Genomic DNA, 228,812 nt, shown 5'->3' with positions numbered 1-228,812 from the left:
GCGGCCCACGCCGGTATCGGGCAATTCATGGTCCGGTGGCGGCGTGGTGTCCTGCAGGCAATCGATAAGATGCTGATGGAGGCCGCCGGTATGATTGGAATCGGCACTCCCAAGCAGGTTGACGACCGAGTTTCTCAGTCTCAGAAGCTTGGGCCAGGGGGTTTGCAGCAGATGATTGCTGAGGCCGTAGGTGCCCCGATGAACGTGGCGCCCTGGATGGGCATCCCGGTTGCTGAAATACCAGCCGTGTCGGGTATTCAGACTGACGAGGTTGAATCCCGAGTAGCGGTTCTTTTGTTCCCTCAGTTGCGGCTCCAGGGTGCTGGCGTCCTCGCCAAGGGCCATCAAAGGAAGCTCGCCGCGGGAGTTCGTGCCCGGTGCCTGGGAGCCTTCTCGCACATTGGTAACAGCGGAAACCTGGCCGTCGGTGTCGACTGAAAGCCAGGTGCCACCGGAAAGCAGGTCGCGACCGGCAAGAACTTCCCGCCCGGCGGTTTCGCTGTGCCACCAGTCCATGGCGGCAGTAGGGCGACGAAAGAATTCATCGCGGTTTGCAGCCACCACCAGAGGGAAGTCGGGGTGTTGCCGCAGTGAGAAAACGATCAGGCACATGAAGCAGGTTCATCCTTCGCGAGTGAATAAAGGCATATCGGTGTGTATCATACCAGCCTGTTTTATTCCCTGCGTGTGGCTGAGTATGACCCTGATTGCGGTAATTGGTCTCTATCTGTTGCTGGGTGCTCTTGCGGGCACCATGGCTGGCCTGTTTGGTATCGGTGGTGGGCTGGTTATTGTGCCGGTTCTGATTTTCAGTTTTGGTCTGCAGGGGGTCAGTAGTGAAATTGCCGCGCATCTGGCTGTGGGAACATCGCTGGCAACCATCGTTTTCACATCGATAAGCTCCATTCGTTCGCACCATCTTCATCAAGCGGTTCGCTGGGAAATTTTCCGTCCCATGACAGCCGGCATAGTTGTTGGGGCGATACTCGGTGCCTGGACGGCATCCATGCTCAGTGGTGACGCGCTGGAACTGATTATTGGTGTGTTTGTCATTCTGGTGGCGCTGAAAATGTTGCTGGAGGTCAATCCCAAACCCGGCCGCGGCGTACCTGGTTCTGCTGCCCTGACAGGCGCTGGCGCCGGAATCGGCTGGGCATCCGCCATTTTCGGTATCGGTGGAGGCACACTGACGGTTCCTTTCCTCAGTTGGTGTAACCTGCGGATGCAGCAGGCTGTAGGTACATCGGCAGCCTGTGGATTGCCCATTGCCGTCGCCGGAGCATTGGCCAACATCGGCACTGGCTGGGGGAATCCTCATCTGCCGGATCTCAGTGTGGGGTTCATCTACCTGCCGGCACTTCTGGGGATTGTCCTGACGAGCGTATTGTTCGCCCGGGTGGGCGCCAATCTGGCTCATCGCCTCGATGCGGCGTTACTTAAAAAAATCTTCGCCATGGTACTGATCGTGGTGGGTATCCGTTTTCTGCTATGACCTGAGGGGTTATTGATGCTCCAGCATCCGCAAATCGATCCGGTGGCCATCTCCATCGGACCATTGAAAGTACACTGGTATGGCCTGACCTACCTGGTCGGGTTTCTCGTGGGCTGGTGGCTGGGACGCATCCGCGCCCGCAAACCCTGGTCGCCGATCACCGAAGTCCAGATGGGTGACATGCTTTTCTACATTGCCCTGGGTGTCATACTCGGAGGCCGTTTTGGTTATGTGATCTTCTACAATTTTGGTGCCTTCATGGCTGACCCATTGATGTTGTTGCGGGTCTGGGAAGGCGGCATGTCCTTCCACGGCGGCCTGTTGGGTGTGATGTTCGCCATGTGGTGGTTTGGCCGCAAGGTGGACAGAACCTTCTGGCAAATCGCGGATTTCGTTGCACCCCTGGTGCCAGTTGGGCTCGGTGCGGGCCGCATCGGCAATTTCATTAACGGCGAACTCTGGGGCAAGCCCACGGACGTGCCCTGGGGCATGGTCTTCCGCACCGCCCCTGATGCACTGGCACGCCATCCGTCACAGCTTTATCAGTTCGCCCTTGAGGGCGTGGTGTTCTTCATTATCCTGTGGTGGTTTTCCTCCAGACCCCGGCCCCGTATGGCGGTGTCCGGCCTTTTCCTGGCGTGCTACGGCGTGTTTCGCTTCCTGGTGGAATTCGTTCGTCAGCCAGATTCCCAGCTGGGTTATCTTGCCTTCGACTGGCTCACCATGGGGCAGGTGTTATCATTCCCGATGATCCTCGCGGGCGCCGCACTGATTGTTTTTGCTTACCGGAGAAACGCTGAATGAAAGCCTATCTCGATTTGATGAAAGACGTGGTGAATAACGGCATGGACCGCGGAGACCGCACCGGGGTTGGCACCCGCTCCGTGTTCGGCCGCCAGATCCGCTTTGACCTGCAGGAAGGCTTCCCTCTGGTAACCACCAAAAAGGTTCACCTGCGCAGTATCATCCAGGAGCTTTTGTGGTTCCTGCAAGGTTCTACGGACAACAATTGGCTGAAAGATCGCAAAGTATCCATCTGGAATGAATGGGCGCTGGAAAATGGCGATCTCGGTCCGATCTACGGCAAACAGTGGCGCAGTTGGCAATGCCCGGATGGCAGTACCGTTGACCAGATCAGCGAGGTAATCGAGCAGATCCGCAACAAACCCAATTCCCGTCGTCTGATTGTCTCCGCCTGGAACCCGGCGGAACTCCCGGACGAATCCATCGGCCCTCAGGACAACGTCCGCCAAGGCCGCATGGCGCTGGCTCCGTGCCATTGCCTGTTCCAGTTCTACGTCGCCGATGGCAAACTTTCATGCCAGCTCTACCAGCGCAGTGCCGACCTGTTCCTGGGTGTTCCATTCAATATCGCGTCCTACGCCTTGCTGACTCACATGATCGCCCAGCAATGTGACCTGGGAGTCGGCGAGTTCGTTCACACCTTCGGTGACTGCCACCTGTACCAGAACCACCTGACCGACGATATTGTCTTCGTGCAATTAAAGCGGGAGCCCCGGCCGTTGCCCAAACTGGTCATCAAGCGGAAGCCTGATTCGATTTTCGAGTACGAGCTGGAGGATTTCGAGTTTGATGGCTATGACCCTTACCCTGGAATTAAGGCACCTATTGCGATTTGACCTCTCGCTTGGACCCGCCCGGGTGGTTTGGAGTCTGCAGGGCAGCGGGTGGGGCTTTCAGAAAAACGCCTCGAGACGTCCGTGTGCGGCTTGGGCTCCGCCATCCATGGCTCCGCACATTTTCTGAAAGCCCCACCCGCTACCCTGCGATCAAATAGTAGAGTTCGATTACCAAGAAGATTTGATCGGCTTGGGGGTATTCACCCTTATTAAAGTCCAGTCAGGAGTCCTGATTAACGGTAATCGTGGATCAGCTCACTGTATTGTCGAATCGCGAGAGGGCGGGAAGACGTGTCCAAAAATGTGCGGAGCCATGGATGGCGGAGCCCAAGCCGCGCATGGATGCCTTGAGGCGTTTTTTGGACACGTCTTCCCGCCCTCTTGCAGCCCCCAAGTCCCGAGGGCTCCGGATCCGGAGCTCCCAAGCAAGAGGATAATCAATCAATGAGAAAAGCCCTGATAGTGGCCATGTCCCTAAACCGGGTCATCGGCCGAAATAACAAGCTGCCGTGGTATCTGCCAGGCGATCTCAAGTACTTCAAGCAGGCCACCATGGGAAAGCCCATTATTATGGGGCGGAAAACCTGGGACTCCATTGGGCGGCCATTGCCCGGGCGTATGAACGTGGTGATTTCCCGGAATCCGGAATGGGAAGCGCCTGCTGGAACGGTGGCAGCACAGTCACTGCAACAAGCGTTGGTCAAAGCCGAAGCTCAGGCTGAAATAGAAGGCGGAGACGAAGTGATGATAATCGGGGGAGGGCAGATCTATTCAGAAGCCTTGCCGATGGTGGACCGGATTTATATCACTCAGGTGCACGCCGAGGTGGAGGGGGACGCATTCTTTCCGGAAGTGAACTGGGATGAGTGGGAAGAAATCGGACGGAAGGATTTCTCCGCGTCCGATAACAATCCCTATGACTACAGCTTCGTAGTCTATCAGCGCCGTGAACGGCCCTGAGAGTTTGAATCAGCCTTGAGCGACTGAATCAGCCCTGACGGGGCGGGCGCTTACCACCCTTGCCAGGGGGCTTTCCCTTCGGGCCGGGGCCGCCCTGGCCCCTGGGGCCTTTCTTGAAGCCAGGCTTATAACCTGGCTTGCCACCCGGGCGACCACCCTTGCGGTCGCGACGTGGCGGCGCGGTTGTTGAAATCTCTGGCAAGGCCTCCGGTTGCTCCAGCGGCAGTGAGCCCGGCTGGGAAGCCTCCAGCCAACAGGCCAGGGCACCGGCCACCATCGCTGTGTCCATCTCATTGCGCTCTGCTATCTCGTCCAGCAGCGCCATGGCCTTGGCCAGTTTCCCGTCTTCCGCAAAGCCCAGCAGCTGGGTTTCGAACTGCTGCTCGCGCATTTTCTTGAGATCGATGGGCGACGGCAGCTGGTAAGGCTGCATTGGCGAGTTGGTAGCACGTTCAAGGGTGCGCAACCAGCTGCGTTCCCTGGGCGTGACCAGCAGGATGGCCTTACCTTCACGACCGGCACGGCCGGTGCGGCCAACCCGGTGAATATAGGCTTCGGTATCGTACGGCACGTCGTAGTTGATGACGTGAGTGATTCGTGGCACGTCCAATCCGCGCGCGGCGACGTCGGTGGCCACGATCATGTCTTTCTTGCCGCGTTTGAGATCCTCGACCGTCTGCTCGCGCTGACGTTGATTGAGATCGCCATTCAGCGGGGCAACGGCGTGTCCGCGGGCGGACAGTTTCTCGGCCAGCAGTGTGGTTTCCGCCTTGGTGCGCACGAAAATGATCGCTGCATCAACCGGTTCCACTTCCAGAATGCGCGTCAGGGCATCCAGTTTGCGTTCGGCGTATACCGGCAGCACGAACTGGGAAATCCGCTCAACCGTGCGGGTTTCGCTCTCGATTTTTACTTCCGTGGCGTCGTTCAGGTAAGTCTTGGCAACCTTCTTTATCTGCGGTGGCATGGTGGCAGAGAACAGCGCACGCTGACAGTCTGCCGGTGTTTTCGCCAGAATGGCTTCGACGTCGTCGATGAAGCCCATACGGAGCATTTCGTCAGCTTCGTCCAGCACCAGTGCCTTCAGATTGTTAAGCTTGAGAGTACCTTTGCGGAGGTGGTCAAGCATACGCCCCGGTGTGCCGACAATGACTTGTGCGCCTCGCTTCAGCCCCTTGATCTGCGGGTGAAAGTCCTGGCCACCGTAAATCGGAAGAACGTGGAAGTTGCGAAACTTGCTGGCATAGGTGGTGAAAGCCTCTGCCACCTGAATCGCCAGTTCCCGCGTGGGTGCCAGCACCAGAATCTGTGGTTCTGTGGATGAGGCATCAATCCGGCTCAGCAGCGGCAGCGCGAAGGCGGCGGTTTTCCCCGTACCGGTCTGGGCAACACCCAGCAGGTGTTTACCGGCCAGCAAGGCCGGGATGGTCTGGGCCTGGATGGGGGTTGGTGTTTCGTAGCCGACGGCGGTCACCGCCTCAAGTACAGCGGGATCCAGGCCGAGTTCGGCAAAAGACAATTCAGACATTAAATTACTCGGAATTCGAAGGGTAAAGCATTGCATTGCAATGCATGTTGTGGCGGGGATTATAACTGGTTTCTTGAATCTTTAACACGTCAAATAAAGAGGGGGCTGTAGGTAGTTGCCGGAGCCAATTGTTGCGTTAGGGGCGCATATTGGGCAAGCTCCTGATTATTCTAGGTAGGATGCTAATGAGGCGGGTTGATGAATTTTGATGAAATGATAAACGAGGTGGTCAAAAACGGGGAAGTTACCATCCCGTCCAACTGGGCCCAGGGGCGCGCCTCCTTTGGAGGAGTGGTTGCCGCGCTGGTGTTTGACCGGATGGCTCATGTAGTTACTCCGGGGCGGCCTATGCGGTCCATGCAGGTGTCGTTCGTGGGTCCGGTAACACCGGATGAGCCTGCCACGGTCGAAGCTGAAATCCTGAGGGAAGGCAAGGCTGTCAGCCAGGTGATGGGCCGCATCGTCCAGAATGGTGAGCCAAAACTGGTCGCATTGGCCAGTTTTGGCGGTGACAGGGATTCCGAGGTGGAGGTGGATGCTTTGCCGGCTCCGGAGGCTAAACCTGTGAGCCAATGCAAAGGATTGGATTACGTCGAGGGAGTTACGCCGGAGTTCATTCAACAGATCGAAATGCGCTGGGCTTTTGGTAATCTGCCGTTCAGTGGCAAAGGTGGCCGGGAGCTGGGCGGCTGGATGCAATTCAGGAAGACTCCGGAAACCTTTTCAGACGCCCACATTATTGCTCTCGTTGATGCGTGGCCGCCCGCTGTTTTGCCCTATGTGAAGCAACGGGTGAAAACCAGTTCCCTGAGTTGGGCGCTTGATATCGTGCATCCCAGGCCATTTTTGGAGCCAGGAGACTGGCTGCTGTACAAGGCGAAGATTGATAAAGCCGGCACAGGATACGGCCACACCCAGGCCGGAATCTGGACCTCACGCGGGGAACTGGTAGCGCTGAGCCGGCAAACGGTAACGGTTTTCGGATAGAAAAATGAGAAATCGGGCTCCATTTCCCGCTATCTGGGGCAAAGGCAATTCCAACGACCAATCATGTCTTTGAAGTGAGGAATCCCTGTGAAGTCAATACAAACGATGAAAGTGCTGGTGGCCAGCGTGATCGCGGTTGTGGTCATGGTGGGGATTGCCCGGTTTTCCTACACGCCGATGATCCCGGAGATGGTTGCGGCACTGGGCCTGAGCAAATCCGTTGTCGGTATGCTGGCAACCGTGAACTACGCGGGCTACCTGGCTGGTGCAGTCCTCATTACCCGAATCAACGATATCGGTCTGAAAGTAAGACTTTACCAGCTTGGGCTGGTCGTCGCCGTGGTTTCAACAGTTCTTATGGGGTACACCACCAACGTGTGGTTGTGGTTCATTCTGCGCTTTATCTCCGGGCTGAGTACCTCAGCAGGTATGTTGCTGGGTGCCGGTCTGCTGATGAGCTGGCTGATCAGGAACAACCAGAAGTCCGAGCTTGGTGTGTTCTTTTCCGGTATCGGGCTCGGGATAGTTCTCACTGCTGTGGTGGCCGAGCTAATCAAGGGTTCGTTCACCTGGGATCAGCAATGGGTGATCTACGGGCTGGTGGCCCTGGTGCTGCTGGTTCCTGCGTGGCACTGGATGCCGGATTACCGGGCCTGTGCATTGCCCAGAACGGGGGCGGACAGAGGCGGCGCCGAGCGGAGCCAATTCATACGTATATTGCAACTGGCGTATTTCTGCGCGGGCGTCGGTTATGTTGTCACGGCCACCTTCCTGGTGGCGATCGCAGAATCCATGCCCGAGCTCCGTGGTCAGGGCTGGCTGGTGTGGCTGATTGCTGGCCTTGCTGCAACTCCTGCCTGCTGGCTGTGGGATGTGTTCTCCCGGCGTTGGGGGCAGTGGCTGGCACTCTACCTGGCCTACGCCCTTAACTCCGTGAGCATCCTCATGCTGATCGTGAATACCAGCCTGGCCAGTGTGATGCTCAGTTCCGTGATTTATGGCGCCAGCTTTATCGGTATTGTCAGTATGATGCTGGCGATGGTGGGGCGCGTTTTCCCTGAAAACCCCTCACGGCCGATGAGCCGTTTGACCTTCAGCTACGGCATAGCCCAGATGTTGGCGCCCGCCGTGGTGGGTTATCTGGCTGATGTAGAGGGTAACTATACCAACGGCCTCTGGCTGACGTTGGTGGTTATGGCGCTTGGTGTCGTGATCCTGCATCTGGCAAGGCGGGTTCAGCAGCAAAATGCACAAAGCCCCGCCTGAGCACTATTCTAGAGAGTTTCCGGTTCCATCGTCGGATCAGTCTGGATGTTGGTGTCCCTCAAACCACCAAAACGCTTGTAGAATTTCTCGCCAGGGCCGGGGAGGGGGCCCGAAGCATTCTCCAGAGTCTCGTCCAGCCACTGCTCAGCTCGCACATAGATTTGACGGTAAAGGTTGCGGCAAAGTTGCTTGGCGCTGCGACCTTCCCAGTCACCCGGTAACAGTTCATCGGGTAGTAAAGGGTCACGAAGCAGTATCTTGCGATACTCGTGGATCAGCAGGATGCGCAGAAGCAGGCATTCCTCCGGGCTGAGAGTGTCTTCAGACTGAAGTTCTCGCCACAGAGGGCGGAACTGCTTCAGAAAACGCCTGTAGCGACCCCCGAGTTCATCCAGGTTCCAGCTTTCGCGAACCTGGAGGCGAAGTGCTCTGGGGCTCTTTTGTTCCATGGGTATGGTCTGCATCACGATGGTGTCCTCCAGAGCGCCCCATTCCTGCAGCATGGGAATCAGTTCGCTGCGGGTAAATCTCGGGTGCTCCATCAGTCCCGGCGCCATGCTGCCAAAGCTGAGCCACTTCAGCTCTTCCCGGACTTTCTGGCGAAGTTCCGGTGCCAGCTGATTCAGGTAGACAAGGCACCAGCTGCCGCTCCACTCCGCCGTATCGAGATTGTAAACGTGTTGAAATGCCTGTTCGAACCGACGCAAACCAGGGCCGGTCAGGCTGTAATAACTGCAGCGCCCGACCTTTTCAGTTTGTAGCCAGGATTCCTGAACCAGGCGATACACCGAGGTACGCACCAGTCGCTGGCTGATACCCATGGGTTCAACGAGTTTCATCAGGCTGCCAAGCCAGACGTTGCCGCCACGGGGGACGATGGCGTCGCCATAGATGGTGATGATGAGAGAGCCGGCGCGGAGTGGCCGTTTCTTCTGGAAGTTGTTGACGAGCAGTTCGAGCTGGCTTTTTGCAGTCATGGCCCCAGGTTCGCAAATAAGAATCAATGAAACACGTCGCACGTATTATGCGGGTCTTGCGTGTCAGGTAAAGCCTTGTCTGTTTGATTGCCGGACTGGCGCGTTGTGTCAGCGTCAGCTTTACTTGAAAAAGCCGTGACCAGCGGCCCTGAAATCAGTTGACATGGAAGTTATGATACAATAACTTCGTTTGATATTCGTCAACGGTATCGAATTTTACCGAGAGCGAAGAACAAGGAATGCAGTAATTAGGGATAAAGGAATAAAAAATATACTCAAGCCCCTGCACAACCCGGGAGAACAAAAACAATGCTCAAAACAATGATACGTCGCGCAGGAAAATGCGCAGTTATAGCCGCTGCCGGCCTCATGATGATGAGTGCCCAGGCAGCTGAACCCATCAAGATCGGTTCTTTCCTGTCTGTCACAGGTCCAGCATCCTTCCTTGGTGATCCCGAGCTGAAAACGCTCGAGATGTATGTTGAAAAAATTAATGAAGAAGGTGGTGTCCTTGGTCGTCAGCTGGAGTTGATCCACTACGACGACGTTGGCAACGCCTCGTCTGCCCGAAACTTCGCCAGCCGACTGATCCGGTCCGATCGTGTTGATATCATCGTCGGTGGCAGCACCACCGGTGCGACCATGGCCGCGGTACCCCTGATTGAGCAGGCGCAGGTTCCCTTCATTTCTCTGGCGGGTGCTGTGGTTATTACCACCCCGGTGAAGAAATGGGTGTTCAAGACTCCGCAGTCTGACCGTATGGCCGCCGAGCGCATCCTTACCGACATGAAAGACCGCGGTATCACCAGGATTGGCCTGATCTCCGGCACCGGTGGTTTCGGTAGTTCCGGCCGCACCCAGACTCTGGAAGTGGCAGAGCAGATGGGTATGGAAATACTTGCTGATGTTACCTATAGCGGATCTGATACAGACATGACCGCTCAATTGACCAATATCCGTAACACAAAGGGTGTTGAAGCGGTTCTGAACTTCGGTTTTGGTCAGGGTCCGGCCATTGTGACCAGGAACTATGCCCAGCTGGGAATGGAGCTGCCATTCTACCAATCCCACGGTGTGGCATCCGATAGCTTCCTGGAGTTGGCTGGTTCCTCTGCCGAAGGTCTGCGTTTGCCTGCATCTCCGCTGCTTGTGCCGGATTCTCTGCCGGATGACGATCCCCAGAAAGAAGTCGTTCAGAACTACAAGGCAGAGTATGAGTCTCGCTGGGACTCCAAGGTATCTACCTTTGGTGCCTACGCCTACGACGGCCTGATGCTGGCGGTGCGCGCTATTGAAGAAGCTGGCTCCACGGACCCTGAAGCGGTGCGTAACGCACTGGAGAATATCAAGGGCTACGTCGGCGTTACCGGTGAATTCAACATGTCGCCGGAAGACCACAACGGTCTCGATGCAGATTCCTTCCGCATTCTGGAAGTACAGAACGGCGAATGGAAACTGATTAACTGATCTCCCTTTCACCTGTCTCGCGGCTGGCGGCTGCCCTTTCGGATTAGTCGCCAGCCGATGTTCGACCGGAACCACCGCTATGCTCGCAGAATTCTTACAGTACCTGTTCACCGGGGTTACGATCGGTGCGACCTACGCTCTGATCGCTCTCGGCTTTACCCTGATTTACAACGCCAGTCATGTCATCAACTTCGCCCAGGGCGAATTCCTGATGATTGGAGGTATGGCGACCGTTTCACTGACTGCCATGGGCGTACCCATGGTGATTGCGATCGTGCTGGCGATCACCCTCGCTGGCGTGCTTGGGATTGCTCTTCAGCGCTTCGCCATTGCACCGGCCAAGCAGGCTGACGTGGTTACCCTGATCATAATTACGATCGGTGCGTCCATTTTTATTCGTGGTATTGCCCAGCTAGTCTGGGGCAAGGAATACCATGTGATGCAGAATTTCAGTAGCGATGAGCCTATCCGGGTTTTTGGTGCCGTTCTGAATAGTCAGAGCCTCTGGGTTCTCGGTATTGGTGCCGTTGTGGTAGTGGCTCTCGTGCTGTTCTTCACCAAGACACTGATCGGAAAGGCGATTCTGGCCACCTCCATGAACAAGGAAGCGGCACGTCTGGTGGGTATACGCACTCAGATGGTGCTGATGTTGGCCTTTATGGTATCTGCGCTGCTAGGTTCGGTAGCCGGCATTGTCGTTGCGCCGATCACCTTCACCTCCTATGACATCGGTATCATTCTTGGCCTGAAAGGCTTTGTCGCTGCAGCAATTGGTGGACTTGGCAGCGGCGTGGGCGCTGTTGTCGGTGGCCTTGCCCTCGGTATCGTTGAAGCTATGGCAGCCGGTTACATCTCTTCCGACTACAAGGATGCAGTTGCGTTCTCCATGATACTGCTGGTGCTATTCTTCATGCCCCGAGGGCTCTTCGGTGCCAAAGTAGTGGAGCGTGTCTGATGTTGAATCGGTTTATGCAGTCGCGTCTCCAGGGGTTGGTGGTTCTCACACTCATCCTCATTATTCTGCCGGCCTTTCTGAGCAACCCTTTCCATTATGAGCTGGCTACCCAAATAGCCATTCTTGCCGCCACCGTGGTTGGACTGAACCTGCTGGTGGGCTTTGCCGGCCAGATCAGTCTCGGCCATGCTGGGTTCTTTGGCCTGGGTGCTTACTTCTCGGGTATCGCAACCGGAACTTATGGCTGGCCATCTGTGCCCGCACTGGTGGCCGGTGCCATCATTGTCGGCATAATTGCCTGGATAGTGGGCCGACCGATACTGCGTCTGAAAGGGCATTACCTGTCAATGGCAACCCTGGCCGTCGGCTTCATTATTGCCATTATCCTGAATAACGAACGGGCCATTACTGGTGGCCCCGACGGTATGCCGGTCCCGGCTTTCGAGGTATTCGGCTGGGAGCTCAGCCCCTTTGGTACCTATTCGCTGTTCGGGCTGGAGATTTCTGGTGTTCAGGCCTGGTATATGTTTTCCAGCGTGATACTTCTGCTGGCGGTCTGGTTCGCCCTGAACCTCATTCAATCTCCAATTGGTCGCGCATTGCGATCTGTAAAGGGCTCGGAAGTAGCCGCAAGCGTAGTGGGAGTCGACACAGCGAAGTACAAAAGCCTCGTGTTCGTGATATCGGCCATCTATGCAAGCTTGATGGGCGGTCTTTATGCGCATTTCCAGGGCTTTATCACGCCGGCAATTGCGAGCTTCGAGTTCTCCATTCTCTTTATCACCATGGTGGTGTTGGGTGGTATGGGGTCCACTTTCGGTGTGATTCTCGGCGCCGTGGTTCTGAAACTGTTGCCCCAGGTTCTGGCGGATTTTCAGGATTTGGAGCACGTCATGTTCGGCTTGATCCTCATGCTCACCATGATTTTCATGCCCAAGGGTCTGCTGCCAACGCTTACCGCTGCCGTTTCCAAAAGAATCCGCAAAAAGACGGGAGGTGAGGCATGACAGCACTGGTTGAGGTCAAAGGTCTGGATAAGGCTTTCGGTGGTGTCCATGCGGTTGAGGGGGTCAGTTTTTCCGTAGAGGCGGGGCAGGTCTACTCTGTTATCGGCCCCAACGGTGCTGGCAAGACGACGTTGTTCAACCTGATCACCGGTCTTTATACACCGACAAAGGGTGAAATCCGGCTCAATGGTGAGAGCACTGCAAAGCTGGAGCCGAACCAGCTCGCAGAGCGCGGCATGTGCCGGACTTTTCAGCAGATGCAGATCTGCATGAATATGACCGCCATTGAGAACGTCATGCTCGGCCGTCATCTGCAGCTGAAGAGTAACCTGTTCACCACGCTGTTCCGCTTGCCGTCTCTCCGTCATAACGAGGAAGCTGCCCGTAAGCGCGCAGCTGAGCTGATGGAGTATGTTGGCTGTGGTGACTATCTGGGCGCAGAGGCATCTGCCATGTCCTACGGTGCCCTCAAGCGGCTCGAGATTGCCCGGGCTCTGGCAGCGGAGCCCAAGGTGATCCTGCTGGATGAGCCGGCTGCGGGTCTGAATGCCGTCGAAACGGCGGCACTGGAAGAGTTAATCCGGAAAATCGCGCAGCAGGGCATAACCGTGATGCTGGTTGAGCACGACATGAAACTGGTGATGGGTATTTCTGACCGGTTGCTGGTGCTTAACTATGGTCGCGTTCTGGCCGAGGGTACGCCCGAGGAAATCCGTCAGAACCCGGACGTTATCGCCGCCTATCTGGGTGGCTGAGCAAGGAGACATTTCACATGAGCGAGCAACACACTGAAATGGCGCCTGCCCAGTCACGCAGTGAGCAGGCCGTACGAATTATCGTCCGTGAACATCAGGCGCTTTGGCGGATCCTTGATCTGCTGGATCAGCTTCTGAGCGATATGAACCTCAATGATCAGCGGCCGGATGAGCGGCTGTTCAAGACGATTTTTGATTATATTCAGCATTTCTCCCAGCGGGTGCATAGCACGCCCACGGACATTGAGCTGTACAAACGGCTCAGTGAGAAGTCTCCCGAGACAGCACCTCTGCTGGAGAAGCTGGCCAGGGGCTACGTGATAGGCCATGAAAAACTGGTGGAGTTGCGCCAATTACTGACGCAATGCGAAGAGAACTGGCCGGAAGGGCGTGAAGAATTCAGTCATGCCCTGGCTCGTTTTACAGAGGCCCTCCGTAAGCATATCCGCAAGGAAGAAGGTGTGGTTATTCCGCGGGCGAGAAAACTGCTCACTGAGGAAGACTGGCAGCAGATTATCGAAGCGCGGGATGTGGAAAACGACCCGTTGTTTGGTGAGAGGGTCCGCGAAGAGTTCCGGGAGCTGCGTCACCAGATTGTCAGCTACACCCCTGAAAGGTTTGGCGGGCTGGGTCTCAAGCACGTGGATCGGGTGACCGCGCCGCACGCCCAGCAGGAAATGCTGTCCATCAATGGGCTGGCAACATCTTACGGCCAGATTGAAGCGCTCCACGATATTGATATTCGAATCAACAGCGGTGAGATCGTATCGCTGGTGGGTGCCAATGGTGCTGGCAAATCAACCCTGCTGATGACCATCTCCGGATTACAACCCACTGACCGTGGCACGATTATGTTCGAGGGCAAGGATCTGGCGAAGATCTCGTCGGACCAGCGGGTGGCCGATGGTATCGTGCAGGTGCCCGAGGGCCGTCAGGTGTTCAAGGATCTCAGTGTCCACGACAATCTGCTGCTTGGTGCCTATACCCGTGGCAAGACTCCAGAAGTGATGGAGGATCTGGAGCGTATGTACACCAGGTTCCCCATTCTTCGACAGAAGCGCCATAACCTGGCCGGTGAGCTTTCCGGTGGCCAGCAGCAGATGCTGGCCATGGGCCGTGCGCTGATGGCCAAACCAAGGCTGCTGCTTATGGACGAGCCCAGTATGGGCCTTGCGCCGTTGATCATCGAAGAAATCTTTAACATCGTTAAGGAGCTGAAGGAGGAGGGCATCACCATCTTCCTGGTCGAACAGAACGCCTCCCAGGCGCTTGCGCTGGCAGACCGTGGTTATGTTCTTGAAACCGGAAGAGTGGTGATTGAAGGCACCGGCCGGGAACTGCTCAGTAATGAGAAAGTACGTGAGGCCTACCTGGGTATGTGATCGCCCGAAGCTTATAAAGCACAAATAAAAGGGGGACAGGTCTTGCGACCTGTCCCCCTTTTATTTGCCTGTGACTTTCTCCCTGGGGTCCAGGACAGGAAGAAAGTCTGGCAAGCCCGCTGTTACTCGGGCTTTTTGGCAACCAGTGTCAGGATGTCGTAGCTCGCAACCATTTCGTCGTTCTGGTTGTGAACCTGAACATCCCAGACCACGACACCTTGCGGGTGTCCATCTGGAGATGTCCGACCCTGATCAATCTTGCGCTTGCAGGTGAGGCGTGCCCGAATGGTGTCGCCCGGGGCAACTGGCTCGATAAAGCGCAGGGTGTCCAGACCGTAGTTCGCCAGCACCGGACCTTCACCCGGGTAAACAAACAGGCCGGCGGCAGCGGAAAGCACGAAGTAGCCATGGGCAATGCGCTTGCCGAACTGGGAGTCCCGCGCCGCAATTTCATCAAAGTGCATATAGAAGTGATCACCGGACAGACAGCCGAAGTTGACGATGTCGGCTTCGGTGACGGTGCGCCGGTGAGTCAGCAGGGATTCGTTGATCTGCAGGTCTTCGAAGTGGCGACGGAAAGGGTGCACATCGGTTTCGATCAGATCGGCACCGCGCACGTACTCTCGGGTGACCGCTGCCAGCATGCTCGGAGAGCCCTGGATAGCGGTTCTTTGCAAATAATGATGTACCGCGCGGATGCCGCCCAGCTCTTCACCACCACCGGCGCGGCCCGGGCCACCATGCTTGAGCATGGGCAGGGGGGAACCATGGCCGGTAGATTCCTTGGCAGCTTCAGCATCCAGCAGGTGAAGGCGCCCGTGGAAGGCCGCAAGCAGCGGGGCGATCCTGCCGGCAATGGCAGGGTCACGAGTGGTCAGAGTAGTAACCAGTGAGCCCCGGCCTTGCGCGCACAGAGCCACTGCATCTTCGACAGTGTCGTAGGGAATCACGGTTGCCACCGGGCCAAAGGCCTCGATGTCGTGTGCGCCGCAGCCATTTTCCGGGTTTCGGCACAGAAGAACATGGGGTTCAATGAACGCGCCTTTCTCGGTGCCTTCGCCTGTCGGCCTGAAGCTGCCGTCGCCCCCGATGACCAGTTCACTGGTTTTCAGCAGTTCCTGGATGTTGGCTTTGACGTCTTCAAGCTGATCGATGGAGGCCAGTGCACCCATGCGTACCCCTTCAACCGAAGGATCTCCCACGGTGACTTTCGACAACCGCTCTTTCAGCTTGTCGCAGACCGCGTCCACCTGATCTTTCGGCACCAGGATACGGCGGATAGCGGTACACTTCTGGCCGGCTTTTGCGGTCATCTCGCGGCCTACTTCTCTCACGAAAATATCGAACTCTTCGTGCTCGGGGGTCACGTCTGGTGCCAGAATTGCACTGTTCAGTGAGTCGGCCTCGGCATTGAACGGAATCGAACGGTTGATGATGTTCGGGTGATTCTTGAGTTTGCGAGCGGTTGCAGCCGAGCCGGTGAAGGTAACCACGTCCTGTTCTTCAAGATGCTCGAACAGATCGCCGGTGCTGCCGATGATCAGCTGCAGACTGCCATCGGGCAGAGCACCGGACTCCTGCATCAGGCGAACGGCGAGTTCGGTCACGTAGCAGGTTGAGGTTGCCGGCTTCACAATGGAGGGCATGCCCGCCAGGAAAGTAGGTGCGAATTTTTCCAGCATGCCCCATACCGGGAAGTTGTACGCATCAATATGAACAGCTACACCGCCCCGGGGAACCAGGATATGGGTGCCGGCGAAGTGGTTGTTCTTGCCCAGTGGCGTCACCGGGCCTTCGTGAACAACGTTGCCGGAAGGCAGCTCGCGGCGGCCCATACTGGCGTAAGAAAACAGGGTGCCGAAACCGCCATCAATATCGATTCCGTTGTCGCCTTTGCTGGAACCGGTATGCATCGACAGCGCGTACAGCTCTTTCTTGTATTCCTGGAGGTACATGGCCATGGCCTTCAGGGCCAGGGCGCGCTCCTGGAAATCCATCGCCATCAGATTCTTGCCGCCAACTTTGCGGCCATACTCAACGGCATTTTTGAAATCGAGGGTGTCGTCGTGGGTGTGTGCCACAATTTCGCCATTTATGGCGCTGGGCAGCGCCTTGGCGGGCTTTTCACCGACCCACTGGCCGGCAATTAAACTTTTCAGGACTGACATGGGAAACTCCATTCGTTTCTGAAACGCCAAGGCAAGTCCCGTTGTTGCGGAACTTGCCTTGTTCGTGTCTTGCTTTGGCTGAACTGGGACTACATCTCGTCGTAGTCCAGTACCACCTTGTCGCTGACCGGATAGGATTGGCATGACAGCACATAGCCCGCTTCTACCTCGTAATCCTCCAGGGCAAAGTTCTGGTCCATCTCCACTTCGCCCTCCACCACCTTGGCGCGGCAGGTGGAGCAGACGCCGGCCTTGCAGGAGTAAGGTAGGTCAGCGCCTTCTTCATTGCCGGCATCGAGGATGCTCCTGGTATCGCGCACCAGAGGGAATGTCAACGAACGACCATCGGCAATGACGGTCACTTCGCTGACGGACCTGGGATCCACGTGGGCGGGGTCCCGGTCCTTGCGGGCCTGGGGCGCACCGCCGACCGGTGTAAACAGTTCGTAATGTATCCGGCTTTTCTCCATACCGTGACGAAGCAGGGAATCCCTCACGTCTTCTGTCATCAACTGGGGGCCGCAGATGAAAGCGGCGGTAAGCTCCTTTGCGTTGATCCAGTGGTCGAACAGGGCATCACACTTGTCGTGATCCAGGCGTCCGTTGTACAGGTCGATGTCCTGCTCTTCGCGGGTGAAGATGTAAACCAGGTTCAAGCGCGCCATGTACTCGTTCTTCAGATCCTGAAGCTCGTCCCGGAACATGGTGCTGCTGGTGGCCTTGTTGCCATAGAACAGGGTGACTTCGCTCTTCGGCTCTGTCTCCAGCGTGGTCTTCACGATCGACAGGATCGGGGTAATCCCGCTGCCAGCGGCGACGGCCAGATAGTTGCCTTCGCGTTCTGGGTCCAGATCGATGGAGAAATGGCCCTGGGGCGGCATGACTTCCAAAGTCGCACCGGGCTTGAGCTGCTCGTTGGCGTAGGTTGAGAAGCGGCCACCGGGAAGTTGTTTGACGGCAATGCGCAGTTCCTGATCATTGACGCTTCGGCAGATCGAGTAGGAGCGGCGGACTTCTTCGCCATCCAGCTCGGTCCGGACAATCAGGTGTTGGCCTTGTTTGTAATGGAACTTGTCTGCCAGCTCTTCTGGCACGTCGAAAGCAAGTGATACGGCGTTTCTTGTTTCAGGTCTGACCTCTTTGAGGGTCAGTGAGTAGAATTTATTCATGATCGTATCGGCTCTAGATGCATTTGAAATAGTCGAAGGGTTCGAGGCATTCCCTGCAACGATAAAGTGCTTTGCACGCAGTGGAACCGAATTCGCTGACCCGCTCGGTATCCTTGCTGCCGCAGTGGGGGCAGGCAATGACTTCCGGTTCTCCAAGCAGGCTCATCTTGCTGGAGCTGCCCTCGGGTGGTGCGATTCCGAATGCCCGAAGCTTCTCTTTGCCTTCGTCTGTAATCCAGTCGGTGGTCCAGGCGGGGGTCAGCACCTGATTGATTTTCGGATCCCGGAAGCCCGCAGCGCGCATGGCTTCGGTAATCAGCTCTTCAATCAATTCGGTAGCCGGGCAGCCGGAGTATGTCGGGGTTACATCAATGCACAGTTCTTTGCCGTCCCAACGCACTGCACGGATAATACCGAGCTCCACAACACTTACCGCCGGCACTTCCGGGTCTTTGACCTCTTCCAGAAGTGCCCAGATGTCGTCCTCTGTCAGCAGATCGGGGCGGGCATTTGCCGGCACCCGATCACTGGCAATCAGAATATCGACGGCTGACCGGCTGTCTGTATCACCATGTTGTGGCATCGGGGTAGGCCCTCTGCAGGAACTGCATTTCTGCCAGAATGAAACCAAGGTGCTCGGTGTGCTCACCGTGCTTGCCGCCCATGTACATCCAGGCGTCTTCGGCGCCCGGTGTCAGCGTGGCCTGAGTGAGCACCTCGTTGACCATGCCGCGCCAGTCTTTGGCAAGCTGGTCGGGGTCCGGACCAATGCCCGCCTCGGCCATGACACGGTCGGTGTCGTCCGGGGTGATCAGTTCGCCGGTGAAGCGCCAGAGGATATCCACGGCATCCTGCATGTGTTGATGGCTCTCATCAGTGCCATCGCCCAGACGTTTGACCCACTCGGATGACCGACGCAGGTGATAGGTGGCTTCTTTAAGAGCTTTGGCGGCAATACCGGCAATCCGCTCGTCGCTGGATCCGGCCAGGCTCTTGAGTGTGAAGTAGTGCCACACGTCAAAGAAAAACTGCCGGCCCATCGTAACCGCATAACCTTCATTGGGCTGCTCGGTAAGCAGCAGGTTGCGGTAATTGTGGGCATCGCGGCGGAACGCCAGCTTGTCCGCATCACGGCCATCATCAATCAGCTCGGCAGCGTACTCATACCAGTTGCGTGCCTGACCAACGAGGTCGAGGGCAACGTTCATCAGCGCCATTTCTTCCTCGAGTGCCGGGGCCTTGCCGCATAGCTCGCACAGGCGCTGGCCCAGGATCATGTCGGAATCTGCCAGGCGCAGCAGGTATTCTTTTAATGCTTCTGCTTCTGTCATTGTTAACGCTCCTTACATGTGTCCGACTTCATCGGGCAGCTCGTAAAAAGAAGCGTGCCGGTAAATCTTGTCCTCCGACGGGTCGAACAGGACTTCCTTCTCGTCGGATGTGGAGGCTGTGATGGTGTCAGAGGGCACCACCCAGATGCTTACGCCTTCGCTACGGCGTGTATACAGATCACGGGCGTTTTCCATAGCCATCTCTGCGTCAGAGGCGTGCACGCTGCCCACGTGCTTGTGGTTCAAGCCATGCTTCGACCGTACAAAAACTTCGTAAAGGCGCCATTCAGACATGTTGTATTCCTCCGGTATCAAGCGGCTTCTTGCGCGCGCTGTTTTTGTTTTTTGGCATAGGCGACGGCCGCTTCGCGGACCCACGCACCCTCGTCAATTGCTTTCTTGCGCGTGTTGATGCGCTCGCGGTTACAAGGGCCGTTGCCGTTGAGAACGTCGTAGAATTCCTGCCAGTTGATTTCACCGAAATCGTAGTGGCCGGTTTCTTCGTTCCATTTCAGATCCGGATCCGGCGCGGTGCATCCCAGGAATTCGAGTTGCGGAATTGTCTGGTCGATGAACATCTGGCGCAGTTCGTCGTTACTCTTGCGCTTGATCTTCCAGGCCAGGGACTGCTGAGAGTTCGGGGACTCGTCATCGTGCGGGCCGAACATCATCAGTGCCGGCCACCACAGGCGGTTGATCGCGTCCTGTACCATGGCTTTCTGCTCTTCGGTACCTTCGCGCATCATATCCAGCAGGATCTGGTAACCCTGACGTTGGTGGAAGCTCTCTTCCTTGCAGATGCGCACCATGGCGCGTGAATAGGGGCCGTAGGAAGTACGTTGAAGCACCACCTGGTTAACGATTGCCGCGCCATCTACCAGCCAGCCCACGGCACCCATATCCGCCCAGTTCAGAGTGGGATAATTAAAGATGCTCGAGTACTTGGCTTTGCCCTGGTGCAGCTTCTCGATTTCTTCATCACGGTCAGCACCCAGGGTTTCCATGGCGCTGTACAGATACAGGCCGTGGCCTGCCTCGTCCTGTATCTTGGCCATCAGTTGAAGCTTGCGCTTCAGCGTAGGTGCACGGGTTACCCAGTTGCCTTCGGGCAGCATGCCGACCACTTCAGAGTGAGCGTGCTGGGAAATCTGACGAACCAGGGTCTTCCGGTAGCCTTCGGGCATCCAGTTCTTCGGTTCGATTTTGGTTTCTGCATCGACCTTTTCCTGAAACTCGCGCTCTTCAGGTGACATTTCTTCCAGGGTCTTCAGGCGCTTGGCGCCGGTTTCAACGAGCTGAGCGTACATAAAAAAATACCTCCTGACTGATCGGGCTGTTGTTCTGGTATTCCAGGAACAGCGGTGCCCTCAGTACAACTGAAGGCCATTAAATTCATATTATATGATACTGAATAAATATCAAGATCTTTCTTTGTGTGTCATGTTATATCTAATAGATTCATAAAAAGAGCTTATAGCACTGATTTTCATAATAAAAGAAACGATACGTGATTAAATGCTATTGAGATCGGCAAAAGGAAAGCAAATTTAAATTGGTGATTTTGGCGGTGGAGGGCAAAAAGTGAGAGAGCCAGGCGCAATGGTTGCAGGCTGACTCTCTGGTGGCCATGCAGGCTTACTTGTTTCGGCGGTCAAACACGCGTTTGGCCTTGCCTTCCGAACGGGCCAGACGGTTGCTTTCCACTACTTCCACACGGGTGCTGATACCGATGTAGGACTTGATATGGTGAGCCAGCTCTTTGGATGCTGCGGCACGGCTCTCCGAGTTGTCAGTCTCACCGGGTTTCAGCTCGGCCCGGATATCGACGCAGTCCAGGTTGCCTTCCTTATAAACCTCAATCTCGTAGTGTGGGGCCAGCGCCTCGCATTTCAGAACCTGCTCTTCAATCTGGCTTGGGAATACGTTCACACCACGGATAATCAGCATGTCGTCGCTGCGGCCGGTAATCTTGTCGATACGGCGCATGGGACGTGCGGTGCCCGGCAGCAGGCGGGTGAGATCCCGGGTGCGGTAACGCAGAATCGGCAGCGCCACCTTGGTCAGCGAGGTGAACACCAGCTCACCGTATTCACCGTCTGGCAGTACTTCGCCGGTGTCAGGATTGATGATTTCCGGATAGAAATGGTCTTCCCAGATGGTAGGGCCATCCTTGGTTTCAATGCATTCCATGCCCACGCCAGGGCCCATGACTTCTGACAGGCCATAGATGTCGAGGGCCTCGATGCCGAGTCGTTCCTCGATTTCTGCTCGCATGGCGTTGGTCCAGGGTTCGGCACCAAAAATGCCGAGGCGCAGCGGGAGCTTATGCGGATCAATACCCTGACGGTCCAGCTCGTCGGCGATGTTCAGCATGTAGGAGGGCGTGACCATGATGATGTCAGGCTCGAAATCCTTTATCAGCTGGACCTGTTTCTCGGTCTGGCCGCCGGACATGGGAATCACGGTACATCCAAGCCGCTCGGCACCGTAGTGGGCGCCAAGGCCACCGGTGAACAGGCCGTATCCGTAGGCCACGTGGACCTTGTCGCCACGGGAGCCACCTCCGGCGCGAATGGAGCGTGCCACGATGTCCGCCCATGTATTGATGTCACTCTGGGTGTAGCCGACCACGGTCGGTTTGCCGGTTGTGCCGCTGGAAGCATGAACCCGGACCACGTCGGACATGGGGGTGGCAAACATGCCGAACGGATAGTTGTCGCGAAGATCCGCCTTGGTGGTAAACGGCACTTTGGCCAGATCATCCAGGGAATTGATATCCATCGGCTTCAGGCCGATCTCGTCAAACGCTTTGCGGTAGAAGGGCACGTTGGTATAGGCATGGACCAAACTCCAGCGCAGGCGCTGAAGCTGCTCGTGGCGAAGCTCGTCAATGCTGGCCGTTTCCATACGGTCAAGTTTGCCCAGTTTTTGTAATGGTAAGGTCATGATTCTGTCCTGCGTTGTTCTTGTTGGCTAAAGGTCTTGGTTCTCTTTTGACCGGTGCCCTCAGGCCACCGTATCTGTCCGTTCGATGATCAGGGCAATGCCCTGGCCAACGCCGATGCACATGGTGCATAGGGCGTACCGGGCTTTCTGGCCCGCCGCGTGACGGCGTTCAAGTTCATTCAGGGCTGTAGTCACCAGCCTGGCACCGCTCATGCCAAGCGGATGCCCGAGGGCAATACCGCCACCATTCGGGTTCACGTGGTCCGCATCGTCCGGCAGGCCGAGATCCCGGGTCACTGCGAGAGCCTGTGCAGCAAATGCCTCATTGAGTTCGATCACGTCCATATCCGCCAGTTCAAGGCCAGCTGTCGCCAGAACTTTGCGAGTTGCCGGGGCCGGGCCGAAGCCCATGATTCTCGGCTCAACACCAACGGTGGCCATGGCAACGACCCGCGCTCGGGGCTTGAGGTTGTACTGTTTCAGAGCATCGGCACCAGCCAGCAGAAGGGCGCAGGCACCGTCGTTAACGCCTGAGGCGTTCCCTGCGGTTACGGTTCCGTTTTCGCGGAATGGCGTTGGCAACTTGGCCAACTGCTCAATGGTGGTTTCCCGCGGATGTTCGTCGGTGTCCACAACCAGTGGATCCTGCTTGCGGCGTGGAATGGTTACCGGGGTAATTTCGTCGGCGAAGCGTCCGGCTTTCTGGGCGGCGGCGGTCCGCTGCTGGCTGCGGAGGGCAAAGGCATCCTGGTCTTCACGGGAGATGCCGAAATCCGCTGCCACGTTTTCTGCCGTCTCCGGCATGGAATCAATGCCGTACTGTTTCTTCAGTAACGGATTGACGAAGCGCCAGCCGATGGTGGTATCGAAGATCTCCGCCTTGCGGCTGAATGCCGAGTCGGCCTTGCCCATCACGAAGGGGGCCCGGGACATGGATTCCACGCCACCAGCGATCATCAGGTTGGTCTCGCCGGTGCGGATGGCTCTTGCAGCGCTGCCGACAGCATCCATACCGGAACCACAGAGGCGGTTGATTGTGCTTCCAGGTATGCCAACCGGCAGGCCTGCCAGAAGCAACGACATGCGGGCGACATCGCGGTTATCTTCGCCGGCCTGGTTGGCACATCCATAAAGCACATCGTCAATTTTCGACCAGTCCAGATCCGGGTGTCGCTCGGTCAGGGCCTTGATGGGGATGGCGCCGAGATCGTCCGCACGCACGGCAGAGAGAGCGCCGCCATAGCGGCCAATAGGGGTGCGGATGGCATCGACGATGTAGGCGTCTTTAAGGGAATTGTCGGTGCTCATGCAGTTTCCTCCGAATTGCGTACGGTGCCACGAACCTCGTAGGAGCGGCCCCGGAACAGGGCAACCTTGCGGCCGTCCTGGTTGGTTAGTGTGATGTCATAGATACCGGTGCGGCCACCACGGGCCTGCTCTTCGGCGGTGGCGGTCAGCCGGTCGCCCTCTTTGGCGCCGTACATATAGTCAATGCTGCAGCCGGAGGCGACGGTGGCCCGGTCATAGCTGTTACAGGCAAAGGCAAACGCTGAATCGGCCAGTGTGAACAGGTAGCCGCCGTGGCAGGAACCATGGCCCTGGATCATGTCGCCGGTGACGGTCATGGTAAGCACTGCCTTACCGGGGGCAACCGACTCAATGTTCATGCCCAGCTTCTGGCTGGCCTGGTCCCGGGCGAACATGGCTTTTGCGCATTCTTCGGCGAGTGTCTGCGGGTCCATCTCGCTCATGAATAAAACCCCTTTTGTGCAAATGCGTTCTTCCGGAGCAGCAGGGCAGGGCGATAGCGGTCTTCTGCGTAGCTGTTCTGGATGTTGGTGAGCACGTTAAATACATGGCCCGCCCCGAGTCGGTCACTCCAGCTCAGGGGGCCGTCCGGATAATTCAGGCCGGCTTTCATGGCCAGATCGATATCCGCAACCGTTGCTACCCCGTGCAGGGCCGCGTCGGCGGCTTCGTTGGCCAGCATGGCAACGGTGCGCATGATGACCAGCCCGGGGCGATCAGCAATCAGGCTAACGGCAATACCCGCTTTTTGTAGTAAAGCACAGGCACAGGAAACCGCCGCATCGGAAGCCTGGTCGGCTGGCGCCAGGGCGAGCCTGGACGCTTTGTGGTAATCGAAAGCCAGGTCGAATAACACAAGATTCGAGGTGCCCTCGCTGGCAGCGCGCTCGGTGGCCATTCGCCCATCGGTGAGGGCCAATACGGCATCGCCGAAACGAATCTGTCCCGGGCCATCGCGCTCGATAATGGTGAGGCCGGCGGCTTTCAGTCGCTCCAGCAGCGGGGCAGCTGCACCGGGATTGCCTTCAGCGATGACGAAGGTCTCATCAGATTGGTGGACCTGCTCGGTTTGAGGCTGGGGCTTCTCGGCGTTCTCGCCATACGAGTAAAAACCCTGGTCGCTCTTGCGCCCGAGGCGGCCGGCCTCAACCAGTTCTTTCTGGATCAGCGAGGGCAGGAAGCGCGGATCCTGATAGTAGGAATTGAACACCGAGTTGGTCACCGCGTAGTTGACGTCGTGACCGATCAGATCGGTCAGTTCAAATGCGCCCATGCGGAACTGGCCGGCCTCACGGATAATGGCATCCAGCGTTGCCGCATCGGTGGCCTGTTCCTGAAGCAGGCGCAGGCTTTCAGCGTAAAACGGCCGGGCAACCCGGTTGACGATAAAGCCGGGCGTGGATGTGGCATACACAGGCTTCTTGCCCCAAGCGGTTGCCGTGGCGTGAACAGTGTCGGCAACGGCTTTGCTGGTGGCCAGGCCCTTCACCACTTCAACCAGTGCCATCAGCGGCGCGGGATTGAAGAAGTGCATACCCACCAGGCGCTCGGGCTTCTGCATTTCGGCGCCAAGGGCCGTCACCGAGATGGAGGAGGTGTTGGTGGCGAGGATCGCGTCCCCTGCACACAGATCTTCCAGGTTTGCGAGTAGCTGACGTTTGATCTGCAGATCTTCGATAATCGCTTCGATCACCAGCCCGGCATCTGCGACTTCCTCCAGGCTCGCGACTGGCTGGATCCGGCCAATGACGGCGTCCAGGTCCTGCTGCTGCATCTTGCCTTTGTCAACACGGCGTTGAAGCTGTTTGGCGATGCCATCACGGCCAGCTTCTGCGGCACCTTCCCTCTGGTCGTGCAGGTAAACCTGATGGCCTGCCTGGGCCGCGACCTGGGCAATGCCGGAGCCCATGGCCCCGGCGCCGATGACGGCAACGTTTATTCGGGTGTCCAATGCCGGCATGGCTTATTTCCCCTTGAAGTTCGGTGTGCGTTTTTCCATGAAGGCGGCAACGCCTTCGCGGTAGTCCTCGGTCTGCCCGGCTGTGCGCTGAAGGTCGCGCTCCAGATTGATCTGCTCTTCAAAGGTGTTGCTGGCACTGGCGTGCAGTGCGCGCTTGATCAGGGCCAGACCTTTGGTAGGTTGAGTTGCGAAATGGCGGGCCAGCTTCATGGTTTCTTCCATGAGCTGGTCGTTGTCGACACAGCGCCAGATCATGCCCCAGTTCTCGGCCTGTTCGGCGCTGATCTTATCTCCTAACAAGGCCATACCTTTGGCCCGCGCCATACCGGCTACGCGGGGCAGGATCCAGGTGCCGCCAGAGTCGGGAACCAGGCCAAGCTTGCAGAATGCCTGAACAAAATTGGCGGAGCGGGCCGCCAGTGTGATGTCGCAGGCAAGGGAAATGTTGGCGCCTGCGCCCGCCGCAACACCGTTAACGGCGCAGAGCACTGGCATCGGTAAATCACGCAGGCTGCGCAGCATCGGGTTGTAGTAGTTCTCGAGGGACGCGCCCAGGTCCGGCACTTCCTGGTCCGGGGAAACGCTGCGATCAGAAAGATCCTGCCCGGCGCAAAAGCCTCGGCCAGAGCCGGTAATGACCAGCACGCGAACAGACTCATCCTTGCGCACGGATTTAATGGCATCGCGCATGCGTTCGTGCATTTCGACGTTGAAACTGTTCAGGCTGTCCGGGCGGTTCAGGGTAAGCAGAGCCACTCCCTGATCGATTTCGAGAAGAATGCTCGGCTGAGTCATGGCGTTATCCTGTAAATAGAATGATGGATGGCTTTCCGATGTGGCTTTGTTTTTATCTGAAGAATATCTCAGCCGCCCGGAGTCAGACTTGCCGTCAGGCGGTGTTTCCGTTGTAAGTGGGCTGATTTGGAATCAGTATATCTATTAATTGATACTCGTCAAGGTTTCGGATCTACACATTTTGTATCACATTTGCCTGTTTGACCTAAAATTCATTTAGTCATTGAATAAAAAGGATTTTCCATACTATTGTTCGATTTTTAGGAGCCTATTTTCCTCGTGGGGAGGGTTTTGTGTCCCTTTGATCTGTAAAAATATCCCCAATTAGCGGTAAAGTTGTGGGGAAAATGAATCAGAAAGTATCGTCGCATTCTCGACTTGTTACTTAAGGAGATAAGCATGCCTGCTTACAGTATTGAAGGTGTTCAGCCTGTTGTACATCCGTCTGCCTATGTTCATCCATCCGCCATTCTGATCGGGGATGTGTGGATTGGCCCTGGCTGCTATGTTGGCCCGGCCGCCTCTTTGCGTGGCGATTTCGGACGCATCGTGTTGAAGGAAGGTGCCAATATTCAGGATACCTGCGTTGCACACGCTTTCCCGGGCAAGGATGTGGTGGTCGAGAAAGACGGGCACGTGGGGCATGGTGCCATTCTTCACGGATGCATTATCAGTGAAGGCGCAATGGTTGGAATGAACGCAGTAATCATGGACGACGCTGTTATAGCGCCACGCTCTATTGTTGGCGCCGGTGCCTTGGTAACAGCCGGATTTCAGTGCGATCCTGCATCTTTGATCGTCGGTACCCCGGCCAAGGTGTTGCGGGTATTGAGTGACAAAGAGGTGGCCTGGAAGGCGAAAGGGACCGAAGAGTATCAGAGGCTGACACTCCGCTGCTTCGCGAGCCTGGAAGAGTGCCAGCCACTGGAGGACGCAGATGCTGATCGGCCCAGAGTCGATGCGGGCGATTATCAGCCCAAGAATCGGACCTGATTCGGGGTAATCGGGTGTTGCACACCGATATCGAGTTCTTCAGGCGGCCAACTCTGATTTCAGTGCATCGATAATAATGCGCGCGAAATCGTCCGGAGAGTCTTCCTGCAGGAAATGACCACCCCGCAGGGTTATGTGGGGTTGCCCGTGGGCACCGGGAATGCGTCGCTGCATATAGCGGTCACCGCCCCGGGTGATCGGGTCGCCACTGCTGAAGCAGGTTATAAATGGCTTCTTCCATTTTTCCAGAACACGCCAGGCGGATTTGTTGGCCTCGCTTGACGGATCATCAGCCGATACCGGAACCAGTTTCGGAAAAGCTCTTGCGCCGGCTTTGAATTCGGCGCTTGGAAAAGGGGCCTCGTAGGCGGCGATTTCGGCCTTGCTCATGGCTCTCTCCGTGCCCAGCTGGACAATTCTGCCCACCGGAAACCACGGGCTGTGCGTGGCAAAGGCTTTCCAGAGGGAAAACACGGCGGGCACCGGCGTATCGCCCGTTGGTAGCATGCCGTTACCTACGATAATCCGGCGGAAAAGCTGTGGGTGCTCCGCCGCCAGGCGCAGTCCCAGCAGGGAGCCCCAGTTCTGGCAAACCAGGGTAATGTTCTTCAGGTCCAGTGCTTTCAGCCACTGGGAAAGCCAGTTTATATGCCGGTCGTAACTGTAGTCGGCTACCTCGGAGGGTTTGTCGGATTTCCCGAAACCCACCAGGTCAGGGGCCAGGACTCGGTGCCCGGCTTCTGCCACAAGTGGAATCATGTGTCGGTAAAGGTAAGACCAGGATGGTTCTCCATGTAACATCAGCACCGGTGCTGAATCGTTTGGTCCCTCGTCTACGTAGTGCATTCTCAGGCCTGGCTCGACGTCCAGGTAGTGAGGTGAAAAAGGATAATCCGGAAGGCCTGCGAAGCGGGCTTCATCGGTTCTCAGAATACGCATGCCATCGACTGTCCTGACTGAGTGGTTGCGTGGCTGGTTAATCTCAGCCTTCAACAATCAGGATAAAGCAGATGGAAATTTTGTGTGTTTGGTTTACGTAACAGTGCGTTGGCTGTTTGAATCAGCAGGCCTTGCTGATCAGGTCTGCGCTGCCCCCAAGTCCTGCCAGAGCTTATTCTCCGAGGTCGGCGGTTATTGATCGGAGTCAGCAGCGGGGCGACGGTTAGAGCGCTTGTCCTCCCAGTTCAGTGATTTCGGGTCGTACCAACCAATCTGATCGAGGACTTTTTCACGGGTTGCGGCAGACAGGGTTGGCCAAAGTTCATGGAATTCCTCGAGCCCTCGTTCCCGCTGCCGTAGCTGCTTGCCCTGGAGCTGCCTGATGATGCGGGGAAGGTGTAGGGCTTCTCCCAATTGCCCGGGCACAAGCACTTCCTGCCCCATCACCTTGCGACGATGGGTTCTGGCGGCCAGCACCCGATGGAGGGCAGCCGCCGCATTCTGTGCTGATTCGACATCAAACTCTTCGTTACCCAATGCCTGACCCGCTTAAAGAGTGACCAATAACCGTCAACTATAACCTGAAAGCCGCTAGACTGGCCATGACGCCGTGGTAGTCTGGTGTCCCGGTTGGCAATCTGAATCAGGATCAAGAATTATGATGTACGGAAAACTGGAGACACGGACTTTTCTGGCCATGCTCGTCGGCGTCTCCCTGGCTTTTGTGCTGCTGATGAAGCCGTTTTTTGGCCCGATATTCTGGGCTGTGGCCATTGCGCTGATTTTTCACCCGGTACGTGAACGTCTGGCAAAGCGACTCGGCAACCGTCCCAATGTGATTGCATTACTGACACTTATGATCTGCATGGTCATTGTGGTTATTCCGGTGTTGGCGCTGGTGACATCCCTGGTTGCCGAGGGGCTTTCCGTCTACCAGCAAATACAGGATGGGGAGCTCCGTCCGGGCGAGTATATCGACAGGGTGAACCAGTCTTTTCCTGCCATTGAGGCCTTCTTTGCCCAGTTCGGAATGGATTTCGCCGAAGTGAGGGACAGGGTGGTCAGTGCATTTGTGGGTGGTAGCCAGTTTCTCGCGAAACAGGCCCTGGGGATCGGGCAGAACACCTTTCAGTTTTTTCTGGGGCTGTCGTTGATGGTCTATCTGGCGTTCTTCCTGATCCGTGACGGCAACAAGCTGGTGGATCTGCTGATTCAGGCGCTGCCACTGGGTGACGCGCGGGAGCGCCTGCTGTTTGCCAAGTTTGCGGAGGTCACCCGGGCAACGGTCAAGGGCAACCTGCTGATTGCCATCATCCAGGGTGCTCTTGGTGGTCTGATTTTCTGGTTGCTGAATATCCAGGCTGCGCTGTTGTGGGGCGTGGTAATGGCGATAGTCTCGCTTATTCCGGCGGTGGGCGCGGCCCTTGTGTGGGTGCCGGCGGCCCTGTATCTGGCAGCGACCGGCGAGATTATTTCGGCGGTTATCCTTACGGCTTTCGGGTCGATTGTCATCGGACTTTCCGACAACTTGCTACGTCCGATTCTCGTTGGTCGGGATACCAAACTGCCGGACTATATTGTTCTGCTTTCAACCCTGGGCGGGATTGTGATGTTTGGCGTCAACGGTTTTGTGATGGGGCCGTTGGTCGCTGCCCTGTTTATGGCTTTCTGGGGAATTTTTATTCGCGAGTTCGGGGAAGTGCCGGGAACTGCAGTGCACAACATGCCTGGCACAGCTACAGAAATGCAACAATCTGAAAAGCCCCGGCAAGATTAACTATGTTAGTCTTTGGTATTAGTGTCCAACCTGTAGAGGCTGGCATCACAATAAAAAACAACAGGTAACCGGAGTAGATCATGATCAGCAGGTCAGTAATACGAAGCCAGCTGGCGGCGGCAGTAATGCTCGGAGCGGTGACGCTCGCAGCCCCCCATGCACTGGCAAACGATACTGTGGCGCTCAAGAATGCGCTCTACGGTGCGGGCTATGAGATCAATAATGTCAGCGCGCGAATGGACGAGCAAACACGCTCTGCGCTCACAGCATTCCAACGGGATCTGGGGCTGAATGCTTCGGGCGAACTCAATGATGCCACCAAAGAAGCGTTGGGTATGGTGTCAGTGCAGGTCGCGTCGTCTGGCTCTGCCGGCTCATCGCAGAACGCAGCAGCATCCTCCAGCACCGCATCCGAGCCTGAAGAGACTCCGGAAGCACAGGCCAAAGAGGATGATATTGAGGAAGATGATGACGGTGGCTGGTTCTTCTAGAGCTATATCCTGAGTCGGATTTCTGCAAGCTTTCGGGCCCGGTGGTACTCTGTGTACTCCGGGCCCGTTGCGTTCAGTCCAGCTTTTCCAGGTCTCTGACCGCGCCCTTGTCGGCACTGGTTGCCAGCAGAGCATAGGCTCTCAGTGCCGCTGACACCTTGCGAGGCCTTGCGAGTTCCGGTTTCCAGCCCTTTTGGTTCCTTTTTTCGCGGCGGCGATTCAGCTCGTTCTGGTCTATCTCCACGTTGATGGAGCGGTTGGGGATGTCGATGCGGATCAGGTCGCCATCTTCGATCAGGCCAATAGCGCCGCCCGCGGCCGCTTCGGGAGAGGCGTGGCCAATGGACAATCCTGAGGTGCCACCAGAAAAACGGCCGTCGGTGAGAAGCGCGCAGTCTTTACCCAACCCCCTGGACTTCAGATAGCTGGTGGGGTAGAGCATTTCCTGCATGCCGGGCCCGCCGCGGGGGCCTTCGTAGCGGATAATGACCACTTCGCCGGATTTCACTTCGTCATTGAGGATGCCTGTTACAGCCGTATCCTGGCTCTCGTAAACCCTTGCCTTACCCTCAAACACAAAGATGCTTTCGTCCACTCCGGCAGTTTTGACCACGCAGCCGTCCAGGGCAATGTTACCGAAGAGTACCGCGAGGCCGCCCTCAGAGGAGTAGGCATGCTCGACCGAGCGGATACAGCCGGTTTCCCGGTCGCCGTCAAGTGACGGCCAGCGGGTACTCTGGCTGAAGGCGGTCTGGGTTGGAATGCCGGCAGGGCCTGCCTTGTAGAACTCCACCACTTCGGGCGTCGGCTCCTGCATGATGTCCCAGGTTTTCAGGGCTTCGCGCATGGTTTTGCTGTGTACCGTGGGCAGGTCCGCGTTGATCAGTCCGCCCCGTTCCAGTTCGCCGAGTATACCCATGATGCCGCCGGCCCGGTGCACGTCCTCCATGTGGTATTTCGGGGAGTTGGGTGCAACCTTGCACAACTGCGGGACCCTGCGGGAAAGCTGGTCAATCTCGTTGAGGGTGAACGGTACGCCGCCTTCCTGGGCTGCTGCCAGCAAATGCAGAATAGTGTTGGTAGACCCGCCCATGGCGATGTCCATAACCATGGCGTTCTCAAAGGCTTCAATGGAGGCAATGCTCAACGGCAGCACGCTGGCGTCGTCTTCTTCGTAATAGCGCCGGGCATTCTCTACAATCTGTCTTCCTGCTTGCAGAAACAGCTGTTCGCGGTCCGCGTGGGTAGCCAGCAGTGAGCCGTTGCCCGGGAGTGCAAGACCGATAGCTTCAGTCAGACAGTTCATGGAGTTGGCCGTAAACATTCCAGAACAGGATCCGCAGGTGGGGCAGGCACTGCGCTCGTACTCGGCAACCGTTTCATCATCGGCATTGGGGTCGGCGGCAATGACCATCGCATCGACCAGGTCGAGCTTGTGCTCTGAAAGCTTGGTTTTTCCGGCTTCCATGGGGCCACCGGAGACAAAGATGGCGGGTATGTTCAGGCGCATTGCGGCCATCAACATGCCCGGCGTGATCTTGTCGCAGTTGGAAATGCACACCAGTGCGTCGGCACAGTGAGCATTAACCATGTATTCCACAGAATCGGCGATGATTTCCCGGGATGGCAGGGAATACAGCATGCCGTCGTGGCCCATGGCGATACCATCGTCCACGGCGATGGTGTTGAATTCCTTGGCAACACCGCCGGCTTGCTCGATTTCGCGGCACACCAACTGGCCCAGGTCCTTGAGGTGAACATGGCCGGGCACAAACTGGGTAAAGGAGTTGGCAACAGCAATAATGGGTTTGCCAAAATCTTCATTCTTCATGCCGGTGGCGCGCCAAAGAGCGCGGGCGCCCGCCATGTTGCGGCCTGCGGTGGATGTCCGCGAACGATACTGGGGCATGGGTTTCTGGTCTCTCTTCTGCAACTGGGTCAAAAAATGAAAGGCAAAAGGATACCAGATTACCCCTTGATCGCATGGTTGTTTTGATCATCCGTGCTTACAATGTGTAACAGAGTTAATGAACAACTGACCAAGGAGTAGTCCTATGGCTGGGCAGGAAAGCCTGCCGCTGCGTCGTCTCAAACAGTTTCAACCGTTGAACCGGTTAACTGACGACCAGTTGGTGTTGCTGGCAAGCCGGGCAGAACGAAGAGCCCATGGCCCGGGCCAGCGTGTAATGGAGCGGGGCCTACGTGATGGGCTGGATTTCTTCCTGGTATCAGGCAGTGTGGAGCTGGAGTCGGTTGACGGCCGCAAGTCCATCGTAGACGCGGAGAGTGAAAAAGCGGTCAATCCTGTCGCCAGGTTACAGCCTCGAATGTACGACGTGACCGCGATCAAGGCCAGTGAGTTTCTGGTGATCCCGCAGGATGTCCTGAACCAGCTGTTGCGCTCGGCGCCGGTGCCTCAGGTGGAGATGGATTCGGGTGATGGCTTGGGAGACGATGGCAGTGAAGAGCATCATCTGCTTATGGAGTTTTATGCCGAACTGCGGTCCAACCAGTTCAGCCTGCCCAGCGTTCCGGATGTGGCATGGAAGGTTCGCAGAACGGTCGATCGCGAGGATTCCACTGCCGACCAGGTTGCGAGCGCTATTTCCGCAGACCCGGCAATGGCAGCCAAGCTGGTCCGCGCCTGCAACAGCCCGTTGTACCGGGGGTTCAGCGATGTGCGCAACGTTCGTGAAGCCGTCGTCAGGCTGGGAATGCGCACAACTCGCCAGCTGATAACGGTGTTCTCCATGCGGGAAGTGTTCAAGACCAGGCAGGCATCGCTGCAGAAAGAGATGGACAAGCTCTGGCGCCACTCTCGCGAGGTTGCCGCGCTGTGCTGGGTACTGGCCGACAGCGCCACATCCATCAATCCGGAAGAGGCTCTGCTTGCCGGATTGTTGCACGATATCGGGGTGGTGCCGGTGCTGGTTCAGGCCGAACACCACGTTAATCTATTTGCCGATCAGGCAAATCTGGAGCACGCCATTAGTGAACTGCGGGCAGATGTGGGTACGGCGATTCTTGAAAGCTGGTCATTCCCGGCGAGCTTTATTGAGGCCACCCGCCATGCCGAAGACTGGGGCCATGAGTGCCGGGAAACGGCTCCCCAGCTGGTGGATATTGTGATTGTCGCCCAGTTGCATGCCATGATTGGTTCCAGCCAGAATGGCAACCTCCCGCCTTTTGACGAGGTGCCTGCTTACCGAAGGCTGGGCGAGCTTGAGCTGAATGCTTCCCGCAGCCTGCAACTTCTGACGCAAGCCCGTGCAAGGGTGGACGAGGTCCATCGCCTGCTTTCAATACACTGAGCATATGACAGGGCGGTCAGTCTTTCGGAGCTCCTTTTTTGGTGACAATTCCAACAATGAACGTACCTATTTTTCCGTTGAACTCTGTTGTGCTGCCCCGGGGAAGAATTCCCCTCCAGCTGTTCGAGCCAAGATACATCGATATGCTGACGCGTTGCCTCAAGGAAGATCGGGGTTTCGTTGTTGTCCTGCTCAGGGAGGGACTGGAAACCGGCACATCAGCGGCGTTTTATGACATTGGCACTTATGTGCGAATTATTGATTTCCAGCAGCTGGACAACGGCCTGCTGGGCATTACGGTTGAAGGCCAGGGCAAGGTCACTGTGGTTCGCACCTGGCAGCAGCCGGATGGACTCAACGTGGGCGACGTGGAATGCCTGCTGGCGGAGGAGGAGCTGACGGTTCCGGAACGCTTCACCGAGCTGCCTTCGGTATTGAAGGCGCTGTTTCGACACCCGGTCATTCGTGAGCTGGGTATGGATATAGACTATGACGATGCCCGGGATGTCGGTTGGCGGCTGACGGAACTGCTTCCTCTGGACAAGCAGGAAAAACAACGCCTGGTAGAACTCCAGGACCCGCTGGAACGTCTGGAGCGTCTACTGGGGTTGCTGGAAGCGCTGGAGCAGAACTGATCCCGCGCCTAGCTCGTCACCGGACCGTAGAGAAATACCGTTTCCGCCCATTTATCAGTGATATACCAGGCAATATAGAGCATCCATACAATACCCGCCGCCAGTAATGAACCGTCCGTGGTCAGCGGAATATTGTCGTAGCGGCTGTAGCTGGCCCTTGTCAGCCCGGAAATGGACAGCCCCAGAAGAATCCCCGCGACGATATCTGTAAACCAGTGAACCCCGAGGTAAAGACGACTCAGCGCCACCATAATGATGGGGAGACTGAACAGCAGATAATAGCGCGAACGCCAACGATGCCGGCTTTCCCGGGCAATGAAACTGGCAGCCAGTGAGGAAAAAACGGTAATGCCGGTGGTATGCCCGCTCGGAAAGGCGCCTGAGGCAGGCGGGCCAAGCACGATGTCTGGTCGTGGGACCGCAGAGAGGTATTTGAACACCCACACCAGCAGTGTTGTCAGCAAGGCGGCACCGACAATATGCAGGGCTGCCGCGTAAAAACCACGCATGCCCAGTGCCAGTGAGGCCAGTATGGCTGCAGCCAACAGTATCGGGGGATCTCCCAGCAGCGTTACCAGAATCATCACCGGGTCCAGTAACGGATTCCTGAGTTGTTCCAGCCATTCGAGCGTCAGGGTATTGAACGGCTCGAACAGCTGCGTTGCATTTACCAGTTGCCCCAGGATCAGAAACAGTGCTCCACCGCCCAGTGCCAGCGACAGTGAGGGCAGTGGGAACTCTCCAGCCTGTGCAGGCCTCTGGCTGGTGTAAAGCCGCCAGAAGCGGTGAGTGGAGTGGTAGCGGGCCATCAGGCCGGCAACCCAATGGTAAAGCTGGCTGCTATGACCGAGTCCCAGCTGGAAGCGGATCAGTAGCAGGTAGATCACCAGCAGAACTCCGGCGCTGATGCCGATGACCGGGTAAAAATGGGCCGGTGGTTCAAAATCGCTGGCCAGCGCGCTGCCGACCAGGTAGCCGGGTAAAACATAGGTGGGGGCCCAGGCTATGGCAGAGGAGAGATTAAATGCCAGAAATCGCCGCCAGGGCATCAGAAAGGCGCCGGCAATCAGGGGAATGATTGGGCGTATCGGGCCAACAAACCGCCCAATGATAACGCTTTTTCCGCCGTGAAGGTTGAAGAAGACCTCACCCTTGGCAATAAAACCCGGAAAACGATTCAGTGGCCAGAGCTTATCCAGCCGGCCCTGAAACAGTCTGCCGAGGGCGAAGCTGATACTGTCGCCAGCAACAGCGCCGGCCCCCGCCCAGAGCAGCACCTCCAGAATCGGTACAGAGACCTGGCCCGCAAGTGCAGCAACCGCAAAAATAATGGCCACACCCGGGATCAGGATACCGGCCAGCGCCAGTGATTCCAGAAATGCGGTCGTGAATAGGGCGACCGAGAGCCAGCCCGGATTGGCCCCGAGCCATGCAGTCAATGCCTGCAGCCACTCCGAACTCATGACTGACGAATTTCTCCCTGGCTGTACCAGACAGAGTCGGTCCCCCGTTTCCTGGCTTCCTTCAGCGCCTGTTGCACCCGTTTTCGCAGGTCGGCCGTGCGGGTATCCGAACTGGCTCGGGTGGTGCAGCCAAGGCTGACGGTAACCTTGCCAGTCAGCGGCCAGGTTTGCTCCGCAATTGTCCGTCGAATGCGTTCAGCGATAACCCTCACACCTTCCTCCGGTGTGAAAGGCAGAATCAGGAAGAATTCACCGTTCTCAAGGGTGTAGAGCGTGTCGCCGGCACGAATCACACCGAACAGGTGCTGTGTGAGATCGCGCAGCAGTCTCTGCATGCCTGCTTTGCCATGGAGGTCCTCGGCTTCATCTGCATAGTCTATCGTTAGGGATACGACGGACAGAGAGTGGGACATCTCGATCGCGCGGCTGATTTCTTTCTGCAGGGTTTCATCCAGGAAGCGCGCGTTATGGGCGCCGGTGACCGGGTCCGTGATGGCCAGGTCTTCCGCGGACTGCGCCATGTGGTCATAGTGCCAGATGTAGAGTGCCGCAACGGCTATCAGCGCGAATACCCCGGAGCCAATGGTAACGGCATGGGAAACAGTCTGTGTCAGCAACAGGAAAATCAGCAGTGCGGCCAGCAATAAAAGCGAGAGGATCATGCCCTGGCGCAGGGGCAGGATCAGTAAATTAAGAAGCACCAGGGGCATAACCCAGTGACTGATTCCGGGCGGTGCCAGTATGTACATTGCTGCGACCAGGCCACTGTTGAGGGCCGTAAGAATGATCAGGTGCCCGGGTGCTGATAGCTGATGACGGCGACATATAAATGTGTATCCGGCCCCGGCAATGGTCAGAAGCGCCATGCCGGACGCGAGGAAGAACAGTTCATAGAAGCCATAACGCAGATTCTGGAAGGCCAGGCTGGCAATGAACAGGCTTGCAAGCAGGTAGCCGGCCAGGTGGGTGAAGCTTCGAAGGCGTGTTTCGGTCATGACGCCGGGCCTCCGGTATCGTCCGTACGTGCCGTTTGTGCGGTGTGAGACCAGGTACTGTACGACTGGGCCCTGTTACCACCCTGTTGTTGGGCCCGACGGAGGGCATTGGCGGCGGATTGTTGCAGGCTGTCAGCATCATCGCCGATATTCAGCCCTGCAATTCCGGCACTGACAGTCAGATCAAGCTGGTGGGAAGCCAGCAGGGCACTCAGACCCCGGCGGATGGTCTCCGCCAGGGTGGCCGCGTCTGTGGTCGCAATGCCGGGCAGGATAATCAGAAACTGTAAATCAGCCACGCGGTAATAGGTGTCGAAATCCCGCAGTTGCGAGTGCAGATAGCGGCCGATTCGTGGCAATATGGAGCGGATATCGGCGTCAGCGTTATTGTCACTCAAGTGGGTGTCCAGACCAATCATGATCACCGACATGTCGATGCCTTCCCGTTCGCTGCGCTGGATCTCCTTGTGAAGATCGGCAGACAGGTATTCCCTGCTGGCGGCCTGAGTCAGTTCGTCAGTGCGTCGCAGGGGGGCCAGTTGCCGGGTCTTGTATTCACGGAGAAATACCAGTAAACCGGACAGCATTACGGTCAATAACAGCGCGCTGATCATCTGGTGACGTTCCGGGATACCGCCGGACCAGTGGGCGGCGAACATCGCCATAAAGGCGATCAGAACGGTGATGCAGGTTCCCCAGAAAACCGGCAGCAAAGCGAATCCGATCAGTGGCGCCATATAGAGCCAGTGAGTCAGGTTCAAGGGGCCGGTCCAAAGGCTGGTGACCAACAGGAATAGCAAGGCCACGAACAACAGGCGATGAATGGCCGGCCAGGGGCGCCGGAAACGTCCGGGGTGAAAAGCATTGCTGGTGAAAACCAGGCCAGCGCCGACAATCGCCGTAACAGCGGTCAGTAGCTCCCGCTGAATAACCGCGAATACAGCGATGGCGAGCAGGATCACGAATCCTGTTCTCGACAGTCGGCTTAGCAGGAATTTTTCGGCCATCTGGGCCATGGTATCCGTCCTCTCCCGGGCGTCCGTGTTTCAGAGCATACAGCAGGTACCGCTCAATCACCCGCGTAATAACGTGCGTCAGGGCGGTATAGTAATCGCTTGGGATGCGTACTTGAAACGGGAAAGGTACAGTTAGGCTCTGATTCGCACAATCGGTTTAAAACGAAAAGGTAATCGGATGGATATTGCAGCATACATGGCTGAGGTGGGACAGCAGGCACGGCAAGCCGCCACCGCGGTCGCCCGATCCACAACTGCGGTTCGCAATCAGGCGCTGATGGCGACGGCGGAAGTTCTGGATGCATCGAGGAGTGAGCTGGCCACGGCAAACGCAAAGGATCTGGAGAATGGCCGCAGTAGCGGCCTGGATGACGCCATGCTGGACCGGTTGGAACTGACACCGGCGCGCATTGACGCAATGATTGAGGGGCTTCGCCAGGTGGCGTCCCTGCCGGATCCGATCGGCGAAATCACCGATATGACTTACCGTCCGTCCGGTATACAGGTGGGCCGCATGCGAGTGCCTCTCGGAGTTATCGGTATTATTTACGAGTCGCGGCCCAACGTCACCGTAGAGGCAGCCAGCCTGTGCCTTAAATCCGGAAACGCCACCATTCTCCGGGGAGGCTCCGAGGCTATTCACTCCAATCAGGCCATTGCGGCGTGCCTCGCCCGTGGATTGTCCGAGGCAAGGCTGCCTGAGAACGCTGTCCAGGTTATCAAAACCACCGACCGGGCTGCCGTAGGCGAATTGATCACCATGCCCCGGTTTGTCGACGTGATTGTTCCCCGCGGCGGCAAGGGCCTGATCGAACGAATCAGCCGTGATGCCCGGGTTCCGGTAATCAAGCATCTTGACGGCATCTGCCATGTGTATATCGATAGCCATGCCGACCCCGAGAAGGCGCTGGCAGTGGCGATCAATTCGAAGACCCAGCGCTATGGCACCTGCAACACCATGGAGACGCTGCTTGTGGACCAGGAAGTTGCCAGTGACATGCTGCCATTGCTGGCGGATGCATTCCGCGAAAAGGGAGTGGAGCTCAGGGGCTGCGAACAGACCCTGCAAATCCTGCAGGATGTGACCGCTGCCACCGAGGAGGACTGGACAACCGAATATCTGGCCCCGATTCTTGCGATTAAAGTTGTGGACGGGCTCGATGGTGCCATCGCACATATCAACCGCTTCAGCTCTCAACACACCGACAGTATTATCACTGAGAATTACACTCGTGCTCGACGGTTCGTTACCGAAGTTGATTCGGCTTCTGTCATGGTCAATGCCTCTACCCGTTTTGCCGACGGATTCGAATACGGTCTGGGTGCCGAAATCGGTATTTCCACGGACAAAATCCACGCCCGGGGCCCTGTCGGTCTTGAAGGTCTGACATCGCAGAAATACGTGGTGTTCGGCGATGGCCACATCCGGACCTGATTCTGTATGCACGTTATCTACGGCGGTACTTTTGATCCGATCCATCATGGCCACCTGCGGCTGGCTGTGGAGCTCCGGGAGCGGCTGGGCGTGCCCGAGGTTTCGCTGATGCCCTGTCACGTGCCTCCTCACAGGGATGTTCCTGGCGCAACCAGCGAGCAACGGGTTGCATTGCTGGAGCTCGCCATTGCGGACGAGCCCGGGCTGACACTGGATACCCGGGAATTGGGCCGCGATGGAGCCTCGTATACAGCGGAAACCCTGCGCCAGGTCCGTGCGGAACTGGGGCCGGATCAGTCGCTGACCATGGTTTTGGGTACTGATTCCTTTGCCGGTTTCGACCGCTGGCAGGAATGGCAACGTATTCCCGAACTGGCGCACATTGTTGTGGTACGACGGCCGGGGCCCGGGCTGGTGCCGGGCAGCGCGCCGGCCCGCCTGCTCCAGGAGCGCTGTGTGGACAGCGTGGAGCCTCTCTATGGCGCACCCTGCGGTCATATTCTGGAGCTGGATCCGCCATTGCTCGATATCTCGGCAACAGGCATTCGCGACCGGATTCTTTCTGGTCGCTCACCCCGGTATCTGCTGCCTGACAGCGTATTGCATGAAATTCGTCGTCAGCGACTCTACGGTGCATGACCTGACGGGAACTTTTAGTGCTACAATCCTCTCTGAATATGACTTTTCGGGTGGCCGCCTTCGCTGCTGCCCGCCAACAGGGTGATTATGCAGGCAGAGCAACTGAAAGAACTGGTCGTGGGTGCGCTTGAGGGCGTCAAGGCGCAGGACGTGAGTGTTATTGATGTCAGGGGAAGAACCAGTGTAACGGATTATATGGTGCTGGCTTCCGGAACCTCCAATCGGCACGTGAAATCCCTGGCGGATTCAGTGTTGTCGGAAGCAAAGGATCAGGGGGTCAGGGCCAGCAACGTGGAAGGTGCCAGCGCCAGCGACTGGATTCTGGTCGACCTTGGTGATGTGGTAGTTCACGTCATGATGCCGGCAACCCGTGAATTCTATGATCTTGAGCGCCTTTGGCGCGATGCCCCTGATCTGGGTGTTGCAGGAAGCGAATAATCATGCGGTTGCGTCTGGTCTGTGTAGGGCAGAAGATGCCCGAGTGGGTCAGCCTGGGCTATAACGAGTACGCCCGCCGGATGCCGCCGGAGTTGCCCATTGAGCTGGTGGAAATACCGATGGCTCACCGTGGCAAAAATCCGGATATCCCCCGGTTGATGCAGAGAGAAGCAGATTCGATCCTTTCTGCTGTGGGCGCCCGCGACCACGTCATTGCGCTGGAGGTGGGCGGCCGCAACTGGTCCACTGAAAAGCTCGCCGACCAACTGGAAAACTGGCAACAGGACGGCAGGGACGTCAGCTTTCTTGTTGGCGGCCCTGACGGTCTTGCCGACGCTTGCCGGGCCAGGGCAGACCAGATGTGGTCGTTATCGTCGCTGACCCTGCCACATCCCCTGGTGCGTATTCTGCTGGCCGAGCAGTTATACCGGGCCTGGTCCGTCACCCGCAATCACCCATACCACCGGGCCTAGGAACTGAGTATGCCCTGGGGAGAATTCAAAGACATCGCAGCCGAACGGCGCCTGTTCCAGCGGCGTACCGTGGTGATGTTACTGCTGGTGTTCGGATTGTTGAGCCTGCTGATTGCCAGAATGTATCAGCTGCAGGTTGTTGAGCACGACATCTACACCACGCTTTCCGACAAGAACCGTGTCCAGGTGCAATCGGTAGCTCCGCCCCGGGGTCTGGTCTATGACCGTAATGATGTGCTGCTGGCTGAAAATCGCCCGGTTTTCAGCGTAACGCTGGTACCTGAGCGCGTTGGCCATATGGAGCAGACGCTCGCCAAACTCCAGGAAATGCTCAGCATTTCCGAAGAGGACATGGAGCGTTTCCACCGGAGGCTTCTGGAACCCCGCCGCCCCTTCCAGGAGTTGCCCCTTCGGTATGATCTAAACGAGCAGGAGATTGCCCGCCTGGCGGTTCACCGTCACGAATTGCCGGGTGTTGAGGTGTCGGCCGAACTGGTGCGTTACTACCCCCATAGCGAATTGACGGCCCATGCCCTTGGATATGTGGGGCGCATCAACCGGCAGGAGCTGCAGCGAATCGATTCGGTAAACTATGCAGGCACCAACTATATCGGCAAGTCAGGTGTCGAGCGATTCTATGAACAGCTGCTGCACGGACGTGTCGGCTATCAGCATGTGGAAACCAATGCACGGGGCAGGACGTTACGTGTACTCGAGCGTGAGAACCCGGTGCCCGGCGAAGATATCCGGCTTCACATGGATTTACGGCTACAGCGGCTGGCGCATGAACTGCTGGATGGCCGGCGTGGCGCTATCATTGCCATTGAACCTTCCACCGGGGGAATCCTGGCCCTGGCCAGTGTTCCCGGATTCGATGCCAACCAGTTTGTAACCGGCATAAGCGTCGAGGACTATCGCGAACTCAGCACCAGTGTCGACAAGCCACTGTTCAACCGCGCCTTGCGAGGGCAATATCCCCCCGGCTCAACGCTCAAGCCGATGCTCGCCGTTGCCGCTCTGGATAGTGGCGTTACTACCCGTGACAAAACAATCTGGGATCCAGGCTATTTCCAGTTGAAGGAAGGAGGCCGGCGTTATCGCAACTGGAAGCGTTCAGGTCACGGTTGGGTCGATCTCAAGGATGCGATGGCTCAATCCACTGACACCTACTTTTATCAAGTCGGCGTTGAAATGGGGATTGATACGATGCACAAGTACCTTTCCGCCTTTGGCTTTGGTGAAGATGCAACTCTGGATGTCTCGGGGGCCCTGAGTGGGCTAGCTCCATCGAGGGACTGGAAGCGTGCGGTTCATAATGAGCCCTGGTATCCGGGGGACTCGGTAAACCTCGGGATTGGGCAGGGTTATATGCTGGCAACGCCGCTTCAGTTGGCAACGGCGACTTCTGTACTCGCTAATCGCGGGAACTGGGCCGAGCCGAGATTACTGAAAGATATCAAGGGTGACCGGTCGATTGACGAAGTGCTGCCGATTGGTTCCCATCAGTCCATAGAGCTCAATAACCCGGACGACTGGGAATATGTGGTGGATACCATGGCTGCGGTCATGCACAGCTCCAAGGGCACGGCCCGCGGGGCTGCCAAGGGTGCGCCGTATCGTATGGCCGGTAAAACCGGGACCGCTCAGGTGTTCAGTCTTGCCGAAGACGAGGAATACGACGAAGAAGAGGTGCGCGAACGTTTGCGTGATCACGCACTGTTTGTCGGCTTTGCGCCGACAGATGACCCTGAGATAGCTGTCGCTGTTATCGTGGAGAATGGCGGGAGTGGCAGTGGTACCGCTGCACCGGTTGCGCGGGCACTGTTCGATGCCTGGCTGTTGGGCTTCCCGAAAGAAGGTGAGGCACTCATCGTAGGTGAGCCAGAGGGAGGCTCACACTGATGGCAGCCGGAGAAATGTTCAATCAATCTGCACGTCATCCGCTATCCGGATCCAGAGGGATCTGGTCTGCGCTGCATATCGACCCAATCCTGATGTTGCTTCTTCTGGCACTTATCGCTGGGGGCCTGGTGGTGTTGTTCAGCGGGGCAGACCAGAATATGGCGGTGGTGAAAGCCCAGGGCATTCGTATGGGCGTGGCTCTGGTAGTGATGCTGGTCTTTGCCCAGCTTGACCCTGCGGTGTTCAGGCGCTGGGCGCCCTGGTTATTTGCCGCGGGTCTTGTCGGCCTGGCGGCTGTGCTGCTGATAGGCGTTGGCGCCAAGGGTGCCCAGCGTTGGCTGGCAATTCCGGGACTGCCGCGTTTTCAACCCTCGGAGCTGATGAAGCTGGTGGTGCCGATGATGGTAGCCTGGTATCTGTCGCGTCATTACCTGCCACCCCGCCTGCGCCATGTAGCTGTGGCTCTTGTGATCGCGGTTGTGCCCATGGCGATGATTGTCCTGCAGCCGGACCTTGGCACTTCCTTGCTGGTTGGCGTCGCGGGTATCTTTGTGGTGTTCTTTGCGGGGATCAGCTGGCGGCTGATCGGGGCCTTCTTTGCCATGGTCTCCGTGGCGGCGCCCCTGATGTGGTTTTTCGTGATGCGGGACTATCAGAAGCAGCGGGTACTGACTCTGCTTGATCCTCAAAGCGACCCTCTCGGCGCAGGCTGGAATATCATTCAGTCGAAAACCGCTATCGGGTCCGGTGGAATGGATGGCAAGGGCTGGCTTCAGGGAACCCAGTCGCATCTGGAATTTCTTCCAGAAAGTCATACCGACTTCATTGTGGCGGTGCTGGCGGAGGAGTTCGGGTTCGTTGGCATGCTGGCTCTGTTGGTGCTCTACCTGTTGATTATCCTCCGCTGCCTGTATATTGCTGCCACTGCCCAGGATTCGTTCAGCCGCTTACTGGCGGGTGCACTGACCATGACATTTTTCATCTATGTGTTTGTCAATGTGGGGATGGTCAGCGGTCTGCTTCCCGTGGTGGGGATCCCATTGCCTCTTATCAGCTATGGCGGCACGTCCAGTGTTACGCTTATGGCGGCCTTTGGAGTGCTTATGTCCATACAGACTCACAGGCGGATGATCAGTGCCTGAGGGTATCAATGCCAGCATGGACGGGGGGTAATGGTCGCTTTACAAGTGGTCGTGATAATCTTGCCCGCCTCATTTTTGCAGGGAGTTCCATGAAAACAGTTATAAAAAGGGCATGTAACGGATTGGTTGTGGTCGTTCTCATGCTCGCGCCGGCTCTGGTCTCTGCCCAATACGATAAAACCTCCGAAGGTCAGGCCTTTGTTCGCGAAATGGCAGAGCGTTACGGTTTTGAGGCGAGCCGGGTTGAAGCTTTGCTGGCCGCTGCCGAGCGCAAGGATTCGATCCTGGACTCCATCAGCCGGCCGGCAGAAAAGACCCTGGAGTGGCACCAGTACCGCAAGATCTTTATCCGACCTGACAGGATCAGGCAGGGAGTCGAATTTCTCACGGAACACAGGGAGGCATTTGAGCGGGCAGAAGAGGAATACGGAGTTCCGGCACCGATCATTGCCGCGATTATTGGAGTTGAAACCTGGTATGGCACCTATAAGGGCAATCACAGGGTTCTGGACGCACTGGCCACGCTGGCATTTGATTATCCCCCGAGGAGCCGTTTTTTCCGCAGTGAGCTGGCACAGTACCTGCTGCTGACCCGTGAACAGGGCTTTGACCCGGAGCAGCTCACCGGCTCCTATGCCGGAGCGATGGGGTATGGTCAGTTCATCTCCAGTAGCTACCGCCATTACGCCATCGATTTCGACGACGACGGTGTTGTCGATATTCTCAATAACCCGGTGGACGCTATCGGCAGTGTGGCCAATTATTTCCGCGCCCACCATTGGAAGCAGGGCGAGCCGGTTGCCGAGCAGGTGCCGGACAGGCTGCAGGAGGGTTCGCCGTTGCTGACCAGGGAACTGAAGCCCAGCCTGGAGGTCAATGACTACCGGCAGGCCGGGCTGACGCCAGAAGCAAAGGTGGCCGGGGATGATAAGGCCCGGGCAATCCGTCTTGCTGGTTCCGATGGGCCCGAGCTATGGCTGACATACCATAACTTTTATGTGATAACCCGCTACAATCACAGTCATCTCTACGCCATGGCTGTATTCCAGCTGGCCAATGCACTGAGCGAACAGGCCAGTGAGCCAGAACACCAAAACGGGATGGGTAACAGCTCGTGATTACACGCAATTTCTTTCTGGTTATCGCGGGAGCATTGGTTCTGGCGGGATGTGCCTCATCACCGAAACCGGATCATTCCTCCAGATACACCCTGACCCAGGACAGGGCGCCGGCGGGCAGTTTTGATGCATCCGGCCTGCAGGATGCCAAGCCCCGTTATGAAGAGCCCCGTGGGGCAGGTAACAAGTCCCCCTACAAGGTCTGGGGAAAGGAATATTGGGTCCGCGAGAGCAACGACGGATACGTCCAGCGGGGCACGGCCAGCTGGTACGGCGAGAAATTTCATGGCCATAAGACTTCCAATGGTGAAGTTTTCGACATGTATGAAATGACTGCGGCTCACAAGAGCCTCAGAATTCCGGGATACGCCCGCGTTACAAATCTTGATAACGGCCGTTCCGTGATTGTGAGAGTGAATGACCGCGGCCCGTTCCACGGTGATCGCCTGATTGACCTTTCCTATGCTGCTGCCAAAAAGCTCGGTTACCAAGGCCAGGGCACGGCGAGAGTGGAAGTGGCCGCCATTACTGTCAACCGGGATGGCTCCATGACTCTGGCAGGCAAGCCATTTCCTGACCGGCAGGCACCGGTTCCGGCAGAGCGCCTGGCGAGTTCCGGTGGTGGCGGCAAGGCACTGTTCGTCCAGCTGGGCTCGTTCAGTCAACGTAGTCCAGCTGAGGTACTGTTGAAGCGCGCCCGTGGGGCAATCGGGGACCCGATGAGAGTGCGGGAGGTGGAAACGGCTTCGGGTCGTTTCCACCGCGTGCAGGCAGGGCCGTTCAGCGACGAAGAGGAAGCCCTGAGAGCCCAAAGCCGTCTTGAAAACCAGGGATTCGGTCAGTCAATATTGCTGACCGATACCCACTGAACCAGTCACCCACTAGATACTGAATGGACCCATGGCACTAAAAAACGTATTTCGCACCTGTACCGCTGTCCTCCTGTTGGCCCTGATCACGGCAATGCCTGCGGCGGCACAGTCTGTGCTGATCCCGTCACCGCCTCAGATCGGTGCGAGCTCCTATATTCTGATGGACCCGCTCTCCGGGCGGATCATTATGGAGGAAAACAGCCATGAGCGTCTGCCTCCGGCGAGCCTGACCAAGATGATGACGGCCTATATCGTTGAGCGGGAGCTGGACGAGGGGCGGATCGCCATGTCAGACATGGTGCCCATCAGTGTCAATGCCTGGCGAACCGAAGGTTCGCGCACCTTTGTGCAGGAGGGAACCCAGGTGTCTGTGGAGGATCTTCTGAAGGGGGTTATCATTCAGTCCGGTAACGATGCTTCGGTTGCCCTGGCCGAATTTATTGCCGGCAGCGAGGGTGCCTTCGTTGATATCATGAACCAACAGGCACAGATTCTGGGCATGAATGAGTCCAGTTTTGCAAACGCCACGGGATTGCCGTCACCGGATCATTTTTCCACCGCCTACGATCTTGCGCTGCTGGCAAAAGCCATCATTAACGATTACCCCGAAAACTATCCGCTGTATGCGCAAAAGCATTTTACCTTCAACAACATACGTCAGCCCAACCGAAACAGCCTGTTGTGGCGCGATGACAGTGTTGATGGTTTGAAGACCGGTCACACCCAGGAAGCGGGATATTGCCTGGTGGCGTCAGCCAAGCGTAATGATACCCGAATGATTGCGGTGGTTATGGGGGCAAGCAGCACCGCCTCCCGGGCCCAGGAAATCCAGAAAATGCTCAACTATGGCTTCCGCTACTATCAGACCGAGCGCCTGTTCCGGACCGGCCAGGAGCTACTCGAGGCCCAAGTCTGGGGTGGCGAGAGCGACAACCTGTCGGTCGGCCTGATGGAGGACATTCACGTCACTATTCCCAGAGGCTCCCGGAATTCTCTGAACTCTACGGTGGAACTGGATTCTGTTATCAAGGCTCCGGTATCCAAAGGCGATGAGTTGGGTCGGGTAACGGTGAAGCTGGACGACGAAGTCCTGGTTGACCAGCCGGTGCTTGCCCTCAGTGATGTCCCGGAAGGTGGCCTGTTCAAGCGTATCTGGGACGCTATCAAGCTATTCTTCATGCAGCTGTTCGAGTAAGGGCGGGTGCGCCCGAGAGAGATTTGTGATGAGTGAGCCAAAAGCACCTAAAATCGAGTTCCCCTGTGACTATGTCATCAAGGTCATCGGAGATTCCGCCCCGGACTTTGTAGAGTTCGTGGTGGAAGTGGTTGAACAGCATGCGCCAGGTCTTTCCGAAAAAGACGTGTTTGTCAGGGAAAGTAGCGGGGGGCGCTTCTCTTCGGTCAACCTGACGATCGTCGCCACTGGCGAGCCGCAACTTAAAGCCCTGTTTGAAGAGCTCAAGGCCAGCGGGCGGGTTCACATGGTGCTTTGACCAGATGGACGAATTGATTGTTCGTACTCTCGGGGAACAGCCCTACCTTGAAACCTGGGAGGCGATGAAATCCTTTACCGCCGGGCGGGATGCCTCAACGCCGGACGAGATCTGGCTGCTGGAACATCCCCGGGTCTATACCCAGGGGCAGGCGGGAAAGGCCGAGCATATTCTTGCGCCGGGCGACATTCCTGTTATTCAGGTAGACCGGGGTGGACAGGTGACGTATCACGGCCCCGGGCAACTGGTGGTTTACCTGATGATTGACTTGACCCGACACAAGCTCGGTGTCCGTACACTGGTTGATGTGATTGAGCGATCAATTGTCCAGACCCTTGCGGTCTTCGGGATTACCGCTTCACCCCGGCCCGACGCGCCGGGCGTGTATGTTGATGATGCCAAGATAGCCTCCCTGGGCCTTCGGGTGAAGCGGGGCTGTTCGTTTCACGGTCTGGCACTGAACGTGGCGATGGATATGGAACCGTTTCATCGCATCAACCCCTGTGGCTACGCCGGAATGCGCATGTGTCAGATCAGTGACTTTGCTCAGGGCGTCGACATCAGTAAGGTTACATCCGTTCTCTCCGGTGAGCTTGCAGCCAGTCTGGCCCACGGCAGTATTCGCCGGACTCCCTAGTATTCCCTGAGTAGTGGCCACTCCAATACTGTTGGTGGCGTTTACATTGGCCACGCGGTCATGGCTTTTGCGACGCTTCGGTTAGGTTTGAAGCCAGAGGTATCCGTATAATGATTGCACAGGCTGATAACGCCAACACTTACTGAACCGGGCAGGTTTTTGATGGCACCCAGACCCAAAAGCACATCCGTTGCACGTATCAAGACCGGAAGCTTTGAGCGCCGGCTTACCCTCACAAGAGCAGGCCTGTTTGCTGGTACCCGTATGGCTTCTCATATGGCGACCAACTGGTTTGGTAGCAAAGACAGACGGGAGGCCAGGCACCGCGCAATGCTATCCAGCCAGGCCGAATTCCTGGTGGAGGAGCTCGGCAAGCTTAAGGGCAGCGTAGTCAAAATCGGCCAAGTGATGGCGCTGTATGGTGAACATTTCCTGCCGGAGGAAGTGACGGAGGCGCTACATACCCTGGAGGATCAGACTACCTGGCTGGAGTGGTCGGCCATTGAGCGCGTACTCAAAGATGAGCTTGGAGCCGAGCGGTTGGCGGAGCTGGAGGTGGATCCTGATCCGATCGGCGCTGCGTCACTTGGGCAGGTCCACCGGGCACGGCGGCGTAGTGATGGGCTCGAGCTAGTGCTGAAAGTTCAGTACCCTGGCGTTGATCAGGCCGTTGACAGTGACCTGGACTCGGTAGCCCAGTTGCTCAAGGTCGCGCGGCTGGTTTCGTTTGGCCCGGAGTTTAACGACTGGCTGGAAGAAGTGCGGGATATGATGCACCGGGAGGTGGACTATCGCCTTGAGGCCCGCACTACGGAAAAGTTCCGGCAGATGTTGCTGGACGATCCCCGCTTTGTCGTACCCCGGGTTCTGGAAGAATATTGCACAGCTCACGTTATCGCTTCTACCTACGAACATGGCCATTCCGTCAGTTCGGTTGCGGTCAGGGAGCTGCCCCTGGAGCGCCGCAGCGAGCTCGGTCGGGCAGCGCTTGAACTGTTCTTCAGGGAGCTGTTCGTCTGGGGTGAAATCCAGACCGATCCCAATTTTGGCAACTATCGCATCCGTATTGCCGGAGAGAATGGAGCCGACGACCAGCACGACCATATCGTATTGCTGGATTTCGGTGCAGTTCAGTCCTATTCAGCAACGTTTCTCGACCCTGTTATCCAGATGATCCGGGCCTCCTATGAGGGTGATCTGGAGGCGGTTATTGATGGTGGTGTGAAGCTTCGCTTCATGAGCCAGGAGTGGCCAGCGGACGTGTTGGAAAAGTTCGGCTCGGTCTGCATGTCGGTGCTGGAGCCCTTGTCACGGGATCGCAGCAGCTGGCCGGATTATGCGGTAAACGACAGGGGCGAATATCGCTGGAAGCAGAGCGACCTTCCATCACGGGTAGCCCGCCAGGCGGCAAGGTCTGCCATCAGTCGTTATTTCAAGGTTCCGCCGAAAGAGTTTGTCTTTCTCAACCGTAAGCTGATTGGTGTCTACACCTTCATTGCAGTACTGAATGCCGAGTTTAATGGTGAAGAGCTGCTGCGGGCGTATCTCTACGGTGACCCGGGAACACCGGACGCCTCAAGCACCAGCCATATTACCAACGCATAGCGTATACCCTTGCCAATGCCCACCAGCACCACAAAGTTGAGCCAGGGTACGCGCATAATGCCTCCCACCAGGGTTAAAGCGTCGCCACCTATGGGCAGCCACCCCATAAGCAGAGACCACTGTCCGTAGCGGTTGAACCTTACGCGGGCTTTCTCCAACTGAATTTCGGTGATCGGAAACCAGCGTTTGTGCTTAAAGCGATCCACTTGCCTGCCGATAACCCCATTAATCACTGAGCCGGTAGTGTTGCCGGCAGTGGCCCAGAACCATATCCACCATAGTGAATAGCCTTGTGTGACCATGCCGCCGAGCAGAATTTCCGAGTACGCGGGCAACAGCGTTGCGGCAGCGAGGGCGGTCATGAAAAGGGTCAGATAGGCCAATGCTACTCCCCATCAAGACAGGTTGTTGTACCAATGAGAAAGCTGTCACTTCGCTTCAAACTTTATGCCCTTGTCATTACTCTTCTGCTGGTTATGGGCATCAGCATCGTCGTGACGGCGCAGCTGTCCCTCGGGCAAATGGAGCAGAGGATCACCTCCGAAACCCGTGAAACCGTCCAGAAAATGGCCGTTGATCGCCTGAATGCGACAGCCGGAAAGTATGGAGAACTGGTCAGCGGTATGTTTGCGACAGCCTACCGGACGCCGGAAGTGGTTCGCAACGTGATCAGTCGGAATATCCAGGCCGACAGCTCCGGGCGTATAAGCCGGATTGACATGCAGGAAACCATCGGAGCGATTCTGCAGGAGCAGAACAGCCTCAGCTCCATCTACGCCCAGTTCGAACCCGACGCTTACGATGGCCAGGACCGTTATTTTACCGGAGGTGTGGAAGACCATAGCAGTGACCAGGGCACTCTGGAGATTTACTACTATCGCACACCGGAAGGAGAAGTGGAGTTCAGTCGCACGGAAGACCCGGCGGTAAAGTACCTGGATGCCCGCAACGAATTCGGAATTCGTGAAGCGGAGTGGTACCTGTGCTCCAGGGATACCAGAAAGCCCTGCATCATGGAGCCCTACGAGTATGAAATCGAGGAGGGGTATTCCGAGCTGATGACCAGCCTGGTAATGCCTATTATCAAGGACAACGAGTTTGCCGGTGTGACGGGGGTTGATATCAACCTGTCTACGTTGCAGCAAACAATTCAGAATGTCAGCCGTGAGCTCTATGACGGCGAATCCCGGGTTACCCTGCTCAGCAACAAAGGCCTGATAGCCGCTTCCAGTCACTATAGTGATCACCTGGGCCGGCCACTGTCGGAGGCGCTGCCAGAGCAGGGCGATGAATACACCTCTCTGCACCTTGGCGACGGCACCTACGACGACGGACAAACGCTGGCGGTGTCCTATCCCATCGATATTGCCCTGTCGGATACCCAGTGGTCGCTGCTGATCGAGCTGCCTCGTGAAACGGCTCTGGCGGACGTCGCAGCGATTACCGGGCTTTTGTCCAGTGAGGTGAATACGACAGCCGGGCGACAGGCCATGGTTGGTGTGCTGGTATCGATTATCGCGATACTGGTTTTGGTTGTGCTGGTACGCTCGGTCACCAAGCCGCTCGATGAGATTCGTGATCGCATGAAAAACCTTGCCAGTGCTGAGGGAGATCTCACCCGCGAGCTGGATATTGATACCCATGCGGAGTTGATTGAGCTCGCTGGTGGGTTCAACAGATTCCTTGGCCGGCTACGGGAAATGATCAACGACTTGAAAAAGGTCAACGGAAAGGTCAGCCAGCAGGCGGCTGATGTGGGCGCGATTGCCGGGGAAACCGATGACCAGACGGAACGCCAGCATCAGGATATCGAGAGTGTCGTAACCGCAATGAATGAAATGTCTGCGGCTGCCGGCGAAGTTGCCGGGTTCGCCGGTGAAGCGGCGGAAAACGCTCAAATGGCACAGGATGGCGTTCGCTTTACCAAGGATACGCTGGCGTCAGCTCTTGATGGGGTCAGCGCGCTCGCCGGGGATATGGACGAAGCAAGCACCGCTATCAGCCATGTTGCCACCCGTAGTGAGGATATAAACCGAATTCTTGAGGTTATCCGGGGGATTGCGGAGCAGACCAACCTGTTAGCCCTGAATGCCGCCATTGAAGCGGCCCGGGCAGGGGAGCAGGGCCGCGGTTTTGCGGTTGTGGCGGATGAGGTAAGAACCCTCGCGTCCCGCACCCGTGAGTCCACCGACGAAATCAGTCAGATGATCGATGGCCTGCAAAACGATGTAAGCGGCGCCGTTACCGTCATTCAGAGTGGTGTTGACCGCGCCACACGGGCAGTCGACGGTACCCGTGAAGCAGACCATTCCCTGGCTTCGGTAGTGGAGCGAATCGCAACCATCGTTGAGCATGTGACTCACGTGGCGACAGCGGCAGAGGAGCAGAGTTCTGTCAGTGAGGAAATCAACCAGAACCTGACTCGTATTGGTGACGCCGCTAACGACCTGCGAGCTCTTGCGCAGAGAGTAAGTGGCAGTGGGCGCACTCTGGATGATCAGGTACGGGCGCTGGACTCCGAGCTGAGTCGCCTAAAAACCTGATTTGCATCGACGATTGCTATCGGTACCATTCAGCCCGTCAATTTTATTTTCAGCAGGCGGGCGATCATACTGCAAGTTGTTCGAGGCTGTGAAAGCCCGCCTATTTTCCGGACCTGGAGTGAAAGTATGGAGCAAGTCACTATTTTTGGCCGCGCTTCCTGTGGTTTCTGTATGCGTGCAAGGCAGCTTTGCGAAATCAATGATTTTCCCTATCGCTACGTTGACATTGTCGAGGAGGGGATCAGCAAAGAAGACCTGTCGAAAACCATTGGTAAGCCGGTTCATACCGTGCCGCAGATCTTCGTGGGCCAGGAGCATATTGGCGGGTTCGATCATTTTTCAGAGTACCTGGAGAGGGTCGGCACCACGGCCAACTGATTGAACGAGCACAAAAAAAGGCGCTCCCCTTCAACCAGGGGGCGCCTTTTTAGTTTGCAGGCCGATCAGATCTGGAAATCGGCCTTCAGCTTCTTCTCGACCAGCTGGTTTTTCAGTTTCGCTACCCGCGGCAACCCATCGTCAAACGGCGGGAAACTCTCACCGTAAATCAATGGTTCAAGGTAGTCGCGGCAATCCTGTGTGATGCCGTAACCATCGTCGGTAATGAAGTGGATCGGCATTTTCTTTTCCTGGTTGGCAACCTCTGAGAGAGGCGCTTCGCCAATATGCCAGCGATACGGGCGTGACTGCTCGCGAACAATGGTGGGCATCAGTGCCTGCTTTCCAGCTAGAGCCATTTCCACGGCCACTTTGCCTACTGCGTAAGCCTGCTCCACATCCGTAGCGGAGGCAATATGGCGGGCGCTGCGTTGAAGGTAATCCGCCACGGCCCAGTGGTATTTGTAGCCCAGGGCCTGGCGCACCATGTTGGCCAGGGCCGGGGCGACACCGCCAAGCTGGGTATGGCCGAAGGCATCCTTGGCACCGGCATCGGCCAGGAAGCGGCCGTCTTCATACTGGGCGCCTTCCGAGGCAACCACGACGCAGTAACCATACTCCTTGACGCAGAAGTCCACCCGCTCCAGGAACCTTTCCCGCTCGAACGGTACTTCCGGGAACAGAATGATGTGGGGCGGCTCGCCTTCCCCTTTGCCGGCAAGGCCACCCGATGCGGCAATCCAGCCCGCGTGTCGCCCCATTACCTCCAGGATGAACACCTTGGTGGAGGACTCGCACATGGAGCGGATGTCCAGGCTGGCTTCCAGGGTGGAGGTAGCAATGTATTTCGCTACTGAGCCAAAGCCGGGGCAGCAATCGGTAAAGGGCAGGTCATTGTCCACCGTCTTGGGAATGCCGATGCAGGTAATCGGGTAGCCCATTTTCTCGGCAAGCTGCGATACCTTGTAGGCGGTGTCCTGGGAATCCCCGCCGCCGTTGTAGAAGAAATAGCCAATGTCGTGGGCGCGGAATACTTCGATCAATCGCTCGTATTCCCGCTTGTTCTCGGAAAAGTTTTTCAGTTTGTGGCGACAGGACCCGAACGCACCGCCGGGAGTGTGAATCAGCGCATGGATGTCGTCATCCGTTTCCAGGCTGGTATCGATCAGCTCTTCTTTCAGCGCGCCGATGATACCGTTACGCCCGGCGTAGACCTTTCCGATCTGGTCCGGGTGTTTGCGAGCAGTCTGGATCAGCCCGCAGGCGGTGGCGTTAATGACGGCGGTTACACCGCCTGACTGGGCGTAGAATGCGTTTCTGGTGGCCATTTCCGGCTGTTGCCTCCTGCAGTTTCATCGAGTGCGGCAGATGATACGCCAATCGCTGGTTTTTTTCATGACATCAAACGTCGTAACGAAGGCTTGACGGCCTGCACTCTATACGGGACGCTTTGCAGGTTTCATTCAAGAGGTCGGCAACCGAATGCATATTCATATCCTGGGAATCTGTGGCACCTTCATGGGCAGCCTGGCTGTTTTGGCAAGAGAGCTGGGGCACACCGTGACTGGCTCCGACCAGGGGGTGTATCCGCCCATGAGCACCCAACTGGAAGCCCAGGGTATCGGCCTGATGGAGGGTTACCACTCTGACAACCTCAAGCCCCGGCCGGACCTGGTGCTGATTGGCAACGCCATGTCCCGTGGCAACCCGGAGGTGGAAGCCGTTCTTAACCAGAATATTGACTACATGTCGGGTCCGGAATGGCTGGCCCGGGAAGTGTTACGCCATCGCTGGGTACTGGCAGTGGCCGGCACCCACGGCAAAACCACGACAACCGCGATGCTGTTGTGGATCCTTGATCAGGCGGGGTTCGAGGCCGGTTACCTGGTAGGCGGTGTGCCCAACGATTTCCCGGTATCTGCCCGGCTGGGTAACAGTGACTTTTTTGTGATCGAGGCGGATGAATACGACAGCGCCTTTTTCGACAAGCGCTCCAAATTCGTTCACTACCGGCCCCATACTCTGATTCTCAATAATCTGGAGTTCGATCACGCCGACATCTTCGATAACGTGGAAGCCATCGAACGCCAGTTCCACCATCTTGTCAGAACCGTGCCCTCGCGCGGGCTGATCGTGCGTCCGGCGCTGGATACCCATCTCGACAGGGCGCTGGAATTGGGCTGCTGGACCAGTGTTCAGGCGACTTCTGTCGGCAGTGAGGTACCTTATATGGCCGACTGGCGGGCGGAGTTACTGGCGGAGGATGGCAGTCGCTTCATGGTGGTTCATCACGAACAGCCTGTAGCGGCTGTCAAATGGTATCAGACCGGGCTACACAACGTTCGCAACGCACTGGCCGCAATCGCTGCGGCCCGCCACGTCGGAGTGACCCCGGATCACGCGGTGGCGGCACTGTGCCGGTTCTCCGGAGTCAAACGGCGGATGGAGTTGCTGGCACAGATCGACGGAATCCACGTTTACGACGACTTCGCCCATCACCCCACGGCCATCACCACCACCCTTGAAGGTTTACGCAACAAAGTCGGCGACGAGACCATCCTTGCCCTGATCGAACCACGCTCCAATACCATGCAACAAGGGGTGCACCAGCAAACCCTGCTGCCCAGTGCAGCAGCAGCTGACAGGGTGATCTGGGCCAACCTGAACCAGATGGACTGGCTACCCGCGTTGATAGAAGGTCACAACGCCACGGCAGAAGCGCCGCATCACCACAGCGTGGAATCCACCGTGGAAGCGATGATTGGCCGGGTTCTGGAACAGGTGTCTGGCCCCTGCCATATTGTCATTATGAGCAATGGCGGTTTTGGTGGTATCCACCAGAAGCTGATCGCGGAACTTGAACGTAAAACCGGCTGACAGGGCGTTTGCCTCTAAAACGAATCAGGGAATTCCAGCATGACAGCAACACCAGAAAACCAGCGGGTCATCAACCTTGCCTTCACCGGCGCTTCCGGCGCCCAGTACGGCCTTCGCCTGCTGCAATGCCTGGTGGCGGCGGATTGCCGGGTACATGTGATGGTCAGCAAGGCTGCCCAGGTGGTGATTGCCACGGAAACCGACCTGAAATTACCCGGCAACACGCCTGCCATGCAGGAAGTTTTGACCAGCTATGCTGGCGCCCGGCCAGGACAGGTATTGGTGTTCGGGCGGGAAGACTGGTTTTCCCCGCCGGCCTCCGGCTCCGGTGAGAAGGCGCCGCTGGTGATTTGCCCCTGCAGCACCGGCACCCTCTCTGCACTGGCCACCGGTGCCAGCAATAACCTGATTGAGAGGGCTGGCGATGTGGCCCTGAAAGAGCGGCGGCAGTTGATCCTGGTGCCCCGGGAAGCGCCTTATTCCGAGGTACACCTGGACAACATGTTGCGCCTGACCCGCATGGGTGCGGTCATCATGCCGGCCAGCCCCGGCTTCTATCACCAACCGCAATCGGTGAACGATCTGGTGGACTTCATTGTTGCCCGCCTGCTTGATCACCTGGGCCTGCCCCAGGACCTGATGCCCCGCTGGGGTGAGGCGCGGCTCAAGGCGAAGCAACCCGTCTGAAGCGCCCGGCGATGGTTTTGGCCAGCCCGATTGATGCTTTTCATCATTGAGCGAAAACGCCGCTCCCCCGAGACTTGGTGAACGACAATCACAAGACAGTCATTCACCGAGGTTCACCATGATTCCACGCACGCTCTTCGATGCCGACCTTGAAGGTTTCCGGGATTCCGTCCGCAAGTTCCTGCAGCAGGAAGCGGCGCCCTACCACGAGCAATGGGAAAAAGACGGTCAGGTAAGCCGGGAGCTTTGGACCAAGGCCGGCGAGCTGGGTTTTCTCTGCCCCACGATGCCGGAAGAGTACGGTGGGGTAGGAGCTGATTTCCGCTACAGTGCGGTGATCATGGAAGAGGTGTCGAGGGCGGGCCTGTCCGGTATTGGCTGGACCCTACATTCCGACATTGTCGCCCCTTACATCCTCAATTACGGTTCCGAAGAACAAAAACAGTATTACCTGCCTAAACTGGCTTCTGGCGAAATGATCGGAGCCATTGCCATGACCGAGCCTGGGGCTGGCTCTGACCTTCAGGGAATAAAGTCCACGGCGGTGAAGAACGAGGCGGGCGATCACTACGTGCTTAACGGCTCGAAAACCTTCATCACCAACGGCCAGCTGGCCGACCTGGTGATTGTGGTGGCCAAGACCGACCCGAAGGAGGGTGCCAAGGGCACCAGCCTGCTACTGGTCGAAAGCGCCTGGGGAGGTTTCGAGAAAGGGCAGAACCTCAACAAAGTGGGGATGAAGGCCCAGGACACCTCCGAGCTGTTCTTTCAGGATGTGAAAGTGCCGGCGGACAAACTTCTCGGCTCTATGGAAGGCCAGGGCTTCTTCCAGTTGATGTCGGAGCTTCCCGCCGAACGTTTGCAGGTGGCTCTGACCGCTGTAGCGGCTGCAGAAGCTGCATGGCAGTGGACACTGGATTACGTCAAGGAGCGAAAGGCGTTCGGTAAGCCGGTCATCGCGTTCCAGAATACCCGCTTCAAAATGGCGGAAATGAAAGCGGAAATCACCGCAGCCCGGGTATTCACTGATCGCTGTCTGGAACTGCACCTGGACAAGAAGCTGGACATTCCCACCGCAGCCATGCTGAAGCAGCACACCACGGATCTGCAGTGCAAAGTCATGGATGAATGCGTTCAGCTTCACGGTGGCTACGGTTATATGTGGGAGTACCCCATTGCCCGAGCCTGGGCCGATTCCCGGGTACAGCGCATCTATGCCGGCACCAACGAGATCATGAAAGAGATCGTTGCACGCTCATTCTGAAGAAAAATAGGATAGTTCAACGCGCCGCCGGCTTCCCCGACGGCGCGTTTTGTTACCAAAGTTTACAAACTGCCAATCCTGTCAAGGTTCCCTCCGGCAACATCCCCTAAAGTAGCGGCACAACCTCTAACAAGGATAATGGTTGCCGCAATGAACCGCCTGCTCCCCATTACAATTGCCCTGTTCACACTTGCCCTGGCCGGATGTGGCGAGGATTCTGACGAGTCACCGGTTGATGGCCGCGATTTTGACGGCGAGGGCTTTAGCGAACCGGTGTCCTATATCGGTAGAGTTATTGACGGCTACCTGCGTAATGCACGGGTATGGCTGGATATGGATGGCGACAGCCAGTACACCGCCGGGCCTATCACCATTGAGAACAGTTCCGGCACGGAAATCACCTTACTCAATGGTGAGCCCACCGCCATGACCGGCGAAGATGGCAAGTTTGCCCTCGATATCTCAGAGCTGGTGCAGGACCCATCGATATCACCAGACATCGACCCCCGGGATTTTCCCCTGTTTGCGGTCATTATCCCGGGCCAGACGCTGGAGCAAACCCGTATCGGCGAGGTGGTGCTGGAAGACGCCTACATGCTCAGCGCACCTCCAGGAGTGCGGAACGTCACGCCTCTCAGCACACTGGTGCGCCAGCGCCGGGTGATCGGTGTGCAGGACTTGACGGCGACCACCAACGAGCTGGCGGACGCGCTCGGGAACGTCAATCTGGTCAGCGACTATGTGAAATCCGGCGATCACCGGGCCCATGCCTATGCCCGTGCTTTTGCCCGCTTCATGGCCAGCCAGTTCCCGGAAGAGTATGGCAGTCTTCTGCGTAATGGTAACGGGAAAGAGCGTTTCCTGAGCAAGGAGGCGGTGTACCTGTTGGGTGTATCGTTCGTCCGTAATGCGCTCGACGTCGTGAAGGTGGTTGACGAAGCTGCTTCCCAGGGTAACTACGAGAACGTCAATGTTGACGAACTGTCGCTGCCTGAAGTGCCGGTTGAATTGGACGACCCGGTTGTTCTGGAGCGTCAGACGATTCTGGCGCAGGGAGAGGGGAGTGAGTTGCCGGCTTCCATTTCCAACTTGAGCGTGTCTGCAGAACTGATGTTTGATTATTCTGAAGACGGGCGGGTAACGTCCATTACCGTCCACGGCTGCATGATGCCATCGTTGAGAGAAATGGCCCGCCTGATTAACGCCCGCGGCAAGATTGCGGATACCGGTACGCAGTGGATGCCGGGTATCTTGCTGTCGCAGCAAAGCGCCAGTTTTTACGAGAATGAAGGTCCGGATGAGCGGCTGGTGTTTGACTGGGAGAATCGCCGGGCGACATTTGAAACTACGACCACTTGCCATGGTGCTCTGGCGGATTCATCAGAACCGGGTGGCCCCGCGGCAATCGCTTATGAGTGGACTTTGGCGGATGCAAAGGTCCAGTCGCTGACCGTAATCTCAGACGATAAAACCGAAGTGCTGGAGCCTGATTACGGGTTCGGTAATGACGCTTTTTTCGGTGTCGCTCGCACGGTCGACGGGATTGAGGAAGAGAACATGACATTAACCAGCGGGGTCCAGAGCTGCGAGAACGACGTTGATCCGGATGATCGGGACGCTCTGCTGGTCGTTTCCGCCCGGCAATCCTACACCGTAACCGGAAATAGGCCGCAGCCGGTTGGTTTTGGCTCACTTGCGCTGGAGTATGATAATCGGAAAAGCCAGTTGCGCCCCCTTAGGTTTGGCTTCCTTGACGAAATGATGGCTTCTACCGAGGGTGTCAATAATAGCGAAGGTTTCGAGTGGGCATTTTACTACCTCTTTGAAGCTTCGAATGAATTTGTAGAAGATCAACCGAACCTGATCAGCTCCGCTTATCTGAACCGCTATGGCGGCAGCAGAGCCTGTGGTCGGGAATTTGAAAGGATGCCATCGGCGGCTTATGCTCGCGTGAACTACACGTATCAGCGGTTATCGGAATATCTGTCGGGACTGGTGGAATAAAAAGCAGGGCAGGCAGTTTTCAGAATTAAGCCTAGATGCAGCACAAAATTGTCAAATAATGAGTGTGACATGTGCTTATAAAGGTTTCGGATTCGTAACACTTCCTGAGGGAGGAAGTGGTGCCGAGGAGAGGACTTGAACCTCCACGGGGTTGCCCCCACTAGCACCTGAAGCTAGCGTGTCTACCAATTTCACCACCTCGGCAGGTGATTTGCAGTCTCTCCGGTGGGAACTCAAAAGCGTTAGCTTATTGAATTTCCGGTGTTTCTGCCGCGGCGACAGGCGCTGCTGTCAACCGATGGCGCGTACTTTAATCATTCGGAAAAACGCTGTCAAACATTTTTTGCTGGCTAATCTCGGTTTTTGTACCTATTTTTGCTGGGTGGTTAGGCAGGCGGCCGCTGGCGGCGTTATACTCTCCGGCAAACGCAATATAACGATTGATTTCCACCAGGAAATCGGAATTAAGGATACGAATGGTTTCCAGAAAAAAGACAGACAACGACCCACACGCACAGCGTGAGGCCAGCAATTACGACAATCCCATCCAGAGCCGGGAGTTTATTCTCGAGCATCTTAAGGAAAGGGGCGCGCCGGCCACCCATCCAACCCTGTGTGAAGAACTGGGCCAGCAGTCCGAGGAGGGCATCGAGGCCCTGCGCCGTCGGCTGATTGCCATGTGTCGCGATGGACAGCTGATCTGCAACCGCCGTGGCGCCTACCTGCCCATTGAAGAGGCGGATCTGGTGACAGGCCGGGTAACGGGGCACAAGGATGGATTCGGGTTCCTGATACCGGATGACGGTGGGTCAGACCTGTTCCTGACAGCGCGTCAGATGCGCCAGGTTTTTCACGGTGACCGGGTTGCCGCGCGAGTCGACCGGGTAGATGACCGGGGGCGCCGCGAAGGCGTGATTGTCGAGGTGCTGGAATACCGCACCCAACAGACAGTTGGCCGGCTTTTCCAGGAAAGCGGCATTTCCTTCGTGGTTCCCGAGAATGCCCGTATCAACCACGAAGTGCTTATTCCTGCCGAGCATATCAATGAAGCGCGTCATGGCCAGTACGTGGTTGTGGATATACTGCGCCAGCCGACGGTACGCACCCAGCCCACAGGTAAGGTGGTCGAAATATTGGGTGAACATATGGCGCCGGGCATGGAAATCGACGTTGCCATCCGCTCCTACGATATTCCCCACAGCTGGCCGCCAGCCGTGGGAGAGCAGGTTGCGGATATACCCGAGGAAGTTACTGAAAAAGACAAACAGAACCGGGTCGATATCCGTAATCTTCGGCTTGTTACCATCGATGATGAAAGTGCGCGGGATTTTGATGACGCGATTTATTGCGAGCCACGTCCCCGTGGTGGTTATCGTTTGCTGGTGGCGATAGCGGATGTATCTCACTACGTTCGCCCCGAATCACCCCTGGACGAAGAGGCGATTAACCGCGGCAATTCGGTGTATTTCCCGGATCACGTGGTGCCCATGCTCCCGGAAAAGCTGTCGAACGGCCTGTGTTCGCTGAACCCGGGTGTTGACCGGTTGTGCATGGTGGCGGATGTAACCATCAGCGCCGCTGGCGCCATCAGTGGCTATACGTTCTATCAGGCCGTAATGCACAGTCACGCGCGACTGACTTACAACAAGGTCAGCGACATGCTGGAGCGGCCGGATTCCGAGCCGGGCTACAGGCTTTCCGAGCAGTACGCTCACGTATTGCCGCACCTGCACAATCTCTACAATCTTTACAAGTTGCTGCGCAAGGCGAGAACCGAGCGGGGCGCCATCGATTTCGAAACCACCGAAACCAAAGTGGTGTTCGACGCAAACCGCAAGATCGAGGAAATTGTCCCGATCCAGCGTAACGACGCCCACAAGATTGTCGAGGAATGCATGTTGGCCGCCAACGTGGCAACTGCACGCTTCCTCAAGAAGCACAAGGTGCCTTCGCTGTACCGTGTTCACGATGGCCCTTCAGAGGAGCGTCTTAATGCGGTGCGCCTGTTCCTGGGTGAGCTGGGCCTCCAGTTGGGTGGCGGCGATAAACCAACCTCAGCTGATTATCGGGAGCTTTTGTCCAGCATTGCTGATCGTTCCGATGCAAATGTCATTCAGACGGTGATGCTGCGCTCTCTCAGTCAGGCGGTTTACAGTCCGGATGAGGGGGGGCACTTTGGCCTTGGCTTTACCAGCTATGCTCATTTCACTTCGCCCATTCGTCGGTATCCGGACCTGATTGTGCATCGTGGTATCAAGTCTGTCGTGCACAGCGAGGAAGGCAGCAAGGATATCGTAGCGCCGCCAAAGAAGGACCCGGAACTGGCGGACTACCCCTACGACCTGGCTCGTATGTACCAGTTGGGTGAACACTGCTCAATGACCGAGCGCCGGGCCGACGATGCCACCCGCGATGTCATGGCCTGGCTCAAGTGTGAGTACCTGAAGGATCATGTTGGCGAAGAGTATGATGGCGTGATCGCCGCCGTTGTGCCGTTCGGTTTCTTCGTGGAGCTGTCCGGGGTCTATATAGAAGGCCTGGTGCACGTTTCCACGCTGAGCGGTGATTATTTCCATCATGACTCCGCCAAGCATCGCCTGATTGGCGAGCGCACGGCCATGAGCTTCCGCCTGGGCGACGATGTACGGGTAAAAGTGGTGCGTGTTGGCATGGAAGACCGCAAGGTTGACCTTGAGTTGGTGAGTGAGCCTCAGCACCGCCAGGCAGACCGGGATGCGCTGGAAATAACCAAGCGTGAACCCAGAGATAAAGGCAAAGGTCGGGGCAAGGGCGGAAAATCTGCCGGTAGTCGCTCTTCGAAGGGCGACCGTGGGAAAGGCAGCCGCGAAAAAGCCGGGGATTCCGGTGACAAACCGCGTCGAAAGAAAGGATCCGCGCCAAAGTCCGCCGGCAAATCCGAAAAACCCGAGAAAGTTGCGCCAACTTACGAGGACAATGGTGAGTTGTCGGCCCGTGACAAGCTGGTAGCAGAAGCCGCCAAGCTGGCGTTGGGGAAAGGCGCGGGCAAGGGAAAGAAGCCGAAGCCACGCAAGTCAGGAAAATAAGCCGTGTCTGATGAGTTTATTTTTGGCTGGCATGCCGTTGAAGCGGTACTGAAGCGTGAGCCGGAGCGGTTGCAGCAGGTGTGGATCCAGACCGGTCGCGAAGATCGGCGGGTCAAGACTGTAACCGATGCCCTGAACGAGCTTGGGGTACGCTGGCAGGTGGTGCACCGCAAGGAACTGGATCAACGGGTTTCCGGGGTTCACCAGGGGGTTGTCGCAGCGGTGTCCGAAAGCCGCGAGTGGAGCGAAGACGATTTGCTCACCATGCTTGCCGGTTCCGACAAGCCGCCGTTTCTGCTCATTCTTGACGGCGTCACCGATCCTCACAACCTGGGTGCCTGTCTGCGCACCGCCGATGCCGTTGGTGTTCAAGCGGTCATAGTGCCGAAAGACAAGTCAGCGTCGCTGTCGCCCACGGTGCGCAAAGTCGCCTGCGGGGCGGCTGAAACCGTACCGTTGGTGCGGGTAACCAACCTTGCACGATTCATGCGAACCATACAGGACGACGGTGTCTGGCTTATCGGCACTGCAGGCGAGGCTGAGAATACCGTCTATCAGGCTGATTTTACCGGCCCGGTCGCGCTCGTGATGGGAGCCGAAGGCAAAGGTATGCGGCGGCTGACCCGGGAGCATTGTGACCTGTTGATCAATATCCCGATGCTCGGCCACGTGGACAGCCTGAACGTTTCCGTGGCCACCGGCGTTTGTCTTTACGAAGCATTGCGCCAGCGGCTTGCATAGTACCCCCCACACGCCTAGAATACGTGACCCCCTTTCTCAGGGGGCGATGCCTTATTGCCCGAAATCGGGGTAATTGGCATCAAGAAGCCGGCGGCTTTGGCTGCCACCTCCTTGCTTCTTGCATTTGCACGGTCTGATTCTGTGCGTTTGCTGGAGGCTGTTTAATCCGTAGGGAGAACTCATGCGTCACTACGAAATCGTATTTATGGTACACCCTGATCAGAGCGAGCAGGTGCCCGCAATGATCGAGCGTTATACCGGTGTCATCAATGAAGATGGCGGCAAGGTACATCGCCTGGAAGATTGGGGCCGTCGTCACCTGGCTTACCCGATTAACAAGATTCACAAGGCTCACTACGTACTGATGAACGTTGAATGTTCACAGGCAGCGATGGACGAGCTGACTCACAACTTCCGTTTCAACGATGCCATCATCCGCGACATGATTCTGCGCCGCGATGGTGCCGATACGGACCTGTCCCCGATGAAAGCTTCCGAGTCCCGTGAAGACCGTCGTGGCGGCGATGATCGTCCGCGTCGTTCAGCTGAATCTGACGAGCCACGTCAGCAGGCTGAAACCCAGGACGAAGAAGAGTAAAACCATCACCGGAGTTGAGGAGTTAAGTTATGGCTCGTTTTTTCAGACGTCGTAAGTTCTGCCGCTTCACGGCAGAAGGTGTCAAAGAGATTGATTACAAGGATCTGGACACCCTGAAAGGTTATGTTACTGAAACCGGCAAAATCGTGCCCAGCCGCATTACCGGCACCAAAGCACGTTATCAGCGTCAGCTGGCTACCGCTATCAAGCGTGCCCGCTACCTGGCACTGCTGCCGTATTCGGACAGCCACGATAACTAAGTAACAGAATTAACAGGACCCGGGACCATGCGTGCACTGGCACAGTTTGTAATGCGCGGTCCTCTGCAGGCAGGCGGGGTTGCGGCAGTTACCACTGCGATACCCCTGTTGTTCTGGATTGGTGCAGCGGTGATTGGCCTGGTCATTCTCAGGCTGGGTATCAGCCAGGGGCTTAATATCGGCCTCTGGGCATTGCTTCCGGCACTCGGCTGGAGCTGGTTTGGGCAGGACCCGACAGCATTGGCGGTACTGCTTCAGGTAATGCTGATTGCATCTATTCTGAGAACTACCCTGTCCTGGGAGAAAGCGCTCCTTGCAGGCAGTTTCCTGGGTATTGTGACAGGCATGATGCTGCCCGTGTTGTATCCGGATCTGTTAAACGATCTGGTGCAGACCGGGGTCAGGTTTTACCAAGAATACAACGCCGAAGTAGCCAGCAGTCTTGGCGACAGGCTGGAAACAGTCATTCGGCAGACCATGAACGCAAGCATGGCAGGCACTTACCTGGTTACCGGGGTGGGCATGACCATGCTGGCGAGATCCTGGCAGGCGGGGTTGTATAACCCCGGCGGATTCCGGACCGAGTTCCACTCGCTCCGGCTGTCACCGGCAATCGCGGTTATTTGTGTGATTACCATAGTGGCAGGGCCCGTTCTGGGGCTGAATTCCATGCTGCTGGGCTGGGCCGGAGGGTTGCCGCTGTTTCTGGCGGGGCTGGCCCTGGTTCATGGCGTTGTAGGTCGTAAAAATCTGAGCGGCCAGTGGCTGATCATGTTCTACCTGGCATTGGTGCTGCTTGGTCCAAGCCTGATGATTCTGTTAGTAGTTCTGGCATTTGTGGATAGCTGGCTGGATATCCGGAGACGAATAAAACCCTCCGGCCCGGCCGAATAAAGTACGAAGAGGTCAACGAGATGGAAGTTATTCTGCTCGAAAAAGTAGCAAACCTTGGTTCACTGGGTGACAAGGTCAAGGTAAAGTCTGGTTACGGTCGCAATTTTCTGCTGCCTTATGGCAAGGCTGTTGCGGCAACCGCCGATAACCTGAAGGCCTTCGAAGAGCGCCGTGCAGAGCTGGAAAGAGTGGCGGCTGAGAAGCTGTCTGCCGCTCAGGCTCGTGGCGAGGCTCTGGCAGGCGCTTCTGTCACCATCACCTCCAAGGCTGGTGAAGAAGGCAAGCTGTTCGGCTCAATTGGTGTGCGTGACATTGCTGATGCAATTACCGCTGCCGGTACCGAAGTCGAGAAAAGTGAAGTTCGTCTGCCGGAAGGCCCGCTGCGCTTGGTTGGCGAGTACGAGATTGAGCTTCAGCTGCACTCCGACGTGAGCGTTGTCATTAACCTGGCCGTTGTTGCCGAGTAAATTGCACCTCATGCGGTGACGCCGGCTTTCCAGCTGGCGGCAGTCATACAGGCCCGGAATTCGCTTTTGTGGATTCCGGGCCTGTTGCTTTCTGGTGTATGATTTGTCCCTATCGTAGTTCTCCCATCGCATCGACAATCCCAGTAACCTGTCCCGGATGTGATGCCCAGATGAAGATGTTTTCATGGCCAAACCCGATTTCAAACCGGTAAACAGTGACCCGGAAACCAGCCGGATAAAGGTTCCACCTCATTCGATTGAGGCCGAGCAGGCGGTGCTTGGTGGCCTTATGCTTGATAACCGCCGGTTCGATGAAGTGTCGGAGATTATTTCTGCCGCAGATTTTTATCGTCAGGACCACCGGCTGATTTTTGGCGCTGCCGAGCGACTTGCCAGTGAAAGCGAGCCGCTGGATGTCGTGACACTGACAGAATTCCTGGAGCGCGCCGGAGACATCGAAGACGCCGGCGGCCTTTCCTACCTGGCGGAACTCGCCGAGAAAACCCCGGGCGCCGCCAACATCCGCGCCTATGCTGAAATTGTCCGGGAGCGCTCCACCCTCCGCCAGTTGGTCCAGGTTTCAGGGCAGATTTCGGATTCCGCCTTCAATCCCCAGGGTCGAAACAGCGACGAAATCCTGGATGAAGCCGAACGCAACGTTTTCCAGATTGCAGAATCGCGGGTCAAAGAAGGCTCTGGCCCCAAGAAAATCAATCCGATCCTTACCGATGCGCTGAGTAAAATCGAGGAACTGTTTGAGTCTGGCGAAACCACAACAGGCCTGACGACCGGTTTCAAGGATCTGGATGAATGGACGTCGGGTATGCAGCCGGCAGACCTGTTGATTGTGGCCGGGCGCCCATCCATGGGTAAGACCACGTTCGCGATGAACATCGTAGAAAACGCGCTGATAAGCACCGGAACGCCGATTCTGGTATTCAGTATGGAGATGCCGGCAGACGCGCTGGTCATGCGTATGCTGTCCTCACTGGGGCGCATTGACCAGAGCCGCATTCGCAGCGGCAAGCTGGAAGAAGATGACTGGCCCCGGCTTACCTCGGCCGTCAGTCTGCTAAAGGACAAACCTCTCTATATTGACGATACGCCGGCTCTGAGTCCCACCGAGATGCGTTCAAGGGCCCGTCGTATAGCCCGCGAGAATGACGGACAGCTTGGCTTGATAATGGTGGATTACCTGCAGTTGATGCGTGTGCCGGGTAACACTGAAGGCCGTACCGCCGAGATTTCCGAGATTTCCCGCTCCCTGAAGGGTATCGCCAAGGAACTGAGCTGTCCCGTCATGGCACTTTCTCAGCTCAACCGAAGCCTTGAGCAGCGCCCCAACAAGCGGCCGGTGAACTCGGACCTGCGGGAATCCGGCGCCATCGAGCAGGACGCCGACGTGATCATGTTCGTCTACCGTGACGAGGTCTATAACGAAGATACCTCCGACAAGGGTATTGCCGAGATCATCATCGGCAAGCAGCGGAATGGTCCTATTGGTACGGTTCGTCTTGCCTTTATTGGCCATTACACCAAATTTGAGGATCTGGCCCACGGTGATTACGGCGGGGACTATTGATGCCACGTAAGACCGTCGCCCGTATTGATACCGGTGCGCTTCGCCATAACTATCGTCTTGCCTGCAAGTTAGCCAGTCCGGCGCGGGCCATGGCGGTAATCAAGGCTGATGGTTACGGCCATGGTATCCGTGAGGTGGCCAGGGCACTGGTGGATGAAGCTCCGAAATTTGCCGTTGCCTGTATCGAAGAGGCGCTTGCCATCCGGGCAGCCGGTATCAATCATCCGGTCGTGATGTTGCAGGGCCCGCATAGCTTTGATGATGTTGCCACCAGCGCCGGTAAAGGTTTCGAAATGGTGGTGCACAGCGATTACCAGCTGGACTGGCTGGAGCAGGCACCGGACAAGCCGAAGCTCTGGCTCAAAGTGAATACCGGAATGAACCGCCTCGGATTTGCGCCCGCTGTACTGGGGCAGGTGATGGCCCGGTTGCAAGCATGTGGGGCAAGGGAACAGGTTATTGGTTTCGTGACGCATTACGCTTGCGCCGATGACCCGTCCAGCGGATTCACTGAGAAACAGACCCGAACTTTTACCGAGGCCGTGGTCGACTGGCCAGCGCTTGCGAAAAGTGCTGGCAATTCTGCAGCTCACTTCCTACCTGGCCAGCCATTATTCGACTGGAGCCGCCCTGGCATCATGCTGTATGGCGCTTCTCCAACCCTGGGAAAAATCGGGCCGGAACTGGGTCTTGAGGCAGTGATGACACTGGAAGCCGAGTTGACAGCGGTTCGAACGCTCCAGCCGGGGGAATCTGTGGGCTATGGCTGCTCCTGGACAGCGGAGCAGGAAACTCGGATGGGGATTGTTGCGATCGGCTATGGTGACGGGTATCCGCGCCATGCAGGAACCGATACGCCGGCCTGGGTGGCAGGCAGCCGCATACGTCTGATCGGTCGGGTTTCGATGGATATGCTGGCGGTAGACCTGACACATGCGCCGGCCGCTGGCCCAGGTGATACCGTGGAGCTTTGGGGACGGCATGTGAGTGTCGACGAGGTGGCGCAACACGCCGGTACCATTGGCTATGAGCTACTCACGGGTATTACAGCCCGGGTACCCAGGCTGTATGACAGTTCCGGCGACGAAACGGCATAGGTCAGGAGGCCGCTTCCGGTTCATGGATGATTTCCTCGATGAAATCGAGAATGGCGGCAAGGCTGCGGTCATCCAGTTTTTTCAGTGCCTTGTGCACCACCATTTTGCTGCCCTTCAGCATGCTGCTGATGCCCATCCTGGCCATGCCCATCAGCATGCTGCTTGCATTCAGCCGGCGTAGAGGCTCCAGGAAGAAAAAGTCCAGGCCGTTATCGGTCATCTCGACAATCAGTTCAAACAGTTTGTCGATGGCTTCCTTGTCTGCCTTGCCCCGTTCACGGAGCTCGTTGACGGTATACAGCGCGCGCGTACGCAGTTCATCGGGTATGGGTGCAACGATATGGCTCTGTTGTTTCAGCATGTGGAGTCCTGTTGTTGTATGCTCGTAGGATCTGCTCAGTTTTCCGATATGCATTCTATGGGTTGACGCGCCGGTGCCATTGGCTTGAAAGGTATCAGGTGCCCGTCATGTCAGTGATATCCCGGGTATGCGTTCCAACCATCGGCCTGAACGATTACAGTATGAAGAAAGACAGTCGACCGAAACCGGAGGCAGTGAGCGCTCGTGCACGTTCTTGTTGTTCATGACTATGGCCCGTTGGGGCGGATATTGCTGGAGCGCCTGAGAAAAACCTCGCTCCATGTCAGCCCATTGCTGATCAGTGAACTGGAAACGGCCGATCTGTCGGCTTTGGAGGGCTGGATTCCAAAGGATACTGACCTGATTGTGAACGCGTTATGGCTTGCCAATCCGGAAGTTGCGGAGCAGGATCCTGAAGCCGCGCACAAGGTATCTTTCTCGCTGCCGGTTGCGCTGGCGGAGCACGCCCGTGACCGGAATATGGCACTGCTGCAGCTTTCTTCCTGTTATGTCTTCGATGGCCGTAAGCAAAGCGCCTACATCGCTTCCAATCCTGGCCAGCCGGGCAACGAGCTGGGAAACTGGCAGTGGGAATGTGAACAGGCGGTGCGGACGCTTTTGCCTCGCCATATTATCCTGCGAACAGGCTGGAGTCTGGGGCGCTTTATCCGCAAGGTACAGTCCGTGGCGGCGTCCTCTGATGTCATAAAGCTACCCGGCAAATGCCATGGCCAGCCGGTCACCGTGAGCGACCTGTCCCGGGTGATGACCGCCATTGTTCAGCAGATAGATTGTGGTGCCGAAGTATGGGGAACCTACCAGTACGCCGGGGCAGAGGATATCTCACTCTATGAACTCGGGCTCGCCATAACCGGGCTGAGAGGCATACCCGGTGGCATCCGGGTGGTGGATGAGATGCCGGCCTGGGCCACCCTTGAGCCCGCCAATACACAAATGATCTGCACCAAGATCCGCAACACCTTCGGTATCAAGCAGCTGCCCTGGCGTTCCGGGTTGGCTGAAGAGCTGGAATTGTTGTCGATGAACGGGGACAGGGAGCTGACTGACGAACCGGCCAGCTAACCGCTGCCGGCTCGTGATGCGTAATGGTAAGCGGTGCTATCAGCTATTCTGACGTGAAAACTCGCGGGTGACCGTCTGCAGTGCCTCCACATCCAGAAGTTCCACCTCGCGGCCCCGTGCGCTGATAATGCCCTGGTTCTGGAAGCGGGTGAACACCCGGCTTACGGTTTCCACGGCCAGGCCCAGGAAGTTGGCAATGTCATTTCGTGCCATGGGCAGGCTGAAGTTGGTACCGGACATGCGCCGACGCTGGAAGCGGCTGGACAATGACAGCAGCAGTGCGGCAATACGCTCCTCTGCTGTATTCTTGCTCAGTAACATGGCCAGCTGATGGCTGCCCTGGATCTCCTGACTCATCAGGTGGTACATATGGTGTTGGAGGTCCGGCAGCTTGCCGGTAAGCTCTTCCAACCGTTCGATCGGAAACTCGCAGACACTGGTGCGCTCCAGAGCCCGGGCAGTGCAGGCGTAGTTCTTGCTGCCCATGCTGTCCAGGCCCACCAGTTCCCCCGGCATAAAGAACCCTGTCACCTGTTCTTCGCCATTCTCACTGATGATGGACGTCTTGATGGCGCCACTCTTGACAGCGAAGCAAGAGCGGAACGGGGTGCTCTGGTCAAATATATGCTCGCCGCGATTGAAAATCCGGCCCTGCAGGACAATATCCTCTAGTCGGTCCAGGTCGTTTTCCTCTACCGCCAGCGGAAGACAAAGGTTACTGAGGCTGCACTGGTGACAGGATGCCTTCAAGGGGGAAACCTGGTGGAGTCTGATCGGTTGAGCCATGGTTGCAGAACCATCCATTTTTGATTCATGTCAAAACCCCACTCTATTACGAAAGCCGGGCTTTGCCAATGACTAATGTCCTTGACGTTGATAAGGATATATTGTCTGGCTATATGCACGGCCGGCTCAGAAACCACGGGGGTTGCTGAGCCGACTGGCAGGCTTCAAATCTTCTGAAATACCAGGGAAGCATTGGTGCCGCCGAACCCGAAGCTGTTGGACATTACAGTGTGAAGGTCTGCCTTGGTGGAATCCGGCCCCACAACCGGCATGCCGGCAATGGTATCGTCCAGGCTGGTCAGGTTTTTGGTGCCCGCGATAAAGCCATTCTGAAGCATAATCAGCGAGTAGATGGCTTCGTGCACTCCGGACGCACCCAGTGAGTGGCCAGACAGCGATTTGGTGGACGAGATCTGCGGCGTTTTGTCGCCGAAAACGTTACGTACGGCTTTCATCTCTGCCACATCCCCCACAGGCGTGCTGGTGCCATGGGCATTGATGTAGTCAACAGTTGCTTCCACTGTAGACAGTGCCTGCTGCATACAGCGCATGGCACCCTCCCCGGAGGGAGCGACCATATCGTGTCCGTCAGAGGTTGCGCCGTAACCAACCAGTTCGGCAATGATCGGCGCACCGCGCTTGCGGGCGTGCTCCAGTTCTTCTACCACCACCATGCCACCCCCACCGGCAATGACAAACCCGTCACGGCCAGTGTCGAAGGGCCTTGAGGCTGTTTCCGGGGCATTGTTGTATTTGGTGGACAGAGCGCCCATGGCGTCGAATAGCATGGTAAGGCTCCAATCCTCTTCCTCGCCGCCACCGGCAAAAACGATATCCTGCTTTCCGGACTGAATCTGTTCAGCAGCGTGGCCGATACAGTGGGCACTGGTGGCACAGGCCGACGACATGGAATAGTTTACACCCCGGATTCTGAAGGCTGTGGCCAGGCAGGCCGAAACCGTGCTGGTCATGATCCTCGGCACCATGTAGGGGCCGATACGCTTCACGCCTTTCTCCCGCATGATGTCCACGGCTTCCACCTGGCTGGCACTGGAGGCACCACCGGAGCCGGCAATCAGTCCGGTCCGGTTATTGGATATCATGTCGTCGGTAAGCCCGGACGAGGCAATGGCCTGTTCCATGGCAAGAAAGCTGTACATGGCGGACTGACCCATGAAGCGCCGGGTTTTACGGTCGATGACCGAGGTGTCCACGTCAACGGATCCCGCAACCTGGCTTCGAAAGCCCATGTCCCGATAAGTCTCGTTGAACCGTATCCCGGATTTCCCCGTCCTCAGGCTTTCCAGTACGGCGTCCACAGAGTTTCCCAGGCAGGAAACAATGCCCATGCCGGTGATGACCACCCGTCTCATATCTTCCTCCTTAACAAGGCCTGCACCGCAAACCGGGCAGATCCTTTCTGTCTCTGGCTATTAACACCAGTCTAGGCGCTTTGGCGCCCGGGTGATATTTGACCTTGGTAACGGAGCAGAAAATATCAGCAGGAGCGGTCAGCCTCTTCACGGGCTTCTTTTTCCACCATCTCGGGGGTTTCAAGAGAAATGCGTCCGAGCTTGCCGGAGCGGAATTCGTTGAGCAGTACTTCCGACACCTTATGCAGGTCTGGAACGCCGCCGCGGCCAAGGAATCGTCGCTTCTGGGCAATGCCATCCATCAGTGCCAGCCCGTCATGCGGCTGTTCCTCAAAGCCATAGCGTGCCATGACCAGTTGCGGATAGGCCTCCAGTAAGTAATCCGCTTCGAACATTGCGACATCCTCGAACTCAATCACTGCACTGCGGATTGCGCCACTGATGGCCAGGCGATAACCGCAGGCCTCCGGCGACAGCTTTGGCCAGAGAAACCCGGGGGTGTCGTAAAGCAATACATTATCCGGAAGCTTGATGGCTTGCTGCGCCCGGGTCACGGCCGGTTCGTTTCCGGTCTTGGCCGCCGGACGGCCAGCGAGGGTGTTGATCAGGGTGGACTTGCCGACATTGGGAATGCCCAGAATCATCACTCGTAGTGCCCGTTTCTGACGATCGTGATCCGGGGTCATCTCACTTGCCAGACGCAGAATGTCCAGTGCCTCTGCCCGCTGGTTGTGGGTCATGGTAATGGCCCGAACCCCGCGCTCCTTCTCCAGCCAGGAAAGCCATCGCTCGGTAATGTCCGGGTCGGCCAGATCGCGTTTGTTAAGTACCTTGATCACAGGGGTATCGCCCCGCAGAGCAGGGACCAGCGGATTTTCACTGCTGAACGGCAGACGCGCATCGACGACCTCAATAATGAGATCCATCTGGGGCATCACCTTTTTGATCTCCTTGCGGGCCTTGTGCATGTGCCCTGGAAACCAGTTAATGGCCATATTTGTTGCTCCGGAAATGGCTGAACGGCGCCATTATGGACGGGAATGACGAAATTTTCACATTTCTCTCAACCCGCCTGTGGCGGGAGTTGAGGGCTCCGGAGGGTGAAGTGTGTACAAAAAGAGGGGGGTTCGGGATGAAATTCCCGGTCGATTTGTTTTAGGGTGTAGGGCTTGAAGACCTAAAGCGACCAAAACTCGATTAGTGGAGATATCTATGAAGCTCGTGAAACTGTTCGGAACTGCCCTGATTGCACTTGGGTTGTCCTCTCCGGCGATGGCGCAGCAATCTGGCGGGCAGCCGGACCAGGTTGATCAGCTGGCACAGATGGTTGGCCTGAGCGATGACCAGCAAAAGGAAATCCGTGGCATCATCGAAGACATGCAGGCTGAGATTCAGGAGCTTCAGGGCGAAGCCCAGCAACTGCAGCAGCAGATTCAGGCGGAGATCAAGCCGGATTATGACGAAGATACGATCCGTGATAACGCCGAGAAGCTGGGTGACGTAACTGGCGAGATGACTGCGCTGTCTACCCTGATGCAAGCCAAGGTGGACGCTGTGTTCACTGAAGAGCAGCGCGATGAGCTGAACAAGCGCATGCAGCAGATGCAGCAGCAACAGCGCCAGATGCAGCAACAGCAAATGCAACAACAGCAGATGCAGTAAGCTCCGCTAGTATTTACTGCCTCCCGGGTTTCACTCCCGGGACCTCGCGAAAACCGCCTTGGCCCTCGGCTTTGGCGGTTTTTCTGTTTGTAGCCTGCCAGTTCCTGTGTAGCCGTTGCGCGGAGGGCGCCTTGAAAGATTAGCCACGATCACCAAACGGCTTAATCAGAACAATAAGTCGGGGCAATAACGTCAGGGCGCCAACCAGCGCCATAAACATGGCAAAGCCGGTGAACAAACCGAAGTAGATGGTGGGGATAAAGTTCGACAGCACCAGAATCGAAAACCCGGTAATGATCGTCAGCGAGGTAAAAAACATTGCCTGCCCGATGCTGCGGTGGCAGCGGTGCATAGTTGCGATGTAGTCGCCATCTTTGCTGAATTCCGTTTTGAAACGGTGGATGTAGTGGATGGTATCGTCCACTGCAATCCCCACGGTAATGGCCGCCACCGTAATCGTCATCATATCCAGCGGAATACCCAGCCAGCCCATCAGGCCCAGCACCGACCCTGCCGCGATCAGGTTTGGCGCCATGCCGATCAGCGCCAGCTTTATTGAGCGGAACAGGATCAGGAACATGACCATGATGGCCAGGAACACCACGCCCAACGTCTTGATCTGGGACTCGAACAGGCTTTGCAGCATGTTGTTGTACATTACCGTCATGCCCGTGAGCTTTACCTGGTCGTCTTCGAAGCCCATTTCTCCTGTCAGATGGGTGCGTATGCGGTCCAACAGTTCCTGGCGTCGCAGGTCTGGAGAGGTTTCCAGGATGCGGATGCTGAAGCGGGCCTGGTCGTGTTCCTCACTGATGTAGGGGGTCAACAGAATATCCCGCAAGTCCTCCGGCACCGCGGAGGGCACAAAGGCCAGCTCCAGGGCGTCCAGGGGCTCGCCACCGTTAACCTGCGCCAGTATGTCCAGTGTTGTGTTGATGGACTGAACCTTACCGGTTTCCGGCAGGCTGTCCAGGTAATCGTGAACGCTACTGAGGCGCTCCATCTTCTGATAGGTAAACCAGGTATCCCGGTACTCCTGTGCTTCGTCACAGTCTTCCACAAACGGATCGCAGTCGCTGGCGAAAGGGTCGCCTCCGCCCGCACTTTCGGGGGGCTTGTCGTCCGTGATTACTACATCCAGGGGCGTGGTGCCGCCCAGTCGGTCGTCGATGGTGATCATGCCCTGGTGGATTTCAGTGCTGGATTTGAAATAGTCGATGAAGCTGTTTTCCACGGTCAGTCGATTCAGGCCGATCACGCAGAGAACCGCGATGACGGCGGAGCCGACCAGTACCGTTTTGCCATAGTGTTCGGTAAACCGCGCGAACAGGTCGGTAAACGGAATTCGATCCGACTTTACCCGTTCGTCCACCGGCGGTGGCAAGAGAACAAGCAGAGTGGGGAAAATCAGGAAGGTGATGAGGAACGCCACCGCCAGCCCGATAGTCATCATCCAGCCGAAATCGATCACCGGGCGAATACCGCTGAAGGTCAGTGAACCGAAGGCGACGATGGTGGTGATGGCCATGTAGAAACAGGGCTTGATCATCGCCAGCAGAGTATTGCGAAGGGTGTCCCTGGGCGAGGCCTCCGGCTCATCGTGTTGGAACTCGCGGTATCGGACTATCAGGTGGATAGTCAGCGATAACGTCATGATCAGCAGCAGCGACACGAAGTTGGAGGAGATTACCGTTACTGGCCATTGTGCCCAGCTCAGGTAACCGATCATCAGCCAGACTGTGAAGCTGCAACACAGCAGCGGTACAAGAACCCAGCGCCACTGGCGGAAAATGATCGCCAGGGTCAGTAACAGGAACAGCAATACGCCGATGCCGAAAGTGGACAGGTCGTTCTCGATAAAGCGAATCATGTCGGCGACTATCATTGGCACGCCGCCCAGGTAAATCTCGGCCTGGTCGCGGTAGCTGTCGAGAATGGCGCGAACGTTGTCGATGGTGCGGTCCCGTTCTTCACCCTGGGCTTCGGTGAACTCGATAAATTCCTGGCTCACGGCTTCCAGCCGTTGCTGCTCTTGCTTGGTGGCTTCTCCGCCCTCGACCCTGTCCCGCAGGCTATTGCGCTCTCTAAGCAGTTCGAAATAGCGTTCGGGAGTGGGCAGGTTGACCTGTAACGCGGTAGTGCGTCCGTCCTCGCTGATCAGCAGGTTGGGGTAAAGCGGGTTGCTGAGCAGGGCTTTGCGGGCGGTTTCCGGTTCTACGCCATCCTCGTCGATGGTCTTTATCTCGGTGTCCACTGTGTCCAGGGTCAGGTCCGGACTGTGGAGCAGGGGAACGTTGAGAATGCTATTGGTGGAGCTGACATTGTCCAGTGCTGCCAATTCATCCCGCAGAGATGCAAGCAGTGCCAGACCATCGTCACTGAACAGCTCCTGGTCGGGTGTAAAGGTGATAACCAAGAAATCGTCCGAGGTGGTGAACCGGCGATTCACTTCCCGATACTGCTCCAGAGAACGGTCGTTTTCGAGAACCAGGGACTCGGCGGAAGCGTCCAGACGGAATTGATCCAGCCGCAGGCTGGCAATAACCAACAGTACACCAAACAGCAGAAGTATCAGAACGGGACGGGGGAAAATCAGCCGGTCATAAAACGATCGAAGCCAGGACATCGAAAAGAGCACCCTTCACAATGGAAACGAGTGCAGAGTGTGCCACAAAGTGTCAGTCGACGGTGACCCTGTTTGATGCATCTTCCAGGGAATCGATCAGTCGTTTCAGGCGTTTACTCATATCCGCACTTTCGGTGAGCTGGGTGACCATGCTTTCGGTGGTGTCGCGGATGCTCTGAACATTAGCCAGCACTTCGTCGGTGCAAGCGGTCTGGTCAGCTGAGACGTTGGCAATTTCCTGGTTGGTCTCGTCGATCCGGCTGACCACCGAATTGATGGCATCCAGGGATTTACGGGCCTCTTCCGACTCATCCACGCAACGGGAGGCGTCCCCGGAGCTGCCCGTCATCTGCGTGACTGCTGCGTCCATGGCCGTAAGCAGACGGTCAATAGTGCCCTGAATCTGGTCGGTGGAATCCTGTACCCGCTGGGCCAGGTTGCGCACTTCATCGGCCACTACGGCAAAGCCTCGCCCCTGTTCTCCCGCGCGGGCGGCCTCTATGGCAGCGTTCAGCGCCAGCAGGTTGGTTTGCTCTGCAATGCCCTTTATTTCAGCAACGGCGTGGCTGATCTCGTGACTGTTTTCCGCCAGCGCCTGCACACTGTTCGCAGAGCTCTGGATGGCAGTTGCCAGCTGACGAATGGAATCGGCGCTGCGGCTCACCCGTTCACTGCCGTCAATGGCGGCATTTCTCGCCTCGTGGGACAGGGTCTTGGCGATACCGGCCTGTTCAGCAATGCCGGTGAAGCTCTGGAGCATGTTCTCGACAACTTCGGCGCTGCGGTCAGCGCCGGACTGCTGGCGGCTCAGGTCGTCTCTGCGGGCCTCTGCGGCGGTCGTCAGTTCCCGCACTTCGCTGTGAAGGTGATCGGTCGCCTGCTTCATGCTTTTGACCACGCCCATAGTGCGGTCCTGCATGGCGTTGAATGCCTGGCCCATTTCGCCAATTTCATCCGTGGAATCAATATCGGCCCGCTCGCTCAGATTGCCGGAAGCCTGGACTGAAACCATGGTTTTCTTCAGGCGGTACACGTGCCGTTCGATGAAGGAAATCAGCAGTTGTGAGCCGGCCATCTCCAGTACCATTAACACGGCGACCACCAACGCGAAGCCTCCGGCAGTTTCGCTGAAAACGGCTGAGAATGACTGGTCTGTCAGCCCGGCAATGGTGTTCATGGCATAGAGCACCAGCAGACAGAGCACCACGAACACAACAATATTGAGCAGCCAGAACTTGTACTTAAGCCGGGCATTCCTGAGCAGTTGTAGCATGGAGGGTCTCAGTCAACGGCTTTGACAGGGATCTGCTGTGCTTTCGACGAGGCAGGAACCTCCGGCACGGCAAGGCCCAGGTTGTTTTTCTCGAACACCCGGTCGGCGCGATAGCTTGAGCGCACCATGGGCCCCGATGGCACTTCCATGAAGCCTTTTTCCAGGCCAATTTCACGGTAGCGGTTGAAGTCTTCCGGAGTGACGTACTTCTCGACCGGTAAGTGGTTCTGGGTTGGGCGCAGGTACTGGCCCAGGGTCAGGATGTCGACCCCGATGGCCAGCAGGTCATCCATGGTTTCCAGAATTTCTTCCTCGGTTTCACCCAGCCCCAGCATCAGGCTGGTTTTGGTGAGCACGTCCGGGCGGTATTGCTTGGCATGGGCCAGCACGCTGAGGGTTTTTTCATAGCCGGCACGCGGGTCCCGCACGCGGGTGGTCAGACGCTTCACGGTTTCCACATTCTGGGCAAAAACGTCCAGACCGGAGTCCACCACTTTCTCGACGTGTTCCATCACCGCATCGAAATCCGGAGTCAGGGCTTCCACAGCCACTTCCGGAGTGCGCTGTTTGATGGCGGATACGCAGGCTGCGTAATGAGCGGCACCACCGTCGTCGAGGTCATCCCGGTCGACCGACGTGAGCACAATGTAGCGCAGGCCCATGAGTTCAACAGATTTGGCTGTATTCTCGGGCTCTTCATGGTCCAGCCAGCCCTTGGGATTGCCAGTGTCCACGGCGCAAAAGCGGCAGGCGCGGGTGCAGACTGAACCCATCACCATGATAGTGGCAGTACCGTTGGTCCAGCATTCACCAATATTGGGGCAGTGGGATTCCTGGCAGACCGTGCTCAGGCGGTGTTCACTCACGTTTTTGCGGACGGCCTCGTACCTTTCCCCGCCGGGCATACGGGCCCGGAGCCAGGAAGGTTTGCGCTGGGTTTTGGTGTCGATAATGCCCGAGCCTGACCGCTTGATGCCGTCTTTGATAGCGGAAAAACCATGTTCATTGCGGAACTTGGAACCACTGGTGACGCGGGGTTTGGCATTGTCACTCATTACAACGGAACTCTCTTGTTGCCGCTTCTCGGCGGCTGAATCGTGGTTTGACCAGAGTTAAAGGGTAATCCGCACCAGGGGAGGATACAAGACAGGTACGGATAATCACGGGGGTTCCGGGCACAACTTTCGTCGTACCCGGATGCCGGCTCAGGCGGTTGCTTTATCCAGAGCCTGACTGATATCGGCAATGATGTCGTCCACGTGTTCAATGCCGATGGAAAGGCGTACCAGGTCTTCACTGACACCCGCGCTCGCCAGCTCTTCCGGGTTGAGCTGCCGGTGAGTGGTCGTTGCCGGATGACAAGCCAGGGATTTGGCATCACCAATATTCACCAGGCGGTAAATAAGCTGCAGGGCATCGATAAACTTTGCGCCATTCTCTTTGCCGCCAGTGATGCCGAAGCTGAGAATGCCGGATGCGCGACCGCCACAGATCTTGTCACAGGTGGCCTTGTAAGGGCTGTCCGCGAGAGTGGCGTAGTTCACCCATTCAACGGCCGGGTGTTTCTGCAGGAAATTGGCGACTTTTTCGGCGTTCTCGCAGTGACGTTCCATGCGCAGGCCAAGGGTTTCAAGGCCCTGCATGATCAGGAAGGCATTGAAGGGCGCCAGTGCGGCACCGGTGTTACGAAGCGGAACCACACGACAGCGGCCGATAAAAGCTGCTGCGCCCAGCGCTTCGGTATAAACCACCCCATGGTAGGACGGGTCCGGCTCATTGAGCATCCGGAATTTCGCCTTGTTGGCAACCCAGTCGAATTTGCCGGAATCCACAACCACACCTGCAACGGTGGTGCCGTGCCCACCGATGTATTTGGTGAGTGAATGAACCACGATATCTGCACCGTGCTCAATGGGGCGGCACAGGAAGGGTGTTGCTACGGTATTGTCGACGATCAGTGGAATGCCGTGTTTATGGGCAATTTCTGCCCAGCGCTGGATATCCACCACGTTGCCGGCCGGGTTACCGATGGATTCGCAGAAAAGGGCGCGGGTATCGTCATCAATGGCCTTATCCACCGCGTCGAAGTCATCGTGCCTCACCATGCGGCAGTCGATGCCCTGGTTCGGGAGCGAGTGGGCAAACAGATTATAGGTGCCGCCATAAAGCTGGCCGGTGCTGACAATGTTATTGCCCACCTTACATATAGTCTGCAGGGCATAAAGAATAGCCGCCATGCCTGACGCTACCGCAAGTGCCCCCACGCCGCCTTCAAGCTCTGCCATGCGCTGTTCCAGTACGGCATTGGTGGGGTTCATGATACGGGTGTAGATGTTGCCCTGTACCTTCAAGTCGAACAGGTCGGCGCCGTGTTGGGTATCATCGAAGGTATACGATGTGGTCTGGTAGATCGGGGTTGTGGCGGCGTTGGTGGTTGGGTCGCCGTCGAAGCCTGCGTGGAGGGCGATAGTTTCCGGTTTCATGATAATGCATCCCTTTTTATTGCATGCTGGGTTTGAGGTTGAACGTCCCGGACGAGTATGCCACAGCTAACGGAATGTGAGCAGAGTTTCATCTTCGTCCCATTGCCTTGTAGCTTTGTTGATTTCGCGCTAGGTTCGGTCAGATATGACTACCACCAGCCTGCCAGAAAATGCCATCAGAGAAACCCTGCCTGTTGACGCCGGTGTTTGTCGTTGTATTCCAGCGATCGTGATATTTCTGATGCTGATGGCATTGGCTGGCTGCAGTGAAACTGAGCAGGTGTCGGCCGGTGACGAAGCTCTGGCCTCAGCTGATATTGATGCGCCACAAACCCGGCTGAGCGAACATCCGGTAACCGGAGAGGAACTGGCTCGCAAGCAGGTACTGGTGCGGGGCAATGCCAGTGAGCCAGCGTCGCTGGATCCTCACCTGGTGCAGGATACCGTGGGCAGTGCCATTGTGGTTGACCTGTTCGAGGGGTTGTCCCGCAGTGGCCCCAATGGTGATACCGAGCCAGCCATGGCGAAGTCCTGGTCGTCGTCGGACAATAACCTGACCTGGACTTTCCACCTGAGGGAGGACGGCCGCTGGAGTGATGGCACTGCCGTAACCGCCCATGACTTTGTGTATGGCTGGCGCCGGGCAGTGGACCCGAAGGTGGGGTCCAACTATGCCTATTACATTGAATCCGCCGGTGTGGAAAATGCCGGTGATATCATTTCCGGTGAGAAAGCACCTGAAACATTGGGTGTGCGTGCTCTTGACGAATTCACGTTTGAAGTATCACTGGCCGAGCCGATCACCTATCTGCCGGACATGACGGTTCATTACACCATGTTTCCAGCCCCCAGGCAGGCCATTGAAGCTCATGGTTCGGATTGGACGAAACCGGGAAACATGGTCTCCAATGGTGCCTTTCAGCTGGATTCCTGGCATCTGGGTGAGAAACTGGTGGCAGCCCGCAATCCCCACTACCGCGAAGACGACAAGACCATTATCGATCGGGTGGTGTACCTTCCCATTGAGTCGTCTTCTGCGGAGCTCCAGCGCTATGCCAGCGGCGAACTGCATATGACCTCCACGGTGCCTGTGTCCCAGATGGCACGGCTCAAAAGGGAGCGTCCAGACGAATTGGTTATGGCACCCAGTATTGCCACCTACATGTATGCGTTCAACGTACATCGGCCGCCGTTTGACGATGTGCGGGTGCGCCGTGCCCTGACCTACGCCATCGACCGGAATGTTATCGTCAGCTACATCACCCGGGGCGAGCAGATGCCGGCGTTTACTCTTACCCCCGCCTACGTCAGCGGCTTTGATTTCCGGCAGCCGGAGTACGCCACCTGGAGCCAGACCCGGCGCGATGAGGAGGCACGCAAGGCCCTGAAAGAAGCCGGCTATGATGAAGACAATCCGCTGGAATTTGAATTGCTGTACAACACCGACGAAAGCCACAAGGCGCTGGCGATTGTGGTCAGCCAGATGTGGAAGGAAAAGCTGGGCGCGAGGGTGACCATCAGCAACCTGGAGTGGAAAACGTTTCTTTCCGAAAAACAGGCTGGCAATTACGGGATGGCCCGATTTGGCTGGAAAGGGGACTACAATGAGGCTTCCACCTTCCTGACCCTGCTCACCAGCGACAGCGGCAATAACGATGGCGGCTGGAGCAATCGTGAATACGACCAACTGCTGCTGGACGCACGCTCGAGCCAGGACCCGAACCGGTATTACGTCCTGGCGGAGGAAATCCTGTGGAAGGAATTCCCGGTGGCGCCGGTGTACTTCAACACCACGGTTGCGCTGGTGAGCCCCACGCTGAAGGGCTACCCGGAGAATAATCCCAGAAACATCATCTACAGCAAGGACATGTACGTCACTGCGGATTGAGGGAAACCATGTTCAGTTTCATTATCCGGCGCGTGCTGGTGGCGGTGCCCACAGTGCTGGCGTTGATTACGGTCTCGTTCGTGCTGATGCACGCAGCGCCAGGCGGCCCGTTCACCAACGAGCGCAACGTGCCGGAAGCGGTGATGGAAAATATCGAGGCCAAGTACAATCTCGACAAGCCCTTGTGGCAGCAATATTTTATCTATGTGGGCAATGTCGCCCAGGGTGATCTTGGGCCCTCGTTCCGCTACAAGGACTTCACCGTCAACGAGCTCATCGAATCCAGCTTTCCCCGGTCGGCTTACATCGGCGCCTGGTCCTTCCTGTTCGTGGTGGTGTTCGGGGTGGGGCTGGGCGTGATTGCTGCCCTCAAGCAGAACCGCTGGCCGGACTACACGGTGATGACCGCTGCCATGACCGGGGTGGTGTTTCCCAACTTCGTGATGGCGCCGCTGCTGGTATTGCTGTTTGCCGTCACCCTGCGCTGGCTGCCAGCTGGTGGCTGGGAAGGGGGCCAGGTGGAGTACATCGTGCTGCCCATCATCGCCATGGCCACCTCCTACATTGCGCAGGTGGCGCGGATCACCCGCAGCAGCATGATCGAGACCCTGCGCAGCCCGTTTATCCGCACTGCCCGGGCAAAGGGCATCCCCCGCCACAAAATCGTGCTGCGTCATGCCCTGAAACCGGCATTGATTCCGGTGGTGTCCTACCTGGGCCCGGCTTTCGTGGGGATCATTACCGGTTCGGTAATTATCGACCAGGTATTCTCTACCGGCGGTATCGGCCAGCACTTCGTGAATGGCGCCATTAACCGGGACTATTCGCTGATTCTCGGGGTCACCATTCTGGTCGGTATGCTGACCATTCTGTTTAACGCGGTGGTGGATATCCTCTACACCTGGCTGGACCCACGGGTGCGTTACTGATGTTTTTCTCCGACAAACACGCCGGGATGGGTGAGCTGGCGGATACCCTGGCGGAAGAAGCCTACACGGAAGGCCGCAGCCTCTGGCGGGATGCCCGCCGCCGGTTCATGCAACACCGTGCGGCGGTGGCGAGCCTGGTCGTACTGGCTCTGCTGTTGTTGTTCGCTGCTTTCGGCCAGTACCTGTCACCCTGGGACAACGAATCCATCGACTGGGCCAGCCTGCCCAACCTGGATGAAGACGGCGTGCCGAGCCTGGCCAGCCAGCACTACTTCGGCCTGGACCCTATTGGCCGTGATCTATACCAGCGCACGGTGCAGGGCAGCCGGATATCGCTGATGGTGGGTGTGCTGGGAGCCCTGACGGCGGTGGTAATCGGCACACTCTACGGGGCTATTTCCGGCTACGTGGGCGGGCGTACCGACGCCATCATGATGCGCACCCTGGAGGTGCTCAGCGCCTTCCCGTTCATGTTCCTGGTGATCGTGCTGATGGCAGTGTTCGGGCGCAACGTGCTGCTGATTTTTATCGCCATTGGCGCGGTGAGCTGGCTCAACATGGCCCGCATCGTGCGGGGCCAGACGCTGAGCCTGAAGCGCAAGGAATTCATCGAGGCGGCCATGGCCACCGGCGTGCATCCCTTTCTTATTGTTCTCCGTCACGTTGTACCCAATGTGCTGGGGGTGGTGATTGTCTACGCCACTCTGCTGGTTCCGGAGATGATTCTATTCGAGTCTTTTATCTCGTTTCTCGGGCTCGGGGTCTCGGAGCCATACACCTCCTGGGGTGCGCTGATTTCCGAGGGCGCGGACGCTATGTGGACGGCCCCCTGGACGCTGATTTTCCCCATGCTGATGCTGGTGCTCACACTTTTCTGTTTCAATTTTCTGGGCGACGGGCTGCGGGATGCCCTCGACCCCAAAGACCGCTGAGCCGGCAGGAACCCGATCTATGGCAATGCTGGAAGTGAACAACCTCAGAGTGGATTTCAACACGCCGGACGGCACCCTTCAGGCCGTGCGGGGGCTCAGCTACCATCTGGAAGCCGGGCAAACCCTGGGGGTAGTGGGGGAATCCGGCGCGGGCAAGAGTCAGAGCGTGTTTGCGCTGATGGGCCTGCTGCCCGACAACGCCCGCGTGAGCGGTGACGTGCGGTTTGAGGGTGAGCAATTGCTTGGCTTGCCAGAAAAACGCATGAACCGGATACGCGCTGCCCGCATCGGCATGATCTTCCAGGACCCGATGACCTCACTGAACCCCTTCATGAAGGTCAGCGACCAGTTAACCGAGGTGTTGGTGGAACACAAGGGCATCAGCCGCAAACAGGCGCTGCAGGAGTCTCTGCACATGCTGGATGCGGTGCGCATCCCCGAGGCCCGCAACCGCATCCACCGCTTTCCCCATGAATTTTCCGGTGGTATGCGCCAGCGGGTGATGATCGCCATGTCCCTGTTGTGCCGGCCGCAGCTGCTGATTGCCGACGAACCCACCACGGCTCTGGATGTGACGGTGCAGGCACAGGTGATGGGCTTGCTGCGGGAGCTGCAGCAGGAGTTCAATACCGCCATTATCCTGATCACCCACGATCTGGGCGTGGTGGCCGGAAGCTGCGACCAGACCCTGGTGATGTACGGCGGCCAGATGATGGAATTTGCCGCTACCCGGGACCTGTTCCGCGATCCCACTCACCCCTATACCCTCGGGCTGATGGGGGCTATTCCCCGGATTGATGAGCAGATCGACGAACTGGTTACCATCCCCGGCAATCCGCCCAACTTGATGAACCTGCCTCCTGGCTGTCCCTTTTGCGACCGTTGCCCGGTGGCCGAGCCCCGTTGTTATGACGAGCTGGACCCTCCGGAGACCTTTGAGCCGGGCCGGATCCGGGTATGCAACCTGCCACGGGAGTCTACCCAATGAGCGAGCAGCAACCCCTGCTAGCGGTGGAAAACCTGCAGGTGACCTTCGACATCATGCCCCGTAATGCCTGGCCCTGGACCCGGCCGCAGCCCCTGAAGGCGGTAAACAAGGTCAGCTTCACCCTGAACGAGGGGGAGACTCTGGGCATTGTGGGGGAATCCGGCTGCGGCAAGTCCACCCTGGCGAGGGCGATCATGGGCATGGTGCCCAGCCAGGCAGGGAAGGTGGTCTGGCTAGGTGAGGACCTTCGGGGCCTGAACCTGAAGCAACTGCGCAAACGTCGCCAGCGCCTGCAGATGGTCTTTCAGGATCCGCTCGCGTCTCTGTCGCCCCGCATGACCGTAGGCGACATCATTGCCGAGCCACTGCGAACCCACTACCCGGACATCAAGGGCGTTGAGTTGCGGGAGAAAGTGGACGTGATCATGGAGCGCGTCGGCCTGCACTCCCACCAGAAAAACCGCTACCCCCACGAATTCTCCGGCGGCCAGTGCCAGCGTGTGGGCATCGCGCGGGCGCTGATCCTTGAACCGAAGCTGATCATCTGCGATGAGCCGGTTTCCGCGCTGGACGTATCCGTGCAAGCCCAGGTCATCAACCTGCTCAAAAGCCTGCAGCGGGACATGGGCCTGTCATTGATTTTCATCGCCCACGACCTGAGTGTGGTAAAACACATCAGCGACCGGGTGATGGTGCTTTACCTGGGAAACGTGGTGGAGTCCGCCGACCGTGCTGACTTGTACGCCAAGCCTCTGCACCCCTACACACAGGCACTGATGGCTGCCGTGCCCATTCCCGATCCGGACCGGGAAAGGGCCAAACCATCGGTCGCCCTGGATGGCGACCTGCCATCGCCCCTTAACCCTCCGAACGGCTGCGTTTTCCGCACGCGATGCCCTCTGGCAGCCGAATATTGTGGTAAGGAAGTGCCGGTGCTGGAGGACAAGACCGGGGCAGGGCACCGGGTGGCCTGTCACTATGTGGACCGGGAAGAGGTCCAGAATTGAAAAAGGGCCCACGCTTGCGCGAGGACCCTTCCGTAATACTGGTAGCAAGGGGCGGAGTTGAACCGCCGACCCCGGCATTATGAGTGCCGTGCTCTAACCAACTGAGCTACCTTGCCATTTCGTTGCGGGCCAAGCCCAAACGAGGCGCGTATTTTCAGTATTTGGGCCCCTGCTGTCAAGGCTTGGGGCCCGCTTTTTCAGAAAATTACACGTTAAAGCGGAAGTGGATAACGTCGCCGTCCTGGACAATGTATTCCTTGCCCTCCAGGCGCCACTTGCCGGCATCCTTGGCGCCGGCTTCGCCGTTGTACTTGACGAAGTCTTCGTAACTCACGATTTCGGCACGAATGAATCCACGCTCGAAGTCGGTATGAATGACACCGGCCGCCTGTGGTGCCGTAGCGCCAACGCGAACGGTCCACGCACGCACTTCCTTGGGGCCGGCAGTGAAGTAGGTCTGCAGGTCCAGCAGGCGGTAACCGCCGCGGATGACGCGATCAAGGCCGGGTTCGTCCATGCCCATTTCTTCCAGGAAGATGGTTTTTTCGTCGTCTTCCAGTTCCGCGATTTCCGCTTCCATCTTGTTGCAGATGGGCACTACAACCGCGCTCTCGGCCTCTGCGATGTCCTTCACCTGGTCGAGGTAGGGGTTACCCTCAAAGCCGTTCTCATCCACGTTGGCGATGTACATGGTGGGCTTGACGGTGAGCAGGCACAATTCACGAATCAGAGCCATCTCATCCTTGTCCAGGCCCATGCCACGCACGGGCTTGCCTTCATTGAGTACTGGCAACAGGCGTTCGAAGATTTCCAGTTGGGCCTTGGCGGTCTTGTCGCCGCTCTTGGCAACGCGCTGGACTCGTTTGATGGCCTTGTCCACGGTATCCATATCCGCCAGCGCGAGTTCGGTGTTGATCACGTCGATGTCGGAAGCGGGGTCGATCTTGTTGGCTACGTGAATCACGTTGCTGTCGTCGAAACAGCGTACAACATGGGCGATGGCATCCGTCTGGCGGATGTTGGCCAGGAACTGGTTGCCCAGGCCTTCACCTTTTGAGGCGCCTGCCACGAGGCCCGCGATGTCCACGAATTCCATGGTGGTAGGTATTACGCGCTCGGGCTTGACGATCTCGGCCAGCTTGTTAAGGCGCGGGTCCGGCATGCCCACCACACCGGCGTTGGGCTCGATGGTGCAGAACGGAAAGTTTTCCGCGCCGATGCCAGCCTTGGTCAGTGCGTTGAACAGGGTGGATTTGCCGACGTTGGGAAGGCCGACGATGCCGCAGTTAAATCCCATGGAATGCCTCTGCTGGTGCTTGAAAATTTTGGTCGGATTATACCGGTTTGAAGCTGTGCAAGCGATTCATGGCAGCCGGGAGTTTACCGCCGGCCGCATCTGGCAGTACACGGATGATCTCGTCGATCACTGCGTTGAGCTCTTCGCTTTCGCGTTTACCCAGGCGGCCGAGCACATAACCGGTTACCTGGCGGCTGTCGCCGGGGTGGCCGATGCCGATGCGCAGTCTCTGGAAGTCATTGGTGCCCAGATGGGCAATGGTATCCCTCAGGCCGTTGTGGCCGCCATGTCCACCGCCTTTTTTGAGTTTGGCGGTGCCGGGGGGCAGATCGAGCTCGTCGTGGGCGACCAGAATCTGTTCGGGCTGAATCTTGAAGAAGTCCGCCAGTGCCTTGATGGCCAGGCCGCTGCGGTTCATGTAGGTGGAGGGATTCAACAGGTGCAGGTCGAGGCCTTGCATCTGGATACGGGTATAGAGCCCGTGATACTTCTTTTCGGGGCGGAGCGTCTGGCCCGCATCACGGGCCAGAGCTTCGACGAACAGGGCGCCGGCATTATGGCGGGTATTCGCATAGTCGGGGCCGGGGTTACCCAGTCCCACCACCATGAGGATGTCCTGTGCCATGTGCCGTTGCCCTCTTCACTGCAGGAGCGATTACTCCTTGTCTTCGCCTTCGTCTTCTTCGCCCTTCTCACCGTCTTCGGCTTCATCTTCAACCTTGGCGGCGCGAGGCTTGTGGATGGCAACAACCGGCAGGTCGTGATCCTCACCCTGAGTCAGGGCATAAAGCTTAACGCCCTTCGGCAGTTTGATGTCACTGAGGTGGATAACCTGATCCATTTCCACGTCAGCCATATCAACTTCAAGATATTCCGGCAGGTTCTGCGGCAGACAGATCACTTCCACTTCGTTGATCTGGTGATGTGCAACGCCGCCGTGAAGCTTGATGGCAGGTGCGGACTCTTCGTTCAGGAAGTGCACCGGTACGTTGACGTGGATCTCGTGATCCTTGTCAACGCGCAGGAAGTCGGCGTGGGTCAGCAGCGGCTTGTACGGGTGACGCTGCAGATCCTTCAGGATCACGCTTTCTTTCTTGCCTTCCAGTTCGATGGTCAGAACGTGTGAGAAAAAGGCTTCGTTCTCCAGAGCTTTCTTCAGCTCGTTGTGCCAGATGGAGATGGAAACGGCCTCTTTGTTACCGCCATAGACGATGGCCGGGATTTTACGCTCCTCGCGACGCAGGCGGCGGCTCGCACCTCTCCCCTGATCGCCACGAGGAAATGCTTCAATAAGAAATTCCTGAGACATGGTTATAACCTCAATTTTCACCCGAACGGCCCGCGACCAGGTCCTGGACAGGTGACATTTGCGAAATGCCGGAAGTGTTTCCGGCGGACTAAACAGACCGGGAGCCCAAAGGGCCCCCGGTCCGGATCTACTCTGTAAATCAGGCTGTTAGCTGATCAGACGTTCTCAAACATCGCGCTGATAGACTCTTCGTTACTGACGCGACGAATGGATTCCGCAAGCAGACCAGCCATACTGAGGACGCGGATCTTATCACAATTACGCGCTTTGTCACCCAGTGGAATGGTGTCACAGACAACCAGCTCGTCCAGTTCGGAGGCGTTGAGGTTGTCGACAGCCGGCCCGGAAAGGACGGGGTGCGTGATATAGGCGACCACCTTGGAGGCGCCGTGCTCTTTCAGCGCGTTGGCTGCTTTGCAAAGCGTGCCGGCGGTATCAATGATGTCGTCCACCAGGATGCAGGTTTTGTCTTTGACATCACCGATGATGTGCATGACCTGCGAGACGTTGGCTTTCGGGCGACGCTTGTCGATGATTGCCAGATCGGCATCGTCAAGACGCTTGGCCACGGCGCGGGCGCGAACAACGCCGCCAACATCAGGGGATACCACGATAAAGTTTTCAAAACGCTGCTTCTCGATATCCTCCAGCATAACCGGGGTGGCGTAGATGTTGTCCACCGGAATGTCGAAGAAGCCCTGGATCTGGTCGGCGTGCAGGTCCAGTGTCAGAACCCGGTCAACGCCGATACTGGAAATCATGTCTGCAACCACTTTCGCGCTGATGGCAACACGGGTGGAACGAACGCGGCGATCCTGGCGTGCATAGCCGTAATAGGGGATGACCGCGGTAACCCGGGTGGCGGATGCACGACGAAGCGCGTCGGCCATCACAATCAGTTCCATCAGGTTGTCGTTGGTGGGGTTGCAGGTGGGCTGGATAATAAAGACATCATGCCCGCGAACGTTTTCGTTGATCTCGACGGTGGTTTCACCATCGCTGAACGTTCCAACAGTGGCCTGACCCATGGGGATATGAAGTTTCTGGGCGATGGCCTTGGCAAGCTCGGGATTGGCATTGCCGGTAAAAATCATCAGTTTGGACACGACGGCATCCTTCTTGGTATCGGCGTTTGATTCAGAAGAAGCGGGAGAAAGGTGGCTGGGGTGGCAGGATTCGAACCTGCGCATGACGGGATCAAAACCCGTTGCCTTACCACTTGGCGACACCCCAGTATCGTGCTTTTTTGGCATCATTTCAGCTCTGTCAGCTTTTTGTGAAGTGGTGAAACGTTCACCCCTTGAGCTACGAACCCCGTGATGCCGGAGGGTTTGCTTTCCCAGATAATCCGGGCTGCGGATTCTGTCGGGAAACGTCCAAATATGCAAGCCCCGGTTCCGGTTAATCTTGCAGGTCCGAATTGTGCAAGCCACTCCAGGCTTTGATGAACCTCAGGATACAGTCTTCGAACTACATCCTCACAGTCGTTTCGGTACCTCGAGGCGTCTCCCTCAAAAGCGGGCGCTATTTTGATTCCGGGGGTATCCCTTGTCAACCCTTGCTCGGAAAAAATCTCTTTAGTGCTTATACCGCACGGTGGTTTTATAACCACAAACCAGTCCTGCGGGGGATTGGCATCGGTAAGCTGTTCACCCACGCCTTCTCCCCACGCCGCATGGCCGCGAACGAATACTGGCACATCGGCGCCCAGGGCAAGGCCAAGTTCCGCCAGCTCATCCAGGGAGCGCTCCAGTCCCCACAAATGGTTCAGCCCCAGCAGGGTGGTGGCGGCATTGGAGCTGCCGCCGCCCAGGCCGCCGCCCATGGGTAGTCTTTTTTCGATGGCGATGCTGACCCCGGCAACGTCGTTATTGGCCGTTGCAGCCAGTTGTCGGGCCGCGCGGACAACCAGGTTTTCTTCGTCGGGCACGCCGGGCACGGATTGCTCCAGCACGATGCGGTTGTCCGTGCGGGAAGTCAGGGTGATCGTGTCGCCATAATCCAGGAACTGAAACAGGGTTTGCAGCTCATGGTAGCCATCGGGCCTGCGACCGAGGATATGCAGGAACAGGTTCAGTTTTGCCGGAGAGGGTAGGATCAGGGTGGTCAATCGTCGTCTCCGTCCGTCTGACGCCAGTTGGTCACCACCAGCCTCACGCGCTTCTCACCCTTGACTGCGGTGATGCGGGCCGGCAAGGGTGGATAATCGGCGATGAACGTTTCCCAGCGATCGTAGCGGATCTCCCAGCCCAGTTGGCGGATGACGGCCAGCCGGTCCCGGTCATCAAAGAACAACCGGAAATCACCTTTCGGCCCGGGCAGGCCCCTTATCCACCAGGCCAAACTGTCGATTGGCAGCTGCCAGCCTGTGGCAGCATTCACCAACGACTCTGGATCGCCGGACTGGTAGCGTTCGCCGTCCGGAAGGGTGAGTTCGATAAAGCCGGGCACGCCCTCAAGGGTGGTGCGGCCCATGCCCAGAAAGGATGAAGACAATGCCAGTTCGTAGGCTTCCTGGTTCTGTTTCCAGTAATTGATAACGGCGGTACCGCTATCTGAAGGTTGGCGGACAGCCAGTTTGCCCGTAAGCTCCCAGTGCCGGAACTGGTCGCGCCGGGCGCTGCTTTCGCGCCAGTCTGCCGGTGGCTGTTCAGTCAGCCCCTCAGGCAGCGGATCAACCTTCAGGGAGGTGCAGCCACTCAGGATCAGAGCAGCGAGCGTCAGGGCAATAGCATTCAATCTCACGGGGATTGCTCCCCGGTCAGTCTCTCAACGGTTTCGATCAGTATCGGGTGGTCCGGGTCCTGTTCGAAGCCTTCTTCCCAGATGATGCGGGCCTGTTCCTGTTCACCGGTTTGCCAGAGTACTTCGCCAAAGTGGGCGGCTACTTCCGGGTCGGCATAGGCTTGCCAGGCGCGAGAAAGATAATCAAGAGCCCGTTCGGTTTCACCTTGCTGATAGAGCACCCAGCCCATGCTGTCGAGAATGGCCGGGTTTTCGGGATCGATTTCCAGGGCCCGCTCTATGTAAGCCCGGGCTTCGTCATAGCGATCCGAGCGGGTGGTGATGATGTAACCCAGAGCATTGAGTGCAACTGCATTTTGTGGCTGCTCGTCAATGATTTGTCTCAGGTCGGCTTCTGCCTGCTCCGGCTCGCCCATGGAGTCCAGTAGCATGGCGCGGGCGTAGCGGATGCGGATGTTGGCCGGATAGCCTTCAAGAGCTTTGTTGGCAGCCTCCAGTGCCTGCTCGTTTCTCTCCCTGTCCAGGAGCAGGTTGATTTCCAGCAGGTGAAAATTTTCTTCCTGTTCCGGGTTGTTGTTTTTCAGTTCCCGTATTGCGGCAAGTGCCTCATCAAGATCTCCCTGCTCCGCCATAAGCTCGCTGGCCCGTGCGAGAGCGGGAAAGTAGTAATTGCCTCTCTCCACGTTATTGTAAAAGCCAATAGCCTGCTCGGTGTTGTTCTCCTCGTCAGCAATACGGCCCAGGTAATAATGGGCTTCATCGGCATGGTGACCCTGTTCGATCAGTCGCGTCAGTTCTTCTTCAGCCAGGGCGTTCTGGCCGTTTTCAAGCGCCACAAGCGCGTGAGAAAGGCGTAGGCCGGGCACATTAGGGAAGCGCCTTACCAGCCTGTTGAATTCATCCTGGGCGGCCTGCAGCTCGCCTTCACCAATCAGCATGCGGCCATAAAGCGTGCCCATCTGGCGGTTGTCCGGGAAGCGGCGGGTGTGGCGCAACAGGTGGTCCAGTGCCTGGCGTTTATCGCCAATCGCGTAGAGCAGGTCTCCTTTGAGAACCAGGGCGGGCTGGAAGTTCGGCTTGTCATCCAGCAGGGGGGCCAGTTTATCCAGGGCCTGTTGAGGTTCGCCGGTAACTTTCATCAACAGCGCGATGCTGTACTGAAGTTCCGGGTTGTCCGGGTGCCGTTGCTCCATTTGCCGGTACAGCTGGAGCAGTTCCTGCTGTTGCTGGGGCGGCAGGTTGCCGGCCATGGCGGCGAGGCTGTCAAAGTCTGCATCACCGCCCAGGTCCATGATGCGCTCCATGTGGCCCAGGGCGGTTTCCAGATCATTGTTTTTCACTGCCTGGATTGCCGAGATCCGGTGCGCCTGCATGTTGTCGGGGTCGACATCCAGCCATAAAGCGGCCAGTTTTTTCTGCGCATTGTCCGCATTGAGCGACTGGGCGATGCGCATGGTTCTCTCGATTACTGTCTTGTCGCGGGAAAGCTGGGCCGCTTTCATGTAATTGACAAGCGTAACGTCGAAGCGACCCCGCTGGGCGGCTATCTCCCCGGAAAGGAGCAGATAGAGCTCTTCCGGCTCAAAATCGGCGTAGCGGATCTCCGGTTCCTGCTTTGTTGATGACGCAGTGTTTTCGGTCTCTTTCGGCGATGTGTCGGCTTGCTGTTCCTGATCGCCCTGTATAGCAGCACATCCGGACAGGGAAAGCCCGAACAGGCAAGTAACAAGCAGTAATGCAGACTTTTGCATGCAACATTCCATAATCTGTGTACGATGCACCTGATCGGCCGGAAGTGACTTTGGCGGCAGTCAGATGTGGCCAAATGCGACGAGCTTCTATGATGGCACAAGCACCTGATATTGCCCAACCTGTCAGCACTTGCCGATATCACGGTGGTTTTGGGTGGCGACGGAAGCCACTGACCGTTAAAATACCGGTGACACTCCGTCTTCAGGCATAAGGCAGTCTAACTCCGATATGGCATTGGTCACCCTGGGAATCAACCATCGTACCGCACCGGTGGAGTTGCGTGAGCGCGTCGCGTTCACTCCCGAGCGCATGGCTGAAGCCTTTGCCGAACTGCGCGCCACTTCAGGAGCCAGTGAGGCTGCCATCCTGTCTACCTGTAACCGCACCGAACTATATCTTGCCGGGGACGACGATTGTGCGCCCGCAGTACTGCGCTGGCTTGCGGGCTTTCATGACATGGAGGCCGGAGACCTCGAAGAGGTGCTGTACATTCACCGGGACTCGGACGCCGTGCGGCATATCATGCGGGTAGCGGCCGGCCTGGACTCCATGGTTCTCGGTGAGCCGCAGATCCTTGGTCAGCTCAAGGACGCCTACGCCCTGGCCCGTGAGCATGAGGCCAGCGGTGCTTTCCTGTCGCGACTGTTCGAGCAGACTTTCTCCGTTGCCAAACGGGTACGTACCCAGACTGCAATTGGCGAAAACCCGGTGTCAGTGGCCTACGCCGCTGTTAGTATGGCTCATCATATTTTTGCGGATATGTCCCGTAACAAGGCGCTGCTGATCGGCGCTGGTAAAACCATTGAGTTGGTCTCCCGGCACCTGGCAGATGCCGGAGTAAAGAATTTTCTTGTCGCCAATCGTACCCTGGAGCGTGCCCAGGCATTGGCGGAGTCCCGGGGCGGGAAGGGGATTCTGCTTTCCGAGATCCCCGAGCACCTGGCCGATGTGGATATCATTATTTCCTCCACTGCCAGCCCGCTGCCGATTCTGGGTAAGGGGGCTGTGGAGCGGGCACTTAAAAAGCGCAAGCACCGTCCCTACTTCATGGTTGATATTGCCGTGCCCAGGGACATCGAGCCGGAAGTCAGTTCTCTTGCGGATGTCTATCTGTATACCGTCGACGACCTGCGCCAGGTTATCGAGGAGAATGTGCGCTCCCGGGAAGGGGCAGCCAGGGAAGCCGAAAACCTCGTCACTGACGGCGTGCAACAGTTCCTGAGCCAGTTGCGGGCGCTGGACGCAGTGTCTACCCTCAAGCAGTTTCGCCAGCGTGCGGAGACTTTGCGGGATGTGGAAACCGAAAAGGCAATCCGCGCCCTTCGCAATGGCGCCGACCCGGAAACCGTGCTGCGGAGCATGGCCAGGGGGCTGACCAATAAATTGCTCCACGAGCCTTCCATCCAGGTCCGCAAGGCGACCACGGAGGGCAGAACCGAAGTCACCCAATGGCTCAGAGAATTGCATCAGCTTGATGCACTGGATGCCGACGCGCCCATTATCCCGGAAAAACTATGAAGTCATCGATCCAGTCCCGCCTTGAGCAGCTTGCCGACCGCTTCGAGGAAGTCAGCGCGTTGCTGAGCGATCAGGGCACTATCGCCAATCAGGACAAATTTCGGGACCTTTCCCGGGAGTTCGCTGAAATTGAGCCCATTGTTCATTGCTTCCAGGCCTGGCAGAAATCCCGTGAAGATGTTGAGGAAGCAACAGAGTTGGCTCGTGACGGTGATGCTGACATGCGTGCCATGGCCGAAGAGGAGTTAAGCCTCGCGGAACAGAAAAGCGAGGAGCTGGACGAAGAATTACAGCGCCTGATGCTGCCGAAGGATCCGAACGACACCAAGAACGTGTTCCTCGAGATTCGCGCGGGTGCGGGCGGCGACGAAGCTGCCATTTTTGCCGGCGACCTGTTCAAGATGTACCTGCGCTACGCTGAACGTCAGCGCTGGCAGGTGGAAGTGATCAATGAAAGCGAGGGCGAGCATGGTGGCTACAAGGAAATCATCGCCCGCATCGCAGGCAGCGCTGTCTACGGCACGCTGAAGTTTGAATCCGGGGCGCACCGGGTGCAGCGGGTTCCCGAAACCGAGTCCCAGGGCCGTATCCATACCTCTGCCTGCACGGTGGCGGTCATGCCGGAAGCAGACGAAACAGAGGCGGTGGAGCTCAACAAGGCGGACCTGAGAATCGACACCTTCCGCGCCTCCGGCGCCGGCGGCCAGCACGTGAACAAGACCGACTCTGCTATTCGTATTACCCATATCCCCACGGGTATTGTGGTGGAATGTCAGGAGGAGCGTTCCCAGCATAAGAACCGGGCCAAGGCCATGAGTTTTCTGGCCTCCAGACTGCAGAACGATGAGATCGAACGCCAGCAGAAAACCCGCGCCGAAACCCGCAAAAGCCTGGTCGGCAGCGGTGATCGCTCCGAGCGCATACGTACCTACAATTTCCCCCAGGGCCGGGTAACTGACCACCGCATCAACCTGACCCTGTACAAGCTGGACGAAGTAATTGCCGGTGATCTGGATGCGGTGATCGTGCCCCTGCAGCACGAACATCACGCCGATCTGCTGGCATCCCTGGCTGATGAGTAACGAGCCTTTATCGTGTGAGGGGTTGCTGAGGCAGGCTACTGAGGTTATCGGGGGCCACAGTCCGCGCCTGGATGCCGAGCTGCTGCTGGGTCACGTGACCGGCTGGTCCAGAACTTCTTTCCGGGCCTGGCCCGAGCGAACGTTGGATGCCGGTGAAGCGCAGCGGTTTCGGGCGCTGGTTGAACAACGAGCAGTCGGCCACCCGGTGGCGCACCTGTTGGGTGAACAGGAATTCTGGTCGCTGCCCCTGAAAGTAAACCCGTCTACGCTGATTCCAAGGCCGGACACCGAGTGCCTTGTTGAAGCGGCACTTTCGCTGCCGTTGCCCCGGGATGCCAGGGTGCTGGACCTTGGCACGGGCACCGGCGCGATTGCGCTGGCGCTTGCCAGCGAGCGGCCCGACTGGCGGGTAAGTGCCTGCGATGCCATTTCGGAAGCTGTTGAACTGGCAACCGGGAATGCAGAGCGCCTGGGGCTCCGGCTGGATGTTCGTCAAAGCAACTGGTTTGCCGGTCTGCCGTCCGGTTGTTTTGATCTGATCATTTCCAATCCCCCGTACATTGCAGATGACGACCATCATCTGATCGAAGGAGATGTGAGGTTTGAGCCCTCTTCCGCACTGATAGCCGGCAGCGACGGCCTAGACGATATCCGTCGTATTACCTCAGAAGCGCCATCATGGCTCAGGGCCGGCGGCTGGTTGATACTGGAACATGGCTACGAACAGGGAGCGGCGGTGCAGCAGCTATTCACGGAAGCCGGCTTCGCCAGTGTGGAAACCGGCCAGGACTACGGCCGGCGCGATCGCTTTACCCTTGGGAGAAAACACCATGCTGAACGATGAGGAACTGCTTCGCTACAGCCGCCAGATCCTGATGCCCCGGTTCGACATCGCCGGCCAGACCCGACTGAAGTCCGCGCGGGTATTGGTGGTAGGCGCCGGCGGCCTGGGTTGCCCCGTGGCACTATATCTCGGCGCGGCCGGCATTGGTCATCTCACCCTGGTCGACGACGATCGGGTAGAAGTAGCCAACCTCCAACGCCAGATAGCGTTCGAACAGACCGATATCGGTGAATCCAAAGCCGAGCGCCTGGCCGATCGTGTGCGCCGTATAAACCCGGAAGTTTCAGTAACGGCATTGACCGAGCGGCTTGAAGGGGACGAACTACAGCGCCAGGTCGAATCCGCAACTCTGGTGGTTGACTGCACTGACAACTTTAATACCCGGTTCGCCCTCAACCGTGCCTGTGTAACCGCTCGCGTTCCGCTGGTATCGGGTGCGGCTATCCGTGGAGAAGGGCAGTTAGCGGTCTATGACGTTCGCGATGAAAACAGCCCTTGTTACCACTGTTTATATCCTGAACAGGGCAATGAAGACCTCACTTGCTCCGAAGCAGGCGTTATCGGCCCGTTGGTCGGTATGATTGGCGCCTCCCAGGCCATGGAAGTTGTCAAAGTGATCACCGGGGTTGGCAAACCGTTGACTGGTCGTCTTTTGATTCTTGATGCCTGGCAAATGGAATGGCGAGAAATGAAACTCGCAAGGGATCCAGGCTGTCCTGTATGCAGTAGCAGAGAGTCAGCATAAGGCCATTCGGGGGGAAGGCTCTGCCAAAACCGTGCGGAGCCATGGATGGCGGAGCCGAGCGTACAAGGACGTATTCACAGCGTGTTTTGGCAGAGCCTTCCCCCCGAATGGCCGTCTACTCCTGTGCATCAAGCTGGCACTTCAGTTTTTCAGGGCCTGAAACTTCGCGATAGCCTCCTTTCTGCTTTCCTTCAGATCGACAATCGGTCTCGGATATCCTCCGGGGATAACCCCACCAACCCAAGGCTGGTGAGTCCGTTTATTATCGAGTTTTGCCAGCTCTGGCAGATACTTTCTGATGAACTCACCGTTCGGGTCGAAGCGTTCACTCTGGGTAGCTGGATTGAACACCCGGAAATAGGGCGCCGCATCGGTCCCGGTGGATGCGCTCCATTGCCAGCCGCCGTTGTTGGAGGCCAGAAAACCGTCCACCAGTTTCGACATGAAATAGGCTTCGCCGAGGCGCCAGTCGATGAACAGATTCTTGGTGAGGAACATGGCGGTGATCATGCGCAAGCGGTTATGCATCCAGCCGGTCTGGTTTAACTGGCGCATGGCGGCGTCAACGATGGGAATGCCAGTGTTGCCTGATTTCCAGGCTTCGAAATTTTCGCCCGGAGTGTTCCAGTGCAAGGCCTCGGTCTCTGGCTTGAAAGCCCGGTGCATGCTTACCCTTGGGTAGTGATAGAGAATGTTGATGTAGAAATCCCGCCAAGCGATTTCGTTGGTCCAGGTGGCCAGGCCTTCCTGATTTCCGCCCATGCCCTGATGCTGGCGGGCGGCGATCAGGCATTGTTTGCCTGAGAGAACGCCGTTGGCCAGATAAGGGGAAAGCAGGCTGGTGCCATCCACCGAAGGCAGGTCACGGAGGCTTTTATAGTCCCCGGCCCGGTTGTCGAGAAATTGTTCCAGCTGACGGTGGGCGGCGTCCTCGCCGGTCTCAACCAGCCGGGGCGGAGGATTGTCGAAGCCCTCGGGTATGTCGTCGTAATGTGAGGGCTCAACGGCATCAGCTACGGGCTCGGGTATCGGGAACAGGGTCGGCCTTGCTTCGTCAATCCAGCTCCGCCAACGGCGGGAAAACGGCGTAAACACGGAGTAGGGCTCTTCCTGCTGGGTCAGGATGCTGCCAACAGGCGCCACGGTCTGGTCCCGGTACTTGTTTGCAGCGATTCCGGCGGTGTCGAGGGTCTGTTTTAGCGCTTTATCCCTGCGCCTTTCGTTAACTCCGTATTCCTCGTTGAAGTGAACATGCCGGATACTCTCGCACTGGCAAAATTCTTTCAGTTTTTCAACGCTGTTCGCAAACGTTGTCGCAGTGATAAACGACAGTGGAATGCCCAGTTTTGCAAGTTCTTCTGACAGTGCGTTGGCGTGTTCCAGAACAAAACGGACCCGTGCCGGTGACCAGTCATGTTCGCGCCACTGTTCCGGTGTGATGACGAAGCATGCGAGTACCGGTTGCTGTTGTTTGCAGGCGGCAGTAAGTGCGGCGTTATCGGCTACGCGCAGGTCATTTCTGAACCATACGAGCTGAGTCATTGGGCATCCTGTGGTTGGTCGTGGTTTGGTGGCAACGGATAGATATTCGCCGGAACGTGCTGATTGGATTATAGTTAATGCCAGAATACATGGATAAAGGGTGAGGATGACAACGAGTCTGGATACGCAGCGCACGATGCAGGATGGCCAATGGGCGACACCCTATACACTGGAACCCGGACAGACCCAATACCATGAGCTCAGCAGCACCCGGGTCTGGACAACCCTGCTGGAGCAGGAGTGGCAGATTCGCTACCAGCGCATGTCGGAAGACGATGACCAGGAGCGCTGGTTGCAGCAGACTGTAAATACGTTACCTGATGCCGAGCTGAGTGTTCAGCGCTTCGTGCGTCCCGACGATGGCAACCAGGTTCAGTACCTGCCAGCTATGTCTAGCCTGGCAACGGTAATCCGCCCTTATCAGCCTCTAACGATCCCCGCTGACAGCGAATGTATGATTTACGTAGGGACCTTGTTGTGGATGCGAATCCAGGCCGGTAGCAAAGGTACGCACCTGATGGAGCTGCCGCTGGCGGACCCATCGCAGACCTGGGTGGGCCGGACAACCATGGAAGGTGAGCTCTGCTATGCTGCTGCCACCTTTGCGAGGCTGGTGCTGGAGGCGGTTCCCAAGCGCCCGTGGCGGGCAGTGACGCCGGTGCGGATTGTCAATCGGCGGCATGAACCTCTTCTGCTGGAGCGGTTTAATCTCCCCACTCCTTTACTGTCCTTGCACCGCAATAAACAGGGGCACCTCTGGACGCCGGCCGTGACGGTTACCTGTGAAACCGATATGAATTCTGCTCGCCTGAAAATCGATCAGGAACTCATTGGCGCTGCCGGACAGTGCGAGCTGGTTTCGCCGGCCCGGGAGCAATCCGGCCGGGGCGGACTGGTAAGAGCCTACGACCGAATTTTTGGCTAATGACACTGTGAATGGAGTTACTTTTTGATTGAGCAGCTTGATAGCAGTCTGACGCAGTTTATCGATGCCATCGCATGGGGCAAATGGATCAGTACCCTGTTCCTGCTGATTCTTGGCATTGTGCTGGCATCGTTTGCTGCCCGTGGCATCTCTCGTTTCATGGAGGACCGGGCTTCAAGACACCACACCGTTATGGTAAGGCGGCTGGTGTTCTACCTTATACTGGTCCTGTTCTTTGTCGCGGCTCTGCGCGAGGCCGGTTTTTCTCTGGATGTAGTTCTGGGGGCTGCTGGCATACTGACCGTTGCCATCGGTTTTGCATCCCAGACGTCCGCATCCAACATGATCAGCGGCCTGTTCCTGCTAGTGGAAAAGCCCTTTGAAATCGGTAATTTTATCGAGGTGGAAGGCACCATTGGTGAAGTCGTTTCCATAGATATGCTGAGTGTGAAACTGCGTACACCAGACAACCTCTACGTACGTATTCCCAACGAAACGTTGATCAAGACACGGGTGGTCAACCGCTCGCGATTTCCTATTCGCCGCATGGATCTGACGGTGGGCATTGCTTACGCTGAGGATGTGGAGCGGGTGGAAAGATTGCTTCTGGACCTGGCAAGGCAGAACAGTGCGAGCCTGGAGGAGCCCAGGGCGTTTGTATTGGTGACCGGGTTTGGTCCATCCTCGGTAGACCTTCAGTTTTCGTTCTGGGTGCCCGGCAACAAGGTACTGGAGGGCCGCAGCCAGATGATGGTTGCTATCAAGAAAGCGCTGGATGAGGAAGGAATCGAAATACCTTTCCCCCATACCAGTATCTATGCAGGAAGCCATTCCGAGCCTTTCCGGGTGGAACTGCTTCGGCCAGAAACCACAACCAACAAGGGAGATCCGGATGCCGATCAGAACGGATGAGTCCACCAAAGCGGGCCAGGTACCGGTTACAGACGGAAAGCTGGCCCTCGGTTGGCGTGAATGGGTTGCCTTACCAGAATTCGACATTTCCCGCATAAAGGCGAAAGTGGATACCGGAGCTCGCACCTCGTGCCTTCATACCTTTCGTACCGAGCCATACACTGACAACGGCGAACGCCGGGTCCGGTTCTGGGTGCACCCGGTGCAGAACGATCTGCATCATGTGGTGGAGTGCGATGCGTTGGTTCTGGACGAGCGCAACGTGTCGGATTCCGGCGGCCATAAAGAATTGAGGCTGGTGATTGAAACCCGCCTGGTGCTTGGCGACACCGAATGGTCGGTTGAAATGACCTTGACCAATCGTGACTCCATGCGTTTTCGTATGCTGATCGGCCGAACCGCCATGGCGGGGCGAGCCATTGTACTTCCTGAATATTCCTATCTTGCCGGTGAGCCGGCGCTGAGGACGAAATAATGAAAATAGCGATTCTGTCGCGTAACCGACATCTATACTCCACCCGCCGCCTGGTGGAGGAGGGCGTCAACCGGGGCCACGATGTAAAAGTCATCGACTGCCTTCATTGTTCGATGAACATCACTTCCGCGGACCCGAAAATTCACTATCACGAAGAAGTGCTGGAAGACTTCGACGTGGTGGTTCCCCGTATCGGTGCCTCGGTTACCTTTTACGGTACCGCTGTTTTACGTCAGTTCGAGATGATGGGGGTATTCCCCCTCAACGAATCCGTGGCCATCACCCGTTCACGGGATAAGCTGCGTTCCTTGCAACTGCTGGCCCGCAAGGGCGTGGGTATGCCGGTGACCGGTTTTGCCAACAAACCGGATAACGTGCCGGAGCTGCTGAAGATGGTGGGTGGCGCACCGGTTGTGATCAAGCTGCTGCAGGGCACCCAGGGTATCGGCGTGGTACTGGCAGAAACCCGCAAGGCGGCCGAAAGCGTGATCGAGGCCTTTATGGGCCTGAAAGCCGACATTCTGGTGCAGGAATTCATCAAGGAAGCCGGCGGTGCCGATATTCGCTGTTTCGTGATCGGTGACAAGGTGATTGCCGCCATGAAGCGCCAGGGCGGTGAGGGCGAGTTCCGCTCCAATCTGCACCGGGGTGGTACCGCTTCGCTGGTACGTATCACACCGGAAGAACGCCGAACCGCCATTACTGCCGCCAAATCCATGGGCCTGAATGTGGCCGGTGTGGATCTGTTACGGTCCAGCCGCGGGCCACTGGTAATGGAAGTGAACTCTTCCCCTGGCCTTGAAGGTATCGAAAATGCCACCGGTAAAAACGTCGCAGGTATGATCATCAACTGGACCGAGAAAAACCAGAAGCCCTGGAAAACCCGCACCAAGGGAGGTGGTTGAAATGGCCGCCCGGGCGCCTTTCGTCATTGCCGGCAACGAAATCAAAGCCGGAACCCGGCAAACCGTGGAAATACCGGTTGCCAAGCTGTACACCCATACGCCGCTTCACGTTCCAGTGGAAGTGGTGCATGGCCGTCGTAGCGGTCCTGTATTAATGGTGTGTGGCGCTATTCACGGGGATGAAATCAACGGCGTAGAGATTGTGCGCCGGGTGCTCACCAACTCCGCCCTGCGTCATCTGCGGGGCACCCTGGTTGCCGTGCCTATCGTCAATATTTTCGGCTTCGTGCAGCGCACCCGTTACCTGCCGGATCGCCGTGACCTGAATCGATGTTTCCCGGGCACGGAGTCAGGCTCGCTGGGTGGACGCATCGCGTACCTGTTGCGCACCCAGATCATGGAAAACGTGTCTCATATTATTGACCTGCACACGGGGGCCATTCACCGTTTCAACCTGCCGCAGATCCGTGCGGAGCTGAAGAACCCGGAAACCATTCGCATGGCCGAGGCCTTCGGTGCCCCGATCATCATCAATGCCAGCTTGCGGGAGGGCAGCCTTCGGGCTTACGCTGATTCCCAGGATATTCCCGTGGTCACTTTTGAGGGTGGTGAGGCCCTGCGGTTTGACGATGTGGTGATTGCCAGTGGCGTGAAAGGTGTCATCCGGGTGATGCGGGAACTGGAAATGATTCCCGCCAAGAAAGGCCCCAAGGCACCGAGAAAGCGCTCTGAAACGGCCGCCAATTCACAATGGGTACGAACCGATACGGATGGCATCATGCGCCCGGTGGCAAGCCTCGGCCAGAAGGTACGTAAGGGGCAAAAACTGGCCATGGTTGCCGACCCGTTTGGCGAGGCCGAAACCGCCGTGGTTTCACCCTGTTCCGGCATCGTTATTTGTGTGAATAACCTGCCACTGGTGAACGAGGGGGAGGCGATATACCACATTGCGCGATTCGATGAGCTCAGCGAGGCGGAAAAGGCCATGGATTATTTTCGAAGTAGTTACGAAGGCGATTTGGGCGACGACGTGGTCCCTGTTCATCCCTGGGATGACCGACAGAGATAACAACGAGGTGGGCTATGATCTGGGATCAGACTTTTATTGAACTGGCGCCCCTGCCGAGGGGCTTCCATCTGGTCACCAACGAAATACTGGCCCAGGCACCTGCGTTACAGAATTGCCAGGAGGGGTTGCTGCACCTGTTTATCCAGCACACCTCGGCTTCCCTGGCCATTAACGAAAATGCCGATCCGGATGTGCGTGGTGATCTGGAGCGGCATTTCAATGTGATGGTGCCGGAAAACGCACCTCACTATGAGCACACCACCGAAGGCCCGGACGATATGCCTGCCCACATCAAAAGTGTTCTGATAGGCCCTTCGCTCACCATTCCTGTCAACAATGGTCACCTGGCCCTGGGCACGTGGCAGGGCATCTACCTCTGCGAACACAGGGACAGTGCCGGTGGCCGCAAAATTGTGGCTACACTTCAAGGACGGTGGTGAGTCCCTGAAGCGTAGCCACATAACCGACGGTCAGAGATTCGCCTCCGCATACTCTGCCAGTACGGATCTCGGCACACCCTGCAGGTGGATATGCCCGCCATGGCGGAAGCTCTTGAAGCGCTCGGTCATGTAGGTCAGGCCCGAACTCAGGGCGCTGAGGTAAGGCGTATCAATCTGAGCCAGGTTGCCCAGGCAGATCACTTTGGAGCCGTTGCCAGCCCGTGTGATAATGGTCTTGATCTGGTGCGGCGTCAGATTCTGGGATTCGTCAATGATGATCAGACTGTGCTGGAAGCTGCGGCCGCGAATATAGTTCATTGATTTGAAGTGCAGGGGCACCTTACTGAGGATGTAATCCACGCTGGCGGTCATGTTCTCGTCGTCTTCGTGGAGGGCCTCCAGGTTGTCCACGATGGCGCCCAGCCAGGGCTCCATTTTCTCCGCTTCGGTACCGGGAAGGAAGCCGATGTCCTCATCCAGCCCCTGGGTGCTGCGGGTGGCGATTATGCGTTTGTAGATCTTGCTGGCTACGGTCATTTCAATACAGGCGGCAAGGGCCAGGATGGTTTTACCGGAACCGGCGGAGCCGGTCAGATTAACCAGGTGAATGTCCGGATCCAGCAGCAGGTTCAGGGCGATGGCCTGGTAGATATCCCTGGGAATCAGGCCCCAGACTTCTTCATTCATCAGGTCGTGCTGGTGCAGGTCACGGATTACCAGTTGGTCATCACTGACATCGGATACCTTGCCCACAAATCCCTGTTCGTCAATCACAAACTCGTTGATTGTCAGTTTGGCCAGGTCGCCCTCGCGGCGCAGGATGTGTTCAGTGATGCCTTCCCGTTGGATGGTCTCCACTTTTTCGATGGTATCCCAGAAAGAGTTGGGGAACTCCTTGTACCCCTTGGGCAGCAGGTCGATGTCGTCCAGCAACATGTCGTTGTGGTAGTCCTGGGCCTCCACACCGAAGCCACGTGCCTTCAGCCGCATGTTGATGTCTTTGCTGACAAGGATGATGTCCCGAGACTTGTGGCGGGTCTGCAGGGCCGCCAGGGTATTGATGATCTTGTTGTCGTTCAGGTGCTCCGGCAGGCCGTGATTGCCCTGGTGCTCCGTGCTCATCAGTATCGACAATGCTCCCAGGGGCTGGGCCTTCTTGCCCCGCACGATAGGAACGCCTTTCTCGATGTCTCCGGGGCTGGCATCACCCAGTAGTTTATCGATGTTGCGGATGGCCTGGCGGCAGTCGGCGGCGACGGCCTGTTTGCCGGACTTGAGGCTGTCGAGTTCTTCAAGGACCGTCATCGGAATGATGACGTCGTGTTCTTCAAAGTTCAGGAGGGCGTTCGGATCATGGATGAGGACATTGGTGTCGAGGACATACATCTTTCTGCGAGCCTGCGGTGCTCTTGGCATAGGGTGTGATACCTCTCTGGTCAGCCGTTCCCGGCACAACGGTTGGTGAGCTCCTGATCGGAGATCAGTTTGAGCATGTCGTACGTGGTAACAATACCTGTGATTTTTTCGTTTTTGGTGATGAAAATCCGGTGCAGGTGTTCGCGCATCATCATATCGGCAATGTCGCGCACCGGCGTCTGCTCGTCAACCGATAAAACGATGGGTGTCATGATGTCGCGAACTTCCACTGGTACCTTGCCCATTTCCTCGAAAATAGCCATGCGCAGGCGCCGAGCTTCCTGTTCTTCTTCGGGTGTCATGCGGGCGTCGGTCTCGGAGCGGTTGGCGTTCCAGCGGAATTCGGTAATGTCCTTGAGGGTGGCAATACCGACGATCTCACCGCTTTCATCGGTAACAGGGCTGCCGGTGATCTCGTTATCGGTGAGGAATCTTGCCAGCCGGTCCATCGTCCATGACTGGGGTACGGCCTTGATGCTCGGGGTCATGATTTCGTAAGCGAGAACGGTCATTTACGATGCGGCTCCGTTAACAGGTCCTATGTAAAAGAGCTTAGCTGTTACTTACTGACTAGTCATCCCCTGATTGGCTTTTGGGGGCGACATCCTTCAGCCTGCCACCGTCGTCGTAAACCAGTTCGTGGTTCTGATAGCGGTCCCACCGGGCCACACGTTCCAGTTGCTCGATTGAGCGGATGGGGATGTCCACCAGCAGCGTGTTTACCAGCCAGCCGGGTATCGCCCCGTTGGGGTTGGTGTGCTGCACCCAGATCATGCGGGTCTGGTCGCCCTCGGGGATAAACCGGTACAGGGTGTCGGACTTGTCGACGCGAACGTAATCCCCTTCCTCTTCACGCTGGTCGGGGATGGCGTTGAGGTCCATTACGATTTCGCCGTCGCTCTTGTTGCCGTGGGTACGAATGCGAATGACGTAATCCCGGTCTGTCACCGGCCAGGGCATGTCATTGACAGAGTAGGCATAGCGGTCCTGAAAACTGCCGTCACCAAAGGCGTAGGATTCCGAGCAGTTGTGCACCCACTCCATGCAGGACTGTGGGTTAACCATGACGGCCATGAGGTTTTCAATGGGTACATCGAGAACAGCTTCGGCCTTGAATGCCTGGAAGCTGGAGGCAGGCTGGTCGACGGTGAATACGCGGATGTTGTCGGTTTCTTTGCGAAGGCTCCAGCCATCGGCATTTTCATCCGGCAGTTGCGCCATTGTCATTGTTGATACCATGGCGGCTGCAAGTAGCATGGCCGGTGTGGAAACCCGACGGTAAATGCCCGGAGCCCTCAGTTTTTGCATGGTTTTCACATCCTTGAAAATGTCCGGGCGAGTCTATCATGGGGAAAGTCGTGCCAGGCTGATGTAATCGAGGGATTGTGAACTGGGTAACTGACTGAAATGGCGTCGGTAACTTTTGGCCTGATTTGATGGCCAGGATGGGCGGATCGACAGACCCCGGCAGGCGGCCTGCCGGGCGTCGGAGGAAAGAGGATGGGACCGGTCAGTGTTCCGGCAGGGTCACGTTCAGCTCCAGAACTGAACAGCTGTCGTTGCGGTCGACTTCCACCTGCACCATATCATCGCTGATCTGAACGTACTTGCGGATGACCTCAAGCAGTTCTCGCTGCAACTCTGGAAGGTAATCAGGCTGCTCCCGCTGGCCCCGCTCGTGGGCAACAATGATCTGCAGACGTTCCTTGGCAACACTGGCAGACCGGTTGTTCTTCTTGCTCTTGAAATAGTCGAAGAAACTCATCCGTCAGCCCCCCTTGAACATCCGCGAGAAGAAACCCTTTTTCTGGGACGACATAAACCGATGCTCGCGCTCCTCACCCAACAGACGGGCAACTGCATCATCATAGGCCTGCCCGGCGTCGCTGTCTTCCTCAAGAATCACGGGAAGCCCCTGGTTGGAAGCGTTCAGTACGATCTGCGATTCCGGAATCACGCCCAGCAGGGGGATGGCAAGGATTTCCTCCACGTCGGCCACTGACAGCATTTCGCCCCTGGCCACCCGGTCCGGGTTGTAGCGAGTCAGCAACAGGTGCTCCTTGACCGGATCCTGGCCCATTTCGGCGCGTCGGGACTTGCTCTGAAGAATGCCCAGAATACGGTCGGAATCCCGAACCGAAGACACTTCCGGGTTGGTGACCACCACGGCTTCGTCCGCATAGTAAAGCGCCATCAGGGCACCGTGCTCAATGCCGGCGGGCGAATCACAGACAATGTAGTCAAACCGTTCAGACAGTTCGTTGATTACTTTTTCAACGCCCTCTCTGGTCAGGGCTTCCTTCTCCCGGGTCTGTGACGCCGGCAGTATATAGAGGGTATCAACCCGTTTGTCCCGGATCAGGGCCTGGTTCAACGTGGCTTCGCCCTGGATCACGTTCACGAAGTCGTACACCACCCTGCGTTCGCAGTTCATGATGAGATCCAGGTTGCGCAGGCCCACGTCAAAATCAATGACCACGGTTTTGTGGCCACGCTTTGCCAGCCCGGTGCTGATAGAGGCGCTGGTTGTGGTTTTACCTACGCCACCTTTTCCTGAGGTAACGACAATGATTCTAGCCAAGGTTGCATTCCTGTTTTGCGGTGGATTCGTCGTTTTCCCCGCCTGCGCGGGTAGTTACGTTCTGATCAGGCCTTTTCCAGTGGCGTTACCACCAGCAGATCATCCCTGAGCTGGATCTGGACGGCGGTTTTCCAGCCGTTGTCCTGAAGATCTTCGGAGATTTTATAGTGTCCGGCGATGGACACAAGCTCTGCTTCAAGAGACTGGCAGAATATCCGCGCATGCTCGGCACCATGAATGCCTGCCAGGGCCCGGCCGCGTAGCGGTCCGTATACATGCACGTTGCCAGCTGCCAGCACTTCAGCACCAGCCTGCACCGGTGCCAGTATGATCAGGTCACCATCCGGGGCGTAAACCTGCTGCCCGGAGCGCACGGGCTGATTGATAATTTTTGCCGGGGCCGGCTCGCCGTGGGTTTCGACCTTTGCCAGTGCCGGACTGTCTGTGGTATCGGCCGCTTCAGTCTCTGGCCCGGTGTCAATCTCCCGGTCCCTCTGGTTGCCGCCGGGAAGCAGTGCCAGGGAGGCACCCCGCGCCAGCCGGCGCTGGTCGTCGTTACCGCCGCGCACACCGATAACGTGAATATTGTGGCGGCGGCAGGCACCGATGATTTTGAAAAAATCCAGTTCGCCGCTGAGACCCTCGTATTTCTCGAGGCTGACAATCAGCGGAATATCCTTGAAAAAGCCCGGGGCCTGACTGATTTTGTCTCGCAGAGTGCTTTCGAAATCTTCATCGTCGAAAAAATAAAGCTCCAGTGCCGTCATGGACACGCTGGCACTTTTGAGCTGGAAACATTGCTTTACCCCGGATACGGCGGTTTCGCTCATGGCTGGGTCTCTTCCGTGGTGTCGTCCTGGGTGGTAGCCGGGCGCTTGCGAAGCGCCGGGCCGTCAAAGCGGATTCCGGACCAGCCGGTGCCGATAAACTGGCGAATATTGCCATGGCTTTCGCCCGTCGGCTCATCCAGAACCTGCCGGTAATGCTGCGCAAACAGGCGCAAGGTATCAGACTCGGCCAGGTTGCAGTACTGAGCCAGCGAAAAAACCCGACAGGAGCCGGAATTCTCGCCAGCACCATTGTACAGAGGGCCGTTGTAGAAGCCGGTGGGCTGATACTCGAAAAAACGCTCAATCAGAGCCAGGGTGTCATCAAAATCGCCGTGGCCGGCGTCTACCGACGCCAGGTGTATGCGCACCGCGTCGTTGAGGTTCATTCGTGGTGGTCCTTTTTGGGACCTGTCTGATATCGGGCTTTCCACTGCTCGTAGGGCATCCCGTAAATGATTTCCCGGGCTTCCGGGTCTGACAGCTCAAAGCCTTTTTCGGCGGCTTCTGCGCGATACCACTTGGAAAGACAGTTGCGACAGAATCCTGCCAGATTCATCAGGTCAATATTCTGCACCTCAGTGTGTTCACGCAGGTGACTGACCAGTTTTCGAAATGCGGCCGCTTCGATTTCTGTCTGTGACTGTTCCGGGATAGTGTTTGTCATGATTGCTTGCACCGGTTGCTGGAGTTGACGTTGAGAACTCCTGACATTTTCGGCATGTTACCGTAAGATACAAGGCTGTACATATGTACAGATAATCTACCCGATTGAAGAGTCATGGCCCAGCGCAAGATTATCCATGTAGATTGTGACTGCTTCTACGCTGCCGTGGAGATGCGGGACGATCCCTCGTTGAGCGACGTTCCCCTGGCGGTGGGCGGCGAGGGCGGCCGGGGCGTTGTCACCACCTGCAACTATAAGGCGAGGGCCTTCGGGGTTCGGTCGGCCATGCCTGGTGGTGAGGCACGGCGTCTTTGCCCGGGGCTGGTTACAGTGCCACCTGACATGGCCCGCTATCGGGCGGTGTCGAAACAGGTGATGGCGATACTGCGGGAACTGACTGACCTGGTGGAGCCTTTATCCCTGGATGAAGCCTTTCTTGACGTCAGCGATGTGAGTGATCACAAGGGCAGCGCGACCCTGATGGCACAGCATCTCAGGCAGCGGGTGAAGGACGAAGTGGGCATTACCATCTCTGCGGGTGTGGCTCCCAACAAGTTTCTGGCAAAGATTGCCAGCGACTGGCAAAAGCCTGATGGCCTGTTTGTGATTCGTCCCGAGGACGTGGATGGTTTTGTGCAGGACCTCAAGGTCGAAAAGCTGTTCGGTGTCGGGCAGGTAACCGCCGGCAAACTGCATGGGTTGGGCGTCGCCACTTGCGGCGATCTCCAGAGTATTCCCACCGATGTCCTGCTGGAAAAGTTTGGCAAACAGGGGTATCGATTGCGGGAAATGGCCTATGGCCGGGACGATCGCGATGTCGTGGTGTCGCGCATCGCCAAGTCTGTCAGCGTGGAGCGTACCTTTTCCCAGGATTTGCCGGACAAGCGTGCCTGTGAATCGGTAATGGCATCACTGGTGGCAGACCTGAACCTGAGGCTGAACCGCAAGGCTGCCCACAAACCCATTCACAAGCTGTTTATAAAGATCCGTTACAGCGATTTCTCTACTCACACCCTGGAACGGGTGCGGGAACAGATTCGGGAGCCAGCAATGGAAGATTATCAGCCTTTACTTGATGAGCTGATCACTGATGCAGAGCGCCCCGTGCGTCTATTGGGGCTGGGAGTGCGGTTCCGCAGTGATGAATCGCCGGTTATGCAGTTGCGGCTATTTGACTGAACACACCAGAAAGACAGCTTACCGACAGCAGTCCCAGACAACCACCGATCAATGCGCCGGCGGCAACGTCACTGGGGTAATGCAGCCCCAGTACCACACGGGAAGCGGCAACACTCAGGGTGAATGGCAGGAGGATCCAGGCCAACTCTGGCATGGTCATCGCCAGCACAGTATTGAAACAGACAGCATGCAAAGTGTGGCCCGACGGGAAACTGTAGCGGTCCAGGGGCGGGGTACCGCAATTGATCGATGGAAAAGAGATGAACGGTCGCTCGCGGATCAGCCAGCGTTTTAACAGCTTGTAGCTTATGGTGCAGATCAGCCCGGTGGCCACCATCAGCAACGCAATGGCCAGTCCATCCTGCGGACTGATTAGCGGCATGGCCAGGATTACCAGATACCAAAACCAGCCGTCACCCAAACGGCTCACTACCTGAAAGTAACCCTGGACCGGGCGGAATCTCAAGCTGCTGTTGATGGACTGGCAGAGGGCGAACTCCCGCTGGTCTACCAGGCTAAAGAAGCGAGATGCCTTGCTGTTTGATGGCATTGTAGTGAGTCCTATGTGGTTGGGTCAGTATCACCTGCTCGAACTGATCGATTTGCGCTGCCCAGTCCAGTTCCAGTGCGTCCAGTCGCGCCTGGGCGCGAATCCTGCTCATCAGTGTTGGCTGGTCGGCCAGGCGCAGGGCATGGTCCACGAAGCTTTCGTCATCGAGCAGGTGTGCTTTCATGCCGTTGTCTCCGTGTCGAATGTGCTCGCTGGCGGCGGCATCATCGAAGGCAACAACTGCTAGGCCACTGGCCATTGCTTCTGTAACCACGTTGCCAAAGGTGTCGGTTTTACTGGGAAACAGAAAAATATCGCCGGACGCATAGTGGCGGGCCAGGTCTTCGCCCCGGCGGTTGCCGGCAAACACATAGTCGGGATGGCGTTCTGCCAGACGCTTGCGCATTGGCCCATCACCCACCAGGATAAATCTGGCGTTGGGATGCAGGCCGCGAATACGCTCGAAGCAGGACACGGCCATCCGCAGGTTCTTTTCAGGTGCCAGTCGGCCGACGTAGAGAATCGCGCGGTCGCTGGGTTGCAGCCCCCACTGCTGTCGCAATGCCTGGTCGCGCTTTTGGGGCGTAAAACGGCCACAGTCGACACCACGACTCCACACCGAAGTGGGGTGGATGCCCATATCAGCGGTGGTTCGGGCTATCTTCCGGGTGGGCACCAGGGTAAGGGCGGTTCGGTTGTGGAACCATCGACCATAGGCGCATATCAGCTTTTCCAGAAAACTGGCGCCGTAGTAGCGGCTGTAGGCGTGGAAGTTGGTGTGAAAACCGGAGCTGACCGGTACGCCAACACGCCGCGCTGCTGAAACCGCGGCAACACCAAGGGGCCCCTGGGTCGCTACATAGATAGCGTCCGGGCGCTGACGCTTCCAGATCGAAGCCAGGTAGCCCGGGCGGGCGACCCCGAATCTCAAGTCACTATACCCCGGAATTGGCAGACCGGTAACGACATATTCCTGTGAGAACAGGCATTCTCCTGTCTCGAGAAATTCGCCTTTTGACTCATCACCCTGGCGGGGGCGGATAATCGTAACCCGGTGCCCGCGTCGCATCAGCCCCAGGCATAAATACCTCAGCGTGTTGGCCACGCCATTGATTTCCGGAGGAAAGGTCTCCGAAACAATGGTAATGTGAAGCCTGTGCCCTGAAGCCTGGGTGATTCCGGTCACGTTGTTTCCTGCGTTGTTCTCTTTCATGCCCCTACTATGAAAATCCGGCGTGACAGTTCCGGGACATTTCCGTGACAATCCCTTTACCCTTTCAGCGGCCAGCTTTTTCAACTGCGAATTCGGGAGGAGATATGAAAACCCGCAAACTGGGCAGGACCGATATTGATGTCAGCGAGATCTGCCTGGGTACCATGACCTGGGGAGAGCAGAACAGCCAACAGCAGGCTTTTGAGCAGTTGGATCTGGCGACAGCCGAAGGTGTTAATTTTATTGATGCGGCGGAGATGTACCCGGTGCCGCCACGGCCCGAGACACAGGGTCTGACGGAAACGTATCTGGGTAACTGGCTTGCCAGGCGCGGTCGCCGGGATGACCTGGTAATTGCTTCCAAGGTGGCCGGGCCGGGTAATGGCCTGAAATATCTGCGTAACGGTCCCCGCCTGACGCGGGATCATATCCGCCAGGCCTGCGAAGACAGCCTGCGCCGGCTTCAGACAGATTATATTGACCTTTACCAGGTGCATTGGCCGGACCGTAATGCCAACTTTTTCGGCACGCTGGGTTACAGGCACAGTGCGGATGAACAGGCCACCGCCATTGAAGAGACGCTCGGCGCGTTGGCTGAACTGGTGGAAGAAGGAAAGGTCCGCCATATTGGCGTGTCCAATGAAACACCCTGGGGCACTAATGAATACTTGCGTCTTTCCCGCGAGCGCAACTGGCCCCGAATTGTCAGCATTCAGAACCCTTACAACCTGCTCAACCGTACCTTTGAAGTCGGAATGGCGGAAATCGCATGCCGTGAGCAGGTGGGTCTGCTGGCTTATTCGCCCCTGGCATTCGGTATGCTCTCCGGCAAATACCTGGATGGCAAACGCCCTGAGGGAGCACGGATGACCCTGTATGAGCGGTTCACCCGTTACACCAGCGGTCGCGGTGCCGAAGCTACCCGTGCCTATGTAGACCTCGCGGCCAGCTACGGGCTTTCCCCGGTGCAGATGGCGCTCGCGTATGTCACCAGCCGTGATTTTGTAACCAGCAATATCATCGGGGCCACCACTCTGGAGCAGCTTCGGGAAAATCTCGGGTCGGCGTCGGTTTCCCTGAATGAAAATGTGCTTGAGGCGATTGAGGACCTCAACCGGGAGCACACTTACCCTTGTCCCTGAGGAAATCGCGGTGACGTCTCTCGGCGGGGGAGGGCTGTTTACAACTTGCAATAAAAGTCGGTATTTTTTTGACAGAAATGCGGTGATCTGGTGACAAAAATGCAGCGCAAATGTGTGCAAAATCACATCTTTCTGGCCATTAATCATTAGACTTAAGCACTACATGACAGTAGACTTCCGTTTCGCTGACAGGTCACCAGAATCGATATGATTATCCGTATCTTCATCGCACTTCTTGCACTCAATATGATCGCGTTCGTGGTTCGTGCTGAAGCCAGTGAGCGCGTTTTCGCCGATGAAGTGCCTGCTGAGGATATCTACCAGCTTCAGGATCAGATGTCGGGTGATTTTGAGACTGATGAAGTAGACATGTACACAAACCTCGGCTCACGTCTGCTGAGCCTTGGGTTCAGTCGCTCAGAGTCCCGATCGAAAACCTATGCTTCTGACCGCGCCCAGGCGGATCATGGTATAGCGCTGCTTGAGGAAGGCGCCTGCCTCAACCTCAAGTGGAATTTCTGACCGGCGTCATTGCCTGACGCGTTTTCGCGTGTGATTATTCCCGTTAAATGCATTTTCGTGCACAGATACGGAGTATGGTCATGGCAAAGGAACAACCGGTAACACTGGGAAGTAGTGCTGAATGTGTGGATGAGTTGATCCGCCGGGTTGGAAAGACGATCACGCTTGGCTTGCCTCTTGGCCTCGGTAAACCAGTCCGACTTGTGAATGCCCTTTATCAACGCGCGAAGAATGACCCATCCGTTCAGTTGCACATCGTAACCGCGTTGTCCCTGACCGCCCCGGTTGGCAGTTCGTCGCTGGAGAAGCGCTTCATGGGGCCATTCGCCGAAAGGCTTTATGGCCAGATTCCCGAGCTTGAGTTCGCGCGGGATGTGATCCTGCAAAAGCTGCCGGATAATGTGAAAGTGTCGGAATTTTTCTTCAAGGCAGGGTCCTTTCTCCATAACGAAACCCAACAGAGAAATTATGTCTGCACCAATTACACCCACGCTGTCCGGGATTTGATGGCGCTTGGCGTCAATGTGGTGGGCCAGATGGTGGCGCCTCCCACGGAGCCCGAGCAGCAGGACACGTTCAGCCTGAGTTGTAATCCGGATCTTACCCTCGACCTGATTCCCCTGCTCAGGGAACGTGAGGAGACGGGGACGCCGGTCGCTATCGTGGCGGAAACCAATAGCCATCTTCCCTATATGGGCAACGATGCTGCGGTGGAGCAGGCTCGTTTTGACATTGTTCTTGAGCAGGCCTCGTCTGACTACCCCCTGTTCTCGGCGCCACAGATGTCGGTCAGCCCGGAAGATCACCTGATCGGATTTTATGCCAGCGCAATGCTGAAAGATGGCGGTACGCTCCAGGTGGGTATCGGATCGTTGGGAGCGGCGTTGGTTCACAGTGCAATCCTGAGGCATACAGACAACGACCACTGGAAAAAGGTGTTTGACCACCTTGAAATTGCCGAGCGCTTTCCTGTCGTAAACGAGTATGGGGGCACTGGTACGTTCACGGAGGGGCTGTACGGATGCAGCGAAATGATGGTGGACGGATTCATCTACCTGATGGAAGCCGGTGTACTGAACCGGGAAGTGTTTGATGATGCCGGCTTGCAGACACTGATTAACCGGGGAGAGCTGGCTCACCATGTTTCGCTGGACACCCTCGATGTGCTGCGCCGGGAAAAGCTGATCGTCTCGCCGCTGCGGGCCCGCGATGTAAAGTGGCTCTGTAGCTACGGCATCCTTCATTCAGGTGTGGAGTTCAAGGGAGGGCGTCTGAGAATCGGTGACCAGTCACTTGATCCGGACCTCGACAATGAGGCAGCGAGGCAGGCGATTGCCTCCCTGGCGCTGGGGGAGCGACTGACCGGGGGGATTGTTCTCCATGGCGGTTTCTATGTCGGGCCGGAACAGTTTTACCAGCGCCTGCGGGACTTGTCTCCGCAGGATCGGCAACGTATCTGCATGACCAGTGTGAACTACATCAACCATCTTTATGATCACGCGTTTGGCAATCAGCGCCTCAAGGTCGCGCAGAGGGTTCACAGCCGTTTCGTCAACTCGGCGATGATGTATACCCTTAACGGCGCGGCTGTCTCGGACGGCCTGGATGATGGTCGCGTGGTCAGCGGCGTGGGTGGTCAGTATAATTTTGTGGCCATGGCGCACGAGCTGCCGGAGGCCCGATCTATACTGACTTTGAGCAGCACCCGTAGTTCCGGGGGTAAAACCCTGTCCAACATCGTGTTCAGTTACGGCCACTGCACTATTCCTCGCCACCTGAGGGATATCGTGATCACTGAATACGGCATTGCGGATCTGCGTGGTCAATCGGATGAGCAAGTCTATCTGCGCCTGATCCGCATTGCCGATTCCCGGTTCCAGCAGGGATTGCTGAAGCAGGCGCAGAAGGCCGGAAAAGTGGATGCCTCGTTTCGCTTGCCGTCAGAATGGTGCAATAACACGCCGGAATCCGTTCAGGCCGCCATCCGTGCGGCGGGTGACAAGGAGGTATTTCCTCCCTTCCCGTTTGGCAGGGATTTCACGGATGAAGAACTGAGGTTGGGCAAGGCATTGCAGACACTGAAGGCCGCAACGGCAACCCGTCGTGGTAAACTGGCAACCTTGTGGCGTGCAGCGAAGGCAAAGGACGATCAGGGTAGGTACCGGTCGTTGCTGGAACGTATGAGCCTTGACCAGCCCAAAGGGCTGAAAGCAAAGCTGGATCAGCGCCTGGTAATCCATGCACTGAAGCTGACTGATACACCGGACACAGGAAACCGTACTACCTGATGCAAAAACCTTTTGTATTTACCGTTCATTATGTTCTCAAGAACAAAGTGGGAGAGCTGGTCGACACTTCCGAGGGCAGCGAGCCGCTGTATTTTCTGGAGGGTAGCCCGGAAATCATTGAAGGCATCCAGAAAGCGGTGAAAGACCGTAATATCGGAGACTGCCTGGAAGTAACCGTGCCGCCCGCTATGGCCTATGGTGAGCACAATCCGGAGCTGATTCGCAAGGTTCCCCGGTCAATGTTCGAAGGCGTGGAAAACCTGCATGTGGGGATGAAGTTCCAGACCAATACCGGTGATAGCGCACAGGTGGTTCAGGTGGTAGGTATTGACGGCAATCTGGTGCGGGTCGATGCCAATCATCCGCTGGCTGGCTTCACCCTCTACTTTGATCTGGAGATCATCGGCAAGCGTGAAGCCACGGAAGAGGAAATCAACGCCGGCCATCCCCTGAGCTGAAGTCACACCTTCGGGCTGGCAATAGCTGTCTGCCCGGTAGTTTCCGGCTTTGACAGTCTTCCGGCCTGGATTTCCCATAATCCGTCCTGAACAGTCTTCTGCAATCCCCTGGCTATCTCGGACAGGTCGCTGCCTTCCCGCAGGGATACCACAGGATGGGCAATAACACCCACCTCGACGGCCGGCTGGCGCAGCATGCGGACCAGGTGATGCTGGAACTCATCATCGCCGATGAATGGGGCCAGGTGGTCAGGGTGCCCATTCCGCAGGTAGCCAATACTGATGGGCTGGATGTCCACCCCGGCATCGGCTGCTGCCTGGAGCAGGCGGCTATGAAACGGTAAAACCGTGACACCTGCTGTTGTGGTGCCTTCCGGGAACACCAGCACCGACCGCCCCTGACCTAGCGTATTGGCAATTTCACGACGCGCAAGCCCCGCCTTACCGCTGCCACGCTGGATAAACAGGGTGCCGGCCTGATTCGCCAGCCAGCCGATTATTGGCCAGCGACCGACTTCGGCCTTGGATAGAAAATGAAGGGGAACCATGCCTCCGAGCACTGGAATGTCGGACCAGGAAATATGATTGCTCACATAAAGTACGGGCCCGTTGTCGGGAATGCCTTTTGCAGAGATACGAAAGCCGAGGCAGCGGCTTGCACCGCTGAAGCAGATGCGAGCGAAGGGCGCGCGGTTGATGTGGCACCGGAAAAGGGTTTCCAGCACTAGCAAAGTGGCTGCGAGGGTTGCCGTCAGCGCCAGAAATCCGGAAAAAAGTGCAAGTCTTGTGGTCAGGCGTATGAGTTCCATGGCCAATCCTCAGGTTACCGCGTTGATGTTGGTCGCTTACTGAGCCTGGTTACGCATAAAGTGTCGGCTGTAGCGGCTGGCCAGGTTGTTCACGTCCAGCACAACCAGCAGATCAGCACAGCGGAAGTCCGGATCCCAGCAGGGCTCTCCGCATACGCGGGCACCGAGTCGCATATAGGCTTTGATCAGCGCTGGTACATCTACCGGCCGCTCTTCGCTGACGGTGTGGGTGAGGTGCGGCAGTGCCCGCAGCGGTGTTACCCGATATTCCTCACCAGCGAGAAATTCACGCTGCAGGTAGCGGGCTATACGCCATGCTTTCAGGCCGCCGTCTGACATGCCAATGCTGGCACAACCTATGAGGTAGTCTACATCGCGAGACACCAGGTATTCCGCCAAAGAGGCCCACAACAGGCTGATGGTTGCGCCATTCCGGTAGTCCGGGTGTACGCAGGTTCGTCCAAGTTCAGCGACGGCTCCAGGCAGCCGGTACAGCGAGGATAATTCGAATTCTCCCTCGGAATAGAAGCCGCCGGCCTCCATGGCCTTGCTGTGGTGCAATACTCGCGTGGTTGCCACCAGCTCGCCGGTGTTCTGGTCGGTAACAATCAGGTGGTCGCAATACCGGTCGAATTCGTCGGCATCAATTCCGGGGACGGTTGCACCGAGGTCGGAGCCGTACTCTTCCGAAAATACCCGGTAACGTAATTTCTGTGCGGCTTCGATCAGATCCGGTTGCCGCGTGATGATGGTTTCAAGCCGGCGGGCCGGTCTTGATAGGCGGGCTGTCTGGGCGTTCATGGCAATGCCTCTTTGTGTCCTCTTTTGGACAAGGCTATGAATTCGGTGTGACATTGAAATGAACCGGGGATGACGACTTTGTGACAAGCATCGGGGGCGGATGTTGCACTGTGACGTTTGTCACGGGCTGTAACGAACGGGCGCTTCCATGTATATTTCTGAATAGCATGTATAATTGCTGTTACAGGAGGTAGCCTGTATTGTCAGTTACATGGCAGATCTTCTGGCAGACGACTCTTTTTCGGCCAGGTGGGGTGAACGTGGCCGGAAGCTTCAAAAAACCGGAATAACAAAATCAGAGATGGACGGCGTGGAACAGACGAACGAAAGTTGGCGGATTCTTATAGTCGAAGATGATGAGAGGCTGGCTGAGCTGACCAGGGAATATCTGGAAGGTAACGGGCTGACAGTTTCTCTCGAAACCCACGGTGGCAAAGCGGTCGAGCGTATTCGTCAGGAGCAGCCTGATCTGGTCGTGCTCGACCTGATGTTGCCCGGCGAGGACGGGTTGTCCATCTGCAGGCGGGCCCGGCCTTTCTATCCCGGGCCCATCATCATGCTGACTGCCCGCACCGATGACCTGGACCAGGTGCTCGGCCTGGAAATGGGCGCAGATGATTACATAGGAAAGCCGGTTCAGCCGAGAGTATTACTGGCAAGAATTCGTGCCTTGCTGCGGCGGGTAACCGAGAACGGCTCGGCGGATGCGGAAGAGGGCAGTGGCGAGGAGCCCGTCAGGTTGCAGTTCAACGACCTGGTGGTGGATCGCTCCATGCGCGAGGCGTGGCTGAACGATGACAGCATTGATCTGACCAGCGCGGAATTCGACCTGCTGTGGTTGCTGGCCAGTAACGCTGGCCGGGTTCTCAGCCGTGAGGAAATTTTTACCGCGCTGAGAGGCATCGAATACGATGGCCAGGATCGTTCGATCGACGTCCGGGTCTCGCGGATTCGACCCAAGATTGGTGATGATCCGATTCATCCGAGGCGCATTAAAACCGTACGCAGCAAGGGCTATCTGTTTGTAAAGGAAGCCTGACTGTTCAGTCTCTGGCGCTGGCCCATTCGGGCCGGCGTTCAATGCCAGGGTTATCGCAATGCCCCTCAAGTTTTTTCTCAAGCTCTACGCTCGCCTGATTGGCCTGACCTTTCTGATTCTTCTGCTTTGTGCTGCACTTTTTATGGGTGTGAATTCAGTACGGGAGCAGTTCTGGCAGGAACGGTTTTCGGGCCCACTTTTGCATTGGATCGCCGCGACGCCTCATCCCGAACAGCAATACCACTGGCTTGAGTCTTTCTACGATTTCCGGGTAACGCCCGCCGATGATCTGCCGTTCTCGGATGTCATTATGGAGCGATTGTCCTATGGCCAGGTGGTAGCGCTGCAAACCAGCATTGGCCAGCAGGTGATGATTCACGATGGTCACGGCCGTATTCTCGATCTGCGATTCCGGGATATCTACAGTGACGTTGCCGAGGCTACTGCTCTGATAGCCCGTCTCCACCTTGACGACATCCCGGCTGAAGCGCGAGAAGATGCCATGGGGCAGCTTTCTGAAGCCCTGGAGGTGAAAATGGCGCCTGTTCAGGACCAGTCAGCACTTCCGGATGTAGATGTTCTGGATCGCGTCTCTGAACGAGGTATCTCACTCTATCATCATCCGTCGCAGGACCGGGCCCATGTCCTGCTTCGCCTGGACGATGGCACCCTGGTGGATCTGGCAATGCCGTCGCCGTTTAATCCCTGGGCCTGGCCGGTAGTGCTTTTACTACTGGTGATCGCCGGGAGTGTACTGGCGTTGGCGCTCTATCTCGCTCTGCGGGATGTGGATAGTAACCTCCGTGCCGTGGAGTCTGTCGCCATCCGAATTGCCCGCGGTGAAATGGGGGCCCGAATCGATGCCGGCGATAGCCGTCTGGTATCGCGGTTGGCGGCCGCCTTCAACAGCATGGCGGAGCATATCCAGAGGTTGGTGGGCGTACAGCGCGAAATGATCCACGCGGTTTCCCATGAATTGAGAACGCCGGTTGCGCGTATACGTTTTGGCGTTCAGATGATCGAGAGCGCCAGTAGCCCGGAAGCGTTGCAGAAGCAGCTCGATGGCATCGACGGTGATATCCAGGAACTGGATGAGTTGATTGATGAGATACTGACATACGCGAGGCTGGAGCAGGGCGGGCCGGTCTTCGCCCTGCAGGAGACATCGGTGTCGGACATCGTCCGGCAGGTGGTCAGCGAACAGCAGATGACCCGCCCCGAGTACAGTATTGAAGCGGATATTGACGAAGAATCGGAACGCTGGTCGTTGTCGGATGTGGAGCCCCGGTACCTGCATCGGGCGGTCCAGAACCTGGTGGGGAATGCCGCGCGCTATGCCACCCGAAAAGTCAGGGTGCACTGCCAGTTCGATGAAGATAATTGCCGAATCGATGTCGAAGACGATGGTCCGGGCATTCCGGAGGAGGACTGGGAGAAGGTGTTTACGGCTTTTGCCCGGCTTGATGACAGCCGCACCCGGACTTCTGGTGGTTATGGCCTAGGCTTGTCGATTGTCAGAAGAATTCTTTATTGGCACGGAGGTCAGGCGTTTGTCAGCCGCAGTGATGAGCTTGGTGGCGCCCGGTTCAGCCTGGTATGGCCCCGAAAGAAGCCGACGGAACACAGCCTCTGAACAGTTTTTGTGACGGGCTTCTCGGCGCTCACCGGATGTAACAAACAAGCAACACAACCACAACTGAAGGCTTTGACGATCAGAGGGATACTAATGGTGTAAGGGATGACTTTTGAGGTTGCAGTTCTTACGAACTTTCCTTGTTTCATTCGTCATTTGAGGGCTGGTTTTCCAGCCCTCTTTTTTATTGTGTTTTCGCTAACATTCTCCCCGATCCTTTGAGAAGATTACAGCATCAACAAACAAAAATGATGCTGATCAAACTGAAAGGACGCCTGAAATGACCCGGTACCTGCTCGCTATCGATCAGGGGACGACCAGCTCCCGAGCTATTGTATTTGACGCATCCGGCACTTCTGTTGCTACCGCGCAACAGGAATTTCACCAGTATTTCCCCAAAGACGGTCAGGTCGAACATGATGCCCGGGAAATCTGGGACAGTACCCTGTCGGTCTGCAGGGAAGCATTGAGAAAGTCGGGCGTAGGTGCTTCAGAGTTGGCGGGTATCGGCATTACCAACCAGCGTGAAACCACGGTTATCTGGGACCGGGCAACCGGCGAACCCATTCATCACGCCATTGTCTGGCAGGATCGTCGCACTGCATCGGTTTGTACGAAACTCAAATCCGATGGCCACGAAAGCACTGTGGTTGAGCGCACCGGCCTGCTGATTGATCCCTATTTTTCAGCCACCAAGATTGCCTGGATTCTGGATCATGTTGACGGCGCCAGGGCCAGAGCCGAAGCCGGGGAGCTCGCTTTCGGCACCGTTGACAGCTGGCTGCTGTGGAACCTTACCAACGGCCGCTCACACCTTACGGATGCCACCAACGCCTCCCGTACCGCGCTGTTTAATATCCACGACCAACAGTGGGACGACGACCTGCTGGCCCTGTTTCGGGTTCCTTCGGCGATACTGCCGGAAGTATTTGATTCGGCGGCCGACTTTGGCGTCACCGACGATCACTGGCTGGGTGCTCCCGTGCAAGTGGCGGGTATCGCCGGTGACCAGCATGCAGCCCTGGTTGGTCAGGCCTGTTTTGAGCCCGGCATGGCGAAGAGTACCTACGGAACCGGCTGTTTTTTGATGCTGAATACCGGCGAGAAAGCGCTGCGCTCGGAGAACCGGTTGCTGACAACCATGGCCTATCGCCTGAACGGCAAACCCTGCTATGCAATGGAAGGCAGCATATTTGTCGCCGGCGCGGCCATGCAGTGGTTGCGGGACGGGCTCCGGCTGATCAGTCACGCCAGTGAGTCGTCCGCCTATGCCGCCGAGGTTGGGGTGGACAATCCGGTTTACCTGGTGCCGGCATTTACCGGCCTTGGCGCCCCTCATTGGGACCCCCATGCGCGCGGTGCAATTATGGGATTGACCCGGGATACGGGCATCGGCGAAATCGTCACCGCTGGCCTGCAGTCCGTGTGCTACCAGACCAAGGACCTGATACGGGCAATTCTGAATGATGGTGCATCCCTGCAGGCATTGCGGGTGGACGGTGGCATGGTGGTGAATGACTGGGTAATGCAGTTTCTTGCAGACATTCTCAACGTGTCTGTGGATCGTCCCAGGGTAACGGAAACGACAGCCCTGGGTGCGGCCTACCTGGCCGGTCTGCAGACTGGTGTTTATCAAAGCCTGGAGGAAATAGCGCAATTGTGGGAGCGCGAACGCCGGTTTGACCCCGTGATGGGGCCGGCTCTCAGGGAAAAGCTGTACGCCGGATGGCTGGACTCGGTTGAACGGGTCTGTAATAACTGAGCCGGCGTAGCTTTGCCGGCTCAGACCCGCTCGAATGCGATCAGATGATCGGCTTCAACCCGTACCGGCACATGTTCGCCCAGATAGAAGTCCAGATGGCTTCGGAACAGCGCCTCGAACTCGGTATCTTCCGAGCACCGGAAACGATACAGGGTTGAGGTGCCAGCAAACGTCTTCTCCACAACCCGGGGTTTCAGGTCCGAATCCGCGTCGTAAACGATGTCATCCGGCCGAATCAGTACATCCACCAGTGTGCCGGGCTTCCACTTGTAGGCCCGGTTGCCATGGATAACTCCCAGCTCGGACTCGATAGTATCCGGCCCCAATGTCTTGCCCGGGATGAATCCACCCTGGCCAACGAAGCTCGCCACGAAGCGATTGGCCGGCTCATGGTAGAGGTTATAGGGCACGTCCCACTGCTGGATGCCGCCATCCTTCAGAACGGCTACCTGATCGCACATGGCAAACGCTTCCTGCTGGTCATGGGTAACCAGAATGGCACTGATGCCGAGGGTCTTCAGGATTTCGCGGACGTCCAGGCTGAGTCGTCTGCGAAGATCCGCGTCCAGATTCGAGAACGGCTCGTCCAGAAGGATCAGAGTAGGCTCTGGTGCCAGCGCACGAGCCAGCGCGACACGCTGCTGCTGGCCACCGGACAGTTCATGGGGATAGTTCCCGGCAAGATCCTGAAGATGAACAAGTTTCAGCAGTTCCTGGACCTTCTGGTGCTTTTCGTTGCGGTCTTCGTTGCGCAGACCAAATCCGACGTTTTCGGCAATTGTCAGGTGCGGAAAAAGTGCATAGTCCTGAAATACCATACCGATTCGGCGCTTTTCCGGGGCCAGCGTTCGGCCGGGAAGGCTGATGGAACTGGACTGCAGGCGGATCTCTCCGGTGTTAATCGGCAGAAACCCCGCCAGGGCCCGCAGAATGGTGCTTTTGCCGCAACCGCTGGGGCCCAGAAGACAGCCGATGTCGCCGTGGCTGAGGGCAAAGCTGACGTCCTTCACCACGGAACCGTCGCCATAGCCGCAGGACAGGTTGTTTACTTCCAGCAGCCATTCGGTGGGCTGTGCCAGGCTTTCAGTCATCCAGTCAGTCCAGTCTATTGAGAATCAGGAACTCGAGCAGTGCTTTTTGCGCATGCAGGCGGTTTTCGGCTTCGTCCCAGACCACGGAGCGGGGATGCTCCATCATGTCTGCAGAGATTTCCTCACCTCGGTGGGCTGGCAGGCAGTGCATGAACAGGGCATCCTTGTCTGCCAGCCTCATCAGGTCAGGATTAATTTGGTAATTGCGGAAGGCTTTTTCCCGCGCCTTTTGCTCATTTTCCTGGCCCATTGAAGCCCAGACGTCAGTAACCAGAAGGTCCGCCTCCCTGGCCGCTTCGGCCGGGTCGCGAACAATGGAGACATGCTGCCTCTGCTCTTCAATCAGCCTGCTGTCCGGCTCGTAACCTTCCGGACAGGCCACGCGAAGAGTGAACCCGAATTGTGCGGCTGCATTGATATAGGACTGGCACATGTTATTGCCATCACCGATCCATGCCACAGTGCCTCCGCGGATGCTACCGCGATGTTCGCGGTAAGTCTGCATGTCAGCCAGCAACTGGCAGGGGTGGAAGTCGTCCGTAAGCGCGTTGATGACGGGAGCTCTTGACGCTGCTGCAAACTTCTCGACAGTGCTGTGGGCAAAGGTTCGGATCATCACCGCGTCCACCATGCTGGAAATCACAATGGCAGAATCTTCAATGGGCTCTCCCCGGCCAAGCTGGGTGTCGCGGGGAGACAGGAACAGGGCAGCGCCACCGAGTTGTGTCATGCCGGCTTCGAAGGAAACCCGGGTACGGGTCGAGGATTTCTCGAAGATCATGGCCAGAACGCGGTTCTTTAGGGTTTCCCGTACAGTTCCATGGTGCCACTCGTTGCGCAGTAGGGTGCCGTGATCCAGCAGTTGCTCGAGCTCGTCGGAGCTCAGGTCATTGAGCGTGAGAAAATGTCTTGCTGCCATGCTATGGCCCTTTGTTAATCGATAACCCTGTCAGTGAGATCCGGGGTGTTCGTAGTTGCAACCGACCGGTAATGGTCATCGTCCTGAAACGACAACACGCCAGCTCGCGGCGAAAGCCGCACTGGCGGTATACGAAGACGGGGGTTGCCTGACTGCCTGAGAAATACAAGAGCTTAAGTCTAGCCCGTCAGGGTTCTTAAGACAACGCCACCGACCGGGTGGTTGCGCTGGGTCAATGCCGATGTTTGGTGCCAATGCAGGTACGTGTACAATGGAGGTAGTCAAAGGGCCGCAAGGCGATCCCGTTTTCAATGAGAGGTAAGTGTCCATGGATATCAACGAAACCATCAAGAGCCAGCTTGAGGAAAACCCCATTATCCTTTACATGAAGGGTACCCCGCAGGCGCCACAGTGTGGCTTCTCCGCCAAGACCGTTCAGGCCCTGATGGCCTGTGGAGAGCGGTTTGCTTTCGTAAACATTCTTGATAATCAGGAGTTGCGTGAAGGCCTGAAGGTCTATTCAAGCTGGCCGACCTACCCGCAGCTATATATCAACGGTGAGCTTGTTGGTGGCTGCGATATCATTCTGGAAATGTCCGAGAGTGGTGAATTGACCGAACAGGTAAAGGCCGCTGCGAAACAGGCTGAAGCCTGAGCTAGCCGCGTTTAAAGGCGCTCCGGGGTGAAGATCAGTTCAACCCGGAAGCGCGCACTTCCTGAGTATTCCTCCGGCGGTTCGGGGTAGGGACTGGCAAACAGTGCCGCCTGATAGACAGCCTTGTCGATCTCCTGAAAGCCTGTTGACCGAGTTACCTTTGCGTTGGTCAGTGCGCCACTGCCCATCAGCTTTAATTCCAGTTCCATGTTTACTGGCTTCGCAACGCGATGACTGGAGGGGACAGGACGTTTGTTCAGCTCATCGCCAACCCGGGCTGCCAGACTGGCCAGGTAGGGGTCAGTATCCTGTGGTGATCGGCTGATCTGCGTAACCGGCTCCGGATCTGTCTGGACGGTCGCCACCGGGCTGCCAGCGACTGAAGCAGTGGATGTGCGAGACTGGCTGGATTGGTCCGAAGGTTGATCGTTAGGCTGAGAGCCGGTCCTTTCCGCGGCTGCCAAGTGAGGAAACTCTTCCTGGTTTTGCGTTGCTGTACTCGTTACGGTTTTCGGTGAAGGTTCGCTACCGGCGCTGACCAGCTCCACCCGCATGGTTTGCCGATGGTTCTCCGTCTCGGGAGGCGTGAAAGACAGCACTGACATCACCAGTGTGTGGAGCAGGAAGGCAATCGACATTGCGAGCGTAATCCGGTACTTGCCCGGGAGGCCGGTAACACTGCCAGACTCCAGCATTGACTCCCGCTTACCCCGCCTTACTCCGCAAGCTACCCACCACGGCGTCCAGTGCCCGGTCAATCAGCGCACCCTGTTCAAGAACGGTCAGGCGTCCGCGTCGCATCTCATGGGCAAGGTCGGTGCGGGATTTTTCAATAACCTTGAGTCCCATGCGGTTAACGAAGACAAAACTATCGGCTTCCTCGATAATCGCAGACAGCTTGCAGCGGAAGCTGGCACCGTTAACCAGATTGAACTCTACCCAGTTGCCGATTTCAATGGCGTCGATCTGTGCCACAAATTCGGCGATTGCTGCGTCTTCCAGCTCCTGTTGCCGCTGTATGGCAGTTGGGTGGCCAATAGAGTCTTCATCCTCTGGTTCCGGCGCTGGAGCGTCTTCCATGGCTTCTGCCAGTGCATTGGCACGGAAGGCTTCGGTTAACTCATGCTTGAGGTCCGACATCATTTCATCCAGCTTGGATGAGTTGTAGGAGACTTCCTCAAGGCCGGCTCTGAGTGATTTCAGCAGCCCGGGCACCACTCTTACCCACTGGTCCCGCTCTTCATCATCCTGATGGGGATGCAGGCACCATATCAGGTCGTCCACAACCCGCACGGTCTGCGGCCAGCGATGTTCCACGTCATCCCGCAGATAAGCCAGAAACATGACCCGACTCCAACCATTCAGCAGAATGTTGCGCACCGGTTCCTGGAGTTTGTAGCGCGCCAGCTTTTTTTGCAGCAGCTGATCTACAGTCTCCTGGGCTTTCTGTGATTTGATGCGACCACGTTCGGATTCCCTGGTGCGCTGCTCAACCAGGGAGGACTTGCGGTTCTCCCGGGCCAGGAACTGCTCAAACTCTTCACCCAGGGTTTCGAACAGGGTTACATCGCCGTCAAATTCATTGAGGATTCGGGCGACTACTGCATGAATCTGCTCATACAGTTTGTCCCGCGCTTTTTCGTCACTCTCACTCCAGCCAATGCCGGCCCGTGCAAGTGAGTTTAGCAGGCGGCGGGCTGGATGGGTGGCCTTGCTGAAGAACGTCTTGTCCTTGATAACCACCTTGAGAATCGGAATCTGCAGACGGCTGATCAGAACCTGTACTGGCGCCGACAGGTTGTAATCGTCCAGAATAAATTCGAACAGCATGGACACCAGGTTGATGAGATCCTCGTCCATTTCGTTCAGTGCCGGCTTTTTGCCATCGCTGGTGTTCCCGGCCTGGGCGAGCAACTGCTGAACAACCTGGTACAGATCGACCATCACTGGTTCGCCCGCACTCAGGTTGCCTCTGACCTGCTCGCCCGGGGGTTGCTGTGGGAGCGATCCGAGCAGGCTGGCGAGCTCTGCGCCGCCGATAACATGAACGTTCGGGTCAGACGCCCGCGGCGGGATGCCGGCATTGGCTCGCTGATGGGCGAGCATCTGCCGGATCTGCTCGAACATTGCGCCTTCGTGATGCCCTTGCTGATCGCTTGCGGCCGGTCCGGCTTCTCCGGTTGTTTCGCCGGCAGTGGCGCCCTGGGGCGAGGTGCCACCCTGTTGCTTGCCGGCCTTGCCGTGATAGCGGAAGTTCGGGATGACACCGGCCTGGATCAGTATCCGGTTTGCCTCGTCCAGCAACATACCCAGATTGGATACCACGTACCGATCAAATTGCTTGAGCAGGATGAGGCGCTCGCGAATCTGGATTTCGAGCGCCTGGATGGCTTCCACAAAGGCGCTGCACAGGTGTTCGGGAGCCATGGGGTTGACGGGAGATTCTTCGCTGGCGCCCGGGTAGACAACACTGAACCGGGTTTGCAGCTGAAGCAGCGGGCCCTGAAAGTGAACCTTGGATTTGGTGATCATGGCGTTGAGGGCGACCTGTTCTTCCAGGTCTTCATCACCCACTAACGACAGGCTGTCAGAGTTGGTCTGGCTGGCCAGGCTTTCATCCGCAGCTACGCTGCCGCTTCGGGGTGGATTTGCAAACAGCTGACCGACCGCATTCTGAAAATGGCGTTCCACACCCTTCCGCTTGATGCGGATTTCGCGCATGGCTTCGAAATAACGGTTCTGCTCATTGTTGCTTCTGGCATTGTTGGCCAGCTCGAACAGTGAGTCATCAACTGCGTCAAACGCACCCTGCAACAAATCTCCCAGTCCGGCAACGACAGTGTCACGGATGCGGACCACCTGTGCAGGTACGGGATTTGAACTCCCAGCCTCCCGGTGCTCGCGGAGATAATGTATGCCGGACTGCTTATTCATGGCCGACTCCTGTGTACGCCTCAACCGGATACATGACCGAGCTTACAACTGTGTTTATTGTTTATACGTTAAATCTACCTCATTTTAACACTCGGTAACATGACCAAATGCTAACTGAGCCTATAAATAAAAAATCCCGGGATGCCACAAGGCACCCCGGTTTTCAGAGAATCGTGTTGGCTGGTGTCAGCTTACATACACCGGGCCAATACCCACACTCCATATCACTACGGTAATGGCAAGCAGGCCAACAAACATGACCAGGCCAACAGTCAGCACGGCAGAAGCGAACATGAATCCGCGATCTTCCGGTATTTTCATCAGTATTGGCAGCCCCTCATAAAGCAGATAGACCGCATAGGTAACGGCGATCAGACCCACTATCATATTCACCCAGATATTAGGGTATACCGCAGTTATGCCCAACAAAAACACCGGTGTTGCGGTGTAGGCTGCCAGCGTAATACCTCTGGGGGTGCTGTCTTTTACTTCATAGGTCGCGGCAAAAAAGTCAATGAAACGCCCGATGATATAAATGCCCGCCAGCATGGCTCCATAAAAGAGGACGGAGAGCTGTAGCGCACTGGTTGATGTCAGCCTGATAACCTGGCCGTCACCAATCTGCCAGCCAACCTGGGTGCTGCCGTAGAAGCCCGCCAGGGCAGGGATCAGTGCCAGCAATAAAACGTGGCCGAGATAAAGCTTACCAATGGATTCAGGTTCGTTGCGAATGGCTTCCCACTCACGATCCGGATGGGTAAGCAGACCCACAGTATGGGTTAAACTCATGGACGTACTCCTGTTCATTATTGTTGTGTTGTACGCCCTCAGTCTTGGCGGGAACGGCTGTCCGGTCAAGAGAAAGATTAAATTATGATGTTTCTAAGGAAATTTTTTTTATAACTTTACGGTCTAATTGGCTGTACGCTTTTTCCGTTTCCGGGGGTGAACGATAGCAGCCTTGACCACGTTATCCTTGATCTGCAGTACTTCAACACGGTGTCCACCAACTTTCAGGCAGACGTTCGTTTCGGGAATGTTTTCCAGGGCTTCGGTGATCAGGCCGTTGAGAGTCTTGGGACCATCAATGGGAAGCTTCCAGCCCAGAGTCTTGTTAATGGTTCTGACAGCAGAGGTGCCGTCGATAATAAAGGTGCCATCTTCCTGGGGGATGATGTCCGGGCTGGTGGCGGCGTAATCAGTCGTGAACTCGCCAACGATTTCTTCCAGGATGTCTTCGAGAGTGGCCAGGCCAAGAACTTCTCCGTACTCGTCAACCACGATGCCGAAGCGCCGCTTTGCTTTCTGGAAGTTAATCAGCTGAGTGTTCAGTGGTGTGCTTTCCGGAATAAAGTAAGGCTCCCGGCAAAGCTGCATCAGCATTGCCTTGTTGATTTCATCCTGCAGAAGCAGTCTGGAAACGTTACGGAGATGAAGCACGCCCTGTATGTTGTTGATGTCGCCCTTGAATACCGGCAGCCGGGTATGCTGGCTGCTTCTAAGCTGGCGCAGAATAGTGTCCAGATCGTCATCCAGGTCGATGCCGACCACTTCATTGCGGGGCACCATGATGTCATTAACCGTGACTTTCTCCAGGTCCAGAATGCTGACCAGCATGTCCTTGTGTTTCGCGGGGATCAGCGCACCGGCTTCGTTGACGAGGGTTCTGAGTTCTTCACGACTGAGGTGCTCGTTTGCGGCGTCATTGGCGGACACACCGATGATTTTCAATATGGCGCCGGTGAACAGGTTCACCGCCCAGACAACCGGGTAAAGTATCTTCAGTAGTGGGCCCAGCACGTGGCTGGCGGGAAAAGCAATTTTCTCGGGAAACAGGGCTGCAAGGGTTTTTGGTGTTACTTCTGCAAATATCAGAATGACAATGGTCAGCAGCACGGTGGCAATGGCTATGCCGGCATCGCCCCAGATGCGAATAGCGATAACTGTCGCAATCGCTGAAGCAAAAATGTTGACGAAATTGTTGCCGATCAGGATGACGCCAATCAGCTGGTCTGTGCGATTCAGTAATGACTGTGCACGTTTCGCGCCCCTGTGGCCGGTTTTGGCCATGTGCTTCAACCGGTAACGATTGAGCGACATCATGCCGGTTTCGGAGCTGGAGAAGAAGGCGGACAGTAGGATAAGTCCTGCCAGGATGATGAACAGCGCGGTTAGCGATGTTTCGTTCAAGACTGAATGTCCTTATGTTGCTGACAAGAAAAGAAAGTAGGTGGTTGGCGATCGCGGTGTCAAGTTCGCACCGGATCGGGGGCTGTTGTGACCGCCATCAGCCGCCCCGGTGGAAGACCAGTTCGAGCACAAACTTGCTACCGTAGAAGGCGAGCATCAGCAGGGCACAACCCGCAAGCGTCCAGCGGCTGGCGGTTATACCGCGCCATCCACGGGTATAGCGCCCGATGAGTAGTGCCAGGAAGACCGTCAGGGACAGAAGCGAAAATACTGTTTTGTGAGCCAGGTCCTGGGCAAAGATATCGTCGATGAACAGTGCACCGGTAACAATGGCCAGCACCAGCATCACCACGCCTGCCCAGACCATTTCAAACAGCAGGGACTCCATGGTCTGCAGGGGTGGAAGGTTTCTGATCAGTATGCTGTTGTAATTGTGCTTGAGCTGGCGGTTCTGGAGGTACAGCAGAGCTGCCTGTATAGCCGCCAGGGTAAACAGGCTGTACGCTGTAATCGACAGCGCGATGTGGGAGAGCATACCGTAGCTGTATTCCGGGACCAGCCGGGATGAAGAATGGGTGATCAGCGCCATGATGATGGTCAGCGCCGCGATGGGGTAGACGCCAAGGAAAAGGCTCTGGACAGGCTTGCGAAGGTTGAGCCCGAGTAGCAGGAATACAATCAGCCAGGAAATAAGCACCGAGCTCTGGAAGAGGCCGAAATCGAATCCGCCTTCCCGGTGAACCGTCTGGGCGATCAACAGGCCGTGAGCGGTCAGCGCCAGCATGCCGATGAGAGTGGTTACTGCAATATTGGCGTGCACCCGGCCCCGGAAGCTGAGCGCCTGCAGGGCAGTACCGATGCTGTACAGTAATAATGAAGTGACCGCGAGGATCAGCGTTCCCATGACTTCCTTTTAACCACTCTCTGACTGGGGGGCGGCGGGGTTTCACACCGATTTGACCGGGCTGGTCGTTTCAGGGCGATAGTCTGGTTATAATGTCGCGATTATGCAACAGGAATCAAGGAGCCTGATCAGGTTCCGGTGTTTCATGCACTCAATTAATCCGGGTACGGAAGAGCAACATGTTTGAAAACCTCCAGGATCGACTTTCCGGCAGTCTGCGCAAGATATCAGGTCAGGCGCGGCTGACCGACGACAATATAAAGGAAACGCTGCGTGAAGTTCGCATGGCGCTTTTGGAGGCGGACGTTGCCCTGCCAGTGGTCAAGGCATTTGTAGAGGGCGTACGCCAGAGAGCCATTGGCCAGGAGGTTCAGCGCAGTCTTAGCCCGGGGCAGGTGTTTGTAAAAGTGGTCCAGCAGGAGCTGGAGCGCGTGATGGGGGATGGCAACGAGTCCCTTAACCTTGCAGTGGCGCCACCGGCTGTGATCATGATGGCCGGTTTGCAGGGCGCGGGTAAAACCACCACTGTTGCCAAACTGTCCCGATTTTTGAAAGAGCGTCACAAAAAGTCCGTGATGGTGGTGAGCGCAGACGTTTATCGTCCTGCGGCGATTCGCCAGTTGGAAACCCTGGCCGGGGAAGTGGGTGTTGAGTTCTTCCCCAGTTCCGCCGATCAGGATCCGGTAGACATTGCCAACGGCGCAATGGATGCCGCCCGCAAGAAACATATAGATGTCGTCATTCTGGATACTGCCGGCCGCCTCCATGTCGACGAGCAGATGATGGGGGAGATAGGTCGCCTGCACAAAGCGGTAAACCCGGTCGAGACGCTGTTCGTGGTGGATGCCATGACCGGTCAGGATGCCGTCAACACCGCCAAGGCCTTCAATGATGCGCTGCCGCTGACCGGTGTGGTTCTCACCAAGACCGATGGCGATGCCCGTGGCGGTGCCGCGCTTTCTGTTCGCCACATCACCGGCAAACCGATCAAGTTCCTGGGTGTGGGCGAAAAGTCTGATGCCCTGGAACCGTTCCATCCGGACCGGGTTGCATCGCGGATTCTGGGAATGGGCGATGTGCTTTCTCTTATAGAGGAGGCCGAGCGCAAGATTGACCAGAAGAAAGCCCAGAAGCTGACCAAGAAGATCAAGAAGGGTAAAAGCTTCGATCTCGAGGATTTCCGCGACCAGCTCCAACAGATGAAAAGCATGGGTGGTATCGGCGGCCTGATGGACAAGCTGCCGGGGATGGGCCAGATGGCGCAAATGGCCCAGCAGCAGGTGAATGACAAGTCCATGGGGCAGATGGAAGCTATCATCTGCTCAATGACCGCAAAGGAGCGCCGCTACCCTGACGTGATCAACAACTCCCGCAAGCGCCGCATTGCGACAGGGTCCGGTACCCAGATTCAGGACGTGAATCGCCTGCTCAAGCAGCACAAGCAAATGCAAAAAATGATGAAGAAATTCGGCAAAAAAGGCGGAATGGCTAACATGATGCGTGGTCTTGGCGGTATGATGCCGCCGGGCGGTGGAGCTGGTGGCATGCCCCCGCGTGGGCGTATGTAGAAACCGGGATGTATTCCCTGTTTTCTTTGGCGTTGATTTAGCATAGAATAGCGCCCCTTTCGAGTATGGGTCTTCGCGCCAGCCATGGTTTGGCCGGTGTGAATCGTACAAAGTTCGCAAAACAGAACAGGATATTGGTCGAAATGGTAATAATCCGTTTGGCTCGTGGTGGCTCCAAGAAGCGCCCGTTCTACCATCTGACAGTGACAGATAGCCGCAAATCCCGCGACGGTCGTTTTATCGAGCGCGTTGGTTTCTTTAACCCGGTCGCCCGCGGCCAGGAAGAGCGTCTGCGTATTGATCGTGATCGCATTGATCATTGGTTGGGTCTGGGCGCGCAGACCAGCGAGCGTGTGGCACAGCTGCTAAAAGGCGCTGCCGCAGAGCAGCAGGCGTAAACAGTAATAACGTTTCACCACCGGGGTTCGGGTATGGCTCAGCATTCGCAGGAAACTGTGATTGGTCAGATTACCTCGGTGTTTGGGGTCAAAGGGTGGCTGAAAGTCCACTCGTTCACGGACCCCAGAGAAGGGATACTGAACTATCGGGACTGGACGCTGGTCCACGACGGCAAGCGTATCCCAGCAAGGCTTGAGGAAGGTCGTCGGCAGGGCCAGGGGATCGTTGTCAGGCTGAAAGGTATTAGCGATCGTGAAGTGGCGCGCGGTTATTGCGGCGCGGACGTTATTGTGCCCACCGAGGAGTTGCCAGAGTTACCCGAAGGGGAATACTACTGGTACCAGTTGGAAGGGCTGGGCGTGTTCACGACGGAGAATGAGTGCCTCGGCAGGGTGCATCATCTGATAGAGACCGGCTCCAACGATGTCCTGGTGGTGAGGGCAACCGATGCCTCCATTGACCAGCGCGAGCGGCTGATTCCCTACCTTCCGGACCAGGTGGTCCGGAGCGTGGAACTGGGCGAATCGCGCATTGTGGTTGACTGGGATCCGGAGTTCTGACGGGTGTGGATTGGCGCAGTCAGTCTGTTCCCGGAAATGTTTGCCGCGGTGACAGATTACGGTATTACCAGCAGGGCGGTCAGAGATGGTTTGCTGACTTTCAGTGCATGGAATCCGCGGGAATATACCCACGATCGTCACCGCACCGTTGACGACCGGCCTTATGGAGGCGGCCCGGGCATGCTGATGAAGATTCAGCCGCTCAGGGATGCCATTCATGCGGCCAGAGCGTCGGCACCTGGCAAGGCTTGCGTGGTTTATCTGTCTCCCCAGGGGGAGCCGATGAGCCAGAAGGTGGTTGAGTCACTGGCAGCAGCACAGAACCTCATTCTGGTAGCCGGGCGGTACGAAGGCGTCGATGAACGTCTGATATCGGCCGAGGTTGACCGGGAGGTGTCGCTGGGAGATTTCGTGCTCTCAGGTGGTGAGCTGGCAGCCATGGCCGTTATCGATGCGGTTACACGCCTCATCCCCGGAGCGCTGGGTCATGCGCAGTCGGCAGAGCAGGATTCCTTTGCTGACGGTTTGCTGGATTGTCCGCACTACACCCGGCCCGAGGTATACGAAGGTCAGGCGGTGCCGGATGTTTTATTGGGCGGTCACCATGATCAGATCCGGCGTTGGCGGCTCAAACAGTCGCTGAGGCGAACCCGGGAGCGACGCCCCGACCTGCTGGAAAAGCGGGTGTTTACGGACGAAGAGCGTGAGCTGCTGGAAGAGATTTTGAACGAACCGGGTGCCTCTGAATTGTCAGGGCATTAAAAGATTGGGTATCAGGAGCACTAACGATGAGCGGCAAGAACAACATCATCAGTCAGATTGAATCAGAGCAGATGACCAAGGAAGTCCCAGCCTTTGCGCCGGGTGATACCGTGGTTATCCAGGTGCGTGTAACTGAAGGCAACCGTGAGCGTCTGCAGGCGTTCGAGGGCGTTGTTATCGGCAAGCGCAACCGCGGCATGAACTCTTCCTTCACCGTACGGAAAATTTCCTACGGCGTGGGCGTAGAGCGTACTTTCCAGACCTTCTCCAAGCTGATCGATAGCATCAGCGTGAAGCGTCGTGGCGACGTTCGCCAGGCCAAGCTTTATTACCTGCGCGATCTGTCTGGTAAGGCAGCTCGCATCAAGGAAAAGCTGGGCTGATCGGCACGGGTTGCTGATTACAGTTCGTCAGGAAAAGGCAGCCACTGGCTGCCTTTTTCGTATCCGCTCCCCGGGCCGCAAATTCGTGCGTTCTGTTTCGAGTAATCTGGCATGAACCGGAAACCCAACACCAGGGCTGAACTGCGGTCACAGGACGAAGCGATTATCCTTCGCTTTACCGATGCTGTATGGCTTGAGGACGGATTGGGTGAGAAAACCCGTCAGGCGTATCGCAGTGATCTTGAGCGGTTGGCGGCCTGGCTTCGGGATCAACCGGGCAAGCCGTTGCTGACGGAGGTGCGCCGTACCGATCTGCTGGCGTGGATTTCCCGGGGACTGGCGGATGGCTTCAAGACGTCGACGGCCGCTCGTCGCCTGTCGGGATTGCGGCGGTTCTATCGCTATCTTCTGCGTGAGGGCGTTATATCCGAGGATCCGACGTTGCGCATCGACAGCCCAAAGCTGCCCCGGAGGCTGCCTGACTCCCTGTCAGAGGAGGATGTGGACAATCTGCTGTCCGAACCAGATGCCGAGGTGGCCATCGAACTCCGCGACAAGGCGATGATGGAAATTCTTTACGGCTGCGGTTTGCGGGTGTCGGAACTGGTAGAGCTGACTGTCGATGAGGTCAACCTGCGCCAGGGTGTGATCAGGATTGTTGGCAAGGGGGGCAAGGAGCGCCTCATTCCTCTCGGAGAAGAGGCTATTGACTGGCTGGTGCGTTACATGAAAGAAGGGCGTGGTGAGCTTCTCAAGGGTCGGTCCTGCGATGCGCTGTTTCCCGGAAACCGCCCGGCTGCGATGACGCGGCAGACGTTCTGGCACCGCATAAAGCATTATGCGGCGCGGGCGGGTATCCACAAGCACTTGTCACCCCACACCCTGCGGCATGCTTTTGCCACTCATTTGCTGAATAACGGGGCCGATCTGCGGGTAGTGCAGATGCTGCTGGGCCATTCGGACCTGTCTACCACGCAGATATACACTCACGTAGCGCGCCAGAGGCTGCAGTCGCTGCACCAGTCACATCATCCCCGGGGCTAGCTGGTTATGCGGCGGTGATGCGCCCTGATAGACTGAACTTTTTAGGGCAGGCGGTGTCGCAACAACGCGGCGAGGCCTCGTCGCCCTGATGTTTGACTACCCAGTGAGCCTTTTAGATTGGAATCCAATATGCTGATCAACAACCTGTTCAAATCCTGTCTGCTGTTCGTTGCTGCTGCCGTCGCAGGTGCGACAGCAGTTCATGCGGGCGAAGTCGAGGATACGATTGCCGAGAAACTGACTGCCGCGGTTCCGGGACTGAAAATTTCTGAGGTACGAGAGTCCGAGGCCACCGGTCTCTACGAGGTATACAGCAATAACGGTGATACCATTTTCACCACCGCCGACGGTCAGTACATTCTGACCGGAGATCTCCTTAAGGTCACCAGCAATGGCATCGCCAATGTCTCAGAGCAGGGAAGGGCGTCACAACGGGCCCGAGCGATGGATGAGTTTGGTGATCGGGGTCTTATCAGCTACGCCGCCAAGGGTGAGGAAAAGGCCTCCGTGGCAGTGTTTACCGATATCGACTGCCCCTATTGCCGCAAACTGCATGACGAAGTACCGCAGCTCAATGAAATGGGCATTACCGTTCATTATTATGGCTTCCCACGGTCCGGGCCTAATACTCGCTCGTTCCGCAAGTACATTTCAGTCTGGTGTGCGGATGATCAGCAGGCAGCGATGGATGCTGCCAAACAGGGGCGCGAGGTCGAAGACCAGAGCTGTGAAAATCCGGTTGCCGATCAGTTCCGGCTTGGTGGTCGTGTTGGTGTAACAGGTACCCCGGCTATTGTCCTGGAAGACGGTAATATGGTGCGTGGTTACGTCCCGGCGGAAAAACTGGCTGAAGGCCTCGGGCTGCTCTGATACGCTACCGTCTTGCAGTTCCGCCTGTTCGTCGGGTGGGGCTTATTCGAGCGCGCGTTAACCGTTATACTGTCGCTCCCCACAGCAACCCATCGGGAACAGAGGTGAAAGCTTGAAAGACGTCAATGTCGGAATCTGCGGACTGGGAACAGTCGGTGGTGGCACGTTCAACGTGTTGACCCGGAATGCCAGCCTGATAACAGGCCGAACAGGTTTCAATATCCGAATTGCCCGGGTTGCGACGCGCACCCCCCGCAAAGATATTGATCTGGGGGATATTCCGTTCAGTACTGACGTTTTTGATGTGGTGAATGACCCTTCGGTCGACATCGTGGTCGAGCTGATTGGCGGTTATGAAACTGCGCGTGAGCTGGTGCTGGCAGCCATCAAGAATGGCAAGCACGTGGTAACAGCCAACAAGGCCCTGATTGCGGTTCATGGCAATGAGATTTTCGAGGCCGCTGCCAAGAAGAACGTAATCGTCTCCTACGAAGCGGGTGTTGCTGGCGGGATTCCCGTTATCAAGGCGGTTCGTGAAGGTATGGCGGCCAACCGGGTCGACTGGATTGCCGGCATCATCAACGGCACCGGTAACTACATCCTGACTGAAATGCGTGCCGGCCGTGAATTCGCCGAGGTGCTCAAAGAGGCGCAGGATCTGGGCTATGCTGAAGCTGATCCCACTTTTGACGTTGAAGGTATCGACGCAGCCCACAAGCTGACCATTCTGGCCTCGGCGGGTTTTGGGGTGCCGCTTCAGTTCGAGAAAGCCTACACCGAGGGTATCTCCGAAATTACCCCCTACGACATTGCCCACGCCGAGGTTCTTGGCTATCGCATCAAGCATCTGGGTATCGCCCGTCGCCGCGATGAGGGCATTGAGCTTAGGGTTCATCCTACCCTGGTTCCCCGCAGTCACCTGATCGCTCAGGTCGATGGCGTGCTGAACGCCGTACTGGTGGATGGCGACGCCGTCGGCCAGACCATGTATTACGGCCCCGGTGCGGGCGACGAAGCCACAGCATCTGCCGTTATTGCCGACATCATCGATGCGGCCCGTTCCGTTGCTGCTGAAAGCAACCAGCGTGTGCCTTATCTGGGCTTTGAACCTTCGGCAATGGAAGACCTTCCGGTACTGCCCATGGAGGATATCCAGTCTGCCTATTACCTGCGTATCCAGGCGCTGGACCGCCCCGGTGTGCTGGCAAAAGTAGCGTCTATCCTGAGCGAGCACGGCATCAATATCGAGTCCATCATGCAGAAGGAATCGGAGCTGAAGGATGGTCGCATTCCGGTTATTATCCTGACCCACACGGTCCAGGAGCGCCAGATCAACCGCGCCATTGAAGAACTGGAAGCCCTCAGTGACATCGACGGAAAAGTCATTCGCATCCGTGCCGAAAACTTTAACTGACAGGAACGCGCAAGGTGAGATACATCAGTACACGGGGCGAAGCTCCCGCCCTGGGTTTTGAAGATGTCCTGCTGACTGGCCTGGCCACCGATGGTGGCCTGTATGTCCCGGAATCACTGCCCCATTTCAGCCTCGAGGAAATCCGCAGCTGGCGCGGCCTCTCATACAGTGAGCTGGCCTTCAAGGTGATGTATCCGTTTGTGGACGATGCCATTCCGGCGGAGGATTTCCGCAGGATGCTGGACGACACCTACGGCGACGTGTTTGCCCACAAAGCGGTGGCACCACTGGTTCAGCTGGACACCAATGAGTGGGTTATGGAACTGTTCCGTGGCCCTACGCTGGCGTTCAAGGATTTCGCTCTGCAATTACTGGGACGTCTGTTGGACTACGTGTTGGAGAAGCGTCAACAGCACGTGGTGATCATGGGTGCGACGTCCGGCGATACCGGTTCCGCCGCCATTGAGGGGTGCCGCCGCTGCAAGCATGTGGACATATTCATCCTGCATCCCCATGAGCGTGTTTCCGAAGTGCAGCGTCGCCAGATGACCACCGTGAAGGGCGACAATATCCACAACATCGCCGTGCGCGGCAATTTTGACGACTGCCAGCGCATGGTCAAGGCAAGCTTTGGTGACCAGTCTTTCCTGGGTGGGAAAACACAGCTGGCCGCAGTGAATTCCATCAACTGGGCCCGCATCATGGCCCAGATTGTCTATTATTTTCACGCGTCCCTGGCCCTTGGTGGCCCGGATCGAAGCATGGCGTTTTCCGTGCCAACCGGTAACTTCGGCGATATCTTTGCCGGTTACCTGGCCAAGAAAATGGGGTTGCCGATCTCCCAGTTGGTGATTGCCACCAATCGGAACGACATCCTGCATCGCTTCATGAGCGGTAATCGGTACGAGCAGCTCAAGCTGGAGCATACCCTGTCGCCGAGCATGGATATCATGGTATCCAGCAACTTCGAGCGCCTGTTATTTGATCTCCATGGGCGGGATGGAATCGCTGTCAAAGAGCTGTTGGAGAATGCTTCCAAGGGGCCGGTCAGTATTGAAGATTACCGCTGGAAGCATGCACGTAAGTTGTTCGATAGCGATGCGGTCGGTGATGAAGGAACCACGGACACCATTCGTGAAATCTTCGAGCAGAACGAATATCTGCTGGACCCGCATACCGCCATCGGGGTGCGCGCTGCCCGCAACTGTCGCCGCGACCCGGCCATACCCATGATTACCCTGGGCACGGCTCACCCGGCCAAGTTTCCGGACGCCGTGTTGCGCTCCGGTGTCAAGGCAGCTCCGTCGCTGCCGGTACACATGTCTGATCTGTTCGAGCGCGAAGAGCAATACACCGTGCTGGATAACGACCTGCCAGCCGTGCAGGACTTTATCGCCAAACACTGGAAGAATACCTGATCGGTATGACACCGAAAAAAATCCTGCGTCGCCCCAGCCTGGAAACCAGCCCGGACTGGGGTAACAACCTGCCCCCACTGCTGCGTCGCCTTTACGCAGCCCGTGGCGTCACCTCCGATGACCAGCTCAGCTATTCATTGAAGCACCTGGCCTCTCCCATGGAACTCCGGGGAATTGACCGCGCGGTATCTCTGCTGACTGAGGCGATTACCAGTCAGCAGCGGGTGCTGGTTCTGGGTGACTTTGATGCCGACGGCGCCACCAGCACCGCTGTGGCCATGCTGGGCCTGGGCATGTTGGGGCTGAACGACATCGATTTCCGCGTGCCCAGCCGTTTTTCCGATGGCTACGGACTGACGCCCGGTATCATTCATCGGCTGCAGGAAGAAGATTCCCTTCCAGACCTGATGATTACCGTGGACAACGGTATTTCCGCGGTTGAAGGGGTCAGCGCTGCGCGGGAGTTGGGTATCAAAGTGGTTGTCACCGACCATCACCTGGCCGGGGAAATCTTGCCTGACGCTGATGCGATTGTGAATCCGAACCAGCCTGGTTGCCCGTTCCTGAGCAAGAACGCGGCGGGTGTGGGTGTGATGTTCTATGTGCTGACGGCCTTGCGTAAACATCTCCGGGAGCAGGGTTTGCTGCCAGATCCGCAGCCGAACCTGGGCAACCTTCTGGATCTGGTCGCACTCGGCACGGTGGCCGACGTAGTACCACTGGACCACAACAACCGCATTTTCGTGGAACAGGGCCTGCGCCGCATCCGTCAGGGCGAAGCCCGGCCGGGTATCCTGGCGCTGCTGGAAGTGGCTGGGCGCGATCATAGCGAAATCAGCTCCACTGATCTGGGTTTTGTGGTCGGCCCCCGCCTTAACGCCGCCGGCCGCCTGGACGACATGAGCGTGGGTATCGCCTGCTTGGTGGCGGACAGCCGTGAGGAAGCCCAGCGACTGGCTCGCGAGCTGGACACCTTCAACCGCGAACGGCGCACCATCGAAAAAGACATGAAAACCCAGGCACAGGATCTGCTGGCCTCCATGTCACTGGATATCGAAGGTTTGCCCTGGGGGCTGGCGCTGTTTGATACCGACTGGCACCAGGGTGTGATCGGAATACTGGCCGCCCGCATCCGCGAACAGACGCACCGCCCGACCATCGCTTTTGCCCCGGATGATAATGGCGAGGATATCAAGGGCTCCGCCCGTTCCATCCCCGGGCTGCATATCCGTGATGTGCTTGCTGTGGTCGATGCCCGCCACCCTGGCATGATGAAAAAGTACGGCGGCCACGCCATGGCTGCCGGCATGAGCCTGGCCCGCAGCGATCTGGACGTCTTCAGCGAGGCCTTCGACAGAGCCGTACGCGATACCCTCCGGGCGGAAGACCTTGAAGCCGCCATCACCACCGACGGCCCCTTGAGCCCGGACGAACTACACCTGGAAACCGCGACCCTGCTGAAACGCGCCGGCCCCTGGGGGCAGCATTTCCCGGAGCCGCTGTTCGACGGCAACTTCCGTGTGGTCAGCCAGCGAATCGTTGGTGAGAACCATCTGAAACTGGTTCTCCAGCTGGAAGAGGGCGGTGCCATCATCGACGGCATTGCCTTCAACACCGGGCCGGAAGTGCCCGACTACACCAGAACCGGGGCGCGGGTGGTGTACAAGCCTGATGTCAATACTTTTCGCGGGCGTACTAACCTGCAGCTTCTGGTGGATTATCTGGAGCCTTTGGCCTGAGGCTTTGAGTCTGGCGCCCAGGGCTTCGGCCTTGGCGGGCCGGGCCCGGGGTGGGGGTATCTTTTCTTTGGAAAAAGAACTCGCTTCGCTCAGACACCTTTTTCTGGCAGAAAAGATACCCCCACCCCAGGCCCGATCAAACCTGAGAGTTAACGCCGTAGGACCGGACATTGTTGGATTACGAGGCGGTGCCTCTAATCCAACGGTTCTGACGTTAACTGTGGGCTCTGGGCATTGGTCGGTGAGGCCCTTTCAGGATCGTCAAAAACATGGATGTTTTTGTCGAGCGTACAGGGACGTATTCACCGCGTATCCTGGAAGGGCCTCACCGACCAATGCATGCACCCACTCAAAGAAACCACCGGCTGATTTAGGAACAGATTTCCGGTAGAATCTCGCGTCTGATTTTGTTCGCATCCATTTTCTGAGAGCGAGTAAGGATTTCATGGAAATCAATCCCATTGTTACGAAGATAAAAGACCTTCGGGAGCGCACTGAAGCGCTCAGGGGGTATCTTTGACTACGATCAGCGTAGTGAAAGACTGACCGAAGTAGAGCGCGAACTGGAAGTACCCTCGGTATGGGAAGACCCCGACCGGGCCCAGGCGCTGGGCAAGGAGCGGTCCGATCTTGAACTGGTTGTCCGCACGATTGACAACCTTACCTCCGGCCTGGACGACGCTGATGGCCTGTTGGAAATTGCGGCCGAGGAAGAGGACGAGGGCACGGTCGCCGAGATTGAAGCCGACCTGGCAAGTCTCGACAAGGAACTCGAGAAACTCGAGTTCCGTCGTATGTTCTCAGGCGAGATGGACAGCAACAACGCTTACCTGGACATCCAGGCCGGTTCCGGCGGCACCGAAGCCCAGGACTGGGCCAACATGCTGCTGCGCATGTATTTGCGCTGGGCTGAGAATCGTGGGTTCAAGGCCGAGATCGTCGAATTGCAGGAAGGCGATGTGGCAGGCATCAAGAGTGCCACTGTTCACGTTCAGGGTGAGTATGCCTTCGGGTGGTTGCGCACGGAAACCGGTGTGCATCGGCTGGTGCGCAAATCGCCGTTTGACTCCGGCAACCGTCGCCATACGTCTTTCTCGTCCGTGTTTGTATCACCGGAAGTGGATGACAGCTTCGAAATCGAGATCGACCCGTCTGATCTGCGGGTCGATGTTTACCGCGCCTCAGGTGCTGGTGGTCAGCACGTTAACCGGACGGAGTCCGCGGTGCGTCTGACCCACAACCCCACCGGCATTGTCGTCGCCTGTCAGGCTGGCCGAAGCCAGCATCAGAACAGGGACAAGGCCATGCAACAGCTCAAGGCAAAGCTGTACGAACGCGAGATGCAGGAGCGTACCGCCGAGAAACAGAGGGCCGAGGATGCCAAGGCGGATATTGGCTGGGGTAGCCAGATCCGTTCCTACGTGCTGGATGACGGCCGTATCAAGGACTTGCGCACCAAGGTGGAAACCAGCAACACCCAGGCGGTGCTGGATGGTGACATCGACAAGTTTATCGAAGCCAGCCTGAAGATGGCGCTGTAACCAGCGCCATCGCCATGCTGAACCGGACAATTCCCGAATTTTGTGAGCCAACATGACTGACCACACCCAGAATGCACAGCCAGAGGATAACAAGCTGATTGCCGAGCGTCGCGCCAAACTGTCTGATATGCGTGAGCAGGGCAATGCCTTTCCCAACGACTTCCGTCGCGACGCCACCGCTGCCGAGCTGCAGGCCAAATACGGCGACAAGAGCAAGGAAGAGTTGGCAGAGATGGGTGTCCAGGTGGCCATTGCCGGCCGCATGATGCTGGACCGCAAAGCCTTCAAGGTAGTTCAGGACATGACCGGCCGTATCCAGATCTACGCCCCCAAAGACGTCCAGAAAGACACCAAGGACTGGGATCTCGGGGATATCGTTGGTGTGCGTGGCATCCTGTGCAAATCGGGCAAGGGCGATCTGTATGTAAGCATGGACGAGTACACACTGCTCACCAAGTCACTGCGCCCGCTGCCGGAGAAGCACAAGGGTCTGACTGACACCGAGGCCCGCTACCGCCATCGCTACGTTGACCTGATGGTGAACGAGGACAGTCGTCGGGTGTTCTACGCCCGTTCGAAGATCATCAGTATCATGCGCCAGTACTTCACCGACCGGGACTTCATGGAAGTGGAAACCCCGATGTTGCAGGTGATCCCGGGCGGAGCTACGGCAAGGCCGTTCGTGACTCATCACAACGCTCTGGGCATCGACATGTACCTGCGCATCGCGCCTGAGCTATTCCTCAAGCGCCTTGTGGTGGGTGGTTTCGAGCGGGTGTTCGAGATCAACCGTAACTTCCGTAACGAGGGGCTCTCCACCCGTCACAACCCGGAATTCACCATGGTGGAATTCTATCAGGCCTATGCAGACCACAACGACCTGATGGACCTGACCGAAGATATGCTGCGCACCATCACTCAGAAGGTACTGGGAACCACCACTGTAGTGAACACCCGCACCCTGGCGGATGGTGAGGAAGAAACCATCGAATACGACTTCGGCAAGCCGTTTGAGCGACTGACTGTGGTGGATGCCATCCTGCGCCATAATCCAGACATCAAGGCCGAACAGTTGGCCGATGAAACCAGTGCCCGCAAGGTGGCCAAGGATCTTGGCATTCACGTCAAGAATGGCTGGGGGCTTGGCAAGGTCCAGATCGAAATCTTCGAGGCAACTGCCGAGCATCGCCTGATGCAGCCGACGTTTATCACCGATTACCCGAAAGAAGTGTCCCCGCTGGCACGCTGTAAGGACAGCGACCCGTTCGTCACCGAGCGTTTCGAGTTCTTCGTGGGTGGCCGCGAGATCGCCAACGGCTTCTCCGAGCTTAACGATGCAGAAGACCAGGCAGAACGCTTCCAGGACCAGGTGGCGGAAAAAGACGCTGGTGACGACGAAGCCATGTTCTACGACGATGACTACATCATGGCACTGGAATACGGCCTGCCACCAACCGCTGGCGAGGGTATCGGCATCGACCGTCTGGCCATGCTGCTGACCAATTCGGCCTCCATTCGGGACGTCATCCTGTTCCCCGCCATGCGCCCGGAACACAAGGCGGAAACCAGGAAAGACGAGGGCTGACCATGCAGCCGGTGGAAGTACTGGCAAACCAGCTAAAGTCCAACCGGGGCTGGTCCGAGCACCTTGGCAACGAATTCAGTCAGCCATACATGAAACAGCTGGCTGACTTTCTCGCGGCGGAAGAACAGGCCGGAAAAACCCTGTTCCCCGCCAGCCACCTCTGCTTCAACGCCCTGAACAGCACCCCGCTTGACCAGGTGCGCGTGGTCATCCTCGGCCAGGACCCCTACCATGGTCCCGGCCAGGCCCACGGCCTGTGCTTCTCCGTCCGCCCCCACGTGGCCACACCGCCATCGCTGGTCAACATCTTCAAGGAAATCCAGGATGATATGGGCATCCAGCCCCCGGACCACGGCTGCCTCCAGCCCTGGGCCGAACAGGGCGTACTGCTGCTCAACAGCGTCCTCACTGTCGTCCAGGGCCAGGCCGGCGCCCACCAGGGCAAAGGCTGGGAAACGTTCACAGACCGCGTCATCGAAACCATCAACCGGGAGCGGCAAAGCGTGGTGTTCCTACTCTGGGGAAGTTACGCGAAAAAGAAAGGTCAGCACATCGACCGGACCAAACACCTCGTGCTGGACGGTCCACACCCCTCGCCACTGAGTGCCTACCGCGGCTTCTTCGGCTGCAAGCACTTTTCCCAGGCGAATGAGTGGTTACAGCAAAACGGTCTAACCACCGTCGATTGGTCTTTACCAAGCAAATCCGAGCTGCTGGAACAATACGGTAAGAATCAGTCGAGATAACACAGCGGGTGGCGAAGGGAAGCCCGAAAAAAGTTCGATCGGACAGGGGGGCTGGGGTATTTTTTCTGCCAGGAAAAGGTGTCTGAGCGCAGCGAGTTCTTTTCCCAAAGAAAAAATACCCCAGCCCCCCTGGCCAGCCCCCAAAACCTACTGAAGCAGGGCCATCGCCGCTTCCATCTGCGCGTTCAGATCCTCTTCTTCGTTCATATCCACTTCAGGATCCAGCCCAAGCCGATCAAACGCCGAAATGGTCTTCCAGTCCACCTCCGTCCAGGGATGATCCGTACCCGCAATCAACTGCAGATTGGCAATCAACACCAGATCCGCATAATCCGCCGCCGGCACCTCCCGGTGCAGATTCGCATATTCCAGCGGCACATTCTGAAGCTCCTTCGGAAAATCCCACTTCTGCAGAATTGTGGCGCCAATGCGCGGATGAATCTCATCGATCACATTATCCAGCATGATACTGCTGATCTGGATGTCCTGGTCTTCCACATAGCGCAGAATCGGCAATACCCCTATCAGGTGGACCAGCCCCGCCAGAGTCGCCTGATCCGGCTTCAGCGTGGTGTAATGCTGTGCAAGTACATGGCAGACACCCGCCACCTCGGTACTCTTCTGCCAGGTGGCCCGCAGACGCTTGTCGATCATATCCGACGTGGCCTGGAACATCTGCTCCATTGCCAGGCCCATGGCCAGGTTACTGGTGTATGCCATACCAAGGCGGCTGACCGCCATGTTCAGGTTTTCAATGGCGCGGCTGCCACGGAAAAGAGGGCTGTTGCAGACGCGTATGATGCGGGCAGAAAGAGCCGTGTCATTGCTGATGACCTTGACCAGATCTAGTATCGCCGAATCCTCATTTTCCGTGATTTCCCGCACCTGCAACGCAACTTCCGGAAGTGTCGGCAATACAAGTTTGTCGTTTTCGATGGCATCGGTCAGATCGGTTTTTATGGTTTCGACAATGTTCGACATGATCAGCTGTGGTCCGCCTGTTGAATGTTGCATGGCCGGCGGAAAAATCCGGAACGGCCAAAATTTTCAGGTATATGAAGTACTTTATAGCAAATTATCAGGACTCTTCCTGTCAACTTATGTATCAGACGGCTCCGATTGTTCACGTTCGGAAACGGAATAGGGCAGCGGGCGCAGTGAAAGAGTGGCATTTTGCGCACTCTCAGGTGCGAGGCTCAGCTTCACTGCATCGTGCCGCACCACGGCAAGTAGTTCTGCAGTGCCATCGGCAAAACCGACAGAATTGATCACGGTGCCCACCGGCCGGTCGCCATCCAGAATGGCCTCGCCGGGGGCAGGCGGCGTTGCGGCTTGCACGGTCTTGAAGCGAAACAGGCTTTTCTTGAGTTGTCCCAGAAAATGCATGCGGGCAATGACCTCCTGCCCGGTATAGCATCCTTTTTTGAAGTGAACTCCACCCACATGCTGCCAGTTCAGCATTTGCGGTACAAAACCTTCTTTGGTAGCAGGGGTAAGCGCCGCTACACCGGCTGCAATCTCGGAAGCGTGCCAGTCGGCCAGGCTCGCTAGCGGAATATCTTCAAGCACTTTCTGCAGAGACTCATCCGGATCTCCGGTCTGCCAGAGCTCGTAGCGGGTCACATCTTCGGCGGTGCTCATTGTGCGTATCAGGTGGCCCCCGTGAATGATCGCTGAGTCCCCGGCAGCCGACAATTTATCGGAGGTATCCGGCAGCAGTCCATGTACCGAGGTCTCGCCCATCAGACCGACTATCCGGGCGCTGGCTTCCACTTCCATGGTGGTGCCCCGGAAAAGCATCAGGTATTTGCGCAGATGGGCGACGGTTTCGTCAGCCAGTTCAGCAGGCATTTCCATCAATACGTCATCACCATCCCTTACCATTCTGGTCAGGCAATAGGCCCGTCCTTTGGGAGTGCAGGCGGCAGCTCTCGGGGAGTGGCGTTGGGTGACATCGTCAATCTGCTGGCTGAATTGCCCCTGCAGAAACTTATCGGTTCCTGGGCCGGCTATTCGCACAATAACCCGGTCGGTAATGGTAATGCGGGCGGGATCAGGCAGTGGATGGCTGGCAGTCGTATTTTCAATATCTGACATGGGGCGCTCCGGAATCATTGGGTTTCCTGAACATCGAGGGGTTGCTTGCCCAGGCGAAGCCATACCCGCAACTGACGGAATGCTTCTGGTGGGGTATTGCAGAGCCAGGGGGTGAGCGCAACCAGAACAACAGGATACGTAGTGGATATGGAGCCGGCAGGTTGCAGTTTCAAGATGGCAAATCCGGCGCTCATTCGGCTTTCAGCGGCGGGCACCACGGCAACTTCTTCACCGGAGCCAAGGCGAGCGTAAAAATGCTGGCTTTCAATCCGCAAACCGGTTACGGAATTCGCGTCTGACAGCAAGCCGTTTCGGCGATACTGAAAGATGGCGCCGACGAGCGTGAGTGTGGTCAGTAGCAGCAGAACCAAGCCATGATCGCTGGCTATGAGCGTCACCAGGGCCGTGAGCAGCAACCATGGCAGGGCGCAGAGAATAGCCACCGGGTGTGACGGCGAAATCGTTAGATCAATCCGGCTGGACACGTTTCAGAATGATATCGACGATACGTTGAAGGTCCGGGTCGTCCGGCCGGCTGCGCTGCATGAACCACTCAAACATGTCGGAATCTTCGCAGGTGATCAGTTTGTGGTACCGGGCCTGGTCCTCTGCCTGCAAATCCCGGTAGGCCTCTTCCAGGAAAGGAATCAGTAGTACGTCCAGCTCCAGCATGCCGCGACGGCTGTGCCACCAAAGGCGGTTGAACTCGGTGTTATCAGACATGAATACTCTCAGTTGGCTTATAGAATCACTAGGGTTCGCCCCGATCAGGGGGATGGTCTTCTGTAGGTTGTAGGAACCAGTACGGTATCTTTTGCTTCGTGGAGCAGTCCCGGGAAATCCAGCGTGTAATGCAGCCCGCGACTTTCCCTGCGCTGCAGGGCTGAGCAGATAATCAGGTCGGCAACGGTGACCAGGTTCCGCAGTTCCAGCAGGTCATTGGATACCCGGTAGTTGCTGTAAAACTCGCCGATTTCGCGCTCAAGCAGGTCAATACGGTGTTTGGCCCGCTGCAGACGTTTCGTGGTGCGGACGATGCCCACGTAGTCCCACATGAAATGTCGGAGTTCGTCCCAGTTGTGGGAGATTACCACGTCCTCATCGGAATCCCTCACCTGGCTTTCGTCCCAGTCAGGAGCTACCGGTGGTGGCGGGATATCGGATTCCCGCCGCGCGATGTCGGCGGCAGCGGCACGGCCGTATACCAGGCACTCCAGCAGGGAGTTGCTGGCCATGCGGTTGGCACCGTGCAGTCCGGTGAACGCGGCCTCACCAACCACATAGAGTTGGTTGATATCGGTCCGGGCCCGCTCATCACTGAGAACGCCGCCGCAGGTATAGTGAGCGGCAGGTACCACTGGAATCGGTTGTTTGGTTATATCAATACCAAAGGTCAGGCACTTTTCGTAGATGGTCGGGAAATGGTGTCTGACAAAATCAGCCGGTTTGTGGCTGATATCCAGGTACAGATGATCGGCACCCAAACGTTTCATCTCATGGTCAATGGCTCGGGCAACAATGTCCCTGGGAGCCAGTTCACCCCGTTCGTCAAACCGGTCCATGAATCGGGTGCCGTCCGGAAGCAGAAGGAGGCCTCCTTCACCACGGACCGCCTCCGTAATCAGGAACGACTTGGCGTGGGGGTGGTACAGGCAGGTGGGGTGGAACTGGTTGAACTCCATGTTGCCGACCCGGCAGCCTGCCCGCCAGGCCATGGCAATGCCGTCTCCGGATGCGCCATCGGGATTGGTGGTGTAGCGATAGGCTTTACTGGCACCACCGGTAGCAATAATCGTGAAGCGCGCCCGGAACAATTCAACGTGGTTGTCTTCCAGGTTCAGGATATAGGCTCCTACGCAGGCGTTACCTGGTAGGGAAAGCTTACGGTGGGTAATAAGATCAACAGCAACCCTGCCGGACATCAGCGAAATATTGGAGCGCGCCTGAGCCTGAGATGTCAGTGTGGTGGAAACTGCGTGGCCGGTGGCATCGGCAGCATGGATGATACGCCGGTGGCTATGCCCGCCCTCCCGTGTAAGATGGTAGTGTGATTCGTCATCGCGGGTGAAGGTGACTCCGCTGTCAATCAGCCAGTCTATGCTTTCACGGCCATGCTCCACGGTGAACCGGACGGCATCTTCGTGGCAAAGACCGCCCCCGGCGCTGAGCGTGTCGCTGATGTGGTTTTCCAGGGAGTCGTCGTCATCCAGTACCGCGGCAATACCTCCCTGGGCCCAAAGTGTTGCGCCGCTGCTGATGTCAGCCTTGCTGACGACGGCAACCTGAAGGTGTTCGGGCAAGTTGAGAGCGACGGTCAGCCCGGCCGCGCCGCTGCCGATTATCAAAACATCGAATTCGTAGGATTGTGGCATCGGGTCGTTATCGCAGGCCATAATATGGAAGTGTATTGAACTAAACTTTGTGCCCGCTGTCTATTTGGCCTGACGGGGTGCACCCATCGAACCGGGCGCGCCATAGCCTAATTGGACACCGGGTAGCGGTATGAATCCACCGAAGTACAGGCAAGCAGAACAAGTTGTTGCTCACTATGGAAACCCCGGCACTCCGTCCATGACTTTGGATACCGAACGACACAAGGAAGAAAACAGCGAGAGCCAGACCGATCTTCAGTTAGTACGGAAGGTTCGTCATGGCGATCGGCCTGCCTTTGACCTTCTGGTGGTCAAATACCAGTCTCGGGTAGCGTCGATCATCAGTCGTTATGTTTACGACAGCCAGGAAGTGATGGATTTGACCCAGGAAACCTTCGTCAAAGCCTATCGTGCGATAGACCGCTTCCGGGGTGACAGTGCCTTTTATACGTGGCTGTACCGGATTGCGGTGAACACGGCAAAGAATTTCCTGGAATCCCGCGGTCGTCGTCCGCAGGGGAGTGCAGACGCCGTTGAAGCCGAGAACTTCGACGATGGCTCGAGGCTGAGAGACAACGCGTCACCGGAAAAGCTGTTGCAGCGTGACGAGTTGCAGGAAGCTCTTGGGGTGGCCATCGGTAATCTGCCGGAGGAACTCCGGTCGGCGTTTCTACTCAGGGAGTATGACGGGCTGAGTTATGAAGACATCGCCGGTATTCTCGAGTGCCCGATTGGTACAGTCAGATCGCGGATTTTCAGGGCACGGGATGCGGTGGATCGGCATCTTGGCCCCATGTTAAATGATTCCCGGACAGAATGAGGTTGCGTCCTATGGATGATCGTCTCAAAGAAACCCTGTCGGCAATGATGGATGACGAGGCAGACGAGCTGTCTGTCCGCCGGCTGCTGTCCCATGCCCGGCAGGATGAGGTCCGTGCCCAATGGCAACGTTGGCAGCAGGTACGCGACCTGATGCATCAGGGAAACCTTTCTGATGATCGGGTAGATGTCAGTGCCGGTGTCAGAGAGGCGCTGGACGGAGGGGCGCCGCCATTGTCGGGCCCGGTTGCCCGGCATCAGGTTGGTGCGGAGCGAAAGTGGCATTGGCCCGCGGTCGCAATGGTAACCCTTGCGTTGGCAGTGGGTTTTGGCGCCGGCGCGGGGTGGGAGTCCGCAGACAGCTCTGACTCAATGGCCAACGCCGGCATTACTGCCGAACAGTCCGAGGGGCGGAATGCCGGTACGGTGGTTGAGCCAATGCAGGAGGTTGCCCTGCAGGGCCTGGATGAAGAGCAATGGGAGCATGTCAGCCGCTACCTTCTTGAGCATGCCCAGCACAACAGTGTCGGGGCCGGGCGTGGTTCGGTTGGTTACGCAAGGCTGGTTAGCGCATCCGGGTCGGGCTACTAGGCCCATGATTTCACCGTGAATAATAGCCGGAGTTGAATAGTTGATTCGCAGAACAGTAACTGGAATCCGGGGGCGGTATTTGAAGCGTGGCAGACAGCTGCTGACGCTGGTGGTTCTTATGGCCGCTTCCCTTATGGGGCAGGCCGTTGCTGATACCGATTCCGAGAATGCAGAGTACTGGCTGGATCGCCTGGGCCCCGCCTTGAATATGACGTCTTACCGCGGTGTGTTTGTTTACGCGCGGGGCGACCAGGTCAGCTCTATGCAGATCGCCCATCGCTATCAGGACGGCGTTGTTGAAGAACGCCTGGTTCCCCAGGACGGTGCCAGCGGTGAAATTGTCCGCAAGGGAATGCGAGTTGTTTGTGTGCTTCCGGATCACGGGCGTATCCAGCTGGATCAGGTCATTCCTTCCGGTCCTTTTGCAGAAGCATTTTCAAGTCAGTTCATGCCGGTCAGTCGCTGGTATCAGCCCCAGCTGGCCGGCGATGATCGCATTGCCGGTTATGATGTGGTGAAGCTTGCCCTGAAGGCCAAAGACGACCTGCGTTACAGTCATCAGCTATGGCTGGAAAAGTCCACTGGCCTGCTGGTTAAAAGCCATGTGCGTTCATCAGATGGCGAGGTTCTAGAACACTTCCAGTTCACCAGTCTGGAAATTACCGACAGTCTTTCAGACAGCGAATTTGTGATCCGTACCAAGGGAGAAGAGGTTGCCAGGAATCTGTCGCCGGAACAGACGGCTTCTCCGGCGCCGCGAATGGACGGCTGGACACTTGAGTGGCAACCTGATGGTTTTATCCCCGCGGCTGCGCCACGTTCCGGAAAAGGGCGGGCTGTGGCTTTTTCAGACGGTTTGGCAGCATTTTCCGTATTTGTTGAGCCTGCCCGCAAAATTGCAATGCCTACGGGGGCGTCGCGCATTGGCGCCACCACCGTATATATGAAACAGCTCGACATTGATGGCGCGGGTTTTTTTGTGACGGTCGTCGGGGAAATTCCTCCCACTACGGCCCGTAAGGTTGCGGAGTCCGTCCGGGTAGACGACACCCTGGCATTCGGAGCAATCGGGCAATGATTACGGAAACAGGCAAAGTGGTGGCGGTCAGTGGTGGCAGAGTCTGGGTGCAGACAGTCCGGACCAGTGCCTGCCAAAGCTGCTCTGCGCGCCATGGCTGTGGTCAGCGGGCATTGGCCAGTGTGTCTGGCGGGCGTGCCAACCAGGTGCTGGTCACCAACAGTCTTGGCGCGAGGGTTGGTGATGAGGTGACAGTCGCCATTGAGGAGTCGGCTCTGCTGGGTGCGTCTCTGCTGGTGTATGCACTGCCTCTGGTTTTGATGGTGATTGGAGCAGTATCGGGACATCAGCTTTCAGGGGGCCACGACGCTGCCGCCATGTTTGGTGCCGCCGCGGGGATGGCAGCGGGTTTTTTGGTGGCCAGACGAGTTGGCTCGGACCCTGCGCGGGACTATGAGCCAAGATTGGTTAACGTCAGGCAGATGCAGACACATTGAAAATACCACTTTTGACCACACAATAATTTGCAAACAATCGCTCATCAGGGGGTCCTGAATGCTCAAAGTAAAGAATGACCGTGAAAAGTCGTTCCCGCTCGGGGGCCGGACTATGTCAACGCTCGGCTTGTATCTGCTTTGCCTGCTGGTGCCTTTGTCGCTGGCGCAATCTGTGTCAGCCAGAAGCTTGCCTGATTTCACCGAACTGGTAGAAGACAACTCTTCTGCGGTGGTCAACATCAGTACCACGACCGAGCCCAGGTCAGGGCGCAATCGCTCCCATGGTCTTCCGTTTGATGAACGCCAACTCGAGCAATTGCCAGACTTTTTTCAGGACTTCTTTCGTGGTCCCCAGTCGCCGTTCGGTGGAAGCCCGGGCGGTTCTGCCCCTCGCCAGTCCATGGGGTCTGGTTTTATTGTCTCCACTGACGGCTATGTATTGACCAACAACCACGTTGTGGAAGGTGCGGATGAGATCATTGTGCGCCTGAACGATCGTCGCGAGTTGCAGGCAAAACTGGTGGGCACTGATCCTCGCTCGGACATGGCGGTGCTGAAGATAGAAAATGGAGACGATTTGCCTGTGGTCCGGGTGGGTAGCTCCCGGGATCTTAAAGTGGGCGAGTGGGTACTGGCCATCGGCTCCCCCTTCGGATTTGATTATACCGTGACAGCCGGTATCGTCAGCGCCCTTGGTCGCTCTCTCCCGTCAGAAAACTACGTTCCGTTTATTCAGACTGATGTTGCTATCAACCCGGGAAATTCCGGTGGGCCGCTGTTTAACCTCGACGGCGAGGTCGTTGGCATCAACTCGCAGATATACACCCGCTCTGGCGGTTTCATGGGGGTCTCGTTCGCCATACCCATTGATGATGCCATGAATGTATTTCGGCAGATCAGGGACAAGGGTTCGGTTTCCAGGGGATGGCTTGGCGTCCTGATTCAGGAAGTGAATCGTGATCTGGCGGAATCTTTCGGACTGAAACGTCCACGTGGCGCTCTGGTTGCGGAGGTCATGTCCGGTTCGCCTGCTGAAAAGGCTGGCCTTAGAGCTGGCGATATCGTACTTGAGTATGAAGGTGAGGACGTGACCCTGTCTTCCGATCTGCCACCCATGGTGGGGCGCACCCCTATCGGTGAAACGGCCTCTTTGAAAGTTATGCGGGAAGGTAAACAGATCAGCCTGGACGTAGAAATCGGTAAGCTGCCGGAAGAAGGTGATGAAAGGGCATCCGCGCCATCCACCAACAATAATGGCCCCTCATCCGCACCACTGGGCATGACGGTTGAGCCATTGCCGGATGACCTCAGGAACTCCCTGGGTATTCCCGGTGGTGTGCTGGTTTCCGACCTGGCACAGGGGCCCGCCCTGAATGCCGGTATCCGGCCCAGGGATGTGATAACCGAGCTCAATCGACGTCCGATCAGCTCCGTTGACGACTTCCGGGAAGCGGTAGCGTCGTTGCCGGAAGGTAGCGCGGTATCGGTTCGCGTCGTGCGCGAGGGAAGGGCGATTTATCTGGTCATGAAACCCTGACAGGAGGGAACAGAGTCCTGCTGGTTGTTGGTTAAACGACAGTCAGCAGGGCTTTTGTTATACTGGGCAAATATTCTGATAACTGGCCACGGATCGGACCTGCCCGAATGATGAATAAAAAGGATCTTCCTCTCCGGAAACTGCTCCAGCCGCGTTACTCGTGGGTGGCATGGCTTTTGTTGGCCGCGTGCCTGGCCGTGACTGTACTGCTTTGGCAGGTGTCTATTCGCCTGGTTGATGATCGCACTGAAGCCCGTTTTAAAACCCAGTCCCTGCAGCTTAAAACCGCTATCGAAGAGCGGCTGTTGAACTATGAACAGGTGTTGGCCGGCAGCGCTGGCCTGTTTGCTGTCGCAGGTGAAGTCACCAGGAGTGACTGGCGGGAATACGTCGACAACGTGGATATCAACCGTTATTACCCGGGGATCCAGGGCATCGGATATGTCCAGAAGATTGGTGTTCGACAGATGGCTGATCATATAGCATCTGTCAGGCGGGACGGGGTTCTCAATTATCTGGTCACCCCACTGGGCACTGGCCCGGACTACTATCCGATGGTGTACCTGGAACCTGGCACCGAGCGAAACCGCAAGGCTCTCGGGTACGATGCGTTCAGTGATCCGGTACACCGACGCGCCATGGTTAGTGCCAGAGACGACGCCGAACCCACGGTAACCGGCAAGGTGGTGCTGGTGCAGGAAGAAGTCGCCGAAGATCAGGCCGGCTTTTTGATGTATTACCCCGTCTATCAGGGTGGCGACGTGCCCGAAAGTCGGGGTGAGCGTCAGATGATGCTGGCGGGCTATGTCTTCAGTGCGTTCAGAATGAATCACCTGCTGGACGGTATCGTTGGCCTGATATCCCCGTTCCTGGATGTGAAGATCTACGATGCCGGTGACATCTCCCGGGACTCGCTGATGTACGGCTCCAATCTTGGCTCCCTGGATGAAGACTTCAGCTTTGAAATGAGCCAGACGATCACCCATGGTGGTCGGGACTGGCTGCTGCAGACCCGTTCCACGCCAGCCTTTGATTTTCTGGCGTCTGACCCGCGTCCCCCTATTGTTCTCAGTTCCGGAATTGTCATCAGTCTGCTGATGTTCCTGTTTGTGCTTACCATGATTCGTGGCCGGATTATGGCGCAGATAAGCGCTGGCCGTTACCGGGCCATCACCGAGGGGGCTGCGAACGTAACCCTGGTACTGGATCGCAAAGGCAACCCCCGATACGCAAGCCCGTCCAGTCGTGACATCCTCGGCTTTGATCCGGAACAGGTTTACCGCCTGGATCTCGACACCCTGGTTCACGGAGAAGACCGGCCTCAATTGAAGGCCGGTTTTGATGAGGCAGTGAACTCGCCGGGCAAACAGATTCCGGTGATCCATGCCCGCATTCGGGATTCGGATGGGCAGTGGCGAGACATGGAGGGCACCTACACGGCCATGCTCAATGTGCCCGGGGTAGATGGTGTAGTGCTCAGTCTGCGGGATCTGACCCAGCTCAAGGCGGCTCAGTCGGAGCTTCACCGCCTGGCGTTCTATGATCCGCTGACGGGTCTGGCCAATCGACAACTGTTCAAGGACCGCCTGAACCATGTTGTTCGCAGAAGCCGCCGCAGCGAGGAACCGGCCGCTCTGATGTTCCTGGATCTGGATGGCTTCAAGCGAATCAACGACACCCTGGGACACGATTGTGGTGATGAGTTACTCAAGCAGGTATCCCAGTGGCTGACCGGCTGTGTGAGGGAAGACGATTCGGTTGCCAGGCTCGGTGGTGACGAGTTTGTTGTGCTGCTGTCACGTATCAGTGGCCCGGACGCCGCTGGAAAGGTGGCCGAGACCATCCTCCGGCGCCTGTGCCAGCGTATTCGCCTGAACGATCATGAAGTGGGCATTACCGTCAGTATCGGTATTACCATGATTCCCCACGACAGCGAGGACCCGGGCACCCTGATGAAATACGCGGACCTGGCGATGTATCGGGCCAAGGAGATGGGGCGGAACACCTATCAGTTCTTCACTCCCGCGATGAACATCAAGGCAGCGCGTCGCCTGTTGCAGCAGGAGGAGCTGGCGACGGCCCTCGATGGCGACCGCTTTGTACTGCATTACCAACCCAAGATTGATCTTGAGAGCGAGCGGGTGATCGGGGTTGAAGCCTTCCTGCGTTGGCATCACCCGGAGAAGGGGCTGGTCAGCGCCCAACAGTTTATTTCCCTCGCCGAGGAAACCGGGCTGATCGTCCGGCTTGGTGAAATGGCATTGCGCCAGGCCTGTATCCAGGTCCAGGCCCTCGAACGTGCCGGATTCGAGTCGTTGAAAATGGCGGTTAATCTGTCTGTGCGTCAGCTCACCGACTCCGGATTTCTGGACATGATGCGCCAGGTGATCACTGAGACAGGCGTGTCTCCGGAGCGCCTGGAGCTGGAGATGCCGGCGGAGCTGCTGAACGAAGATCCGAGGATGCTCAGGGAGCTTCTGGTATCCCTTCACGATATGGGGGTTTGTCTGATCCTGGATGATTTCGGAACGGGTTCATGCTCCCTCGTGGCTCTGCAACAGTTGCCATTGGACGTGATCAAGATTGATCATCGCTTTATCCGGGACATCCCGTACAACGTCAGCGCGACGGACGTGGCTTCGGCCGTTATTGCGCTGGCGCGGAAATTACACCTCACCGTAGTGGCCGAGGGAGTGGAAACGCCGCAGCAGCTCAGCTTTCTTAAAAGCGCTGGATGCGCCCAGTGTCAGGGCAACCTGTTCAGCTACCCGCTGGATGAGGATGCACTCATTGGCTTCCTGATTCAGCAATATGAGCGGCCGCTAACCTCCTGATCATGGCAATGGGGGCCGGTAACCGGTAAAATCACGCCGTTGCCGGACACCGGTGGCGGCCCATCCGGGCTCAATCCTTCGTATTTTTATGAGTATTCATTGTCTGTGACTGAACTGAGCCGAATCCGAAATTTTTCGATCATCGCCCACATTGACCACGGTAAATCCACTCTGGCAGACCGCTTTATTCAGATCTGTGGCGGCCTCACGGAACGTGAAATGGCCGAGCAAGTACTTGATTCCATGGATCTTGAGCGAGAACGCGGCATCACCATCAAGGCCCAGAGTGTGACACTGAATTATCGGGCCCGGGATGGCGAAGAATACAAACTGAACTTTATCGATACACCCGGCCACGTGGACTTTTCCTACGAAGTGTCGCGATCACTGTATGCCTGTGAAGGCGCTCTTCTGGTCGTAGACGCCGGCCAGGGTGTTGAAGCCCAGTCCGTGGCCAACTGTTACACCGCGATCGAACAGGGTCTGGAAGTGGTGCCCGTGCTGAACAAGATGGACCTTCCACAGGCCGAGCCCGAGCGGGTGGCCCAGGAAATCGAGGATATCATCGGTATCGCCGCCACTGAGGCGGTCCGCTGTAGTGCCAAGAGCGGGCTTGGTGTGGAAGACGTTCTGGAAGACCTGATCGCCAAGATTCCGCCACCGAAGGGCGACCGCAGTGCCCCCTTGCAGGCACTGATTATTGATTCGTGGTTCGATAATTACCTGGGCGTTGTTTCCCTTGTGCGAGTGACCGAAGGCACTCTGAAGAAGGGCGACAAGATTGTTATCAAGTCCACCGGCAAGGCCTGGAATGCCGACAAGGTAGGTATTTTCAATCCCAAGCCCAAAGATACAGATATCCTGGAAGCCGGCGATGTCGGCTTTGTCGTAGCCGGCATCAAGGACATCCATGGTGCGCCGGTGGGCGATACCATTGTGCAGCAGAAAGGATCGGAAGATATTCCGATGCTGCCCGGGTTCAAGAAAGTGAAGCCCCAGGTCTATGCCGGCCTGTTCCCGGTCAGCGCGGACGACTACAACGATTTTCGTGACGCGCTGGAAAAGCTGACCCTGAACGATGCCTCGCTGTTTTTCGAGCCGGAAAGTTCGGACGCACTCGGATTTGGTTTCCGTTGTGGCTTTCTGGGTATGCTCCACATGGAAATTATCCAGGAGCGCCTGGAGCGTGAATACGACATTGACCTGATTACCACCGCGCCCACCGTAATTTATGAAGTCGTTACCAAGCAGGGTGAGACGCTGTCGGTAGACAATCCGTCCAGCCTTCCGGATATTGGTTCCATTGAGGAGATGCGGGAGCCAATCGTTGAAGCCAGCATTCTGGTGCCTCAGGAACATCTGGGTAATGTCATCAAGCTCTGTGAAGAAAAGCGCGGCATCCAGAAAAACTTGCACTTCCTGTCAACCCAGGTGCAGGTGACCTATGAGCTGCCGATGGCGGAGGTGGTTCTGGACTTTTTTGACCGGATCAAGTCCGCCAGCCGGGGATTTGCCTCACTTGACTACCATTTTGTGCGCTTTCAGACCGCCAACCTGGTGAGGCTGGACGTACTGATCAACGCTGAGCGTGTGGATGCTCTGGCGCTGATCGTTCACAAGGACCAGGCTCACTACAAGGGCCGTGCCCTGGTCGAAAAAATGAAAGAGCTTATACCGCGGCAGATGTTTGATATTGCCATCCAGGCCGCGATAGGCAACCAGGTGGTGTCCAGAGTAACCGTCAAGGCGCTTCGCAAGAATGTAACCGCAAAGTGCTACGGTGGCGACGTCAGCCGGAAGAAAAAACTGCTGCAGAAGCAGAAAGAAGGTAAAAAACGCATGAAGCAGCTGGGTAATGTTGAGGTGCCTCAGGAAGCGTTCCTTGCCGTACTGAAAGTGGATAACTAAAAGGCACCTGAATGGATATTGATTTTCCCCTGGTTCTGGTAATTCTGACGTTTGCAACGGGGCTGATCTGGCTGTTGGACATACTCTTTCTTCGCAAGCGCCGGCTGACTGGGGCAGAGAAGGCTGACGGCGGAGCGGAGGAAGAGACAAAAGAGCCCTATCTGGTAGATCTCAGCCGCTCTTTCTTCCCGGTGCTGGCGGTTGTGCTCGTTCTGCGCTCGTTTCTGGTAGAGCCGTTCCAGATTCCTTCTGGTTCCATGTTGCCCACCCTGGAGGTAGGGGACTTTATTCTGGTGAACAAATTCGCTTATGGGCTACGGTTGCCTGTGGCAGGTACCAAGATACTGGAAGTGGATGATCCCGAGCGCGGTGACGTCATTGTATTCCGTTATCCGGAAGATGGCAGCACCAATTACATCAAGCGGGTTGTCGGTATGCCCGGTGATCGCGTCCGATATCAGGACCGGGAGCTGTTTATCAACGGTGAAAAAGTGGATAGCCGTTTTGTGGCCAGGCTTCCGCCGGTTGAATTAAAGCGTGAACAACTGGGCGATGTCGAACACGATATTTTCCTGACTCTGGGGCGCACGGGCCGTTCTGGTGAAGGAGAATGGCTGGTGCCTGAAGGCGAGTATTTCGTGATGGGCGACAATCGCGACAACAGTAATGACAGTCGCTACTGGGGCACGGTTCCGGACGAACTGGTTGTGGGCAAGGCGTTTGCGATCTGGATGCACTGGCAATCGCTGACCAGCCTGCCATCCTTTGGTCGTGTGGGCGGCATAGAATAAGTGGGTTGTAATTCAGGGGTGTCTCTATAATGAAGAAAAACAGTCTTTCCTCCATGCACAAGCAGTCTGGTGCCTCGGCACTGGTTATCATGATCATGGTGCTCTTTTTCGGTGGCTTGCTGACCCTGGTCATCAAACTGGGGCCTGCCTATCTTGACGACATCACTATTCAGGAAGCGCTGGAAAGCCTTGAGGGAACCGAGGACCTCTCCACTATGGGACCCGCTCAGGTAAGAAGTCTTATTAACAAGCGGTTGAGCGTTAACAACGTAAGAGGCTTTGACGCCAAAAACATCACCGTTGAGAAAAACGGGGAATTTGTGGTGATCAATGTGGATTATGAAGTTCGCAACAACCTCTTCCGTAACGTGGATACGATTATCCACTTCCAACACGAGTACGAGATGAAGGGCAAGTGAGTTCGCAACCGGATCTGGAACAGCTGCAGCGGCGTATCGGTTATCATTTTAAAGTACCGGAGCGCCTGATGCTGGCGCTTACTCATCGCAGTTATGGCAACCAGAATAATGAGCGCCTGGAGTTTCTGGGCGACTCTATTGTCAACATGGTCATAGCCGAGCATCTTTACCTGCATTTCGAGAAAGCCCGGGAAGGCCAGCTGAGCCGTCTGCGGGCGCGAATGGTCAAAGGTGTGACCCTGGCGGAGATCGGCCGTGAATTCGAACTGGGGAAATACCTTCGCCTGGGCTCGGGGGAGTTGAAAAGCGGTGGGTTCCGCCGCGAATCCATCCTTGCCGATGCGGTGGAATCCATCATTGGCGCTATTTATCTGGACAGCGACTTCCATACCTGCCGCGAGCAGGTTTTACGCTGGTTCGAGCTGCGTCTCAAACAGCTTGATCTACAGGACACCCAGAAAGACCCCAAAACCCGGCTGCAGGAATATCTGCAGTCACGACAGTTTCCGCTGCCGCGCTACGATGTCATATCCGTTGATGGTGAAGCCCACGCCCAGACGTTCCATGTTTCCTGTGCTATGCCATCATTGGACCGGAGAACGACCGGTACCGGTAATAGCCGACGAATTGCCGAGCAGCAGGCCGCCCGTAATGCCCTCAAGCAGCTGGGCGTGGAGAATGATTGATGAATGATGTTACCCGTCCGGAGAATCCGGAAAGCCGTTGTGGTTTCGTAGCGATAGTTGGCCGCCCCAATGTGGGCAAGTCCACACTGCTGAACCATATTCTTGGCCAGAAACTGAGCATTACCTCCCGCAAGCCCCAGACCACGCGCCACCAGGTTCTGGGGATCAAGACCGAAGGCCCGGTACAGGCAATTTACGTGGATACACCGGGTATGCACGAAGAAGAGCCCCGCGCAATCAACCGGTATATGAACAAGGCCGCCACGTCGGCGTTGAAAGATGTTGATGTGGTGGTGTTTGTGGTCGACCAGATGGCCTGGACCACAGCCGACGAAATGGTGCTGGAAAAACTCAGCAGCCTGAAATGCCCGGTGATTCTGGCGGTGAACAAGGTGGACCGGATTGAGAATCGTGAGGCATTGCTGCCCCATCTGGACATGCTGTCACGGAAGCGGGACTTCGCCGAACTGATCCCGCTGTCCGCTCTGAAGGGTATGAACCTGGAGCCACTGGAGGAAGCGGTGGGGCGTTTCCTGCCGCAAAGCGTTCACTTCTATCCCGATGATCAGATTACCGATCGCAGTGAGCGCTTCATGGCCTCGGAGATGGTGCGTGAGAAAATCACCCGCCAACTGGGCGCCGAACTGCCGTATTCCGTGGCGGTTGAGATCGAGGAATTCCGCAAGGATGGCAAGACGCTGCACATTTCCGCGTTGATTCTGGTGGAGCGTGAAGGTCAGAAAAAGATCATGATCGGCGACAAGGGTGAGCGGTTGCGCCGTATTGGCCAGGAAGCCCGGGCCGACATGGAGCGCCTGTTTGACAGCAAAGTCATGCTGAGGCTCTGGGTCAAGGTCAAGCGTGGCTGGGCCGACAGTGAACGGGCACTGAAAAGTCTTGGTATGAACGACTTCTGAGGCGTTTATGACGGGGCCAACACAGCAGGAGCCCGCTTACGTCCTCCACCGCCGGCCGTGGCGAGAAACCAGCCTGATGGTAGATATTTTTTCCCTTAACGCGGGCCGGATTACTGTTATCGCCCGTGGTGGCAACAGTGCCAAAAGTCCTCTGAAAGCACAGCTTCAACCCTTCCAGCCGCTGCTGCTGGATTGGACTGGACGCAGTGACCTGAAGACCCTCACACAGGCGGAAGTGCGTGCCGGGCCAGCGCTCAAGCGCACACTGTCACTTTACAGCGGGCTCTACGTGAACGAGTTGCTGCAACGACTGTTGCCGCTGGCCGATCCCCACCCTCATCTCTTCGCATCCTATATCGACGTGATTGCCAAGCTATCGGAAGCCAGTGATGTGGAGCCGGTTCTCCGGCGGTTTGAGCAGTCCTTTGCTGCAGAGCTGGGTTACGACTTTGCCTGGGATCTGGCAACCGACACCGGGCACGCCGTCGAGGCCAGTGAGTATTATTGTTATGATCCGGCGCAAGGGATTGTGGCCATGCCTTCGGCAGATGTCAGGCTTCAGAATCTTTCCGGCGCCACATTGCTGGCACTTGCCTCCGGAGATCTGGAGTCTACTGAATGCCGGCGTACTGCCAAGCGTGTTACCCGCGTGTTGGTGGATTATCTTCTGCAGGGCCGGCCACTCAACAGCCGCAGCCTGTTCAGTCATCATCGAGGAGATCGCAATGAACCCTAGCCCAACGAATCCCAGAGTGCTGCTGGGCGTCAATATTGACCATGTTGCAACGCTGCGGCAGGCCAGGGGTACTCGCTACCCTGATCCGGTTCAGGCGGCGATCCTGGCGGAGGAGGCCGGGGCTGATGGTATTACTATTCATCCGCGGGAAGACCGCCGACACATTCAGGACCGTGATGTACTTTTACTGAAGGAAATCCTGACCACCAAAATGAACCTGGAAATGGCGGTTACTGACGCCATGTTGGCATTCGCAGAACAGGTGCGCCCCGAGTGCGTGTGTCTGGTGCCGGAAAAGCGGGAAGAGCTGACAACAGAAGGCGGTCTCGATGTAGACGGTCAGGAAGCCCGTGTTGCCAAGGCTTGTGAACGGTTGGGCAGGCTCGGAATTGAAGTCTCCCTTTTTATCGATCCTGATATTGCCCAGATAGATGCGGCTGTCAGGTGCGGCGCGCCGGTGGTAGAACTCCACACCGGTGAATATGCAGAAGCCGGTACACCGGATGCTGAAAATGCCGCTTTTGATACTCTGGTGACCGCCGTTGAACATGCCCGGAAAAAGGGCCTTGTTGTGAATGCAGGGCATGGTCTGCACTATCACAATACCGAGCGGGTGGCGGCCATTGGTGGAATCAATGAACTCAATATTGGTCATGCGATCATCGCGAGGGCCGTCTTCACCGGCCTTAAAGAGGCGGTCAGGGATATGAAGGCCATCCTGGCAAGCGCCCGGGGCTGAGCTAGCAAAGGTAAAGGCGTCAGTCTGCAGTAGCCTGCTGATCCTGCTGCCTGAACAGATGCTGCCAGTCGGTCTGCTCACTCCAGATTTGCAGGCGCTCCATGGCCACAAGCAACTGGTCTTTCTGGTATTCGGTATCTGGCGAGGCGCATTTCAATGCCGTTTCCAACTGATTGGCGGCGCCTCGCAGTTCCGGGACACCGCAGTAACGGGTTGCGCCATGCAGCTTGTGTACGCACTCCAGTAACTCCTCCCGTTCATCGTTATCCCAGAGGCTGTTCACGCGGTCCAGGTCAGTACGGATCTGTTCAACCAGCATGCTGAACAATTCCTCCGCCAGGTCTGCTTTGCCAGCGGCTAACTGGATGCTTTCAGTGATGCTGACGCAATCCGGTTGTTTCTTGCGGGTAGACGGCCGCAGTGCCTGGCGGGTATCGCGAACCTCTGGTACGGGAAGATAATGATTCTCGGATCCTGCGTCACAGCTGTAACCGGTGTAATCGTAGATAATGTCGATCAGCTGGTTGTTGCTGATAGGCTTGGCAAGGTAGCCGTCGAAACCCTGCCGAATCAGCCGGTCCTGCTCTTCGGCCAGTGCATGCGCAGTGAGTGCAATGATGCCGGTGCGATGGCTGTTGCCATCCAGGCTCCTCAGCCTTACCGTGGTCTCGACACCATCCATACCCGGCATCTGCAAATCCATGAAAACCAGGTCAAATGGTTTCTGCCTTGCCTTGCTGAGGGCCTCGAAGCCACTACTGGCGCCCTCGGCTTCAATCTGGCAGTCGTTTAACAGCGTCAGCACCAGTTTCAGATTGGCATCGTTATCGTCCACGGCCAGCACCCGAGGTACCCGGCCAGATGTTTGCGCGGTCTTCCTTGCGTCCGGCGGCACCGGAAGTTGTCGCTGTCCGCTGCTTATGCCGTGAACCAGTAACAACAGCTCATCATAGAGAGAGTCACGGCAAACCGGCTTAGTAAGGTGGCCGCTGGCCAGGCCCGAGAGCGGTGTGTCGTGGGTTTCCAGCGTTGGCGTCAGTAAAAGGGTGCGGCAGTCCCTTTCCAGTTCCAGGGTCCGTACCAGCGAGCAGTACTGGCTGGAATTAAGCAGATGGCGGGTGATACCCAGAAGGGCAGCTGCGTAACCGGATTGCGCTTTCTGGGCCTCTTCGATCTGCTCCTGCATGGCGCCCGGTGAGGAAACCCTGTCTACGGTCATGCCCCATTCGCGCAGCATGTGCTCTACCGCCAGACCGGTGGTCTTCTGTTGCTCCAGATAGATGACCCGTTCGCCGCGCAGGGCGTCTTTCGGAGCGATGGCCTCTCCGGTGGAGGACAACTCCGATGTGAGGGTGAACCAGAAGGTAGAGCCCTTGCCGAGCTCGCTTTCAAGGCCGATCTTGCCACCCATTTCCTCTACCAGACGCTTGGAAATGGCAAGGCCGAGGCCGGTGCCACCATACTGCCGTGCGGTGGAGGCGTCCGCCTGGCTAAAGGCATTGAACAGGGATTGTTGCTGGGCCCGGGAAAGACCAACGCCGGAGTCGGAAATGCTCAAGCGCAGGGTAATACGGTTACCTTCCTTGTCTTCTTCCTCCAGGCTGGCCCGCAATACCACTTCACCGGTCTGGGTGAACTTGATGGCGTTGTTGACCAGGTTGGTGATCACCTGCTTCACCCGCAGCGGGTCACCCATGACGTTGTCCGGCACATCATTGTAAACCAGCGGTACCAGGTCCAGGTTCTTGCTGTGCGCGGCCGGGGCCAGCATGACCATGACTTCCTCGACAATGTCCCGAAGCTGGAACGGAATCCTGTCGAGAATCAGTTTTCCTGCCTCGATTTTGGAGAAATCGAGGATATCGTTGATGATGGTCAGCAGTATTTCCGACGACTTGCGGATGGTGCTCAGGTGGTCCCGCTGCTGGCGGGGCAGTGGGCTTTTCAGCAGCAGTTCGGTGAAACCGATGATGCCGTTCAGAGGTGTGCGGATTTCGTGGGACATATTGGCCAGAAATTCCGACTTGATGCGGCTGGCTTCCAGTGCTTCCTTGCGCGCAAAATCCAGTTCGATGTTCTGGATCTCGATCGTTTCCAGGGTTTCCCGCAGGTCTTCCGTTGCCTGGTCAATGTTTTGCTGCATCTCGGCCTGGGCCTTGCTCAGCTCCTCGGCCATGGCGTTAAGGCCAGATTCCAGTTGCTCGAATTCCGGGCCTGCCCCGGTGTAGACACGGGTGTCCAGCTTGCCCTCCTTGAGCCTGGCAACCGCTTCGTTGAGTTCAAATACCGGGTCTGTAAAGGCGCGGCTCAGGCGCAGTGCGATCACCAGGCTGAGAACAACGCCTCCCAGCACTAACAGCAGAGAAATCAGCAGCGCCTTGTAGGTTTCCTTCTCGGTGCGAACATGTGACATCTCCACAGTGACCCAACCAATCGGCTCCTTGACGCTGCCCGTATTCTGGCGGGAGTCCGGGGCCAGCATGCTTTCGATCATCAGGTCCTGCAGGTAAACGGGAGTCACGAATACGGTGCTGTCCGGCCTGCTGATCTGTTTGGCATCCTCACCGGTAAGTACTTCTTTATCGACGTCATCGGAGCTTCCGGGGCCGGTGTGAAGCAGCCGGTTATGCTCACTGCCAAAGAAGGTAATGGAACGAACGTCCTGCTCTTCCAGCAAGGCGTTGGAAAGGCTGCTAAGAAGGCTGCGATTGGCGGTGAAGAGGCCGTACTCCGACCCTGCGGACAGTTGCCGCGAGAGCGATTCGCCACGGTCCTTGAGCAGGTTTTCAATATTGTTGACCCAGCTGTAGGTGAAGAAGAGCCCCAGCATCAGGGTGGTCAGAAGGGTGGGGACGAGTGTCACCACAAGTACTTTTTTACGTATGCCCCAGCGCCGCATAGTGTATTCCCGATTGACTTCGCCGGCCGGATATCCGGCATTCTTCCCTGTCAGAATAGATGATTCCATCCAGTCTGGCCGTGTTGACGCTCCCGGATATAGCCCGCAGTCATGGATATAGCGAGAAGCTGTATTGGGAGGCAGCGGGTATTCCGCGTATCATGCGAATCCGGAGTGTAACACAGGCTTGTGTTGTCGGCGGTAATGGCTGGCTGCGGGTTGCGGAAGATTTGAGGAAGGTAAAAACATGCATTTCCCGACCATAGAAGATTATGTAGGACATACGCCCCTTGTAAGGTTGCAACGGCTTCCGGGCGACACCAGCAACGTGATTCTGGCAAAGCTGGAGGGCAACAACCCGGCTGGTTCGGTGAAAGACCGCCCTGCGATCAGCATGATTCAGGAGGCGGAACGGCGAGGTGAAATAAAGCCCGGTGATACGCTGATCGAGGCCACCAGTGGGAACACCGGTATCGCCCTGGCAATGGCGGCAGCGATAAAGGGCTATCGAATGGTTCTGATCATGCCCGAGAATGCCAGCGAAGAGCGCCGCGCCTCCATGCGGGCCTACGGCGCCGAGATCGTCAATGTGAGTAAAGAGGGAGGTATGGAAACTGCCCGGGACCTGGCCCAACAGATGGAAGCCGAGGGGAAAGGTAAGGTGCTGGACCAGTTTGCCAATCCGGACAACCCTTTGGCGCATTACCGCACCACCGGCCCGGAAATCTGGGAGCAGACCGAAGGCCGGGTTACTCATTTTGTCAGCTCCATGGGTACCACCGGAACCATCATGGGCGTTTCCCGGTATCTCAAGGAACGCAATCCGGATATCCGGATTGTGGGTTTGCAGCCGAAAGAAGGTGCCTCCATACCGGGTATACGTCGTTGGCCGGAACCCTACCTGCCGAAAATCTACGATGCTTCCCGTGTAGACACCGTTCTGGATATCGGCCAGCAGGAAGCCGAAGACACCATGCGCGCTCTGGCCAGCGAGGAAGGTATCTTCTGCGGTGTTTCCTCCGGTGGTTCCATTACCGCTGCGCTGAAACTTTCAGCCCAGGTTGAAAACGCGGTGATAGTGGCCATTATCTGTGACCGGGGCGACCGTTACCTGTCCACCGGTGTGTTTCCCGGTGCCTGAATTTACCAAGACCAGATCCCATCAAGAGACCTCCTATGAGCAGAAGACGCAGGAAAGTCCTGCCCACCGAGCCGGTACGTTGTGTAGTTGAGACCCTGAGCCACGATGGCCGCGGAATCGCCCGCGATAATGGCAAGGCGCAATTTGTTGATGGTGCGTTGCCGGGCGAGACAGTGATGGCAAAAGTGATCAGCTCACGCAGCAAGTTTGACGAATTGCGAACGGTCGAGGTGCTGGAAGCCGGCGATGCCCGGATTACCCCGCCTTGCGAGTTTGCAGACCTGTGCGGAGGATGCAGCCTGCAGCATATGGGTAGTGATGCCCAGATCCGGTTCAAGGAAGAAACCCTGAGGGAACACTTCGCCCACTTCGGGGGCATCGAGCCGGAGGAATGGGTGCCTCCCATGCGCTCCCCGGCACTGGGTTACCGTCGCAAAGCCAGGTTGGGAGTGAAGTATGTGCCGGCACGGGAGTCGGTACTGGTCGGATTCCGTGAAAAACGCAACAGCTTCCTGACCGACATTGACCGCTGCGTGGTTCTGGATCCCCGTATTGGTGATCGCATTGCCCCGCTGCGGGAAATGCTTCATGGCATGGATGCCTATCGGCGCATTCCCCAAGTGGAGGTGGCCTGCGGGGACGAGGATGCAGCGATGGTGTTTCGTAACATGGATCCGTTAAGCGAGGCAGACACCGCAGCACTGATTCGCTTTGGGCAGGCCCATGATTTGCATATCTACCTGCAGCCTAAAGGGCCGGATACGGTTCACAGGATCTGGCCCGATTCGGGTGAGGAGCGCCTGGCCTATCGCATGGATGAATTCGATCTGACGATGAAATTTCATCCCATGGACTTTACCCAGGTCAATGCAGGGATCAATCGCACCATGGTACACAGGGCTGTGGAGTGGCTGGACGTGCAGCCTGGCGAGCGGGTACTCGATCTATTCTGCGGGCTGGGGAATTTTACCCTGCCTTTGGCGCGTCGTGCCGGGCAGGTGGTCGGCGTTGAAGGCGATGATGCCATGGTGGTTCGTGGCCGGGAAAATGCGGAACTCAATGGGCTTTCGAATGTCGCATTCCACGGCGCCGACTTGCAGGCTGATTTTACTGCACAGCCCTGGGCGGCGGAGGGCTTTGACAAGATTCTGATTGATCCGCCGCGTTCTGGTGCCAAAGAGGTCTGTGAATATCTCACAGCCTTTGGAGCGCGGCGAATCGTGTATGTGTCGTGCAACCCGGCCACGCTGGCCAGGGATGCGGGAGTTATCGTGCGTAATGGTTACCGGCTGGTACAGGCGGGTGTTATGGATATGTTCCCCCACACCACTCACGTTGAGTCCATGGCGATGTTCGAGCGCGTGGATAACTGATGAACCTCGGTGCCGGACACGATGGCCGGGTAAGCGACCAGGAATAACAAGAGTCATATGGTAAAAGTTCGCGAAGACTATGCAGTGACGGGTGACGGCCAGGTTGATATTGAACGCTGGGTTCGCCAGATCGAGTCGCAAACACATCTGGAAAACGCAGAACAGTTTCGACAGGCGTGCGAAAAAGCGGCGGCCATCGACTTCCAGGCAGTGCGCGAGGACAGGGTATGGGCACCCGGCGCCAGCAGTTTCCGTACCGGTATTGAAATGGCTCAGGTACTGGTGGAGTTGCACCTTGACCAGGCGAGCCTGGTGGCAGCCATTCTTTACCGCGCCGTGCGGGAAGAACGCATCCCCCTTGAGGAAATCCGCAAAGAGTTCGGTGATGAAGTGGCCGGGCTGATCGACGGCGTTCAGCAGATGGCCGCCATATCGTCCATTCATCACCCACTCAAGGGTAATGTGCTGGGTCAGACCGAAGGCCAGCTCGACAATGTCCGCAAGATGCTGGTGACCATGATCGACGACGTCCGGGTTGCGTTGATCAAGCTTGCTGAGCGAACCTGCGCCATTCGTGCGGTGAAAAATGCGCCCGAAGAAAAGCGCATGCGTGTGGCCCGCGAGGTGTTCGACATCTACGCACCTCTGGCGCACCGCCTGGGTATCGGTCATATCAAGTGGGAACTGGAAGACCTTTCTTTCCGCTACCTGCACGAATCGGCCTACAAAAAAATTGCCAAGTTGCTGGACGAGAAACGGCTGGACCGTGAAAGTTACATCAAACGTGTGATCACCTCCCTGAGAGACGAGCTGTGCGCCTCCGGTATAGAGGGAGAGCTGTCCGGCCGCGCCAAGCACATATACAGCATCTGGAGAAAGATGCGCCGCAAGGGGATCGATTTCTCTCAGGTCTATGATGTGCGTGCGGTGCGGATACTGGTGCCGGCCGTGCGCGACTGCTATGCCGCACTCGGGATTGTGCATACGCTCTGGCGGCACATTCCCAACGAATTTGATGACTACATCGCCAATCCCAAGGAAAACGGCTACCAGTCCCTTCATACCGCGGTGATCGGCCCGGAAGGAAAGGTGATGGAGGTTCAGATCCGCACCCATGCCATGCATGATGAAGCGGAGCTGGGAGTTTGTGCCCACTGGCTGTACAAGGGCATGGACAAGGGCAACCGTTCCGTGGGCTACGATGCCAAGATCAACTGGCTGCGACAGGTTCTGGAGTGGCAGGAAGAGCTGGGCGATCTGTCGGGTCTGGCCGACCATCTGAAGTCGGATGTCGCATCAGACCGGGTGTATGTTTTTACTCCGGAGGGCCACGTGGTGGACCTGCCCCAAGGTGCCACACCGGTGGATTTTGCCTATCGGGTGCATACCGAGATTGGCCATGCCTGCCGCGGTGCCAAGGTCAACAACCGCATCGTGCCGCTGACCTATCCCCTGAGAACCGGAGACCAGATTTCGATCCTGACCTCCAACAACCAGGCCCCCAGCCGGGACTGGCTGAACCCCAGCCTTGGGTATATTCAGACTTCCCGGGCCCGGGCCAAGGTTACTCACTGGTTCAAACAGCAGGACCGCGGCCGCAATATCATTGATGGCCGGGCGATCCTGGAGGACGAATTCAGGCGCCTGTCGCTTTATGACGTGGATCTGAACGACCTGGCCCGCAAGGTGAATTACCAGGGGGCAGAGGACATGTTTGCGGCGGTTGGTGCCGGTGACCTGCGCCCAACTCATGTGGCCAATATCGCCCAGCAGATGCTGGAGCCGAAATCGGAACAGCTGAACCTCAAGCTCAGTACACTGAGGCGCAAGCCCTACGACACCGAGTCGGACATTCAGATCCGTGGTGTCGGTAAGCTCAAGACTCAGGTGGCAAAATGCTGCAAGCCGTTGCCGGGAGATCCGATCGGTGGCTACATTACTGTTGGTCGTGGCGTGACGGTGCATCGACAGGACTGCATTACCTTTCTGAACCTCAAGGAATTCGAACCCAACCGGATTATCGAGGTAAGCTGGGGTGGACAACCCGTGGCTGTGTATCCAGTGGATGTGGAGATTGAGGCATACGACCGTTCCGGATTGTTGCGGGATATCACCCAGGTACTGTCGTCGTCCAAAAGTGACGTGCTGTCGCTGAACACCATGTCCAACAAGGATGAGAACACCGCAACCATGACAGTGACAGTGGAGATTTCCAGCCTCGACCAGTTGGCGAAGCTGCTCGCTCAGATCCGTAATCTGCCCAACATTATCGACGTCAGGCGAAAGCGCTCATGAACTATTCCATCGACGACCTGAAAACCCTGATGGCGAGGCTTCGGGATCCTGATACCGGTTGCCCATGGGATACCAGGCAGACTTTCCGAACCATCGTGCCGCACACCCTGGAGGAAGCCTATGAGGTTGCCGATGCCATCGACCGGGAGGATTACCCTCACCTGGAGGATGAGCTGGGCGACCTGTTGTTTCAGGTGATCTTCTACAGTCAGCTGGGAAAGGAGCAGAGCCATTTCGATTTTGACTCGGTGGTGGACAACCTGGTGCGCAAGCTGGTCCGGCGCCATCCTCATGTATTTCCGGATGGCACCCTGGAAAGCCGGATTGACCCGGATAATCGCCCTGGAGAGGCGGAAATCAAAGCCAGTTGGGAGCGTATCAAGGCGGAAGAGCGGGCCGCCAAACCGGAAAAGCCGTCAGAGTTAGGGCCTGACAGTCGGCTGGATGGCATTGCCCGTACCCTACCCGCAATGGTGCGTGCTGAAAAACTTCAGCGCAGGGCTGCCAATCACGGTTTTGACTGGCCGGATGTTGAGCCGGTCTTCGAAAAACTCCATGAAGAGATCGATGAGCTGAAGGAAGCCTGGTATGACGCGCGCTCCGGTGCTGGCCCGGTGGAAGCGGTCGAGGATGAGCTGGGGGACTTGCTGTTTGTTTGCGTCAACCTGGCACGGTTCATGAAAGTAAATCCGGAGCAGGCCCTCAACAGCACCAATCACAAATTTGAGGCACGGTTCCGTGCTATTGAGGATCACCTGGAAGGCGAAGGCCGCGATATGGACGGTGAGTCACTGGAGGCGCTGGATGCGGTCTGGCAGGCCGTGAAAGGGATTGAAAAGCAGCGGGAAAAGTAACGGATAAGTACAATCCGTTACCATTATTTCTGCCCCCGGTGCTGCCGCTTCGTCTACACTTCCGGTTACGGATGCACAACTTTTGTGCGTCTGGTGGGCCACCAAGAAGATGCAGGAGTGAAGGCACCATGAAAATCAAAGATCTGGTCAATTACTGGGACAAGCATGCGCGTGGTCGTCTGACCCGGGATGCGTATTTTGCCAACCTGGCCGACCAGCATCACCAGCGGTTGGAAAAACTGGCCGCGCTGTATCCGATGAAGTCGTCCCAGGATCTGATGCGAGACCTGATATCCGCTGCCCTTGATGAACTGGAAACCGGCTTTCCGTACGTTCAGGGCTCCAAGGTTGTTGCATTCGATGAGGATGGTTTCGAGATCTATGAAGACGAGGGTATGACTCCGCGCTTCATCAGCCTGAGCCAGAAACACATTCAAAAGCTCAAGGCTCGCCAGCTCGAATCGGTTGCCTGATCAGACCAGCTGTCTGATTTCGAAAGACCTGCAATAACCACGGGGTGGTCCAGCCACCCCACGGTATACCTCCCTCTGCTATTTGTCCCTGCCTTCCAGTTTATCCTTCAACGGGCTAAGCCGGACGAGATCGTCCAGTGCCGCGCCAATCATATCGTTCAGAATATCGCTTTCCGAACGGTCCGGATACAGTTCAGCCAGCGCAGCTATACGCGCTGCATCTTCCAGGGGGAGTCGGAGATTGTAATCATGGCTCCGCTCGACAGGTTCTTTTGCGCCTTCCCAGTGTTTGGGCAGATCGGTTACTTTCATGAATACTCCTTGCAGCCACAGGCTTTAATCGTTAGACAGGCTTTAAGAGTAAATAGTATCGTAAGTTTACTTCGCCTCCGTCAATTTAAAAGGACGTCAATGTGACCGAGCTACACCCTGAACTCCGAGAAAACGTTCGCATGCTGGGTGAGTTACTGGGACAAAGTATTCAGCGCCACCCGGGCCAGGACTGTTACGAACTCATTGAAGAAGTGCGTGCGGCGGCCAAGGCTGATCGCTTCCAGGAGAGTGGTTCCGGACAGCGTCTGGTCAGTCTGTTGGGGAAACTGAGTGATGACGAGTTGCTGCCAGTAACCCGTGCGTTTAACCAGTTTCTGAACCTTGCAAACCTTGCTGAACAGTTTCATGGCATCCGTCGCAAACGTGGCCACCAGTCGGACCTGATGGTGGAATCCCTTGGCGACGTATTCACCCGCCTGAAGAGCGGCGGTGTCAGTGCGGAGGAGTTGCATCGGCGAGTGGCCGACCTGCGTATCGAATATGTGCTGACAGCGCATCCTACCGAGGTAGCGCGCAGGACACTCATCATGAAATACGACGAGATGTCGGACTGTCTTGCGCGTCTGGATCATGATGACCTGTTCCCCGCAGAGCGCGAAGAAATTATCGACCGGCTGGGGCAGTTGGTTACCGAAGCCTGGCATACGGATGAAATCCGTCACCAACGCCCCACGGCAGTGGACGAAGCCAAGTGGGGCTTTGCGGTTATTGAGAACAGCCTGTGGGAGGCTCTGCCACGCTTCCTTCGAAGCCTCGACCTGTCGCTTTCCGAGGCCACCGGCAAGGGCTTGCCCCTGAACGCATCACCTATCCGCATTGCTTCCTGGATGGGGGGTGATCGCGATGGCAACCCCAACGTCACTCATAAAGTGACTCGGAAAGTGTTCCTGCTGAGCCGCTGGATGGCCGCCGATCTGTACCTGCGGGATATTCAGACGCTGCGTGCCGAGCTTTCCATGTGGCAGGCGAGTGACGAGTTGCGTGCGGTCACCGGGGGCTCCCGTGAGCCCTATCGCATGGTGCTGGCGGAACTGCGGGAAAAGCTGATCAAAACCCGGGACTGGGCCGAGGCCAGCCTGGCCGGGGAGCCTGTGGACACCTCACACATTCTGTTTGCCAACGAGGATTTCACTGACCCACTGGAACTGTGTTACCGCTCCCTGGTTGAGAGCGGGCTTGAAACCATTGCCAATGGCCCGCTACTGGACACCATTCGGCGGGCCCACACCTTTGGCTTGCCGCTGATCCGGCTGGATATCCGCCAGGAAGCCTCCCGTCACGCGGCGGCGGTTGCCGAAATGGTCGACTATCTGGGGATGGGCGACTACCTGTCCTGGTCAGAGCAGGAACGGCAGGACTTTCTTGTGCGTGAGCTCAAGGGCAGGCGGCCTCTGGTGCCCCGGAACTGGCAGCCATCGGCCGAGGTTGCCGAAGTGCTTGCCACCTGTGAGGTAGTGGCGCAGCAGACTCCGGAAGCCCTGGGTTCCTACGTTATTTCCATGGCCAGCAAGCCGTCGGACGTGCTGAATGTGATTCTGCTGCTGCGGGAATCGGGAATGGCAAACCCGATGAGAGTCGTGCCGCTGTTCGAGACTCTCGATGACCTGCGTGGCGCGCCGGACAGTATGGCCGCCCTGTACAATGTGGATTGGTACCGGGATTACTGCCAAGGGCGCCAGGAAGTCATGATCGGGTACTCTGACTCCTCCAAGGACGCAGGCCAGATGATGGCCGCCTGGGCACAGTACCAGGCGCAGGAAAAACTGACGGAAGTCGCCAATGAATACAATGTCCACCTGACGCTTTTTCACGGCCGCGGCGGTACCGTTGGCCGTGGTGGTGGCCCCGCCAACCGGGCAATCCTGTCCCAGCCTCCAGGGTCCGTCAACGGTAGCTTCCGGATTACGGAACAGGGTGAAATGATCCGCTTCAAGTTCGGCCTTCCCCGGCTGGCGGAACAGAGCCTTACCCTGTACACCACCGCTGTGGTGGAAGCGACCCTGGCGCCACCCCGTGGGCCTGAGCCAGAGTGGCGGGAGGTCATGGACTGGCTGACGGAACGGTCGCTGAAAGCCTATCGAGACGTGGTGAGAGACAACCCGGATTTTGTGCCCTATTTCCGCCAGGTCACCCCGGAACAGGCGCTGGGCAAACTCGCCCTCGGCAGTCGCCCGGCAAGACGCAAACCTGGCGGTGGCGTGGAAAGCCTGCGAGCTATTCCGTGGATCTTCGCCTGGACCCAGATGCGTCTGATGCTTCCCAGCTGGCTGGGCAGCGACGTCGCCCTGGAAGAAGCCTTCCGTAATGACAAGGTGCCGGTGCTGCGGGAAATGATGCAACAATGGCCGTTCTTCAAAACCTATGTGGATATGCTGGAGATGGTACTGGCAAAATCGGACCTGCGAATTGCCAGTTACTACGAGCAAACCCTGGTGGACGATCCCGAATTGCTGGCGCTGGGTAAAAGCCTACGGCAGCGCCTTGAGGGCTGTATCCAGCGATTGCTGGAACTGAAAGAACAGGACACACTACTGGAGCAGGAACCGGTCTTCGCCCATTCCATGCGTGTCCGTAATCCGTATACTGACCCGCTGCACTACCTGCAGGCCGAGTTATTGAAGCGTGACCGTGAAAGCGAAGGCAAGGGTGAAGTCCCCGAGATGGTAGAGCGCGCGTTGAAAGTAACCATGGCGGGCATTTCTGCCGGCATGCGGAATACCGGATAGCGGTGGAAGCAAACAAAAAAAAACAGGAGTAACGCCGTGGCGTTAGCGGCAAGGCTGGAACGTTTTCTGATCCGTCAGGGGATTGCATACAAGGCAGTGCCCATTGACCAGGTGCTCAACTTTGATGCGGCGGTGATGGCATCAGGACGCTCTCAGGACGAGTTTATCCGCGCAACACCATTGATCGATATAAATGGTGTTGTCATGGCGGTTCATGGTTACAACACCAGTCTGGATATGGATCTTGTCCACAAGCTGACAGGTCGTCGCTTGCAACCACTGACCGCTCGCCAGTCCGCGCGGTTGTTTGCGGATTGTGATCCGGGTTTTCAGCCTCCGGTCGGAGCCGCCTATGAGGTTCCTGTGCTGGTCGATCAGGATGTTCTGGGTTATCCGCGCACACTTATGTGCTGTGGTACCGATAACACCCTGCTGGAACTTGATCGGACCTCGCTGGCGCGGGCACTGGCCGACGCTACTCAGGGGCATCTGGTGATTCGCGGAGAGAATAACGGCCAACGGGACGCGCTGACGCTGGAAGAAGTGGCGGATAAACTCCAGAAGCTGTATCGCCTGCCGCCCATGCCGGCACTGGCGCTGCGAATCCTCAGGCTGACTGCCAACACCGAAGCCACTGCCCGGGAACTGGCGGAGCTTATTGAGTTTGATCCCAGCCTGACGGCGCAAATCATGCGTTATGCGCGTTCAGCGCTTTTCAACTACCCTGGCCAGATCAACTCCGTTCAGGAAGGGGTAACCCGTGTTCTGGGTTTCGATCGTGTTGCACATATAGCACTGGGGATTGCCTCGGTTCGTGCTTTCGAAGTGCCGCGTCAGGGCATGTTGGGGATGGACCAGTTCTGGCGACATTCACTGTACTGCGCTTTCCTGTGTCAGCGCATGGCGCCCAAGTGCAATGCAGACAAAGGGCTGGCCTATCTTTGTGGTTTGCTGCATAACTTCGGCCTGCTACTCATCGGCCACCTGTTTCCACAGGAATTCAACGAGCTCAATACCCTTCGCGAAGCCAACCCGGAAGCCAGTATGCATGCACTGGAGCAGCAGGTATTCGGTGCCGACGACAGTCAGCAGATGCTGGCCGTCGGTCATGGTGCCATTGGCGGTATTCTGCATCGGCTTTGGGAGTTACCGGATCCGGTGGTCAAGGCTGCCGGCATGCATCAGCAGCAGGGCTACCACGGTGAGCATGAAAGCTATGTGCTCATGGTCCAGCTTGCTAACGGGTTACTCAAAGAGAAGGGAATTGGTGACGAGTTCAACCCGGACGAACTGCCTGCTCTTGCGACATCCCTGGGGCTAACTGAGGGCGATGTGACCATTCTCGGTGAGGAGATTGACAAGGTTTCCGGAGATCTGGACGCACTGGCACTTTCCCTGTCATCCTGATCTTCTGACAATTACAACCCGATGTTACCTTTTGGTGCATGCTACGGAGGTCCACTTTCTCTGGAGTGGCTGAGTTCGTATAATGCGCTTTCTTCGGCATGGTACATCGGGTTGTGGCCGGCGAGAGGCTGTCGCAAAGCCGCAGGGTTTTGCCACAGCTTTTCAAATGATAATGACTACAATGGGAGCACAGCGTTATGAGAATCATCATGTTAGGCGCACCAGGCGCAGGTAAGGGGACTCAGGCCCAGTTTATTACCGAGCGGTTTGATATTCCCCAGGTTTCCACCGGAGACATGCTGCGTGCAGCGGTCAAGGCCGAGTCTGAGCTTGGTAAGCAGGTCAAGGAAGTGATGGCTTCTGGTGCGCTGGTGTCCGATGACATCATCATTGCGCTGATTGAGGAACGCGTAAAGCAGCCCGACTGCAAGAATGGCTTTCTGCTTGACGGTTTTCCCCGCACCATTCCCCAGGCTGAGGCCCTGAAAGACCAGGGTATCGATATCGATTACGTGGTCGAGATTGCCGTTGATGACGAGGAAATCGTGAATCGTTTGTCCGGTCGCCGGGTACACGAGGGCAGTGGCCGCATCTACCATGTCAAGTACGACCCACCCAAAGTGGAAGGCAAGGATGATGAAACCGGTGAAGCTCTTGTTCAGCGTGCCGATGATCAGGAAGAAACGGTTCGCAAGCGCCTGAAAATTTACCATGAGCAGACGGCACCGCTGGTCAACTATTACCAGGATTGGGCCAGCAAAGACCAGGCCGCCGCCCCGAAATACGTACGTGTTGAAGGTGTAGGTAGCATGGACGATATTCGCGAACAGATCCTTACCCAACTGAAGTAACGGCGTGAAACTACTGGCACTGGACACGTCATCTGAGGGCTGCTCGGCAGCCCTGCTGGTGGATGGCAGCGTAACGGAGCGGTTTGAGCTTGCTCCCCGGGGTCATACCCGGCTGCTGATGCCGATGGTCCGCGAGCTTCTTGCGGAACAGCGACTGGTGCCTGCTGAGCTTGATGCCCTGGCGTTCGCCTGTGGTCCCGGGTCTTTTACCGGTCTTCGAATTGCCACAGGGGTTGTTCAGGGCCTGGCCTATGGCCTTGAAGTGCCCGTTGTTCCAGTGTCATCACTGGCTGCGGTTGCAGCAGATGCCATTGCCCATATGGCGTTGTCTGAAGGTGACGGCATCGCTGTGGCGTTTGACGCCCGCATGGGCGAGATCTACTGGGCGTGCTTTGTTTGCCGCGATGGGCAGCCAGAGCTGGTAGGACATGAGCAGGTGTGCACACCAGAATCCGCTACTCTGACGCCCGGTGTGTCCCGCTGGTTTGGCGTCGGCCAGGGCTGGGGATTGCGTGACGCCTTTCCTGCCGACGTTACCGGTGCTATGAAGGAAATCGATGAGTCGCTGGTTCCCAGAGCCTCCAGAGTGGCTGATTTGGCCGCCCGAGCCTTTCATGAGGGTGCCGGTGTTCCCGCCGCCCAGGCTCAGCCCGTCTACATTCGTGACGAAGTGGCCTGGAAGAAACTTCCCGGCCGCTAATAACCTCCCCGCTACCATCCGGAAATACTGCCCATGGAACTGTGGCATATTATTGTATTGGCTGTGATTCAGGGGCTGACGGAATTTCTTCCGATCAGCAGCTCTGCCCACCTGATTCTGCCGTCACAGATTCTGGGCTGGCCAGACCAGGGCCTGGCTTTCGATGTAGCAGTGCACGTGGGTACACTCGCCGCGGTGGTCTGGTATTTTCGCAAGGATGTTTTCAGGCTCTCGGTTGCCTGGGCCGGAGATACAGCACGCGGTCGGGTGGGGCAGGACAGTGGGCTTGCCTGGGCGGTTATTGCCGGCACCATTCCCGCCGGTCTGACAGGGCTTCTGCTCAATGATTTTATCGAGTCGTCCCTGCGCTCTGGCCTGGTTATTGCGATTTCTACCATCGGTTTTGGCCTGGTGCTCTGGTGGTCGGATGCGGTGGGGCGCAGGGCTCGCGACTTGCCATCCCTGACCATGAAAGATGCGGTGATCATCGGGGTGGCCCAGGCACTGGCGTTGATTCCTGGTACGTCCCGTTCAGGTATAACCATAACGGCAGCCCTGTTCCTGGGTTTTGGCCGGGAAGCCGCGGCACGTTTTTCGTTCCTGCTCTCCATTCCGCTGATTCTTGCTGCCGGCCTGTTGAAGACACTGGAACTGATCGATCAGGGTGGTGCAACAGACTGGGCGGCAATAGCATTGGGTGCTGCGTTGTCGTTTGTAAGCGCGGTGATCTGTATACATCTGTTCCTGAAGTTTCTTGAACGGCTCGGTTTGATGCCGTTTGTCATTTACCGCCTGGTGCTTGGCTTGTTGCTGATTTTCATGCTGTGGTAGCTCCATGCTGTGGCAGAGGGTAGAGCACAAAATGAACAGCCTGCTTTCAAAACCCTGGTAAATCTTCCATAATTCAAGTTCAGTTGTAACCATAACCGGTGTGCCTGAAATGATTGGTGGTGTTAATCCAAACAGCGGTCTTGCTTTCCAGTCCGGCAATAACAGCCCGGTCAGGGAACGAAGTGATGTGGCCCGGGCTCCTGCGACAGCGCCGGACAGCAACATCAATGCAGTCCGGCGGGACCTGACTGATGCCCGCTCCCGCAATGCTGAGGAACGGCCCGTACCATCGGCCGAGTCCCTTGAGCGGCGAATTGAAGCGCGCCAGGCAGCGGAAGATGTCAGGCTGGAGCGTTTTCGCGCCGATGAAGTACCCCTGAATACCTCAAGAGCCTTATCCACGTTTGCCGATGTGGCAGCGCGGGGCGATACTCCCGATAATGGCTTGTCCGGCATCGACATTCTGGTTTGATGCTTCCCCCTGAAAGCCCCCCTGACCTGGCCGTAGCCTGCAGCGCCCTTGGTGATAGCCTTGCAGCAAAGTTGTTGGCTGAAAAGCTGGAGCTGCCTTTTCTGGGCACGTTGCGTCCCCGCGATGTCCGGGATTATGACGTGCTGCTGTTTTCCGATGATAGCGGTCTTTGCCTGCAGGTGACTGGCAAGGGTGCTCCTGGTCCTGTCAGGGCCGAGTTTGTAACGGGAAAGGCGGGATATCGCCGGGAGCATGGTGGTGGCACAGGTCAGTTGATCGCAAAGGCGGTGGGGTTGCAGAAAACGCGGCAATCACTGCATGTTGTGGATGCTACTGCGGGCCTCGGCCAGGACGCTTTCGTCCTTGCATCGCTTGGCTGCCGGGTTAAGCTTTTTGAACGCTCACCGGTGATACACGCGTTACTCGAGGATGGCCTTGCCAGGGCGGCTCTGAATGAACAGAGTGCGCCGATCTCTGCCCGCATGGCGTTGCAGCCGGGGAACAGTATTGACTGGCTGAGGCAGGCTGACAAAGGGGCTGCTGATGTGATCTACCTCGACCCGATGTTTCCCCATCGGGATAAGGCGGCTTTGGTCAAAAAAGAGATGCAGGTATTTCGCACAGTGGTCGGTGATGACGACGATTCACCCGCGCTGCTGGCAGCGGCACTGGCGATAGCAACCTATCGGGTGGTGGTCAAACGCCCGCGCAAGGCCGAGCCCGTGAGCGGGCCGGTGCCTACCACGCGCATCGAGGGGAAAAGTAGCCGTTACGACGTCTATTCCATCAAGGCGCTGCCCAGCGGTTGATACAACGAATAAGGCCTGAGCAATCAGGCCCCGAGCATGGTTACCTGCTGGATGGCCTGGCGCTTTTCCACGCTCAGGACCAGCCGGGCATCTTCGGCAACTTCATCAAGACCATCGCTGTAGCACAATAGCCCGTTTTCGTCGGTGGTGATAACGCCATTGTGCTGCATGTTGGCAATAAAATTGCGGAACAGGGTCTTGTCGAAGAATTCCGGGGCATTGAGGCCAAACAGGATGGACATACGCTCGGCCAGCAGGGTGCTCTGTTCTTCCAGCTCGGTAGCCGTGATCGTGCCAGAACCATATTTGCGCAGTATGCCAATGGCAATATGATAGCGCTCCAGGGTCTGAATGATGAACCGTGAAAGAATCCGTAAACGAAGCATGGCGTCGGTACCTTCTTCAGGTCGGCGGATCCTGTCATCCCCCTCTTCGAACAGCAGGCCCCTGGACACCAGCACGTCGATCCATTGATTGACAACATTGGCGATGTCGTCGGGATGATACTTCAGGAACAGTTCCGACTTCAGATAAGGGTAGGCAACGCTGGCAAGGAACTCGACCTTGTCCCTGCGCAGTGACTGCTTGTTCTCAAACAGACTTGCGATCAGCGATGGCAGGGCGAACAGATGCTGTATGTTATTGCGATAATAGGTCATTAATATGGCGTTACTGCCCTCCAGAGCAATGATATCGCCAAGTTTCTGAGGCTGGCGGGTGACCAGACCCATATTTTCACAATAGGCCACCCAATCCCTGCCACTGCCTTCCGGCAGCGTGACAGTGTCCGCGTAGGGAAAGGCTTGCAACAGGTCTGCGTACTGATCCATCAGACGGATCAACTGGCCCTCATCCATGGCGAGGCGCTCGGTACCCAGCAACGCAGTGGCGGTAATGCCAATGGGATTAACGGCGACTGAAGCATTAATATTGGCCGCAACACGGCTCGCCAGTTCAGAGACGGCCTGGTTCAGCCACTTCGGCCGGTATTCAGAGCTGTAGGCTTCGTCCCGCCAGCTGGGCTCGATTTCGTCCAGCACGTCGGCAAGTGGGATTGCCTCCCCGAAATTCACGGCCACCCTGCCGAAAGAATTGGTCAGCTTACGGGCAGTCTTGGCCAGGGCAAACACGCTTTCTTTCTGTTTTTTCTTGCCCCGCAGCTCACCCAGATACGAACGGCCCTCCATGACCTTTTCGTAGCCGATGTAGACTGGCACAAACACGATGGGTTTGCGGTGGTCCCGCAAGAAGCTGCGTACAGTCATCGACAGCATGCCAGGCCGCGGTTGCAGCATTCGTCCGGTGCGGCTGCGCCCGCCCTCGACAAAGTACTCGACGGAATAGCCCCGTGAGAACATAACGTGCATGTATTCGTTGAACACCGTGGCGTAAAGCGGATTGTCGCGGAAGCTCCTGCGCATGAAAAAAGCCCCGCCACGGCGCAGGATGGGCCCGACAAGAGGCATGTTGAGGTTGATGCCCGCGGCAATGTGCGGGGGCATCAGCCCGTTTTTATAGAGCACATAAGACAGCAGCAGGTAGTCAATGTGCGAGCGGTGGCAGGGTACATAGACCACGGCATGGTCCTGGGCCACTTCCTTTGCTACCTGGATGTTGTTGATGGAGATGCCGTTGTAAATGCGGTTCCACAGCCAGGCCAGTAACACTTCCATAACGCGGATGGTGACAACGGACATGTTTGCAGCGATTTCGTCTGCGTATTTGTAGGCCTTGGCGCGAACCTTTTCCGGGGGAATGTCGTCCTTGCGGGCGGTTTCCCGGATGGCTTCCTTGACCGCTTGGGTTCGTACCAGGCCGCCGACCAGCGTGCGGCGATGGGATAGATCGGGTCCCAGAACGGCCTGGCGTACACGGCGGAAATGGGTGCGGAGAATACGTGCCAGTTTGCGGTTGGCGCGATCCTCACTGTGACGGTACTCGTCAATAACCTGTTTCAGGGACAGGGGTTGGTTGAACTGCACATAGGTGCTGCGACCGTGCACCAGGATGATAAGGAACTTCTGCAGCCGACCGGCTACCGACCAGGTGTCCGACAGCAACAGCTTGACCAGTGATCTCTCCTTGTCCGGCGAGCGGCCCCAGAACAGCGATACTGGCACGATCTGCACGTCCTGCTCCGGGTGTTCCAGCCCGTGGCGAACCAGTGCCCGGAACTCGCTGGTGGGAACGGGGGTCTGGCGTCGCCGGAACAGGCCGCCTATTCTGCGGTACAGAAAGAAGAACGAATGGTTTGGCCCGTTCTTCACCGGCAGGGAGGAGGTTGCACCTGGCAGACCGGCGCTCAGCACTTCCTGTTCCAGAACCAGGCGACTGGAGAGCGAGCTGTACTGCAACACGTAACAAACCGGCTTTTCCGGATCCAGTCCCAGGTCTTCAACGCTGTTACCGCTAACATCTGTCCGGACCCACAAAAACAAAATCTTGCGGAAAAGGGTCAGGATCAGGCTGCGAAGGCCCAGGAAAAAACGCATAAATGATCGCTCCGGTTCACGTAAACAGGCGCTAAGTTTACTTGGTTGCGCACGGTGCCGAAAGACATCATGTCGTTCAGTTGCATTGCGCCGGTGTGGTACATTTCAAGTTCTTACATGATGGTAGCTGCTGGATTCTAATTATGGCGATATGGACACCCGGTTGGTCAACGAAAGACCCTGGCGACGATGACCTTGTGTTGGCTATTACTGGCGACGCGGTTCTGAAGCCGGATTCCGGGTGGCTGAATCCATGGCAGACAATATTGCCAACTGCCAGGGCTGAGACCAGTACGGTGTACGTTGGCCAGTGGGATGGCCAGTCTGTCTACGTTGCCGAAACCAATGCCGATGCCCTTCCAGGTAACCCTGAGCCGGTGCCTTTGAGGGATGCGCTGCTGATGATGGAAGATGCGCCGGCAGACATGCTGGGTACGGCTTTCCAGGTACACCAGTGGTGGCGGGACCACCGGTTTTGCGGCCGCTGTGGTGGAACGACCAGCCTGCATCCCCTGGAGCGGGCAAAGTGGTGCGAGGATTGTGGCATTCCCTGGTATCCGCGGCTCGCGCCTTGCGTGATTGTGGTAATTCGCCGTGGCGATCATATGCTCCTGGCTCGATCATCTCGGGTAAAACGTCGTTTCTTCAGTCTGATTGCCGGGTTTGTGGAGCCAGGCGAGAATATTGAAGAAGCCGTGGCCCGGGAGGTGAAAGAGGAAACCGGCCTGGACGTCTGTGGTGTCCGTTACCAGGCTTCCCAACCCTGGCCATTTCCTCACCAGCTGATGCTGGGTTTTTTTGCGGATTATGCCGGTGGGGATCTGGTGCTGCAGGAAGATGAAATTGCCGAGGCTGACTGGTACCGACCGGGTGAGTTACCGCCGGTTCCGCCTTCGACCACCATTGCTGGCCGTTTGATTCACGCTATGGCACGGGAGATCAGTGGAGCGGAGGCGCAACCGTGACAAGCCCGAGAGTGCTGGTCTTTGACTCCGGTGTCGGTGGCCTGAGCATTGCCGCCTGTATCCACAGGCAGCTACCGGCTGTCAGGTTGCTGTACCTCGCCGACAACGCAGGCTTCCCTTACGGTAATCAACCGGAATCGGTGGTTATTGAACGCAGCCGGGACCTGATCACCGCGGCGATAAGCGAATATCCCTGTGATGTAATTGTCGTAGCCTGCAATACCGCCAGTACTGTCGTGCTTCCGCATTTGCGTGCTATTACATCCATCCCGGTAATCGGTGTTGTTCCCGCCATCAAGCCGGCAGTGGCATTGTCTGTCAGTCGCCGCATTGGCGTGCTGGCAACGCCGGCAACGGTGCGACGCCCGTACCTGGTTGACCTGATCAGTGAATTTGCCGATGGTTGTAGCGTTGAGCGCCTCGGGAATCCTGATCTGGTTCACTGGATTGAGCGTTTTGTCACTGGTGTTCCAGTGCCTGAGGCCGAATTGTCCTCAGCGTTGCAACCATTTCGCGATACAGGTGTTGATACGGTGGTGCTGGGCTGCACTCATTACCCTCTAATCGGTGAATTGTTAAAAGCGCAATTGCCCGAGGTAAAACACTGGGTGGATTCCGGTGATGCCATTGCCCGACGCGCAGCCTGGTTGTTGGAGCAGCAAGGACATGACGCTGGCAGGTTGAAACGACCGGTTGATCATCTGCCGGTTGACGCCGCCCTGTTTACGGGCGAAGCACCACCTGGGCTCGGAACGTTCCTGGACCAACTCGATCTGGGGTGCGCGGATATACGGGCGTGGTGGCCAGCAACTCTGGAGACGGCTACAGAAGCCGGGTCAGCTTGAACATGGCCAGAAATTCCAGTGCCGGTAAAGAACGGCGATGGCAACAGTAGGTCTTGAAGTTGTCACCGCGGAAGCGTGATTTGGTAAACTCCAGCCCCTTGAAGTTGTAAAGGAAATTACCCCGCTCATACAGGCCGTGCATGATTCGTTTCAGTAGCCTGCTTTCCTGGTGCTCGGTGGTCTGGTCCAGGGACAGCGGGATCAGTCCCAGGTCCAGGAAGGGCACGCCTTCGGCCTTGAAAACGTCCATGGCGTGAGCCATGAGGGTGTAGAAAATGCCCTGGCGGAAATCGGCATTGGCCCTGGATATATTGGGCACGTAACTGATGATTTCGTTGTTGCGGTATATGGGGTCAAAGTAAATAAAGCCCACTGCCTTGCCATTCTGGTAAGCGTAGAAGTGACGCTCGTTTTCCCGGTAATCCATCTCCATGGGGCGAATCAGGAAGCGGATTTCCTTGCTCTTGCACTTTCGCGTGCGAATCCAGGCGTCGGAGATTTCCCGGGTATGGTCGTCGCTGAAGCGCTCTCTTACTGTAATGCCATTCTTCTCAGCCTGGTTCAGCGCGGTGCGCAGGATCTGCTTCTTCTTGCCGGTCAGGGACCAGCTTTTCAGGTTGATGCGGGATTCGCTGCCAAACTGGGTGCCAAAAAGGCCAAACCTGCGATAGAGACAGTCCACAACGGGTTTTGACACCTGGATGTAGCAGGCGTTGGGAAAGCGCTGATGGAAGTTTTCCAGAATGACACCGAAGTGCTCTGGGGCTGTGACCGGGTCTGAAAGCACAAACGTCCCGCCCCATTTACGCATGTAGGCCAGGTAACCGATGCCGGGTACGTCGAAATACTGCATGCCCGGCTGCAATGTAGAAAATGACTGGGAGTGGGTTCCGTATTTTTTCAGATAACCGACGCGCTCCGGAAAGGTAAAGGTGCCTGCGTCCAGTGACTGGATGCTGTCGAGAGAAAGAATCTGGTCTGACATGGTGTTACTCCCCCGATTGACTATGCCTGTTTCTGACCCAGAATCGACCAGTAACAGTTCATGTTCAGCAGTTTGAAGTGCTTCTTCTCGGTAACCTGCAGGCCCAGGCGTTGCATGTGCTCGGGGTAGTTGTAGATTTTATGGAAAGCGTTATTGGCGAACAGCCAGAAGATGAAAACCGCCATGTACCAATACATTTTCTTGAACAGTCTCGCGATAATGTTGCCTGTGGGGTAACAGAAGTCGCCTACCACAACCTTGGCGTCGGCTTTTCCCAGGCGGATCAGGTGCTCCAGAACCCGAACCATCATGTCCTCGTCGAACACGTTGAGGAAAAAGTTGGCCACCACCATGTCGTATTGCTCGAATTCCTCCACGTTCATGATGTCGCTGTGGATGCGGCGGATGTTCAGGTCTGGAGCCTCTTTTCCCTGGGCCTCGCCGAACTTCCGCAACATGGTTTCGGACAGGTCCACCACTGTGACATCGGCACCCAGTTCTGCTGCACGAATGGCATCACGACCATGGCCAACGCCGGCAAACAGGATACGCGCGCCAGGTTTTACCGTTTCTACATCGAGCATGGCGGTCTTGCAGCGATGGATATTCCTGCCGCTATAAAGGTTGCTCAGAAAATCGTAAACCGGACCAATGTATTTGTATTTATCGTGCATGGAGACTTCTGCCTGTCCATATCCATTGGAGGCTTCCATCGTTGTTGTAATGGTTGTTTCACCGTATGGTGAATTCGATGGAAGCGTCTGATGGATTTGAGCTTAGAGAAGCCGATGGGGGAATTATGTGCAGCAATGCGCATTTCCGGATACATAAAGTAACGAACAGCAACACTTTGCAAACCAGGTCAACATTCTGAATCCGAGTGTCGGACAATGGAATGTCGATTTAAGCGGCTATCAGAATGCCACAGCGTGCGCAGGCACGTGGCCGAGGGTTTTCTCGATGACATCGGCGGGCCGGGCGGGGCCGTAGAAGAAGCCCTGAACCTGGTGGCAGCCAAGGCTTTTGAGGTAGGCCAGTTGTTCGTCAGTTTCAACGCCTTCAGCGATGATTTCCAGCTTCAGGCCATGAGCCATGGCAACGATGGCATTTACGATACAGGCACCGTCCTCGCCACTGCGAATGGCCTTCACGAAAGACTGGTCGACCTTCAGGGTATGGATGGGTAGCCGATGGAGGTAATTCAGAGATGAGTAGCCAGTGCCAAAATCATCAATGGCAATCCTGACCCCTAACGCTGCCAATTCACGGAGTTTTTGGCTGATCTGCTCAAGATCGTTCATGATCACGTTCTCGGTGATCTCGATTTCCAGATTTTCCGGAGGGAACCCATGGGCGTGGATCTGCTCCATCAGGGTCTCTACAAAACGCGGATGTTCCACCTGAACCGGTGACAGGTTGACGGCCAGCCGCAGATCCTCGTGACCATTGCGTATCCATTGGCCGACATCACGGCAGGCACGGTCCAGCACGCATTCGCTGAGCTTGGCAATCAGTTTGGTTTCTTCCGCGAGGGGCAGGAAGTCGCGGGGGTACAGCAAACCCCGTTCAGGGTGCTGCCAGCGAACAAGCGCCTCCAGGCCCACTATCCGGTTGCTGGTGGAGCAGACCTGGGGTTGGTAGAACACCCGTAGCTCATCCCTCTCCAGTGCCAGTCGCAGATCCCGTTCCAGGTTCAGACGGTTGGCAGTGTCGATGCTCATGCTCTCGGAGTAGAAGCGATATCCGTCCTTGCCACGGGCTTTGACATGGTACATGGCAATATCCGCGTTCTGGATCAGATTATCCATCGACTCGCCGGCTTCGGGATAAATGGCAATCCCGATACTGACACCGACAAATACTTCGTGATCCCCCAGCTGAAATGGCGCGCGCAGGGTCTTGATCAGCTTCTTGGAAATCTGCCTCGCGTCCTCATGGCTGTGGATTGAGGGTAGCAGCAGGGTAAATTCGTCACCGCCAAAGCGTGACAGGGTGTCGCCCTTGCGCAGGCAACGTTCCAGCCTCTGGGTGACCGCCTGCAGCAAACGATCGCCCATGGCATGGCCAAGGGTGTCGTTGATGACCTTGAAACGGTCCAGGTCGAGAAACATAACCGCCAGTTTCTGTTCACTGCGGCGGGCGTGGGTAATGGCCAGGTCGAGCCGATCTTTGAACAGGGCGCGGTTAGGTAGTCGTGTCAGTAAATCGTGGTAGGCCTGGAAGTTGATAAAGGCTTCCGCTTCCTTGCGCTCGGTAACGTCGCGGGCCGTGCCGTAATAACGAGCTTCCCGGCTGGCATGCCTGCCGTCTTCGTCGTTGGCGTGGGGCCAGGTTTCCGGATCGATAGGAAATGCCGTGATTTCAAAATGTCGGGTTGCCTTGCGGCTGCCCCGGGTTTTCAGCCGTACTTCCAGGGTGCGGGGGTTATCCGCGGAAATATTCGGGCCATTGAGGGCATAAGTGCCTTTGGCAATGTCCCGGTCGTCCAGTATGTGACGAAAATGCCGGCCAAAAAGTTCAGCGGGCTGATAGCCCAGCAGGCTTTCGATTTTGCTGTTCACAAAGCAGAAATGGCCGTCGCTATCGAGCATGAAAACGATATCGGGGGAGCTGTTGACGATGTAACGATGCAGTTCTTCCGACTTCTCCAGGCGCATGCGTATGTGCTCGTGGGCGCGAATCAGAGAGCGTTTGCCGAGCACGCTGTTTACAGTTGCGAGCAGTTCTTCCGGGTCGAAAGGCTTGCGGATATAGTCCAGTGCACCTCTGCGAAGGGCCCGGCTGACAGAGTTGAATGAGCTTTCCCCGCTGACGACGATAACACCACATTCCGGCTGTTCTGATGAAAGCCGTTCCATGACGTCGAATCCGTCCACATCGGGCATGCGCAGATCCAGCATCGCCAGATCAAAGAGTTCAGTTTCGATAACTCGGAGCGCCATACGGCCACCTTCCGCCTGGGTGACATCGTACCCTTTGCCTTTGAGCAGGGATGCCAGGCCGGATAGCAGTCTCGGGTCGTCATCGACGACAAGAATCCGTGCCTTTGCGCCGTTGCAGGAGGTCCACTCGGTGCTCGAAGGTTTCATTGTTTACGCCCGTCGCTTTTCGTCATTAATCATCGTTTTTGTTATTTGCCGCCGAAGGAAACAGTATTCGGAATGCTGTTCCTCCAGTTCCTGTGCGGCAATTAATGATGCCCTCCATGTCATCAATGAGTTGTTTTACCACGCTCAGGCCCAGGCCGCTGTGGCCCTTGCCTTTGGTGGATCTTACCGGAGAAAACAGATTCTTGCGGATGTCGGCAGGAATCCCTGTGCCGGTATCTGTTATTTCCAGTTCAATCCAGGTTTTCCCGTTCTGCCAGACCGGAGCCAGCGTGTGGATAGAAACGTTGCCACCGTCAGGCAGGCTTTCGGCCGCGTTGCGGGCCAGGTTGATAACCACCTGTCGGATCACTGCGCGCGGAACCGAGACTTCGGTCGGTTCTTCGCAAAGATCCAGTGTCAGTGTTTTTTCGTCACCGCTGAAAAGGCTGTCTTCCAGAAGGTCTCTTAATGTTCGCAGTTCATCATTAAGGTTGCAGCCCCCTGGCGATTCTGACGAGTCATAGCCTGGCGTGCGGCTGATCTGCAACAGGAGATCTCCCGCCCGGTCGAGTTCCTCCCGAATAACATCCAGCTCTTCCTGAACTTCGTCGTCATCGAGACGATTTCTGAGCTGATAGATATACTGCCGGATGATGGTCAGCGGATTGCTTACCTCATGAACCTGACGCCGGATAGCATCGTGGGCCAGTTCGGCGTCCATGTCTGCCTGGCTGTCACCACTGTCAGCCAGCATGATAGCAATCGCTTGCGACAGTTTCTCGCTGAACAGCTGTCCCAGCTCTTCGGCCTGCCCGGAATTGTCGTTATCGGTGCCTATCGCAAATACCCCGGCGCACTGCTCGTCACCCTTGACCGGAATGGCGACCAGAGAAGGGGTCTTCAGAAGAGACAGTAATTGCCGGTCCAGCACCGTCGGCGGACGGTCGCCCAGGCAAAGGGCGACACCACTGTTGAAAGCTGCAGTCAGGACGCTGGTGGCTGGCCCGCTGGCAACTGTCAGATCGGGGGTTTCGCCATTGCTGGCGGACAGAAGGGTCAAACCATCACCGGCGTGGCCGAAGTACAGAGCTGGCAGGCCGGTAATCAGCGTCAGGCTATTGACGGTTGCTGCCAGATACTCCTGGGCGCTGCCGCGTATCGGAGACAGGTCCAGCGCCTGGTTGGCCATGGCCTGCTTCAGTATCGTCTGCTTGAGTTTATGGTTGGAGTGGCTGGCGTCGTATTCATCGGACAAAGGTATACCCAGGGATTCAGCCACCCCACTGACTTCCTGATCAATCCGCCGGTTGATTTCCCGCGTCAGTTCTTCGTTCAGTCCGAATATGGTGCCGGCAGCGGCAATACCTGCAGCATCAGACAGCGCCAACCTTGTGGCAAGGCTGATCAGTTTGACCAGATGACCGGCATCGCGAATTTCCGTTGGCATGGCCTGCTGATAACGCATGGCGTCAGCGGCCATGGGGCCCAGCCCCCAGGAACTGACCAGCTCCGCTGCGATGTCGGCCTGATGGTCAAAATAATACTGCTGGGTATCTCCTGGCGGCGTCTTCAGGGCAATCAGTTCACCGACGTTGTGAAGCATGCCCAGCATGAAAGCCTGGTCCGGTTCGGGGTAGCGGGTCAGCGTTGCCAGTGCGCGGGCAGTCAGGGCTGTTGTGAGGGAGTGTCGCCAGAAATCTCTGAGTTGCTGCCATTGGTCTGCCCCCAGTTCATAAAGAATCTGTCTCAGGGCAGCGGTCAGTACCAGCGTGTGAAAACGTCGGGTTCCGAGCCTTAAAAGTGCCTGGTCTATGGAGCGGATTTCGGCGACGGGGCCGTACAGTGCAGAATTGGCGAGCGCCAGCACCCGTGAAACCAGCGCTGTATCGGCAGAAACAATGTCACTGATCCTGCGGTAACTCTCATCCTGATGACAGGCTTCCAGCGCCCTGAGGGTGACCTCGGGGAGACTTGGTAATTGTATGTCAGGGGCAATCTGCATAAGCCTGCCTGTGTGCAATACCTGATGAGTCTTTAGTTTCTGACGATTTGTTCATAAAAAAACATTGAACCCGAGCTTAGACAATAAGCTGTGTTTATTAAACACTTATTGTTCCTTTTTTAGGCAGAGTATTACCCGCCCTTCGATGTGTGTAAACTTTTTACACATAAAATGTAGCAGATTCGTGCATTTTGTTGTCAGCTGAATAGCACGTTTTTGGCTACAGTCAGGGCGCTGTCCGGGTTACAATTTGATTCAGCGCACAAATTTACCCGAAATTGTGCCAGTCAATGGATCAGACGGCGCCAAATAAGAACTCATGACGGAATCCCTTGCAAATAAGCAACATCAGAGCCAACCCAGAACGCTGGCGATTACCGGTGGCAAGGGAGGTGTGGGTAAAACATCCGTTGCACTGAACCTTTCCCTCACCCTCGCACGTGAGGGCCACAAGGTTCTGTTGCTGGACGGTGATACCGACCTGGCCAATGTCAGCATTATGCTGGGACGCTATCCGACGCGAACCCTCGCCAATGTGATGGCAGGGGAGTGCGGTCTTCGCGATGTCATTATGAAAGCGGAGTGGGGGCTTCATATTATCCCCGGTGCGTCTGGTGTGGAGCAGTGTGTAGAGATGGCAGCGGAGGAAAGCCTGCGTGTGCTCAAGGCGCTCTCCAGGCTGGAAAAGGATTACAATTACGTCATCATCGATACGGCGTCAGGGTTACAGAAAACCGGAATGCACATGATTGCGGCAGCGGAACTGGCCTGTGTCGTGGTTACGCCCGATCCGGCTTCGCTGACGGATGCCTTTTCGCTGATCAAGTTGCTGATTCGCCGTGGTTACCGCAGGACACCCAGTGTGTTGGTCAATATGGCTCAGGGGGCCAGTCAGGCGAGGTCTGTCTTTCAACGCCTGGAATCGGCCGCCCAACGACACCTTGGGGTGCATCTGCATTACCTGGGGGCTATCTGGCGTGACGAAACGCTGCGCCAGTCTGTACTGAATCAGCGCCCGGTTGCGCTGATGCCCTCGTCGGACCCGTCCTGTCGTCAGTTCCGTTCCCTGTCCGACATGCTGAATGTGCGATTACGCCAGCTTCCGCCGCGAAAGGCTGGAATTGCGGCGTACTGGCACCGGGTGTCCTCGACGCCAGCGAAGTCTGCCCCCGTCCCCACGAAAAGTGAGCCAAGACAGCCACCAGACCCAACAGCGGAATGTAAGCGGCTGATTGCTGATATCGGAAAAGTTCTGACCGACAGCAACGACACTCCCTTGCTGCGTTATGAAGCGTTTAACGGTCTATTTGCACTGTTGGGGCGCACCATGGATGCAGACACGATTGAGATCATCCAGACGGGCCTGGCCTCTCTTGACTGGGAGCGGTTGAGCAAGGAACAGCGAGCGCATCTGGCCACTCACCTTCACCACATAGCCAGCCAGGTTGACCCGGGCGCAGATCAGAACGATGCGGATGAGCATGGTTCAGGCCGGCACAGCGGAAAGCGGGAAACGCCCCAAAGGCAACGTGAACCCTACTATGATCGCATCAGTTTTGGCGACCAGAGCAGGCTGGTGAGAGCGCTCAGGGAGCAGCCCTCCGACATTTCCCTGGACCAGCTTTTGCGGTCCCTGGCAGACACGGACAGGAACGGTTCCTGACTGGTTTTCCGATCGAATTTTTTCTCGGAATTCACCTTATTTTATCGTCATTTTATTTACGTTTTTTGTAGCGTAAGTTTGCAGTGTGTCACCGCACTGTAATGCCGTCTGTGCAAATATTGACCTTATTTCCCGAATCGTGGCCCGCAAAATGCAGTGGTCAGGAAACCGTTATTTTAAACCTGAAATCAACTGCACTTAGTGGCAGCACAGTGACGACGACAAGGAATTTACGCCATGGAAAAACAGCACCTACAAACCGGCGCGCCAGCGTCTGATGTTCTGGAACAGCTTCGCGGCAAACACGTTCTTATCACCGGCACTACCGGTTTTCTCGGTAAAGTAGTGCTGGAAAAGCTGATCCGTACGGTGCCGGATATCGGCGGCATACACCTGCTAATTCGGGGCAACAAACGTTACCCGGGTGCCCGAGAGCGTTTTGACAACGAGATTGCCAGTTCGTCGGTATTCGAGCGTCTCCGGCATGATGATAATGAAGCCTTTGAAAATTTTCTTGAGCAGCGCGTGCATTGTATTACTGGTGAGGTCACGGAGCCCCGTTTTGGCCTGACACCGGACCGCTTCCAGGGACTTGCCGGCCAGGTGGACGCATTTATCAATTCCGCGGCCAGCGTTAATTTCCGCGAAGAGCTCGACAAGGCTCTGAAAATTAACACGCTGTGTCTGGAAAATGTGGCCGCCCTGGCGCGACTCAACAGCAAAATGGCGGTTATCCAGGTATCCACCTGCTACGTTAATGGCAAGAACTCCGGGCAGGTTACCGAGTCTGTTATCAAACCCGCTGGCGAGACCATTCCCCGCAGCACGGATGGTTACTATGAAATTGACGAGCTTGTACATCTGCTGCAAGACAAGATTGCGGATGTTCGCGCCCGTTATTCCGGCAAAATGCTGGAGAAGAAGCTGGTAGACCTGGGTATTCGCGAAGCGAATATTTACGGCTGGAGTGATACCTATACCTTCACCAAGTGGCTCGGTGAGCAATTATTGATGAAGGCGCTGTCAGGCAGGTCGCTGACCATCGTACGACCATCCATTATCGAAAGCGCTCTGGAAGAACCGTCGCCCGGCTGGATTGAGGGCGTAAAAGTTGCCGACGCCATTATTCTGGCCTATGCCCGCGGAAAGGTGTCTCTTTTCCCCGGCAAACGCAGTGGCATCATTGATGTGATTCCAGTGGATCTGGTTGCCAGCAGCATCATTCTGTCCCTGGCTGAAGCGGTTTTCGAGCCGGCTCAGCGAAGGATTTACCAGTGTTGCAGCGGCAGTTCCAACCCGATTTCACTGGGCAGCTTTATTGACCACCTGATGGCTGAGGCGAAGTCCAACTTCGCTGATTATGACCAGCTGTTCTATCGCCAGCCCACCAGGCCCTTTATTGCCGTAAACCGCAAGCTGTTCGATGTTGTTGTGGGTGGTATGCGGTTGCCCCTGTCTATTGCAGGAAAGGCCATGAGGCTGGCAGGTCAGAACAGGGAACTGAAAGTGTTGAGGAACCTCGATACCACCCGTTCGTTGGCAACAATTTTCGGGTTCTATACAGCACCGGACTACATTTTCCGCAATGACGGCCTGCTGGCGTTGGCTTCCCGGATGGGTGAGCTGGATCGGGTGCTGTTCCCGGTGGATGCACGCCAGATAGACTGGCAGCTTTACCTTCGCAAGATTCACCTTGGCGGCCTTAACCGCTACGCCCTCAATGAGCGCAAGCTGTATAGCCTTCGCGCTGCGCAGCCCCGAAAGAAGGCTGCTTAAAACCTGCAAAATGTCGGATCCCTGCCTCCCGGGGGTCCGCTTTTCACTTGTTGTTTCTGCCGTTGGGTCTATCCTTTATGGCAGGCTCCAAATACCAGCGTCATCCCGTGTGAAGTCGTCATCTTGGCTAAAAGTGCTGGCACATTAGGACGTTAGTCTAATTCATTGTTCACTGGCACGCATGTTGAACTATGGGTATCTGTCTTCAGGGCTTTTTTGCCCGCGCTCTAAATTACAAAACCGATAATGACAACAGACTCTGACTAAAGGGGGAGCACAATGACTCATCAAGAGGTTTATCCGGTAAGCCCGGACGTGGCCAAACGGGCCCTGCTGAACCGGGACCAATACGAGAAGATGTACCAGCAGTCGGTGGACGATCCGGAGACATTCTGGGGCGAACACGGCAAACGCCTTGACTGGATCAAACCCTTCTCCAAGGTCAAGAACACCACTTACGATTACGATAATCTCTCTATCAAGTGGTTTGAAGACGGCCAGCTGAACGCTGCCGCCAACTGCCTCGACCGTCACCTGGAAAAACGTGGCGACCAGACGGCGATTATTTTCGAAGGTGACGACCCCGCCGATTCCCGTAACGTGACCTATCGCGAACTGTACGAAGAAACCTGCAAGTTCGCCAACGTCCTGAAAGATCAGGGCGTGAAAAAAGGTGATGTGGTCACTATCTACATGCCTATGATCGTTGAAACCGGTGTGGCCATGCTGGCCTGTGCCCGCATCGGTGCTATCCATTCCGTTGTGTTCGGTGGCTTCTCTCCGGAAGCACTCGGTGCCCGTATTGCCAATGGCAAGTCCCGCTTTGTGGTAACCGCAGATGAAGGCGTACGTGGCGGCCGCAAGATCCCGCTGAAGAAAAACGTGGATGCGGCACTGAACAATGAAGCCGGCGCCAACGTCGACAAGGTCATCGTCGTCAAGCGCACAGGCGGCGATGTGTCCTGGAAAGACGGCCGCGACCAGAGCTATGAAGAACTGATGAAGGGCGCTTCCACGGACTGCCCGGCAGAGCCGATGAACGCAGAAGATCCGTTGTTCATGCTCTATACCTCCGGTTCTACCGGCGCCCCAAAAGGCGTGCTGCACACCACCGGTGGTTACATGGTTTATACCTCCATGACCCACGAGTACGTGTTCGATTATCACGATGGTGACGTGTACTGGTGTACAGCGGACTTTGGCTGGGTTACCGGCCACAGCTATATTCTCTATGGCCCGCTGGCCAACGGCGCTGTAACCGTACTGTTCGAGGGTGTGCCCAACTACCCGGATACCTCACGGATGGGGCAGGTGGTCGATAAGCACAAGGTCAATATCCTTTACACCGCCCCCACCGCTATCCGTGCCCTGATGGCGGAAGGCGAATCCTGCATGAACGGTACTACCCGCGAAAGTCTGCGCCTGCTGGGCTCTGTAGGCGAGCCTATCAATCCGGAAGCCTGGGAGTGGTATCACCGCGTTATTGGTAACAGCAAGTGCCCGATCGTGGATACCTGGTGGCAGACCGAGACCGGTGGCATCCTGATTTCGCCGCTGCCTGGCGCCATTGACCTGAAACCAGGTTCGGCCACAGTGCCCTTCTTCGGCGTTAAACCGGCGTTGGTGGACAATGATGGCAATATCCTGGAAGGCAAGAGCGAGGGTAATCTGGTTATCCTGGACAGCTGGCCGGGCCAGATGCGTACCATTTTCGGGGATCATGAGCGCTTCAAGCAGACCTATTTCAGCACTTACAAAGGCATGTACTTTACCGGTGACGGTGCCCGCCGTGATGAAGACGGCTATTACTGGATTACCGGCCGTGTGGACGACGTATTGAACGTGTCTGGCCACCGCCTGGGTACCGCCGAGGTGGAAAGTGCCCTGGTAGCGCACGACAAAGTTGCGGAAGCAGCTGTGGTAGGCTACCCCCACGAGATCAAGGGGCAAGGCATCTATGTCTATGTAACCCTGGTTCACGGTGAGGATCCGTCGGACGAGTTGAAGAAGGAGCTGGTCCAGTGGGTTCGTAAAGAAATTGGCCCCATTGCCTCTCCGGATGTGATCCAATGGGCGCCCGGGTTGCCGAAGACGCGCTCTGGCAAGATTATGCGCCGGATTTTGCGTAAGATTGCATCAAACGAGCACGACCAGCTGGGTGATACCTCCACTCTCGCGGATCCGGGTGTGGTGGACGATCTCATCAGCGGTCGCGCGGATAACTGAGGCCTTTCTGTGGTCAGGCCGTTTACCTGTGAGGAAACTGTTGAATGACACAAACCATTATCGTCGCCGATGATCACCCGCTGTTTCGCGCAGCTCTGAAACAGGCGGTCAGTCAGGCGGTACCTGATGCGAAAACAGTGGAAGTGGACAGCATCAAGGCGCTGCAGGCGGCGGTAGAGTCGCACCCGGATGCGGATCTGGTACTGCTGGATCTGAACATGCCGGGTGCCCACGGTTTCTCCGGGCTCGTGTTCATGCGCGGGCAGTATCCGGGGTTGCCGGTGGTAGTGGTGTCAGGATCGGAAGAAATGCAGGTGATGCGCCGCTCGATCGACTATGGGGCGTCGGGCTTCATTCCGAAGTCAGCGCCTCTGCCGACCATCACCGAAGCCATTCAGGCCGTCCTGGAAGGGGATGTCTGGTTGCCGGAAGGTGTGGCGGACAAGATTGAGCGAATGCATTCGGATATGACGGATTTTTCCGAAAAGCTGGCGTCACTCACCCCGCAGCAGTTTCGGGTGCTGGGTATGCTGGCCGAAGGCCTCCTGAATAAGCAGATCGCCTACGATCTTGACGTGTCGGAGGCCACCATCAAGGCGCACATCACCGCGGTTTTCCGCAAGCTTGGGGTTCGCAACCGGACCCAGGCAGTGATTGCTATCCAGCAGATGGAAATTGATCCCTCGGATACGTCGTTGTCTGGTAGTTGAATAGCCTGAAAGATTCTTGGAAGGAGTGGGCCAGCCAGCAATACAATTACTTACTGGCGTACCCCAACTTCTTATCCACCAGGTTAAATAGCTCATCCCCCCGGTGCCACCGGTCCAGATTTTCCAGGAACTGATCCGTCAGTGCCCGCTTCCAGCCGATAAAGTCCCCGGACATGTGGGCTGTCATTATTACATTCTCCATGTCCCACAGTGGGTGGTTTTCCGGCAACGGCTCTTCCTCGAAGACATCAAGAGCAGCGCCCGCGATATCGCCATTATTCAGGGCGGCAATCAGGTCATCGGTCTTGACCACTGGCCCGCGGCCGATGTTGATCAGGCGCGCGGATTTGCGCATGGCCTTGAAGGCTTTTTCGTCAAACAGGCCCTCGGTTTGCGGTGTGAGGGGGGCGGCGATAACTACAAAGTCCGCCAATCCCAGTTGCTCGGTCAGATCGTCATTGCCATGTACTGCAATAAAGTCCGGGTCATCGTGGCGTGGTTTGCGGGCAATGCCGTGAGGCTTGAGGCCGGCGCCCTTGCACAGCCTGGCGATCTGGCCACCAATAGAGCCGGCGCCAACAATCAGCACCTGCTTGCCTTCGGCCCGTTCTGTGTCCCGGTGTTTCCACTCGTGCGCAATCTGCAGTCGCAACGAGCGCGGAAAATCCTTGGCAAACATCAGAATTGTACAGAGCACGTATTCGGCAATGGTGCGGTCGAAGATTCCCCTGGCGTTGGTTACCGTCACATTACCTTCAATGAGGTCCGGGAACATAAGTGCATCGACGCCGGCACTGGTCGCGTGAATCCACTCCAGCCTGTCGGCCGATGGCCAGGCAGCGGCAAGAGCTTCGGTGCGGAAGTCGGTTACCATCATTACGTTGGTGCCCGGCAGGGTATCTCGCAGGGTGGGTTCATCAGAGGCAAAGCGAACCTCTGCCCGCGCGCGCAACGCATCCATGCCTGGGGGTTCTTTTTCTCCGGGTGCTGTCAGAACGGTTACAACCGGCTTGCTGTGTTGGGTCATCTGTCCTCCGCCAATGCAGTTTGTCCGCGTCCGGTCGCGGGAATCGACAGTCCGGATGTCAGAATGACAGTCTGGTATCTGAGCGTTAACCGGTCAACCTGAGCCATTATAGGATAAAGGTCGTAGAGCCTGTCATGGCCGGGATTGCACGGTTTCAGTCCAGCCTTTGAATCTTTCTGTTTTAGGTCTTGTACGCCCCCTGTTTACTGACTAACCTGCAGGGGTAGCTACTATTTTGCCCCGTCCCCAGGAGGTGTTTATGGCAGAAGCCGCCAATAAAGAAACCGGCCAGACCAAACCGCGTAAAGTGAAATACCGGAAGAACAAGGCCAGTTGGAACCCGGCAATGCAGGCAGTTCCAGTGCCGGGTATTCGTCGCATGGTGAATATGGCGGCCACCATGAAGGATGTTATTCATCTGTCCATTGGTCAGCCGGATTTGCCAACACCCAAGCATGTGATTGATGCCTACATTGATGCGCTCAATGCCGGGCAGACGGGCTACACCATGGATGCGGGCCTGCCGGAGTTGCTGGTGGCGTTGCGGGATTATTACGGAGCGCGCTACGACCGCAAGCTGACGCGGGACAACATCCTGATTACCAGCGGCGCCACTGAGGCGATGTACCTGGCAATTTCGGCGACGTCTGCACCGGGCCGACAGTTTATTGTGACTGACCCGTCTTTCCTGCTATACGCACCTCTGATCCGCATGAACGGGGGCGAGGTCAAATTTGTGCCCACCCGGGCAGAAAACGATCATCAGCTGGACCCGGACGAAGTGATCCGCGCCATGGGCCCGCGGACCTTCGCGCTGATCCTGAACAACCCCAATAATCCGACAGGGGCGGTGTATCCACGCAGTACGGTCGAGACCATTCTTGAGGAGTGCGCCTACCGGGGTATCCAGGTCTACGCGGATGAGGTTTATGATCACCTGATTTTCGACGATGACGACTTCGCCAGCGTGCTGAACTGCTCGATGGACCTGGATAACATCATGTGCATCAGCAGCTTCTCCAAGACCTACAGCATGGCCGGTTTACGGGTAGGCTGGGTGATCGCCAGCCAGGCAGCGATCAAGTCGCTTCGCCGTTTTCACATGTTCACCACCTCTGTGGCCAACACGCCCTCCCAGTTCGCGGGTGTCGCAGCGCTGACCGGTGATCAGCAGTGTGTGCGGGATATGGTGGACATCTACCGTGAACGCCGTGACAAGGTAGTGGAGCTGATCGACCAGACTCCCTACCTGACCGGATATAAGCCCGGTGGTGCTTTCTTTGCCTTCCCGGATCTCCCGCGCCACGTGGATGGTTCCGACCTGGCGCTGCGGATGCTCAAGGAGACGGGTGTGTGTATGGTGCCGGGTGATGCCTTCGGTGAAGAGTGTACCAATGCTGTGCGTATCAGTTTCTCGACGACCTGTGAGAAACTGGAAGAGGCGTTCGACAGGGTCATCCCCTGGATGGCCAAGCAGCAGTTCTGACGACCATGTCAGCCCTGGACTCGGTACTTGTACAATGCCCCTACTGCTGGGAGACGCTGGAAATAAGCGTCGACCCCTCAGTGGAGGAGCAAGAGTATGTGGAGGATTGCCAGGTATGCTGCCAGCCCATTGTCGTGCATGTGGTCCTGGACGAGAACCTGACTCCTACGGTGGATGTCCGGGCCGAAAACGAATAAGGCGAGAACGAATAAGGAGTCTGCCTTGATGTCCACGATACCGTTCCGTCTGTCCTCAATGTTTGTCCTCTTTTCCCTGATGTTGCTGGGGGGCTGTGCCAGCATGTCTCCCTATTCCATCTCCGAAGCAACACTGGAGCGACACCTACAGGACACCGTCAGCGAATTTGATCGCCAGCAGTTGCAGAGCGGTTCACCTCTGAGCCTCAGCCTGAGCAATGCGGATATCACCCTGGGGCCGGATGGCCGGGACGTGGCGGTGATAGATCTGCGGGGGCAGGTGTCCCTTAATGCGCTGATGGCAAAGCTACCGGTGGATCTGGCCCTGAAAGTGGAAGGGGCGCCGGTGTATGATAGTGAGGAGAAGGCGATCTATATCCGCCGCCTGCAGTTGCTTGAGAGCAGTATTGATTCGCCGTTTTTCAAAGGGGACCTCAAGCCGGTAACGGACACTGTGATGCGAGCCGTCGCCCAGATGCTGGAGACCATGCCGGTGTACCGGCTGGATGAAACGGATTTCACCCAGCGAATGTTCGGAATGGTGCCCATGGGCATTCGTGTAGCGCCCGGACGGCTCGAATTTGTTATGGCTGAATAGGGCCTAGTTCAGGCGCTCGCGAATGGCCTTGCCAATTTCCTGGGTGCCTCGTCTGGCACCGGCATTCTCTGCCAGGTCCGCAGCGACTGCGTCGAATAGCTCCCTTCCTGCAGTGGCTAATGCTGGTTCGCTCCGTCCCAGCCATTCAAGCATGCGTGCCGTGGTGAAAAGCATGGCTGTCGGGTCGGCCAGGCCCTGCCCGGCAATGTCCGGGGCGCTGCCGTGGGTTGGTTCGAACATGGACGGCATGTTCGGATCGTCCGGGTTCAGGTTGCAGGAGGGCGCCACGCCCATACCGCCGGACAAAACGGCTGCCAGATCGGTGAGGATATCGCCCTGGAGATTGCTGGCAACGACTACATCAAAGGCCCAGGGAGCCTGAACAAACTTCATGCAGGCCGCATCCACCAATTCATGGTGCGTTGCTACATCCGGATATTGCTTTGCCATTTCTTCGAAGGCTTCGGTGTACATATCTCCCCAGTAACGCAACGCATTGCGCTTGGTAACGATACATACCTGGCTTTCGCAGGTTTTGCCATCCAGCGTCTGAAAATGTCGGGTTCTGCCTTCTTCGGCACGGGCGGCGGCACGAAGCCGGGCCTGCTCAAATCCATACCGGATAATGCGGTCCGTCGCCCTGCGTGTGAACACTTCCATCTGGGTGGCCACTTCGTCCGGTGAACCCTTGCGGAGTCGGCCTCCCTGGCTCACGTATTCACCTTCGCTGTTTTCCCGTATCACCAGCATGTCGATATCTTTGGCGCGCTCGTCGGCCAGGTATTGACGGGCGCCGGGAAGCAGTCTTGCAGGGCGTTCGCAGACCCACTGGTCAAATCCCTTACGCATGTCCAGCAATGGTGCCAACGAGATGCTGTCTGGCAACAGGTAGCGGTCAGGGTCGTCGACAGGGCCGGGATCGCCTAGCGCACCCAGAAGAATGGCATCGTATTTTTTCAACTGGTCCAGGGCATCCGCCGGCATGGATTCCCTATTTTCCTCATGCCATGCATGTGATGGCCAGGGGAAGCGGGTCCACTCCAGGGGAAGATTGTGACGAGATCTCAGTGCTTCCAGGCAGTGCACTGCCTCGGCAACCACTTCAGGGCCGATTCCGTCACCCGGGGTGACGGCAATACGGATTTTCTGGGCCATTCCGGATACTCCTTAGGGTCGTTTTGTATGTATCGAGAGTTGTGTGCTTCAGTGTAGTCATGTGACACAAGGAATCCACACGATTTAACATTACTTGGTTTTACCAGCAATGGTGGAATGGCTATAGTTCAATTTATCGCTTTCAGATGTCGGATTCTGTTTGCTCAGTTGTTACGTCGTTCAGGAGTTTGAGTGAATAAGCCTATCGAATTGTTTGATGAGTCTCATTGTGAGCAATGCGCCTGCGGAGAAGGTCTCGATTTTACATTTACCTTCGCATTCCAACCGATCGTTGATATTACCAACGAAAGCGTCTACGCGTACGAAGCCCTGGTTCGTGGGCCGGAAGGTGAGGGGGCATACAGTGTTCTCTCCAAGGTAAACGAGAAAAATCGCTATTCCTTTGACCAGATATGCCGGGTAAAAGCCGTGAAGTTGGCCGCCCGTTTGGGTATGGAAACGATGCTCAGCATCAATTTCATGCCCAATGCGGTCTATAACCCCGAGTATTGCATCAGGACCACGCTCGCTGCTGCACAGACGTACAAATTTGATACCCGAAAAATTATATTCGAACTGATTGAAACTGAAGATCTGGATTCGCTGGATCATCTTGTGGATATCATCAGCTCCTACAAGGAAATGGGGTTCCATACAGCCCTGGATGACTTTGGTGCCGGCTATTCGCGCTACAACATCCTGATCGCCAGCCCGCCCAATCTGCTGAAGCTTGATATGGCGCTGGTGCGGGATGTTCATAAAGAGCCAAACAAGCAGGCAGTCGTTGCTGGTATCATCACAATGATGAAACAGCTCGGAGGACACATCGTGGCTGAAGGCGTTGAGGAAAAAGAGGAGTACTTCTGGCTGCGGTCACAGGGTATTACGCTTTTTCAGGGCTATCTCTTTGCCAAGCCGGGGTTTGAGTCCCTGCCGGAGCCTTACTTTCCCTGTTAAAAAAGCGTTTGAGGATACATCTTGTTCTATCGCCTGATTACCGTCGTTGGTGGCCTGCTTTTTGTCATCATCCTTTTCGCCCTGATCTGGTTCTTCTGCAAACAGTTCCTGCTGCGCCATGGCGTAAAGGAACAGGTATCAGACCACGCTACGGTACTGGCCACCTGGACCTTTGCCGGTGTTAGCGTGGGTCTGGTATTCGCGGTTCTGGGCGCTTTCATCCTCGGCCCCTGGGCCTTTTACCGCACACTACGCGGGCATGATGTGCCGGTGTCCGACGCTGCTGCCATCTGGTGGGGTTTTGGTATTGTTTTGGCCTCACTGGGGATCACTGCTGCCGGTTTCCTCGGGTTCCTGAAGCTGGTCGGGGCCTATTAGTCACGCAATGCTGTTCAGCTGGTCCCGGAACCAGATCAGCGCGGGCTCCCGTTCATAGGCCTTGTGCCAGTATAAATGCACATCGATAGCCGGCAGATCTGCTGGTGCGGTGTGAATGTCGATGTCGGCTCGCTCGGCAATGATGCGGGCGTAGTTCTCCGGCATGGTCAATAGTAGGTCGGTTCCCTCCGTCACCCGACAGGCAGCGTAATAATGCTGGCACCTCAGCCGGATGTTTCGTTGCACTCCAAACCGCGACAATTCGAAGTCTTCAATACCCGGTCCTTCGGAGCGGGACGATACCAGCACGTGCTTCGCTTCCAGATATTTGTCCATGGTCAGACCTTTGCTTAACAGAGGATGCCCCTTTCTTGCCAGAACAACCAGTCGGTCCCGTCTTAACAGTTCATGGGCCGTCTGGTTGCTGACAGGCAACAGTACATCCACCGCGAAATCCAGCTTGCCGGCTGCCAGTAGGGTCTCCATATCTCTACGGGGCACTCTCTGGCTGATGATTTCAAGCTCCGGGTAGCTTTCCAGTCGGCCCATCAGTTTGGGCAAAAAAGTGGACTCCAGAATGTCTCGCAAAGCCAGCGAGTAGGTTTTGCGCTGATTGGCAGGGTCAAAGGCGTGGAACTGGTTCACGGCACTCTGTATCTGGGTCAGGCCGGGCCGCATGGACTCCAGAAAGCGTCGGGCCAGGGGCGTCGGCACCATCTGGTTACCCTGACGGCTGAACAGTGGGTCATCAAAATGCTCCCGCAACCGTGACAGAGAGTGGCTAACCGCAGGCTGGGTGAGGTGCAAAGCCCTGGCCGCGCGAGTCAGGCTGCCTTCCCGATAAATTGTGTCGAATACGTGCAGCAGGTTCAGATCCAGCCGATTGAGTGCCATGGGCGTCCCCGTTCGCGAATAAATAAATCTTATGATAAAGGATAAGAATAATTCAGTCGCGTAATAGTTGGGAGAAATCTAGACTGGTGCCATATCGGTCAAACCACGAGGACACGGCGATGGATTTCAATATTTCCGAGAAAGGCCAGGACTATCTCGAACGCGTCAAAACCTTCATGAAGGAAGAAATCTTCCCCATCGAAGAGCAGTACCATAAAGACCTGATGGCACAGGAAAACCGCTGGGTGGTGCTGCCCATCATCAAGGAGCTGAAGGAAAAGGCCAAGGCCCGGGGGCTGTGGAACATGTTCTTCCCGGACGAGAAGAACGGCTGTGGACTGCTTAACTCTGACTATGCCCTGATTGCCGAAGAAACCGGTCGCAGCTTTATTGCCCCGGAAATCTTCAACTGCAACGCGCCGGACACCGGCAACATGGAAGTGCTGATCCATTACGGCTCCGAAGAACAGAAAGCCGAATGGCTGCCACGCCTGCAAAGCGGCGAGGTGCGCTCCGCGTTCTGCATGACAGAACCGGCCGTCGCGTCCTCGGATGCCACCAACATGGAAGCCACAGCCATCGTTGAAGGCGACGAAGTCGTCCTCAACGGCCGCAAGTGGTGGAGCACCGGTGTTGGTCACCCCGACTGTAAGGTTGCCATCTTCATGGGCCTGACCGATCCGGAAGCCCACAAACACCGCCGCCATTCCATGGTACTGGTGCCCCTGGACACGCCGGGCGTCAAAATCGAACGCATGCTGCCAGTATTCGGCGCCTACGATGAGCCCTACGGCCACGGCGTTGTTGCTTTCGAAAACGTACGCCTGCCCAAGAGCGCCTTCATCGCCGGCCCCGGCCGTGGCTTTGAAATCGCCCAGGGCCGCCTGGGCCCGGGCCGCGTCCACCACTGCATGCGCGCCATTGGCGCTGCGGAACGTACCCTGGAGCTGCTGATCAAACGCGCCACCAGCCGCGAAGCCTTCGGCCGTCCGATTGCCAAACTCGGCGGTAACCCGGACATCATCGCCAATGCCCGGATGAACATCGAACAGGCACGTCTGCTGACGCTGAAATGCGCGTGGGCGCTGGATACCAAGGGTATTGCCGGTGCGTTGCAGGAAGTCTCGATGATCAAGGCGGTGATTCCGAAGATGCTTCAGCAAATCGTGGATGATGCGATTCAGGTTCATGGTGGCGCCGGTGTCAGCGATGATGATTTCCCTTTGACCGAACTGTTCGCCTATGCTCGGGTTCTGCGTCTGGCCGATGGACCGGATGAGGTTCACCGTGCGATGGTGGCTCGTCTGGAACTGGCTAAATACCGGAACTGAAGCCTGGGTGCCTGGGATCTTTAGAGCGAGGCCTCTTGGTTTGGTGTCTGGAGCCAGCGGGAGGGTGTGTAAGAAACACGCTCCTTCGGCACATCCCTGTGACGCTTGGACTCCGCCATCCATGGCTCCGTACAGTTTCTGACACACCCTCCCGCCGGCTCCTGCTAACCACGGAGTCGGCCTGCGAGGGGAAGCAACGTAATACAAAGAGTTTCCTGTAAGAGTGGAGCGGCTAACTGAATTGTTCGGGAGCTGGTGCCGGGAGACCCTTCCAAAACCCTGCGGAGCCATGGATGGCGGAGCGGAGCGTACATGGATGTATTTACAGCGTGTTTTGGAAGGGTCTCCCGGCATCAGCTCTTGCACGGACTCACAAAAACTCAACGAACCAAGACAACGGTGAAAACACAGATGACACAGCGAGTATTTATAACCGGCGGGGCCAGTGGTCTGGGCCGGTCGATTGCGTTGAAGTATGCCAAACAGGGCGCGAAGGTCTGCATTGGTGACATTAATCCGGAGCAGGGCGTTGCCGTAGAGCGGGAGATCAACAACGCCGGGGGCGAGGGTTACTTCGTTGAGTGCGATGTACGCCGGCTGACGGACCTGGAAAAAATCTGCGAGGATCTTACCGGCAAATGGGGTGGGGTAGACGTTGTGGTGAACAACGCCGGCGTTGCCTCCGCAGGGTCTATTGAAGACACCACCATGGCCGACTGGGAATGGATCCTGGATATTAACGTGCTGGGTGTGGTCCGCGGTTGCAAGGCCTTTACCCCGCAGTTCAAGAAACAGGGCACAGGCGCGTTTGTGAATATCGCCTCCATGGCCGGGCTTATGCTTGCGCCGCTGATGGACAGCTACAATGTATCCAAGGCCGGTGTGATTGCGCTCTCGGAAACCCTGAGCCAGGAACTGAGAGACTCCGGTATACACGTCAGCTGCGTATGCCCGGCGTTTTTCCAGACCAACCTGACCAGCAGCATGCGGTCCGATATTCCCGGCATCCAGCAGAACGTCAACAAACTGATGAAGCGCTCCACCATCACCGCCGAAGATGTGGCCGACGACATTATCCGCGCGGTGGAGAAGGGTGATTTCTGGGTGCTGCCCCACGCCAAGGAACGCCGCATGTGGATGGTCAAGCGCCATGCACCCAAGGCATTTGACTGGCTGATGCATCAGGAGAGCAAGCGCTGGATGAAAAAAATGGGTGGCAAAGCTTAGTTGCCCCCTTGCTGACGTCTTTATAGTAGAGGAGAGCCGAATGACCCAGATCGACCAGGCTGTGGATATCCGCGAAGGCGAAGAGCTGGATGTCGCGGCTGTTGACCGATTCATGAAGCAGGCCATTCCGGACCTGGAAGGCGCGCCTGCGATCAGGCAGTACCCCGGTGGCGCTTCCAATCTGACCTACCAGGTGGATTACGGCAACCGCTCCTACGTGCTGCGCCGCCCACCGTTCGGTAAGATCGCCAAGTCCGCCCACGACATGCTTCGGGAAGCAAAGGTGATGCGGGCGCTCAAGCCCGAGTTTCCCTACGTTCCCAATATCGTTGCCATCTGCGACGACCACGACGTGTTGGGCTGTGATTTCTACGTGATGGAGCGCTTGAAGGGCATAATATTGCGCGAGGATTTCCCCAAGGATTTCGAGCTTAGCGAGGCGGATACCCGCAAGCTGTGCCTGAACGTGATCGACAAGCTGGTGGACCTGCACAATGTGGATGCCAAGGCCACAGGCCTGGACAAGCTGGGCAAGGGCGCCGGTTACGTACAGCGCCAGATCGGCGGATGGAGTGACCGTTTCCGCAAGGCCAGAACCGACGATGTGGGCGACTTTGAAACCGTCATGGGCTGGCTTAATGACAAGATGCCGGATGATATTGCCCAGGTGGTCATTCATAACGACTACCGCTTCGACAACGTAGTGCTGAACCCGGACAACCCGTTTGAGGTTGTGGGTGTACTGGACTGGGAAATGGCCACCATCGGCGACCCGCTGATGGACCTGGGAAACAGCCTGGCGTACTGGATCGAAGCCGACGATGAAGGCCCGTTCCAGATGCTGCGCCGGCAACCCACTCACCGCCCCGGCATGCTCACCCGCAAGGAAGTGGTCGCTTACTACGCCGAGAAGTCCGGCCTGAAAATCGACAACTTCGACTTCTATGAAATCTACGGTCTTTTCCGCCTGGCGGTGATTGTGCAGCAGATCTATTACCGCTATTACCACGGCCAGACCAAAGACAAGCGCTTTGCCGCCTTTGGCCATGCTGCCAACTACCTTGAGAAGCGCTGTGAGCGACTGATCGAAGCGAGTGAGCTGTAATGGCAACGATCTATCTGATTCGTCACGGGCAGGCCAGTTTTGGCAAGGAAAATTACGATCAACTGTCCACCCGTGGCTGGGAACAGGGGCGTGTTCTTGGCCGCTGGCTTGCGGGCAAGGTAACCCCCAGCGCGGTGTTTGGCGGCAATATGGAGCGCCACAGGGAAACCGTCGAAGCCCTGGCCAGTGGGTACGGTGACACTCTGCCAGACATGCAGGCAGTCGAGGGGTTCAACGAGTTTGACCATACCCAGGTTGTCGAACGCCTGCGACCGGAATGGGCCGACCGTGAGCGTATGGCGCGGGACCTGGCTTCGTTCCCGAAACCTGCGAGAGCATTCCAGCAGGTCTTCGAGGAAGCCATGGTCCGTTGGGTCAGTGGTGAGCATGATGACGAATACGCCGAGAGCTGGGGCGATTTCCGCGAACGGGTCACCACATCCCTGGAACAACTGATTGAATACGCAGATGGCGGCGATACTCTGGTCTCCACCTCGGGCGGTCCAATTGCCGTTATCGCCCAACACCTGCTGCAACTGAGTGATCGCAAGGCTCTGGAGATGAACTCGGTCATTGCAAATACCAGCGTGACCCGCATTCTGCATTCAGGGGCCCGACGCAGCCTTGCGGTGTTCAACAATTACAGTCATCTGGAAGCGGAAGACGCCTCCCTGGTGACCTTCCGATAACGAATTGAGGTGAAGAATGAGTAAGCAAGACCTGTTTGATCTGAGCGGAAAAGTGGCCCTGATTACCGGCGCCAGCCGTGGTATCGGCGAGAGCATCGCACGCACACTGGCCAATTATGGCGCCCACGTGATTGTCAGCAGCCGCAAAATCGATGGTTGCGAAGCCGTGGCCAGCAGCATCCGCGAAGACGGTGGCAGTGCCGAAGCCTATGCCTGCCACATCGGGGAAATGGACCAGATTGAAGACATCTGGCAGCACATCGAATCGAAGCACGGCAAGCTGGATGTGCTGGTGAACAACGCCGCAGCCAATCCCTATTTCGGCCCCATTGAAGACACTGACCTGGGCGCCTACCACAAGACCGTGGACGTGAATATTCGCGGCTACTTCTTCATGTGCGCCCGTGGCGCGCAGATCATGAAGAACAACGGTGGCGGTTCCATTATCAACGTGGCATCGGTTAATGGCGTGAACCCTGGCCACTTCCAGGGTATCTACTCGGTGACCAAGGCGGCGGTTATCTCCATGACCAAATCCTTTGCCATGGAACTGGGCCAACAGAAGGTGCGGGTGAATGCTCTGTTGCCGGGGCTGACCGATACCAAGTTTGCCAGTGCACTGACCAGCAACGAGGCTATCAAGAAGCAGGCTATGGCCCACATCCCCATGAAACGGGTAGCCGATCCCGACGAAATGGCGGGAACGGTTCTGTACCTGGCGTCCGGGGCTTCAAGCTATACCACAGGCACCTGCATCAACGTGGATGGTGGCTACCTGACCATCTGATGTCAGCTGTTCCGGCTTTCGGTATCCTCGCTAACGCAGGCGAGGGTATCGAAATCACCTGCCAGTTCTTCCGCGCGACCCAGCAGATGATCAAGGTGGCGCTGGTCGGCCTGCTGTAACAGTGATGTCATCAGCTCCGCCATGGCCGTCCGGCTCTCGGACATCATTTGCTGATACCTCTCCCCGCGCACTGCTTCATTGTTGTCGATCAGATAACTGATGCGGCCGGCAAATCCGTCGCTGTCTCTTTGCTCGAGTGCATCCAGCAACGCCTGTTGCCAGTTGCGCCGGCCTTCCAGCCAGATTTCCGTTTGTTCGCCCCGGGCTTCGGACCAGGCGCTGACAGTTTCCCGCTGACGATCATTCAGGGAGCCTAACCAGCGTTCAACCCGTTCTGTGGTGCGCTCTGCCCGGGCCGTACGGGTTTTTTCAGCATCGTCTGCCAGAAACTCCTCCTCCAGTTCCTCCTGGCTGTCCTTCATGTTGGTTGCCAGTTGCCGTACCTGTTCGTCACTGAGGCTTGCCAGTAATTCTGTCGCTGCGGGCTTGGCGCGATCCATCAATGGCGGGAAGAAAGAAAACAATGTGTCCTGATGCCCGGCAACCGTCGACGCATCGAGATCACCATTGCGAACGTCGCGTTTCAGCCGGGTAAGCCATTCGGAATATCGCGGCAATTCGGTGCTGCAATGCCACTGGCGAAGATCGCGAATGTCCTGTTCAAGCCGGGACTCCTGTTCCGACGTCATGGGAACGTAATCGTCTACCCACCATACAATTCCCCAGTCTGCATATCGATAAGCCAGCTTGGTTGAGCTGCACCCCGCCAATATCAGAACGCTGAAAAACGTAAAAAGAAAAGTGCGAACCATAAATGCCTACCTTGGTGGCTTTGGTGTTTCATACGAAGGCCGATGGCATTCAGATGGAGTTCACGGGCGGCCGAACGAATTGTCAAATTTTGTGGATCCGATTTCAGCATACACCCGTAAGTTGCTTTTACGTACAGGTCAGGGACGGAACCTGTGCAGGTTCGAACCACTTTTATCAGGTAAACGATCAATCTGCATAGAAGGAGCAGAACAATGACAAGCAAATATGCATTACCGTTAGTGGTTGCGAGCTCGATTATGCTCGCAGGATGTTTTGATGGTTCCAGTAGTTCCTCTGGCCCTGCGTCGATTACAGCGCAGGTTCGCGTAATTCATGCCTCACCGGATGCACCTCCGGTCAATATCCTCGTAAATGGAGAGGCCGCAGTCGAGGGTGCAGATTATAAGCAGGCAGTCCTGCTGACACCTGAACCGGGCGATTATGAAATCGCAGTTGAAGGCATAGTTCCTGGTGGCAATTCAATTGTCATAGGACCAGCAGACTTCAGTTTCGAGGCAGAAAACCGTTATAACGTTGTGGCAATTGGTCCAGTCAGTAGCATCAGCCCGCTTGTGTTCGTCGAAGATGAGCCTGACTTCAGTTCAACCAGTGAAGTTCGGCTAATGATTGGTCATCTCGCACCTAACGCGCCGAATGTTGATATCTATGTAACCGCTGCGGGCGAAGGTAATGACCTGTCCGCGGAGGATGGGCCATTGCTGGCGGACGTGCCTTATGAAACCGTCACCGAGGAACCATTGATTGTTCCGGCTGGGGAGTATCGAATTCAAATTACTGCCGCAGGCGCGTTTGATCCGGTTTTCGATAGTGGTGATGTGACACTGCCGGCCGGTGGCGACCTGTTCATCGGTGCAGTGCAGAACACCGGCGCGAACTTTTCCAAAGACGGAGCGAGTCCGATCAGCCTCATTGTTGTCGATGGTGCGGATGTATCGGAAATTTATGACGCTAATCAGGGAGCGGGCGTTCGGGTCGTCCACGCTTCGTCCGATGCGCCCGATGTTGATGTTCTTGTCGACGGTGGTGTGACACCTCTCACGAACATCGCGTTTGGTGACGTCTCTCCAAGCGGCATCTTGGACGGATATGCAGTTTTACCTGGCGGCGAGACAACGCTCGGGGTGGCCGCTACGGGCACTACCGATCCAGTCATAGAAACTGTTGAAGATCTGGCAAATGGTAAAGGATATACAGTTCTTGCTGTGGGTCAGTTGGAGAACATTGAAGGGCTGGTGGAAGAGGATGAAGTCCGTCGCATCTCAACGCAAGCGTCTTTGAGAATTATTCACGCTTCTGCGCTGGCCGGCAACGTCGATGTTTATCTGGTACCTGGAAGCCAGGATGGAATTGGAAACTCCGAGCCAACACTGGCAGATGTGCCGTTCAAGGCTGTTACTGACTACCTTCCGGTGGCAGGTGGCACCTACAACGTGTATATCGCAACAGCTGGTACAGGTACTCCGGCGATCACTGCAGAGAACATTGAGTTGAATGACGGGCAGATTTACACGGCAGTCGCTCGTGATGCCGACCCTGATGCCATGCCCCCTCTGGATACGCTTGGCCTTATTCTGTTCGATGATTTTATAGCGGCAGAACCGAACTGATCCAAGTTATGCAGTGGTAACGTACAACACTGTGTAATTTGTAAAAGCGTTGACATATTGCATTGTTTATAAAGTACGCCCCGGATTTTCCGGGGCTTTTTATAACCAACCTTCCAAAATTGGCAGTTACCGAGTCTCGATATTGCCTTCCTCGTCTGAAATAACAATCTCCACCCGACGATTCTGCTGTCGGCCGCCGGAGCTGTCATTGCTGGCCACGGGGTACTGCTCACCAAATCCCTTTGTTTCTACCCGGTCACGGCTGATACCCATGTCGACCAGAGCATCGCGTACTGCTTCCGCTCGGCGCTCAGACAGCCCCTGGTTGTAGGAAGCCTCACCGGTGCTGTCGGTATATCCTTCAACGCGTACCCTGCGCTCTTCATATTCCCGCATGAACTCTGCCAGCCGTTCAACAGTCGCTTCACCGGAAGATTTCAGTTCAGCGCGGTTGAGATCGAACAGTACATCACCAAGGGTCAGCACCATTCCACGGTCCGTTTGCTCGGCCTGCATCTCTTCCATTTGCCGGCGAAGTTCTGCGGCTTCCTGTCTGGCCTGTTCTGCCTCACTGGAACTCATCTGCAACTCCAGCTCCTTGCGGCGCTCTTCGGCAGAATTGATCTGTTCCTGCAGTTCCGCACGCTCACCCTGTTCGGCGGCAATTTGTGCATGTCGGTTGGCAAGATAGGCCGCATGCTCAATCTCGACAATGTCTTCGCCGTCGGCCAGCAAAGATTCCGCACGAGACAGCTGGTCTCTGGCGTTCCTCAGCTGACGATCGCCACTGCGAGCCACGTTCGGATCGTTCCTTATTTCGTCGTAAGAGGCCCTGGCCTCATCGACTTTCTGGTTGTCCTGAGGTGTGCTGGCACATCCGGCCATCAGGACAGAGAAGCTTACAGCCATGCCCAAAGTCATGTTGCGCTTGTTCATAATAATCTCCTGTTTCCGCTGAGGCCTTACTGGCGATCTTCAATTCGTTGGCGAAGAGACTCAATGTTGCTGTTAATCTCTTCAACTGCCTGCTGTGCCTTTGCGGTGTCAGAGCGGGCACCCGCCAGTTGCGCATCCACGGTTGCCTGCTCAAGAAGGCGGTTGGCTTCCCTGTATTTCTCTGCTTCGATCATCTCTTCGGCATCGGCCACCTTGTTCTGCGCTTGGTTCAGGAGCACTGGCTCGAAGTTTCTGGCGTCAGATGACACCGCCTGTTGGATGGCGGACTCGGCAGTTCGCAACTGGCCATCTGGCCGTTCGCCAGAACTGGCACAGCCACCCACAACGACAGCGATGCCAAGAATGCTTGCAGCGCCTAACATCGAAGTATGCTTGTTCATGCACTATCTCCTTCCAGTGAAGGGCGGGGACCATTTGCCTCGCCCGAACTCAAGTAGACATCTCTGTACACGGAACACCCTTTTGCAGGGACGACGTTCTCTGATCAAAGTGCCTGCTTCCGCTACGCATAAGGTTAGCAGGCAGTTCAGAACCCGGCATGAAGGTTTGGAAAGAAACTTCGGTACCGATCGTTTCCTCGGCTCTTGCGGTGGTCGTCAAACTTGACATGTGTCGCTTGAAAATTCCGGGGTGTTGACTAGCTTTTTGTTATACACATCTGAAAGGCGGGTTTATGGATGACCAACCAGCTTCGTCACAGGAGCATAGACAGAAGTACGAACTGCGGCTGTTTGTTTTTCTGATCGTTTTTCTTTTCCCCATTCTCTCGGTTGCTGTTGTTGGCGGCTACGGCTTCATTGTCTGGATGTCCCAGATTCTGATGGGGCCGCCTGGGCCACCCGGTTGAGGAGCACTCATGGCAGTCTCTCTGGCCCGCCGTGCTTTTCTTCGGAGCGGCAAACCACTGGCATCAGAGCACCGGCCACCCTGGACTGGTGAAGACTTTGTCGACGCATGCGTGCGTTGCGGCGACTGTATAAACGCCTGTCCTGAGGGCATTCTTCAGAAAGGAGACGGCGGCTTCCCACAAATTCATTTCAATCATGATGGCTGCACGTTTTGTCAGGAATGCGTGCATGCCTGTGACGAACCGGTCTTCGACCTCGCACGGGATGCTTTCCAGTGGCGTGCGGGCATTCGTGATAATTGCCTGGCAAAAGCCGGAATTCATTGCCAGAGCTGCCAGGATGCCTGTGACACAGAGGCGATATCATTTCGCTACAGCGTAGGCCAAGTGCCGCGACCGGAGGTTGATGCGGGCAGTTGCACGGGATGTGGTGCATGCGTCGCTGTCTGTCCGCAGGATGCCATTGATCTGGTTGTTCCAGAGCACGAGCGAGTGAATGAACAAACCGTAATCACGGACAAGGGGTAATCCATGCCGGAACCGTCCGCGGACGAACTGCATATTGCCAGTTTTATCGTTCATTGCTGGCCGGATCACCTTGAGGCCATCAAGGTACAGGTCAATCGAACAGAGGGCCTTGAAACCGGGGCTGAATCGCCGGAAGGCAAGCTGGTGGTCATTGCCGAAGGTCCTCACCAGGGGCGCCTTCTGGAAACTGTGGAACTGCTGGAAAGCCAGCCAGGCGTTCTGGAGTGCATCCTGGTCTACCACGAACTGATGTCGGCGGCCGAAGCCAATCACGAAATGATTGATCTGAACAAAACACAATAAACCTGATGACAGGGATATAGCCATGAACCTGACACGACGTGAATTCGCCAAGGCCAATGCGCTGGCCCTCGGTGCCTCGGCTGCGGGGCTGTCAATTCCAGCCGCGGCCAGTAACCTGATCACCAACGCAGAGCTCACGGAACTGAAGTGGAGCAAAGCACCGTGTCGCTTCTGTGGAACCGGATGCAGCGTTATGGTTGCCACCAAGGACAATCAGATTGTCGCCACCCACGGCGACACCCAGTCTGAGGTGAACCGTGGCCTGAACTGTGTCAAAGGGTACTTTCTCTCCAAGATCCTCTACGGGCGGGACCGACTCACCAAACCCCTGTTGCGCAAGCGAGATGGCAAGTTTCACAAGGAAGGTGAATTTCAGGAAGTCAGCTGGGACGAAGCCCTTGATGTGATGGCTGAGAAATTCACCTCGTCCATAAGAGAACATGGCCCGGACAGTGTCGGTATGTTCGGCTCGGGCCAGTGGACAATCTGGGAGGGCTACGCAGCAAGTAAGCTGTTCAAGGCGGGGTTCCGCACCAATAACATTGACCCGAACGCACGGCATTGCATGGCGTCCGCGGTGGCCGGCTTTATGCGCACCTTCGGCTCGGACGAACCCATGGGTGTGTATGACGATATCGAGAACGCCGATGCATTCGTGCTCTGGGGTTCAAACATGGCGGAAATGCACCCGATCCTGTGGACGCGGGTCACTGACCGTCGGTTATCTCATCCTTCCACGGAAGTGGCGGTGCTCTCCACCTACAAACATCGCTCATTTGATCTCGCCGACCTCCCCATGGTGATGACGCCTAATGCGGACATTGCCATCCTCAACTATATCGCCAATTACATTATCCAGAACGACGCGGTGAATACGGACTTCGTCAATAAGCACACCAAGTTTGTGAAGGGCGCGGACGATATCGGTTATGGCCTGCGCCCGGAAGATCCCCGCGAGCAGAAGGCAAAAAATGCCAACAACGCCAATAGCTTCGACGACATGAGCTTTGAAGCCTTTGCTGAGTATGTAAGCGAGTACGATCTGGAGCGTGCGGTCAGGGAGTCTGGTGTTCAGGCCGATCGGCTTGAGCGGTTGGCCAAGCTCTATGCCGACCCGGACAAGCGCGTAACCACCTTCTGGACCATGGGTGTTAACCAGCATACCCGTGGCGTCTGGGTTAACAACCTGATCTATAACGTGCACCTGCTGACTGGCAAAATTGCCACCCCGGGCAATAGCCCGTTCTCCCTGACCGGTCAGCCTTCCGCCTGCGGTACCGCCCGGGAGGTGGGCACATTTGCGCACCGGTTGCCGGCGGACATGGTGGTGGCTAACCCGGAGCACCGGGCAAAGGCAGAAAAAATCTGGAAACTGCCGGAAGGCACTATTCCCGGGAAAGTCGGTTATCACGCCGTACTGCAGAGCAGAATGCTGAAAGACAGCAAGCTGCGGGTGTACTGGACACAGGTCACCAACAACATCCAGGCCGGCCCCAATACCATGCAGGAAACGCTGCCAGGCTGGCGTAATCCGGATACCTTCATCATCGTTTCCGATATTTACCCCACGGTGTCTGCCCAGGCGGCAGATCTGATCCTGCCCTCTGCAGGCTGGGTTGAGAAAGAGGGTGCCTATGGCAACGCGGAACGTCGCACCCAATTCTGGCAGCAACTGGTGAAGGCTCCGGGCGAGGCCAGGTCCGACCTCTGGCAAACAGTGGCCCTGGCCAAGCGCATCAAGGTTGCTGATGTGTGGCCGGAGGATCTGTTGTCCAAGGCTCCCGAGATGCGGGACAAGACCCTGTTTGATGTGCTCTATCGCAACGGCAACGTGGATGCCTACCCGCCGGAGGACCTGAATCCGGAGTATGGCAACCACGAGGCAGATGATTTTGGTTTCTATATCCAGAAAGGCCTGTTCGAGGAGTATCGGCAGTTTGGTAAAGGCAAGGGTAAGGACCTGGCCGATTTCGACACTTACCACAATACCCGCGGCCTGCGTTGGCCGGTGGTGGATGGCAAGGAAACCCTCTGGCGTTACCGCGAAGGGTCTGACCCTTACGTGGCAGAAGGCAGTGGTTTCCAGTTCTACGGCAATGCTGATAACCGGGCACGGATATTTGCGGTACCTCACGAGGCACCACCCGAGTCGCCGGACGAGGAGTACCCCTTCTGGCTTTGTACTGGCCGGGTGCTTGAGCATTGGCATACCGGCTCCATGACGCGGCGTGTCAGTGAATTGCACAAGGCGGTACCAGATGCTCTGCTGTATATGAATGCCGAAGATGCCCGGGATAAAGGCTTCCGCCGGGGCAGCGAGGTACTGGTGGCCAGTCGAAGGGGCGAAGTGCGACTGCGGGTGGAAACCCGGGGCCGTGTCAGCGTGCCAAAAGGCATGGTGTATGTGCCTTTCTTTGATGCCGGAAAGATCATCAACAAGGTCACGCTGGACGCGACCGACCCGATTTCCAAGCAGACGGATTTCAAGAAGTGTGCCGTTCGTCTGGAACTGGTCAATCTGGCTTGAGGAGACACATCATGAAAAAGCTGATCGCTATCCTGCTGACGGCCTCCCTTGCCATGGTTGCTATGGCAGAGTCGCCCTCCATGTCGCCATCTTCGCCGGATGGTCTCCGCCAAGGCGGAACCTTGGGTGAAGTGACGGACGCACCTCCGATTGCCGGAGACCCGAGAACCGTCAAACGGGAGGTACGCAACTATCCCGAACAACCACCGGTAATACCCCACAGCATCCGGGATTACCAGGTGGACAAGCGCTTCAATCGTTGCCTGGACTGTCACAGCCGCGAGGCAGCACCATCGGCCGGTGCACCTATGGTGAGCGTGACCCATTTTATGGATCGTCACTTTCAGGTCAGGGCGGAAGTGACGCCTGGCCGGTTTTTCTGTACCCAGTGTCACGTGCCTCAAACGGACGCAGAGGCTCTGGTGGAGTCGGACTTCAAGCCCATCGATCAGGTTATCCGTGAGGGTGATCGGGGGGAAACCCAATGATGGATCGGCTGAAGTATTACTGGCGCCTGCTACGAAAGCCCAGCGTTCATTACAGTCTGGGTTTCCTGACGCTGGGGGGATTTCTGGCGGGCATCATATTCTGGGGCGGCTTTAATACAGCCCTGGAAGTCACCAACACCGAGCAGTTCTGTACCGGGTGTCATGAGATGTACAGCAATCCGTATGAAGAACTGAAAGGAACCATTCACTACAGCAACCGCTCCGGGGTCCGTGCGGAATGCTCCGACTGCCACGTGCCTCACGACTGGACCCACAAGATTGGGCGTAAGATGGAAGCATCCAAGGAAGTCTGGGGCTGGTTGTTCGGCTCGATCAATACCCCAGAAAAGTTCGAGGCCAAGCGCCTTGAACTGGCCCAGCGGGAATGGCACCGGCTGAAAGCCAATGACTCACTGGAATGCCGCAACTGCCATGAGTTCGAGTCCATGGACTTTACGCTGCAGGATCCGCGCGCGGCGGAAGCCCACTCCACGGCTCTGACTGACGAAGGAGGCGAAACCTGTATCGACTGCCACAAAGGCATTGCCCACGAGCTGCCGGATATGGCAGGTGTGAACCGCTAAAGGGAAGTGGCTGCGCCAGGCCTTTTACGGCAATGGCTCAACGAATCTCGGTGCCGCTGGATGGCGCCTGTGAAAGCGTTGTTCCGGTGGGCGGGCGGTGATGAAGAGAGTAGATAATCCGGTCCAGCACCGCCTGACCGTTCCAGGCCGGATCATTGTTGACCATGCCGACAACAGCCCAGGTGGTGTCTGTATCATCGCGGGTAAAGCCGGCAATAGAGCGAACGTTTTCCAGATAACCGGTCTTGATCCGGCCTTTGCCGTCAAGGCCCGCATTCCTGAGTCTTCTGGCCATGGTGCCATCCATCGCAATCAGCGGCATGGAAGCCATCAGATCTGCTGAATAATCGCTGTTCCAGGCGTGTTGAAGAATCTGTGCACCCTGGCGGGCAGTTATTCGGCCGTGGCGGGTCAGGCCAGCGCCATTATCGATAACCATTCCCGCCGTGTTGATGCCCTTGTCCTGAAGCCACTGGTAAATCACGCGGATGCCGGCAACCCGGTCATCTTCATCGTCATCCAGCCGGTACTTGGCACCAATGGTCAGCAATAGCTGTCGGGCCATGACATTGCTGCTCCACTTATTGATGTCGCGCACCATTGTTACCAGGTCGGGCGAGGTAGTTTTCAGTATCAGTCGGGCGTCTTCGGGTGTGTTCGCCAGCAGGCTCTTACCGCTGATCTCGATGCCCATATCCGTCAGCAGTGAACGTATCAGGGAAGCAGTGTATTGCTCGTGGGGCAACACGGACAGATAGGCGGTGGTGCGACAACCCTGGGGCAGCTCACCGGTTACCCTGACGGTTACCCTGTGGTCTTCGTGAAAGATGGGCTCCCAGTCAAAGCTTCTGCGAGCAGGGCAGGGCCCTTCAGCCGCTGCGGTCACCCGGTTGTCGATGATAACGTCGTTCAGTGAGGGGGCACTCCATGCCTGGGTGCCGCGCTCGTCGGCCCGCACCTGGAAATGCACCAGGTTGAGATTGGTGAGGTAGGGCGAGGGCTGAACCAGGAACGGCGCATGGGGATTGTCGCCGTTGTCGTCGAAAACAGGCAGCCCGTCGGCCAGTTTGAACACGTCACCGTCCAGCACCAGGTTGCCATTGATGGTGCTGATGCCCATGCCGCGAAGCTCGCTCAGGGTGCTCCAAAGGCGTTCGATGGTCAGTTTCGGGTCACCGCCCAAATCAACATAGAAGTTGCCGTTGAGCGTGTCGCCAACGAGTTCGCCGTCGGTATAGAAGTTGGTATCCCAATGATAGGTCGGCCCCAGGGTTTCCAGTGCTGCATAGGTGGTGATCAGCTTGATAATGGAACCGGGGCTCATCAGCGCATCGGCGTTGATATATTGCTCAATGCCCGGGCCGTTCAGGGGAATGGCTGCCATGCTCAGTGCCTGCTCGTCATTCAGGGACTGAAATGCGTAATCGCGTACCTGGCTGCTCCAGGTTTTCTTGGTGGCGCTGGCTTCCGCCGGGTCCGCTGCGTGGGCGGTGCCAAACGAAAGTGCGGCTGCCATGGCAGAAACGAGCAGATGCATTACCACTCGACCATGCTGTGGGGCAGTTCCATTGGGTGACTTGTCAGGGTGGCTTCGTGCCTTCAGCAACATGGTGCAGCGCTCGTTAATTCTTGATTTACTAACGATAGCCTAAAAATTGCACTCATACTATGTGGAAAGGCTCTACATGACGTTAAAAAATGCCAGTAGTGTCGTTGTTTCTACTGCATTTTTGTAAATGGATGTAAGTGGTCTAGTTTATCAATAGGTTAGACCCCGGACAAATCCGGGCGTTATGGCCCTAACGGGAACAGAACCCGAATCTGCGCGGGTGCGTAACAAAAGCATGTGTGCAATGAACACCGGAGGATGACCCATGGCTCTACCATTGTCACGACGACAGTTCCTGGCCGTACTGGCGGCCACTGGCCTTTCACTTCGGATGCCGGCTCTGATCGCTGCACCCGGCGGTAAGGCTATCACCCGTCCGATTCCGTCTTCCGGAGAACAACTGCCAGTCATTGGCATGGGTACCTGGCGTACCTTCAACGTAGGTGGAGACCGGAAGCTTGTGAGTGAGCGAACGGACGTGTTGAAGGTGTTCTTCGAATCGGGCGGCACGCTGGTGGATTCGTCGCCCATGTACGGCTCGGCCGACGATGTGATGGGAGAGGCCTTGGAAAGTCTGAATGCCCACGACAGGGTCTTCTCTGCGAACAAAATCTGGACCCGGGACGGTGATGCCACACGAGAGCAGGACAGGGAGACCCGGCAGAAATGGGGTATCGACCGCTTTGACCTGCAGCAGGTACACAACCTGTTGGCGTGGGAGTCACATCTGGAGACCCTGAAGCAGATGAAGGCGGATGGGGATATTCGATACCTGGGTATCACCACCTCCCACGGCCGCCGCCATCGGGATCTCGCGCGGATCATGGAGCAGGAGCCTCTGGATTTCGTGCAACTGACCTACAATGTGCTGGACCGGGAAGCCGAGCAACGCCTGTTGCCACTGGCCAGGGAGCGGGGCATTGCAGTCATCGTGAATCGTCCCTTCCAGGGTGGCAGCCTGTTCCGTCGTTACCAGTCCGAGCCGCTGCCCGGGTGGGCGGAAGAGGCTGGCTGCAGCAACTGGGCGGAGTTTTTCCTCAAGTTTATTATTGCTCACCCGGCGGTCACCTGTGCCATTCCCGCGACAACCCGTGTGGAGCACATGGAGGAGAATATGGGGGCTTTGTACGGGAAACTTCCGGATGAACAACAGCGCCGGCAGATGGCAGATTATGTGGCGGGGTTATGACGGATGTGAATTGGCTGAACTATTCCCTGTCGGATTTTCTGATGTTCGGGCCGGAGGTGTTTCTCCGGCTGTTTGTTCGTATCAATCAGGATTTCTGGCCCTGGCAGGGCATCGCGGTGGCCATGATGGTGCTCATCGCCGGGTTGCTGGTACGTGGTGACACGCTGGCTAAACGAGGCATTCTGCTGCTGTTGGCGGCAGCGTGGGTTTGGAGTGGTGCCGGCTTTCTGATGGAGTATTACGGGCCTGTCAACACGCCCGCTGTCTGGTTCGGCTGGGCCTTTATTCTGCAAGCTGCACTATTGACCGTGGCGGCGCTGGTATGGCCCTGGGATGGGCGTTCTGCCGTGGTTGCGCGCCGCAGGCAGGCTGGCATCGGATGGTTGGTGGCAGCAATTTTGCTGCCGCTGCTGCCGGCGGCCCAGACCGGCAACTGGCAGGCTGTTGCGCTGTTCGGCATTGCGCCCGATGTTACGGTTGCCGCAACAGTACCTTGCCTGCTGCTGTTGCCCAGACGGATACGCTGGCTGTTTCTGGTGCTGCCCATTCTCTGGTGCCTGTTCAGTGCAGCGACCCTGTGGACTTTGGGTACACGGCTGATGTTTCTCCTTCCCGGTGCCGCACTGGTACTGGCAATTGTTGGCTTCTGGATCAGTCCCAGGCAGGTGCAAAACCGGGGTTAGCAATTCGCTCGCCGCGGTCCAGTTTGTCTATTTCGGCAATTTCTTCTGCGCTGAGTGTGATGTCGAGCGCGTCCAGATTGGCTTTCTGGTGCTGGGGGCGCGTTGATGACGGAATCGGAACCACACCGCGTGACGCTACCCAGGCAAGGGCGATCTGCGCCGGCGACATATTGTGCTCGCGGCCAATGCGGATCAGGGTTTCATCTTCCATTACCTTGCCTACGGCGAGCGGCATGTAGCCGGTCACGGTGATGCCCAGTTTCCGGGCATGGTCTACCACCTTGCGGTTGGCCAGGAAGGGGTGGACTTCGACCTGGTTGGTAAAAATGGGTGTCTCCCCAAGGATCGCTTTTGCCTGGTCCATCTGGGCGCAGGTAAAGTTGGAGATGCCGATGTGAGTGGTCAGCCCCTCCCGCTGTGCGTCCCGAAGGGCACCAAGATACTCGTCCATGGGCACTTCGTCGTCCGGTGAGGGCCAGTGGATCAGGGTAAGATCTACATGATCTGTCTTCAGCCGCGCCAGGCTGCCATGCAGACTGTTGATCAGGTCGCTCCGGCGAAGCTGGTCATGCCAGATTTTGGTGGTCAGGAAAATCTCGCGACGAGGGATGCCGCTGGAGGTAATGCCATCGCCCACTTCAGACTCATTGTCATACATCTGGGCGGTATCGATATGCCGGTAACCGAGCGAAAGGGCGCTTTTCACCGCCTCACGCGCGTCATTGCCTTTCAGGCGAAAGGTGCCCATACCGATGTTCGGAAGTGTGCTGAATGCCATAGTGTCCTCCTTTGCGAACGCTCTGACTTGTATGTGGTGCTCGCGCGCTGGTTCTTCAAGTGGCAGGTGGTTATCATACCGGCCGCGGAACGTGGCAAGCGTAATAATTATCGAGGATAAACCATGCTGACCGGGCAGTGCCTTTGTGGCGACATTAAACTGGAATACGACGGTCGACTGGGGCCGATAGCCCTGTGCCACTGCAGCCAGTGCCGGCGCGCCCACGGTAGTGCGTTTTCCGCCAGCGCACCGATACAGAAAATCCGTACCCGTTTCACGGCGGGTGAGGAACTGGTCCGTGAATACGAATCCCGCCCCGGCAAGTATCGCGGCTTCTGCCCTCGTTGCGGCAGCCAGCTTTACAGCCGCGTTGATGCCATTCCCGGTATCCTGCGCCTGCGGGTTGGCATGATCAACGAACCTCTCGGTAAGGGGCCGGCATCACACGTCTACGTTGGCTCCAAGTCCGACTGGTTTACCATTACCGATGATATTCCACAGTACGATAAAACCGAGAGAACCTACGACCCCAACTGACGGCATCGGATCAGTCCGCGGGAACGACGCGGTAAACCTTGCCACTGGACTGATCAGTCAGCAGCCATAGAGCACCGTCCGGCCCCATCCTCACGTCCCGGATACGTTCGCCGAGATTTTCCAGCAGGTCCTCTTCCTCTTTGACCTCTTCGTTCTCGATGCTCAGACGCACCAGCTTTCGCATCTTCAGCGCTCCCACAAACAGGTCGCCCCGCCATTCAGGAAACAGATCGCCGGTGTAGAACGCCATGCCCGAGGGCGCGATGGACGGATCCCAGTAATGCAGCGGTTCTGTCACGCCTTCCATGGTGGTCTTGTCGGTAATGGGTATCCCTGAATAATCGATGCCATAAGTAACGTCTGGCCAGCCGTAATTGTTGCCAGCACGGATGATATTGATTTCGTCGCCACCTCTTGGCCCGTGCTCGTGGCTCCAGATTTCACCGGTTTCCGGATGAATGGTCATGCCCTGGATATTGCGGTTGCCATAGGTAAAGAAAGTGTCGTTTACGGATGAGTCATCGGTGAACGGGTTGCCTGTGGCCGGCTCGCCCTCAATGGTGAGGCGGTGAACGCCGCCAGCATCGTCATCCGTTGCCTGGGCCCGGTCCATTTCGCCTCTGTCACCCACGGCGACGTACAGGTTGCCAACGCGGTCAAATTCCATACGACCGGCGAAGTGGCGGCCTGTGGTGCCACGGGGCAGGGCTTCGAAAATCACTTCAACATCTGAAAGCCGGTTGCCTTCCATTTTTGCCCGTGCCACCCGTGTTGTCATGCCATCGCGGCTTATTTTGTGGGCATAACTGAGAAACAGGATCCGGTTGTCTTCGAATTCCGGATGCAGGATTACGTCGAGTAAGCCGCCCTGGCCTGAAACCACCAGGTCGGGGAGGCCGGTGATCGCTTGCTCCTGGAGTTTTCCGTCCTTTATGTGGCGTAACCGGCCCTCGCGTTCGGTTACCAGTTGGGAGCCATCCGGGAGGAAAGCCAGGCTCCAGGGGTGTTCCAGATTCTGTGCCACGGTTTCCAGCCGAAATTTCGCCTTATCGGAAGAGAAGATCTGTTCCGACAGGGCCGTTGCTGAAACCAGCACCAGGCTGAGGCCAATGATCAGGCGTGAGCAAGCTCGCATGGTAACCTCCGTTTCGGTTGGCATTGTTCAACAGGTGGCTAATGTTTGAGGATAGCAGTAGGAGTGCGCTGCAACTAGAAGTCCTACCGCAACACAAATATAGAGTGATAAAAGCTAAGTGGATCACTGATTTGGTATTTAAAATGATAACGATTCGTATTATTATATGCAGGCAATATGCAACCCTCTTCTACATCCTGAAACGGAGAAAACGATGTCCCGAGTTCCGGAACGCGTGTTCCGCCGCAAGGCGCTGTTCACTGCAATTGTTTGCGCAACCCTGCCGGCATTCGCTTCGGCCCAGGAAGATCAGCCTGTAACACTCGAAGAACTGGATGTGACTGCTGAGCGTGGCCAGGTTTCGTCGGAGTCCACTGGCAGTTACACCAGCGGCGCAACCACAACCTCCATGAAGATGGAGCTCGGCCACCGGGAAACACCGCAGGCAATTACTGTTGTGACGCGGGAGCAGATGGACGATTTTGCCCAGAACGATATCAATGATGTTCTGGAGGGAACCACCGGCGTAACCGTGGAGTCCGTTGAGACAGATCGTACCTACTACACATCTCGTGGTTTCGATATCAACAACTTTCAGTACGATGGCGTCGGCCTGCCGGCGGTATACGACAATGTACAGGGCGAACTGGATACGGCTTTCTTTGACCGGGTGGAGGTGGTGCGCGGTGCGAACGGCCTGATGGCCGGTTCCGGTAACCCGGCGGCAACCGTCAACTTCATCCGCAAACGCCCGACAGCAGCGACCAATGCCTCTGTTGCAGTTACCGGGGGATCCTGGGACAGGAAGCGCATCGTCGGAGATGTATCCGGCACGGTTTCTGAATCTGGCGGCGTACGTGGACGTGTGGTAGCTGGTTACGAGGACAGGAATTCATACCTGGACCGTTACAGTAACGAAAAGCAGATGTTCTACGGCGTGCTTGAGGCAGACTTGACAGATACCACGCTGCTGACGCTCGGCCACTCAATCCAGACCTCGGATACTGATAGCCCGCTCTGGGGTGCCTTGCCCCTTTTCTATACTGATGGCACTGCAACAGACTTCGCCCGATCAACCAGCACCGCCTCGGACTGGTCTTACTGGGATAATACCCAGCACAACAGTTTTGTTGAGTTGCAGCAGGAACTGGCTGGCGGCTGGCGGGCCAAGGGCACTGTATTCCGGTTGGAAAATGACAGCGAATCAGAGTTGTTTTATCAATACGGCACGCCGGATTCGCAAACCGGGGACGGATTGCTGGCCTACCCGAGCCAATACGATCTCAACGTAGAGCAGTGGGTGATAGACGCCTACGCGACCGGCCCCTTTGAGCTGGCGAACCGGACCCATGAGATGGTGTTGGGGGCCACCTGGTCTCGCTCTGAAACCTTAGATGAATCGCGTTACGGCCAGGGTATAGGTGATCCACTGCCACCACTGAACGAGTGGGATGGCAATTACCCTCGCCCCGCATTCGATAATGGTGTTGGCGGGTCAGACTGGACGGATCGAGAGACCTCAACCTACGCTGCCGCCCGCTGGACTCTGACCGACAGCCTGACCGCCATTACTGGTGTTCGCCTGACCTGGCTTGACAGTAAAGGAACCAGCTACGGTGCCGAGAAAACAACCAGTTACGATGCAGTTGAAACACCTTACGCGGGTTTGATCTACGACCTGAACGACGATCACTCTGTTTACGCCAGTTACACCGAAATCTTCACACCGCAAACCGAGCTGGACATCAACCGGGACCGCCTGGACCCGATTGATGGTGTCAATTACGAACTGGGCCTCAAGAGTGAGTTCCTGAATGACCGGGTGAATACGACTGTTGCCCTTTTCCAGACAGAGCAACAGAATCTGGCGGAGTCTGCAGGAACCTTCCCGGGCACTCAGGACGCTTACTACCGGGGCGTGGACGGAGTTCAGAGTGAAGGTATTGAACTTGAGTTCGTGGGTGATGTAACCGAGCGTATCCAGCTATTTGCCGGCTACACCTATGTGAACATTGATGACGCTGATGGCAACTCCGCCAAACCCTTTGTCCCGGAGCATCTGGCGCAGCTGCGGGGAACCTGGAAAGTGCCGGGCGTCGAAGGCCTTGAGGTGGGCAGCAAGGTACGCTGGCAGTCGTCCATCAGCCAGGATCAGGGCCAGGCTTCAGCCGGGCCGAACGCTGGCGCAGATATCACTACCGAGCAGGAGAGCTACGCAGTGGTTGATGTAATGGCCAGCTACGACTTCGCCCGTGACTGGAATGCCACGCTGAACGTGAACAATGTGACCGACGAGAAATACATCGAAAGTCTTAAAAAGTTTGGTGCCTCAGCCCAGGGTTTTTACGGAGAGCCGGCAAACGCCAGCCTGACGGTTTCCTGGGTCTACTGATCTGGCGGAAGTAGAGTGAGGGCGGGAAATACTCCCGCCCCTTATTCATTGCAAAAGGGAGGAAAAGGAATGACACCCGAACAGGAAATGATTGAAGGATTAAAGCTGGCCGCGGGCGCTGGCGCGCTTATAGGCCTGGTTGCCATTGGCCTGGCCGTGGGCTCAGGTCTTGGCGTTTGAGAGCTGACAGTCGCTCCTTGCGATAGACCCCACAGGTGCCGCAATAGCCACCCCCTGGTAACAGATATTTCAGGCAGCACCCCTTACGCTGCGGGATCGCTGTGGCCTGTTCGCCGAATACCGCTGGAATCCAGTCGATGAAGTGGTTGGCGTCATTGCGAAACTCCTTTAGCCAACGCTGGGCGAGGCCACATGTTTCAGCAGGTTCTGCCAGATTCCACACCGCCGAGAATGGCGCCCCCAACCCCAGCCCGATGCTGCTCCAGTAGGCTCCGGGGCTTACCCCCAGTTGTTGCCTGAAAACGGGATACCAATTTTCTGTCTGTTTCCCGACCGAGCGCACAAAGTTTGCTTCATTGGTGGCAGCTCCGCCCGGGGCCTGAAACCAGCGCGATGCTGGCACTTCTTCACACTCAGCGACAGCGAGAAAGATGCGATCGGGATCGGGCAGGGGAGCCTGGCCGTCGTGGAAAAGCTGCAAGGTAAGCGGGGCAATAACGCTTAGCGCCAGATCCTGCTGAAGCACAGAAATCTGGGCCCGGACTGATCGAGAATCGGAGGCGTGCGGGTAATCCCTGCAGACTTGATCAATCAACAGTGTCGGCTGTTCCAGGCACTGTGCCAGCGAAAAGAGACCGCGGCGCTCTCTGGAAGAAGGTGGCAGTGCCTGGGCGAGCACGGTTTTTTGGTCCAGTCCGGCGGATGCCAGCAGCAGCGCGTAACATTTGGTCCATGAGCCTGTTGATCCTGCGTTTTCACTACCGAACTTTTCACTACCGACCATGGCGGCTCAACCCCCAGAGGAAATAGACGCCGCCCACCAACGCAGCCAGCAAGCCGGCCGGTAGCTGGTTGGGGAAGACCACAATCCGGGACAGGTAATCCGCCACGGCAAGCAGAAGGCCGCCTGCCAATGCTGCCACGATCATCTGCCGGCCGACGGTCTGCTGCCCCAGTACCCTTGCCAGGTGCGGAGCGATCAGCCCGACAAAACTCAGGGGGCCAATGACCACCGTCGCTGAGGCCGTCAATACCGCTGCGAGAAAAAGAAGCAGCAGGCGTGCACGAGACACGGAAAGCCCAAGGGACGCCGCGGCGGTGTCACCGAGGGGCAGAATCGTCAGGGGGCGCACAATTAACAGCAACAGGCTGCTGATCAGCACGATGAAACCCAACAGCCCGAATGCCTCGCTCTCGGAAATCAGCCAGGTGGAGCCGTACATCCAGTTCAGCAGCTGCGAGGCGACAGTACCGCCAGAGGCCATCACCAAACGTAGCCCCGCATCCATAAAGACGTAAAGTGCCAGGCCGCCAAGCAGCAATTGATTACCTGCAAACCGGTGTTTGCGGGCAAGCAGAATCAGCAGCCCCAGAGCGCCAGCGGCACCCAGGGTGGCTGCGCCAAGCTGGCCAATCCGGCTGATTTCGGCGCCGGAGAGAACAATTAATACCATTACCAGTGCAGCACCACCGCTGATGCCCAGCATTTCGGGGCTGCCCATGGGGTTGCCTGTCATCCGCTGAATCAGGGTGCCGGCCAGTCCCAGGGCCACCCCGGCAAGCATGGCCGCCAATAGTCGGGGGCCACGCCAGGCCCAGGCATCGTCCCATTGCGTTATCGCCATCCAGTTCCAGCCCTCCAGCCCCGGAGCCCAGCCCATGGATACAATCACTGTGATCAAAAGCAATGCGGAAATAACACCTGTAATGAGAACAGGTGATCGGCGTTTGGGCAGGAAGCCGGCAGGGCTGGATTCCTGCCCCGGCATGTGATGGGTGTTCCTGAAGCTCTGGAGAGCCAGCAGGATAACCGGGCCACCAATCAAGGCCGTGGTGGTTCCCGTGGGTACCAGCGAGCCATCGCCCCAGGTGGAGGCCCAGTGCGCCAGGGTATCGGCCAGAAGCAGCAACCCACCCCCCATGAGGGTGCTCCAAAGCAGCTTATTGCCCAGCGTTCGGGCGCCCAGCAATTTGGCCAGTACCGGTGCTGCCAGACCCACAAACGCCACCACACCAACCCGGCTGACGACAGTCGCCGTCATCAGTACAACCAGTAACAGGGCCAGTGCCCGAATCAGCCCGACCCTGGCGCCCAGGGCACTGGCGGAGGTCTGCCCCAGCTGCAGTAACTGCAGCGGCCGCATCAGCAGCAACATCAGGAGGGCGAGGACCAACACACGGGGCCATAGCTCCATGAAAGGCTCCCAGTTGTTCTGTACCAGCGACCCCGCGCCCCAGATAAACAAGTTGCCCAGCCATTCACCCTTGAGCAGCAGGAAGGCCATGTTCATGGCGCCCAGGAAGAAAGTAATCACCAGCCCCGCCAGAATAACGGTGACAGGAGAGAACCCGAGCCGCCAGGTGAGCGCGATTACCATCCCGATGGCCAGCAGACCGCCGCCAATGGCGGCCAGATCAGGGCTGAACGCCAACAGACCGGGCGCAAACAAGGTGGCCACGGTAATCCCGAACTGGCCGCCGGCCTCGACACCAAGCGTCGTAGGGGAGGCCAGTGGGTTGCCCAGTATCTGTTGAGTGACGGCCCCGGCCAGGCCGAGCCCGCAGCCAATCAGGATGGCGATGGACACCCGGGGTGCCCAGCTATAGTGGGCGAGTACCGACGAATAATTCTCCGGATCAAAGGTCCAGAAGGCTGAAACCAGTGCGCCGGCATCCAGTTCACCAAGCCAGGGGGCGGAGCTGGCAATCAGGGCGCCAAACCATAGAACGATCGCCGCCACCGGCAGTTTTGCGGGAATGGCAGGCCGGGCAGCCGGCAGGCTGGCTGACTCAGCGTACATTGTCGGAGCCTCCTTCCAGCAGGGCATCCGTCAGCATGGTGGCCAGCCGTTTCACCGGATAAACGCCACCGAATGGCCAGACGGCATCTATCTGATATATCTGGTTCCGCCTGACCGGGGGCAGGTAGGTCCAGAAGGGGCTGTTTGCCAACGTATCGGCCAGCCCTGGCAGAATCGGGTCGATGACTACAATGCGGCTGTTCCGGTAAGAGGCGATAGCTTCCAGTCCGACAACCGAAAACCCCCAGAAGTTGCCTTGCATAGGCCAGGCATTTGCAAGCCCGAGGGCATCCAGGGTGCGCTGGTACAGGCTGTTGGGTGCATAAATACGCACATGGCGGTCATCCAGGAAGTTCACCAGGGCCACCGGCCTGTCTGTCATGCCGGCCTCTTCCAGGCGTTGACGCTGAGTGTTCAGAGTCTGTTCGAGGTCTGCCAGAATGGTGTTGGCGCGGGCTTCCCGTCCGAGCATCTCTGCGAGTGTGGTCAGCATTTCACTGGCTTTCTCAAAAGGCCGGTGGCCTTCCTTGTACACGCTGATCACATAGGTAGGTGCAATCCGTTCAAGCTGGCGGGAGGC

Annotated in this window: 214 protein-coding genes, 3 tRNA genes and 1 pseudogene (2 of these 218 running past the window's edge); 134 read left to right on the top strand and 84 right to left on the bottom strand. The window is 56.9% G+C overall.

What is annotated here, in order from left to right:
- On the bottom strand, positions 1-612 hold the 5' portion of the coding sequence (locus M8010_RS10680; RefSeq protein WP_250091066.1) for an NRDE family protein. 174 nt of this gene lie to the left of the window's left edge; 612 of the gene's 786 nt are visible here — the first part of the coding sequence; it begins with the start codon at positions 610-612; its stop codon lies off the left edge, out of view.
- Between the two features lie 85 nt (positions 613-697).
- Here M8010_RS10680 and M8010_RS10675 point away from each other — a divergent pair, with 85 nt between their 5' ends.
- The 4 genes from M8010_RS10675 (at position 698) to M8010_RS10660 (ending at position 4,092) form a co-directional block, all read left to right on the top strand.
- A complete protein-coding gene (locus M8010_RS10675; RefSeq protein WP_250091065.1) occupies positions 698-1,492 on the top strand; it encodes a sulfite exporter TauE/SafE family protein in 795 nt (264 codons plus the stop codon).
- Between the two features lie 15 nt (positions 1,493-1,507).
- Positions 1,508-2,296, top strand: coding sequence for a prolipoprotein diacylglyceryl transferase (lgt, locus tag M8010_RS10670; RefSeq protein WP_250091064.1), 789 nt, complete (start codon positions 1,508-1,510; stop codon positions 2,294-2,296).
- A complete protein-coding gene (locus tag M8010_RS10665; protein ID WP_250091062.1) occupies positions 2,293-3,132 on the top strand; it encodes a thymidylate synthase in 840 nt (279 codons plus the stop codon). Before lgt ends, M8010_RS10665 begins: the two co-directional genes overlap by 4 nt.
- 444 nt (positions 3,133-3,576) lie before the next feature.
- Complete coding sequence (locus tag M8010_RS10660; protein ID WP_250091061.1) at positions 3,577-4,092, top strand: dihydrofolate reductase; 516 nt, start codon at positions 3,577-3,579, stop codon at positions 4,090-4,092.
- Between the two features lie 28 nt (positions 4,093-4,120).
- On the opposite strand, the gene M8010_RS10655 is transcribed toward M8010_RS10660, so the two are convergent.
- On the bottom strand, positions 4,121-5,620 hold the full coding sequence (locus M8010_RS10655; RefSeq protein WP_250091060.1) for a DEAD/DEAH box helicase: 1,500 nt from the start codon (positions 5,618-5,620) through the stop codon (positions 4,121-4,123).
- Positions 5,621-5,818: 198 nt separating this feature from the next.
- On the opposite strand from M8010_RS10655, the gene M8010_RS10650 reads away from it, so the two are divergent.
- Positions 5,819-6,607 (top strand): acyl-CoA thioesterase, encoded by a 789-nt coding sequence (locus tag M8010_RS10650; RefSeq protein WP_250091058.1) that lies wholly within the window; start codon positions 5,819-5,821, stop codon positions 6,605-6,607.
- An 87-nt stretch (positions 6,608-6,694) separates the two neighbouring features.
- A complete protein-coding gene (locus M8010_RS10645) occupies positions 6,695-7,873 on the top strand; it encodes a YbfB/YjiJ family MFS transporter (RefSeq protein WP_250091057.1) in 1,179 nt (392 codons plus the stop codon).
- A gap of 8 nt (positions 7,874-7,881) precedes the next feature.
- Here M8010_RS10645 and paaX read toward each other — a convergent pair whose 3' ends face one another.
- Positions 7,882-8,850 carry a phenylacetic acid degradation operon negative regulatory protein PaaX gene (paaX, locus tag M8010_RS10640; RefSeq protein WP_250091055.1) on the bottom strand — a complete coding sequence of 323 codons (969 nt, stop codon included), beginning with the start codon at positions 8,848-8,850 and terminating at the stop codon, positions 7,882-7,884.
- A 309-nt stretch (positions 8,851-9,159) separates the two neighbouring features.
- Between paaX and M8010_RS10635 the strand changes: the two genes are divergently transcribed.
- The 6 genes and pseudogenes from M8010_RS10635 to M8010_RS10610 all read left to right on the top strand — a co-directional run bounded on the left by M8010_RS10635 (position 9,160) and on the right by M8010_RS10610 (position 14,416).
- Entirely contained in the window at positions 9,160-10,317 is a 1,158-nt protein-coding gene (locus M8010_RS10635) for an ABC transporter substrate-binding protein (protein WP_250091054.1), read from the top strand.
- A 79-nt stretch (positions 10,318-10,396) separates the two neighbouring features.
- Complete coding sequence (locus tag M8010_RS10630) at positions 10,397-11,272, top strand: branched-chain amino acid ABC transporter permease (RefSeq protein ID WP_250091052.1); 876 nt, start codon at positions 10,397-10,399, stop codon at positions 11,270-11,272.
- Positions 11,272-12,279: a branched-chain amino acid ABC transporter permease gene (locus tag M8010_RS10625; protein WP_250091051.1), complete on the top strand. Its 1,008-nt coding sequence runs from the start codon at positions 11,272-11,274 to the stop codon at positions 12,277-12,279. The genes M8010_RS10630 and M8010_RS10625 overlap by 1 nt, the downstream gene beginning before the upstream one ends.
- Positions 12,276-13,034 (top strand): ABC transporter ATP-binding protein, encoded by a 759-nt coding sequence (locus M8010_RS10620; protein ID WP_250091049.1) that lies wholly within the window; start codon positions 12,276-12,278, stop codon positions 13,032-13,034. Before M8010_RS10625 ends, M8010_RS10620 begins: the two co-directional genes overlap by 4 nt.
- A gap of 17 nt (positions 13,035-13,051) precedes the next feature.
- Positions 13,052-13,501 (top strand): annotated as a pseudogene (locus tag M8010_RS10615) (hemerythrin domain-containing protein); the annotation flags it as partial.
- Positions 13,502-13,711: 210 nt separating this feature from the next.
- Positions 13,712-14,416, top strand: coding sequence for an ABC transporter ATP-binding protein (locus M8010_RS10610; RefSeq protein WP_250091167.1), 705 nt, complete (start codon positions 13,712-13,714; stop codon positions 14,414-14,416).
- A 122-nt stretch (positions 14,417-14,538) separates the two neighbouring features.
- On the opposite strand, the gene paaZ is transcribed toward M8010_RS10610, so the two are convergent.
- From paaZ to paaG, 11 genes are all read right to left on the bottom strand, one after another.
- Positions 14,539-16,584 (bottom strand): phenylacetic acid degradation bifunctional protein PaaZ, encoded by a 2,046-nt coding sequence (paaZ, locus tag M8010_RS10605; RefSeq protein WP_250091047.1) that lies wholly within the window; start codon positions 16,582-16,584, stop codon positions 14,539-14,541.
- Positions 16,585-16,673: 89 nt separating this feature from the next.
- Positions 16,674-17,753 (bottom strand): 1,2-phenylacetyl-CoA epoxidase subunit PaaE, encoded by a 1,080-nt coding sequence (gene paaE / locus M8010_RS10600; protein WP_250091044.1) that lies wholly within the window; start codon positions 17,751-17,753, stop codon positions 16,674-16,676.
- A 13-nt stretch (positions 17,754-17,766) separates the two neighbouring features.
- Positions 17,767-18,336, bottom strand: coding sequence for a 1,2-phenylacetyl-CoA epoxidase subunit PaaD (paaD, locus tag M8010_RS10595; RefSeq protein WP_250091042.1), 570 nt, complete (start codon positions 18,334-18,336; stop codon positions 17,767-17,769).
- Positions 18,320-19,084, bottom strand: coding sequence for a 1,2-phenylacetyl-CoA epoxidase subunit PaaC (paaC, locus tag M8010_RS10590; RefSeq protein WP_250091040.1), 765 nt, complete (start codon positions 19,082-19,084; stop codon positions 18,320-18,322). Before paaC ends, paaD begins: the two co-directional genes overlap by 17 nt.
- Before the next feature lie 12 nt (positions 19,085-19,096).
- Complete coding sequence (gene paaB, locus M8010_RS10585) at positions 19,097-19,378, bottom strand: 1,2-phenylacetyl-CoA epoxidase subunit PaaB (RefSeq protein WP_250091038.1); 282 nt, start codon at positions 19,376-19,378, stop codon at positions 19,097-19,099.
- A gap of 17 nt (positions 19,379-19,395) precedes the next feature.
- The gene (paaA, locus tag M8010_RS10580) at positions 19,396-20,391 is read right to left on the bottom strand and encodes a 1,2-phenylacetyl-CoA epoxidase subunit PaaA (RefSeq protein ID WP_250091036.1); all 996 of its coding nucleotides are present in this window, start codon (positions 20,389-20,391) and stop codon (positions 19,396-19,398) included.
- Between the two features lie 328 nt (positions 20,392-20,719).
- A complete protein-coding gene (gene paaK / locus M8010_RS10575) occupies positions 20,720-22,030 on the bottom strand; it encodes a phenylacetate--CoA ligase PaaK (RefSeq protein ID WP_250091034.1) in 1,311 nt (436 codons plus the stop codon).
- 60 nt (positions 22,031-22,090) lie between these two features.
- The gene (pcaF, locus tag M8010_RS10570) at positions 22,091-23,338 is read right to left on the bottom strand and encodes a 3-oxoadipyl-CoA thiolase (protein WP_250091032.1); all 1,248 of its coding nucleotides are present in this window, start codon (positions 23,336-23,338) and stop codon (positions 22,091-22,093) included.
- Positions 23,335-23,781: a hydroxyphenylacetyl-CoA thioesterase PaaI gene (gene paaI / locus M8010_RS10565; RefSeq protein ID WP_250091030.1), complete on the bottom strand. Its 447-nt coding sequence runs from the start codon at positions 23,779-23,781 to the stop codon at positions 23,335-23,337. Before paaI ends, pcaF begins: the two co-directional genes overlap by 4 nt.
- Positions 23,778-25,298, bottom strand: coding sequence for a 3-hydroxyacyl-CoA dehydrogenase PaaH (gene paaH, locus M8010_RS10560; RefSeq protein ID WP_250091028.1), 1,521 nt, complete (start codon positions 25,296-25,298; stop codon positions 23,778-23,780). Before paaH ends, paaI begins: the two co-directional genes overlap by 4 nt.
- A gap of 3 nt (positions 25,299-25,301) precedes the next feature.
- Entirely contained in the window at positions 25,302-26,093 is a 792-nt protein-coding gene (gene paaG / locus M8010_RS10555; protein ID WP_250091026.1) for a 2-(1,2-epoxy-1,2-dihydrophenyl)acetyl-CoA isomerase PaaG, read from the bottom strand.
- A 399-nt stretch (positions 26,094-26,492) separates the two neighbouring features.
- Here paaG and M8010_RS10550 point away from each other — a divergent pair, with 399 nt between their 5' ends.
- Positions 26,493-27,086 (top strand): phenylacetic acid degradation protein PaaY, encoded by a 594-nt coding sequence (locus tag M8010_RS10550; protein WP_250091024.1) that lies wholly within the window; start codon positions 26,493-26,495, stop codon positions 27,084-27,086.
- Positions 27,087-27,125: 39 nt separating this feature from the next.
- On the opposite strand, the gene M8010_RS10545 is transcribed toward M8010_RS10550, so the two are convergent.
- The gene (locus M8010_RS10545) at positions 27,126-28,025 is read right to left on the bottom strand and encodes a haloalkane dehalogenase (RefSeq protein ID WP_250091022.1); all 900 of its coding nucleotides are present in this window, start codon (positions 28,023-28,025) and stop codon (positions 27,126-27,128) included.
- 192 nt (positions 28,026-28,217) lie between these two features.
- Complete coding sequence (locus M8010_RS10540; RefSeq protein ID WP_250091020.1) at positions 28,218-28,562, bottom strand: hypothetical protein; 345 nt, start codon at positions 28,560-28,562, stop codon at positions 28,218-28,220.
- 124 nt (positions 28,563-28,686) lie between these two features.
- On the opposite strand from M8010_RS10540, the gene M8010_RS10535 reads away from it, so the two are divergent.
- Together M8010_RS10535 and M8010_RS10530 are read left to right on the top strand one after the other, a co-directional pair.
- The gene (locus M8010_RS10535; RefSeq protein WP_250091166.1) at positions 28,687-29,802 is read left to right on the top strand and encodes an AI-2E family transporter; all 1,116 of its coding nucleotides are present in this window, start codon (positions 28,687-28,689) and stop codon (positions 29,800-29,802) included.
- An 80-nt stretch (positions 29,803-29,882) separates the two neighbouring features.
- Positions 29,883-30,293, top strand: coding sequence for a peptidoglycan-binding domain-containing protein (locus tag M8010_RS10530; RefSeq protein WP_250091018.1), 411 nt, complete (start codon positions 29,883-29,885; stop codon positions 30,291-30,293).
- Positions 30,294-30,366: 73 nt separating this feature from the next.
- Here the strand turns inward: M8010_RS10530 and ilvD are convergent, their stop codons facing one another.
- Complete coding sequence (ilvD, locus tag M8010_RS10525) at positions 30,367-32,202, bottom strand: dihydroxy-acid dehydratase (RefSeq protein ID WP_250091017.1); 1,836 nt, start codon at positions 32,200-32,202, stop codon at positions 30,367-30,369.
- A gap of 145 nt (positions 32,203-32,347) precedes the next feature.
- Between ilvD and M8010_RS10520 the strand changes: the two genes are divergently transcribed.
- Together M8010_RS10520 and M8010_RS10515 are read left to right on the top strand one after the other, a co-directional pair.
- Positions 32,348-33,604 (top strand): HDOD domain-containing protein, encoded by a 1,257-nt coding sequence (locus tag M8010_RS10520; RefSeq protein WP_250091015.1) that lies wholly within the window; start codon positions 32,348-32,350, stop codon positions 33,602-33,604.
- A 56-nt stretch (positions 33,605-33,660) separates the two neighbouring features.
- The gene (locus M8010_RS10515; RefSeq protein WP_250091014.1) at positions 33,661-34,239 is read left to right on the top strand and encodes an LON peptidase substrate-binding domain-containing protein; all 579 of its coding nucleotides are present in this window, start codon (positions 33,661-33,663) and stop codon (positions 34,237-34,239) included.
- A gap of 8 nt (positions 34,240-34,247) precedes the next feature.
- On the opposite strand, the gene M8010_RS10510 is transcribed toward M8010_RS10515, so the two are convergent.
- Genes M8010_RS10510 through M8010_RS10500 form a run of 3 tightly spaced genes read right to left on the bottom strand, consistent with a single transcriptional unit; the run spans position 34,248 to position 37,713 of the window.
- On the bottom strand, positions 34,248-35,702 hold the full coding sequence (locus M8010_RS10510) for a bifunctional DedA family/phosphatase PAP2 family protein (protein WP_250091012.1): 1,455 nt from the start codon (positions 35,700-35,702) through the stop codon (positions 34,248-34,250).
- Positions 35,699-36,697: a GGDEF domain-containing protein gene (locus M8010_RS10505; RefSeq protein ID WP_250091011.1), complete on the bottom strand. Its 999-nt coding sequence runs from the start codon at positions 36,695-36,697 to the stop codon at positions 35,699-35,701. The genes M8010_RS10510 and M8010_RS10505 overlap by 4 nt, the downstream gene beginning before the upstream one ends.
- Positions 36,694-37,713 (bottom strand): GGDEF domain-containing protein, encoded by a 1,020-nt coding sequence (locus tag M8010_RS10500; RefSeq protein ID WP_250091009.1) that lies wholly within the window; start codon positions 37,711-37,713, stop codon positions 36,694-36,696. Before M8010_RS10500 ends, M8010_RS10505 begins: the two co-directional genes overlap by 4 nt.
- A 178-nt stretch (positions 37,714-37,891) precedes the next feature.
- Between M8010_RS10500 and M8010_RS10495 the strand changes: the two genes are divergently transcribed.
- The 12 genes from M8010_RS10495 to M8010_RS10440 all read left to right on the top strand — a co-directional run bounded on the left by M8010_RS10495 (position 37,892) and on the right by M8010_RS10440 (position 49,467).
- Positions 37,892-39,148 carry a glutamate-5-semialdehyde dehydrogenase gene (locus M8010_RS10495; RefSeq protein ID WP_250091008.1) on the top strand — a complete coding sequence of 419 codons (1,257 nt, stop codon included), beginning with the start codon at positions 37,892-37,894 and terminating at the stop codon, positions 39,146-39,148.
- A gap of 6 nt (positions 39,149-39,154) precedes the next feature.
- Complete coding sequence (gene nadD / locus M8010_RS10490; protein ID WP_250091005.1) at positions 39,155-39,787, top strand: nicotinate-nucleotide adenylyltransferase; 633 nt, start codon at positions 39,155-39,157, stop codon at positions 39,785-39,787.
- 87 nt (positions 39,788-39,874) lie between these two features.
- A complete protein-coding gene (gene rsfS / locus M8010_RS10485; RefSeq protein WP_250091004.1) occupies positions 39,875-40,225 on the top strand; it encodes a ribosome silencing factor in 351 nt (116 codons plus the stop codon).
- A 2-nt stretch (positions 40,226-40,227) separates the two neighbouring features.
- On the top strand, positions 40,228-40,698 hold the full coding sequence (gene rlmH, locus M8010_RS10480; protein WP_250091001.1) for a 23S rRNA (pseudouridine(1915)-N(3))-methyltransferase RlmH: 471 nt from the start codon (positions 40,228-40,230) through the stop codon (positions 40,696-40,698).
- Between the two features lie 9 nt (positions 40,699-40,707).
- Positions 40,708-42,600, top strand: a complete 1,893-nt coding sequence (gene mrdA / locus M8010_RS10475; protein WP_250091000.1) for a penicillin-binding protein 2 — start codon at positions 40,708-40,710, stop codon at positions 42,598-42,600.
- A complete protein-coding gene (rodA, locus tag M8010_RS10470) occupies positions 42,600-43,742 on the top strand; it encodes a rod shape-determining protein RodA (protein WP_250090997.1) in 1,143 nt (380 codons plus the stop codon). Before mrdA ends, rodA begins: the two co-directional genes overlap by 1 nt.
- 89 nt (positions 43,743-43,831) lie before the next feature.
- Positions 43,832-44,860: a lytic murein transglycosylase B gene (mltB, locus tag M8010_RS10465; protein ID WP_250090995.1), complete on the top strand. Its 1,029-nt coding sequence runs from the start codon at positions 43,832-43,834 to the stop codon at positions 44,858-44,860.
- Positions 44,857-45,729 (top strand): septal ring lytic transglycosylase RlpA family protein, encoded by an 873-nt coding sequence (locus tag M8010_RS10460; RefSeq protein WP_502846213.1) that lies wholly within the window; start codon positions 44,857-44,859, stop codon positions 45,727-45,729. The genes mltB and M8010_RS10460 overlap by 4 nt, the downstream gene beginning before the upstream one ends.
- 31 nt (positions 45,730-45,760) lie before the next feature.
- Complete coding sequence (locus tag M8010_RS10455) at positions 45,761-46,927, top strand: D-alanyl-D-alanine carboxypeptidase family protein (RefSeq protein ID WP_250090993.1); 1,167 nt, start codon at positions 45,761-45,763, stop codon at positions 46,925-46,927.
- Between the two features lie 28 nt (positions 46,928-46,955).
- Positions 46,956-47,225 (top strand): HP0495 family protein, encoded by a 270-nt coding sequence (locus M8010_RS10450; RefSeq protein WP_250090992.1) that lies wholly within the window; start codon positions 46,956-46,958, stop codon positions 47,223-47,225.
- A 4-nt stretch (positions 47,226-47,229) separates the two neighbouring features.
- The gene (gene lipB, locus M8010_RS10445; protein WP_250090990.1) at positions 47,230-47,862 is read left to right on the top strand and encodes a lipoyl(octanoyl) transferase LipB; all 633 of its coding nucleotides are present in this window, start codon (positions 47,230-47,232) and stop codon (positions 47,860-47,862) included.
- Positions 47,863-48,024: 162 nt separating this feature from the next.
- Entirely contained in the window at positions 48,025-49,467 is a 1,443-nt protein-coding gene (locus M8010_RS10440) for an ABC1 kinase family protein (protein WP_250090988.1), read from the top strand.
- On the opposite strand, the gene M8010_RS10435 is transcribed toward M8010_RS10440, so the two are convergent.
- Positions 49,410-49,850: a YqaA family protein gene (locus M8010_RS10435; protein ID WP_250090986.1), complete on the bottom strand. Its 441-nt coding sequence runs from the start codon at positions 49,848-49,850 to the stop codon at positions 49,410-49,412. The two genes, M8010_RS10440 and M8010_RS10435, sit on opposite strands and share 58 nt — an antisense overlap.
- Positions 49,851-49,883: 33 nt before the next feature.
- Between M8010_RS10435 and M8010_RS10430 the strand changes: the two genes are divergently transcribed.
- Entirely contained in the window at positions 49,884-52,010 is a 2,127-nt protein-coding gene (locus M8010_RS10430; RefSeq protein WP_250090983.1) for a methyl-accepting chemotaxis protein, read from the top strand.
- A gap of 126 nt (positions 52,011-52,136) precedes the next feature.
- Entirely contained in the window at positions 52,137-52,388 is a 252-nt protein-coding gene (locus tag M8010_RS10425; RefSeq protein ID WP_250090980.1) for a GrxA family glutaredoxin, read from the top strand.
- A 65-nt stretch (positions 52,389-52,453) separates the two neighbouring features.
- Here M8010_RS10425 and M8010_RS10420 read toward each other — a convergent pair whose 3' ends face one another.
- Positions 52,454-53,716, bottom strand: a complete 1,263-nt coding sequence (locus M8010_RS10420; RefSeq protein ID WP_250090978.1) for a 6-phosphofructokinase — start codon at positions 53,714-53,716, stop codon at positions 52,454-52,456.
- Between the two features lie 154 nt (positions 53,717-53,870).
- On the opposite strand from M8010_RS10420, the gene mpl reads away from it, so the two are divergent.
- From mpl to M8010_RS10400, 4 genes are all read left to right on the top strand, one after another.
- A complete protein-coding gene (mpl, locus tag M8010_RS10415) occupies positions 53,871-55,265 on the top strand; it encodes a UDP-N-acetylmuramate:L-alanyl-gamma-D-glutamyl-meso-diaminopimelate ligase (protein WP_250090977.1) in 1,395 nt (464 codons plus the stop codon).
- A 39-nt stretch (positions 55,266-55,304) separates the two neighbouring features.
- Positions 55,305-55,952: a flavin prenyltransferase UbiX gene (locus tag M8010_RS10410; protein ID WP_250090975.1), complete on the top strand. Its 648-nt coding sequence runs from the start codon at positions 55,305-55,307 to the stop codon at positions 55,950-55,952.
- Between the two features lie 118 nt (positions 55,953-56,070).
- A complete protein-coding gene (locus M8010_RS10405; RefSeq protein WP_250090974.1) occupies positions 56,071-57,216 on the top strand; it encodes an acyl-CoA dehydrogenase family protein in 1,146 nt (381 codons plus the stop codon).
- A 150-nt stretch (positions 57,217-57,366) separates the two neighbouring features.
- Positions 57,367-59,220 carry a hypothetical protein gene (locus tag M8010_RS10400; RefSeq protein ID WP_250090972.1) on the top strand — a complete coding sequence of 618 codons (1,854 nt, stop codon included), beginning with the start codon at positions 57,367-57,369 and terminating at the stop codon, positions 59,218-59,220.
- A 117-nt stretch (positions 59,221-59,337) separates the two neighbouring features.
- Here the strand turns inward: M8010_RS10400 and M8010_RS10395 are convergent.
- Positions 59,338-59,424, bottom strand: a tRNA-Leu gene (locus M8010_RS10395).
- 272 nt (positions 59,425-59,696) lie between these two features.
- Between M8010_RS10395 and rnr the strand changes: the two genes are divergently transcribed.
- The 8 genes from rnr to alr all read left to right on the top strand — a co-directional run bounded on the left by rnr (position 59,697) and on the right by alr (position 67,924).
- Positions 59,697-62,285, top strand: coding sequence for a ribonuclease R (gene rnr, locus M8010_RS10390; RefSeq protein WP_250090971.1), 2,589 nt, complete (start codon positions 59,697-59,699; stop codon positions 62,283-62,285).
- A gap of 3 nt (positions 62,286-62,288) precedes the next feature.
- On the top strand, positions 62,289-63,026 hold the full coding sequence (gene rlmB / locus M8010_RS10385) for a 23S rRNA (guanosine(2251)-2'-O)-methyltransferase RlmB (protein ID WP_250090969.1): 738 nt from the start codon (positions 62,289-62,291) through the stop codon (positions 63,024-63,026).
- A gap of 181 nt (positions 63,027-63,207) precedes the next feature.
- The gene (gene rpsF, locus M8010_RS10380; RefSeq protein ID WP_135955260.1) at positions 63,208-63,624 is read left to right on the top strand and encodes a 30S ribosomal protein S6; all 417 of its coding nucleotides are present in this window, start codon (positions 63,208-63,210) and stop codon (positions 63,622-63,624) included.
- A 29-nt stretch (positions 63,625-63,653) separates the two neighbouring features.
- Positions 63,654-63,884: a 30S ribosomal protein S18 gene (rpsR, locus tag M8010_RS10375; protein WP_114613426.1), complete on the top strand. Its 231-nt coding sequence runs from the start codon at positions 63,654-63,656 to the stop codon at positions 63,882-63,884.
- Positions 63,885-63,911: 27 nt separating this feature from the next.
- On the top strand, positions 63,912-64,778 hold the full coding sequence (locus tag M8010_RS10370) for a hypothetical protein (protein ID WP_250090968.1): 867 nt from the start codon (positions 63,912-63,914) through the stop codon (positions 64,776-64,778).
- A gap of 20 nt (positions 64,779-64,798) precedes the next feature.
- Positions 64,799-65,245 carry a 50S ribosomal protein L9 gene (gene rplI, locus M8010_RS10365; protein ID WP_250090966.1) on the top strand — a complete coding sequence of 149 codons (447 nt, stop codon included), beginning with the start codon at positions 64,799-64,801 and terminating at the stop codon, positions 65,243-65,245.
- A 184-nt stretch (positions 65,246-65,429) separates the two neighbouring features.
- Positions 65,430-66,827 carry a replicative DNA helicase gene (gene dnaB / locus M8010_RS10360; protein WP_250090965.1) on the top strand — a complete coding sequence of 466 codons (1,398 nt, stop codon included), beginning with the start codon at positions 65,430-65,432 and terminating at the stop codon, positions 66,825-66,827.
- Positions 66,827-67,924, top strand: a complete 1,098-nt coding sequence (gene alr / locus M8010_RS10355) for an alanine racemase (protein WP_250090964.1) — start codon at positions 66,827-66,829, stop codon at positions 67,922-67,924. The genes dnaB and alr overlap by 1 nt, the downstream gene beginning before the upstream one ends.
- Before the next feature lies 1 nt (position 67,925).
- Here the strand turns inward: alr and M8010_RS10350 are convergent, their stop codons facing one another.
- Positions 67,926-68,285 (bottom strand): hypothetical protein, encoded by a 360-nt coding sequence (locus M8010_RS10350; protein WP_250090962.1) that lies wholly within the window; start codon positions 68,283-68,285, stop codon positions 67,926-67,928.
- Between the two features lie 204 nt (positions 68,286-68,489).
- On the opposite strand from M8010_RS10350, the gene M8010_RS10345 reads away from it, so the two are divergent.
- The gene (locus M8010_RS10345) at positions 68,490-69,368 is read left to right on the top strand and encodes a sugar nucleotide-binding protein (protein ID WP_250090961.1); all 879 of its coding nucleotides are present in this window, start codon (positions 68,490-68,492) and stop codon (positions 69,366-69,368) included.
- Positions 69,369-69,407: 39 nt separating this feature from the next.
- Here the strand turns inward: M8010_RS10345 and fnr are convergent, their stop codons facing one another.
- The 3 genes from fnr to ylqF all read right to left on the bottom strand — a co-directional run bounded on the left by fnr (position 69,408) and on the right by ylqF (position 72,522).
- Entirely contained in the window at positions 69,408-70,154 is a 747-nt protein-coding gene (fnr, locus tag M8010_RS10340; RefSeq protein WP_250090959.1) for a fumarate/nitrate reduction transcriptional regulator Fnr, read from the bottom strand.
- A 164-nt stretch (positions 70,155-70,318) separates the two neighbouring features.
- A complete protein-coding gene (fabB, locus tag M8010_RS10335) occupies positions 70,319-71,527 on the bottom strand; it encodes a beta-ketoacyl-ACP synthase I (RefSeq protein WP_250090958.1) in 1,209 nt (402 codons plus the stop codon).
- Between the two features lie 125 nt (positions 71,528-71,652).
- Positions 71,653-72,522: a ribosome biogenesis GTPase YlqF gene (gene ylqF, locus M8010_RS10330; protein WP_250090956.1), complete on the bottom strand. Its 870-nt coding sequence runs from the start codon at positions 72,520-72,522 to the stop codon at positions 71,653-71,655.
- Between the two features lie 217 nt (positions 72,523-72,739).
- Here ylqF and M8010_RS10325 point away from each other — a divergent pair, with 217 nt between their 5' ends.
- Positions 72,740-73,189 carry a Spy/CpxP family protein refolding chaperone gene (locus tag M8010_RS10325; protein ID WP_250090954.1) on the top strand — a complete coding sequence of 150 codons (450 nt, stop codon included), beginning with the start codon at positions 72,740-72,742 and terminating at the stop codon, positions 73,187-73,189.
- 139 nt (positions 73,190-73,328) lie between these two features.
- Here the strand turns inward: M8010_RS10325 and M8010_RS10320 are convergent, their stop codons facing one another.
- From M8010_RS10320 to M8010_RS10305, 4 genes are all read right to left on the bottom strand, one after another.
- Complete coding sequence (locus M8010_RS10320) at positions 73,329-75,815, bottom strand: efflux RND transporter permease subunit (RefSeq protein ID WP_250090953.1); 2,487 nt, start codon at positions 75,813-75,815, stop codon at positions 73,329-73,331.
- Between the two features lie 52 nt (positions 75,816-75,867).
- Positions 75,868-77,088, bottom strand: a complete 1,221-nt coding sequence (locus M8010_RS10315) for a methyl-accepting chemotaxis protein (protein WP_250090951.1) — start codon at positions 77,086-77,088, stop codon at positions 75,868-75,870.
- Between the two features lie 8 nt (positions 77,089-77,096).
- Positions 77,097-78,143, bottom strand: a complete 1,047-nt coding sequence (gene lipA / locus M8010_RS10310; RefSeq protein WP_250090949.1) for a lipoyl synthase — start codon at positions 78,141-78,143, stop codon at positions 77,097-77,099.
- Positions 78,144-78,293: 150 nt separating this feature from the next.
- The gene (locus tag M8010_RS10305) at positions 78,294-79,571 is read right to left on the bottom strand and encodes an O-acetylhomoserine aminocarboxypropyltransferase/cysteine synthase family protein (protein WP_250090948.1); all 1,278 of its coding nucleotides are present in this window, start codon (positions 79,569-79,571) and stop codon (positions 78,294-78,296) included.
- Positions 79,572-79,716: 145 nt separating this feature from the next.
- Here M8010_RS10305 and M8010_RS10300 point away from each other — a divergent pair, with 145 nt between their 5' ends.
- From M8010_RS10300 to M8010_RS10280, 5 genes are read left to right on the top strand one after another with little or no spacing between them, the layout of a single operon-like run.
- Positions 79,717-81,459, top strand: coding sequence for a peptide ABC transporter substrate-binding protein (locus M8010_RS10300; protein WP_250090946.1), 1,743 nt, complete (start codon positions 79,717-79,719; stop codon positions 81,457-81,459).
- An 8-nt stretch (positions 81,460-81,467) separates the two neighbouring features.
- The gene (oppB, locus tag M8010_RS10295) at positions 81,468-82,388 is read left to right on the top strand and encodes an oligopeptide ABC transporter permease OppB (protein ID WP_250090944.1); all 921 of its coding nucleotides are present in this window, start codon (positions 81,468-81,470) and stop codon (positions 82,386-82,388) included.
- A complete protein-coding gene (gene oppC, locus M8010_RS10290) occupies positions 82,388-83,320 on the top strand; it encodes an oligopeptide ABC transporter permease OppC (RefSeq protein WP_250090943.1) in 933 nt (310 codons plus the stop codon). The genes oppB and oppC overlap by 1 nt, the downstream gene beginning before the upstream one ends.
- A gap of 19 nt (positions 83,321-83,339) precedes the next feature.
- Positions 83,340-84,308 (top strand): oligopeptide/dipeptide ABC transporter ATP-binding protein, encoded by a 969-nt coding sequence (locus tag M8010_RS10285; protein ID WP_284048049.1) that lies wholly within the window; start codon positions 83,340-83,342, stop codon positions 84,306-84,308.
- Positions 84,305-85,315: an oligopeptide/dipeptide ABC transporter ATP-binding protein gene (locus M8010_RS10280; RefSeq protein ID WP_250090941.1), complete on the top strand. Its 1,011-nt coding sequence runs from the start codon at positions 84,305-84,307 to the stop codon at positions 85,313-85,315. The genes M8010_RS10285 and M8010_RS10280 overlap by 4 nt, the downstream gene beginning before the upstream one ends.
- Positions 85,316-85,354: 39 nt before the next feature.
- On the opposite strand, the gene M8010_RS10275 is transcribed toward M8010_RS10280, so the two are convergent.
- From M8010_RS10275 to M8010_RS10235, 9 genes are all read right to left on the bottom strand, one after another.
- Positions 85,355-85,431 (bottom strand) — tRNA-Met (locus M8010_RS10275).
- 89 nt (positions 85,432-85,520) lie between these two features.
- Complete coding sequence (gene ychF / locus M8010_RS10270) at positions 85,521-86,612, bottom strand: redox-regulated ATPase YchF (protein WP_250090939.1); 1,092 nt, start codon at positions 86,610-86,612, stop codon at positions 85,521-85,523.
- A gap of 37 nt (positions 86,613-86,649) precedes the next feature.
- Complete coding sequence (pth, locus tag M8010_RS10265) at positions 86,650-87,237, bottom strand: aminoacyl-tRNA hydrolase (protein WP_250090938.1); 588 nt, start codon at positions 87,235-87,237, stop codon at positions 86,650-86,652.
- 30 nt (positions 87,238-87,267) lie between these two features.
- Positions 87,268-87,921 (bottom strand): 50S ribosomal protein L25/general stress protein Ctc, encoded by a 654-nt coding sequence (locus tag M8010_RS10260; protein WP_250090937.1) that lies wholly within the window; start codon positions 87,919-87,921, stop codon positions 87,268-87,270.
- A gap of 155 nt (positions 87,922-88,076) precedes the next feature.
- Positions 88,077-89,027: a ribose-phosphate diphosphokinase gene (locus tag M8010_RS10255; protein ID WP_250090935.1), complete on the bottom strand. Its 951-nt coding sequence runs from the start codon at positions 89,025-89,027 to the stop codon at positions 88,077-88,079.
- A gap of 52 nt (positions 89,028-89,079) precedes the next feature.
- Positions 89,080-89,154, bottom strand: a tRNA-Gln gene (locus M8010_RS10250).
- A gap of 19 nt (positions 89,155-89,173) precedes the next feature.
- On the bottom strand, positions 89,174-90,031 hold the full coding sequence (gene ispE / locus M8010_RS10245; RefSeq protein ID WP_250090933.1) for a 4-(cytidine 5'-diphospho)-2-C-methyl-D-erythritol kinase: 858 nt from the start codon (positions 90,029-90,031) through the stop codon (positions 89,174-89,176).
- Positions 90,028-90,666, bottom strand: a complete 639-nt coding sequence (lolB, locus tag M8010_RS10240; protein ID WP_250090931.1) for a lipoprotein insertase outer membrane protein LolB — start codon at positions 90,664-90,666, stop codon at positions 90,028-90,030. Before lolB ends, ispE begins: the two co-directional genes overlap by 4 nt.
- Positions 90,663-92,417 (bottom strand): tetratricopeptide repeat protein, encoded by a 1,755-nt coding sequence (locus M8010_RS10235; RefSeq protein WP_250090928.1) that lies wholly within the window; start codon positions 92,415-92,417, stop codon positions 90,663-90,665. The genes lolB and M8010_RS10235 overlap by 4 nt, the downstream gene beginning before the upstream one ends.
- Positions 92,418-92,646: 229 nt before the next feature.
- Between M8010_RS10235 and hemA the strand changes: the two genes are divergently transcribed.
- From hemA to M8010_RS10215, 4 genes are read left to right on the top strand one after another with little or no spacing between them, the layout of a single operon-like run.
- Complete coding sequence (hemA, locus tag M8010_RS10230) at positions 92,647-93,936, top strand: glutamyl-tRNA reductase (protein WP_250090927.1); 1,290 nt, start codon at positions 92,647-92,649, stop codon at positions 93,934-93,936.
- Entirely contained in the window at positions 93,933-95,018 is a 1,086-nt protein-coding gene (prfA, locus tag M8010_RS10225) for a peptide chain release factor 1 (protein WP_250090925.1), read from the top strand. The genes hemA and prfA overlap by 4 nt, the downstream gene beginning before the upstream one ends.
- Positions 95,011-95,862 (top strand): peptide chain release factor N(5)-glutamine methyltransferase, encoded by an 852-nt coding sequence (gene prmC / locus M8010_RS10220; RefSeq protein ID WP_250090923.1) that lies wholly within the window; start codon positions 95,011-95,013, stop codon positions 95,860-95,862. The genes prfA and prmC overlap by 8 nt, the downstream gene beginning before the upstream one ends.
- The gene (locus tag M8010_RS10215) at positions 95,849-96,607 is read left to right on the top strand and encodes a HesA/MoeB/ThiF family protein (protein ID WP_250090920.1); all 759 of its coding nucleotides are present in this window, start codon (positions 95,849-95,851) and stop codon (positions 96,605-96,607) included. Before prmC ends, M8010_RS10215 begins: the two co-directional genes overlap by 14 nt.
- A gap of 141 nt (positions 96,608-96,748) precedes the next feature.
- Here the strand turns inward: M8010_RS10215 and phrB are convergent, their stop codons facing one another.
- On the bottom strand, positions 96,749-98,149 hold the full coding sequence (gene phrB / locus M8010_RS10210; protein ID WP_250090919.1) for a deoxyribodipyrimidine photo-lyase: 1,401 nt from the start codon (positions 98,147-98,149) through the stop codon (positions 96,749-96,751).
- Between the two features lie 106 nt (positions 98,150-98,255).
- Between phrB and M8010_RS10205 the strand changes: the two genes are divergently transcribed.
- The 6 genes from M8010_RS10205 to M8010_RS10180 are packed head-to-tail and all read left to right on the top strand — an operon-like array spanning position 98,256 to position 102,875.
- Positions 98,256-99,074: a DUF432 domain-containing protein gene (locus M8010_RS10205; protein ID WP_250090917.1), complete on the top strand. Its 819-nt coding sequence runs from the start codon at positions 98,256-98,258 to the stop codon at positions 99,072-99,074.
- A gap of 24 nt (positions 99,075-99,098) precedes the next feature.
- Positions 99,099-99,986, top strand: coding sequence for a mechanosensitive ion channel family protein (locus M8010_RS10200; protein ID WP_250090916.1), 888 nt, complete (start codon positions 99,099-99,101; stop codon positions 99,984-99,986).
- Positions 99,967-100,461, top strand: a complete 495-nt coding sequence (locus tag M8010_RS10195; RefSeq protein WP_250090913.1) for an ATP-dependent zinc protease family protein — start codon at positions 99,967-99,969, stop codon at positions 100,459-100,461. The genes M8010_RS10200 and M8010_RS10195 overlap by 20 nt, the downstream gene beginning before the upstream one ends.
- Positions 100,461-101,366, top strand: a complete 906-nt coding sequence (gene rimK / locus M8010_RS10190; protein WP_250090912.1) for a 30S ribosomal protein S6--L-glutamate ligase — start codon at positions 100,461-100,463, stop codon at positions 101,364-101,366. The genes M8010_RS10195 and rimK overlap by 1 nt, the downstream gene beginning before the upstream one ends.
- A 1-nt stretch (position 101,367) precedes the next feature.
- Positions 101,368-102,435, top strand: a complete 1,068-nt coding sequence (locus M8010_RS10185; RefSeq protein ID WP_250090911.1) for a succinylglutamate desuccinylase/aspartoacylase family protein — start codon at positions 101,368-101,370, stop codon at positions 102,433-102,435.
- Positions 102,436-102,449: 14 nt separating this feature from the next.
- On the top strand, positions 102,450-102,875 hold the full coding sequence (locus M8010_RS10180) for a secondary thiamine-phosphate synthase enzyme YjbQ (protein WP_250090908.1): 426 nt from the start codon (positions 102,450-102,452) through the stop codon (positions 102,873-102,875).
- A 30-nt stretch (positions 102,876-102,905) separates the two neighbouring features.
- Here M8010_RS10180 and M8010_RS10175 read toward each other — a convergent pair whose 3' ends face one another.
- From M8010_RS10175 to M8010_RS10140, 8 genes are all read right to left on the bottom strand, one after another.
- Entirely contained in the window at positions 102,906-104,291 is a 1,386-nt protein-coding gene (locus M8010_RS10175) for a PhoH family protein (protein ID WP_502846212.1), read from the bottom strand.
- A 20-nt stretch (positions 104,292-104,311) separates the two neighbouring features.
- Positions 104,312-104,803, bottom strand: a complete 492-nt coding sequence (locus tag M8010_RS10170; protein WP_250090906.1) for a CBS domain-containing protein — start codon at positions 104,801-104,803, stop codon at positions 104,312-104,314.
- 58 nt (positions 104,804-104,861) lie between these two features.
- Positions 104,862-105,599 carry an START domain-containing protein gene (locus M8010_RS10165; RefSeq protein WP_250090904.1) on the bottom strand — a complete coding sequence of 246 codons (738 nt, stop codon included), beginning with the start codon at positions 105,597-105,599 and terminating at the stop codon, positions 104,862-104,864.
- Positions 105,600-105,801: 202 nt separating this feature from the next.
- A complete protein-coding gene (minE, locus tag M8010_RS10160; RefSeq protein WP_150993651.1) occupies positions 105,802-106,056 on the bottom strand; it encodes a cell division topological specificity factor MinE in 255 nt (84 codons plus the stop codon).
- A 3-nt stretch (positions 106,057-106,059) separates the two neighbouring features.
- Positions 106,060-106,872, bottom strand: a complete 813-nt coding sequence (minD, locus tag M8010_RS10155; protein ID WP_137437500.1) for a septum site-determining protein MinD — start codon at positions 106,870-106,872, stop codon at positions 106,060-106,062.
- Between the two features lie 65 nt (positions 106,873-106,937).
- Positions 106,938-107,702, bottom strand: coding sequence for a septum site-determining protein MinC (gene minC, locus M8010_RS10150; RefSeq protein WP_250090901.1), 765 nt, complete (start codon positions 107,700-107,702; stop codon positions 106,938-106,940).
- Positions 107,699-108,088 (bottom strand): HopJ type III effector protein, encoded by a 390-nt coding sequence (locus M8010_RS10145; RefSeq protein ID WP_250090899.1) that lies wholly within the window; start codon positions 108,086-108,088, stop codon positions 107,699-107,701. Before M8010_RS10145 ends, minC begins: the two co-directional genes overlap by 4 nt.
- A complete protein-coding gene (locus M8010_RS10140) occupies positions 108,085-108,366 on the bottom strand; it encodes a DUF1244 domain-containing protein (protein ID WP_250090897.1) in 282 nt (93 codons plus the stop codon). The genes M8010_RS10145 and M8010_RS10140 overlap by 4 nt, the downstream gene beginning before the upstream one ends.
- 114 nt (positions 108,367-108,480) lie before the next feature.
- Here M8010_RS10140 and dinB point away from each other — a divergent pair, with 114 nt between their 5' ends.
- Entirely contained in the window at positions 108,481-109,545 is a 1,065-nt protein-coding gene (gene dinB / locus M8010_RS10135; RefSeq protein WP_250090895.1) for a DNA polymerase IV, read from the top strand.
- On the opposite strand, the gene M8010_RS10130 is transcribed toward dinB, so the two are convergent.
- Together M8010_RS10130 and M8010_RS10125 are read right to left on the bottom strand one after the other, a co-directional pair.
- Entirely contained in the window at positions 109,520-110,095 is a 576-nt protein-coding gene (locus M8010_RS10130) for a phosphatase PAP2 family protein (RefSeq protein WP_250090893.1), read from the bottom strand. The genes dinB and M8010_RS10130 overlap by 26 nt on opposite strands.
- Positions 110,061-111,308, bottom strand: a complete 1,248-nt coding sequence (locus M8010_RS10125; RefSeq protein WP_250090892.1) for a glycosyltransferase family 4 protein — start codon at positions 111,306-111,308, stop codon at positions 110,061-110,063. The genes M8010_RS10130 and M8010_RS10125 overlap by 35 nt, the downstream gene beginning before the upstream one ends.
- A gap of 104 nt (positions 111,309-111,412) precedes the next feature.
- Between M8010_RS10125 and M8010_RS10120 the strand changes: the two genes are divergently transcribed.
- From M8010_RS10120 to M8010_RS10105, 4 genes are all read left to right on the top strand, one after another.
- The gene (locus M8010_RS10120) at positions 111,413-112,450 is read left to right on the top strand and encodes an NADP(H)-dependent aldo-keto reductase (RefSeq protein WP_250090889.1); all 1,038 of its coding nucleotides are present in this window, start codon (positions 111,413-111,415) and stop codon (positions 112,448-112,450) included.
- Positions 112,451-112,657: 207 nt separating this feature from the next.
- A complete protein-coding gene (locus M8010_RS10115; protein ID WP_250090888.1) occupies positions 112,658-112,972 on the top strand; it encodes a hypothetical protein in 315 nt (104 codons plus the stop codon).
- A gap of 80 nt (positions 112,973-113,052) precedes the next feature.
- Positions 113,053-115,260: an acetyl-CoA hydrolase/transferase C-terminal domain-containing protein gene (locus tag M8010_RS10110; protein WP_250090886.1), complete on the top strand. Its 2,208-nt coding sequence runs from the start codon at positions 113,053-113,055 to the stop codon at positions 115,258-115,260.
- Positions 115,260-115,718, top strand: a complete 459-nt coding sequence (locus M8010_RS10105) for an FKBP-type peptidyl-prolyl cis-trans isomerase (RefSeq protein ID WP_250090885.1) — start codon at positions 115,260-115,262, stop codon at positions 115,716-115,718. The genes M8010_RS10110 and M8010_RS10105 overlap by 1 nt, the downstream gene beginning before the upstream one ends.
- A 2-nt stretch (positions 115,719-115,720) precedes the next feature.
- On the opposite strand, the gene M8010_RS10100 is transcribed toward M8010_RS10105, so the two are convergent.
- A complete protein-coding gene (locus M8010_RS10100) occupies positions 115,721-116,527 on the bottom strand; it encodes a lysophospholipid acyltransferase family protein (protein ID WP_250090883.1) in 807 nt (268 codons plus the stop codon).
- A gap of 36 nt (positions 116,528-116,563) precedes the next feature.
- Positions 116,564-117,328 (bottom strand): GNAT family N-acetyltransferase, encoded by a 765-nt coding sequence (locus tag M8010_RS10095; protein ID WP_250090881.1) that lies wholly within the window; start codon positions 117,326-117,328, stop codon positions 116,564-116,566.
- Positions 117,329-117,629: 301 nt separating this feature from the next.
- Between M8010_RS10095 and M8010_RS10090 the strand changes: the two genes are divergently transcribed.
- From M8010_RS10090 to glpK, 3 genes are all read left to right on the top strand, one after another.
- Positions 117,630-118,367, top strand: a complete 738-nt coding sequence (locus M8010_RS10090) for a winged helix-turn-helix domain-containing protein (protein WP_250091162.1) — start codon at positions 117,630-117,632, stop codon at positions 118,365-118,367.
- A 58-nt stretch (positions 118,368-118,425) separates the two neighbouring features.
- A complete protein-coding gene (locus M8010_RS10085) occupies positions 118,426-120,000 on the top strand; it encodes an ATP-binding protein (RefSeq protein WP_250090879.1) in 1,575 nt (524 codons plus the stop codon).
- Between the two features lie 280 nt (positions 120,001-120,280).
- On the top strand, positions 120,281-121,762 hold the full coding sequence (glpK, locus tag M8010_RS10080; protein ID WP_250090878.1) for a glycerol kinase GlpK: 1,482 nt from the start codon (positions 120,281-120,283) through the stop codon (positions 121,760-121,762).
- A gap of 20 nt (positions 121,763-121,782) precedes the next feature.
- Here the strand turns inward: glpK and M8010_RS10075 are convergent, their stop codons facing one another.
- Positions 121,783-122,853, bottom strand: a complete 1,071-nt coding sequence (locus tag M8010_RS10075) for an ABC transporter ATP-binding protein (RefSeq protein WP_250090877.1) — start codon at positions 122,851-122,853, stop codon at positions 121,783-121,785.
- Between the two features lie 4 nt (positions 122,854-122,857).
- Positions 122,858-123,772 carry an ornithine carbamoyltransferase gene (gene argF, locus M8010_RS10070; RefSeq protein ID WP_250090876.1) on the bottom strand — a complete coding sequence of 305 codons (915 nt, stop codon included), beginning with the start codon at positions 123,770-123,772 and terminating at the stop codon, positions 122,858-122,860.
- Positions 123,773-124,100: 328 nt separating this feature from the next.
- Between argF and grxD the strand changes: the two genes are divergently transcribed.
- Positions 124,101-124,427: a Grx4 family monothiol glutaredoxin gene (grxD, locus tag M8010_RS10065; RefSeq protein WP_284048048.1), complete on the top strand. Its 327-nt coding sequence runs from the start codon at positions 124,101-124,103 to the stop codon at positions 124,425-124,427.
- An 11-nt stretch (positions 124,428-124,438) separates the two neighbouring features.
- Here grxD and M8010_RS10060 read toward each other — a convergent pair whose 3' ends face one another.
- The 5 genes from M8010_RS10060 to M8010_RS10040 all read right to left on the bottom strand — a co-directional run bounded on the left by M8010_RS10060 (position 124,439) and on the right by M8010_RS10040 (position 130,455).
- Positions 124,439-125,122, bottom strand: a complete 684-nt coding sequence (locus tag M8010_RS10060) for an energy transducer TonB family protein (protein ID WP_250090873.1) — start codon at positions 125,120-125,122, stop codon at positions 124,439-124,441.
- Positions 125,123-125,132: 10 nt separating this feature from the next.
- The gene (locus tag M8010_RS10055) at positions 125,133-127,361 is read right to left on the bottom strand and encodes a DUF1631 domain-containing protein (RefSeq protein WP_250090871.1); all 2,229 of its coding nucleotides are present in this window, start codon (positions 127,359-127,361) and stop codon (positions 125,133-125,135) included.
- Positions 127,362-127,547: 186 nt separating this feature from the next.
- Complete coding sequence (locus tag M8010_RS10050; protein WP_250090870.1) at positions 127,548-128,150, bottom strand: Yip1 family protein; 603 nt, start codon at positions 128,148-128,150, stop codon at positions 127,548-127,550.
- A gap of 123 nt (positions 128,151-128,273) precedes the next feature.
- On the bottom strand, positions 128,274-129,551 hold the full coding sequence (locus M8010_RS10045; RefSeq protein ID WP_250090868.1) for an HlyC/CorC family transporter: 1,278 nt from the start codon (positions 129,549-129,551) through the stop codon (positions 128,274-128,276).
- Positions 129,552-129,648: 97 nt separating this feature from the next.
- Positions 129,649-130,455 (bottom strand): cytochrome C assembly family protein, encoded by an 807-nt coding sequence (locus tag M8010_RS10040; protein WP_250090867.1) that lies wholly within the window; start codon positions 130,453-130,455, stop codon positions 129,649-129,651.
- A gap of 179 nt (positions 130,456-130,634) precedes the next feature.
- Between M8010_RS10040 and ffh the strand changes: the two genes are divergently transcribed.
- The 13 genes from ffh (at position 130,635) to ung (ending at position 144,484) form a co-directional block, all read left to right on the top strand.
- A complete protein-coding gene (gene ffh, locus M8010_RS10035) occupies positions 130,635-132,023 on the top strand; it encodes a signal recognition particle protein (protein ID WP_250090866.1) in 1,389 nt (462 codons plus the stop codon).
- A 143-nt stretch (positions 132,024-132,166) separates the two neighbouring features.
- Positions 132,167-132,421: a 30S ribosomal protein S16 gene (gene rpsP, locus M8010_RS10030; RefSeq protein ID WP_250090864.1), complete on the top strand. Its 255-nt coding sequence runs from the start codon at positions 132,167-132,169 to the stop codon at positions 132,419-132,421.
- Positions 132,422-132,454: 33 nt separating this feature from the next.
- Positions 132,455-132,982 carry a ribosome maturation factor RimM gene (gene rimM, locus M8010_RS10025; protein ID WP_250090863.1) on the top strand — a complete coding sequence of 176 codons (528 nt, stop codon included), beginning with the start codon at positions 132,455-132,457 and terminating at the stop codon, positions 132,980-132,982.
- A gap of 3 nt (positions 132,983-132,985) precedes the next feature.
- Positions 132,986-133,744 carry a tRNA (guanosine(37)-N1)-methyltransferase TrmD gene (gene trmD / locus M8010_RS10020; protein WP_250090862.1) on the top strand — a complete coding sequence of 253 codons (759 nt, stop codon included), beginning with the start codon at positions 132,986-132,988 and terminating at the stop codon, positions 133,742-133,744.
- A 26-nt stretch (positions 133,745-133,770) separates the two neighbouring features.
- Positions 133,771-134,127 (top strand): 50S ribosomal protein L19, encoded by a 357-nt coding sequence (gene rplS, locus M8010_RS10015; RefSeq protein ID WP_135801415.1) that lies wholly within the window; start codon positions 133,771-133,773, stop codon positions 134,125-134,127.
- A 141-nt stretch (positions 134,128-134,268) separates the two neighbouring features.
- Positions 134,269-135,171, top strand: a complete 903-nt coding sequence (gene xerD, locus M8010_RS10010) for a site-specific tyrosine recombinase XerD (RefSeq protein WP_502846215.1) — start codon at positions 134,269-134,271, stop codon at positions 135,169-135,171.
- Positions 135,172-135,300: 129 nt separating this feature from the next.
- Positions 135,301-136,041, top strand: coding sequence for a DsbC family protein (locus tag M8010_RS10005; protein WP_250090859.1), 741 nt, complete (start codon positions 135,301-135,303; stop codon positions 136,039-136,041).
- A 112-nt stretch (positions 136,042-136,153) separates the two neighbouring features.
- The gene (locus tag M8010_RS10000) at positions 136,154-137,455 is read left to right on the top strand and encodes a homoserine dehydrogenase (protein ID WP_250090857.1); all 1,302 of its coding nucleotides are present in this window, start codon (positions 136,154-136,156) and stop codon (positions 137,453-137,455) included.
- Between the two features lie 14 nt (positions 137,456-137,469).
- Positions 137,470-138,873: a threonine synthase gene (thrC, locus tag M8010_RS09995; RefSeq protein WP_250090856.1), complete on the top strand. Its 1,404-nt coding sequence runs from the start codon at positions 137,470-137,472 to the stop codon at positions 138,871-138,873.
- Positions 138,874-138,878: 5 nt separating this feature from the next.
- Entirely contained in the window at positions 138,879-140,612 is a 1,734-nt protein-coding gene (gene recJ / locus M8010_RS09990; RefSeq protein ID WP_250090855.1) for a single-stranded-DNA-specific exonuclease RecJ, read from the top strand.
- Positions 140,613-141,057: 445 nt separating this feature from the next.
- Positions 141,058-142,153 (top strand): peptide chain release factor 2 gene (gene prfB / locus M8010_RS09985; RefSeq protein ID WP_250090853.1). Its coding sequence is split into 2 segments (ribosomal slippage): positions 141,058-141,129 and positions 141,131-142,153, totalling 1,095 coding nucleotides; the frame shifts between segments, so codons are not numbered across the junction.
- Between the two features lie 52 nt (positions 142,154-142,205).
- Positions 142,206-143,738 carry a lysine--tRNA ligase gene (gene lysS, locus M8010_RS09980; RefSeq protein ID WP_250090852.1) on the top strand — a complete coding sequence of 511 codons (1,533 nt, stop codon included), beginning with the start codon at positions 142,206-142,208 and terminating at the stop codon, positions 143,736-143,738.
- Between the two features lie 2 nt (positions 143,739-143,740).
- Positions 143,741-144,484, top strand: coding sequence for a uracil-DNA glycosylase (gene ung / locus M8010_RS09975; protein ID WP_250090851.1), 744 nt, complete (start codon positions 143,741-143,743; stop codon positions 144,482-144,484).
- A gap of 147 nt (positions 144,485-144,631) precedes the next feature.
- On the opposite strand, the gene M8010_RS09970 is transcribed toward ung, so the two are convergent.
- The 5 genes from M8010_RS09970 to nadB form a co-directional block, all read right to left on the bottom strand.
- Complete coding sequence (locus M8010_RS09970) at positions 144,632-145,465, bottom strand: HDOD domain-containing protein (RefSeq protein WP_250090849.1); 834 nt, start codon at positions 145,463-145,465, stop codon at positions 144,632-144,634.
- 117 nt (positions 145,466-145,582) lie between these two features.
- Positions 145,583-146,581, bottom strand: coding sequence for a CAF17-like 4Fe-4S cluster assembly/insertion protein YgfZ (ygfZ, locus tag M8010_RS09965; RefSeq protein WP_250090847.1), 999 nt, complete (start codon positions 146,579-146,581; stop codon positions 145,583-145,585).
- A 14-nt stretch (positions 146,582-146,595) separates the two neighbouring features.
- On the bottom strand, positions 146,596-147,024 hold the full coding sequence (locus tag M8010_RS09960) for a hypothetical protein (protein ID WP_250090846.1): 429 nt from the start codon (positions 147,022-147,024) through the stop codon (positions 146,596-146,598).
- Positions 147,025-147,049: 25 nt separating this feature from the next.
- Entirely contained in the window at positions 147,050-147,304 is a 255-nt protein-coding gene (locus M8010_RS09955; protein WP_250090844.1) for an FAD assembly factor SdhE, read from the bottom strand.
- Positions 147,305-147,348: 44 nt separating this feature from the next.
- On the bottom strand, positions 147,349-148,953 hold the full coding sequence (gene nadB, locus M8010_RS09950) for an L-aspartate oxidase (protein ID WP_250090843.1): 1,605 nt from the start codon (positions 148,951-148,953) through the stop codon (positions 147,349-147,351).
- A gap of 199 nt (positions 148,954-149,152) precedes the next feature.
- On the opposite strand from nadB, the gene rpoE reads away from it, so the two are divergent.
- The 13 genes from rpoE to pdxJ all read left to right on the top strand — a co-directional run bounded on the left by rpoE (position 149,153) and on the right by pdxJ (position 162,445).
- On the top strand, positions 149,153-149,773 hold the full coding sequence (rpoE, locus tag M8010_RS09945; RefSeq protein WP_250090840.1) for an RNA polymerase sigma factor RpoE: 621 nt from the start codon (positions 149,153-149,155) through the stop codon (positions 149,771-149,773).
- Positions 149,774-149,784: 11 nt separating this feature from the next.
- Positions 149,785-150,363 carry a sigma-E factor negative regulatory protein gene (locus tag M8010_RS09940; RefSeq protein ID WP_250090838.1) on the top strand — a complete coding sequence of 193 codons (579 nt, stop codon included), beginning with the start codon at positions 149,785-149,787 and terminating at the stop codon, positions 150,361-150,363.
- Between the two features lie 79 nt (positions 150,364-150,442).
- Positions 150,443-151,441 carry a MucB/RseB C-terminal domain-containing protein gene (locus tag M8010_RS09935; RefSeq protein WP_502846211.1) on the top strand — a complete coding sequence of 333 codons (999 nt, stop codon included), beginning with the start codon at positions 150,443-150,445 and terminating at the stop codon, positions 151,439-151,441.
- A complete protein-coding gene (locus tag M8010_RS09930; RefSeq protein ID WP_250090836.1) occupies positions 151,438-151,878 on the top strand; it encodes a SoxR reducing system RseC family protein in 441 nt (146 codons plus the stop codon). The genes M8010_RS09935 and M8010_RS09930 overlap by 4 nt, the downstream gene beginning before the upstream one ends.
- Before the next feature lie 112 nt (positions 151,879-151,990).
- On the top strand, positions 151,991-153,415 hold the full coding sequence (locus tag M8010_RS09925; protein WP_250091159.1) for a DegQ family serine endoprotease: 1,425 nt from the start codon (positions 151,991-151,993) through the stop codon (positions 153,413-153,415).
- A 107-nt stretch (positions 153,416-153,522) separates the two neighbouring features.
- Entirely contained in the window at positions 153,523-156,249 is a 2,727-nt protein-coding gene (locus M8010_RS09920) for a bifunctional diguanylate cyclase/phosphodiesterase (protein ID WP_250090834.1), read from the top strand.
- Between the two features lie 105 nt (positions 156,250-156,354).
- The gene (gene lepA, locus M8010_RS09915) at positions 156,355-158,157 is read left to right on the top strand and encodes a translation elongation factor 4 (protein ID WP_250090832.1); all 1,803 of its coding nucleotides are present in this window, start codon (positions 156,355-156,357) and stop codon (positions 158,155-158,157) included.
- A gap of 11 nt (positions 158,158-158,168) precedes the next feature.
- Positions 158,169-158,948 (top strand): signal peptidase I, encoded by a 780-nt coding sequence (gene lepB / locus M8010_RS09910; protein WP_250090829.1) that lies wholly within the window; start codon positions 158,169-158,171, stop codon positions 158,946-158,948.
- A gap of 29 nt (positions 158,949-158,977) precedes the next feature.
- On the top strand, positions 158,978-159,367 hold the full coding sequence (locus M8010_RS09905; RefSeq protein ID WP_250090827.1) for a DUF4845 domain-containing protein: 390 nt from the start codon (positions 158,978-158,980) through the stop codon (positions 159,365-159,367).
- Positions 159,364-160,053: a ribonuclease III gene (gene rnc, locus M8010_RS09900; RefSeq protein ID WP_250090825.1), complete on the top strand. Its 690-nt coding sequence runs from the start codon at positions 159,364-159,366 to the stop codon at positions 160,051-160,053. The genes M8010_RS09905 and rnc overlap by 4 nt, the downstream gene beginning before the upstream one ends.
- Positions 160,053-160,970 carry a GTPase Era gene (gene era, locus M8010_RS09895; RefSeq protein WP_250090824.1) on the top strand — a complete coding sequence of 306 codons (918 nt, stop codon included), beginning with the start codon at positions 160,053-160,055 and terminating at the stop codon, positions 160,968-160,970. Before rnc ends, era begins: the two co-directional genes overlap by 1 nt.
- 7 nt (positions 160,971-160,977) lie before the next feature.
- Entirely contained in the window at positions 160,978-161,706 is a 729-nt protein-coding gene (recO, locus tag M8010_RS09890) for a DNA repair protein RecO (protein WP_250090822.1), read from the top strand.
- Positions 161,696-162,445: a pyridoxine 5'-phosphate synthase gene (gene pdxJ / locus M8010_RS09885; protein ID WP_250090820.1), complete on the top strand. Its 750-nt coding sequence runs from the start codon at positions 161,696-161,698 to the stop codon at positions 162,443-162,445. The genes recO and pdxJ overlap by 11 nt, the downstream gene beginning before the upstream one ends.
- Before the next feature lie 19 nt (positions 162,446-162,464).
- Here the strand turns inward: pdxJ and M8010_RS09880 are convergent, their stop codons facing one another.
- A complete protein-coding gene (locus tag M8010_RS09880; RefSeq protein ID WP_250091157.1) occupies positions 162,465-165,344 on the bottom strand; it encodes an ATP-binding protein in 2,880 nt (959 codons plus the stop codon).
- Between the two features lie 247 nt (positions 165,345-165,591).
- On the opposite strand from M8010_RS09880, the gene cysM reads away from it, so the two are divergent.
- From cysM to M8010_RS09855, 5 genes are all read left to right on the top strand, one after another.
- Positions 165,592-166,485, top strand: coding sequence for a cysteine synthase CysM (gene cysM, locus M8010_RS09875; RefSeq protein ID WP_250090818.1), 894 nt, complete (start codon positions 165,592-165,594; stop codon positions 166,483-166,485).
- A 35-nt stretch (positions 166,486-166,520) separates the two neighbouring features.
- Positions 166,521-167,858 (top strand): 23S rRNA (uracil(1939)-C(5))-methyltransferase RlmD, encoded by a 1,338-nt coding sequence (rlmD, locus tag M8010_RS09870; RefSeq protein WP_250090816.1) that lies wholly within the window; start codon positions 166,521-166,523, stop codon positions 167,856-167,858.
- Between the two features lie 57 nt (positions 167,859-167,915).
- Entirely contained in the window at positions 167,916-170,153 is a 2,238-nt protein-coding gene (gene relA / locus M8010_RS09865) for a GTP diphosphokinase (protein WP_250090815.1), read from the top strand.
- Positions 170,150-171,007 (top strand): nucleoside triphosphate pyrophosphohydrolase, encoded by an 858-nt coding sequence (gene mazG / locus M8010_RS09860; protein ID WP_250090813.1) that lies wholly within the window; start codon positions 170,150-170,152, stop codon positions 171,005-171,007. The genes relA and mazG overlap by 4 nt, the downstream gene beginning before the upstream one ends.
- A 128-nt stretch (positions 171,008-171,135) precedes the next feature.
- Positions 171,136-171,480 (top strand): pilin assembly protein, encoded by a 345-nt coding sequence (locus tag M8010_RS09855; protein WP_250090811.1) that lies wholly within the window; start codon positions 171,136-171,138, stop codon positions 171,478-171,480.
- A 78-nt stretch (positions 171,481-171,558) separates the two neighbouring features.
- Here M8010_RS09855 and M8010_RS09850 read toward each other — a convergent pair whose 3' ends face one another.
- Positions 171,559-171,792: a hypothetical protein gene (locus M8010_RS09850; protein ID WP_250090809.1), complete on the bottom strand. Its 234-nt coding sequence runs from the start codon at positions 171,790-171,792 to the stop codon at positions 171,559-171,561.
- 101 nt (positions 171,793-171,893) lie between these two features.
- Between M8010_RS09850 and ppc the strand changes: the two genes are divergently transcribed.
- The 7 genes from ppc (at position 171,894) to M8010_RS09815 (ending at position 179,609) form a co-directional block, all read left to right on the top strand.
- On the top strand, positions 171,894-174,539 hold the full coding sequence (gene ppc, locus M8010_RS09845) for a phosphoenolpyruvate carboxylase (RefSeq protein WP_250090807.1): 2,646 nt from the start codon (positions 171,894-171,896) through the stop codon (positions 174,537-174,539).
- A 36-nt stretch (positions 174,540-174,575) separates the two neighbouring features.
- Positions 174,576-175,946: an HDOD domain-containing protein gene (locus M8010_RS09840; protein ID WP_250090805.1), complete on the top strand. Its 1,371-nt coding sequence runs from the start codon at positions 174,576-174,578 to the stop codon at positions 175,944-175,946.
- A gap of 197 nt (positions 175,947-176,143) precedes the next feature.
- Positions 176,144-176,797 carry an adenylate kinase gene (adk, locus tag M8010_RS09835; RefSeq protein ID WP_250090803.1) on the top strand — a complete coding sequence of 218 codons (654 nt, stop codon included), beginning with the start codon at positions 176,144-176,146 and terminating at the stop codon, positions 176,795-176,797.
- Between the two features lie 4 nt (positions 176,798-176,801).
- Positions 176,802-177,497, top strand: coding sequence for a tRNA (adenosine(37)-N6)-threonylcarbamoyltransferase complex dimerization subunit type 1 TsaB (tsaB, locus tag M8010_RS09830; protein ID WP_250090802.1), 696 nt, complete (start codon positions 176,802-176,804; stop codon positions 177,495-177,497).
- Between the two features lie 33 nt (positions 177,498-177,530).
- Entirely contained in the window at positions 177,531-178,328 is a 798-nt protein-coding gene (locus M8010_RS09825; protein ID WP_250090800.1) for an undecaprenyl-diphosphate phosphatase, read from the top strand.
- Between the two features lie 109 nt (positions 178,329-178,437).
- Complete coding sequence (locus M8010_RS09820; RefSeq protein WP_250090798.1) at positions 178,438-178,800, top strand: UDP pyrophosphate phosphatase; 363 nt, start codon at positions 178,438-178,440, stop codon at positions 178,798-178,800.
- Positions 178,800-179,609 (top strand): class I SAM-dependent methyltransferase, encoded by an 810-nt coding sequence (locus M8010_RS09815; protein WP_250090796.1) that lies wholly within the window; start codon positions 178,800-178,802, stop codon positions 179,607-179,609. Before M8010_RS09820 ends, M8010_RS09815 begins: the two co-directional genes overlap by 1 nt.
- Before the next feature lie 23 nt (positions 179,610-179,632).
- On the opposite strand, the gene plsB is transcribed toward M8010_RS09815, so the two are convergent.
- Positions 179,633-182,101, bottom strand: a complete 2,469-nt coding sequence (gene plsB / locus M8010_RS09810; RefSeq protein WP_250090795.1) for a glycerol-3-phosphate 1-O-acyltransferase PlsB — start codon at positions 182,099-182,101, stop codon at positions 179,633-179,635.
- 143 nt (positions 182,102-182,244) lie between these two features.
- Here plsB and nudC point away from each other — a divergent pair, with 143 nt between their 5' ends.
- Positions 182,245-183,066 (top strand): NAD(+) diphosphatase, encoded by an 822-nt coding sequence (gene nudC, locus M8010_RS09805; protein ID WP_250090794.1) that lies wholly within the window; start codon positions 182,245-182,247, stop codon positions 183,064-183,066.
- Positions 183,063-183,911, top strand: coding sequence for a glutamate racemase (gene murI / locus M8010_RS09800; RefSeq protein WP_250090792.1), 849 nt, complete (start codon positions 183,063-183,065; stop codon positions 183,909-183,911). Before nudC ends, murI begins: the two co-directional genes overlap by 4 nt.
- Here murI and M8010_RS09795 read toward each other — a convergent pair.
- The 4 genes from M8010_RS09795 to M8010_RS09780 all read right to left on the bottom strand — a co-directional run bounded on the left by M8010_RS09795 (position 183,889) and on the right by M8010_RS09780 (position 189,987).
- The gene (locus tag M8010_RS09795) at positions 183,889-184,896 is read right to left on the bottom strand and encodes a DUF2156 domain-containing protein (protein ID WP_250090791.1); all 1,008 of its coding nucleotides are present in this window, start codon (positions 184,894-184,896) and stop codon (positions 183,889-183,891) included. The genes murI and M8010_RS09795 overlap by 23 nt on opposite strands.
- 20 nt (positions 184,897-184,916) lie before the next feature.
- Complete coding sequence (locus M8010_RS09790) at positions 184,917-185,570, bottom strand: class I SAM-dependent methyltransferase (RefSeq protein ID WP_250090790.1); 654 nt, start codon at positions 185,568-185,570, stop codon at positions 184,917-184,919.
- A 240-nt stretch (positions 185,571-185,810) separates the two neighbouring features.
- Positions 185,811-187,985: an EAL domain-containing response regulator gene (locus tag M8010_RS09785; protein ID WP_250090789.1), complete on the bottom strand. Its 2,175-nt coding sequence runs from the start codon at positions 187,983-187,985 to the stop codon at positions 185,811-185,813.
- A 25-nt stretch (positions 187,986-188,010) separates the two neighbouring features.
- Positions 188,011-189,987 (bottom strand): HDOD domain-containing protein, encoded by a 1,977-nt coding sequence (locus tag M8010_RS09780; protein ID WP_250090787.1) that lies wholly within the window; start codon positions 189,985-189,987, stop codon positions 188,011-188,013.
- A 319-nt stretch (positions 189,988-190,306) separates the two neighbouring features.
- Here M8010_RS09780 and M8010_RS09775 point away from each other — a divergent pair, with 319 nt between their 5' ends.
- The 4 genes from M8010_RS09775 to M8010_RS09760 all read left to right on the top strand — a co-directional run bounded on the left by M8010_RS09775 (position 190,307) and on the right by M8010_RS09760 (position 196,362).
- Complete coding sequence (locus M8010_RS09775; protein ID WP_250090786.1) at positions 190,307-191,650, top strand: AAA family ATPase; 1,344 nt, start codon at positions 190,307-190,309, stop codon at positions 191,648-191,650.
- Between the two features lie 237 nt (positions 191,651-191,887).
- Entirely contained in the window at positions 191,888-193,426 is a 1,539-nt protein-coding gene (locus M8010_RS09770; RefSeq protein ID WP_250090784.1) for a fatty acyl-CoA reductase, read from the top strand.
- A gap of 279 nt (positions 193,427-193,705) precedes the next feature.
- Positions 193,706-195,652 carry an acetate--CoA ligase gene (gene acs, locus M8010_RS09765; protein WP_250090783.1) on the top strand — a complete coding sequence of 649 codons (1,947 nt, stop codon included), beginning with the start codon at positions 193,706-193,708 and terminating at the stop codon, positions 195,650-195,652.
- Between the two features lie 44 nt (positions 195,653-195,696).
- Entirely contained in the window at positions 195,697-196,362 is a 666-nt protein-coding gene (locus M8010_RS09760; protein ID WP_007152036.1) for a LuxR C-terminal-related transcriptional regulator, read from the top strand.
- Positions 196,363-196,408: 46 nt separating this feature from the next.
- Here M8010_RS09760 and M8010_RS09755 read toward each other — a convergent pair whose 3' ends face one another.
- On the bottom strand, positions 196,409-197,389 hold the full coding sequence (locus M8010_RS09755; RefSeq protein ID WP_250090781.1) for a D-2-hydroxyacid dehydrogenase: 981 nt from the start codon (positions 197,387-197,389) through the stop codon (positions 196,409-196,411).
- Positions 197,390-197,648: 259 nt separating this feature from the next.
- On the opposite strand from M8010_RS09755, the gene M8010_RS09750 reads away from it, so the two are divergent.
- The 3 genes from M8010_RS09750 to M8010_RS09740 are packed head-to-tail and all read left to right on the top strand — an operon-like array spanning position 197,649 to position 199,670.
- Positions 197,649-198,875, top strand: coding sequence for a pyridoxal phosphate-dependent aminotransferase (locus tag M8010_RS09750; RefSeq protein ID WP_250090780.1), 1,227 nt, complete (start codon positions 197,649-197,651; stop codon positions 198,873-198,875).
- A gap of 5 nt (positions 198,876-198,880) precedes the next feature.
- Complete coding sequence (locus M8010_RS09745) at positions 198,881-199,072, top strand: CPXCG motif-containing cysteine-rich protein (protein ID WP_250090778.1); 192 nt, start codon at positions 198,881-198,883, stop codon at positions 199,070-199,072.
- A 28-nt stretch (positions 199,073-199,100) separates the two neighbouring features.
- Positions 199,101-199,670: a YceB family lipoprotein gene (locus M8010_RS09740; protein ID WP_502846210.1), complete on the top strand. Its 570-nt coding sequence runs from the start codon at positions 199,101-199,103 to the stop codon at positions 199,668-199,670.
- A 3-nt stretch (positions 199,671-199,673) separates the two neighbouring features.
- Here the strand turns inward: M8010_RS09740 and M8010_RS09735 are convergent, their stop codons facing one another.
- Entirely contained in the window at positions 199,674-200,825 is a 1,152-nt protein-coding gene (locus tag M8010_RS09735) for an isocitrate/isopropylmalate dehydrogenase family protein (protein ID WP_250090776.1), read from the bottom strand.
- Between the two features lie 192 nt (positions 200,826-201,017).
- On the opposite strand from M8010_RS09735, the gene M8010_RS09730 reads away from it, so the two are divergent.
- The gene (locus M8010_RS09730) at positions 201,018-201,782 is read left to right on the top strand and encodes an EAL domain-containing protein (RefSeq protein ID WP_250090775.1); all 765 of its coding nucleotides are present in this window, start codon (positions 201,018-201,020) and stop codon (positions 201,780-201,782) included.
- A 21-nt stretch (positions 201,783-201,803) separates the two neighbouring features.
- On the top strand, positions 201,804-202,160 hold the full coding sequence (locus M8010_RS09725) for a hypothetical protein (RefSeq protein WP_250090773.1): 357 nt from the start codon (positions 201,804-201,806) through the stop codon (positions 202,158-202,160).
- Here the strand turns inward: M8010_RS09725 and M8010_RS09720 are convergent, their stop codons facing one another.
- Positions 202,161-203,054, bottom strand: a complete 894-nt coding sequence (locus tag M8010_RS09720; RefSeq protein ID WP_250090772.1) for a LysR family transcriptional regulator — start codon at positions 203,052-203,054, stop codon at positions 202,161-202,163. It abuts the gene before it with no gap.
- A 119-nt stretch (positions 203,055-203,173) separates the two neighbouring features.
- On the opposite strand from M8010_RS09720, the gene M8010_RS09715 reads away from it, so the two are divergent.
- The 5 genes from M8010_RS09715 to M8010_RS09695 all read left to right on the top strand — a co-directional run bounded on the left by M8010_RS09715 (position 203,174) and on the right by M8010_RS09695 (position 208,193).
- On the top strand, positions 203,174-204,385 hold the full coding sequence (locus tag M8010_RS09715) for an acyl-CoA dehydrogenase family protein (RefSeq protein ID WP_250090771.1): 1,212 nt from the start codon (positions 203,174-203,176) through the stop codon (positions 204,383-204,385).
- Positions 204,386-204,796: 411 nt separating this feature from the next.
- Entirely contained in the window at positions 204,797-205,612 is an 816-nt protein-coding gene (locus M8010_RS09710; RefSeq protein ID WP_250090769.1) for an SDR family oxidoreductase, read from the top strand.
- A gap of 40 nt (positions 205,613-205,652) precedes the next feature.
- Positions 205,653-206,717 carry a phosphotransferase family protein gene (locus M8010_RS09705; protein ID WP_250090768.1) on the top strand — a complete coding sequence of 355 codons (1,065 nt, stop codon included), beginning with the start codon at positions 205,653-205,655 and terminating at the stop codon, positions 206,715-206,717.
- Complete coding sequence (locus M8010_RS09700) at positions 206,717-207,406, top strand: histidine phosphatase family protein (RefSeq protein WP_250090766.1); 690 nt, start codon at positions 206,717-206,719, stop codon at positions 207,404-207,406. The genes M8010_RS09705 and M8010_RS09700 overlap by 1 nt, the downstream gene beginning before the upstream one ends.
- 16 nt (positions 207,407-207,422) lie before the next feature.
- On the top strand, positions 207,423-208,193 hold the full coding sequence (locus M8010_RS09695; RefSeq protein WP_250090765.1) for an SDR family oxidoreductase: 771 nt from the start codon (positions 207,423-207,425) through the stop codon (positions 208,191-208,193).
- Positions 208,194-208,195: 2 nt separating this feature from the next.
- Here M8010_RS09695 and M8010_RS09690 read toward each other — a convergent pair whose 3' ends face one another.
- Positions 208,196-209,065 carry a DUF6279 family lipoprotein gene (locus tag M8010_RS09690; RefSeq protein WP_250090764.1) on the bottom strand — a complete coding sequence of 290 codons (870 nt, stop codon included), beginning with the start codon at positions 209,063-209,065 and terminating at the stop codon, positions 208,196-208,198.
- Between the two features lie 213 nt (positions 209,066-209,278).
- Here M8010_RS09690 and M8010_RS09685 point away from each other — a divergent pair, with 213 nt between their 5' ends.
- Entirely contained in the window at positions 209,279-210,694 is a 1,416-nt protein-coding gene (locus M8010_RS09685; RefSeq protein WP_250090762.1) for a DUF4397 domain-containing protein, read from the top strand.
- 126 nt (positions 210,695-210,820) lie between these two features.
- On the opposite strand, the gene M8010_RS09680 is transcribed toward M8010_RS09685, so the two are convergent.
- Both M8010_RS09680 and M8010_RS09675 read right to left on the bottom strand, forming a co-directional pair.
- Positions 210,821-211,630 (bottom strand): OmpA family protein, encoded by an 810-nt coding sequence (locus tag M8010_RS09680; RefSeq protein ID WP_250090761.1) that lies wholly within the window; start codon positions 211,628-211,630, stop codon positions 210,821-210,823.
- 26 nt (positions 211,631-211,656) lie between these two features.
- The gene (locus M8010_RS09675; RefSeq protein WP_250090757.1) at positions 211,657-212,031 is read right to left on the bottom strand and encodes a DUF4398 domain-containing protein; all 375 of its coding nucleotides are present in this window, start codon (positions 212,029-212,031) and stop codon (positions 211,657-211,659) included.
- Positions 212,032-212,324: 293 nt separating this feature from the next.
- On the opposite strand from M8010_RS09675, the gene napE reads away from it, so the two are divergent.
- From napE to M8010_RS09645, 6 genes are read left to right on the top strand one after another with little or no spacing between them, the layout of a single operon-like run.
- The gene (napE, locus tag M8010_RS09670) at positions 212,325-212,498 is read left to right on the top strand and encodes a periplasmic nitrate reductase, NapE protein (protein WP_250090755.1); all 174 of its coding nucleotides are present in this window, start codon (positions 212,325-212,327) and stop codon (positions 212,496-212,498) included.
- Between the two features lie 9 nt (positions 212,499-212,507).
- Complete coding sequence (gene napF, locus M8010_RS09665) at positions 212,508-213,026, top strand: ferredoxin-type protein NapF (RefSeq protein WP_250090754.1); 519 nt, start codon at positions 212,508-212,510, stop codon at positions 213,024-213,026.
- Positions 213,027-213,029: 3 nt separating this feature from the next.
- Entirely contained in the window at positions 213,030-213,329 is a 300-nt protein-coding gene (locus M8010_RS09660) for a chaperone NapD (RefSeq protein ID WP_250090752.1), read from the top strand.
- A gap of 22 nt (positions 213,330-213,351) precedes the next feature.
- The gene (gene napA, locus M8010_RS09655) at positions 213,352-215,856 is read left to right on the top strand and encodes a nitrate reductase catalytic subunit NapA (RefSeq protein WP_250090751.1); all 2,505 of its coding nucleotides are present in this window, start codon (positions 213,352-213,354) and stop codon (positions 215,854-215,856) included.
- 11 nt (positions 215,857-215,867) lie between these two features.
- The gene (locus M8010_RS09650; RefSeq protein ID WP_250090749.1) at positions 215,868-216,344 is read left to right on the top strand and encodes a nitrate reductase cytochrome c-type subunit; all 477 of its coding nucleotides are present in this window, start codon (positions 215,868-215,870) and stop codon (positions 216,342-216,344) included.
- Positions 216,341-216,928, top strand: coding sequence for a NapC/NirT family cytochrome c (locus tag M8010_RS09645; RefSeq protein WP_250090748.1), 588 nt, complete (start codon positions 216,341-216,343; stop codon positions 216,926-216,928). The genes M8010_RS09650 and M8010_RS09645 overlap by 4 nt, the downstream gene beginning before the upstream one ends.
- Positions 216,929-216,965: 37 nt before the next feature.
- Here M8010_RS09645 and dacB read toward each other — a convergent pair whose 3' ends face one another.
- On the bottom strand, positions 216,966-218,465 hold the full coding sequence (gene dacB, locus M8010_RS09640; RefSeq protein ID WP_250090746.1) for a D-alanyl-D-alanine carboxypeptidase/D-alanyl-D-alanine endopeptidase: 1,500 nt from the start codon (positions 218,463-218,465) through the stop codon (positions 216,966-216,968).
- Positions 218,466-218,802: 337 nt separating this feature from the next.
- Here dacB and M8010_RS09635 point away from each other — a divergent pair, with 337 nt between their 5' ends.
- Together M8010_RS09635 and M8010_RS09630 are read left to right on the top strand one after the other, a co-directional pair.
- On the top strand, positions 218,803-219,726 hold the full coding sequence (locus tag M8010_RS09635; protein ID WP_250090745.1) for an aldo/keto reductase: 924 nt from the start codon (positions 218,803-218,805) through the stop codon (positions 219,724-219,726).
- Positions 219,723-220,409, top strand: coding sequence for a DUF6064 family protein (locus M8010_RS09630; RefSeq protein WP_250090743.1), 687 nt, complete (start codon positions 219,723-219,725; stop codon positions 220,407-220,409). The genes M8010_RS09635 and M8010_RS09630 overlap by 4 nt, the downstream gene beginning before the upstream one ends.
- Here the strand turns inward: M8010_RS09630 and dkgB are convergent.
- The gene (gene dkgB / locus M8010_RS09625; RefSeq protein WP_250090741.1) at positions 220,378-221,187 is read right to left on the bottom strand and encodes a 2,5-didehydrogluconate reductase DkgB; all 810 of its coding nucleotides are present in this window, start codon (positions 221,185-221,187) and stop codon (positions 220,378-220,380) included. The genes M8010_RS09630 and dkgB overlap by 32 nt on opposite strands.
- Before the next feature lie 123 nt (positions 221,188-221,310).
- Between dkgB and M8010_RS09620 the strand changes: the two genes are divergently transcribed.
- Complete coding sequence (locus M8010_RS09620; RefSeq protein WP_250090739.1) at positions 221,311-221,724, top strand: GFA family protein; 414 nt, start codon at positions 221,311-221,313, stop codon at positions 221,722-221,724.
- 10 nt (positions 221,725-221,734) lie between these two features.
- On the opposite strand, the gene M8010_RS09615 is transcribed toward M8010_RS09620, so the two are convergent.
- Entirely contained in the window at positions 221,735-222,859 is a 1,125-nt protein-coding gene (locus tag M8010_RS09615; RefSeq protein ID WP_250090738.1) for a PQQ-dependent sugar dehydrogenase, read from the bottom strand.
- A 214-nt stretch (positions 222,860-223,073) separates the two neighbouring features.
- Between M8010_RS09615 and M8010_RS09610 the strand changes: the two genes are divergently transcribed.
- Positions 223,074-225,251: a TonB-dependent siderophore receptor gene (locus M8010_RS09610; RefSeq protein ID WP_250090736.1), complete on the top strand. Its 2,178-nt coding sequence runs from the start codon at positions 223,074-223,076 to the stop codon at positions 225,249-225,251.
- Positions 225,252-225,378: 127 nt separating this feature from the next.
- Here the strand turns inward: M8010_RS09610 and M8010_RS09605 are convergent, their stop codons facing one another.
- The 3 genes in view from M8010_RS09605 to M8010_RS09595 are tightly spaced (each overlapping or abutting the next) and all read right to left on the bottom strand, a layout consistent with a single transcriptional unit that may run on beyond the window.
- Entirely contained in the window at positions 225,379-226,215 is an 837-nt protein-coding gene (locus M8010_RS09605; RefSeq protein ID WP_250090735.1) for a (2Fe-2S)-binding protein, read from the bottom strand.
- Positions 226,205-228,232 (bottom strand): Fe(3+)-hydroxamate ABC transporter permease FhuB, encoded by a 2,028-nt coding sequence (gene fhuB, locus M8010_RS09600; protein ID WP_250090733.1) that lies wholly within the window; start codon positions 228,230-228,232, stop codon positions 226,205-226,207. The genes M8010_RS09605 and fhuB overlap by 11 nt, the downstream gene beginning before the upstream one ends.
- Positions 228,222-228,812, bottom strand: the 3' portion of a protein-coding gene (locus M8010_RS09595) for an ABC transporter substrate-binding protein (RefSeq protein WP_250090731.1). It continues 342 nt past the right edge of the window; 591 of the gene's 933 nt are visible here — the last part of the coding sequence; its start codon lies beyond the right edge, outside the window; the stop codon is at positions 228,222-228,224. The genes fhuB and M8010_RS09595 overlap by 11 nt, the downstream gene beginning before the upstream one ends.

Source organism: Marinobacter sp. ATCH36 (assembly GCF_023555055.1).
In the GTDB taxonomy this organism is placed as follows: domain Bacteria; phylum Pseudomonadota; class Gammaproteobacteria; order Pseudomonadales; family Oleiphilaceae; genus Marinobacter.
Note: the sequence above shows the minus strand (reverse complement) of the source record. Positions and strands in the feature narration are given on the sequence as shown.

Bases quoted from the DNA above. Each gene is read 5' to 3' on its own strand.
- M8010_RS10675 (WP_250091065.1), top strand. From the start codon at position 698: ATGACCCTGATTGCGGTAATTGGTCTCTATCTGTTGCTGGGTGCTCTT.
- lgt (WP_250091064.1), top strand. From the start codon at position 1,508: ATGCTCCAGCATCCGCAAATCGATCCGGTGGCCATCTCCATCGGACCA.
- M8010_RS10665 (WP_250091062.1), top strand. From the start codon at position 2,293: ATGAAAGCCTATCTCGATTTGATGAAAGACGTGGTGAATAACGGCATG.
- M8010_RS10660 (WP_250091061.1), top strand. From the start codon at position 3,577: ATGAGAAAAGCCCTGATAGTGGCCATGTCCCTAAACCGGGTCATCGGC.
- M8010_RS10655 (WP_250091060.1), bottom strand. From the start codon at position 5,620: ATGTCTGAATTGTCTTTTGCCGAACTCGGCCTGGATCCCGCTGTACTT.
- M8010_RS10650 (WP_250091058.1), top strand. From the start codon at position 5,819: ATGAATTTTGATGAAATGATAAACGAGGTGGTCAAAAACGGGGAAGTT.
- paaX (WP_250091055.1), bottom strand. From the start codon at position 8,850: ATGACTGCAAAAAGCCAGCTCGAACTGCTCGTCAACAACTTCCAGAAG.
- M8010_RS10635 (WP_250091054.1), top strand. From the start codon at position 9,160: ATGCTCAAAACAATGATACGTCGCGCAGGAAAATGCGCAGTTATAGCC.
- M8010_RS10630 (WP_250091052.1), top strand. From the start codon at position 10,397: ATGCTCGCAGAATTCTTACAGTACCTGTTCACCGGGGTTACGATCGGT.
- M8010_RS10625 (WP_250091051.1), top strand. From the start codon at position 11,272: ATGTTGAATCGGTTTATGCAGTCGCGTCTCCAGGGGTTGGTGGTTCTC.
- M8010_RS10620 (WP_250091049.1), top strand. From the start codon at position 12,276: ATGACAGCACTGGTTGAGGTCAAAGGTCTGGATAAGGCTTTCGGTGGT.
- M8010_RS10610 (WP_250091167.1), top strand. From the start codon at position 13,712: ATGCTGTCCATCAATGGGCTGGCAACATCTTACGGCCAGATTGAAGCG.
- paaZ (WP_250091047.1), bottom strand. From the start codon at position 16,584: ATGTCAGTCCTGAAAAGTTTAATTGCCGGCCAGTGGGTCGGTGAAAAG.
- paaE (WP_250091044.1), bottom strand. From the start codon at position 17,753: ATGAATAAATTCTACTCACTGACCCTCAAAGAGGTCAGACCTGAAACA.
- paaD (WP_250091042.1), bottom strand. From the start codon at position 18,336: ATGCCACAACATGGTGATACAGACAGCCGGTCAGCCGTCGATATTCTG.
- paaC (WP_250091040.1), bottom strand. From the start codon at position 19,084: ATGACAGAAGCAGAAGCATTAAAAGAATACCTGCTGCGCCTGGCAGAT.
- paaB (WP_250091038.1), bottom strand. From the start codon at position 19,378: ATGTCTGAATGGCGCCTTTACGAAGTTTTTGTACGGTCGAAGCATGGC.
- paaA (WP_250091036.1), bottom strand. From the start codon at position 20,391: ATGTACGCTCAGCTCGTTGAAACCGGCGCCAAGCGCCTGAAGACCCTG.
- paaK (WP_250091034.1), bottom strand. From the start codon at position 22,030: ATGACCTTACCATTACAAAAACTGGGCAAACTTGACCGTATGGAAACG.
- pcaF (WP_250091032.1), bottom strand. From the start codon at position 23,338: ATGAGCACCGACAATTCCCTTAAAGACGCCTACATCGTCGATGCCATC.
- paaI (WP_250091030.1), bottom strand. From the start codon at position 23,781: ATGAGCGAGATGGACCCGCAGACACTCGCCGAAGAATGCGCAAAAGCC.
- paaH (WP_250091028.1), bottom strand. From the start codon at position 25,298: ATGCCGGCATTGGACACCCGAATAAACGTTGCCGTCATCGGCGCCGGG.
- paaG (WP_250091026.1), bottom strand. From the start codon at position 26,093: ATGACTCAGCCGAGCATTCTTCTCGAAATCGATCAGGGAGTGGCTCTG.
- M8010_RS10550 (WP_250091024.1), top strand. From the start codon at position 26,493: ATGCCTGCTTACAGTATTGAAGGTGTTCAGCCTGTTGTACATCCGTCT.
- M8010_RS10545 (WP_250091022.1), bottom strand. From the start codon at position 28,025: ATGCGTATTCTGAGAACCGATGAAGCCCGCTTCGCAGGCCTTCCGGAT.
- M8010_RS10535 (WP_250091166.1), top strand. From the start codon at position 28,687: ATGTACGGAAAACTGGAGACACGGACTTTTCTGGCCATGCTCGTCGGC.
- M8010_RS10530 (WP_250091018.1), top strand. From the start codon at position 29,883: ATGATCAGCAGGTCAGTAATACGAAGCCAGCTGGCGGCGGCAGTAATG.
- ilvD (WP_250091017.1), bottom strand. From the start codon at position 32,202: ATGCCCCAGTATCGTTCGCGGACATCCACCGCAGGCCGCAACATGGCG.
- M8010_RS10520 (WP_250091015.1), top strand. From the start codon at position 32,348: ATGGCTGGGCAGGAAAGCCTGCCGCTGCGTCGTCTCAAACAGTTTCAA.
- M8010_RS10515 (WP_250091014.1), top strand. From the start codon at position 33,661: ATGAACGTACCTATTTTTCCGTTGAACTCTGTTGTGCTGCCCCGGGGA.
- M8010_RS10510 (WP_250091012.1), bottom strand. From the start codon at position 35,702: ATGAGTTCGGAGTGGCTGCAGGCATTGACTGCATGGCTCGGGGCCAAT.
- M8010_RS10505 (WP_250091011.1), bottom strand. From the start codon at position 36,697: ATGACCGAAACACGCCTTCGAAGCTTCACCCACCTGGCCGGCTACCTG.
- M8010_RS10500 (WP_250091009.1), bottom strand. From the start codon at position 37,713: ATGGCCCAGATGGCCGAAAAATTCCTGCTAAGCCGACTGTCGAGAACA.
- M8010_RS10495 (WP_250091008.1), top strand. From the start codon at position 37,892: ATGGATATTGCAGCATACATGGCTGAGGTGGGACAGCAGGCACGGCAA.
- nadD (WP_250091005.1), top strand. From the start codon at position 39,155: ATGCACGTTATCTACGGCGGTACTTTTGATCCGATCCATCATGGCCAC.
- rsfS (WP_250091004.1), top strand. From the start codon at position 39,875: ATGCAGGCAGAGCAACTGAAAGAACTGGTCGTGGGTGCGCTTGAGGGC.
- rlmH (WP_250091001.1), top strand. From the start codon at position 40,228: ATGCGGTTGCGTCTGGTCTGTGTAGGGCAGAAGATGCCCGAGTGGGTC.
- mrdA (WP_250091000.1), top strand. From the start codon at position 40,708: ATGCCCTGGGGAGAATTCAAAGACATCGCAGCCGAACGGCGCCTGTTC.
- rodA (WP_250090997.1), top strand. From the start codon at position 42,600: ATGGCAGCCGGAGAAATGTTCAATCAATCTGCACGTCATCCGCTATCC.
- mltB (WP_250090995.1), top strand. From the start codon at position 43,832: ATGAAAACAGTTATAAAAAGGGCATGTAACGGATTGGTTGTGGTCGTT.
- M8010_RS10455 (WP_250090993.1), top strand. From the start codon at position 45,761: ATGGCACTAAAAAACGTATTTCGCACCTGTACCGCTGTCCTCCTGTTG.
- M8010_RS10450 (WP_250090992.1), top strand. From the start codon at position 46,956: ATGAGTGAGCCAAAAGCACCTAAAATCGAGTTCCCCTGTGACTATGTC.
- lipB (WP_250090990.1), top strand. From the start codon at position 47,230: ATGGACGAATTGATTGTTCGTACTCTCGGGGAACAGCCCTACCTTGAA.
- M8010_RS10440 (WP_250090988.1), top strand. From the start codon at position 48,025: ATGGCACCCAGACCCAAAAGCACATCCGTTGCACGTATCAAGACCGGA.
- M8010_RS10430 (WP_250090983.1), top strand. From the start codon at position 49,884: ATGAGAAAGCTGTCACTTCGCTTCAAACTTTATGCCCTTGTCATTACT.
- M8010_RS10425 (WP_250090980.1), top strand. From the start codon at position 52,137: ATGGAGCAAGTCACTATTTTTGGCCGCGCTTCCTGTGGTTTCTGTATG.
- M8010_RS10420 (WP_250090978.1), bottom strand. From the start codon at position 53,716: ATGGCCACCAGAAACGCATTCTACGCCCAGTCAGGCGGTGTAACCGCC.
- mpl (WP_250090977.1), top strand. From the start codon at position 53,871: ATGCATATTCATATCCTGGGAATCTGTGGCACCTTCATGGGCAGCCTG.
- M8010_RS10410 (WP_250090975.1), top strand. From the start codon at position 55,305: ATGACAGCAACACCAGAAAACCAGCGGGTCATCAACCTTGCCTTCACC.
- M8010_RS10405 (WP_250090974.1), top strand. From the start codon at position 56,071: ATGATTCCACGCACGCTCTTCGATGCCGACCTTGAAGGTTTCCGGGAT.
- M8010_RS10400 (WP_250090972.1), top strand. From the start codon at position 57,367: ATGAACCGCCTGCTCCCCATTACAATTGCCCTGTTCACACTTGCCCTG.
- rnr (WP_250090971.1), top strand. From the start codon at position 59,697: ATGGTTTCCAGAAAAAAGACAGACAACGACCCACACGCACAGCGTGAG.
- rpsF (WP_135955260.1), top strand. From the start codon at position 63,208: ATGCGTCACTACGAAATCGTATTTATGGTACACCCTGATCAGAGCGAG.
- rpsR (WP_114613426.1), top strand. From the start codon at position 63,654: ATGGCTCGTTTTTTCAGACGTCGTAAGTTCTGCCGCTTCACGGCAGAA.
- M8010_RS10370 (WP_250090968.1), top strand. From the start codon at position 63,912: ATGCGTGCACTGGCACAGTTTGTAATGCGCGGTCCTCTGCAGGCAGGC.
- rplI (WP_250090966.1), top strand. From the start codon at position 64,799: ATGGAAGTTATTCTGCTCGAAAAAGTAGCAAACCTTGGTTCACTGGGT.
- dnaB (WP_250090965.1), top strand. From the start codon at position 65,430: ATGGCCAAACCCGATTTCAAACCGGTAAACAGTGACCCGGAAACCAGC.
- alr (WP_250090964.1), top strand. From the start codon at position 66,827: ATGCCACGTAAGACCGTCGCCCGTATTGATACCGGTGCGCTTCGCCAT.
- M8010_RS10350 (WP_250090962.1), bottom strand. From the start codon at position 68,285: ATGCTGAAACAACAGAGCCATATCGTTGCACCCATACCCGATGAACTG.
- fnr (WP_250090959.1), bottom strand. From the start codon at position 70,154: ATGGCTCAACCGATCAGACTCCACCAGGTTTCCCCCTTGAAGGCATCC.
- fabB (WP_250090958.1), bottom strand. From the start codon at position 71,527: ATGAGACGGGTGGTCATCACCGGCATGGGCATTGTTTCCTGCCTGGGA.
- ylqF (WP_250090956.1), bottom strand. From the start codon at position 72,522: ATGGCCATTAACTGGTTTCCAGGGCACATGCACAAGGCCCGCAAGGAG.
- M8010_RS10325 (WP_250090954.1), top strand. From the start codon at position 72,740: ATGAAGCTCGTGAAACTGTTCGGAACTGCCCTGATTGCACTTGGGTTG.
- M8010_RS10320 (WP_250090953.1), bottom strand. From the start codon at position 75,815: ATGTCCTGGCTTCGATCGTTTTATGACCGGCTGATTTTCCCCCGTCCC.
- M8010_RS10315 (WP_250090951.1), bottom strand. From the start codon at position 77,088: ATGCTACAACTGCTCAGGAATGCCCGGCTTAAGTACAAGTTCTGGCTG.
- lipA (WP_250090949.1), bottom strand. From the start codon at position 78,143: ATGAGTGACAATGCCAAACCCCGCGTCACCAGTGGTTCCAAGTTCCGC.
- M8010_RS10305 (WP_250090948.1), bottom strand. From the start codon at position 79,571: ATGAAACCGGAAACTATCGCCCTCCACGCAGGCTTCGACGGCGACCCA.
- M8010_RS10300 (WP_250090946.1), top strand. From the start codon at position 79,717: ATGACTACCACCAGCCTGCCAGAAAATGCCATCAGAGAAACCCTGCCT.
- oppB (WP_250090944.1), top strand. From the start codon at position 81,468: ATGTTCAGTTTCATTATCCGGCGCGTGCTGGTGGCGGTGCCCACAGTG.
- oppC (WP_250090943.1), top strand. From the start codon at position 82,388: ATGTTTTTCTCCGACAAACACGCCGGGATGGGTGAGCTGGCGGATACC.
- M8010_RS10285 (WP_284048049.1), top strand. From the start codon at position 83,340: ATGGCAATGCTGGAAGTGAACAACCTCAGAGTGGATTTCAACACGCCG.
- M8010_RS10280 (WP_250090941.1), top strand. From the start codon at position 84,305: ATGAGCGAGCAGCAACCCCTGCTAGCGGTGGAAAACCTGCAGGTGACC.
- ychF (WP_250090939.1), bottom strand. From the start codon at position 86,612: ATGGGATTTAACTGCGGCATCGTCGGCCTTCCCAACGTCGGCAAATCC.
- pth (WP_250090938.1), bottom strand. From the start codon at position 87,237: ATGGCACAGGACATCCTCATGGTGGTGGGACTGGGTAACCCCGGCCCC.
- M8010_RS10260 (WP_250090937.1), bottom strand. From the start codon at position 87,921: ATGTCTCAGGAATTTCTTATTGAAGCATTTCCTCGTGGCGATCAGGGG.
- M8010_RS10235 (WP_250090928.1), bottom strand. From the start codon at position 92,417: ATGCAAAAGTCTGCATTACTGCTTGTTACTTGCCTGTTCGGGCTTTCC.
- hemA (WP_250090927.1), top strand. From the start codon at position 92,647: ATGGCATTGGTCACCCTGGGAATCAACCATCGTACCGCACCGGTGGAG.
- prfA (WP_250090925.1), top strand. From the start codon at position 93,933: ATGAAGTCATCGATCCAGTCCCGCCTTGAGCAGCTTGCCGACCGCTTC.
- prmC (WP_250090923.1), top strand. From the start codon at position 95,011: ATGAGTAACGAGCCTTTATCGTGTGAGGGGTTGCTGAGGCAGGCTACT.
- M8010_RS10215 (WP_250090920.1), top strand. From the start codon at position 95,849: ATGCTGAACGATGAGGAACTGCTTCGCTACAGCCGCCAGATCCTGATG.
- phrB (WP_250090919.1), bottom strand. From the start codon at position 98,149: ATGACTCAGCTCGTATGGTTCAGAAATGACCTGCGCGTAGCCGATAAC.
- M8010_RS10205 (WP_250090917.1), top strand. From the start codon at position 98,256: ATGACAACGAGTCTGGATACGCAGCGCACGATGCAGGATGGCCAATGG.
- M8010_RS10195 (WP_250090913.1), top strand. From the start codon at position 99,967: ATGCCGATCAGAACGGATGAGTCCACCAAAGCGGGCCAGGTACCGGTT.
- rimK (WP_250090912.1), top strand. From the start codon at position 100,461: ATGAAAATAGCGATTCTGTCGCGTAACCGACATCTATACTCCACCCGC.
- M8010_RS10185 (WP_250090911.1), top strand. From the start codon at position 101,368: ATGGCCGCCCGGGCGCCTTTCGTCATTGCCGGCAACGAAATCAAAGCC.
- M8010_RS10180 (WP_250090908.1), top strand. From the start codon at position 102,450: ATGATCTGGGATCAGACTTTTATTGAACTGGCGCCCCTGCCGAGGGGC.
- M8010_RS10175 (WP_502846212.1), bottom strand. From the start codon at position 104,291: ATGCCAAGAGCACCGCAGGCTCGCAGAAAGATGTATGTCCTCGACACC.
- M8010_RS10170 (WP_250090906.1), bottom strand. From the start codon at position 104,803: ATGACCGTTCTCGCTTACGAAATCATGACCCCGAGCATCAAGGCCGTA.
- M8010_RS10165 (WP_250090904.1), bottom strand. From the start codon at position 105,599: ATGCAAAAACTGAGGGCTCCGGGCATTTACCGTCGGGTTTCCACACCG.
- minE (WP_150993651.1), bottom strand. From the start codon at position 106,056: ATGAGTTTCTTCGACTATTTCAAGAGCAAGAAGAACAACCGGTCTGCC.
- minC (WP_250090901.1), bottom strand. From the start codon at position 107,702: ATGAGCGAAACCGCCGTATCCGGGGTAAAGCAATGTTTCCAGCTCAAA.
- M8010_RS10145 (WP_250090899.1), bottom strand. From the start codon at position 108,088: ATGAACCTCAACGACGCGGTGCGCATACACCTGGCGTCGGTAGACGCC.
- M8010_RS10140 (WP_250090897.1), bottom strand. From the start codon at position 108,366: ATGACAAACACTATCCCGGAACAGTCACAGACAGAAATCGAAGCGGCC.
- dinB (WP_250090895.1), top strand. From the start codon at position 108,481: ATGGCCCAGCGCAAGATTATCCATGTAGATTGTGACTGCTTCTACGCT.
- M8010_RS10130 (WP_250090893.1), bottom strand. From the start codon at position 110,095: ATGCCATCAAACAGCAAGGCATCTCGCTTCTTTAGCCTGGTAGACCAG.
- M8010_RS10125 (WP_250090892.1), bottom strand. From the start codon at position 111,308: ATGAAAGAGAACAACGCAGGAAACAACGTGACCGGAATCACCCAGGCT.
- M8010_RS10120 (WP_250090889.1), top strand. From the start codon at position 111,413: ATGAAAACCCGCAAACTGGGCAGGACCGATATTGATGTCAGCGAGATC.
- M8010_RS10115 (WP_250090888.1), top strand. From the start codon at position 112,658: ATGATTATCCGTATCTTCATCGCACTTCTTGCACTCAATATGATCGCG.
- M8010_RS10110 (WP_250090886.1), top strand. From the start codon at position 113,053: ATGGCAAAGGAACAACCGGTAACACTGGGAAGTAGTGCTGAATGTGTG.
- M8010_RS10105 (WP_250090885.1), top strand. From the start codon at position 115,260: ATGCAAAAACCTTTTGTATTTACCGTTCATTATGTTCTCAAGAACAAA.
- M8010_RS10100 (WP_250090883.1), bottom strand. From the start codon at position 116,527: ATGGAACTCATACGCCTGACCACAAGACTTGCACTTTTTTCCGGATTT.
- M8010_RS10095 (WP_250090881.1), bottom strand. From the start codon at position 117,328: ATGAACGCCCAGACAGCCCGCCTATCAAGACCGGCCCGCCGGCTTGAA.
- M8010_RS10090 (WP_250091162.1), top strand. From the start codon at position 117,630: ATGGACGGCGTGGAACAGACGAACGAAAGTTGGCGGATTCTTATAGTC.
- M8010_RS10085 (WP_250090879.1), top strand. From the start codon at position 118,426: ATGCCCCTCAAGTTTTTTCTCAAGCTCTACGCTCGCCTGATTGGCCTG.
- glpK (WP_250090878.1), top strand. From the start codon at position 120,281: ATGACCCGGTACCTGCTCGCTATCGATCAGGGGACGACCAGCTCCCGA.
- M8010_RS10075 (WP_250090877.1), bottom strand. From the start codon at position 122,853: ATGACTGAAAGCCTGGCACAGCCCACCGAATGGCTGCTGGAAGTAAAC.
- argF (WP_250090876.1), bottom strand. From the start codon at position 123,772: ATGGCAGCAAGACATTTTCTCACGCTCAATGACCTGAGCTCCGACGAG.
- grxD (WP_284048048.1), top strand. From the start codon at position 124,101: ATGGATATCAACGAAACCATCAAGAGCCAGCTTGAGGAAAACCCCATT.
- M8010_RS10060 (WP_250090873.1), bottom strand. From the start codon at position 125,122: ATGCTGGAGTCTGGCAGTGTTACCGGCCTCCCGGGCAAGTACCGGATT.
- M8010_RS10055 (WP_250090871.1), bottom strand. From the start codon at position 127,361: ATGAATAAGCAGTCCGGCATACATTATCTCCGCGAGCACCGGGAGGCT.
- M8010_RS10050 (WP_250090870.1), bottom strand. From the start codon at position 128,150: ATGAGTTTAACCCATACTGTGGGTCTGCTTACCCATCCGGATCGTGAG.
- M8010_RS10040 (WP_250090867.1), bottom strand. From the start codon at position 130,455: ATGGGAACGCTGATCCTCGCGGTCACTTCATTATTACTGTACAGCATC.
- ffh (WP_250090866.1), top strand. From the start codon at position 130,635: ATGTTTGAAAACCTCCAGGATCGACTTTCCGGCAGTCTGCGCAAGATA.
- rpsP (WP_250090864.1), top strand. From the start codon at position 132,167: ATGGTAATAATCCGTTTGGCTCGTGGTGGCTCCAAGAAGCGCCCGTTC.
- rimM (WP_250090863.1), top strand. From the start codon at position 132,455: ATGGCTCAGCATTCGCAGGAAACTGTGATTGGTCAGATTACCTCGGTG.
- rplS (WP_135801415.1), top strand. From the start codon at position 133,771: ATGAGCGGCAAGAACAACATCATCAGTCAGATTGAATCAGAGCAGATG.
- M8010_RS10005 (WP_250090859.1), top strand. From the start codon at position 135,301: ATGCTGATCAACAACCTGTTCAAATCCTGTCTGCTGTTCGTTGCTGCT.
- recJ (WP_250090855.1), top strand. From the start codon at position 138,879: ATGACACCGAAAAAAATCCTGCGTCGCCCCAGCCTGGAAACCAGCCCG.
- lysS (WP_250090852.1), top strand. From the start codon at position 142,206: ATGACTGACCACACCCAGAATGCACAGCCAGAGGATAACAAGCTGATT.
- ung (WP_250090851.1), top strand. From the start codon at position 143,741: ATGCAGCCGGTGGAAGTACTGGCAAACCAGCTAAAGTCCAACCGGGGC.
- M8010_RS09970 (WP_250090849.1), bottom strand. From the start codon at position 145,465: ATGTCGAACATTGTCGAAACCATAAAAACCGATCTGACCGATGCCATC.
- ygfZ (WP_250090847.1), bottom strand. From the start codon at position 146,581: ATGTCAGATATTGAAAATACGACTGCCAGCCATCCACTGCCTGATCCC.
- M8010_RS09955 (WP_250090844.1), bottom strand. From the start codon at position 147,304: ATGTCTGATAACACCGAGTTCAACCGCCTTTGGTGGCACAGCCGTCGC.
- nadB (WP_250090843.1), bottom strand. From the start codon at position 148,953: ATGCCACAATCCTACGAATTCGATGTTTTGATAATCGGCAGCGGCGCG.
- rpoE (WP_250090840.1), top strand. From the start codon at position 149,153: ATGACTTTGGATACCGAACGACACAAGGAAGAAAACAGCGAGAGCCAG.
- M8010_RS09940 (WP_250090838.1), top strand. From the start codon at position 149,785: ATGGATGATCGTCTCAAAGAAACCCTGTCGGCAATGATGGATGACGAG.
- M8010_RS09930 (WP_250090836.1), top strand. From the start codon at position 151,438: ATGATTACGGAAACAGGCAAAGTGGTGGCGGTCAGTGGTGGCAGAGTC.
- M8010_RS09925 (WP_250091159.1), top strand. From the start codon at position 151,991: ATGTCAACGCTCGGCTTGTATCTGCTTTGCCTGCTGGTGCCTTTGTCG.
- M8010_RS09920 (WP_250090834.1), top strand. From the start codon at position 153,523: ATGATGAATAAAAAGGATCTTCCTCTCCGGAAACTGCTCCAGCCGCGT.
- lepB (WP_250090829.1), top strand. From the start codon at position 158,169: ATGGATATTGATTTTCCCCTGGTTCTGGTAATTCTGACGTTTGCAACG.
- M8010_RS09905 (WP_250090827.1), top strand. From the start codon at position 158,978: ATGAAGAAAAACAGTCTTTCCTCCATGCACAAGCAGTCTGGTGCCTCG.
- era (WP_250090824.1), top strand. From the start codon at position 160,053: ATGAATGATGTTACCCGTCCGGAGAATCCGGAAAGCCGTTGTGGTTTC.
- recO (WP_250090822.1), top strand. From the start codon at position 160,978: ATGACGGGGCCAACACAGCAGGAGCCCGCTTACGTCCTCCACCGCCGG.
- pdxJ (WP_250090820.1), top strand. From the start codon at position 161,696: ATGAACCCTAGCCCAACGAATCCCAGAGTGCTGCTGGGCGTCAATATT.
- M8010_RS09880 (WP_250091157.1), bottom strand. From the start codon at position 165,344: ATGCGGCGCTGGGGCATACGTAAAAAAGTACTTGTGGTGACACTCGTC.
- cysM (WP_250090818.1), top strand. From the start codon at position 165,592: ATGCATTTCCCGACCATAGAAGATTATGTAGGACATACGCCCCTTGTA.
- rlmD (WP_250090816.1), top strand. From the start codon at position 166,521: ATGAGCAGAAGACGCAGGAAAGTCCTGCCCACCGAGCCGGTACGTTGT.
- relA (WP_250090815.1), top strand. From the start codon at position 167,916: ATGGTAAAAGTTCGCGAAGACTATGCAGTGACGGGTGACGGCCAGGTT.
- mazG (WP_250090813.1), top strand. From the start codon at position 170,150: ATGAACTATTCCATCGACGACCTGAAAACCCTGATGGCGAGGCTTCGG.
- M8010_RS09855 (WP_250090811.1), top strand. From the start codon at position 171,136: ATGAAAATCAAAGATCTGGTCAATTACTGGGACAAGCATGCGCGTGGT.
- M8010_RS09850 (WP_250090809.1), bottom strand. From the start codon at position 171,792: ATGAAAGTAACCGATCTGCCCAAACACTGGGAAGGCGCAAAAGAACCT.
- adk (WP_250090803.1), top strand. From the start codon at position 176,144: ATGAGAATCATCATGTTAGGCGCACCAGGCGCAGGTAAGGGGACTCAG.
- M8010_RS09825 (WP_250090800.1), top strand. From the start codon at position 177,531: ATGGAACTGTGGCATATTATTGTATTGGCTGTGATTCAGGGGCTGACG.
- M8010_RS09820 (WP_250090798.1), top strand. From the start codon at position 178,438: ATGATTGGTGGTGTTAATCCAAACAGCGGTCTTGCTTTCCAGTCCGGC.
- M8010_RS09815 (WP_250090796.1), top strand. From the start codon at position 178,800: ATGCTTCCCCCTGAAAGCCCCCCTGACCTGGCCGTAGCCTGCAGCGCC.
- plsB (WP_250090795.1), bottom strand. From the start codon at position 182,101: ATGCGTTTTTTCCTGGGCCTTCGCAGCCTGATCCTGACCCTTTTCCGC.
- nudC (WP_250090794.1), top strand. From the start codon at position 182,245: ATGGCGATATGGACACCCGGTTGGTCAACGAAAGACCCTGGCGACGAT.
- M8010_RS09795 (WP_250090791.1), bottom strand. From the start codon at position 184,896: ATGTCAGACCAGATTCTTTCTCTCGACAGCATCCAGTCACTGGACGCA.
- M8010_RS09790 (WP_250090790.1), bottom strand. From the start codon at position 185,570: ATGCACGATAAATACAAATACATTGGTCCGGTTTACGATTTTCTGAGC.
- M8010_RS09785 (WP_250090789.1), bottom strand. From the start codon at position 187,985: ATGAAACCTTCGAGCACCGAGTGGACCTCCTGCAACGGCGCAAAGGCA.
- M8010_RS09780 (WP_250090787.1), bottom strand. From the start codon at position 189,987: ATGCAGATTGCCCCTGACATACAATTACCAAGTCTCCCCGAGGTCACC.
- M8010_RS09775 (WP_250090786.1), top strand. From the start codon at position 190,307: ATGACGGAATCCCTTGCAAATAAGCAACATCAGAGCCAACCCAGAACG.
- M8010_RS09770 (WP_250090784.1), top strand. From the start codon at position 191,888: ATGGAAAAACAGCACCTACAAACCGGCGCGCCAGCGTCTGATGTTCTG.
- acs (WP_250090783.1), top strand. From the start codon at position 193,706: ATGACTCATCAAGAGGTTTATCCGGTAAGCCCGGACGTGGCCAAACGG.
- M8010_RS09760 (WP_007152036.1), top strand. From the start codon at position 195,697: ATGACACAAACCATTATCGTCGCCGATGATCACCCGCTGTTTCGCGCA.
- M8010_RS09755 (WP_250090781.1), bottom strand. From the start codon at position 197,389: ATGACCCAACACAGCAAGCCGGTTGTAACCGTTCTGACAGCACCCGGA.
- M8010_RS09750 (WP_250090780.1), top strand. From the start codon at position 197,649: ATGGCAGAAGCCGCCAATAAAGAAACCGGCCAGACCAAACCGCGTAAA.
- M8010_RS09745 (WP_250090778.1), top strand. From the start codon at position 198,881: ATGTCAGCCCTGGACTCGGTACTTGTACAATGCCCCTACTGCTGGGAG.
- M8010_RS09740 (WP_502846210.1), top strand. From the start codon at position 199,101: ATGTCCACGATACCGTTCCGTCTGTCCTCAATGTTTGTCCTCTTTTCC.
- M8010_RS09735 (WP_250090776.1), bottom strand. From the start codon at position 200,825: ATGGCCCAGAAAATCCGTATTGCCGTCACCCCGGGTGACGGAATCGGC.
- M8010_RS09720 (WP_250090772.1), bottom strand. From the start codon at position 203,054: ATGGCACTCAATCGGCTGGATCTGAACCTGCTGCACGTATTCGACACA.
- M8010_RS09715 (WP_250090771.1), top strand. From the start codon at position 203,174: ATGGATTTCAATATTTCCGAGAAAGGCCAGGACTATCTCGAACGCGTC.
- M8010_RS09710 (WP_250090769.1), top strand. From the start codon at position 204,797: ATGACACAGCGAGTATTTATAACCGGCGGGGCCAGTGGTCTGGGCCGG.
- M8010_RS09705 (WP_250090768.1), top strand. From the start codon at position 205,653: ATGACCCAGATCGACCAGGCTGTGGATATCCGCGAAGGCGAAGAGCTG.
- M8010_RS09700 (WP_250090766.1), top strand. From the start codon at position 206,717: ATGGCAACGATCTATCTGATTCGTCACGGGCAGGCCAGTTTTGGCAAG.
- M8010_RS09695 (WP_250090765.1), top strand. From the start codon at position 207,423: ATGAGTAAGCAAGACCTGTTTGATCTGAGCGGAAAAGTGGCCCTGATT.
- M8010_RS09690 (WP_250090764.1), bottom strand. From the start codon at position 209,065: ATGGTTCGCACTTTTCTTTTTACGTTTTTCAGCGTTCTGATATTGGCG.
- M8010_RS09685 (WP_250090762.1), top strand. From the start codon at position 209,279: ATGACAAGCAAATATGCATTACCGTTAGTGGTTGCGAGCTCGATTATG.
- M8010_RS09680 (WP_250090761.1), bottom strand. From the start codon at position 211,630: ATGAACAAGCGCAACATGACTTTGGGCATGGCTGTAAGCTTCTCTGTC.
- M8010_RS09675 (WP_250090757.1), bottom strand. From the start codon at position 212,031: ATGAACAAGCATACTTCGATGTTAGGCGCTGCAAGCATTCTTGGCATC.
- napE (WP_250090755.1), top strand. From the start codon at position 212,325: ATGGATGACCAACCAGCTTCGTCACAGGAGCATAGACAGAAGTACGAA.
- napF (WP_250090754.1), top strand. From the start codon at position 212,508: ATGGCAGTCTCTCTGGCCCGCCGTGCTTTTCTTCGGAGCGGCAAACCA.
- M8010_RS09660 (WP_250090752.1), top strand. From the start codon at position 213,030: ATGCCGGAACCGTCCGCGGACGAACTGCATATTGCCAGTTTTATCGTT.
- napA (WP_250090751.1), top strand. From the start codon at position 213,352: ATGAACCTGACACGACGTGAATTCGCCAAGGCCAATGCGCTGGCCCTC.
- M8010_RS09650 (WP_250090749.1), top strand. From the start codon at position 215,868: ATGAAAAAGCTGATCGCTATCCTGCTGACGGCCTCCCTTGCCATGGTT.
- M8010_RS09645 (WP_250090748.1), top strand. From the start codon at position 216,341: ATGATGGATCGGCTGAAGTATTACTGGCGCCTGCTACGAAAGCCCAGC.
- dacB (WP_250090746.1), bottom strand. From the start codon at position 218,465: ATGCATCTGCTCGTTTCTGCCATGGCAGCCGCACTTTCGTTTGGCACC.
- M8010_RS09635 (WP_250090745.1), top strand. From the start codon at position 218,803: ATGGCTCTACCATTGTCACGACGACAGTTCCTGGCCGTACTGGCGGCC.
- M8010_RS09630 (WP_250090743.1), top strand. From the start codon at position 219,723: ATGACGGATGTGAATTGGCTGAACTATTCCCTGTCGGATTTTCTGATG.
- dkgB (WP_250090741.1), bottom strand. From the start codon at position 221,187: ATGGCATTCAGCACACTTCCGAACATCGGTATGGGCACCTTTCGCCTG.
- M8010_RS09620 (WP_250090739.1), top strand. From the start codon at position 221,311: ATGCTGACCGGGCAGTGCCTTTGTGGCGACATTAAACTGGAATACGAC.
- M8010_RS09615 (WP_250090738.1), bottom strand. From the start codon at position 222,859: ATGCGAGCTTGCTCACGCCTGATCATTGGCCTCAGCCTGGTGCTGGTT.
- M8010_RS09610 (WP_250090736.1), top strand. From the start codon at position 223,074: ATGTCCCGAGTTCCGGAACGCGTGTTCCGCCGCAAGGCGCTGTTCACT.
- M8010_RS09605 (WP_250090735.1), bottom strand. From the start codon at position 226,215: ATGGTCGGTAGTGAAAAGTTCGGTAGTGAAAACGCAGGATCAACAGGC.
- fhuB (WP_250090733.1), bottom strand. From the start codon at position 228,232: ATGTACGCTGAGTCAGCCAGCCTGCCGGCTGCCCGGCCTGCCATTCCC.